The sequence below is a fragment of the Streptomyces sp. NPDC101160 genome (genome assembly GCF_044768205.1).
Classification (GTDB): Bacteria; Actinomycetota; Actinomycetes; order Streptomycetales; family Streptomycetaceae; genus Streptomyces.
Map to the genome: position 1 here is coordinate 257,671 of NZ_JBIWPJ010000003.1, position 226,188 is coordinate 483,858.

200 protein-coding genes, 3 pseudogenes and 1 riboswitch (2 of these 204 cut by a window edge) are annotated in these 226,188 nt (G+C 73.0%); of the genes and pseudogenes, 101 read left to right on the top strand and 102 right to left on the bottom strand.

Annotated features, from left to right (window positions below):
* From ACIRSU_RS10620 to ACIRSU_RS10640, 5 genes are all read left to right on the top strand, one after another.
* On the top strand, positions 1–192 hold the end of the coding sequence (locus ACIRSU_RS10620) for a xanthine dehydrogenase small subunit (RefSeq protein ID WP_403790649.1). The gene continues 1,284 nt to the left of window position 1, outside the view; the window shows 192 of its 1,476 coding nt (coding positions 1,285–1,476); its start codon lies off the left edge, out of view; it ends in the stop codon at positions 190–192.
* Complete coding sequence (xdhB, locus tag ACIRSU_RS10625; protein ID WP_403790650.1) at positions 189–2,573, top strand: xanthine dehydrogenase molybdopterin binding subunit; 2,385 nt, start codon at positions 189–191, stop codon at positions 2,571–2,573. Before ACIRSU_RS10620 ends, xdhB begins: the two co-directional genes overlap by 4 nt.
* 1 nt (position 2,574) lies before the next feature.
* Complete coding sequence (gene xdhC, locus ACIRSU_RS10630) at positions 2,575–3,387, top strand: xanthine dehydrogenase accessory protein XdhC (protein WP_403791473.1); 813 nt, start codon at positions 2,575–2,577, stop codon at positions 3,385–3,387.
* Positions 3,388–3,541: 154 nt separating this feature from the next.
* Positions 3,542–6,406, top strand: a complete 2,865-nt coding sequence (locus ACIRSU_RS10635) for an AfsR/SARP family transcriptional regulator (RefSeq protein WP_403790652.1) — start codon at positions 3,542–3,544, stop codon at positions 6,404–6,406.
* A gap of 278 nt (positions 6,407–6,684) precedes the next feature.
* Positions 6,685–11,082: a hypothetical protein gene (locus ACIRSU_RS10640; protein WP_403790654.1), complete on the top strand. Its 4,398-nt coding sequence runs from the start codon at positions 6,685–6,687 to the stop codon at positions 11,080–11,082.
* Between the two features lie 89 nt (positions 11,083–11,171).
* On the opposite strand, the gene ACIRSU_RS10645 is transcribed toward ACIRSU_RS10640, so the two are convergent.
* Positions 11,172–12,053, bottom strand: coding sequence for a LysR family transcriptional regulator (locus ACIRSU_RS10645; RefSeq protein ID WP_403790656.1), 882 nt, complete (start codon positions 12,051–12,053; stop codon positions 11,172–11,174).
* Positions 12,054–12,146: 93 nt separating this feature from the next.
* Here ACIRSU_RS10645 and ACIRSU_RS10650 point away from each other — a divergent pair, with 93 nt between their 5' ends.
* Entirely contained in the window at positions 12,147–13,694 is a 1,548-nt protein-coding gene (locus tag ACIRSU_RS10650) for an AMP-binding protein (protein ID WP_403790658.1), read from the top strand.
* Between the two features lie 50 nt (positions 13,695–13,744).
* Here ACIRSU_RS10650 and ACIRSU_RS10655 read toward each other — a convergent pair whose 3' ends face one another.
* Positions 13,745–15,292, bottom strand: a complete 1,548-nt coding sequence (locus ACIRSU_RS10655; RefSeq protein ID WP_403790659.1) for a long-chain fatty acid--CoA ligase — start codon at positions 15,290–15,292, stop codon at positions 13,745–13,747.
* A gap of 278 nt (positions 15,293–15,570) precedes the next feature.
* On the opposite strand from ACIRSU_RS10655, the gene ACIRSU_RS10660 reads away from it, so the two are divergent.
* From ACIRSU_RS10660 to ACIRSU_RS10680, 5 genes are all read left to right on the top strand, one after another.
* Complete coding sequence (locus tag ACIRSU_RS10660) at positions 15,571–15,774, top strand: DUF6229 family protein (protein WP_403790661.1); 204 nt, start codon at positions 15,571–15,573, stop codon at positions 15,772–15,774.
* A gap of 120 nt (positions 15,775–15,894) precedes the next feature.
* Complete coding sequence (locus tag ACIRSU_RS10665) at positions 15,895–18,741, top strand: type 2 lanthipeptide synthetase LanM family protein (protein WP_403790663.1); 2,847 nt, start codon at positions 15,895–15,897, stop codon at positions 18,739–18,741.
* A 93-nt stretch (positions 18,742–18,834) separates the two neighbouring features.
* Positions 18,835–19,500: an MSMEG_1061 family FMN-dependent PPOX-type flavoprotein gene (locus tag ACIRSU_RS10670; RefSeq protein ID WP_403790665.1), complete on the top strand. Its 666-nt coding sequence runs from the start codon at positions 18,835–18,837 to the stop codon at positions 19,498–19,500.
* A 90-nt stretch (positions 19,501–19,590) separates the two neighbouring features.
* Entirely contained in the window at positions 19,591–20,781 is a 1,191-nt protein-coding gene (locus ACIRSU_RS10675) for an NAD(P)/FAD-dependent oxidoreductase (RefSeq protein ID WP_403790667.1), read from the top strand.
* 10 nt (positions 20,782–20,791) lie between these two features.
* Positions 20,792–21,730: a sigma-70 family RNA polymerase sigma factor gene (locus ACIRSU_RS10680; protein WP_403790669.1), complete on the top strand. Its 939-nt coding sequence runs from the start codon at positions 20,792–20,794 to the stop codon at positions 21,728–21,730.
* A 25-nt stretch (positions 21,731–21,755) separates the two neighbouring features.
* Here ACIRSU_RS10680 and ACIRSU_RS10685 read toward each other — a convergent pair whose 3' ends face one another.
* Positions 21,756–23,243 (bottom strand): PHB depolymerase family esterase, encoded by a 1,488-nt coding sequence (locus ACIRSU_RS10685; protein ID WP_403790671.1) that lies wholly within the window; start codon positions 23,241–23,243, stop codon positions 21,756–21,758.
* Positions 23,244–23,592: 349 nt separating this feature from the next.
* Between ACIRSU_RS10685 and ACIRSU_RS10690 the strand changes: the two genes are divergently transcribed.
* Entirely contained in the window at positions 23,593–25,023 is a 1,431-nt protein-coding gene (locus ACIRSU_RS10690; protein WP_403790673.1) for a 3-hydroxybutyrate oligomer hydrolase family protein, read from the top strand.
* Between the two features lie 26 nt (positions 25,024–25,049).
* Here ACIRSU_RS10690 and ACIRSU_RS10695 read toward each other — a convergent pair whose 3' ends face one another.
* From ACIRSU_RS10695 to ACIRSU_RS10710, 4 genes are all read right to left on the bottom strand, one after another.
* Positions 25,050–26,507, bottom strand: coding sequence for a carboxylesterase/lipase family protein (locus tag ACIRSU_RS10695; protein ID WP_403790675.1), 1,458 nt, complete (start codon positions 26,505–26,507; stop codon positions 25,050–25,052).
* Positions 26,504–27,529, bottom strand: coding sequence for an alpha/beta fold hydrolase (locus tag ACIRSU_RS10700; RefSeq protein ID WP_403790677.1), 1,026 nt, complete (start codon positions 27,527–27,529; stop codon positions 26,504–26,506). The genes ACIRSU_RS10695 and ACIRSU_RS10700 overlap by 4 nt, the downstream gene beginning before the upstream one ends.
* Positions 27,530–27,542: 13 nt before the next feature.
* Positions 27,543–28,844, bottom strand: coding sequence for an esterase/lipase family protein (locus ACIRSU_RS10705; protein WP_403790679.1), 1,302 nt, complete (start codon positions 28,842–28,844; stop codon positions 27,543–27,545).
* A 193-nt stretch (positions 28,845–29,037) separates the two neighbouring features.
* Positions 29,038–31,152: an alpha-galactosidase gene (locus ACIRSU_RS10710; protein WP_403790681.1), complete on the bottom strand. Its 2,115-nt coding sequence runs from the start codon at positions 31,150–31,152 to the stop codon at positions 29,038–29,040.
* 125 nt (positions 31,153–31,277) lie between these two features.
* On the opposite strand from ACIRSU_RS10710, the gene ACIRSU_RS10715 reads away from it, so the two are divergent.
* From ACIRSU_RS10715 to ACIRSU_RS10745, 7 genes are all read left to right on the top strand, one after another.
* Positions 31,278–32,438, top strand: a complete 1,161-nt coding sequence (locus tag ACIRSU_RS10715) for an ROK family protein (RefSeq protein WP_403790682.1) — start codon at positions 31,278–31,280, stop codon at positions 32,436–32,438.
* A 164-nt stretch (positions 32,439–32,602) separates the two neighbouring features.
* Positions 32,603–33,874, top strand: a complete 1,272-nt coding sequence (locus ACIRSU_RS10720) for an ABC transporter substrate-binding protein (protein ID WP_403790684.1) — start codon at positions 32,603–32,605, stop codon at positions 33,872–33,874.
* Positions 33,874–34,863, top strand: a complete 990-nt coding sequence (locus ACIRSU_RS10725) for a carbohydrate ABC transporter permease (protein ID WP_403790686.1) — start codon at positions 33,874–33,876, stop codon at positions 34,861–34,863. The genes ACIRSU_RS10720 and ACIRSU_RS10725 overlap by 1 nt, the downstream gene beginning before the upstream one ends.
* 5 nt (positions 34,864–34,868) lie before the next feature.
* Positions 34,869–35,792, top strand: a complete 924-nt coding sequence (locus ACIRSU_RS10730; protein ID WP_403790687.1) for a carbohydrate ABC transporter permease — start codon at positions 34,869–34,871, stop codon at positions 35,790–35,792.
* Between the two features lie 164 nt (positions 35,793–35,956).
* A complete protein-coding gene (locus ACIRSU_RS10735; RefSeq protein ID WP_403790689.1) occupies positions 35,957–37,912 on the top strand; it encodes a glycoside hydrolase family 5 protein in 1,956 nt (651 codons plus the stop codon).
* A 60-nt stretch (positions 37,913–37,972) separates the two neighbouring features.
* Entirely contained in the window at positions 37,973–39,718 is a 1,746-nt protein-coding gene (locus ACIRSU_RS10740) for a beta-galactosidase (RefSeq protein ID WP_403790691.1), read from the top strand.
* A gap of 172 nt (positions 39,719–39,890) precedes the next feature.
* On the top strand, positions 39,891–41,753 hold the full coding sequence (locus ACIRSU_RS10745) for a protein kinase (RefSeq protein WP_403790692.1): 1,863 nt from the start codon (positions 39,891–39,893) through the stop codon (positions 41,751–41,753).
* 57 nt (positions 41,754–41,810) lie between these two features.
* Here the strand turns inward: ACIRSU_RS10745 and ACIRSU_RS10750 are convergent, their stop codons facing one another.
* Complete coding sequence (locus ACIRSU_RS10750; RefSeq protein ID WP_403790694.1) at positions 41,811–44,768, bottom strand: polysaccharide lyase family 8 super-sandwich domain-containing protein; 2,958 nt, start codon at positions 44,766–44,768, stop codon at positions 41,811–41,813.
* Between the two features lie 208 nt (positions 44,769–44,976).
* On the opposite strand from ACIRSU_RS10750, the gene ACIRSU_RS10755 reads away from it, so the two are divergent.
* Positions 44,977–46,122 carry a LacI family DNA-binding transcriptional regulator gene (locus tag ACIRSU_RS10755; protein WP_403790696.1) on the top strand — a complete coding sequence of 382 codons (1,146 nt, stop codon included), beginning with the start codon at positions 44,977–44,979 and terminating at the stop codon, positions 46,120–46,122.
* 47 nt (positions 46,123–46,169) lie between these two features.
* On the opposite strand, the gene ACIRSU_RS10760 is transcribed toward ACIRSU_RS10755, so the two are convergent.
* From ACIRSU_RS10760 to ACIRSU_RS10770, 3 genes are all read right to left on the bottom strand, one after another.
* Positions 46,170–47,033 carry a ketose-bisphosphate aldolase gene (locus ACIRSU_RS10760; protein ID WP_403791475.1) on the bottom strand — a complete coding sequence of 288 codons (864 nt, stop codon included), beginning with the start codon at positions 47,031–47,033 and terminating at the stop codon, positions 46,170–46,172.
* A gap of 238 nt (positions 47,034–47,271) precedes the next feature.
* The gene (locus tag ACIRSU_RS10765) at positions 47,272–48,144 is read right to left on the bottom strand and encodes an SIS domain-containing protein (protein ID WP_403790698.1); all 873 of its coding nucleotides are present in this window, start codon (positions 48,142–48,144) and stop codon (positions 47,272–47,274) included.
* Between the two features lie 261 nt (positions 48,145–48,405).
* Positions 48,406–48,978 carry an antibiotic biosynthesis monooxygenase gene (locus ACIRSU_RS10770; protein ID WP_403790699.1) on the bottom strand — a complete coding sequence of 191 codons (573 nt, stop codon included), beginning with the start codon at positions 48,976–48,978 and terminating at the stop codon, positions 48,406–48,408.
* Between the two features lie 54 nt (positions 48,979–49,032).
* On the opposite strand from ACIRSU_RS10770, the pseudogene ACIRSU_RS10775 reads away from it, so the two are divergent.
* Positions 49,033–49,182 (top strand): annotated as a pseudogene (locus tag ACIRSU_RS10775) (DoxX protein); the annotation flags it as partial.
* A gap of 4 nt (positions 49,183–49,186) precedes the next feature.
* Here the strand turns inward: ACIRSU_RS10775 and ACIRSU_RS10780 are convergent.
* Genes ACIRSU_RS10780 through ACIRSU_RS10800 form a run of 5 tightly spaced genes read right to left on the bottom strand, consistent with a single transcriptional unit; the run spans position 49,187 to position 55,089 of the window.
* Positions 49,187–50,200 carry a LacI family DNA-binding transcriptional regulator gene (locus tag ACIRSU_RS10780; RefSeq protein ID WP_403790701.1) on the bottom strand — a complete coding sequence of 338 codons (1,014 nt, stop codon included), beginning with the start codon at positions 50,198–50,200 and terminating at the stop codon, positions 49,187–49,189.
* The gene (locus tag ACIRSU_RS10785; protein ID WP_403790703.1) at positions 50,197–51,966 is read right to left on the bottom strand and encodes a glycoside hydrolase family 36 protein; all 1,770 of its coding nucleotides are present in this window, start codon (positions 51,964–51,966) and stop codon (positions 50,197–50,199) included. Before ACIRSU_RS10785 ends, ACIRSU_RS10780 begins: the two co-directional genes overlap by 4 nt.
* A 2-nt stretch (positions 51,967–51,968) precedes the next feature.
* Positions 51,969–52,808, bottom strand: coding sequence for a carbohydrate ABC transporter permease (locus ACIRSU_RS10790; protein ID WP_403790704.1), 840 nt, complete (start codon positions 52,806–52,808; stop codon positions 51,969–51,971).
* A gap of 8 nt (positions 52,809–52,816) precedes the next feature.
* Positions 52,817–53,713, bottom strand: coding sequence for a carbohydrate ABC transporter permease (locus ACIRSU_RS10795; protein WP_403790706.1), 897 nt, complete (start codon positions 53,711–53,713; stop codon positions 52,817–52,819).
* Positions 53,710–55,089, bottom strand: a complete 1,380-nt coding sequence (locus ACIRSU_RS10800) for an ABC transporter substrate-binding protein (protein WP_403790708.1) — start codon at positions 55,087–55,089, stop codon at positions 53,710–53,712. Before ACIRSU_RS10800 ends, ACIRSU_RS10795 begins: the two co-directional genes overlap by 4 nt.
* Before the next feature lie 157 nt (positions 55,090–55,246).
* Here ACIRSU_RS10800 and ACIRSU_RS10805 point away from each other — a divergent pair, with 157 nt between their 5' ends.
* From ACIRSU_RS10805 to ACIRSU_RS10825, 5 genes are all read left to right on the top strand, one after another.
* Positions 55,247–57,232: a hypothetical protein gene (locus ACIRSU_RS10805; protein WP_403790710.1), complete on the top strand. Its 1,986-nt coding sequence runs from the start codon at positions 55,247–55,249 to the stop codon at positions 57,230–57,232.
* Positions 57,229–58,563: an aminotransferase class V-fold PLP-dependent enzyme gene (locus ACIRSU_RS10810; RefSeq protein WP_403790712.1), complete on the top strand. Its 1,335-nt coding sequence runs from the start codon at positions 57,229–57,231 to the stop codon at positions 58,561–58,563. The genes ACIRSU_RS10805 and ACIRSU_RS10810 overlap by 4 nt, the downstream gene beginning before the upstream one ends.
* 148 nt (positions 58,564–58,711) lie before the next feature.
* Positions 58,712–60,328 carry a purple acid phosphatase family protein gene (locus ACIRSU_RS10815; RefSeq protein WP_403790714.1) on the top strand — a complete coding sequence of 539 codons (1,617 nt, stop codon included), beginning with the start codon at positions 58,712–58,714 and terminating at the stop codon, positions 60,326–60,328.
* Positions 60,329–60,547: 219 nt separating this feature from the next.
* Entirely contained in the window at positions 60,548–63,472 is a 2,925-nt protein-coding gene (locus ACIRSU_RS10820; RefSeq protein WP_403790715.1) for an AAA family ATPase, read from the top strand.
* Between the two features lie 111 nt (positions 63,473–63,583).
* Positions 63,584–64,018 carry an ATP-binding protein gene (locus tag ACIRSU_RS10825; RefSeq protein WP_403790717.1) on the top strand — a complete coding sequence of 145 codons (435 nt, stop codon included), beginning with the start codon at positions 63,584–63,586 and terminating at the stop codon, positions 64,016–64,018.
* A 36-nt stretch (positions 64,019–64,054) separates the two neighbouring features.
* Here ACIRSU_RS10825 and ACIRSU_RS10830 read toward each other — a convergent pair whose 3' ends face one another.
* Both ACIRSU_RS10830 and ACIRSU_RS10835 read right to left on the bottom strand, forming a co-directional pair.
* Positions 64,055–64,855, bottom strand: a complete 801-nt coding sequence (locus ACIRSU_RS10830; protein WP_403790718.1) for a VOC family protein — start codon at positions 64,853–64,855, stop codon at positions 64,055–64,057.
* Positions 64,856–64,952: 97 nt separating this feature from the next.
* Positions 64,953–65,234, bottom strand: a complete 282-nt coding sequence (locus ACIRSU_RS10835; RefSeq protein WP_403790720.1) for a hypothetical protein — start codon at positions 65,232–65,234, stop codon at positions 64,953–64,955.
* 221 nt (positions 65,235–65,455) lie between these two features.
* Between ACIRSU_RS10835 and ACIRSU_RS10840 the strand changes: the two genes are divergently transcribed.
* Complete coding sequence (locus ACIRSU_RS10840; RefSeq protein WP_403790722.1) at positions 65,456–66,736, top strand: cytochrome P450; 1,281 nt, start codon at positions 65,456–65,458, stop codon at positions 66,734–66,736.
* 58 nt (positions 66,737–66,794) lie between these two features.
* Here ACIRSU_RS10840 and ACIRSU_RS10845 read toward each other — a convergent pair whose 3' ends face one another.
* Positions 66,795–67,397, bottom strand: coding sequence for a type 1 glutamine amidotransferase domain-containing protein (locus tag ACIRSU_RS10845; RefSeq protein ID WP_403790724.1), 603 nt, complete (start codon positions 67,395–67,397; stop codon positions 66,795–66,797).
* 305 nt (positions 67,398–67,702) lie between these two features.
* On the opposite strand from ACIRSU_RS10845, the gene ACIRSU_RS10850 reads away from it, so the two are divergent.
* The 5 genes from ACIRSU_RS10850 to ACIRSU_RS10870 all read left to right on the top strand — a co-directional run bounded on the left by ACIRSU_RS10850 (position 67,703) and on the right by ACIRSU_RS10870 (position 74,619).
* Positions 67,703–68,128: a hypothetical protein gene (locus ACIRSU_RS10850; protein WP_403790726.1), complete on the top strand. Its 426-nt coding sequence runs from the start codon at positions 67,703–67,705 to the stop codon at positions 68,126–68,128.
* A complete protein-coding gene (locus ACIRSU_RS10855) occupies positions 68,125–69,924 on the top strand; it encodes a thiamine pyrophosphate-requiring protein (RefSeq protein WP_403790728.1) in 1,800 nt (599 codons plus the stop codon). The genes ACIRSU_RS10850 and ACIRSU_RS10855 overlap by 4 nt, the downstream gene beginning before the upstream one ends.
* 6 nt (positions 69,925–69,930) lie before the next feature.
* Positions 69,931–70,374 carry a hypothetical protein gene (locus ACIRSU_RS10860; protein WP_403790729.1) on the top strand — a complete coding sequence of 148 codons (444 nt, stop codon included), beginning with the start codon at positions 69,931–69,933 and terminating at the stop codon, positions 70,372–70,374.
* A complete protein-coding gene (locus ACIRSU_RS10865; RefSeq protein WP_403790731.1) occupies positions 70,371–72,863 on the top strand; it encodes a GMC oxidoreductase in 2,493 nt (830 codons plus the stop codon). Before ACIRSU_RS10860 ends, ACIRSU_RS10865 begins: the two co-directional genes overlap by 4 nt.
* A 94-nt stretch (positions 72,864–72,957) precedes the next feature.
* Entirely contained in the window at positions 72,958–74,619 is a 1,662-nt protein-coding gene (locus ACIRSU_RS10870) for a PP2C family protein-serine/threonine phosphatase (RefSeq protein ID WP_403790733.1), read from the top strand.
* Positions 74,620–74,643: 24 nt separating this feature from the next.
* Here ACIRSU_RS10870 and ACIRSU_RS10875 read toward each other — a convergent pair whose 3' ends face one another.
* Together ACIRSU_RS10875 and ACIRSU_RS10880 are read right to left on the bottom strand one after the other, a co-directional pair.
* Positions 74,644–74,769 carry a hypothetical protein gene (locus ACIRSU_RS10875; RefSeq protein ID WP_403790734.1) on the bottom strand — a complete coding sequence of 42 codons (126 nt, stop codon included), beginning with the start codon at positions 74,767–74,769 and terminating at the stop codon, positions 74,644–74,646.
* 24 nt (positions 74,770–74,793) lie between these two features.
* Complete coding sequence (locus ACIRSU_RS10880) at positions 74,794–75,501, bottom strand: B3/4 domain-containing protein (protein ID WP_403790736.1); 708 nt, start codon at positions 75,499–75,501, stop codon at positions 74,794–74,796.
* Positions 75,502–75,643: 142 nt separating this feature from the next.
* Between ACIRSU_RS10880 and ACIRSU_RS10885 the strand changes: the two genes are divergently transcribed.
* Complete coding sequence (locus ACIRSU_RS10885; RefSeq protein ID WP_403790738.1) at positions 75,644–76,228, top strand: helix-turn-helix domain-containing protein; 585 nt, start codon at positions 75,644–75,646, stop codon at positions 76,226–76,228.
* Positions 76,229–76,241: 13 nt separating this feature from the next.
* Here ACIRSU_RS10885 and ACIRSU_RS10890 read toward each other — a convergent pair whose 3' ends face one another.
* Together ACIRSU_RS10890 and ACIRSU_RS10895 are read right to left on the bottom strand one after the other, a co-directional pair.
* Positions 76,242–77,273, bottom strand: a complete 1,032-nt coding sequence (locus ACIRSU_RS10890; RefSeq protein WP_403790739.1) for a GlxA family transcriptional regulator — start codon at positions 77,271–77,273, stop codon at positions 76,242–76,244.
* Positions 77,261–77,908, bottom strand: coding sequence for an HD domain-containing protein (locus tag ACIRSU_RS10895; protein ID WP_403791477.1), 648 nt, complete (start codon positions 77,906–77,908; stop codon positions 77,261–77,263). Before ACIRSU_RS10895 ends, ACIRSU_RS10890 begins: the two co-directional genes overlap by 13 nt.
* Positions 77,909–78,194: 286 nt before the next feature.
* Between ACIRSU_RS10895 and ACIRSU_RS10900 the strand changes: the two genes are divergently transcribed.
* The 5 genes from ACIRSU_RS10900 (at position 78,195) to ACIRSU_RS10920 (ending at position 82,553) form a co-directional block, all read left to right on the top strand.
* Positions 78,195–78,734 (top strand): YbhB/YbcL family Raf kinase inhibitor-like protein, encoded by a 540-nt coding sequence (locus ACIRSU_RS10900; RefSeq protein WP_403790741.1) that lies wholly within the window; start codon positions 78,195–78,197, stop codon positions 78,732–78,734.
* Between the two features lie 129 nt (positions 78,735–78,863).
* Positions 78,864–79,760: an AraC family transcriptional regulator N-terminal domain-containing protein gene (locus ACIRSU_RS10905; RefSeq protein ID WP_403790743.1), complete on the top strand. Its 897-nt coding sequence runs from the start codon at positions 78,864–78,866 to the stop codon at positions 79,758–79,760.
* Between the two features lie 46 nt (positions 79,761–79,806).
* Entirely contained in the window at positions 79,807–81,063 is a 1,257-nt protein-coding gene (locus ACIRSU_RS10910) for an ATP-binding protein (protein ID WP_403790745.1), read from the top strand.
* Positions 81,020–82,096 (top strand): hypothetical protein, encoded by a 1,077-nt coding sequence (locus ACIRSU_RS10915; RefSeq protein WP_403790747.1) that lies wholly within the window; start codon positions 81,020–81,022, stop codon positions 82,094–82,096. The genes ACIRSU_RS10910 and ACIRSU_RS10915 overlap by 44 nt, the downstream gene beginning before the upstream one ends.
* Positions 82,017–82,553 (top strand): amidase family protein, encoded by a 537-nt coding sequence (locus tag ACIRSU_RS10920; RefSeq protein ID WP_403790749.1) that lies wholly within the window; start codon positions 82,017–82,019, stop codon positions 82,551–82,553. Before ACIRSU_RS10915 ends, ACIRSU_RS10920 begins: the two co-directional genes overlap by 80 nt.
* A gap of 32 nt (positions 82,554–82,585) precedes the next feature.
* Here the strand turns inward: ACIRSU_RS10920 and ACIRSU_RS10925 are convergent, their stop codons facing one another.
* The gene (locus ACIRSU_RS10925) at positions 82,586–83,728 is read right to left on the bottom strand and encodes a mechanosensitive ion channel family protein (protein WP_403790752.1); all 1,143 of its coding nucleotides are present in this window, start codon (positions 83,726–83,728) and stop codon (positions 82,586–82,588) included.
* A 147-nt stretch (positions 83,729–83,875) separates the two neighbouring features.
* Here ACIRSU_RS10925 and ACIRSU_RS10930 point away from each other — a divergent pair, with 147 nt between their 5' ends.
* A complete protein-coding gene (locus tag ACIRSU_RS10930; protein WP_403790754.1) occupies positions 83,876–86,293 on the top strand; it encodes a SpoIIE family protein phosphatase in 2,418 nt (805 codons plus the stop codon).
* A gap of 64 nt (positions 86,294–86,357) precedes the next feature.
* On the opposite strand, the gene ACIRSU_RS10935 is transcribed toward ACIRSU_RS10930, so the two are convergent.
* The 9 genes from ACIRSU_RS10935 to ACIRSU_RS10975 form a co-directional block, all read right to left on the bottom strand.
* The gene (locus ACIRSU_RS10935; protein WP_403790756.1) at positions 86,358–87,449 is read right to left on the bottom strand and encodes a PP2C family protein-serine/threonine phosphatase; all 1,092 of its coding nucleotides are present in this window, start codon (positions 87,447–87,449) and stop codon (positions 86,358–86,360) included.
* 62 nt (positions 87,450–87,511) lie between these two features.
* Positions 87,512–87,679, bottom strand: coding sequence for a hypothetical protein (locus ACIRSU_RS10940; protein ID WP_403790758.1), 168 nt, complete (start codon positions 87,677–87,679; stop codon positions 87,512–87,514).
* Positions 87,680–87,698: 19 nt separating this feature from the next.
* The gene (locus ACIRSU_RS10945; protein WP_403790760.1) at positions 87,699–88,055 is read right to left on the bottom strand and encodes a PRC-barrel domain-containing protein; all 357 of its coding nucleotides are present in this window, start codon (positions 88,053–88,055) and stop codon (positions 87,699–87,701) included.
* Positions 88,056–88,186: 131 nt separating this feature from the next.
* Complete coding sequence (locus ACIRSU_RS10950; protein ID WP_403790762.1) at positions 88,187–89,119, bottom strand: hypothetical protein; 933 nt, start codon at positions 89,117–89,119, stop codon at positions 88,187–88,189.
* 164 nt (positions 89,120–89,283) lie between these two features.
* Positions 89,284–90,102, bottom strand: coding sequence for an SDR family NAD(P)-dependent oxidoreductase (locus ACIRSU_RS10955; RefSeq protein WP_403790764.1), 819 nt, complete (start codon positions 90,100–90,102; stop codon positions 89,284–89,286).
* A 152-nt stretch (positions 90,103–90,254) separates the two neighbouring features.
* Complete coding sequence (locus ACIRSU_RS10960) at positions 90,255–91,133, bottom strand: class I SAM-dependent methyltransferase (protein WP_403790766.1); 879 nt, start codon at positions 91,131–91,133, stop codon at positions 90,255–90,257.
* Positions 91,100–91,744 (bottom strand): cysteine hydrolase family protein, encoded by a 645-nt coding sequence (locus ACIRSU_RS10965; protein WP_403790768.1) that lies wholly within the window; start codon positions 91,742–91,744, stop codon positions 91,100–91,102. The genes ACIRSU_RS10960 and ACIRSU_RS10965 overlap by 34 nt, the downstream gene beginning before the upstream one ends.
* A complete protein-coding gene (locus ACIRSU_RS10970) occupies positions 91,741–92,796 on the bottom strand; it encodes an isocitrate/isopropylmalate family dehydrogenase (protein WP_403790770.1) in 1,056 nt (351 codons plus the stop codon). The genes ACIRSU_RS10965 and ACIRSU_RS10970 overlap by 4 nt, the downstream gene beginning before the upstream one ends.
* 76 nt (positions 92,797–92,872) lie before the next feature.
* Positions 92,873–93,406, bottom strand: a complete 534-nt coding sequence (locus ACIRSU_RS10975) for an EF-hand domain-containing protein (protein ID WP_403790772.1) — start codon at positions 93,404–93,406, stop codon at positions 92,873–92,875.
* Positions 93,407–93,563: 157 nt separating this feature from the next.
* Here ACIRSU_RS10975 and ACIRSU_RS10980 point away from each other — a divergent pair, with 157 nt between their 5' ends.
* From ACIRSU_RS10980 to ACIRSU_RS10990, 3 genes are all read left to right on the top strand, one after another.
* Positions 93,564–95,015: a phosphotransferase gene (locus ACIRSU_RS10980; RefSeq protein ID WP_403790774.1), complete on the top strand. Its 1,452-nt coding sequence runs from the start codon at positions 93,564–93,566 to the stop codon at positions 95,013–95,015.
* Positions 95,016–95,311: 296 nt separating this feature from the next.
* On the top strand, positions 95,312–95,686 hold the full coding sequence (locus ACIRSU_RS10985) for an RNHCP domain-containing protein (RefSeq protein WP_403790776.1): 375 nt from the start codon (positions 95,312–95,314) through the stop codon (positions 95,684–95,686).
* 27 nt (positions 95,687–95,713) lie between these two features.
* Positions 95,714–96,133, top strand: coding sequence for an RNHCP domain-containing protein (locus tag ACIRSU_RS10990; protein ID WP_403790778.1), 420 nt, complete (start codon positions 95,714–95,716; stop codon positions 96,131–96,133).
* 193 nt (positions 96,134–96,326) lie between these two features.
* Here ACIRSU_RS10990 and ACIRSU_RS10995 read toward each other — a convergent pair whose 3' ends face one another.
* Positions 96,327–97,778, bottom strand: coding sequence for an MFS transporter (locus ACIRSU_RS10995; protein ID WP_403790780.1), 1,452 nt, complete (start codon positions 97,776–97,778; stop codon positions 96,327–96,329).
* A gap of 115 nt (positions 97,779–97,893) precedes the next feature.
* Here ACIRSU_RS10995 and ACIRSU_RS11000 point away from each other — a divergent pair, with 115 nt between their 5' ends.
* Positions 97,894–98,826, top strand: a complete 933-nt coding sequence (locus ACIRSU_RS11000; protein ID WP_403790782.1) for a LysR family transcriptional regulator — start codon at positions 97,894–97,896, stop codon at positions 98,824–98,826.
* Positions 98,827–98,903: 77 nt separating this feature from the next.
* Here ACIRSU_RS11000 and ACIRSU_RS11005 read toward each other — a convergent pair whose 3' ends face one another.
* The 9 genes from ACIRSU_RS11005 to ACIRSU_RS11045 all read right to left on the bottom strand — a co-directional run bounded on the left by ACIRSU_RS11005 (position 98,904) and on the right by ACIRSU_RS11045 (position 109,663).
* Positions 98,904–99,566: a methionine ABC transporter permease gene (locus ACIRSU_RS11005; protein ID WP_403790784.1), complete on the bottom strand. Its 663-nt coding sequence runs from the start codon at positions 99,564–99,566 to the stop codon at positions 98,904–98,906.
* Positions 99,563–100,588, bottom strand: coding sequence for a methionine ABC transporter ATP-binding protein (locus tag ACIRSU_RS11010; RefSeq protein ID WP_403790786.1), 1,026 nt, complete (start codon positions 100,586–100,588; stop codon positions 99,563–99,565). Before ACIRSU_RS11010 ends, ACIRSU_RS11005 begins: the two co-directional genes overlap by 4 nt.
* Positions 100,589–100,662: 74 nt before the next feature.
* Positions 100,663–101,625 carry a MetQ/NlpA family ABC transporter substrate-binding protein gene (locus ACIRSU_RS11015; protein WP_403790788.1) on the bottom strand — a complete coding sequence of 321 codons (963 nt, stop codon included), beginning with the start codon at positions 101,623–101,625 and terminating at the stop codon, positions 100,663–100,665.
* Positions 101,626–101,686: 61 nt separating this feature from the next.
* Positions 101,687–103,378, bottom strand: coding sequence for a dipeptide ABC transporter ATP-binding protein (locus ACIRSU_RS11020; protein ID WP_403790790.1), 1,692 nt, complete (start codon positions 103,376–103,378; stop codon positions 101,687–101,689).
* Positions 103,375–104,367: an ABC transporter permease gene (locus tag ACIRSU_RS11025; protein ID WP_403790792.1), complete on the bottom strand. Its 993-nt coding sequence runs from the start codon at positions 104,365–104,367 to the stop codon at positions 103,375–103,377. The genes ACIRSU_RS11020 and ACIRSU_RS11025 overlap by 4 nt, the downstream gene beginning before the upstream one ends.
* 20 nt (positions 104,368–104,387) lie before the next feature.
* A complete protein-coding gene (locus ACIRSU_RS11030; protein WP_403790794.1) occupies positions 104,388–106,178 on the bottom strand; it encodes an ABC transporter substrate-binding protein in 1,791 nt (596 codons plus the stop codon).
* Positions 106,179–106,236: 58 nt separating this feature from the next.
* Complete coding sequence (locus tag ACIRSU_RS11035; protein WP_403790796.1) at positions 106,237–107,163, bottom strand: ABC transporter permease; 927 nt, start codon at positions 107,161–107,163, stop codon at positions 106,237–106,239.
* Between the two features lie 495 nt (positions 107,164–107,658).
* Positions 107,659–108,693, bottom strand: a complete 1,035-nt coding sequence (locus tag ACIRSU_RS11040) for an MASE1 domain-containing protein (protein WP_403790798.1) — start codon at positions 108,691–108,693, stop codon at positions 107,659–107,661.
* 127 nt (positions 108,694–108,820) lie between these two features.
* Complete coding sequence (locus ACIRSU_RS11045; protein WP_403790800.1) at positions 108,821–109,663, bottom strand: PP2C family protein-serine/threonine phosphatase; 843 nt, start codon at positions 109,661–109,663, stop codon at positions 108,821–108,823.
* A gap of 748 nt (positions 109,664–110,411) precedes the next feature.
* Between ACIRSU_RS11045 and ACIRSU_RS11050 the strand changes: the two genes are divergently transcribed.
* Both ACIRSU_RS11050 and ACIRSU_RS11055 read left to right on the top strand, forming a co-directional pair.
* Positions 110,412–110,675, top strand: a complete 264-nt coding sequence (locus ACIRSU_RS11050) for a TetR family transcriptional regulator (RefSeq protein WP_403790802.1) — start codon at positions 110,412–110,414, stop codon at positions 110,673–110,675.
* Between the two features lie 37 nt (positions 110,676–110,712).
* Complete coding sequence (locus ACIRSU_RS11055) at positions 110,713–110,940, top strand: hypothetical protein (RefSeq protein ID WP_403790804.1); 228 nt, start codon at positions 110,713–110,715, stop codon at positions 110,938–110,940.
* Between the two features lie 240 nt (positions 110,941–111,180).
* Here ACIRSU_RS11055 and ACIRSU_RS11060 read toward each other — a convergent pair whose 3' ends face one another.
* Both ACIRSU_RS11060 and ACIRSU_RS11065 read right to left on the bottom strand, forming a co-directional pair.
* Entirely contained in the window at positions 111,181–111,456 is a 276-nt protein-coding gene (locus ACIRSU_RS11060; RefSeq protein WP_403790806.1) for a hypothetical protein, read from the bottom strand.
* A 45-nt stretch (positions 111,457–111,501) separates the two neighbouring features.
* On the bottom strand, positions 111,502–112,557 hold the full coding sequence (locus ACIRSU_RS11065; protein WP_403791479.1) for a site-specific integrase: 1,056 nt from the start codon (positions 112,555–112,557) through the stop codon (positions 111,502–111,504).
* Between the two features lie 62 nt (positions 112,558–112,619).
* Between ACIRSU_RS11065 and ACIRSU_RS11070 the strand changes: the two genes are divergently transcribed.
* Entirely contained in the window at positions 112,620–112,892 is a 273-nt protein-coding gene (locus tag ACIRSU_RS11070; RefSeq protein WP_403790808.1) for a hypothetical protein, read from the top strand.
* A 147-nt stretch (positions 112,893–113,039) separates the two neighbouring features.
* Here ACIRSU_RS11070 and ACIRSU_RS11075 read toward each other — a convergent pair whose 3' ends face one another.
* The gene (locus ACIRSU_RS11075; RefSeq protein WP_403790810.1) at positions 113,040–113,264 is read right to left on the bottom strand and encodes a DUF6233 domain-containing protein; all 225 of its coding nucleotides are present in this window, start codon (positions 113,262–113,264) and stop codon (positions 113,040–113,042) included.
* A 605-nt stretch (positions 113,265–113,869) separates the two neighbouring features.
* Between ACIRSU_RS11075 and ACIRSU_RS11080 the strand changes: the two genes are divergently transcribed.
* The gene (locus ACIRSU_RS11080; RefSeq protein ID WP_403790812.1) at positions 113,870–114,397 is read left to right on the top strand and encodes a hypothetical protein; all 528 of its coding nucleotides are present in this window, start codon (positions 113,870–113,872) and stop codon (positions 114,395–114,397) included.
* A gap of 489 nt (positions 114,398–114,886) precedes the next feature.
* Here the strand turns inward: ACIRSU_RS11080 and ACIRSU_RS11085 are convergent.
* The 6 genes and pseudogenes from ACIRSU_RS11085 to ACIRSU_RS11110 all read right to left on the bottom strand — a co-directional run.
* A pseudogene (locus ACIRSU_RS11085) lies at positions 114,887–115,605 on the bottom strand (Tn3 family transposase); the annotation flags it as partial.
* Positions 115,606–115,889: 284 nt separating this feature from the next.
* The gene (locus ACIRSU_RS11090; RefSeq protein ID WP_403790814.1) at positions 115,890–116,411 is read right to left on the bottom strand and encodes a hypothetical protein; all 522 of its coding nucleotides are present in this window, start codon (positions 116,409–116,411) and stop codon (positions 115,890–115,892) included.
* Entirely contained in the window at positions 116,408–117,844 is a 1,437-nt protein-coding gene (locus tag ACIRSU_RS11095) for a tyrosine-type recombinase/integrase (RefSeq protein WP_403790816.1), read from the bottom strand. The genes ACIRSU_RS11090 and ACIRSU_RS11095 overlap by 4 nt, the downstream gene beginning before the upstream one ends.
* Positions 117,801–118,907 (bottom strand): hypothetical protein, encoded by a 1,107-nt coding sequence (locus tag ACIRSU_RS11100; RefSeq protein WP_403790818.1) that lies wholly within the window; start codon positions 118,905–118,907, stop codon positions 117,801–117,803. Before ACIRSU_RS11100 ends, ACIRSU_RS11095 begins: the two co-directional genes overlap by 44 nt.
* Positions 118,904–119,173, bottom strand: coding sequence for a tyrosine-type recombinase/integrase (locus ACIRSU_RS11105; protein ID WP_403790820.1), 270 nt, complete (start codon positions 119,171–119,173; stop codon positions 118,904–118,906). Before ACIRSU_RS11105 ends, ACIRSU_RS11100 begins: the two co-directional genes overlap by 4 nt.
* Positions 119,146–119,982, bottom strand: coding sequence for a hypothetical protein (locus ACIRSU_RS11110; protein ID WP_403790822.1), 837 nt, complete (start codon positions 119,980–119,982; stop codon positions 119,146–119,148). Before ACIRSU_RS11110 ends, ACIRSU_RS11105 begins: the two co-directional genes overlap by 28 nt.
* Positions 119,983–120,434: 452 nt before the next feature.
* Between ACIRSU_RS11110 and ACIRSU_RS11115 the strand changes: the two genes are divergently transcribed.
* The 8 genes from ACIRSU_RS11115 (at position 120,435) to ACIRSU_RS11150 (ending at position 127,181) form a co-directional block, all read left to right on the top strand.
* Positions 120,435–120,674: a hypothetical protein gene (locus tag ACIRSU_RS11115; RefSeq protein ID WP_403790824.1), complete on the top strand. Its 240-nt coding sequence runs from the start codon at positions 120,435–120,437 to the stop codon at positions 120,672–120,674.
* Between the two features lie 674 nt (positions 120,675–121,348).
* Positions 121,349–122,488 carry a hypothetical protein gene (locus tag ACIRSU_RS11120; protein ID WP_403790826.1) on the top strand — a complete coding sequence of 380 codons (1,140 nt, stop codon included), beginning with the start codon at positions 121,349–121,351 and terminating at the stop codon, positions 122,486–122,488.
* A gap of 920 nt (positions 122,489–123,408) precedes the next feature.
* Positions 123,409–123,621 carry a hypothetical protein gene (locus tag ACIRSU_RS11125; RefSeq protein WP_384415017.1) on the top strand — a complete coding sequence of 71 codons (213 nt, stop codon included), beginning with the start codon at positions 123,409–123,411 and terminating at the stop codon, positions 123,619–123,621.
* Positions 123,621–123,875, top strand: a complete 255-nt coding sequence (locus ACIRSU_RS11130; RefSeq protein ID WP_403790828.1) for a hypothetical protein — start codon at positions 123,621–123,623, stop codon at positions 123,873–123,875. The genes ACIRSU_RS11125 and ACIRSU_RS11130 overlap by 1 nt, the downstream gene beginning before the upstream one ends.
* Positions 123,876–124,006: 131 nt before the next feature.
* Positions 124,007–124,144, top strand: a complete 138-nt coding sequence (locus ACIRSU_RS11135; RefSeq protein WP_403790830.1) for a hypothetical protein — start codon at positions 124,007–124,009, stop codon at positions 124,142–124,144.
* A 424-nt stretch (positions 124,145–124,568) separates the two neighbouring features.
* On the top strand, positions 124,569–125,285 hold the full coding sequence (locus ACIRSU_RS11140; RefSeq protein WP_403790832.1) for a hypothetical protein: 717 nt from the start codon (positions 124,569–124,571) through the stop codon (positions 125,283–125,285).
* Positions 125,286–125,793: 508 nt separating this feature from the next.
* The gene (locus ACIRSU_RS11145; RefSeq protein ID WP_403790834.1) at positions 125,794–126,582 is read left to right on the top strand and encodes a hypothetical protein; all 789 of its coding nucleotides are present in this window, start codon (positions 125,794–125,796) and stop codon (positions 126,580–126,582) included.
* 362 nt (positions 126,583–126,944) lie between these two features.
* Positions 126,945–127,181 carry a hypothetical protein gene (locus ACIRSU_RS11150; protein WP_403790835.1) on the top strand — a complete coding sequence of 79 codons (237 nt, stop codon included), beginning with the start codon at positions 126,945–126,947 and terminating at the stop codon, positions 127,179–127,181.
* Between the two features lie 172 nt (positions 127,182–127,353).
* Here the strand turns inward: ACIRSU_RS11150 and ACIRSU_RS11155 are convergent, their stop codons facing one another.
* Together ACIRSU_RS11155 and ACIRSU_RS11160 are read right to left on the bottom strand one after the other, a co-directional pair.
* A complete protein-coding gene (locus ACIRSU_RS11155) occupies positions 127,354–128,877 on the bottom strand; it encodes an aldehyde dehydrogenase family protein (RefSeq protein WP_403790837.1) in 1,524 nt (507 codons plus the stop codon).
* A gap of 409 nt (positions 128,878–129,286) precedes the next feature.
* On the bottom strand, positions 129,287–130,585 hold the full coding sequence (locus ACIRSU_RS11160) for a GAF domain-containing protein (protein ID WP_403791481.1): 1,299 nt from the start codon (positions 130,583–130,585) through the stop codon (positions 129,287–129,289).
* 149 nt (positions 130,586–130,734) lie between these two features.
* Positions 130,735–130,853, top strand: a riboswitch (ZMP/ZTP riboswitch).
* 27 nt (positions 130,854–130,880) lie between these two features.
* On the opposite strand from ACIRSU_RS11160, the gene ACIRSU_RS11165 reads away from it, so the two are divergent.
* Together ACIRSU_RS11165 and ACIRSU_RS11170 are read left to right on the top strand one after the other, a co-directional pair.
* The gene (locus tag ACIRSU_RS11165; RefSeq protein WP_403790839.1) at positions 130,881–131,735 is read left to right on the top strand and encodes a bifunctional 5,10-methylenetetrahydrofolate dehydrogenase/5,10-methenyltetrahydrofolate cyclohydrolase; all 855 of its coding nucleotides are present in this window, start codon (positions 130,881–130,883) and stop codon (positions 131,733–131,735) included.
* A gap of 123 nt (positions 131,736–131,858) precedes the next feature.
* Positions 131,859–132,623, top strand: coding sequence for a hypothetical protein (locus tag ACIRSU_RS11170; RefSeq protein WP_403790841.1), 765 nt, complete (start codon positions 131,859–131,861; stop codon positions 132,621–132,623).
* A gap of 362 nt (positions 132,624–132,985) precedes the next feature.
* Here ACIRSU_RS11170 and ACIRSU_RS11175 read toward each other — a convergent pair whose 3' ends face one another.
* Positions 132,986–134,530, bottom strand: coding sequence for an SWF or SNF family helicase (locus ACIRSU_RS11175; RefSeq protein WP_403790843.1), 1,545 nt, complete (start codon positions 134,528–134,530; stop codon positions 132,986–132,988).
* On the bottom strand, positions 134,527–137,460 hold the full coding sequence (locus ACIRSU_RS11180) for a DEAD/DEAH box helicase (RefSeq protein ID WP_403790845.1): 2,934 nt from the start codon (positions 137,458–137,460) through the stop codon (positions 134,527–134,529). Before ACIRSU_RS11180 ends, ACIRSU_RS11175 begins: the two co-directional genes overlap by 4 nt.
* Before the next feature lie 365 nt (positions 137,461–137,825).
* On the opposite strand from ACIRSU_RS11180, the gene ACIRSU_RS11185 reads away from it, so the two are divergent.
* Positions 137,826–138,917, top strand: a complete 1,092-nt coding sequence (locus ACIRSU_RS11185) for a fatty acid desaturase family protein (protein WP_403790847.1) — start codon at positions 137,826–137,828, stop codon at positions 138,915–138,917.
* 43 nt (positions 138,918–138,960) lie between these two features.
* Positions 138,961–139,530 (top strand): MOSC domain-containing protein, encoded by a 570-nt coding sequence (locus ACIRSU_RS11190; protein ID WP_403790848.1) that lies wholly within the window; start codon positions 138,961–138,963, stop codon positions 139,528–139,530.
* 141 nt (positions 139,531–139,671) lie between these two features.
* Here ACIRSU_RS11190 and ACIRSU_RS11195 read toward each other — a convergent pair whose 3' ends face one another.
* Both ACIRSU_RS11195 and ACIRSU_RS11200 read right to left on the bottom strand, forming a co-directional pair.
* The gene (locus ACIRSU_RS11195; RefSeq protein ID WP_403790850.1) at positions 139,672–140,586 is read right to left on the bottom strand and encodes a hypothetical protein; all 915 of its coding nucleotides are present in this window, start codon (positions 140,584–140,586) and stop codon (positions 139,672–139,674) included.
* A 188-nt stretch (positions 140,587–140,774) separates the two neighbouring features.
* Positions 140,775–141,377, bottom strand: coding sequence for a class I SAM-dependent methyltransferase (locus tag ACIRSU_RS11200; RefSeq protein ID WP_403790852.1), 603 nt, complete (start codon positions 141,375–141,377; stop codon positions 140,775–140,777).
* Between the two features lie 215 nt (positions 141,378–141,592).
* On the opposite strand from ACIRSU_RS11200, the pseudogene ACIRSU_RS11205 reads away from it, so the two are divergent.
* The 8 genes and pseudogenes from ACIRSU_RS11205 to ACIRSU_RS11240 form a co-directional block, all read left to right on the top strand.
* Positions 141,593–142,354, top strand: a pseudogene (locus ACIRSU_RS11205) (MHYT domain-containing protein); the annotation flags it as partial.
* A gap of 309 nt (positions 142,355–142,663) precedes the next feature.
* Complete coding sequence (locus ACIRSU_RS11210; protein ID WP_403790854.1) at positions 142,664–145,627, top strand: nitrate- and nitrite sensing domain-containing protein; 2,964 nt, start codon at positions 142,664–142,666, stop codon at positions 145,625–145,627.
* A complete protein-coding gene (locus tag ACIRSU_RS11215; RefSeq protein ID WP_403790856.1) occupies positions 145,624–146,058 on the top strand; it encodes a roadblock/LC7 domain-containing protein in 435 nt (144 codons plus the stop codon). The genes ACIRSU_RS11210 and ACIRSU_RS11215 overlap by 4 nt, the downstream gene beginning before the upstream one ends.
* A 12-nt stretch (positions 146,059–146,070) precedes the next feature.
* A complete protein-coding gene (locus ACIRSU_RS11220) occupies positions 146,071–146,535 on the top strand; it encodes a DUF742 domain-containing protein (RefSeq protein WP_403790857.1) in 465 nt (154 codons plus the stop codon).
* Positions 146,516–147,229 carry a GTP-binding protein gene (locus ACIRSU_RS11225; RefSeq protein WP_403790859.1) on the top strand — a complete coding sequence of 238 codons (714 nt, stop codon included), beginning with the start codon at positions 146,516–146,518 and terminating at the stop codon, positions 147,227–147,229. Before ACIRSU_RS11220 ends, ACIRSU_RS11225 begins: the two co-directional genes overlap by 20 nt.
* 108 nt (positions 147,230–147,337) lie before the next feature.
* Positions 147,338–147,745, top strand: a complete 408-nt coding sequence (locus ACIRSU_RS11230) for a roadblock/LC7 domain-containing protein (protein WP_403790861.1) — start codon at positions 147,338–147,340, stop codon at positions 147,743–147,745.
* A gap of 96 nt (positions 147,746–147,841) precedes the next feature.
* On the top strand, positions 147,842–149,260 hold the full coding sequence (locus tag ACIRSU_RS11235; RefSeq protein WP_403790862.1) for a DUF6397 family protein: 1,419 nt from the start codon (positions 147,842–147,844) through the stop codon (positions 149,258–149,260).
* A gap of 53 nt (positions 149,261–149,313) precedes the next feature.
* Positions 149,314–150,936, top strand: a complete 1,623-nt coding sequence (locus ACIRSU_RS11240; protein ID WP_403790864.1) for an ATP-dependent DNA ligase — start codon at positions 149,314–149,316, stop codon at positions 150,934–150,936.
* Positions 150,937–150,942: 6 nt separating this feature from the next.
* On the opposite strand, the gene ACIRSU_RS11245 is transcribed toward ACIRSU_RS11240, so the two are convergent.
* Positions 150,943–151,101, bottom strand: coding sequence for a hypothetical protein (locus ACIRSU_RS11245; RefSeq protein WP_403790866.1), 159 nt, complete (start codon positions 151,099–151,101; stop codon positions 150,943–150,945).
* Positions 151,098–151,334, bottom strand: coding sequence for a hypothetical protein (locus ACIRSU_RS11250; RefSeq protein ID WP_403790868.1), 237 nt, complete (start codon positions 151,332–151,334; stop codon positions 151,098–151,100). The genes ACIRSU_RS11245 and ACIRSU_RS11250 overlap by 4 nt, the downstream gene beginning before the upstream one ends.
* 70 nt (positions 151,335–151,404) lie before the next feature.
* Here ACIRSU_RS11250 and ACIRSU_RS11255 point away from each other — a divergent pair, with 70 nt between their 5' ends.
* Entirely contained in the window at positions 151,405–152,028 is a 624-nt protein-coding gene (locus ACIRSU_RS11255) for a TetR/AcrR family transcriptional regulator (protein WP_403790869.1), read from the top strand.
* An 18-nt stretch (positions 152,029–152,046) separates the two neighbouring features.
* Here the strand turns inward: ACIRSU_RS11255 and ACIRSU_RS11260 are convergent, their stop codons facing one another.
* A complete protein-coding gene (locus ACIRSU_RS11260; protein ID WP_403791482.1) occupies positions 152,047–152,526 on the bottom strand; it encodes a DUF6328 family protein in 480 nt (159 codons plus the stop codon).
* A gap of 212 nt (positions 152,527–152,738) precedes the next feature.
* Here ACIRSU_RS11260 and ACIRSU_RS11265 point away from each other — a divergent pair, with 212 nt between their 5' ends.
* From ACIRSU_RS11265 to ACIRSU_RS11280, 4 genes are all read left to right on the top strand, one after another.
* Complete coding sequence (locus ACIRSU_RS11265) at positions 152,739–153,116, top strand: hypothetical protein (protein ID WP_403790871.1); 378 nt, start codon at positions 152,739–152,741, stop codon at positions 153,114–153,116.
* Positions 153,117–153,427: 311 nt separating this feature from the next.
* Positions 153,428–154,207: a polysaccharide deacetylase family protein gene (locus ACIRSU_RS11270; protein ID WP_403790872.1), complete on the top strand. Its 780-nt coding sequence runs from the start codon at positions 153,428–153,430 to the stop codon at positions 154,205–154,207.
* A 443-nt stretch (positions 154,208–154,650) separates the two neighbouring features.
* Positions 154,651–155,412 (top strand): hypothetical protein, encoded by a 762-nt coding sequence (locus ACIRSU_RS11275; protein WP_403790874.1) that lies wholly within the window; start codon positions 154,651–154,653, stop codon positions 155,410–155,412.
* Positions 155,409–155,780, top strand: coding sequence for a peptidase inhibitor family I36 protein (locus tag ACIRSU_RS11280; protein ID WP_403790876.1), 372 nt, complete (start codon positions 155,409–155,411; stop codon positions 155,778–155,780). The genes ACIRSU_RS11275 and ACIRSU_RS11280 overlap by 4 nt, the downstream gene beginning before the upstream one ends.
* Before the next feature lie 199 nt (positions 155,781–155,979).
* On the opposite strand, the gene ACIRSU_RS11285 is transcribed toward ACIRSU_RS11280, so the two are convergent.
* The 4 genes from ACIRSU_RS11285 to ACIRSU_RS11300 form a co-directional block, all read right to left on the bottom strand.
* The gene (locus ACIRSU_RS11285; RefSeq protein WP_403790878.1) at positions 155,980–156,393 is read right to left on the bottom strand and encodes an SHOCT domain-containing protein; all 414 of its coding nucleotides are present in this window, start codon (positions 156,391–156,393) and stop codon (positions 155,980–155,982) included.
* 91 nt (positions 156,394–156,484) lie between these two features.
* On the bottom strand, positions 156,485–156,934 hold the full coding sequence (locus tag ACIRSU_RS11290; protein WP_403790879.1) for a peroxiredoxin: 450 nt from the start codon (positions 156,932–156,934) through the stop codon (positions 156,485–156,487).
* Between the two features lie 68 nt (positions 156,935–157,002).
* Positions 157,003–157,614: a PadR family transcriptional regulator gene (locus ACIRSU_RS11295; protein ID WP_403790881.1), complete on the bottom strand. Its 612-nt coding sequence runs from the start codon at positions 157,612–157,614 to the stop codon at positions 157,003–157,005.
* Positions 157,615–157,654: 40 nt separating this feature from the next.
* The gene (locus tag ACIRSU_RS11300) at positions 157,655–159,067 is read right to left on the bottom strand and encodes an FAD-dependent monooxygenase (protein WP_403790883.1); all 1,413 of its coding nucleotides are present in this window, start codon (positions 159,065–159,067) and stop codon (positions 157,655–157,657) included.
* 105 nt (positions 159,068–159,172) lie between these two features.
* Between ACIRSU_RS11300 and ACIRSU_RS11305 the strand changes: the two genes are divergently transcribed.
* The 4 genes from ACIRSU_RS11305 to ACIRSU_RS11320 all read left to right on the top strand — a co-directional run bounded on the left by ACIRSU_RS11305 (position 159,173) and on the right by ACIRSU_RS11320 (position 162,310).
* Positions 159,173–159,829, top strand: a complete 657-nt coding sequence (locus ACIRSU_RS11305; RefSeq protein ID WP_403790884.1) for a TetR/AcrR family transcriptional regulator — start codon at positions 159,173–159,175, stop codon at positions 159,827–159,829.
* A 66-nt stretch (positions 159,830–159,895) separates the two neighbouring features.
* Complete coding sequence (locus ACIRSU_RS11310) at positions 159,896–160,381, top strand: SRPBCC family protein (protein ID WP_403790886.1); 486 nt, start codon at positions 159,896–159,898, stop codon at positions 160,379–160,381.
* Between the two features lie 168 nt (positions 160,382–160,549).
* Complete coding sequence (locus tag ACIRSU_RS11315; RefSeq protein ID WP_403790888.1) at positions 160,550–161,875, top strand: Ig-like domain-containing protein; 1,326 nt, start codon at positions 160,550–160,552, stop codon at positions 161,873–161,875.
* 24 nt (positions 161,876–161,899) lie between these two features.
* The gene (locus ACIRSU_RS11320) at positions 161,900–162,310 is read left to right on the top strand and encodes a CU044_2847 family protein (protein WP_403790890.1); all 411 of its coding nucleotides are present in this window, start codon (positions 161,900–161,902) and stop codon (positions 162,308–162,310) included.
* Here the strand turns inward: ACIRSU_RS11320 and ACIRSU_RS11325 are convergent.
* The 5 genes from ACIRSU_RS11325 to ACIRSU_RS11345 all read right to left on the bottom strand — a co-directional run bounded on the left by ACIRSU_RS11325 (position 162,307) and on the right by ACIRSU_RS11345 (position 167,904).
* Positions 162,307–163,701: a threonine/serine exporter family protein gene (locus ACIRSU_RS11325; RefSeq protein ID WP_403790892.1), complete on the bottom strand. Its 1,395-nt coding sequence runs from the start codon at positions 163,699–163,701 to the stop codon at positions 162,307–162,309. The two genes, ACIRSU_RS11320 and ACIRSU_RS11325, sit on opposite strands and share 4 nt — an antisense overlap.
* A gap of 37 nt (positions 163,702–163,738) precedes the next feature.
* Positions 163,739–164,554 carry an ABC transporter permease gene (locus ACIRSU_RS11330; protein WP_403790893.1) on the bottom strand — a complete coding sequence of 272 codons (816 nt, stop codon included), beginning with the start codon at positions 164,552–164,554 and terminating at the stop codon, positions 163,739–163,741.
* A 61-nt stretch (positions 164,555–164,615) separates the two neighbouring features.
* Positions 164,616–165,539: an ABC transporter permease gene (locus ACIRSU_RS11335; protein WP_403790895.1), complete on the bottom strand. Its 924-nt coding sequence runs from the start codon at positions 165,537–165,539 to the stop codon at positions 164,616–164,618.
* A gap of 9 nt (positions 165,540–165,548) precedes the next feature.
* Entirely contained in the window at positions 165,549–166,748 is a 1,200-nt protein-coding gene (locus ACIRSU_RS11340; RefSeq protein WP_403790897.1) for an ABC transporter substrate-binding protein, read from the bottom strand.
* A 118-nt stretch (positions 166,749–166,866) separates the two neighbouring features.
* Positions 166,867–167,904 carry an ABC transporter ATP-binding protein gene (locus ACIRSU_RS11345; protein WP_403790898.1) on the bottom strand — a complete coding sequence of 346 codons (1,038 nt, stop codon included), beginning with the start codon at positions 167,902–167,904 and terminating at the stop codon, positions 166,867–166,869.
* A 177-nt stretch (positions 167,905–168,081) separates the two neighbouring features.
* Between ACIRSU_RS11345 and ACIRSU_RS11350 the strand changes: the two genes are divergently transcribed.
* Together ACIRSU_RS11350 and ACIRSU_RS11355 are read left to right on the top strand one after the other, a co-directional pair.
* Positions 168,082–168,810: a FadR/GntR family transcriptional regulator gene (locus ACIRSU_RS11350; protein ID WP_403790899.1), complete on the top strand. Its 729-nt coding sequence runs from the start codon at positions 168,082–168,084 to the stop codon at positions 168,808–168,810.
* A 298-nt stretch (positions 168,811–169,108) separates the two neighbouring features.
* Positions 169,109–169,843, top strand: coding sequence for a cache domain-containing protein (locus ACIRSU_RS11355; RefSeq protein WP_403791483.1), 735 nt, complete (start codon positions 169,109–169,111; stop codon positions 169,841–169,843).
* A 37-nt stretch (positions 169,844–169,880) separates the two neighbouring features.
* Here the strand turns inward: ACIRSU_RS11355 and ACIRSU_RS11360 are convergent, their stop codons facing one another.
* Both ACIRSU_RS11360 and ACIRSU_RS11365 read right to left on the bottom strand, forming a co-directional pair.
* Positions 169,881–170,213 (bottom strand): cupin, encoded by a 333-nt coding sequence (locus ACIRSU_RS11360; protein ID WP_403790900.1) that lies wholly within the window; start codon positions 170,211–170,213, stop codon positions 169,881–169,883.
* Entirely contained in the window at positions 170,162–171,481 is a 1,320-nt protein-coding gene (locus ACIRSU_RS11365; RefSeq protein ID WP_403790902.1) for an MFS transporter, read from the bottom strand. Before ACIRSU_RS11365 ends, ACIRSU_RS11360 begins: the two co-directional genes overlap by 52 nt.
* A gap of 90 nt (positions 171,482–171,571) precedes the next feature.
* Here ACIRSU_RS11365 and ACIRSU_RS11370 point away from each other — a divergent pair, with 90 nt between their 5' ends.
* On the top strand, positions 171,572–172,486 hold the full coding sequence (locus ACIRSU_RS11370) for a LysR family transcriptional regulator (RefSeq protein WP_403790904.1): 915 nt from the start codon (positions 171,572–171,574) through the stop codon (positions 172,484–172,486).
* A 4-nt stretch (positions 172,487–172,490) separates the two neighbouring features.
* Positions 172,491–173,369: a DMT family transporter gene (locus ACIRSU_RS11375; protein WP_403790906.1), complete on the top strand. Its 879-nt coding sequence runs from the start codon at positions 172,491–172,493 to the stop codon at positions 173,367–173,369.
* On the opposite strand, the gene ACIRSU_RS11380 is transcribed toward ACIRSU_RS11375, so the two are convergent.
* The 7 genes from ACIRSU_RS11380 to ACIRSU_RS11410 form a co-directional block, all read right to left on the bottom strand.
* Positions 173,366–174,535 (bottom strand): oxygenase MpaB family protein, encoded by a 1,170-nt coding sequence (locus ACIRSU_RS11380; RefSeq protein WP_403790907.1) that lies wholly within the window; start codon positions 174,533–174,535, stop codon positions 173,366–173,368. The genes ACIRSU_RS11375 and ACIRSU_RS11380 overlap by 4 nt on opposite strands.
* 101 nt (positions 174,536–174,636) lie before the next feature.
* Entirely contained in the window at positions 174,637–175,683 is a 1,047-nt protein-coding gene (locus tag ACIRSU_RS11385) for a polyprenyl synthetase family protein (RefSeq protein ID WP_403790909.1), read from the bottom strand.
* On the bottom strand, positions 175,676–176,008 hold the full coding sequence (locus ACIRSU_RS11390; RefSeq protein WP_403790911.1) for a polyprenyl synthetase: 333 nt from the start codon (positions 176,006–176,008) through the stop codon (positions 175,676–175,678). Before ACIRSU_RS11390 ends, ACIRSU_RS11385 begins: the two co-directional genes overlap by 8 nt.
* A 66-nt stretch (positions 176,009–176,074) precedes the next feature.
* Entirely contained in the window at positions 176,075–177,388 is a 1,314-nt protein-coding gene (locus tag ACIRSU_RS11395; protein ID WP_403790913.1) for a M20 family metallopeptidase, read from the bottom strand.
* A gap of 82 nt (positions 177,389–177,470) precedes the next feature.
* The gene (locus ACIRSU_RS11400) at positions 177,471–179,123 is read right to left on the bottom strand and encodes an acyl-CoA dehydrogenase family protein (protein WP_403790915.1); all 1,653 of its coding nucleotides are present in this window, start codon (positions 179,121–179,123) and stop codon (positions 177,471–177,473) included.
* Positions 179,107–179,736, bottom strand: a complete 630-nt coding sequence (locus tag ACIRSU_RS11405) for a TetR/AcrR family transcriptional regulator (RefSeq protein ID WP_403790917.1) — start codon at positions 179,734–179,736, stop codon at positions 179,107–179,109. The genes ACIRSU_RS11400 and ACIRSU_RS11405 overlap by 17 nt, the downstream gene beginning before the upstream one ends.
* A 198-nt stretch (positions 179,737–179,934) precedes the next feature.
* Positions 179,935–180,522 (bottom strand): TMEM165/GDT1 family protein, encoded by a 588-nt coding sequence (locus ACIRSU_RS11410; protein WP_403790919.1) that lies wholly within the window; start codon positions 180,520–180,522, stop codon positions 179,935–179,937.
* A gap of 321 nt (positions 180,523–180,843) precedes the next feature.
* On the opposite strand from ACIRSU_RS11410, the gene ACIRSU_RS11415 reads away from it, so the two are divergent.
* The 3 genes from ACIRSU_RS11415 to ACIRSU_RS11425 are packed head-to-tail and all read left to right on the top strand — an operon-like array spanning position 180,844 to position 183,993.
* Entirely contained in the window at positions 180,844–181,446 is a 603-nt protein-coding gene (locus ACIRSU_RS11415; protein ID WP_403790921.1) for a TetR/AcrR family transcriptional regulator, read from the top strand.
* Entirely contained in the window at positions 181,443–182,840 is a 1,398-nt protein-coding gene (locus tag ACIRSU_RS11420) for an MFS transporter (protein ID WP_403790923.1), read from the top strand. The genes ACIRSU_RS11415 and ACIRSU_RS11420 overlap by 4 nt, the downstream gene beginning before the upstream one ends.
* A gap of 7 nt (positions 182,841–182,847) precedes the next feature.
* A complete protein-coding gene (locus ACIRSU_RS11425; protein ID WP_403790925.1) occupies positions 182,848–183,993 on the top strand; it encodes a PP2C family protein-serine/threonine phosphatase in 1,146 nt (381 codons plus the stop codon).
* A gap of 74 nt (positions 183,994–184,067) precedes the next feature.
* Here ACIRSU_RS11425 and ACIRSU_RS11430 read toward each other — a convergent pair whose 3' ends face one another.
* The 6 genes from ACIRSU_RS11430 to ACIRSU_RS11455 all read right to left on the bottom strand — a co-directional run bounded on the left by ACIRSU_RS11430 (position 184,068) and on the right by ACIRSU_RS11455 (position 190,258).
* Complete coding sequence (locus ACIRSU_RS11430) at positions 184,068–185,432, bottom strand: NtaA/DmoA family FMN-dependent monooxygenase (RefSeq protein ID WP_403790927.1); 1,365 nt, start codon at positions 185,430–185,432, stop codon at positions 184,068–184,070.
* Positions 185,429–186,565 (bottom strand): LLM class flavin-dependent oxidoreductase, encoded by a 1,137-nt coding sequence (locus ACIRSU_RS11435; RefSeq protein ID WP_403790929.1) that lies wholly within the window; start codon positions 186,563–186,565, stop codon positions 185,429–185,431. Before ACIRSU_RS11435 ends, ACIRSU_RS11430 begins: the two co-directional genes overlap by 4 nt.
* Before the next feature lie 249 nt (positions 186,566–186,814).
* Complete coding sequence (locus tag ACIRSU_RS11440) at positions 186,815–186,955, bottom strand: putative leader peptide (RefSeq protein WP_403790930.1); 141 nt, start codon at positions 186,953–186,955, stop codon at positions 186,815–186,817.
* Positions 186,956–187,328: 373 nt separating this feature from the next.
* Positions 187,329–187,913, bottom strand: coding sequence for a nucleosidase (locus ACIRSU_RS11445; RefSeq protein WP_403790932.1), 585 nt, complete (start codon positions 187,911–187,913; stop codon positions 187,329–187,331).
* A gap of 24 nt (positions 187,914–187,937) precedes the next feature.
* Positions 187,938–189,368 (bottom strand): VWA domain-containing protein, encoded by a 1,431-nt coding sequence (locus ACIRSU_RS11450; protein ID WP_403790934.1) that lies wholly within the window; start codon positions 189,366–189,368, stop codon positions 187,938–187,940.
* Complete coding sequence (locus tag ACIRSU_RS11455; protein ID WP_403790935.1) at positions 189,365–190,258, bottom strand: AAA family ATPase; 894 nt, start codon at positions 190,256–190,258, stop codon at positions 189,365–189,367. The genes ACIRSU_RS11450 and ACIRSU_RS11455 overlap by 4 nt, the downstream gene beginning before the upstream one ends.
* Positions 190,259–190,402: 144 nt before the next feature.
* Here ACIRSU_RS11455 and ACIRSU_RS11460 point away from each other — a divergent pair, with 144 nt between their 5' ends.
* From ACIRSU_RS11460 to ACIRSU_RS11470, 3 genes are all read left to right on the top strand, one after another.
* Positions 190,403–191,731 carry a PP2C family protein-serine/threonine phosphatase gene (locus ACIRSU_RS11460; protein WP_403790937.1) on the top strand — a complete coding sequence of 443 codons (1,329 nt, stop codon included), beginning with the start codon at positions 190,403–190,405 and terminating at the stop codon, positions 191,729–191,731.
* An 84-nt stretch (positions 191,732–191,815) separates the two neighbouring features.
* Positions 191,816–192,193 (top strand): luciferase family protein, encoded by a 378-nt coding sequence (locus tag ACIRSU_RS11465; RefSeq protein ID WP_403790938.1) that lies wholly within the window; start codon positions 191,816–191,818, stop codon positions 192,191–192,193.
* 295 nt (positions 192,194–192,488) lie between these two features.
* Positions 192,489–193,364, top strand: coding sequence for a YhjD/YihY/BrkB family envelope integrity protein (locus ACIRSU_RS11470; RefSeq protein ID WP_403790940.1), 876 nt, complete (start codon positions 192,489–192,491; stop codon positions 193,362–193,364).
* 85 nt (positions 193,365–193,449) lie between these two features.
* Here the strand turns inward: ACIRSU_RS11470 and ACIRSU_RS11475 are convergent, their stop codons facing one another.
* Together ACIRSU_RS11475 and ACIRSU_RS11480 are read right to left on the bottom strand one after the other, a co-directional pair.
* The gene (locus ACIRSU_RS11475; RefSeq protein WP_403790942.1) at positions 193,450–194,280 is read right to left on the bottom strand and encodes an ABC transporter permease; all 831 of its coding nucleotides are present in this window, start codon (positions 194,278–194,280) and stop codon (positions 193,450–193,452) included.
* Positions 194,277–195,188, bottom strand: a complete 912-nt coding sequence (locus ACIRSU_RS11480) for an ABC transporter ATP-binding protein (protein WP_403790944.1) — start codon at positions 195,186–195,188, stop codon at positions 194,277–194,279. Before ACIRSU_RS11480 ends, ACIRSU_RS11475 begins: the two co-directional genes overlap by 4 nt.
* 207 nt (positions 195,189–195,395) lie before the next feature.
* On the opposite strand from ACIRSU_RS11480, the gene ACIRSU_RS11485 reads away from it, so the two are divergent.
* Positions 195,396–195,896, top strand: a complete 501-nt coding sequence (locus ACIRSU_RS11485; RefSeq protein ID WP_403790945.1) for an NUDIX domain-containing protein — start codon at positions 195,396–195,398, stop codon at positions 195,894–195,896.
* Positions 195,897–195,983: 87 nt separating this feature from the next.
* Here ACIRSU_RS11485 and ACIRSU_RS11490 read toward each other — a convergent pair whose 3' ends face one another.
* The gene (locus tag ACIRSU_RS11490) at positions 195,984–196,517 is read right to left on the bottom strand and encodes a hypothetical protein (RefSeq protein WP_403790947.1); all 534 of its coding nucleotides are present in this window, start codon (positions 196,515–196,517) and stop codon (positions 195,984–195,986) included.
* Between the two features lie 209 nt (positions 196,518–196,726).
* On the opposite strand from ACIRSU_RS11490, the gene ACIRSU_RS11495 reads away from it, so the two are divergent.
* Together ACIRSU_RS11495 and ACIRSU_RS11500 are read left to right on the top strand one after the other, a co-directional pair.
* Positions 196,727–196,948 (top strand): hypothetical protein, encoded by a 222-nt coding sequence (locus ACIRSU_RS11495; protein WP_403790949.1) that lies wholly within the window; start codon positions 196,727–196,729, stop codon positions 196,946–196,948.
* Positions 196,949–197,081: 133 nt separating this feature from the next.
* A complete protein-coding gene (locus ACIRSU_RS11500; RefSeq protein WP_403790950.1) occupies positions 197,082–197,573 on the top strand; it encodes a peptidylprolyl isomerase in 492 nt (163 codons plus the stop codon).
* Between the two features lie 92 nt (positions 197,574–197,665).
* On the opposite strand, the gene ACIRSU_RS11505 is transcribed toward ACIRSU_RS11500, so the two are convergent.
* From ACIRSU_RS11505 to ACIRSU_RS11520, 4 genes are all read right to left on the bottom strand, one after another.
* A complete protein-coding gene (locus tag ACIRSU_RS11505; protein WP_403790951.1) occupies positions 197,666–198,436 on the bottom strand; it encodes an alpha/beta fold hydrolase in 771 nt (256 codons plus the stop codon).
* A gap of 182 nt (positions 198,437–198,618) precedes the next feature.
* The gene (locus tag ACIRSU_RS11510) at positions 198,619–199,458 is read right to left on the bottom strand and encodes an SDR family oxidoreductase (RefSeq protein ID WP_403790953.1); all 840 of its coding nucleotides are present in this window, start codon (positions 199,456–199,458) and stop codon (positions 198,619–198,621) included.
* A gap of 137 nt (positions 199,459–199,595) precedes the next feature.
* On the bottom strand, positions 199,596–199,847 hold the full coding sequence (locus tag ACIRSU_RS11515; protein ID WP_403790955.1) for a type B 50S ribosomal protein L31: 252 nt from the start codon (positions 199,845–199,847) through the stop codon (positions 199,596–199,598).
* Between the two features lie 115 nt (positions 199,848–199,962).
* Complete coding sequence (locus tag ACIRSU_RS11520; protein ID WP_403790957.1) at positions 199,963–202,479, bottom strand: SpoIIE family protein phosphatase; 2,517 nt, start codon at positions 202,477–202,479, stop codon at positions 199,963–199,965.
* Positions 202,480–202,616: 137 nt separating this feature from the next.
* On the opposite strand from ACIRSU_RS11520, the gene ACIRSU_RS11525 reads away from it, so the two are divergent.
* Both ACIRSU_RS11525 and ACIRSU_RS11530 read left to right on the top strand, forming a co-directional pair.
* Positions 202,617–203,381, top strand: coding sequence for an alpha/beta fold hydrolase (locus tag ACIRSU_RS11525; protein WP_403790959.1), 765 nt, complete (start codon positions 202,617–202,619; stop codon positions 203,379–203,381).
* Between the two features lie 188 nt (positions 203,382–203,569).
* Entirely contained in the window at positions 203,570–205,168 is a 1,599-nt protein-coding gene (locus tag ACIRSU_RS11530; protein ID WP_403790961.1) for a GMC oxidoreductase, read from the top strand.
* An 84-nt stretch (positions 205,169–205,252) separates the two neighbouring features.
* On the opposite strand, the gene ACIRSU_RS11535 is transcribed toward ACIRSU_RS11530, so the two are convergent.
* The 4 genes from ACIRSU_RS11535 to ACIRSU_RS11550 form a co-directional block, all read right to left on the bottom strand.
* Positions 205,253–205,732: a carboxymuconolactone decarboxylase family protein gene (locus ACIRSU_RS11535; protein ID WP_403790963.1), complete on the bottom strand. Its 480-nt coding sequence runs from the start codon at positions 205,730–205,732 to the stop codon at positions 205,253–205,255.
* Positions 205,729–206,808, bottom strand: coding sequence for a dihydrodipicolinate reductase (locus tag ACIRSU_RS11540; RefSeq protein WP_403790964.1), 1,080 nt, complete (start codon positions 206,806–206,808; stop codon positions 205,729–205,731). The genes ACIRSU_RS11535 and ACIRSU_RS11540 overlap by 4 nt, the downstream gene beginning before the upstream one ends.
* An 88-nt stretch (positions 206,809–206,896) precedes the next feature.
* Positions 206,897–208,642 (bottom strand): hypothetical protein, encoded by a 1,746-nt coding sequence (locus tag ACIRSU_RS11545; protein WP_403790966.1) that lies wholly within the window; start codon positions 208,640–208,642, stop codon positions 206,897–206,899.
* A 96-nt stretch (positions 208,643–208,738) separates the two neighbouring features.
* The gene (locus ACIRSU_RS11550; RefSeq protein ID WP_403790968.1) at positions 208,739–209,278 is read right to left on the bottom strand and encodes a GNAT family N-acetyltransferase; all 540 of its coding nucleotides are present in this window, start codon (positions 209,276–209,278) and stop codon (positions 208,739–208,741) included.
* Positions 209,279–209,428: 150 nt separating this feature from the next.
* Here ACIRSU_RS11550 and ACIRSU_RS11555 point away from each other — a divergent pair, with 150 nt between their 5' ends.
* Positions 209,429–210,238 carry a L,D-transpeptidase family protein gene (locus tag ACIRSU_RS11555; protein ID WP_403790970.1) on the top strand — a complete coding sequence of 270 codons (810 nt, stop codon included), beginning with the start codon at positions 209,429–209,431 and terminating at the stop codon, positions 210,236–210,238.
* Positions 210,239–210,383: 145 nt separating this feature from the next.
* Positions 210,384–210,893 carry a hypothetical protein gene (locus ACIRSU_RS11560; protein WP_403790972.1) on the top strand — a complete coding sequence of 170 codons (510 nt, stop codon included), beginning with the start codon at positions 210,384–210,386 and terminating at the stop codon, positions 210,891–210,893.
* 107 nt (positions 210,894–211,000) lie between these two features.
* Here the strand turns inward: ACIRSU_RS11560 and ACIRSU_RS11565 are convergent, their stop codons facing one another.
* Complete coding sequence (locus tag ACIRSU_RS11565) at positions 211,001–212,368, bottom strand: NAD(P)/FAD-dependent oxidoreductase (protein ID WP_403790974.1); 1,368 nt, start codon at positions 212,366–212,368, stop codon at positions 211,001–211,003.
* A 213-nt stretch (positions 212,369–212,581) separates the two neighbouring features.
* Here ACIRSU_RS11565 and ACIRSU_RS11570 point away from each other — a divergent pair, with 213 nt between their 5' ends.
* The gene (locus ACIRSU_RS11570) at positions 212,582–213,151 is read left to right on the top strand and encodes an NADPH-dependent FMN reductase (protein ID WP_403790975.1); all 570 of its coding nucleotides are present in this window, start codon (positions 212,582–212,584) and stop codon (positions 213,149–213,151) included.
* Positions 213,152–213,184: 33 nt separating this feature from the next.
* On the opposite strand, the gene ACIRSU_RS11575 is transcribed toward ACIRSU_RS11570, so the two are convergent.
* Positions 213,185–215,239 (bottom strand): phosphocholine-specific phospholipase C, encoded by a 2,055-nt coding sequence (locus ACIRSU_RS11575; RefSeq protein WP_403790977.1) that lies wholly within the window; start codon positions 215,237–215,239, stop codon positions 213,185–213,187.
* A 234-nt stretch (positions 215,240–215,473) separates the two neighbouring features.
* Here ACIRSU_RS11575 and ACIRSU_RS11580 point away from each other — a divergent pair, with 234 nt between their 5' ends.
* Positions 215,474–217,522, top strand: a complete 2,049-nt coding sequence (locus ACIRSU_RS11580) for a prolyl oligopeptidase family protein (RefSeq protein ID WP_403790979.1) — start codon at positions 215,474–215,476, stop codon at positions 217,520–217,522.
* Between the two features lie 27 nt (positions 217,523–217,549).
* On the opposite strand, the gene ACIRSU_RS11585 is transcribed toward ACIRSU_RS11580, so the two are convergent.
* The 3 genes from ACIRSU_RS11585 to ACIRSU_RS11595 all read right to left on the bottom strand — a co-directional run bounded on the left by ACIRSU_RS11585 (position 217,550) and on the right by ACIRSU_RS11595 (position 219,947).
* Positions 217,550–218,863 carry an amidohydrolase gene (locus ACIRSU_RS11585; protein ID WP_403790981.1) on the bottom strand — a complete coding sequence of 438 codons (1,314 nt, stop codon included), beginning with the start codon at positions 218,861–218,863 and terminating at the stop codon, positions 217,550–217,552.
* 86 nt (positions 218,864–218,949) lie between these two features.
* Positions 218,950–219,618: a class I SAM-dependent methyltransferase gene (locus tag ACIRSU_RS11590; protein WP_403790983.1), complete on the bottom strand. Its 669-nt coding sequence runs from the start codon at positions 219,616–219,618 to the stop codon at positions 218,950–218,952.
* Positions 219,619–219,671: 53 nt separating this feature from the next.
* Positions 219,672–219,947 (bottom strand): hypothetical protein, encoded by a 276-nt coding sequence (locus ACIRSU_RS11595; protein ID WP_403790985.1) that lies wholly within the window; start codon positions 219,945–219,947, stop codon positions 219,672–219,674.
* Positions 219,948–220,163: 216 nt separating this feature from the next.
* On the opposite strand from ACIRSU_RS11595, the gene ACIRSU_RS11600 reads away from it, so the two are divergent.
* From ACIRSU_RS11600 to ACIRSU_RS11610, 3 genes are all read left to right on the top strand, one after another.
* On the top strand, positions 220,164–221,396 hold the full coding sequence (locus tag ACIRSU_RS11600) for a T4 RnlA family RNA ligase (RefSeq protein ID WP_403790987.1): 1,233 nt from the start codon (positions 220,164–220,166) through the stop codon (positions 221,394–221,396).
* Positions 221,393–222,313: an AAA family ATPase gene (locus tag ACIRSU_RS11605; RefSeq protein WP_403790989.1), complete on the top strand. Its 921-nt coding sequence runs from the start codon at positions 221,393–221,395 to the stop codon at positions 222,311–222,313. Before ACIRSU_RS11600 ends, ACIRSU_RS11605 begins: the two co-directional genes overlap by 4 nt.
* Before the next feature lie 168 nt (positions 222,314–222,481).
* Positions 222,482–223,798, top strand: coding sequence for a radical SAM protein (locus ACIRSU_RS11610; protein ID WP_403790991.1), 1,317 nt, complete (start codon positions 222,482–222,484; stop codon positions 223,796–223,798).
* A gap of 114 nt (positions 223,799–223,912) precedes the next feature.
* On the opposite strand, the gene ACIRSU_RS11615 is transcribed toward ACIRSU_RS11610, so the two are convergent.
* Positions 223,913–224,419, bottom strand: coding sequence for a carboxymuconolactone decarboxylase family protein (locus ACIRSU_RS11615; RefSeq protein WP_403790992.1), 507 nt, complete (start codon positions 224,417–224,419; stop codon positions 223,913–223,915).
* A gap of 85 nt (positions 224,420–224,504) precedes the next feature.
* On the opposite strand from ACIRSU_RS11615, the gene ACIRSU_RS11620 reads away from it, so the two are divergent.
* From ACIRSU_RS11620 to ACIRSU_RS11630, 3 genes are all read left to right on the top strand, one after another.
* Complete coding sequence (locus ACIRSU_RS11620) at positions 224,505–225,428, top strand: pirin family protein (RefSeq protein ID WP_403790994.1); 924 nt, start codon at positions 224,505–224,507, stop codon at positions 225,426–225,428.
* A 306-nt stretch (positions 225,429–225,734) separates the two neighbouring features.
* Entirely contained in the window at positions 225,735–226,097 is a 363-nt protein-coding gene (locus ACIRSU_RS11625) for an AsnC family transcriptional regulator (protein ID WP_403790996.1), read from the top strand.
* Between the two features lie 87 nt (positions 226,098–226,184).
* Positions 226,185–226,188, top strand: partial view of an STAS domain-containing protein gene (locus ACIRSU_RS11630; RefSeq protein WP_403790997.1) — the beginning only. Its footprint extends 821 nt past the window's final position; the window shows 4 of its 825 coding nt (coding positions 1–4); the start codon lies at positions 226,185–226,187; its stop codon lies beyond the right edge, outside the window.

The following is a 226,188-nucleotide window of genomic DNA, read 5'->3' on the forward strand; positions in this document are numbered from 1 at the left end:
GCGCTCGCCACCGAGGCCGCCCTGGAGGGCGAGCCCTGGTCGGCGGAGACCGTCGAGGCCGCGGCCCGTGCGCTGCGCTCCGAGGGCACGCCGATGGACGACCACCGCGCGAGCGCCCTCTACCGCTCCGCGATGCTCGGCCAGAGCCTGAAGAAGCTGTACGCCCAGACCACCGAGGCGGTGTCGTCATGAGTCATCTGTCCGAGCGTCCCGAGAAGCCCGTCGTCGGCGTATCGATGCCGCACGAGAGCGCCAGCCTGCACGTCACCGGCACCGCGCTCTACACCGACGACCTGGTCTACCGGACCAAGGACGTCCTGCACGCCTACCCGGTCCAGGTCATGAAGGCGCACGGCCGGATCACCGCGCTGCGCACCGAGCCCGCGCTCGCCGTGCCCGGTGTGGTCCGCGTGCTGACCGGCGCCGACGTGCCCGGCGTCAACGACGCCGGCATGAAGCACGACGAGCCGCTCTTCCCCGACGAGGTCATGTTCCACGGCCACGCGGTGGCCTGGGTGCTCGGCGAGACCCTGGAGGCGGCCCGGCTCGGTGCGGCGGCCGTCGAGGTGGAGCTCGAAGAGCTGCCCTCGCTGATCACGCTGCAGGACGCGATCGAGGCCGAGAGCTTCCACGGCGCCCGGCCCCTGATGGAGACCGGCGACATCGACGCCGGCTTCGCCGACTCCGCGCACGTGATCACCGGCGAGTTCCAGTTCTCCGGCCAGGAGCACTTCTACCTGGAGACCCACGCGGCGCTGGCCCAGGTCGACGAGAACGGCCAGATCTTCATCCAGAGCAGCACCCAGCACCCGTCGGAGACGCAGGAGATCGTCTCGCACGTGCTCGGCGTCCCCGCCCACGAGGTGACGGTGCAGTGCCTGCGCATGGGCGGCGGCTTCGGCGGCAAGGAGATGCAGCCGCACGGCTTCGCGGCCATCGCCGCGCTCGGCGCCAAGCTGACCGGCCGGCCCGTCCGCTTCCGGTTCAACCGGACCCAGGACCTGACCATGTCCGGCAAGCGGCACGGTTTCCACGCCACGTGGAAGATCGGCTTCGACGCCGAGGGCCGCATCCAGGCCCTCGACGCCACGCTGACCGCGGACGGCGGCTGGAGCCTGGACCTGTCCGAGCCGGTGCTCGCCCGCGCGCTGTGCCACATCGACAACACGTACTGGATCCCCAACGCGCGGGTCGCCGGTCGCATCGCGAAGACCAACACGGTCTCGAACACCGCCTTCCGCGGCTTCGGCGGTCCGCAGGGCATGCTGGTCATCGAGGACATCCTCGGCCGCTGCGCGCCGCAGCTCGGCCTGGACCCCATGGAGCTGCGCGAGCGCAACTTCTACCAGCCGGGCCAGGGCCAGACGACGCCGTACGGCCAGCCGGTCACGCAGGCCGAGCGGATCTCCACCGTCTGGCAGCAGGTCCAGAACGACGCCGGCATCGCCGACCGCAAGCGCGAGATCGCGGCCTTCAACGCCGCGCACCCGAACACCAAGCGGGCGCTCGCGATCACCGGCATCAAGTTCGGCATCTCGTTCAACCTCACCGCCTTCAACCAGGGCGGCGCGCTGGTCCTGATCTACAAGGACGGCTCCGTCCTGATCAACCACGGCGGCACCGAGATGGGCCAGGGCCTGCACACCAAGATGATGCAGGTGGCCGCGACGACGCTGGGCATCCCGCTGCACAAGGTGCGCCTCGCCCCGACGCGTACCGACAAGGTGCCCAACACCTCCGCCACCGCGGCCAGCTCCGGCGCGGACCTCAACGGCGGGGCGATCAAGAACGCCTGTGAGCAGCTGCGCGAGCGCCTGCTGCAGGTGGCCGCCAGCCAGCTGGGCGGGAACGCCTCGGACGTCCGCATCGTCGAGGGCGTCGCCCGCGTCCTCGGCAGCGACAAGGAGCTGGCCTGGGACGACCTCGTGCACACCGCGTACTTCCAGCGGGTGCAGCTGTCGGCGGCCGGCTACTACCGGACCGAGGGCCTGCACTGGGACGCGAAGAGCTTCCGCGGCTCCCCGTTCAAGTACTTCGCGCACGGCGCGGCCGCGACCGAGGTGGAGGTGGACGGCTTCACCGGCGCCTACCGCATCCGGCGGGTCGACATCGTGCACGACGTCGGCGACAGCCTGTCGCCGCTGATCGACATCGGTCAGGTCGAGGGCGGTTTCGTGCAGGGCGCGGGCTGGCTGACGCTCGAGGACCTGCGCTGGGACACCAGCGACGGCCCCAACCGCGGCCGGCTGCTGACCCAGGCGGCGAGCACGTACAAGCTGCCGAGCTTCTCCGAGATGCCGGAGGAGTTCAACGTCACGCTGCTGGAGAACGCCACCGAAGAGGGCGCCGTGTACGGCTCCAAGGCCGTCGGTGAGCCTCCGCTCATGCTCGCGTTCTCGGTGCGGGAGGCGCTGCGGCAGGCCGCCGCGGCGTTCGGGCCCGCCGGCGTCAGCGTCGACCTCGCCTGCCCGGCGACGCCGGAGGCGGTGTACTGGGCCATCGAGGCGGCCCGTGAGAGCGACGTGCGGGGCGGCGAGCCCCGTACGGAAGCAAACGCCCTGAGCCATGCCTGACATGACCTGGGTCGCCGCGGTCGCGCGGTTGCGAGCTCGCCGGGAACCCGGCGTGCTCGTGACCGTCGCGACCGTGCGCGGTCACGCACCACGCAAGGCCGGCGCCAAGCTCGTCGTGGGCCGCACCGAGGCCTGGGGCTCCGTCGGCGGCGGCAACATCGAGGCCGTCGCGATCGACCGCGCCCGCGAGCTGATCGAGAAGTCCGACGCGGAGCCGGAGCTCATGGAGTTCGCCCTGAACGACAAGGTCACCGGTCGGCACGGCGTGCAGTGCTGCGGCGGTGCCGTCTCCGTCTTCCTCGAACCGCTGCCGGTGGTCCCGGCGGTGGCGATCTTCGGCATCGGGCACGTCGGCCTCGAACTGGCCCGCCTCCTGGCACGCCACGACATCGACCTGCATCTGACGGACAGCCGGGCCGAGATGCTCGCCGAGGAGCGCCTCGCCGTACTCACGGCGGACGCGGTCGCGCAGGTCCACGTGCACCACACCCCCCTCCTCCCGGAGGAGGTGCTCGAAGAGCTGGCACCCGGCACCCACGTCCTGATCATGACCCACGACCACGCCGAGGACGCGGCGCTCTGCGACGCCGCCCTGCGGACCCCGGGTCTCGGCTCGATCGGCCTGATCGGCTCGGCCGCCAAGTGGTCGCGCTTCCGCCGGCGCCTGGCCGACGAGGGCGGCCACGACGCCGCCACCATCGACCGGATCAAGACCCCGATCGGCCTCTCCGGGATCACCGGCAAGGAACCCGCCACGATCGCGGTGAGCGTCGCGGCCGACCTGCTGCTGACCTTCGAGCGCGAGAACCGCTGAACTCCCCCTGGTCCGACAGCCGGTGAGCTCGTGGACCGGCGGGACAGGAGCGCGCGCTTCCGATTCGATCAAGGGGCGAACTGTGGCGTAAACCGGTGACCGGCCCGTGTGCGACGTACGCGGCCGTCGGTCACTGAGCTCAGGAGTCCCCCGGATGCGTTTCGGTCTGCTCGGCCCTCTCACGGCGCACGGTGCCGCCGGTCCTCTGGTCATCGGCAGTACGAAGGTACGGACGGTCCTGGGGATCCTGCTCCTGCGGCGCGGTCGGGTGGTCTCCGCCGACGAGCTCAAGACCGCGCTGTGGGGAACCAACCCGCCCGCGACGGCGGCGAGTTCGCTCCACAACCACGTCGCACGGCTGCGCAGGGCGCTGGGACCGGACGGGGCGGACCGCCTCCGGTCGGTCCCGCCCGGATACGTCCTGGACGTGGCGCACGGCGCGCTCGACAGCGACGCGCACGAGGACCTGCTGAGCACCGCCCGGGCCGCCCGGCTCCGCGAGGACTGGGAGGACGTACGCCGTGCGTGCGTGTCCGCGCTGGCACTGTGGCGGGGAAACCCGCTCGCGGACCTGCCCGGACTCGGCCACAGTCCGCTGTACGGGCCGGGTCTCCAGGCCCTGGACGAGGCCAGGCTCGTCGCCCTCGAATGGCGCTGCGAGGCCGATCTGCGGCTCGGCCGGTACGAGGCCCTGGCCGCCGAGCTGCCCACGATCACGGAGCAGTACCCGCTCCGGGAGGGCTTCCACCGCCACCTGATGATCGCGCTGCACCGCACCGACCGCCAGGCGGAGGCCCTGGCGGTCTTCCACCGGCTCCGCAGAACCCTGGCCGACGAACTCGGCGTGGATCCCGGCCACACCGTGCAGGAGGCGCTGGCCGAGATCCTGCGCGGCGCCGACGGCCACGCCCAGCCCGCGAGCAGGACCGCGCCCACCCCGCGCGACCCCGCACCGGGTCCGGGGCAGACCGCCGGCGCCCGCCCGGGTCCGGTGCCCGCCGAAGGCCGGATACCCGCCCAACTTCCCCCGACCTCCCGCTACTTCTCGGGCAGACGGGCGGAGCTCGCCCGGCTCGACGCGCTGCTCGACGACGCCCGCCGGCCCGGCGGCAGCGGACCGATCGTGCTCTCGGGCCCCGGGGGCGTGGGCAAGACGACCCTCGCGGTGCACTGGGCGCACCGCGTCCGCGCGGACTTCCCCGACGGGCAGCTCCATCTTGATCTGCGCGGCTTCGGGCCCGAGGGCTCCGCGGTCCCACCGCACAGCGCCCTGCGGAGGCTCCTCGAGGGGCTCGGCGTCCCCAGGGACCGGATGCCGGCATCCCCGGAGGCCCGCACCGCCCTCTTCCGCACGCTGACCGACGGACGCCGCCTGCTGATCCTGCTCGACAACGCCCGCGACGCCGCGCACGTACGGCCGCTGCTGCCGGGATCGGCGACCAGCCTGACCCTCGTGACGAGCAGGGACCAGCTCCTCGGCCTCGTCGCCGTCGAAGGCGCCCACCCCGTCACCCTGGATGTGCTGCCGCCCGACGAGGCGCGCGAGCTGCTCACCGCCCGCGTCGGCCACGCCCGCGCCTCGGCCGACCCGCGCGCGGTCGACGAGGCCGTCGCGCTGACCGCGCGGCTCCCCCTGGCCCTGGCCGTGGTGGGCGCGCGTGCGGCGGTCAGCCCCACTCTGTCCCTGAGCCGGCTCGTCGGACATCTGCGGCACGCCTGCGGTCTCGACGCCTTCGCCGGGAGCGACGCCGTCAGCGACGTCCGCGCGGTGCTCTCCTGGTCCTACGAGACGCTGAACCCCGCCACCGCCCGCCTCTTCCGGCTGCTCGCCGTCCATCCCGGGCCCAGCCTCACCGTTGCCCTGGCCGCCAGCCTGGCCGCCGTCCCGCGGCCCCGGGCGCACGCGCTGCTGACCGAACTGGCCCAGGCCAACCTCGTCACCGAGGACGCGGACGGCCGGTACGCCTTCCACGACCTCCTGCGCGCCTTCGCGACGGAGCTCGGCGAACGGACCGACTCCGCGGCGAGCCGGCTCTCCGCGCTCGGACGCGTGACCGAGCACTGTCTCCGCACCGCCCAGCGCGGCGCCCTCCTCATGGATCCCCGGCTCGTTCCGCTCGATCTGCCCCCGAGGGCCGGACGGGGCGTGCGCCCCGAGCACCTCGCGGACGCCACGCAGGCCAGGGCATGGTTCGCGGCCGAGCACGCGGCCCTGGTGCAGACCGTCTCCCGCGCCGGTGAGGCCGGTCTCGCCCGCGCGTGCTGGCAGCTGGCCCACGTACTGAAGACGCACTTGCTCTGGGGCGGGCACTGGGCGGACAGGGCGCTCGTCCAGACCGTCGCCCTGAAGGCGGCGGAGCGCCTGGGCGACCCGAAGGCCCGGGCGCAGGCGCACCGCGAACTGGGCGCGGCCCTGCGCCGCAGCGCCCCGGAGGCCGAGGCCCATCTGCGCCGGGCACTCGACCTGTTCACCGCCGAGGGGGACCTGCTCGGCCAGGCGGACGTCCATCTCGACCTCGCGGCGCGGTACGAACGGCGGCAGTGCCCCGAGGAGGCGCTGCGCCACAACGAGCGGGCCCTCGCGCTCTTCCAGATCCTGGGCCACCGGAGCGGTGAGGCCAGAGCCCTGAACAACGCCGGCCGGGTCCACGCCCTGCTCGGCAACCACGCCGAGGCCCTGGCCATGTGCGACGCCGCCCGCGCGGTCTTCGAGGAGCTCGGCGACCGGCGCAGCCTGGCCCTGACCTGGGACGGCATCGGCGCGGTGCACCAGGACTCGGGCGCCCCGGAGCGGGCGGCGCACTGCTTCCGGCTCGCGGCGGAGGGACTGCGCGAAGCCGGCTCCGCCTACGACGAGGCCGTCTCGCTCGACCACCTCGGCGACGCGGAGCAGGCGGCCGGGTGCTCCGGGGCTGCCCGGGAGGCCTGGCGACGGGCCTCGGAGCTGCTCGAATCGCTCCGGCACGACGACGCCGAGGCCGTGCGCCGCAAGCTGGAGCAGCCGGTGGCGACACCGTAAGTGCCTTTCGTTGGCGGGCTGTTGGTGATCCGTTGGGCCGCCTTGCGACGATCATGCGGACGGCCGCCGACAGCACCGCCGACGCCGTCGCCCTCTACGGAGCCGAGTGACGACGGAGCAGACCCTGCCCGTTCTCGCGGACCCGCGCGACGCGTCGGGTCCGTGAGGTGCGCCCGTCCGCCTCACCACGGACCACGGGTAGGCGGCGCATGCGGGACGGGCCGCGCGCCGGCGCTGTGATCGCGGCTCCCTTCGCCTCGTCACAGAAGGAACGACCAGTGCTATCCATACGAAGATCCCGGGTACCGCTCGCGGCTCTGGCGAGCGGAGTCCTCGTCGCCGGACTGGTGCAGACCCAGTCCTGGGCCACGACACCGGCTCCCGCCTCGCAAGCGGCGACGGCCTCCGTGTCCCCGGCCGCGGCCGGACCGGCCACGGTGGCTCCGGCCGCCCGCGACCAGGTCCTCGGCAAGGGGTGGCGGGAGTCCCGCGACCTCGCCTGGACCACGACCGGCGACGCCCGGGGATTCCATCTCCTGACCGCCCGTCAGCAGGACGGCTACACCTGGCGGACCACCGCCACCCTCTCGGAGCCGGGCTTCGACACGGACGCCTGGATCGGCAACGCCTGCGTCACCGGCTCCGGACGTCGCGCCGTCGTCGTCTACGCGCCCCGCACGTTCACGAACGACCAGCAGCTGATGTCCCGCGGCGGATTCACCGCCATCGTCGACCTGCCCTCGGGCAAGGTCACCAAGCTCGACATCCAGGCCTCCCTGTCGTACTACAACCCCGGCTGCGGTACGGACGAGCGGGCGGTCCTGACCCAGTCGGGAACCGACGACCGGCCCGGCACGCGCCTGGTCGGCGTCGACGCCGCGACCGGCGCCCTGGCCCCGGCCATCCTCTCGAAGCGGCAGCTCACCTCGGCGGTTCCGGCCCGGGCCGGACAGGTCGTGGCGGCGGACGGACCACACGTCGTCGCCCTCGACCGGCAGGGCCGCAGCCGCGTCCTCGCCGACACCGACGCCGTGCCCTACCGCCTCGCGGCCGACCGCGCCGGCGGCGTCGTCTTCCTCGACCGGGGCGTCGGCAAGGCCCGGGGAACGACGCACGTCAAGCGGGCGGACGACCCGCCGACGGCGCAGGCCTCCCGCACCGTACGGAGGCCCGCGGTGCTCGCCGAGGGCCGTCTGACGACCACCGGTCTCACCGCCAGCGCCGGAACCGTGTACGTCACCGGCGACACGAAGCAGACGGGGGCCGCGCTGCCCGACGTCGTCCGCCGCCTCCCGGGAGTCTCCAAGCAGACCGTCGTCACCACGCACGGCGACGCCTGGGTCACCTCGACGCGCTGGGCCGACGGCCTGGACTCGCGCGTCCGGCCGAAGAGCGCCGGAGAGCCGCGCAGCGTGGACATCGCCATGACCGTCCCCGCCACGGGACGTACGGTGACGTTCACCGTCGATCCCACCGCCCGGCAGAGCCCGTACGCCGCCGACGGACAGCAGCCGTCACCGCGCCTCACCGCACCGCGCGGGAAGGCCCGCAAGCAGCTCACCGGCACGGCGGCGCACCTGGCGGCGAGCGACCCGGCCAACCCGGTCGAGGACGAGCGCACCTGCTCTGTCCCGCGCAACGATCCGCGCAACCAGGCCATGCAGCCCAAGCCGCGGCAGGTGGAGTGGGCCGTCGACCAGGCGATCACGGGCAACCTCAACCTGAAGATCTCCCGGCCCGCCAACTGGAAGAACCTGGGCATGCCGGCGTACCAGCCGCAGAGCCTCTTCCTGAACCCGGCACTCGACGGCGGCGGCAGGGTCCCGGCCCAGGTCCTCCTGGGCCTCGCCTCCCAGGAGTCCAACATGTGGCAGGCCGCCCGTACGGCCGTGCCCGGCGTCACCGCCAACCCCCTGATCGGCAACTACTACGGCATCAACCTGTACGACGCCGACACGGGCAACGACTGGGACGTCGACTGGTCCAAGGCCGACTGCGGCTACGGCATCACCCAGGTCACCGACCACATGCGCATGGCCGGACGCGAGGACGGGCACGGCGGAGCGGCCTGGCCCTACGACACGCAGCGGGCCGTCGCCCTCGACTACGCCACCAACGTGGCCGCCGGCCTGCAGATCCTCGCCGGCAAGTGGAACGAGACGCGCGCCGCGGGCATGAAGCTGAACGACGGAGCCCCGTCCCGGATCGAGAACTGGTACTACGCCCTGTGGGCGTACAACTCCGGCTTCCACCCGCAGAGCGAGGCGGACGCCAACAGCGGTGCCTGGGGCCTCGGCTGGTTCAACAACCCCGCCAACCCCGAATGGGACGCCGGACGGCTGCCCTTCATGGAGAACGCCTCGGGAGGCGATGACGCCACCGCCGCGGCCCACCCCCAGCTGTGGCCCTATCCCGAGAAGGTGCTGGGCTTCGCCGCCCACCCGCCGGCCTACCTGGAGTCGCCCGGCAAGATGGTGGCCGGATTCCGGAACGCCTGGTGGAACGGCTCCACGGCCGGCGTGAACGTCGCGGGCAGCGCCCTCAACAACCGTGCGCGCGTCAAGCCGCCGGAGGACCTGTTCTGCGACTTCTCCGACAACTGCTTCCCGAACCTCATCTCCGACTCCGCGAGCAACACCACCAACACCACCGGCCCCTGCGGCCGCGTCGACTTCAAGTGCTGGTGGAACAAGTCCGCCGTGTGGAAGTCGGACTGCTCCTACAGCTGCGGCAACGAGTTCCTGCGGTTCAACAACACGTACCCGGAGGAGGCGGATGGCACGGCCTATCCGCCGCGCTGCGGGGACTCAGGCCTGCCGGCCAACGCACTCGTCGTCGACGACGTCGCCACCAACGTCCCGTCCATCCGGCCCGACTGCCCCAAGTACTGGGACAGCATGGGCACGTTCACCTTCACGTTCTCCAACAACGGTACGGAGACGGCCTACCCGGGCAAGGTGGACACCCACCAGCTCGGCGCCGGTTTCGGCGGCCACTTCTACTTCTCCCACACCCGGCGGGACGACCCCATGGGGCAGCGCCTCAAGGTCACGGGCACCTGGAAGCTGGACGCGGCCATCGAGAAGGAGGCCCGCGTCTGGGTGCACCTGCCCGACCACGGCGCGCAGACCAAGGAAGCCCGCTACGAGATCAAGACCGCGAGCGGGTGGGTCCCGCGCGTGATGTCCCAGCCCGGTGACGGCAACCGCTGGGTGAGCCTGGGAGCCTACAAGTTCAACGGCATCGCGCCCGAGGTGCGTCTCTCGACCATCACCGCCAACGGGACGGGCGACGAGGACGTCGCGTGGGACGCCGTGGCGTTCGAGCCCGGCGACTTCACGCACATGCCCGAGATCTCCATGCCCGACCCCGACCCGAACGTGCCGGAACCCGACTTCGAGAACCAGGTGCCGAGGGTCGACCCCAACGGGATGACCTCGTTCCTCGCGCCCGAGAAGAAGCAGTGCGGCCCCACGAGCAGCCGCGGTGTGCAGGAGTGCGTGACGATCCGGCCGATGACCGAGCAGGACCAGTCGCGCCTCGGTGCGCGGGGGAACCGCGCGGTCGCGACGGCTCCGTACCTGCAGCCCTGGTGCGACCCGGCGAAGGTGTCCGGCTACGCGCGCACACGTCTCGGCAGCTGCAACGTCGCGACGGTACTGGCGGAATTCTCGGTGAACGGCTCGCCGATCGGCGTCGCCGAGTTCGCCATGGTCCACGAGTACCAGACCAAGAGCAAGTCCAAGTACTTCACCGAGATGCTGTCCCTGCAGGCGATCAGCGTTCCGCCGAGCCTCGGCACCGTGACGCTCAAGGACTGGACGTCCGACTGCGCTCCGTACTGCGACACCTCGCCCGCGTCCTGGGACATGCCGACCGCCTGGCTGCCCGGCGACACCCACATGGCCCAGGGCGTGCGCTCCCACACCTGGACCAACACCAAGGTGGGCGACTGGAACAACATCGACGTGTACTCCTCGCTCGACTTCACGGCGGCGACCGTGCCGAACGGCCAGGTCGTGAAGAAGGCCATGTGGCACCACCTCGGTGAGATCCGCTGCGACTCGCTCTTCCCCAAGAACAGCGAGGGCTGCGTCTTCCCGAAGTACACGCCCACCCTGTCCATCCCCACCAAGAAGTACCCGGCCGCCGCGGCCTACTACTGGCTGATCCGCGAGAAGCTGGCCGGCCACCCGGGCAGCGCCAAGTACAACAAGCCGCTCCACAAGGAGGGCGTCGACACCGTCGCGGACCGGAACCGGGCCGTCGTCTGCGAGCTGGGCGGCGCGGGCATCGCCCTGAAGGGCAACACCCACCCGCTGGCCACGCCCGACACCAAGGGCGTCCAGTGCGACGAGTACCCCTTCGCGACGACCAAGGAGAGCGGCGGACAGTCGCTGGACAACGGAACGACGTACGGTTCCGAATGCGCCAACCTGTACGCCAAGAAGGAGGCGAACGGCAGCTGGCACCTCTACAACGACGAACGCTTCTCCATTCCGTCGTGGAACGAGGTGTGTGCCCGGGCCTCCATGGCCGGAGCGCAGAACGAGGGTGCCGGAGCCACCGTGTCCGGCTTCGTGACGTCGCTGCGGATGCACGACAACGACCCGTACTTCGTCGAGTTCCCCGAACTCGAGGGCTGTGACCCCAACCTGTACTGCACCATCTCGTAGTACGCGGGTGGGAAGCTCCTGGCGGGCGCCCGGGTGCCGAACCCGGTGCCCTGCCAGGAGCTTTCGTCTTCCCGCGGTCCCAGCCGTACCTAGCCCGCCTCTCGGAAGTACCCGACGGCGAAGTCGCCGAAGTCCCGGGCGGCGGACGGCAGATACGCCTCCCGGTGCCGTACGAGCCACAGCACGCGGTGGCTTTCCGGCGACGCCAGTCGCGCCCAGCCGAGCGTGGCACGCCCGCCGGCGTCCCGCGCCATGGCCGGGAGCAGGGCCACGCCGAGCCCCGCGCCGACCAGCTCCACGATGGCGCCGGGCTCGTTCCCCTCGCACACGATCAGGGGCCGCAGCCCCGCGCCGGCGAACAGCCGGTCGGTGAGCTCCCGCTGCCAGTGCCCCGGACCTGGGGCGATGAAGGGCTCCCCGGCCAGCACGGCCATGGAGACGCCCTCCCGTCCGGCCAGCGGGTGCCCGGCGGGCACCGCGAGCAGCACCTCCTCCCGGAGCAGCTCCACCGACTCGAGACCGGGCCCGGCGAGCGGCCGGGAGGCGAAGCAGTAGTCCGCCTCGCGCGACCGGAGCAGATGCGCCATCGCGTCGGCGGAGCACTGGCGCAGCCGGACGTCCACGCCGGGACGGGCGCCGCGGAAGCCCGCGAGCAGACCGGTCACGGTCATCAGCGTCTCGGCGGCCACCGTCACCGCGCCGCTCCCGCTGCCCGCCGCGTCTGCCAACTCCCGGCGGCCGTCGTCCAGTTCAGCCAGGGCTCGGTCGACGCGGCGCAGGAAGGAGGCGCCGTGCCGGTTGAGCCGGACGCGGCGGCCGCGGCGCTCGAAGAGCTCCACGCCCAGTTCCGACTCGAGGCGGGCGATGGTGCGGCTCACCGAGGGCTGGGCCACCCGCAGTTCCACGGCCGCGCGGCTGATGTGCTCGTGGCGGGCGACGACCTGGAAACAGCGCAGCGCCAACAGGTCCACCGCGGACCCCTTCCCCTCATAACCGAGGAAGCATCATTTCATGGCTGATTCGGTCTTGGACCGTATGAGCGGTGCGTCCCTAACCTCAGTCGCATGACCGAGACAACCCAGAACACGCGTCTGCCGTACGAGAGTTACGTCGAGTCCGTCCTTGCCGTGCTCGCTCGGGAGCCCGCGCGCCCGGCCCTGGTCGCGGCCGAGGGCCGTACCGTCCTCGCCGGCGAGCTGCACGACGGCATCCTGCGGGCGGCGGCGGAGCTGGCGGCGCGGAGGATCGGCCGCGGCAGCACCGTCACGTTCCTGACGGGCAACCAGCCCGAGGCGCTCCTCGCCCGGTACGCGGTGAACCTCCTCGGCGCCCGGGCCGTGTTCCTGAACGCGGGTACGGCACCGGACGTCCAGGCGCGCATCACGGCCGACGTCGGGACCGCGCTGCTGCTCGTCGCCCCCGCCGCGAGGGCCGCCGCCGAGGCGCTGCTCGCCCGGGTGCCGGTCCCCGCCGTCCTCTCCCTCGGACCGTCCACCGTCGGCGAGGACCTGCTCGCCCGCGCGGCGCGCCGGACGCCACGGCCGGTGAGGGGCGCCGTACGCGCCGAGGACGACTGGTGCGTACGGTTCACCGGCGGCACCACCGGGATCCCCAAGGGCATCCGGATGGCGCACGGCCCGTACGCGAGGGTGCTGGCCGGCTACGCCGCGCGGATCCCCGCCGGGTCACCGCCCCGCGCCCTCGCCTGCACCCCGCTCGCGCACATGGCCGGCATCCTCGCCGACATCACCCTCCTCGCCGGCGGCAGCGTGGTGCTCACGGCCGGGTTCGACGCGGGCGCCGTGCTCGCCGTGCTCGCCCGCGAGCGCGTCACCGACATCTGGCTGCTGCCGCCCCTGCTGTACGAACTCCTCGACCACCCGGACCTGCCGGCGACCGACGTCTCCGCGCTGCGCCGGGTGTTCTACGGCGGGACCGCCGCGTCGGCGCGGCGGCTGCGGGAGGCGGCCCGGGTGCTCGGGCCGGTGCTGCACGGCTGGTACGGGCAGACCGAGGCGGGCAACATCGCCGAGGTCCTGCCGCACGAGCACGGCAGGACGGGGCCCGGGGGCCGCCCGACGGCCGGGCGGCCGGTGCCCGGCGTCGACGTCGAGATACGCGGGGCGGACGGCGAGGCCCTGGCCGCCGGGGAGGTCGGGGAGATCCATGTGTGCACGCCCATGATGATGAGCGGGTACTGGCGCCGGCCCGAGCTGACCGCCGAGGTGCTGCGCGACGGCTGGATCCGCACCGGGGACCTGGGGTGCCTCGACGCCGACGGATTCCTGTACGTCGTCGACCGCGTCGGGGACACGGTCATCGTGCTCGGCGGGCACGTCCACCCGGCGGAGGTGGAGGAACTCCTCCTCGGCCATCCCGCCGTCGAGCGGTGCGCGGTGTTCGGCGTGCGCCGCGCGGACGGGACGGAGGAGCTCCACGCCGCGCTCGTCCCCACGCCGGGGCACCACGTGGAGCGCGACGTGATCCGGGCGTACGTCACGGAACACAAGGGGGCGATGTACGCGCCCCATGTCGTCCACACCGTGGACCGCATCCCGCTCACCGAGGCCGGCAAGCCGGACAAGAAGCTGCTGAGCGCGAGGCTCGCGTGAACGACCCGTCTCCCGCCGCACCTGTCCGGCCGTCCCGGATCCCGCGCTGATCAGGTGAGTTCGCGCTTGAGGATCTTGCCGGTGGCGGTCATCGGGAGAGCCGTGACGATCTCCACCACGCGCGGGTACTTGTGGCCGGCCATCTGCTCCCTGCCCCACGCGACCAGCTCGGCGGGGGTCGTCTCCGCGCCCGGCTTCAGGATGACGAACGCCTTGACCTCCTCGCCGTGGCTCTCGTGGGGGATGCCGACGACCGCCGCCAGGCTGATCGCGGGGTGCGTCATCAGCACCTCCTCGATCTCGCGCGGGTACACGTTGAAGCCGCCGCGGATGATCATGTCCTTGGAGCGGTCGACGACGTAGTAGAAGCCGTCCTCGTCCCTGCGGGCCAGGTCGCCGGTGCGGAACCAGCCGTCCTTGATCGCCTCGGCGGTGGCCTCGGGGCGGTTGCAGTAGCCCTTCATGACGTTGTGGCCCTTGACGGCGATCTCGCCGACCTCGCCCGTGCCGGTCACCTCGGACCAGTCGTCGCGGATCAGCTTCACCTGGACGCCCCAGACCGGGACGCCGATGGAGCCGGGCCGCGGCTCCCGGTGGGGGTCGCTGAAGGTGACCACCGGGCTCGTCTCGGAGAGGCCGTAACCCTCCAGGATCTGCACGCGCAGCCGGTCCTTGACCTGATGGATGATCTCGACGGGCAGGGCCGCGCCGCCGGAGACGCCGATCCGCAGGTTGGCGGCGATCCGGTCCACGTCGACGTCGTCGGTGAGCGCGGACAGCAGGGCCCACCACATGGTCGGGACGCCGGCGAAGAAGGTGATCGTCTCGGTGTCCATCAGCCGTACGACCTGCTCCGGGTCGAACCGCGGCACCAGGTGGAGCGTGGCGGCCATCGAGAACCCGGCGTGCATCTGCACGGTCGCGCCGAAGGTGTGGAACAGCGGGAGGCAGAGCACATGGCTGTCGGTGGCCGGCCTGCTCTCGAACATCCGGTTGCAGGCCGTCACGTTCATCATCGTGTTCGCGTGCGACAGCTCGGCGCCCTTGGCCTGCCCGGTGGTGCCCGAGGTGTAGAGGATGATCGCCGTGTCGTCGGCCCGGGTGACGACCGTGTCGAACACCGGGCTCCGGCCGGCGAGCGCGGCGCCCATCGTCTCGGCGCCCTCGACCGGGCTCGGCGCGGCCGGGTCCGCGGTCATCAGGAAGAAGTGCCGGACAGACCCGACCTCTTGGAACGCGGCGAATCCCGCCGTGCCCATCGGGAGCTCGGCGGTGCCCTCGAAGCAGAAGTACGCCGTCACGCCGGCGTCCTGGAGGTGGTAGGCGATCTCGCGGCTCTTGAGCAGCACGTTGAGCGGCACGACGACCGCGCCGGCCTTCAGGATGCCGTAGTAGACGATCGGGAAGTACGGCAGATTCGGACAGCTGAGCGCCACCTTGTCGCCGGGGCCGACGCCACGCTCGACGAGCAGGTTCGCGACCTGGTTCGCGGCGGCGTCGACCTGCGCGTAGGTGAGCCGGGTCGTGCCGAGAACGACCGCGTCGCGGTCGGGGTACGTACGGGCGGAGTCCTCGAGCAGGACCGACAGGTTCAGCATGGGCGGCTTCCCGGGGTGTGGAGTGCGGACTCGTGGGCTATGTGCACGGCGTCATCATCGTCGTCGTAGGCGATCACGGCCAGCGGGTGTGCGCGATGTGCCCTCACCGCCGAACGGGAACAGGGGTGCGCGGCATGACGGTCGCTCCCGCCACCGGGCCCCGGCATCGGCACCTGACCGCCGTTCGACGATTGGCCGGTTCTCGCCGGTCCCGGACGGGCTTCCTCCGGTGGATTCTGTAGCCCCGTGCACTCCCGGCGAATCGTAGGAGGTACCGCATGCCCGTCATCTCCACCACCCGCGCGGACGAGATCGTCACCGCCTGGCTCCAGGGCGCCGAGTCGGCGCTCGGCGCCGACAACCCGGCCGGCCCGCTCTACGTGGGTGGTGCGGCCGGCGAGGCCGCGCTGACCGACGGCACCGAGGCGCTGCTCACCGGCTGCAGCAGCTGTACGGGCTCGTTGCACAGCTACTGCTGCTGACGAGCCGCCGTACGGCACCGGACGCACCACCCGGGGAGCCCCGTGAGGGGCTCCCCGGCCCGGGCCGGGCCGGTCGGGCCCGGTGCGAAGACCGCCCCAGCCGTCAGGAGAGGACTCAGCATGGTGGAACCGGTGGCAGCGGCCGGAGCGGTCGGCGGACCGCCGCCCGAGGGATGGTTCGCCGGGCCGGTGGACGCCTTCGCGGCCCCGCTGTTCGCGGAGCTCGACGCACGGCCGGGGCCGGCCGGACTGGCCGCCGAGGAGCGGGAGGTCCTGCGCGAGGCGACGCGGGAGGCCCTCAGCCGTACCCTCCAGCTCCGGCTCAACCGGGTGCTCCTGCTCGAGCTGCGGGCCGCCGCGCTGGCCGGCGACCTGCCCGGCGCGGACCCGTCCGCACGCTGGGACGCCTTCCTCCGGCACGCCTCCGACCCCGGATTCGCCGAGACGCTGCACCGTCGCTACCCCGCCCTGCGTCGACGGGCCTTCGCCTCAGGACGTCTGCTGATCGAGGGCGCCATGGAGCTCGGCACGCGGTTCGCCGCGGACCGGCGGGCCGTCGCGGGCCTGCTCGGCGGCGATCCCGGACCGCTGCGCGCCCTGGAGCTCGCCCGCGGGGACACCCACCACGGGGGCCGGGCGGTCGCCCTGCTGGTCTTCGAGACCGTCTGCGTCATGTACAAGCCAAGGCCGGTCGAGGTGGACGCCGCGCTGCGCTCCTTCGTCGCCGCCGTCCCCGGCGCCGAGGACCTGGGCGTGCCCAGAGTGGTGATCCGGGACGGCTACGGCTGGGCCGAGCACCTCGGTCACCGCTACTGCTCGGACGAGGCCGAACTCGCCCGCTTCTACCGCGCCCTGGGCGGATGGCTGGCCGTGATGCGACTCCTCGGCGGGACCGACCTGCACGCCGAGAACCTGGTGGCCCACGGCCCGGTGCCCGCCGTGGTCGACGCCGAGGCCCTGTTCACGCCCGACGTCGACGTGGCGCCGAGCGGGCGCGGTGACGCCGTGGACCGGGCGGCCCGGACCATCCGCAACACCGTGCTGCGCACCGGCATCCTCCCGCTCCGCGCCGACGGCTACGCCCTCGCCGGCGTGGACCTCTCGGCCGTCGGCGGACTGCCGGGACAACAGCCGCAGATCCGCGTCCCGGTCATCGTGGACGGAGGACGGGACACCGCACGGATGGAGGTCGGCACGGTGGACCTGCCGCCGGCCCGCAACCACCCCAGCCCCGAGCCGGTGCTGATCCGCCACTGGGACCAGGTGCTCGCCGGCTTCGACGGCCTCACCGGGGCCCTGGCGAAGCTCGACGCGGGCGGCCGGCTCGACGAGCTGCTGCGGCTGTTCGACGGCTGCCGGGTCCGCAGGATCCGGCGCCCCACCCAGACGTACACGGACATCGGCCGGATGCTCTGGCACCCGGCCTCGCTGCACGACCCCGACGCCGCCCTGGCCCGGGCCCGCGACATCCTCCATCGCAACGCCCTCGCCGCCCCGGGCGCCCCCCTCGAACCGGCGGTGATCGACGAGGAGATCGCGGACCTCCTGGTCGGGGACATCCCCGCGTTCGGCGAACAGGTGGACGGACAGCGGCTCGACGCCTTCCTGACGGGGTGGCGGCAGGCGGACCTCACCCGCGAGCGCGACACCATCCGCAGCGCCCTGGTCGGCGCCTATCTGAACGAACGCCGCCTTCCCGACCGGGTACGGACACCCGCCCTCGCCCCGCACGCCGAGGATCTGGACCGGCGCCGCCGCACGCTCGCGGCCGAGGCCGTCCGGACGGTCCGCGCGGCGGCCGTGCGCGGCGCCGACGCCACCGCGACCTGGATCAGTCCCGTGCTCACGGACTACGGCTGGGCGATCCGCCCGCTGGGCGCGGACCTCTACACCGGGCAGGGCGGCGTCGCCGTCGCCCTCGCGGAGTACCTGCGCGAGCAGCGCGCCGGGCGGGCCGATCCCGTGGACGGTGTCGAGTCCTTGCTGACCGGCACCCTGGAAGTGCTGGCCGCCACCGAGGACACCGTGCCGACCCGCCAGCTCGGCGGGTTCACCGGCATCGCCTCGCAGGTGTGGACCTGGGGCGCGCTGCACCGCCTCCTCGGCACGCCCGGTCTCCTCGACCGCGCCCGCGCGAGGGCCGCACTGCTGACCCCCGAGCTCATCGCCGAGGACCGCGCGCTCGACGTGCTCGGCGGCGTGGCCGGCGCGGTCGTCCCGCTGCTCGACCTCGCCGGGCTCACCGGCGAGGACCGGTGGCTGGGCGCCGCCGCGGAGGCCGGCCGGCACCTGGAGCGGACCGCGGTCGTCGACGACCGCGGAGCACGCTGGTCCACCATGATGTTCCCCGAGGGCATCGGCGGATTCGCCCACGGCGCCAGCGGCGCCGGATGGGCGCTCACCCGGCTCGGCCTCTCCGCCGCCGGGAGCCCGGCCGACCGGCGCCGCTGGTTCGAACTCGGCGCCCTGGCCCACGACTTCGAGGAGTCGCTGTACGCGCCGGAGGTGCGGGCCTGGGCCGACGCGCGGATCGGGGGAGACGTCGACCATCCCACCGCGTGGTGTCACGGCAGCACGGGCATCGGCCTCGCCGCCGTCGACCTCCACCGCCGCACGGGCGATCCCCGGCACCTGGACACCGCGCTCCGCTCGGGACCGGCCGGCCTGCGCGAGGGGTTCGGCTGGAGCCACACCCTCTGCCACGGCGACCTCGGCCTCTGGGAACTCCTCCACCGCCTGCGCGGTCTGAAGGGATACGAGGGCCCCTCCGCCGCACAGGCCGACGCGGAGCTGATCTCCGGCATCGAGCAGCGCGGTCCGGTCGGCGGCCTCGCCAAGGAGGCGTTCGCACCGGGGCTGCTCCCCGGGCTGTCCGGGGTGGTGCACCAGCTGCTCCGGATGCACCCCGACGCCCGGCTGAGCTCGCCTCTCCTGCTTGCCCACCCTGAGGAACCGGACGCCCCCTGACGGTCGGTCCGCGCCCCGGAGGACAGAAGGTGAGTGCGCAGGACGGGGCGCGGGCGTTCCCTCAAGATCGACGATCGGATAGATTGCCGGTACGTGACGATCAAGCCGCGGCCGGCCGGCCGCATATTCGAGGCCCTGCACTCCACCGCAGTACGGGACACGGCCGGGCTGCGCGAGATCTACGAGCAGCCCAGCGACATGGCGACGCGCAAGGCGGTCGACCGTCTCCACGACGTCGCCCGCGCCTTCATCGCCCGCTCCTCGCTCCTGTTCGTGGCCAGCGCCGGTGCCGACGGAAGCTGCGACGTGACCCCGCGGGGCGGCCCGGCCGGCTTCGTCTCCGTCCTGGACGAGTTCACCCTGGCCATCCCCGACGCCACCGGCAACCGGCGCCTCGACACCCTGCACAACATCGTGGAGACGGGCCGGGCCGGCCTGATCTTCCTCGTCCCCGGCCAGGCGTCCACACTGCGCGTGAACGGCCGCGCCTGCGTCTCCACCGATCCCCGCCTCCTCGAGCAGCTCACCCCGGTCGGCAAGGCGCCGCGCAGCGCGATCGTGGTCGAGGCGGAGGACGTCTACCAGCACTGCCCGAAGGCGTTCCTGCGCGGCAACGCCTGGAAGCCCGGGGAATGGCTGCCCGCCGACGCCGTGCCGAGCTCCGCCGCCATCACCCTCGCCCACCTGGACATCCCCGGCCTGACGGTGGAGCAGGTCCGCGAGTACGAGCGCGAATCGCTGCTGCACCGGTACGAGTGACGCAGGGTGACACGCGTCACACCCGGCTCCTGTCAGCAATCGGCTCGCTGTCCCGTTCAAGGGGCACGCGAACGAGACAGGAGCAACGTCATGAAGCACCGCATCGTCGTACTGGGCGCCGGATACGCCGGGGCCTTCGCGGCCGGCAACCTGGCCCGCCGGCTCTCTCCCGACGACACCGAGATCACCGTCGTCAACGCCGCGCCCGACTTCGTCGAGCGGATGCGGCTCCACCAGCTCGCGATCGGCCAGGACCGCGCGTCCCGCACGCTCGCCGACGTGTTCGCGGGCACCGGGGTACGGCTGCGCCTGGCGCGCGTCACCGGCGTCGACCCGGAGCGCGGCACCGTCGCCGTGACCGGCGAGGAGGGCGCCGGCGAGATCGCGTACGACACGCTCCTCTACGCGCTCGGCAGCTCCGTGGACCACCGCGGCGTCCCCGGCGTGGCCGAGCACGCCTTCGACGTGACCGGCCTGTCCTCGGCGCTGCGGCTGCGCGAGCGGCTGGCCGGCCTCGGCGCCGGAGGCACCGTGCTGGTCGTCGGCGAGGGGCTGACCGGCATCGAGACCGCCACCGAGTTCGCCGAGTCCCGGCCCGACCTCTCGGTCACGCTCGCCGCCCGCGGCGAGCTCGGCGCCTGGCTCTCCCCGAAGGCCCGCCGTCACCTGCGCGGGACCTTCGACCGGCTCGGCATCACCGTCCACGAGCACACCGGCATCGAGGCCGTCGAGCCGGCACGGGCGATCGCCGCCGACGGCAGGGCGATCCCGGCCGACGTGACCGTGTGGTCGGCCGGGTTCGCCGTGCACCCCATCGCGGCCGCGAGCGGCCTGGAGGTCGCCGGGACCGGCCAGATCGTCGTCGACCGCACCATGCGCTCGGTCTCGCACCCGGACGTCTACGCCGCCGGTGACAGCGCCTACGCGATCGGCGACAACGGCAGGCCGCTGCCGATGTCCTGTGCCTCGGCCGGCTTCACCACCATGCAGGCGACCGCCGCGATCATCGCGCGCCTGACGGGCGGTGAGGTCCCGACCACCGATCTGAAGTACTACGGCAACCACATCAGCCTCGGGCGCCGGGACGCGATCTTCCAGATGGTGGACGAGGACGTCCGGGCCAAGTCCTGGTACGTGGGCGGCCGGACCGCCGCCGTGCTCAAGGCGGGCGTACTCAAGGGGTCCGGGCTGAGCATCGCCCACCCGACCTTCGGCCTGCCGAAGCGCAGGCGCCGCCTGTCCGCCGCGCAGGCCCGGAACAACGTGCGGGCCACCGCATAGGCTGCTCCGCATGGACATCGCAGCCATCGACCGGTTCGAGGCCAGCCGCGGCCGGCTGGCCTCGCTCGCGTACCGTCTGCTCGGCTCGGCGGCCGACGCCGAGGACGCCGTGCAGGACGCCTTCCTGCGCTGGCAGGCCGCGGACCGGGACCGCGTCGAGGTGCCGGAGGCGTGGCTGACCAAGGTCGTCACCAACCTCTGCCTCGACCGGCTCCGCTCGGCACAGGCGCGTCACGAGCGCGCCGCCGGGGACTGGCTGCCCGAGCCGCTCCTGGAGGGCGACCCGATGCTCGGCCCCGCCGACACCTTCGAGCAGCGCGAGTCGGTGTCCCTGGCCGTGCTGACCCTCATGGAGCGCCTCTCGCCCGTCGAGCGGGCCGCCTACGTCCTGCGCGAGGCGTTCGCCTACCCCCACGCCGAGATCGCCGGGATCCTCGACATCTCCGAGTCCGCGAGCCAGCAGCACGTCCACCGCGCCCGGCGCCGCATCGCCGCCGAACGCCGCCGCGGCGACGAGGTGGACCCCGCGTCCGCCCGCCGGATCGTCGAGGAGTTCCTCGCCGCCGCCGTGTCGGGGCGCACCGACCGGCTGGTGGCCCTGCTCACCGACGACGTGACGGCGGTCTCGGACGGCGCCGGACTGGCCAGGCGGCTGCTGCGGTACACGACGCGCGAGCGGGTCGCCTCCTTCGTACGGGCCGGCTTCAAGCCCACGCCGGCGAAGCGGCGGATGGCCGGCGGCACGCCCGCGCTGCACGTCGTCTTCGCCAACGGCTCCCCGGCGGTCGTCGCCGTCCTCGACGACCAGGTCGTGGGCGCCGTGGTGTTCGAGGTCAGCGACGGCAGGATCGCGTCCCTGCGCGGCATCGGCGCCGCGGACCGGATCGCGCGCCTGAACGCGGCCTGGCCGCTCCACGAACCGGACGCGCCCGCCATCGACGCCTGGTGACGCGGACCGCCTCGGGGCGGGCGGTCTAGCAGCCCGCGTCCGCGACGACGTAGTAGCCCGGCGCGGTCTGCTTGAGCGTGTGCGTGGTGAAGGTGTTCCACAGGCCCATGGGCTGCCGCGAGCCGGTGGCGTAGGTGGAGCCGCCGCTCTGGTAGGCGCGACCGGCCACCGTGTGGTCGTAGTTGCTCGCGGTGTGACAGGTGGGCGTGAAGCCCGTCGTGGTCGCGGTCACCGCCGCGGAGACCGCCCCCGCCGTCCCCGTCGCGTCCACGGCCGCCACCGTGTAGCCGTACGCCGTGCCGGTGGCCAGGCCGGTGTCGGTCGCGGCGGTCGACGTGGTGGTGGCCACCTTCGTACCGTCGCGGTGGACGGCGTACGAGCTCGCGCCGTCGACCGCGTTCCACGTCAGGGAGACCGTGGTGTCGGTGGTCCCGCTGACCGTCAGTCCCGTCGGGGCGGGCAGGGATCCGGTGCCGGGGCCCTGGCCCTCGCCGTCGAGCCCCCAGAAGCGTGCGGTGTGGTAGCTGGAGCAGATGGTGTCGAGGTAGTACGTGCCGGTGCTGCCGCACTGCTCCGGGCCGCTGCCCGGGTCGACCGCGAGCCCGTGCGCCATGCCGGAGACGGAGTACACCTCGACGGCCGGCCGGCCGGCGGCGTCGTCGTAGACGCTCAGCGTGGTGCCCCCGCCGAGGCTCTCGGTACGGGTGGGCGTCTGGCCGATGCCCCACACGTCGGTCCACTGGTCCCGCAGCTCGGTGGCGTTGGCGGGCTGGACCGTGGTGTCGGCGGTGCCCTGCCAGATCGCGACGCGGGGCCAGGAGGTGGTGCCGGCGGGTGCGGCGGAGCGCACCAGGGCGCCCCACTGGGCGGGGCTCCTGTCCGGCGGGCTGTACATGCAGGTGTACGCCGTGGACAGGCTGTTCGCGCAGAAGGCCGGGAGCCCGGAGTCGATCGCGCCGCCCGCGAAGACGTCGGGGTAGGCGGCGAGCAGGTTCGCGGTCATGCCCGCTCCGGCGGACAGCCCGGTGACGTACACCCGCCGGCTGTCGCTGCCGTACTGGGCGACGGCCTTGTCGACCATCTGCCTGATCGACAGCGCCTCGCCCTGGCCGCGTGCGCTGTCGCCCGGCTCGTACCAGTTGAAGCAGGAGTTGGCGTTGTTGGCGCTGCTCGTCTGCGGGAAGACCAGCGCGAAGCCGTACCGGTCGGCGAAGGCCGGCCAGCCGGAGTGCGCGTAGTAGTCGCTCGCGCTCTGGGTGCAGCCGTGCAGGGCGACCACGAGCGGGGCGCCGGCCGGCAGCGCGTCCGGCGCGTAGGTGTACATGGAGAGGTTGCCGGGATTGCTGCCGAACGCGGTGACCTGGGTCAGGCCCGCCGCGGACGCCTGCGGGCCGCCGGCGACGAGGCCGCCGGTCAGGGCCAGGGCTCCCGCGGCCGCGGTGACCCAGCGGCGGACGCCTCGGATGAGGCGACGGCTCTTCGTGAAGCGGAGCGGAGGGTGCGACTGCCCCATGGCGACTGCCTCCAGATGATGTCGTCAACTCGTCGTCCGCCGTGCCGGGACGAGCGCCGGCGACCGGTGTGGCGTGCATCATCGGGGCCTGTCCGCCGGCGTGGGCATGGGCGGGACAGCCAGGCTTGCCGGGTGCCCTGTGTGACGGGCGTCCATGGCCCGGGGCCCGATCGGCCCGGTATGGCCGGGGCCCGCCGGGCGGCACACCTCCCGGGCACGCCGGGGTGATGGTGTGACGGAACATGAGCGGTCAGCGGACGGTGGGGTGCGGACCTATGTATCGCGAGGCGGCGACGTCATAGCGTCCCGCGCATCCCCGTTGGCGATCCGCGATCCCGGAGGCATACGCATGCGTCTCTTCCGTTCCCCACCACGCCCGCGACGACGAGCCGGCACGGCGACCCTCGCCCTGGCCGCGCTCACGCTCGCCCCCGTGCCCGCCGCGGCGGACCAGGCGGACCCGGCCGGCTCGGCGCCGCCCGGTGGCCACTGCGCGCACCAGGACCGGCTGCGGGTCCCGGGAGCCGAGCACCAACAGGCCGACTGTCTCGACGAGTTGACCACGGCCGGCACCGTCGCCTCGGGGCACACCGACCCGGCCGACTGGGCCGGGCTGACGCCGAAGGACCTGGCCGTGCCCAGCGGGGTGCCCGGCATCCAGCTCGACGGCTACTTCCCGGACACCTCCACCACCAACAGCAACCACGGCTGGAACCACGACGCCCAGTTCGTCATCCGGCTGCCCGACCGCTGGAACGGCGGCCTGGTCGTCGCCGGCACCCCCGGCAACCGCGAGCAGTACGCCAACGACCGGGCCGTCGCCGACTGGGTGCTCTCCCGCGGCTACGCGTACGCCGCCACCGACAAGGGAAACACCGGCCTCGCCTTCTACCGCGACGGCACGGCGCCGGGCGACGCCGTCGCCGAATGGAACGAGCGGGTCACCCAGCTCACCCGCGCCGCCCGGGCCACGGTCGCCCAGCGCTACCACCGCCCGCCGGTGCGCACCCTGGTCACCGGCCTGTCCAACGCCGGCTACCTGGTGCGCTGGCAGCTGGAGAACCACCCCGAGCTCTACGACGGGGGAGTCGACTGGGAGGGCACGCTGTGGCGCGCCGACGGCCCCACCCTGCTGGACTTCCTGCCGAAGGCCCTCCGCGCCTATCCCGGGTACGCGGCGGGCGGCGCGGGCGCCGAGGAGGCGCGGCAGCAGATGTACGCGGCCGGCTTCCCGGCCGGGTCGGAGTTCCTCTGGCCGTACCACCACAAGGTCTACTGGGACCTGACTCAGCGCATCTACCGCGAGGAGTTCGACCCGGACTTCGACGGGCCGGCCGAGGCGGGCACGCCGTACTGCGCGACGGGCACGCCGGCCTGTGACACGGACTACGACTACCCGGCCCGGCCCGACCAGGTCCGGCAGGCCGTGGCGAGGATCGGGCTCACCGGGCGGATCGGCAAGCCGCTGCTCACCCTGCACGGCACCCTGGACGCCCTGCTGCCGATCAGCCGGGACTCCGACGTCTACGCCCGCATGGTGCGCGAGGCCGGCCGCGGCTCGCTGCACCGCTACTACCGGATCGAGGGCGGCACCCACACCGACTCCCTGACCGACGCCTTCCCGGGCCGGCTGCGTCCGCTCACGCCGTGCCACCGGGCGGCGTTCACGGCCCTCGAGCGCTGGCTTGCCACCGGGCAGCAGCCGCCCGCCTCCGGCACCGTCGCCCGGCCCGCCGAGACGGATCCGGTCGCCCTCGCGAACAGCTGCTCACTGCGCTAGCCGGCCGGACCCCGCCCCGCCGGTCCTCAGCGCACGCCCTCCCAGAGCAGCCGCTCCCGCGCCCGCGGGTCGCCGACCGGGCCGGCGTCGGGACCGGCGGCGAAGGTCATCGTCGTCCGGGTCGTCCGGTCGTACGCCCGCCAGCCGGGGCTGCCGGTCTTCGCGAAGGAGACCCACGCCCCGTGCATGGCGTCCGCCAGGGCCTGCGGCGGGTGGGCGCCGAGCAGCGGCCCGTACGACGGGTCCTGGAGGCGGTCGAAGACGAAGGGCAGTTCCAGGGCGTGACAGGCGCCGAGGGCTCCGTCGAACCGGGGTGAGCGCCAGGCGAACTCGTACAGGTAGGAGCCCGGGACGGACTCGGCGAGGCGGATGGCGGGGACGCGGTAGAACCAGTCGGTCGCCACCGCGTCGAGGAGTTCGCCCGGCGTGGCGCCCGGGCGGCCGGCCCGGTAGACGGGGAGGGCTTCGGCCGGGTCGAGGCCGTAGGCAGCGGTCACGGCGCGGAGTTTCGACTCGGGCAGGACGTCCAGGCGCCCGGTCGGCACCAGGAAGAGGCGGTACTCCTCCCGGTTGCTGCCGATCAGGAGGTCGACGCCGCACTCCGGCCCCGGAAGGGCGAGCCCCGGGCCGATCGGCTCGAAGGGCATCATGTTGAGCGCCGCCTCGCCCCAACGCGCCGGATCCGGGCGGGCGTTGACCTCCGCGCGCAGTTCCGCCTGGGCCGGCAGGAGCTCCGGCAGGGGAACGGCGGCGAAGGCTTCCGCGGTCGGCTCGATGCCCAGCTTCTCCGCCAGCCGGGCCGCTGTCAGCTCGGCGGACTTCGGGCGCAGGAAATGGTGGCAGGCCCCGCTCTGCAGGATCGCCCGCCGGAACAGGCCCCGGGCCGCATCGGTGGTCAGCAGCGCGCCGATGCTCATGGCGCCCGCCGACTCGCCGAAGACCGTCACCAGGTCCGGGTCGCCGCCGAAGCCGGCGATGTTTTCCCGGACCCAGCGGAGCGCGGCGATCTGGTCGAGCAGGCCCCGGTTGTCGGGACGGCCGGGCAGGCGCAGGAACCCGTCCGCGCCCAGGCGGTAGTTGAGCGTGACGCAGACGACGCCGTCCCGGGCGAAGGCGCCCCCGTCGTACGCGGACGCCGAGCCCGAGCCGTTGGTGAACGCCCCGCCGTGCAGCCACACCATCACGGGCAGGCGGGCGCCCGGCCCCGGCGCCGGGGTCCAGATGTTGAGGTTGAGACAGTCCTCCCCCGCGATGTCGTTCTCCGGGATGAGAACGTCGAACGGCGGGGCGTACGGAGCGTGCGGCGCCGTCGGGCCGTGCGCCGTGGCGTCGCGCGTCCCCGTCCAGGGCTCCGGCGGGGCGGGCTCCCGGAACCGCAGGGTGCCGAAGGGCGGGGCGGCGTACGGGATGCCGAGGAAGGACGTCACCCCGTCCCGGGACGTACGGCCGCGGACGGGGCCCTGCCGCGTGGCGCTCACCGTCATGCGGACAGCACCTCGAGGAGCGCCTTGCCGAACTCCTCTGGGCGTTCGAGGTGCACGGCGTGCCCGGCGCCGGCCGTCGCGACCTCCCGCACCGTGCCGCCCGCCGCGGCGTAACGGTCCAGGAGGTGACGGGTCTGCGCCACCATCGGCTGCGCCGGAGTGCCGTCCCAGCCTGGCACGGCGCCGATCGCGCCCAGGTGCGCCAGGTCGAACAACGAGGTGTCCGAGACGACGACGTCGTCCTCGCCGCGTATCCACAGCACCGGCGGCTTGGGCTCGACCAGGTGCAGGTCGTCGACGCGGAAGTGCGTCGGGGCCAGGCAGTTGAGCACCCCGCGGGTGCCGGGCGCGATGCCGGGCCAGGCGGCGGACGCCGTGCTGTCGCCCGGATAGTGGTCGTCGCCGACGCGCGTGGTGAGCATGGACTCGACGTACGCGTCCTCGTGCTCGGGACGCCACGGCGGCTTGCCGTAGACGGCCGCCAGGACGGAGCGCGGCGACAGCGGGGACTCCTCGCCGCGGTCGCCCTCGGCGAGCAGCCGCACGAAGTCCGGGTTGGCCGTGCCGCCGCCCGACCCGGCCCCGTCCGCGGAGTTGAGGATCCCGTCCACTCCGTGCGTGCCGCCGAAGCCGTACGGGGAGACCGGGTTGACCAGGGTCAGGGAGCGCACGGCGGCCGGGCGGTCGCGCAGGTACTGCATGACCACGCCGCCGCCCATGGACCAGCCGACCAGGTGCGCCCGGTCGATGCCGAGGGCCGCGAGCAGCGCGGCGAGGTCGTCGGCGTAGTCCCGCACGCCCCGGGTGGCGTCGACGGGCAGCGGGTCGGTGCCGCCGAAGCCGCGCAGGTCGACGGCGACGGGACGGTAGCGGTTCGGCAGCGCGGTCATCGTGGTGTGCCAGAACACCGAGGAGGAGACGTTGCCGTGGACGAAGACGACGGGCTCGCCCTCGTCCCTGGCCTCGGTGATCTGCTGGGTCAGCCGGGCGGTGGCGATGCGGCGGGTGCGGAGCGTGGTCATGTCCTCGGGTCCTTCAGGAGAGCCAGGTGGCGACCTGGGCGGCGGCCGTGCTGTTCCAGCCCAGTTCGAGGTGGTTGGCGGACGCCACGGTGGCCGTGCCGCCGACGGTGGGGATGCCGGTGGTGTCGAGCGCGCTGGTGATGAAGACGACACCGTCGCTGGGGCCGCGGTTCTCGTTGAAGATGCCGACGATGTCGGCGGAACCGCCGGCCAGCAGGTAGGTGGTGACGGCGGCGGGCACTCCGGCGCCGTGCAGGGTGCCGATGAGCGATCCGGCGTCGATGGCGGCCTGGATGCCGCCGCCGGCGGTGTAGTAGCCCTGGCCGCCGTAGTACGTCGTGTACCAGTCCTGGGCGGCGCCGTCGACTCCGTACACGCCGTCCCAGCGGGCCAGCATCTGGCGCTGCCCGGGGTAGTTGTCCTGACCGCCGGAGGGCGTCATCGAGAACTCCGGGTGCGCGGTGTAGAGGCCGTAACAGGTCATGTGGGAGTGCGGGGAGGGGGCGTTGACCTTGCCTCCGCACTCGGGCCAGATGGAGAAGTCGTGGGCCCAGCCGTGGGCGTACGGATAGTCGTAGCCGCCGTTCGGACCGCCGAGGGTGATCAGCCGCCGTACGTCTCCGGCGTACGCCCGTCCCCAGCTCGGCCTCACGGACGACACGTACGCGCGGGTGGACATCTCGCCCTTGCTCCAGCCGACCAGGTCGACCTTGGTCACGCCCAGCTTCGCCTTGATGACGGCGATCGCGTCACCGACGATCTGCGCCTGCATGAGGTTGTCGCCCTGCTTGTGGGCGAAGCCGACGGCGAAGACGCGGTGACCTCGCGCCGACAGGTACTGCATCAGGCCGGTGGACGGGCAGGTGGCGGCGCCGCAGCCGTAACCGCCCGACTCGCCGGGATTGGCCCAGGCGCGGTCCGCCGTGTCGTTGGCCCCGTGCACGAGGAGGACGGGCGTGGTGCGGCTGCCGGTGTTCCAACCGGGGGCCGAGTAGAGCAGGAAGCGGCCCGAGGAGGGCCGGGACACCCCGCCGAAGTACGTGACCCGCTTGCCGTCCTGGTCGCCGCGGCCGTCCGGCGGATAGCCCTCGGTACGGAATCCGCTCGTCGTGTCGAGGTAGCGCTCGACGGACTCCCAGCCGTTGGTGACGGTGCCGGCCCCGTAGCTCGCTTCGAGGGTGAGGTACGCGGGCGGCGCGGCGGCGGCGGCCGCCGCGGGCGGGCCGAGGAGGGACGCCGCGAGGGCACCCGCCACCGCCATGACCCGGGCGGCACGCAGCCGCCACCGGTGCCCCGGACTCCGTCTGTCGGTCATGTCCCGGCCTCTCCCGCTCGTGCGCCCGTGGCGCGTCTGCGTGGTCGCGTGGTCGCGTGGTGGTCCGTTCCGGCACCGCGTGTGCACACGCTAGGGGGACGGGCAGGCGCCGGGGCATGTGGGCGAACCACACAAAGAGGTAGGCACGCATGGTGGGTGGGACCGTCGTACGGCAGGCGCGTCAGCAGGTGCGTCAGTCGAGGCGGGCGAGCCGGACCAGCCGGCTCGCGTAGTCGCCGGCGGGCAGGCGCAGGTCGATGCCGTACTGCCGGAGAGCGGCGCCGCTGTGCTCCTGGCCCGTCTCCAGGTCGCGGTAGCGGGCCCCGTCGTCCAGGGCGGGCAGGCGCAGCGGGGCGGCCCCGTGGCCGAAGCGGGTGGTGGGACGCCAGGCGAGCAGGGCGTGCGCGGCGCCGTCGGGCGCGGCGTAGTGGACGGCGGTGACGCCGCCGGGCCCGGTCAGCCGGTACGCGCGGCCGTGCTGCACGAGGTGCCGGATCTCCTTGTAGCGGGCCACCAGGGCGGCCGCCTCGTCCAGTTCCTCCTCCGTCCAGCGGGTGAGGTCGCCGCCGAGGCCGAGCGCGCCGGCCATCGCGACGTGGAACCGGAAGCGCAGCGGAGTGGCCCTGCCGGTGGCGGCGTTGGGGCTGTCGGTGACCCAGGCGGCCATGGCCTGCGCCGGCAGGAGCCGGCTGAAGCCGTACTGGATGCCGAGCCGGTCGACCGGGTCGGTGTTGTCGGAGGTCCAGGCCTGGTCGGTGCGGGCGAGGACGGCGAGGTCGACCCGGCCGCCGCCGCCGGCGCAGGCCTCGATGCCCAGGCCGGGGTGGTCGGCGCGCAGCCGGTCCATGACGCGGTGCACGGCCCGGGTGTGGTCGATCCACAGCCGGTCGGGATCGGGGTGGCCGGGCCGGCCGGCCTCGGTGAACGGGCGGTTGGCGTCCCACTTGAGCCAGTCCACGCCGTTCTCCGTGACCAGCCGGTCCAGGGTCCGGTGCGCCCATGCCTCGACCTCCGGCCGGGCGAGGTCCAGGACCAGCTGGTCGCGCAGCTCGGTGGCCTCGCGGGTCGGTGCGTGGATCACCCAGTCGGGGTGCGCGCGGAAGAGGTCGCTGTCGCGGTTGACCATCTCCGGTTCGACCCACAGACCGAAGGCCATGCCGAGGCGGTGGACCTCGTCGGCGAGGGGCCGCAGACCGTTCGGGAAGGCGTCGCGCCGGGGCGTCCAGTCGCCCAGACCGGCGTGGTCGCCGGTGCGCGCGCCGAACCAGCCGTCGTCCAGGACGAAGAGCTCGGCGCCCAGCCGGGCGGCGAGTCCGGCGAGGCGGAACTGTCCGGCCTCGTCGACGTCGAAGCCGGTAGCCTCCCAGGAGTTGTAGACCACGGGCCGCAGCCGGCCCGGCTCCGGCAGTACGTGGGAGCGGACGTACTCGTGCCAGGCGCGGGCGGCCCCGCCGAAGCCCTCCGGGCTGTGGAGCCCGGCGAACACCGGGGTGTGCAGGGTCTCGCCCGGGTTCAGTGTCCAGCTGAGGCCCTCGTGGCCGAAGCCGCCGGTCCAGGTGGTGCGGCCGACCGGGGAGCGGTGCACGGTGACGCGCCAACTTCCGCTCCAGGCCAGGGCGGTGCTCCACACCCGGCCGTGCTCCTCGGTGGCGCTGCCGTCGTCGAGGGCGAGCCAGGGGCTCGCGTGGTGGCCGGTCAGACCGCGGCGGCTGGTGAGGACGGTCTCGGCGACGGGGAGGCGGTCGCGGTGCAGCTGGAACTCGCTGTTCCAGCCGCCGACGAGGTGGCTGAGCCGGTAGTCGGGGAGCGCGGGGAGCGTCCAGGACGCCGAGTCGAGGCGGTCCACGGTGACGGGCCCGGCGTCGCCGCCGGGCGCGGCGGTGTGGGTCAGCTCCGTCCACCGCTCGATCACGTCGCTGCCGGGGCGCAGCCGGTAGCAGAGCTCCGCGGCCAGCGGGTAGTGGCGGTCGGTGAGGCGCAGCCGCAGTTCGCCGCCCTCGACGCGGTGGCCGGTGAAGTGCCACTGGGCGCCGCGGGTGCCGTCGGCGAACCGCACCTGCAGGCCGGCCGGTCCGAAGCGCGCGCCGGTCTGCGGGGCGAGCTCGTCGGCGGCCGCCTCGTCCTCGAAGCTGCTGTCCGCGGGGGAGACGGGGGCGGGCAGGGCCGCCAGGACGGCGTCGTCGAGCGCGGGCCCCCAGTGCAGATGGCGGGGGCTCCCGTCGGCGCCGACACGGAGTGCGTAGACGCTGTTCGGGGTGCGCAGGACGCCGAGCCCGAGAGCGGGATCGAAGGAGACGGAAGAGGTCACGGCGGAGATCCCTGGAGACGCGGAGGGCGGAAGGGCGGTCGTCGGGAAGCGGCCCGAGAGTAGGGCCGCGAGGGATCCGAAATCAATACTGGACGAAGTTATTTAATTGCCGGTACGTTGCCGCCGTGTTTCCCAACCACTCGCAGCCACTCGTCACCGCACCGGCCGAAACGTCCGTGCTGGCCCTGCTGTTGGCCGAGGGCCCGCTCAGCCGGGTCGAACTGGCCCGCCGCACGGGCCTGTCGGCGACGGCGGTCACCAAGGCCGCGCGCCCGCTGATCGAGGACGGGTACCTGCACGAACTCCCCCCGGAGCGCACCGCCCCGGGGGCCGGACGGCCGGTCAACCCGCTGGCCGTCACGGTGGACCGGGAGTTCTTCGTCGGGGTGAAGATCAGCGCCGACGCCGTGTACGGCGCGGTCTGCGACCTGCGGGCCGGCATGCGGGCCACCGCCGACCGCCCGCTGGGCGCCGACCGCGGCCCGGCGGCGGTGTGCGCCCTGATCGGCGAACTCGTCGAGACCCTCCTCGACATGGACCCCGCCTTCCGGGAACGCACCCGCCACCTCGGGATCGCGGTCTCCGGCGACGTGGACCGCCCGGCCGGCCGGGTGCGCTACTCCGTGCTGCCCGGCTGGCGCGACGTCCCGCTCGCCGAGACGGTGGCGAAGGCGACCGGCCTGACCGTCACGGTCGAGAACGACGTCAAGGCGCTCACCGCCGCCGAGCACTGGTTCGGCGAGGGGATCGGCACCGAGTACTTCGCGCTGGTCACCATCGGCGCGGGCATCGGCTCCGGACTCGTCGTCAACGGGCAGCTGATCGCCGGTGCGTACGGCGTCGCCGGCGAGATGGGCCACATCAGCATCGACCCGGCCGGGCCGCGGTGCCACTGCGGTCAGACCGGCTGCGTGGAGGCCGTCGCCTCCAGCGACGCCATCCTCTCGGCGGTGCGGGAGGCCGCCGGCCGCCCGGACCTCGACTTCGACGGCGCCGTGCGGCTCGCCCGTGGCGGAGACCCCGCCGCACGCGAGGCGTTCGCCCGTGCCGGACGCTCGATCGGCACCGGCATCGCCGTCCTGGTCAACCTGCTCGGCCCCGAGCGCGTCGTCGTCACCGGCGAAGGGCTCGACACGTACGACCTCTTCGGGGCGCACATCAGGGAGGCCTACGCGGCCCACTGCTTCAAGGCCGCCGCGAAGTGCCCGCTGACCCTGCGTCCGCTGCCCTGGGAGGAGTGGGCCAGAGGAGCCGCCGCCCTGGGCGTCCAGGCGCTCTTCCCGTAGCCGAAGCCGCTACGACCGCACATCAGCGCACCCCGCGCAGCAGCACAGCCAGCACAGCAGCGCACCCCGCACAACAGCACGGCCAGCACCGTAGATCGCACCGCACCGCACCGCTCCGGCGGGACTCACCCCTACCCTCACACCCCACCCTCTGAGGATGCGACATGCGCGCATACGGACCGCAGCTCAGCCGACGCGGATTTCTCGGCGGCTCCCTCCTGTTCGTCGCCGGCGCGGCCGTGGGCTGCACCACCAGCCCGACCGGCGGCGGTTCGGCCGACGCGAAGGCCACGCTCAACGTGTGGTTCCACGCCTACGGCGAGGCCGGCACCCAGCAGGCCGTCACCCGCTACGCCACCGCCTTCACCAAGGCCAACCCCGACATCGCGGTCAAGGTCACCTGGGTCCCCGGCGACTACACGAGCAAGCTCAACGCCACCCTGCTCACCGACGGGGCGCCCGACGTCTTCGAGATCGGCGACTTCAGCGAGGCGCTCGCCCGGCGCGGGCAGATCGCCCCGCTCGACGAGGTGTACGGCAGCGCCAAGGCCGACTTCAACCAGGGCGACCTGGACCTGGTGACCGTCGACGGCAGGCTCTACGGCGTCAAGACGCTCGACGACGTCATGATGCTGTACTACCGCAAGAGCGTCCTCGCCAAGGCCGGGATCGCGCCGCCCGCCACCTTCGACGACCTCGTCTCCACCGCCAGGGCCCTGACCACCGGGGACACCAAGGGCCTCTTCCTCGGCAACGACGGCGTGGGCGACAGCCCGATCGTGGCGGTGTGGTCCAACGGCGGCGAACTGGTCACCGACGGCAAGGCCGTCTTCGACTCCCCGCAGGCCGTGGCGGCGGTGACCGGCCTCAAGCGGCTGCACGACGACAGGTCCCTGCTCCTCGGCTTCACCACCGACTGGTGGGACCCGGCCGCGTTCGTCCAGAACGTAGTCCCGATGCAGTGGGGCGGCCTGTGGTCGATGCCCGCCGTCAAGGCCGCGCTCGGCGACGACTTCGGCGTACTGCCCTGGCCGGCGTTCAGGCCCGGCGGCACCCCCGCGCTGCGGGTCGGCGGCTGGACCAGCTGCGTCAACGCCAAGGGCCGGAACGTGGCCGCGGCGAAGAGGTTCGTCCAGTGGCTCTGGGTGGAGCAGACCGAGCTGCAGAAGGACTGGGCGGAGAGTTACGGCTTCCACATACCCCCGCGCAAGTCCGTCGCCGCCACCGCCGACAAGCTCTCCGGGGGCGCGGCCAAGGAGACCGTGCGGATCGCCGCCAGGTACGGCCGGGGCAACCTCGGCACCTGGGACACCGCCGTGAGCACCCCGTTCATCGCCGCCGCGACGAAGATCGTCGGTGGTCAGGGCGACGCCGCCCGGCTGCTCGCGGACGCGGCCGCGCAGGCCCAGACCGCCCTGGACAAGCAGCGGTCCTGATGAACGCCACCTCGGACACCCTCTCGCGCCCCGAGCGTGCCGGGCGCCCCGCGGCCACGACGCGGGGCCCCGCCCCGTACCGCCGGCGCGGCGCCGACCTCCGCGCCTGGGGAGCGTTCCTCCTGCTCACCGGGCCGATGCTGGTCGGCCTCAGCGTCTTCAAGTACGTCGCCATCGGCTGGAGCCTCCTGCTCAGCCTGAGCGACGCCCACGGCACCATCGGCCTCGGCCACTGGGCCGGCCTCGACAACTACCGGGAGCTGCTCTCCGACGCGGCCTTCCGCCGCTCGCTCGTCGAGATCGTGCTCTTCACGCTCGCCATCGTCCCGGTCACCTTCGCCGCCTCGCTGGGCCTGGCCCTGCTGGTGCACCGCGTCCGGCGCGGCCGGGCCCTGGTGCGCACCGCCTTCCTGATCCCCGCCGCCGTCTCGTACGTCGCGGCCTCGCTGCTCTGGAAGATGTGCCTGTTCAACGGCCTTCCGGCGGGCGTGGCCAACATGATCGGCGGCTGGTTCGGGATGGACGCCGTCCCCTGGCTGCAGACCACCTCGCCGCCGCTGTACTGGGTGGTGCTCGTGACGCTCCGGCTGTGGCTCCAGGTCGGCTTCTACATGGTCCTCTTCCTCGCCGGGCTGCAGGCCGTCCCGAAGGAGATCCACGAGGCCGCCGCGCTCGACGGCGCCACCGGGTGGCGGCTGCTGTGGCGGATCACCCTGCCGATGCTGCGCAACACCTCCGTCGCCGTCCTGATGCTGCTGTTCATCGCCGCCTTCCAGGCATTCGACGAGTTCTACAACCTGTTCAACAGCGGCCTGAGCGGCTCGGGTTCGGCCCCCGTACAGACCCCGCTGGTCCACCTCTACAACACCGCGATGGGCACCCAGAACTACGGCCTCGGATCAGCCGGAGCCTTCGTCCTCACCGCGCTGATCGTGGGCGTGACCCTGCTCCAGGGCAGGATCACCGGCTTCGGCAGGGGCGAGGAGTGAGCGGCATGAGGACGACCCGGGCGAAGGAGAGCCGAGCGGAGACGACCCGGGGGAGGACGACCCGAGCGGAGACGACCCGGGTGAGGACGAGCCGGGGGAGGACGACCCGCACCCTGCGCCCGGGGGCGCGCGGCCTGTTGACCGGCCTGCTGACGGCGCTGTTCCTGGCGCCGTTCTACCTGATGCTGCGCAATGCCCTGATGGACGCGCAGAGCCTCACGGCACCGCACTGGACGTGGTGGCCGGCGACGCCGCACTGGGAGAACTTCTCCGCGCTCTTCGCCGACCCGGCCCTGCACATGGGCGCGGCACTCGGGAACTCCCTGCTCGTCGCCGCCGTCACCGCCCCGGTGTCGACGCTGCTCGCCTCGGCCGCCGGATACGGCCTGGCCCGGATCCCCGTGCCGGGACGCGGCGTCGTGCTCGGCCTGGTGGTCGCCACCCTGATGATCCCCGGCTCGGTGACCTTCGTGCCGACGTTCGTCGTGGTCGGCTCGATGGGCGGCGTCAACACGCTGTGGGGCGTCATCGCCCCCGGCCTCTTCAACCCGTTCGCGGTCCTGCTGTTCCGGAACTTCTACCTTCAGTTCCCCCGTGAGATCGAGGAGGCCGGACGCCTCGACGGCCTCGGCCGGCTCGGTCTGTACCGCCGGATCGCCCTGCCCTCCTCCGGCGCCATGCTCGCCTCGCTCGGCGCGCTCGCCTTCATCGACAGCTGGAACTCCTTCCTCTGGCCCCTGGTCATCGGCCAGGACCCGTCCGCCTGGACCGCCCAGATCGCGCTGTCCACCTTCCTCACCTCCCAGACCATCAACCTTCCCGGCCTGTTCGCCGGGGCCGTGGTGACCATCGCCCCTCTGGTGGTCATGTTCCTCGTCGCGCAGCGGTACATCGTCGAAGGCATCGCCACCAGCGGCCTCAAGGGCTGATCAGCCCGCGAGGCCCCCGCATCCCCCGCACCCCCCCGCCCCCTCCGTAACCTCCCACCCCTTGGAGGATCAGCATGAGCTCAGCCAGCTCAGCCAGCTCAGCCAGCTCAGCCAGCTCAGCCAGCTCAGCCAGCTCAGCCAGTTCAGGCAACTCAGCGAGTCGCATGCCCGGGTTCACGAAAGCCGTCGTCCGGGCGCTGTCCGCGGCGCTGGCCACGGCCGGCCTGCTCCTCGGCACGGTTCCCGGCTCGGTCGCCGTCGCCGCCGACTCGGCGGCCGCCGGGGCCGGCTCCCCGGGCACTCTGACCGGCCCGCAGCTCGCGGCGTCCTGGACCGGCCCGCTCTCCACCCGGGGCCGGTACATCGTCGACGCGAACGGCGACCGGTTCAAGCTGAAGGCGAGCAACTGGGCCGGCGCGCAGGGCACCTGGCAGGGCAGCGGCGACGTCGACGACGTCGCCAACCACCAGGCGAGGCAGAAGTCCGACAACATCCCGCTCGGCCTGGACCGGACGCCGGTCCCGCAGATCATGGCCGACTTCCACGCCGTCGGCATCAACAGCATCCGGCTGCCCTTCGCCAACGCGCTGGTCCACGACACCGCGCCCGTGCCCGACTCCGCCGTCACCGCCAACCCGCAGCTCAAGGGCAAGACCCCGCTCCAGGTCTTCGACGCCGTCATCGACGCTCTCACGGCCGACGGGTTCGCCGTCATCCTCAACAACCACACCACCAGTTACCGCTTCTGCTGCGGCCTGGACGGCAACGAGCGGTGGAACAGCGGCCAGTCCACCGCCCAGTGGATCGACGACTGGGTGTTCCTGGTCAACCGGTACAAGGCCAACAAGCGCGTCGTCGGCGCCGACCTGCGCAACGAGGTCCGCCGCGACACCTGGGACAACCCCAACTGGGGCTGGGGCGACGGCCACGACGAGTACGCCGCCTTCGAGGAGGCGGGCAACCGCATCCTCCAGGCCGACCCCGACATGCTCGTCGTCATGGAGGGCATCAACTGGTACGGCATTCCGGCCGCGCTCTTCGACCACGGCCGGCCGATGCTCACCCCGGTGCGCACCCTCTCGAACACCCTGATCAACTCCGGCAAGCTGGTCTACGCGGCACACTTCTACGCCTACACCGGCCCGGCCAACACCGGTGCCGCCGACGGCACCATGGGATCCACCAGCGACCCGCGCTACCAGGACTTCACCCCCGACCAGCTCGCCCAGGTCGTCGACGACGAGGCGCTGTTCGTCACCCGGTCCGGACAGCACTTCACCGCACCCGTGTGGATCAGCGAGTTCGGGGCCGGCGGACGCGGCTCCGACAACGCCAAGGAACGGGCGTGGTGGCGCGACTTCACCGACATCCTGGTGCGGAACGACACCGACTTCGCCCAGTGGCCGCTGGTCGGCTGGAGCGATGCCAACGGCACACCGAACGACAACTGGGCGCTGATCTCGTACGACGCCACCGGCCGCAAGGTGAGCGTCACGGACCCCGGTGACTGGCGCGTCACCGACTGGACCAAGCTGGTGAACGCCCCCTCGCGCACCGGGACCGTTGCCCCGGTCGACCACTGGAACATGCTCGACCTCGACTTCGGCGACCAGAACGTCTCCGCCACCATGCGGGCCAAGGCCGACTGGAGCACCGGCAACCGCAAGGGGAACTGCCCCGACGCCCAGCGCGTGGTCGCCCTGGCCCGCAGCTCCAACCGCGGCCTGTGCACCGACGCCCACCAGCCCGCCAAGGCCACCGGCGGCTGGGTGACCGTCACCGACGAGCGCTACGTCACCCACGGCGACTGGGCGAGCGGCTACAACAAGCTCCAGTGCCCCGACAACACCTTCGCGGTCGGCTACAGCGTCCACGGCAACGCCATGGCCGCCCTGCTCTGCGCGCCGGCCGACCACCCGCTGCCGCTCACCGGCCGCAACGTCTGGTTCGACCACGGCGACAACCGGCCCGCGACCGGAGGCTCCGCGCAGAGCGACTGGGCGCCCGGCTACTACAAGGGGCAGTGCGCCGACGACGAGTACCTCGCCGGCGTCGCCTACACCTGGCAGTGGAACCACGGCGGCGCCCCCGACGCCCTCCTCTGCCGCCCCCTCGCCTGACCGAACCCCGCACCGCCCCACCCTGATCGACCCCGCACCGACACCCAGGAGCACCCCGGCATGCCCCGACTGGAGATCACCGCCGACGGATTCCGGCTCGGCGACCGACCGCTGCGCATCATCTCCGGCGGGCTGCACTACTTCCGCGTCCACCCGGAGCAGTGGGCCGACCGGCTCCACAAGGCGCGCCTGCTGGGACTCAACACGGTCGAGACCTACGTCCCCTGGAACCTCCACGCCCCCCGGCCCGGTGTCTTCCACCGGGACGGAGGTCTCGACCTGCCCCGCTTCCTCGACCTGGCCGCGGCCGAGGGCCTGCACGTGCTGCTCCGCCCCGGCCCGTACATCTGCGCCGAATGGGAGGGCGGCGGCCTGCCCTCGTGGCTGCTCGCGGAGGACGGCATCACGCTGCGCAGCCGTGACCCGCGGTTCCTCGCGGCCGTGGACGGCTACCTCGCCGCCCTCATGGGCGTCGTCAAGCCGTACCTGTCCAGCAACGGCGGCCCCGTCCTCGCCGTGCAGCTGGAGAACGAGTACGGCGCCCACGGCGACGACACCGGCTACCTCGCCGAACTCGCCGGCCTGCTGCGCGCCCACGGCGTGGACGTCCCCCTCTTCACCTGCGACCAGCCCGCCGACCTGGAGCGCGGCGGACTCGACGGCGTACTGCGCACCGTCAACCTCGGCAGCCGGGTGGCGGCCGGGCTCGCGGAGCTGCGCCGGCACCAGCCGGCCGGACCGCTGATGTGCTCCGAGTTCTGGATCGGCTGGTTCGACCGCTGGGGGGCCACCCACACCACCCGCGACGCCGCCGACGCGGCAGCCGACCTGGACCGGCTGCTCGCCGCCGGGGCCTCGGTCAACATCTACATGTTCCACGGCGGCACCAACTTCGGCTTCACCAACGGCGCCAACGACAAGGGCACCTACCGTCCCACCGTCACCTCCTACGACTACGACGCGCTGCTCGACGAGGCCGGTGACCCCACCGCCAAGTACGAGGCGTTCCGCGAGGTCATCTCCCGGTACGCGCCCGTCCCCGCCGAACCGCTGCCGGCCCCCGCCGTGAAGCTCTCCCCGTCGACCGTGGAACTCGACAGCTCCGCCGGCCTGCTGGAGCATGCCCGGTCGCTCGGCAGCGCGGTCGAGGCGGCGACCCCGCTGAGCATGGAGCAGCTCGGGCAGGACTTCGGCTTCGTGCTGTACGCGTCGGTGCTGCCGGCCGAGGGCCCGGCCGTGCTGCGGATCGCCGAAGTCCGGGACCGCGCCCAGGTGTTCGTGGACGGCCAGCCCGTCGGCGTACTGGAGCGAGAACGCCACGAGCACGCCCTCGCCTTCACCGTGCCCCGGCCCGGGGCGCGCCTGGAGGTCCTGGTCGAGAACCAGGGCCGGGTCAACTACGGGCCCGGCCTCCACGACCGCAAGGGCCTCCTCGGCCCGGTCACCGTCAACGACGCCGCGCTCGCCCGCTGGACCAGCCGCGCGCTGCCCCTGGACACCCTCGACGCGATCCCCTTCGCCCCCGCCGCACCCCTGGCCGGCCCCGCCTTCCACCGCGGCTCCTTCGCACTCGACCGGCCCGCCGACGGCTACCTCGCCCTGCCCGGCTGGACCAAGGGCCTGGCCTGGATCAACGGGTTCCCGCTCGGCCGCTACTGGTCCCGGGGCCCGCAGACCACGCTCTACCTCCCCGCGCCGGCGCTGCGCCCCGGCCGGAACGAGATCACGGTGCTCGAACTCCACGCCACCGCCACACGCTCCGTGGAACTGCGGGACAGGCCGGACCTGGGCCCGACCCAGGAGTGACACCACCGTGACGAGGTCGTTCCGTACCGCGAACGCGTTCGAGCGCTTGACGGCCTGCCACGTCCTTCCGAGGGGGAGCGTGGAGCCGTGTGCGCTCGCACATGCGAGAACCCCTACTCTGGTTCCCGCCAGTTGGCGGATTTCGAACAGTGCGACGAACGGGATGTGACACGTGACGGGGGCGAACGGCGCGGAACTGGTCGGCGAGGTCCTGGGCGGACGGTACCGCGTGACCGCGACGATCGGGCGTGGTGGCATGGGCGTGGTCGCCCGGGCGGTCGACCAGTTGCTCAACCGCGAGGTCGCCGTCAAGATCCTGCGGGCCTACACCGACGCCTCCCCGGCCGAACTGGCCGATCTGCGGGTCCGGATGCAGCGGGAGGCACAGGCCGCCGCCCGCATCCGGCACAGCGGTGTGGTCACCGTCCACGACGTGGTCGAGGAGCGCGGACTGCCGGTCATCGTCATGGAGCTGGTCGACGGGCCCTCCCTCGACGACGTCCTGACGGAGCGCGGCTCGCTGGAGCCGCGCGAAGCGGCCGCGATCGGCGCCAAGCTGATGGACGCGCTCGACGCGGCACACCGGGCCGGAGTCCTCCACCGGGACGTCAAGCCCGGCAACGTACTCCTCGAGCGCGGCGGCCGGGTCGTGCTCACCGACTTCGGCATCGCCAGCATGGAGACCTCCGGCGACGAGGCCCTCGCCAAGCTGACCCAGAGCGGCCAGATCGTCGGCTCCCTCGACTACCTGCCGCCGGAGCGCGCACAGGGCCAGGTCCCCGGCGCCGCGTCGGACATCTGGGCGCTCGGCATGACGCTGTACGCGGCCGTGGAGGGCGCCGCGCCCTTCCGCCGTACGTCGGTCTGGTCCACGCTGGCGGCGATCGTCGGCGAACCGCTGCCGGAGCCCCGGCGCGCCGGCCCCCTCACCCCGGTGCTGCGGGCGCTGATGGCCAAGGACCCGCTGCAGCGGCCCGACGCCGCGCGGGCGCGCGAGATGCTGGAGGCGGTCGCCACGGGCACGGCGGCGGACCTCCCGACGCCGGCGCCGGCGCCCCAGCCGGGCACCATGGCGGCACCCGTGCCCCACTCCGCAACCGCGGCGGCACCCGTGCCCCACTCCGCAACCGCGGCGGCACCCGTGCGCCAGCCCGGTAGCACGCCCGGCATCGCAGCGGCACCCGTGCCCCCGCCCGTCACTCCGCCGGGCTTCGGTCCGGCCATGGCCGGACCGTTCTCCCAGCCCGTCCCGCAGCCCGCCGCGTCCTACCCGCCGGCCGGCCCGTACGCCGTCCCGCAGCCCGCGGTCGTCCCGCCGCCGGGCATGGCGCCCGCTGCCGCCGCCGGTCACCCCGGCCGGTCCGAGACCCGTGCCACGACGGCCCGCGCGCGCCGGCGCCGCACCCGTACCGTCGTCGCGGTGGCGGCCGCCACCGTCCTGCTGTGCGGCGGAGTCGCCTACGCGCTGATGGACATGCGGGGCACCGAGGGCGGCGACGGGCCGGACACGGCGCTGCCGGCGGCGAGCACTTCCGCCGACGGCGACATGCCCGGCGCGGGCGGTACGACCGACGGCCCGACCTCCCCGGGTGACCTGACGTCCGTCAACCCCGGCGAGACGCCGTCCGGTACCCCCTCCAAGAAGGACGAGGCCCCGGAGACGGATCCCACGTCGGCGCCGGGCGACGGAGCGGACAAGCCGGCCGGCAGCCCGTCGTCCGCTCCCAAGGCGACGCCCAGTGCCACGGTGAAGGAGCCCGTCCCGGTCTCGACGGCGTGCACCGGCTGGGCCCACTCGGACCGCAGCAGCGGCACCGGCCACGCGTCCCGGAACACCCACCTCTACACCGGGCCGTACGCGAAGTGCTCCTATGTGACCGCGATCGACACCGGCACGAAGGTCTCCTACGAGTGCTACGTCACCAACGCCGAGGCCAACAAGTGGATCTACGCCCGGATCGCGGGCACGGACACCGAGGGCTGGATCTTCGGCGACAAGTCGGCCCTGGACAGCGGCACCCTCGCCCGCTGCTGAGGCCGGTGCGTCGGTGAGCGTGTGCGATCAATCGATCGCAAGCGAGGAGCGGACGGCTCAGCCCGTGATGACCTCCAGGCAGGGCTGGCCGGCGCTGCCGAGCCGGGTGGTCAGGACGGCCGCGAGGCCGGACGTGCCGAGCGGTTCGAAGACGGCGAGCGAGGCGGTGCCGTTCCCGCCGGCGGAGGTCTGCGCGGCGGCGACGGCGTCGGTGACGTCGAGGCCGACCCAGTCGTAGCCGCTGGAGACCTGCCCGGTGCCGAGCGCGCCGGCCAGGGCCGGGGCGCTGTTCCACGTCACTCCGGTCTCGGTCCAGGCGCCGGAGGCGGTGGCGAAGGCCTGGAGGACCGTCTGGGCGCCGCCGGAGTCCTGGACGTTGCCGTGGAGCCACAGCACGGCCCGGGAGACCGTGCCGGCGAGCCCGGAGACGTCGAACGCGAGCAGGGACCTGCGGTTGTAGCCGCTGCCCGTGCTGCCGGCGTTCTTCACGACCATGGTGGTGGCGTTGCCGTAGTTGGTGCCGGCGTACGCGCCGTCGCGGACATACGTGGTGGCGGTGGCGCCCAGCGCGGCCGCCGTCCGCGGCGCGGCGGCCGCGCCGGAGGCGCTGAGGGTGACGGTCCGGCCGGCACCCTGGGTGCCCCCGGTCTCCGCGAGCAGGACGACCTGCCCGGAGGTGGTCAGCACGTTGACGCCGGAGGAGGCCGAGACGGCGGGGTAGGCGCTGCGGGCGATGGTGACCTGGACGGTGGCCGCGGACCGGGTGGGGTCGGAGACGACGACGGTCATGCTGCCGTTCTGCTCCTTCATGAGGACGGAACAGGGCCCGGAGACGGTGATCGGCCCGGCGGTGCCGGCGGCGAAGAAGTTGGCCATGGTCAGGCCGAGCGACGGGCAGCTCACGGCCTGCGCGGTGGCGCTGTTGGCGAGGACGGTGACGTTGGGGGCGTCGGCCCGGGCCGCCGCGGCGGAGGCCGTGGCGCCCGGCATGAGCTGGTAGCAGTAGCTCGCGCCGGTGGGGTCGGTGCCGTGGTCGAACCAGAGCGAGAGGTAGTTGCGGGTGAGCGGGGTGGTGGAGGACGAGGTGTTGACGGTGGACCAGGCGCCGGTCCGGGCGGCCCGCTTGGCCTTGACGGTCGCGCCGCCCGGGAAGACCCAGGCGCCCATGCCGCCCACGGCCATGTACCGGCTGCCGGTGAAGGTCTGGCTCCAGCCGAGGGTGCTGGGCTGGACGGCGCCGTCGACCGTGAAGACCTGGTTGTTGTTCACGCCGAGGTTGCGGTTGTCGACGGTGGTCTGCACGCCGACGCCGTCGGTGCCGGTGATGCCGGCGCCCAGGCAGTAGACCGAGTCGTCCAGGCAGAACCAGGACTTCCGGCCGGCCAGGGTGGACTGCAGTCCGCGCACGTCCTGGCCGACGGCGGCGTAGGTGCCGTCGGTGGTGCCGCCTGCCCAGGTGTTCGCCGGCCGGGTCCTGTTCCACTCCCCGCCGGCCGCGTCGGCGAGGGGGAGCGTGGAGACGGTGGTGCCGGGCAGCAGGTACGGGTCGACGGTGGCCCAGAAGGCGTCCGCGTACTGGCCGTTGCCGTAGGTGTCGCCCCACCAGGAGAGCATGCCGCTGTTGGAGTGCCACGCGCGCAGGTTCTCGCCGTTGCCTGTCTCGTAGAACGTGGTGCGGGCGGAGCACATGCTGATCTGAGCGGCCCAGCCGGCCCGGCGGTGGACGGAGCGGTCCATGGCGAACAGGCGGTGCCCGACGGGCTCCGCGGCGGCGGCGACCGTCGCGTCGTTCAGCAGAGCCTGTGCGGCGGCCAGTTCGGGTATCCCGACGCTCCTGTCGTTCAGCAGCGGCGCGTAGTAGTCACGCTGGAGCCAGCCCTTCACCATCGCCTTCCAGGACGCCGACTGCGCCGCGGTGGGCGTTCCCGAGGCGGCCAGCCGGAGGATGTCCGAGACGACCGCGTGGCCCCGGGTGTGGTCGTCCTGCTGGATGTGCAGCGAGTCGCTGTTCTGCACGCCGCGGCTGATCGCCCGGCCCGAGACGCCGTCCATGACCAGGCCGTTGTAGACGAACGGCGCCCAGCCGGTGGCCACTCCGGAACAGAAGTTCTGTACTTCCGGGTCGGTGACGGCCCACTGCGTCCCGGCGAGCAGCATGAACATCCTGCCGAGGCCGCCGAGCAGGACCGTGCCGTAGGTGCCGGCGTACGGGACGCAGGTGTGCTGGACGAAGCTGCCGTCGGCGTACAGGCCGTCACCGGTCAGGACGTACGGGAAGACGGGGGAGAGCGCCTGCCGTGCGGTGCCGACGAGGCTCGGGCTCTTGCCGATCACGCCGCGCAGGGCGAGCACCCGGCACAGGTCGACCCGGTTGGCGCCGGTGCTGTGCCCGCTGTAGGAGGCGAACTCGGACAGCGGCACGAAGTGGTCGATCGCGGCGCAGTTGTTCGCGATCTGCGTCGAGGTGAGCCGGGAGTACATCAGCGCGCAGACGTCGAGGAGCCGCTGGGGCGCCCCGATCTCCCAGTCCCACCAGTTGTCGTAGACCGCCGTCGACGGCGTGTACGCGTGCGCGGACAGCCAGTCGAGACCGGTGGAGACGGCCGTGGCGAGCGAGGCGCTGCCGGTGAGGCCGGTGCCCGGCTGGACGTAAGCCAGAGCCATGGTCCGCAGCCGGGCATAGCTGCCGGTGACGTTGGCGGAGACGGTGCCGACCGGCAGGTCCGGCCAGAGGGAGGAGGTGCCGGGGGCCATCGCGGACAGATGGGTGTTCGCCTCGGTGCCGAGGGAGGACAGCGCGGCGGCGAACGGGGCGGCGGCCGGGTCGAAGCCGGTGCCGGTGAGCAGCCGCACCCAGGTGTCGCGCATGGCGTCGTACGTGTCGGCGGCCCGGGCAGGCGTCGGGCCGAGCACCTGGGCGGCGCCGGTGAGAGCGGCCGCCGCCCCGGCGAGCCGGAGCAGCCGGCGGCGGCTCACCGCCGCGGTGAGAGGCACAGCGAACTGCTCGGCTTCCATGAGCGCCCTCCTTGACGAGTCCGTGATCGGAATGGCGAGGACGCTAGGTGCCGTGCCCAGGGAGGGGCAACGCGTCGGCGGCACATGACCGACCACATGTTTCGCGGGTGCGGCGCGGCCGGACCGGCGGTGCGTGGGCACGGGCGGTGGATTCATGCGGTCGAATGGGCGTTGACCTCGCATGACTCGTGTCAAATCCTTGCTAGGCGTGAGTGACCAGGGAGTGCACATGACCGGCTCGGTGTACCGCGGGACGGATGCGGGCGGACCCGGCGGCAGAGAGCTGAAGTTCAGGAGGCTCGCCGACCGGCTGCGCCGGGAGATCGCCGAGGGCGTCTGGCCGCCGGGGAGCCGGCTGCCGACGGAACCCGAACTCGCGCGGGCCAACGGCGCCTCCATCAGCACTGTCCGCCGGGCGGTCGCCGACCTGGTCGCCGAGCGGCTCGTGGTGCGCCGCCAGGGAGCGGGCACCTACGTCCTCGCCCCGGACAGCGGCGAGCGCCGCGCCGAACTGATCGGCGTCGTCGTGCCGGACACCGCCTTCTACTACCCGCGGGTGCTGGCCGGCATCGAGGAGGAGCTCACGGCGGCCGGCGCACGGTTCGCGATCGTCTGCTCCGACTACGACCAGGCACGCGAACGGCGCGCCCTCGGGGAGCTGCTCGACGCCGGCGTCGACGGCCTGCTCCTGGTGCCCACCCTGGACGGGCCCGAGCAGCCCGAGGCGCATCTGCGCCGGCTGGCCGGACTGCCGGTGCCGGCCGTGCTGGTGGAGCGCCGCGGCAGCACGCTCGGCGACACCACCGAGAACGTCTGCACCCACCACGAGGCCGGCGGCTACGACGCCGTCCACCACCTCGCCCGGCTCGGCCACCGGGCCATCGGTCTGGTACTGCGGGCGCCCAGCCCGACGGCCGAGCCGGTGAGCCGGGGCTTTCGCCAGGCCGTACGCGAACTCGGCTGCCGTACGGCCGAGTTCAGCGCCGCCCTGCAGGAGTGGAGCCCGGCCGCGGCCGACCGCTGCCTGGCGCGGCTGCGGGCGGCGGGCGCCACGGCGGCGGTCTGCTTCGGCGACCGGCAGGCGGCCCTGCTGGCGGCCGCCGCCCGCCGGGCGGGCCTCACGGTGCCCGGGGACCTGGCGCTGATCGCGTACGACGACGAGATCGCCGACCTGGCCGAGATCCCGCTCACCGCCGTGGCACCGCCCAAGCACCAGCTGGGCCGCACCGCGGCGGGACTGCTGCTGCAGCGGCTCCGGAACCCGGACCAGCCCCGGCGCCAGGTGCTCCTGCGTCCCGCCATCACGGTGCGCGACTCCTGCGGCGGCCGGCGGGAGGGGGGCCTGCCGGACTGATCCGGGGCGGACGAATCGACCCGGGCGGTCCGAAGCCTCCGCCGTACTCAGAGAGTCGCGGCGGCACCGCTCCAGCGAGGGGCCTTCAGTACGCCGAGGAGCCGGGTCACCTCGGCCGTCACGGCGGCCCGCCCGGCCCCGAGGTAGCGCCGGGTGTCGACGAGCAGCTCGTCGCCGCCGAGCGTCTCCCGGACGGCGCGGGTGAAGACCTTGTTGAGGTGGGTGGCGATGTTGACCTTGGTCATGCCGTGCTCGACCGCCGCGGTCAGGTGCGCGTCGGCGACGCCCGAGGAGCCGTGCAGCACCAGCGGCACCGGAACGGCCTCGTGCAGGGCCGCGATCAGGCCGAAGTCGAGCGCGGCGTCCCGGGTGAGCATCGCGTGGGACGTGCCCACCGCGACCGCCAGGGCGTCCACACCCGTCGCGGCCACGAAGGCCGCCGCCTCCGCCGGATCCGTACGCGCGCCGGGCGCGTGCACCCCGTCCTTGCCGCCCACCTCGCCGAGCTCGGCCTCGACCCACACGCCCTCCTCGTGGCAGCGGGCCACGACCTCCGCGGTGGTGCGGACGTTCTCCGCGTAGTCCAGCGCCGAGGCGTCGAACATGACGGAGGTGAAGCCCAGTTCCACGGCCTGCCGGACCAGGTCGACGGAGGTCGCGTGGTCCAGGTGGACGGAGACGGGCACCGTGGCGGCCTCGGCGACGGCCAGCGCGGCGGCGCCGACGGCGGCCAGACCGCCGTGGTACCGGGCGGCGTTCTCGCTGATCTGGAGGATGACGGGCGTGCCGGCCGCCTCGGCCCCGGTGGTGATCGCCTGCGCGTGTTCGAGCTGGATGACGTTGAACGCTCCGACTCCGCCCCGGGCCGCGGTGGCGGCGGCGGTGATCGTGCCCGTACCGGTCAGTGGCATGGCAAGGCTCCTTGGGGTGTGGTGAGCGGGGCAACGTCGCCGGCGCGGCAGGCGCCGGTGGACGGCCGGGGTGACGTCGCCGGCCGGCGGTGCGGCGACGACGGCGGCGGCGGACAGCGCCACGGTCCGGGTGAGCCGGTCCGGCCGGGGCCCGGCGGTGAAGCGCTCGATCACCGGCCGGGTGGCGTCCCGGCGTTCGCTCAAGGCTGCGTCAGGATGATTGTTCCCGTTCGTTCGCTCACGGCTGCGTCAGGACTATCGACCGCGTGAGATTGCGCGGCCGGTCGGGGTCGAGCCCGCGCGCCCCGGCCAGCTCGACGGCCAGCCGCTGGGCGCGGATCAGGTCGGCCAGCGGGTCGAGGGACGACACCGACGCGGTCGCGCCCGTCGCGACGACCTGGTCCGGCAGGCCGGCCGGCGGCTGTCCGAAGAACCACACCAGGCTCTCCGGACCGGTGACGCTGATCGGACCGTGCCGGTACTCCATCCCCGGGTACGACTCGGTCCACGCGCCCGCGGCCTCGCGCAGCTTGAGCGCCGCCTCGTTGGCCAGACCGATCGTCCAGCCGGCGCCGAGGAACGTGAACTGCCGGGCCTGGACGGCGCCCTGGGGGAGCGGTACGCCGACGGCCTGCCGCGCCTGCTCCGGGAGATCGGCCGGGGCCAGACCGAGGTGCGCCCGCAGCAGCACGAGCGCGGTGGTGGCGAACCGGGTCTGCACCACGGACTTCTCGTCGGCGAACTCCAGGTCGATCACCGTGTCGGCGGCCTCGCTGACCGGCGTCGCCAGGTCGCCGGTGAGGGCGACGGCCGGGACGCCGGCCGACCGGCCGAGCGCGTCGAGGACCTCCGTCGTGGTGCCGGAGCGGGTGATGGCCACGATCCGGTCGTAGCGCCGCGCCGAGGGGAACTCGGAGGCGGCGAAGGCGTCGGTCTCGCCCTGGCCGGCCGACTCGCGCAGAGCGGCGTACGCCTGCGCGATGTAGAGCGAGGTGCCGCAGCCGAGCACGGCCACGCGCTCGCCGGGCTCGGGCAGGCCGAGCGGGTTCAGCTCCATGGCGCGGCGCCAGCACTCGGGCTGACTGGCGATCTCCTCGGCGACGTGACTCATGACGTACCTCCTGGAGGGAGCATCTGATCTAAGGTGCTCTAGAGATATCCTCGGCAATCAGAAGTGCGCAAGAGTGGTCGAGGAATGGTCAGGGGGAGGTCCTCGGTCAACGGCAGCCTCTCGGACGAGTTCTGCACGCTGTCGTCGTCTCACTCGGGAATTCCTGTGCCGAACCCCTTCTTCGGGTGGCATCCGCGTGTGCGCGGCAACGGCCGCACCGCCACGTCCAACCAGGTGTGGACCCTGCCGGCCTGACCGGCACTACGAGGTGAGCCAGCCGCGCAGGAGTCTGCTCACGGCGGGCATCGCCACGTACGTCATCAGCACGTTGAAGACGCAGGCCACGACCGCGCTGCTGAGCAGGACGGGCAGCGCGGTGAGGTGGGGCACCAGGAAGAGGCTTCCGAGCACGGAGATCGGATAGATCGCCAGGGTCGCGCTGATCGCCATCTTCCATCGGGGCGGCGCGGGCCGCGTCGAGCCCGGCTTGGCGAACCAGGTCTCCATGCCGGTGAGTTGCCGCCGGGCGATCTCGGCGTGGTGGTGTCCGTCGCAGTCGGCGAACCAGGCCGCGCGCTCGGGCGACTCCTGCCAGGCCCGGCATGCCTCCGGGTCCCGGAAACGGTGGACGAGGAACCAGGGGGCGTCGCCGCCGGAGGAGCGGAAGAGTCCGTATCCGAGGTGGCCGGGGAACGTCGCCGCCGTGTCGAGGATGCCCTTCGCCCACCGCTCGAAGGCGGCCTCGTGGCCGGGTTCCACCCGCCGGGCTATCAGCAGGGTCACCTCGTCGGTGTCGGCGGGAACGGTGGTGTGCTCAAGGCTGACCGCAGTCACACGAACTCCTCATGATCTCACCGCGCCCGACCACACTGTACGCGCCGCACGCCGCTGTGCGGAGGCCTCGGGGCGAACACCGCGCGGCTCGGCTCGCACCGGGGCGGCGGGGGCCTCGGGGGCGGCACCGAGGAGTTCCGCGCCGACGGCTTCCGCGGCCGAGCCCTCACCGCCCTGGCGGCGGGCGGCGGACAGATCGCGGCTCCGGTCAGCTGCCGGCCACCTGGACGGCCGGCGCCGGTCCTGTGGAGGCGCGGATCACCAGCTCCGGGTCGAAGAGGAGCTCACCGGTCGGCACCTCGCGGTTGCTGACCAGGGCGAGGACGCTGCGGCCCACCTCCAGGGCGAGCCGGTCGGCCGGCTGACGGACGGTGGTGAGCGCCGGCTCGGTGAACTCGGTGACGGACGAACCGTCGTAACCGACGACCGAGACGTCCCCCGGCACGGAGAGCCCCTGCCGCCGGATGCCCCGGATGGCGCCGAGGGCCATGTAGTCGCTGGCGGCGACGACGGCGGTGGCGCCCTGCGCCACCAGGGTGGCGGCGGCGGCCTGCCCGCCCTCCACCGTGTAGGACTGGCGCACGACCCACCGTTCGGCGTCCTCGGCGCCACGCCGGGTCATCGCGTCGACGAATCCGCGCACCCGCCGGTCGGCGGGCCGGTTGCCCGCGGGGCCGGAGGCCATGCCGATGCGGCGGTGGCCGAGCCGGTGGAGGTGGTCGACGGCCAGCTCGGCGGCGAGGGCGTCATCGGTGGAGTAGACGGGGACGGGCACGCCGTCGGCGAACTCGCCGTTGATGCCGACATAGGGGACGCGGCGCTGGCGCAGCAGCTCGTAGCTCTCGGTGTCGGCGCCCTCCACCGTGTTGGACGCGGAGAGGAAGACCACGGCGGCGACGCCCTTGTCGACGAGCGCGGTGAGGAAGTCCAGTTCCTGCACGCCGCCCGGGAAGACGGGGCACAGGACGGTCTTGAGGCCGTGCGGGGCGAGCGCGGACTCGATCCGCTCGGCGACGTCGGCGAAGAACGGGTTCGACACGAACTCGGTGACGACCGCCACCAGCTGACCCTGGGTGGGCCGCTCGTAGCCGAGCTCGGCCATGGCCGACTCGACCGCCTCGCGCGTCTTGCGGGACACCCCCTGGCGCCGGTTGATCACCCGGCTGACGGTGGCCTCACTGACCTGTGCGCGGGCTGCGACGTCGGTGATGCCGACCTTCATCGCGGTCCTTCCGTGAGTGTGAGCGACACCAGGCCGCCGCGCGGGACGGCCAGGGGCCGCGGTCCGTCCGGCAGGAGCGTCAGCGGATCATCCATCATACGGCCGTCCGGGCCGTGAACCCGGGCCGCCACCGGTCCGCCGCCACCCGTGACCTCGACCATCACCCGGTCCCGGTCGGAACCGTTCACCAGATGGAAGACGCGGTGCGCGGCCGTGTCGAGGCTCGCGACCCGGTCGCCGTGCACACTGATCAGGCACTCGCCGCCCCGGGCCGAGCGCACCAGCGGGTACAGCTCGTCCGGGCGCCCCGGCTCGGTCTCGCCGTCGAGGATCAGCTCGCGGTGCCGGCGCCACCAGCCGAGCCAGAAGCGCACGGTCCGCCGGTGCTCCTCGGGCACCTCGTCGAGGCGGACGGAGATCTGCGGTACGGAGTGCAGCGCCCCGATCAACTGCCGGGCCACGGCCTCCGTCCCCGCGCCGCGCGACCACATGAGCATGTCGGAGTGGACGGCGCCGCCGCCCGCGAGGAGCGCGGTGTCGATCGTGTTCACCCGGTTCGCGGTGGCGTCCGCCGGGCAGTCGAAGGAACGCAGCATGTTCCCGTACGGGGCCATGCCGGGGCCCGTGTACGGCTGGCGCAGCTCCAGGAGGATCCCGGGCCGGACGGCCTCCAGCTCCCGCCGCAGCGCGTCGAGCAGCAGGGTCATCGCGTGGCCGACGTCGCCGCCGCCGTCGCCCGCGTAGACGGCGGCCTCGTCGAGGAAGTCGAGCTTGAGACCGTCGAGTCCGTGTCCGCGGACGAGCGAGACGCACAGGTCGACGACGTGCCGGCGCACCTCGGGGCGGCGCGGGTCGAGGACGTGGGCGCCGGGCACGGTGGCGGGACGGGGGGCCGCGGCGGCCCACCGGTCGTGGCAGTCGGCCTCCGCGCCGAGGAGCAGCGGTGCCACCCAGAGGAGGTGGCGCAGGCCGTGGGCGCGGACGGCGGCCACGTGCGCGGCGAGGTCGGGGAACTTGGCGGGATCGGGCCGCCAGTCGCCGACGCCCGCGTAGCCGCGCCCGTTTCCGTACGCCTGCCAGCCGTCGTCGAGGATCAGCGCCCCGCAGCCGAGCTCCGCGGCGAGCGCGGCCTGGGTCTCGACGGCGCCGGCTGTGACGTCCTGGTTGAAGGCGTACCAGGTGGAGTAGACGGGGACGCGGGCCGCGTCCGGGACGGGCAGGGGCGGGTGCGCGGCGGCGAGGTGGGCGCGGACCGGGCGCAGGGCGGCGGCCACGGAGGCCGCGCGGGGCGCGAGCAGCAGTCGGTGCGGACGGTCGGCGGCGGGCAGCCGGAGGTGGACGACATGGGTGTCGTTCTCCTCGGAGACGCCGAAGCGGACAGTGGCCTCGGTGACGGGGTCGGCGGCGGCCCAGGTGAGGAGGGTGGCGCCGGAATGCTCGTAGAGGGAGCCGGCGGCGGGGCCGTCGACGAGGCAGGTGGCGGCCCGCCCGGCCCAGTCGGGGACGAGGGTGCGGCGCCAGCCGCCCTGCGGGTGCCAGTAGCCGGCGGCGTCGCCGAGCGGCACGGAGAGGCGGACCTCGACGGGGCTGCCCAGGGCGTGGACGTCGAGCGCGTGGAGTCCGTCCGGCAGCCCGGTCAGGGACCAGGAGGGCGTGGCGCCGGGGGAGAGGAGGGCGATCGAGACCCCGTCGTGCAGGGGTTCGGCGGGCGCCGGGGTCTCGTGGGCGGTGGTCACGGGCTCGTCGGCCCGGGCCTGGAAGGTCATGGTCATTCCTTGACGGCGCCCGCGAGGAGGCCGGAGACGAAGTGGCGCTGGAGGAGCAGGAAGACGACCACCATGGGGACGGCGGCGATCGACGTGCCGGCGAGGATGGCGCCGTAGTCGGTCTCGTCGAGTCCCTGCAGGGAGGCGAGGGCGACGGGGAGCGTGAAGGTCACCTCGTCGCGCAGCACGATCAGCGGCCACACGAAGTCGTTCCACTGGTAGAGGAAGAGGAAGATCGCGAGGGCCGCGAGGGCGGGCCGCATCGGCGGCAGCGCGACCCTCAGGAAGAGCCGCAGCTCACCGCAGCCGTCCATGCGGCCGGAGTCGAGCAGTTCCTTCGGGAGCGCCGCCATGGACTGGCGCATGAGGAAGATGCCGAAGGGCAGCGCGAGGTTGGGGGCGATGACCGCCTGGTAGGTGCCGAGCCACTGGAGCTCGGCCATCATCCGGAAGAGCGGGACGAGGGTGATCTGGGCGGGCACGACGAGGCCCAGCATGAGCAGCCCGAAGAGGGCCTCGCGGCCGCGGAAGCGATAGGTGGCGAAGCCGTACCCGGCGAGCGTGCAGACCGTGCCCGCGAGGAGCGTGTACACACCGGCGATGCCGAGGGAGTTGAGGACGACCCGGCCGAAGTGCGCGGTGTCCTGGAGCGTGGCGAGGTTCTCCCCGAGATGGGTGCCGGGGAGCAGCGGTGGCGGGCTGGTGAAGAGTTCGCGCGAGCTGTGGGTGGCGCCGACGACGAGCCAGTAGAAGGGCACGGCGACGGCGGCGAGGGCGATCGCGAGGCCGGAGGTGAGCAGCAGCGAGCGGCCGGCCCGCCGGCCCGGGGATCGGTTCGGCACGGCGTGTCTCACGACTTGTCTCCCAGGAGGCGGAACTGGACCAGGCCGAGGAGGCCGATGAGCAGGGTCAGGGCGTAGGCGAGGGCGGAGGCATAGCCGAAGTCCACGTAGCTGAAGGCGTTGCGGTAGAGGTACACGCCGATGGTGAGGGTGGCGTTGTCGGGGCCGCCGCCGGTGAGGACCATCGGCTCGTCGAAGAGCTGCAGCGTGCCGATGGTCGACAGCACGGTGGTGAGCAGCAGCGCGGGGCGCAGCCCGGGCAGGGTGACGTGCCGGAACGCGGCGAGGGCGCCGGCCCCGTCGACGGCGGCGGCGTCGTACAGCTCCGCCGGCACGGTCTGGAGACGGGCGAGCAGGATGACGGCGTTGTAGCCGGTGTAATGCCAGGTGAGGGCGAGGCCGAGGGATATCCGGGCCCACAGGCCGTCGGTGAGCCAGGGCACGGGGTCGACGCCGGCAAGGCCGAGCAGCCAGTTGACGAGCCCGTAGTCCTTGTTCAGGAGGACGGAGAAGACGATGCCGTACGCGACGAGGCCGGTGACCATCGGCAGGAAGAAGCCGAGCCGGAAGACCGGACGGCCGCGCAGCAGCGTGGAGTCGAGGGCGACGGCGAGACCCGTGGCGAGGGCCAGCATCAGCGGGACCTGCACCGCGAGGACGACCGCCGTGTTGCGGAGCGCGGTCCACATCAGCGGGTCGTCGAGCAGCCGCCGGTAGTTGTCGAGGCCGACGAAGGTCTCCACGCCGGCGACGGTGCGGTGCAGGCTGATCACGAAGGACCAGCCGATCGGGTAGAGCTTGAAGACGGCGAAGAGCAGCAGGGCCGGCAGGACGAAGAGGTACGGGGCCGTCCGGCCGCGCCGCCGGGGGCGGGCGGCGGCCGGGAGCGGCTTGGCCAGGCTCATCGGGCGGACTTCCGGCCGGTCTGGCGGACGAGTTCGGCGGCCGCCTCGCGCAGCACGGTGGCCGGGTCGGCGCCCTTGAGGAGCACCTGGGACTGGGCGTCGGTGACGAGCTTGAGGGCGCGGGCGTAGTCGGAGGTGTAGTTCACGGCCGGAGAGGGCGCCTTGAGGGCGGCGAGGAAGATCTCGCCCTTCTTCTGGCCGCTGAAGAAGGCCGAGGGCTCGTGGAACACGGCGTCGTCATAGGCCTTCATGAGGGCGGGGGCGATGCCCTTGCCCCGGTAGATCCGCACCTGGGAGGCGGGACGGGTGAGGGCGAACTCGACGAAGGACCACGCGGCCGCCTGGTGCCTGCTGCTGCCGGAGACGGCGAGGTGGGTGGAGTTCACGGTGGCGGCGGTGGGGCCGCCGCGCCGTACGGCGGGCGGGAGCCGCACCTTCCACTTGCCGGCCTCGGCGGGAACCTGCTCCTCGATGACGCCTCCGAACCAGGTGGGCCAGGGCGCGACGGCGTTGGTGCCCTGTTTGAGCGAGCTCATCAGGGCGTTCCAGCCGCCGGAGAGGTCGCTGACCAGACCGGCGTCGTTCATGGTCTTGATCAGCGTCATGGCCCGCACCGCCTCGGGCGAGTCCAGGGTGACCCGGCCTTCGAGGTCGAAGTAGAAGACGCCCTGGAGCTGGAGCAGCATCTGGAAGAAGTTGGCGGCGTCGGGCTGGGAGGCCGGTTTGTCGATGCCGAGGAGGTGGGCGCCGGTCTTCGCCTTGAGGCGCTTGCCGGCCTCGATCGTCTCGTCCCAGGTCTGGAGGGCCACGGCGTCGACGCCCGCCTTCTCGAAGAGATCGGCGCGGTAGTAGAAGCCGGCCGAATTGGCCTCCCAGGGCAGGGCGTTGACGCGCCTGCCGTCGGGACAGACGGTCTGCCAGAGACCGGCGGCGAAGGCGTCCTTGTGCCGGGTGGCACCGAGCGGGCCGAGGTCGGCGAGGCCGCCGGGGAAGCGCTCGACGTAGCCGGGAAGGTAGTCGACGCCGATGTGGAGGACGTCGGCGAGCCCCTGGCCGCCGGCGGCCAGACCGGTGGTGATCTTGTCCCAGATGGCGGGGTTCCCGATGTCCTGCACGGTGACCTTGATGTCCGGGTACGCCTTGTTGAACTCCGGGAGCAGGGCCTTGAGTTCGGCGGCCGGCCCCTGCCAGGACCAGACGGTGATCTCGCCCCTCCCCGGGTCGCCGGCCGCGCCCGTACCGCCGCCGGCGCCGGTTCCCGAGCAGGCGGTGAGGGCGAGGCCGCCGAGGCCGGCGGCGAGGGCGCCACCACCCATGTGCAGGACGCCTCTGCGTCCGATCGATCTGTCCGCTTCGCTGCGGCCGCTGTTCGTCATGAGCCGGGACAGTACAAGCGTCCTGCACTCACTTGCAATGCACCGATGAAAACTTTCGGTTGGATCGACGATGAGTGATTGCGAGAACCGTTGCAAGCCTTCGTACGGATTGCTAGCGTGCCGCGCGCCGACTCCACCCACGCTCCGGGAGATCCCCATGACGCGTTCCCGCCCGGCCCTCAGAGCCGCGGTCGCCCTGCTCGCCGCGCTCACCCCGCTCGCGGTCGCCCAGGCTGCCCCCGCCGCCCCGGTCGCGCCTGCCGCCCGGTCCGCCTCCGCACTCCTCACCGTGAGCGATCCCGGCTTCGAAGCGGGCGGCAGCGGCTGGCAGTTCACCCCGGGAACCGGGACCGCGGTCAACTACCCGCACGCCGGCGCCCGGCTCGCGTACCTCGACGCGGGCAGCGGCATGAAGGTCTCCCAGACGGTGACCGCCACCGGCCACGGCGCGTACGCGATCTCCGCCTGGATCGCCACCGGCGGCCCCGGCGGCCGGTACGTCCTGCGGGTCAACGGCTCTCCCGCCGCCTCCCTCGACCTGCCCGCCACCGACCGGTACCGCCGTTACACCCTCGGCCCGGTCACCCTCGCCCCCGGCGACAGCCTGGAGATCGCCTTCGAGTCCGGCCTGGGCTGGGTCAACGCCGACGACGTCATGGTCTCCCCGGCCACCCCCGCCGCCCCCCGGATCACCTCCAGCGACCCCGAGGCCGCCGAGATGTTCGCCTGGGCGACCCGCAAGGCCGGCAGCTGGGTCCAGCTCCCGGGCACGCCGGGGCCGCTGAACGCGGACGAGCGCCAGACCGGCGGCACCGGCACCGGCGTCTACGGCCCCTCCTACTGGGCCGGCTACGCCCACCGCAGCGGCTACTACTCCCGCGACATGGCCCACCAGCTCGCCGGCGCCGGGGTGCTCGGACTGCACGCCGAGAACAAGGCGATGCTCCGCGCCTTCGCCGCGTCCGCCACCGCCGAGCACGCCTACTACCCCGTCTGGGCGCTCAACTTCGACAACCGCACCTACCTGTCCATCGACTACCGCCGCCCCGATCTCTTCGTCCGCGAGGTCCCCGCCGTCTTCGAACTCGTGCAGAAGGCCGAGGAGGCCTACCGCTGGACCGGCGACCGGAGCTACCTCGACGACCCGGTGCTGTGGGACTTCTACCGGCACGCCACCGAGGAGTTCGTCACCCTCCACGACGGCCGGAAGGACAACGGCGACCGGGTGAAGGTCGCCGAGGGCACCGGCAGGGGCATCTTCCAGGGCGTGGCCAGCTACAACGAGCAGAGCGACGAGCCGCTCGCCGAGTCCGGCGACGCCATCGGCTCCCAGTACCAGGCGTACCGGGCCATGGCCGCGCTGGCCCGCGCCAAGGGCGACGCCCGCACGGCCGCCGACTTCGCGCGCCGGGCCCGCGAGCTGCGCACGTACTTCAACGCGACCTGGAGCGGCGACGGTTCGGGCGCCGACATGGTCCGTGGCTACACCGTCGACGGGCGGCCGCTGACCGGCTGGGGCAAGGAGAACAGCTGGTTCATGCCGATGAAGCAGATCATCGAGCCCGGCGCCCGGCGCGAGGCCTACCTCGACTACGTCGACGCCCAGGCGGAGGGCGCGGGCCGCCCCGACAACATCGAGGCCCTCACCTACCTCCCCGACACCTTCTTCGCCGACAACCGCCCGGACACCGCCTGGAAGTGGATGCGGCGCGTCTACGCCCAGAAGGACGCCCAGCACGTCAACACGCGCCAGGGCACCAACGGCGACTACCCCGAGGTGTCCTTCACCCTGGTCGCCCAGACCGTCCAGGGCCTCTTGGGCGTCACGCCGGACGCCCCCGAGCGTCTCCTCACCACCCAGTCCCGTCTGCCGTCCGGCATGGCGTGGCTGGCCGTGGAGGACCTGCGGATCGGCGACTCGACCTTCGCGCTCAGGCACGAGGGCGCGCACCGCTCCACGCTCACCCACACCTCGGGCTCCGCCCCGTACACCTGGGAGGTGCGCTTCCCCGGCCGCCACGACACGATCACCGTCGACGGCGTCGCCCGCCCGGCCGAGACCCGGACGATCGACGGCGCCGTCTGCACGACCGTCCGCGTCCGGGTGGCCCCCGGCCACACGGCGACGGCCGAGGCCCGATGAGCACGCGCGGCGGTACGGGCGACGCCGCGCCGGGCGGTACGGGCGGCGCGAGGTCCGGCGGTACGAACGACGCCAAGCCCGGCCGTACGGGCGGCGCCACGGCCGCCGGTGCCAACGGCGCCGCCATCGGCGGCACGGGCGGGCCGGCACCCCTCCGTACCGGCGCCTCGGTAGCCGCTGGTACCGGCGACGCTGCGCCCGCCGGGGTCTTCCCCGGTGGTGCCGAACTCTTCCGGCTCGACGCGCGGGTGGCCCACCTCAACCACGGTTCCTTCGGCGCCGTCCCGCTCCCGGTCATGCGAGAGCACCGGCGCATCGCGGACGAGGCCGCCGCGGACCCCGACGCCTTCTTCCTCGGCGTCCCGGACCGGCTCGCCGCCGCGCGGGCCCGGATCGCCGCGCACCTCGGCACCGACCCGGAGGGCATGGCGCTCGTGACGAACGCGACCGAGGCCGCGCAGCTGGCCCTGGACGCGCTCGGACTCGGTCCCGACGACGAGGTGCTGGTCACCGACCACGGCTACGGCACCGTGGTCGAGGCCGCCGCGCGCCGGGCCCGGCTCGTCACCGTGCCGCTCGACCCGCTGCTGCCGGACGAGGACGCGGTGCGCGAGGCGGTGCTCGCCGCACTCACCCCCCGCACCCGGGTGGCGGTGCTCGACCAGATCACCTCTCCCACGGCGCGGATCGTCGCCGGGCCACGGCTCCTCGCCGAGCTCGCCGAGCGCGGCGTGACCACCGTCGTGGACGGCGCGCACGCGCCCGGCATGCTCGCCGCCCCGCTGGCCGGCCGGCCGGACGTGTGGTTCGGCAACCTGCACAAGTGGGGGTACGCGCCACCCGGCTCGGCCGTCCTCGCGGTCGCGCCCGCCCTGCGCGACCGGGTGCCCGCGCCCGTACCGTCCTGGGAGGACCACCGGGGCTTCCCGCGCGCCCTGGAGTACCGGGCCACCGCGGACTACACGGGCCTGCTCGCCGCACCCGAAGGCCTCGACCTGCTCGCCGCGCTCGGCGCGGGGCGGGTGCGGGCCCACAACAGCGCCCTCGCGGCCCACGGCGCCGCGCTGCTGGCCCGGCTGCCGGGGGTGACCCCGCTGCCGGCCGACGACCGGCTCGCCCTCCGTGCCCTGCGGCTGCCGTCCGGATTCGCCCGGACCAGACCGGAGGCGGAGGCCCTGCGCGAGGAGATCATGCGCCGGTTCGGCTGCCGGGTCCTGGTCTGGCCCTGGCCGGGAGGCGGCGGCATCCGGGTCTGCGGCCAGATCTACAACCGCCCCGCGGAGTACGAGCGACTCGCCCGGGGCCTGCGGTCCCTGCTGGACGGCGGCTGAGGAGTGACGGCGCCGAGGCCGGAGGATCGCCTGAATCCCGGGGCGACCGCCTGGAAATTTTCGTTCAAGAGTGGTCGTCGCAGTCCGTGGCGCAGTTGATCGCACCTAGGGTTCACACGATCAACTTCCTTCGAGACAAGGGCGTTTCATGTCGATTGCGCGCAGAACATTACTGACCGGCTCGACGGCCGGTGCGGCCGCCGCCGCCGTCGGCGGTGCGGGAAGTGCCGAGGCCGCCGAGCGGCCGGCGGCCGCGGCGTCGCCGCTGCTGCAGCGCACACCGAGCCGTATCGGGGTGCCGGGCGTGGCCGGGCTGCACCTGCAGTTCGGCGCCGATCCCGCCACCGAGATGACCGTCTCCTGGATCAGCCCGCAGTCCGTCCGGCGTCCGCGCGTGCACCTCGGGTCACCGGACGGGGGCACCGGGCGGGTCGTCGACGCCGAGACCCGTACCTACCGGGACGCGCTCTCCCAGCAGGAGGTGTACGTCCACCACGCCCGCGTCAGCGGACTGCGGCCGGACACCACCTACCTCTACTCGGCCGGGCACGACGGTGCCGCGCACGAGACCGGGTCGTTCACCACGGCGCCGCGCGGTCGCACCGCGTTCACCTTCACCAGCTTCGGCGACCAGGGCACGCCCAACCTGCGCCGAACCCTCACCTGGCCCACGCCGGACACCCCGCCGCCGCTCGGTCCCTTCAAGCTCCACACCAGCACCCAGGGCGGCACCGAGGCCTCCGCCGACATCGTGGCCGCGGTGGAGCGGGTCGCCCCGCTGTTCAACCTGGTCAACGGCGACCTGTGCTACGCGGGCGTGGCCGGAGCCATCGGCGAGGACCGGGTGGCGACCTGGGCCGACTGGTTCATCAGCAACAGCCGCTCGGCCCGGCTGCGCCCCTGGATGCCCTGCGCCGGCAACGGCGAGACCGAGAAGGGCAACGGCCCGCTGGGCGTCACGGGCTACCAGACCTACTTCTCGCTGCCGGACGCGACGACCGCCACCGACCCCGAGACCAGCGGCCTGTGGTACGCCTTCACCGTCGGCGCGGTCCGGTTCATCAGCCTGGCCAACGACGACGTGGCGATCGTGGACAGCGGCGACATCTATCTGCGCGGATACTCCGGCGGTGCGCAGCGCCGCTGGCTGGAACGGGAGCTGAAGGCGGCACGCGGCAGCAGCGACATCGACTGGATCGTCGTCTTCATGCACCACCCGATGATCTCCAGCCACCGCAGCGGCGGCGCCGACCTCGGCGTCCGCGAGGAATGGGGCCCGCTCTTCGACGCGTACGGGGTCGACCTGGTGCTCTGCGGCCACGAGCACTACTACGAGCGCTCGCTGCCGCTCCGCGGCACCCTGCCGAACGACGTCCGCACCCCGATCCCCGTCTCCACCAGGACCGATGTCGCCGACACCGGCAACGGCACCGTCCACATGATCATCGGTGGCGGCGGCAACTTCGCCACCACCCAGGACGACCTGTTCGAGGAGCCCAAGGGCCGCGTCGTGGTCGACGTGGGCAAGGTGCCCGAGGGCCGCCACCGCAAGGCGGTCTACGTCACCGAGGACGCCCCCTGGCGCGCGGTCCAGGACCGCGTCCACAGCCACGGCTTCGCCGCCTTCGACGTCGACCCCGGCACCCGCGGCAGCGGGCGCACCCGGATGCACGTCACGTACTACACCTTCGACGGCCCGTACGGAGACCTGACCCCGGTCGACACCTTCACCCTGGAACGCCCCCGCGCCGACGCCCGGCACTGACGCCGGGGCGTGCACGATCCGGGCCCTGACGCCGGCGCGCCGGGCCCGCCGTGCCGGGTCCGCCGTGCCGGACCCGGAGCTGCCGGCCGCCGGCCGCGCCGGGCCTTCGTCCGGTCGTCCGGCGGAGCACCTCTGCGTAGGCTGGAGGGGCCCGGGGTGTCCGGCGGCGAGGTGGGTGATCACGTGGCGGGGTCCCTCGGCCAGGGAGCGGCCACAGCGGTGGGCACGTTCCGGTACGTGGGGCGTCGGCGCGAGCTGGAGCTGCTGACGGCCGCGCTGCGCCACCCGCCCGCGGTCGTGCTGATCGAGGGCGAGGCCGGGATCGGCAAGTCGCGGCTGGTCGGCGAGGCCGCCGCGGCGCTGCGCGCCGAGGGCCGGCCGGTGCTCACCGGCTTCTGCCAGCCGCTGCGCGAGCCCTTCCCGTACGGGCCGGTGTCCGACGCCCTGACCAAGGCCGGGCCGTGGCTGCCGGAACGCGGGCTGCCCGACGCCGTCGGCGCCCTGGCCCGGCTCCTCCCGGCCCTGGCGGACCGGCTCCCGCCGCCGCCTCCCGGGACGGGCGGCGAGCAGGCCGAACGGCTCCGCCTGGTCCACGCCGTGCGCGCCCTCCTCGCCGCCCTCGGGCCGACCGTGCTGATCATCGAGGACATGCACTGGGTCGACGAGGCCACCAGGGACCTGCTCCTGCTGCTCGCCCGCGACCTGCCGGACGAGCTCGGCCTCGTGCTCACCTACCGCGCCGAGGACCTGCCGCCGGACACCTCGGTGCTCGGCGCCGCGTACCGCCACCCCGCGGGCGCGGGCGGCGCGCTGATCAGGCTCGACCCGCTCACCGTCGAGGAGGTCCGGGAGCTGGCCTCCGCCGCGCTCGGCCCGGTCGCCACGCCCGCGCTGGTGTCCGCGCTGTACGAACGCAGCGAGGGCCTGCCGCTGGTCGCCGAGGAGGATCTGCTCACGCTCGCCGAGCAGGGCGGCACGACCGACCAGCGGGAGGTGGTCCGGCGCCTCCAGGACACCGACGTGCCGAAGGGACTGCGGGAGGCGGTCACCGAGCGGCTGGCCGGTCTGTCGCCGGCGGGCGCGGCCGTCGTCGACGCCGCCGCCGTCCTCGCCGTCCCCTCGGACGAGGCGCTGCTCGCCGCCGTCGCCGGCCTCGACGCCGAAACCGGCACCGACGGGCTGGTCGAGGCGCTGCGCAGCTCGCTGCTCCACGAGACGGAGGACCACCGGTACGCGTTCCGGCACGTCCTCGCCCAGCAGGTCGCCTACCGGCACGTCCCGGCGCCGCGACGGGACCGGCTGCACCGGTCGGCCGTCGGCGCGCTCCAGGAGCTGACGCCCGCGCCGCTCGTGCAGATCGCCCACCACACCCTGGCGCTCGGCGACCGTGCCGCGTGGCTGCGCCGGGCCGAGGAGGCAGCCGAGCAGGCCGCCGCCGTCGGCGACCAGGGCACCGCCGCGGCCCTGCTCCACCAGATCCTCGACGAGCCCGAACTCGACACCGAGCGGCGCTCCCGGGCCGCCATCGCGCTCGCCCGGATCGCGTACAACGGCGTCGACTTCACCGCCGCCGCGCGGCTGCTGCGGCGTCTGGTGGAGGACCCGCACCTGCCGAGGGCGGTCCGCGGGGAGATCCGCTTGGGGCTCGGCCTGCTGCTCCTGAACGAGTCAGCGTCCCCGTCATGGGTGAGCGAGCTCGAACTCGCGATCGAGGAGCTGTCGGAGCGGCCCGTGACGGCCGGCCGGGGGATACTCGCCCTCGCGCTCAACGAGCGGGCCGGACCCGAGTGGTCGGCACGCTGGATTGAGCGTGCGCGGCAGGCACTTGACGCCGCCGGCGGGGACGAGGACGGCGGGGGCGACACCGGCGAGGGCGAGGACGGCAGGGGCGAGGACGGCGGGGGCAAGGACGGCGGGGATGACGCTCTCCGCGCCGCGTTCGAGGCGACGCGGCTCACCCTGCTCAGCTGGGAGGGGGACCGCTCGGTCTGGGACCTCGTCGAACGGCTGCCGCGGGACGCGGAGTCCCCGGCCGAGGTCTGGCAGACCGCCCGGGCACTCCACAACGTCGCCGAGGCGGCCATCGCGCTCGGGCACGACGGCCGCGCCGCCGCGCTGGTCGCGGAGAGCCGGGAGCAGGGCCGCCGGGCCGGCGCGGTGGTCGTGGAGTGCTACGGGCGGGTCCTCGGCCTGTGGCTGGACACCCTCGCCGGGCGCTGGGAGGGTCTCGAGGAGCGCTTCGACGCTCTGATCGCGACCTACCCGGACATCAGCGTGCCCCACGCGGAGCGCCTGCTCGCCCTCGGCACCATGGCGTTCGCCCGAGGGCAGTTCGGCCTGGCGCTGGAGCACTTCGAACGGGCGGTGAGACAGGGAGTACGGCAGATCGCCGTGGGCACCGAGCTGCGCGCCACCGCCGGTCTCATGTCCGTCCGGCTGGCCCAGGGCGCCGGGCAGGAGGCATGGACGGCGGCCGGACCCGCCCTCGCCGTGCTGCGTCGCGCGCAGGCCTGGACCAAGGCGACGGGCCTTGTCCCCGTGGCCGTCGAGGCAGCACTCGCCTGTGGCGACCGCGCCCCGGCACAGGAACTCGCCGACGAGGCGCACCGGGGCCTCCGCGGCCGGGACGCACCGGCGGCGCGGGCCGAGATCCACGTGGCCCGCGGGCTTCTCGGCCTCGACGACGACCCGGCCCGGGCGGCAGCGGAGTTCGGGGCCGCGCGGCGCGGGTGGCTGGCCATCGGGCGCCCGTACGAGGCGGCGCGCGCCGCCGAGCGCCAGGGCCACGCGCTCGCCCTGGCCCGCGAGCCCGAAGAGGCGGCGGTGCTCCTGGCGGCGGCCGCCGAGACGTACACCGGACTCGGCGCCCGGGCCGACATCTCCCGCTGCCGGCAGCTGACGCGGGACCTCGGCCTCACCCGGCCCGGCACCCCGGGCCGCCGCGGCTACGGGGACCGGCTGTCGCCCCGCGAGGAGCAGGTGGCCGAGCTCCTGGCGACCGGCGCGACCAACCAGGCCATCGCGGACGCCCTGTACCTGTCGCCGCGGACCGTCGAGAACCACGTGGCCAGCGTGCTGCGCAAGCTGCGCACCACGCGCACGGCCGTCGCCGAAGCGCTCGGCGCCCCCGGACCGGATGACTGAGGCGCGCGGTCGGCGATGTCTGCGTACCCCTAAAGCCGGGGACCCGGATTGTTTCCGCGGGGGCCGGTACCGATCGTGGAGGGTGAGAGGAACCCACCACCGGGAGACCTGATGCCGATCACCCTGCACCTTCCTCCGGAGCCGGCCCTCGCCGGACGGCGGACGGCCGGCTGCGTGACCGTCGCGACCGCCGCTTCGGTGCCGGCCCTGCGCTGGTTCGCCCGTGGTGTCGCGGCGCACTGGGGCCTGCCGAACGGAATCGACGGCGCCCTGGCACTCGTGGTGAGCGAGCTCGTGGGCAACGCCGTACGCCACAGCGGCGGTCCGGACGTCGCGCTGCTGCTCTCCGCCGACGTGTCGACCCTGGCCGTCGAGGTCAGGGACAACGGCCGCTGGCGGCCCCGCCTCGGCCGGCCCCGGCACGAGGACGAGCCCGCGACGGGCGGGCGCGGCCTGGACCTCGTCGACGCGTACGCGACGCGCTGCACCGTCCACGCGCTGCCCGGCGGCACCCACGTCGTCGCCGAGCTGTCGATCCGGGCTTGAGCAGCTATGCGCGGGAGCCGGCCGCGTTACCCCCGGTCAGTTCGGGGGCGGCGTCAGGACGACGAAGTCGGCGTCGTCGGGATCGACGCAGACGGCGAGGCGGCCCACGTCCTCGGTGTCGACCGGCCCCATCTGGACGCTGCCGCCGTGCCCGGTGACCTCGGCGATCGCGGCGTCGCAGTCGACGACGTCGAAGACCGGGTGCCAGTACGGGCGGCCGCCGGTGAGGACGAGATTCTCGCGGGGCAGTTCCAGGAGGCCGCCCTGCATGCGCTTCTGGGACTGGCCGGCGGGCGTGATCAGGGTGTACGTGCCCTCGCCGCCCGGCATGTCCATGTCGCTGTACTGCCAGCCGAAGACGCTGCCGTAGAACTCCCGGGCGGCCGCGGCGTCGCTCGTGTAGAGCTCCGTCCAGGACAGCGAGCCCGGCGCGCCCACCAGCTCGACGCCGGTGTCCTTGCCGGGCTGCCAGACGGCGAACTGCCCTCCCAGCGGGTCGCTGTACTGGGCCATCCGTCCCCACTCGCCGAGATCCCGCGGTGAGACCCGCACGGTCCCGCCGCCGCGTTCCACGGCCTCGGTCGTGGCGTCCGCGTCGGCGACGCAGTAGTAGATCATCCAGGCGGAGCGCGCGCCCTGCTCGGTGAGCTTGCCCAGACCGGCGACGATCTTGCCGTCCTTGCGGAACATCCCGCCTTCCATGTCCTCCCCGCCGTCGCTCATGGGCTCGTACTCCCAGCCGAGCACCGCGCCGTAGAAGGCCGCGGCGGCGGGGAGGTCGGGAGCACCGAGGTCGAGCCAGCAGGGGGAGCCGGGGACGAAGTCGGTGGTGATCATGGGCATTTCCCTTTCGGATTCAGAGATCCCGTCGGCACAACAGGACGGGGAACTTCGCGATGACGCCGGGGGAGCGGATCGGCCGTGTCCAGGACCGTCAGGCCGGGTTCGCCGCGAAGAGGCGTTGCGCCTGCGGCGTGGCTCCGGTCAGGTCGAGGGGGATGCCCAGGCTCGCGCACATGCGGCGGGCCCGGCCCACGGCGCTGAGCGTGGCGGGCGTCGGCTCCTCCAGGGGGATCCGGAGGACGAGGCTGCGGGGCTTGTGCGCGCGGACGAGGACCTCGATCGCCAAGGTCGCCGCGGCGCGGGTGGTGACGTCGAGATTCCGGTGCAGCGTCACGCGCAGGGCGTCGCCTTCGACCCTGTGGCTGATCAGCATGAATGGCCTCCGCTCGGCGGGGTCCTCGCACCGTGCCCCGGCCCTGGGCTCCAGAGTGGCAGGCAAGAGGTGGCAGCGCATTCCAGGCCGGGCGCGCCGTCCCCCGACGGCCTGACGCGTGCGCACGGCGTTCCGGGGTAGCAGCAGACCCGTCCGTCCGGAGCGCGGGGCGGGCACCCCGCCCTGCGACCGTCCCGGTACCGGCACCCGAGGAGGTCTTCATGCGCGGTGACAACACGCTCCCTCTGCTGGTGAAGGGCTACACATGGCTGCCCGAGGTCGGCCGGCGCCAGGATGCCGGCGGTCTCGTGAGGACACGACTGCTCGGACGCCCGGTGCGCGTGCTGCAGGGTCCCGGCCTCGTGGCGTTCTTCTACGACGAGCGGCACGCACGCCGGAGCGGGGCGCTGCCGGGCCCGGTGCTCGACACCCTGTGCGGCCGGGGCGCCGTGCACACCCTCGACGGCCCGGAGCACCGCACCCGCAAGGCGCTCTTCCTCTCGCAGCTCACCGAGACGGCAAGGGTGCGCGCGCTCACCGCGTGCGTGTGCGCGGAGTTCCGGGAGACGTTCGACGGCCTTCGCGGACGGGAGGTCACGCTCTTCGACGAGGGCGCGCTCGTCCTCGCCCGCGCGGTGAGCCGATGGGCCGGCCTGCCCGGGTACCGCGCCGCCGACGCGGAGCGGCTCGCCCGCGACTGCGTGGCGATGGTCGACGGCTTCGCCACGCCGGGGCCGCGCCACCTTCGCGCCCGGCGTGCCCGGGCCAGGCAGGAGGAGCTGCTGCGCAGGGCCGTCGTACGGGCTCGTGGAAGCCGCGAGCCGGGAAAGCGGACGAGCGGACACGGAGCGGCGGGGGAACAGCGGGAAGCGGGCAACGCCGCGCGCACCCCCTTCGAGGCGGTCCTGGCCCATCGGGAGGCCGACGGATCGCTGCTGGATCCCGCCACGGCGGCCGTGGAGCTGCTCAACATCCTGCGGCCGACCGTGGCGATCACCTGGTTCACGACCTTCGCCGCCCACGCGATGCGCGACGCCCCCGAGCTGCGGCGGCGCCTGGCGGCCGACGAGCCCGTCGGCCTCGCCACCTCCTTCGCCCACGAGGTACGCCGCTTCTACCCGTTCGTGCCGTTCCTCGCCGCGCTCGCTCCCGAGGGTGTCGAGCTCCAGGGGGAGCCCGTACCGCACGGCACGATGCTGCTGCTCGACGTCTACGGACAGAACCACGACTCCGCGCTGTGGGACGAGCCCTTCCGCTTCGTCCCCGACCGCTTCCTCGGCGCCGCGCCCCACCCCGACACACTGATTCCTCAAGGGGGCGGCCCGCGCGAGGGTCATCGCTGCCCGGGCGAGGACATCACGATCGCCGTGCTGTCCGCGCTGACCCGGGAACTCGCGCGGCTCGACTTCACGGTGCCGGACCAGGACGTGCGGATTCCGCTGCACCGGATCCCGACCCGGCCTCGCGACGGCTTCCGGATGCGCGTCCCCGGGGACGGGTGACCGCGCGCGGGGAGGGGTGACCGCCCGCGGGGAGGGGTGACCGCCCGTGCCCGTGCCCTCAGGCCGCGCGGCGCGTTCCCTGCTCCGTCCGCCCGCGCGTGCCGGGCGCGCGTTCCTGGAGCGTGCGGACGACGGCCGCGCAGAACGCGTCCAGGTCGCCGGGTCGGCGGGAGGTGATCAGCGGGAAGCCGCCGGTGGTGTCGACGACGACCTCCTCGTCCTGCCAGGTGCCGCCGCCGTTCTCGATGTCGGTGCGCAGTGAGGGGTACGACGTCAGCCGACGCCCCCGGGCGACCTCGCTCTCGACGAGGAGCCACGGGCCGTGACAGATCGCGGCCACCGTCTTGCCGGCCTTGGCGAAGGCACTGACCAGCTGCTGGGCGTCCTTCTCGATGCGCAGCCGGTCCGCGTTGAGCGTGCCGCCCGGTACGAAGACCGCGTCGTACTCCTGTGCCGTGACGTCCTCCATGGCGGTGTCCGCGACGACGACGCTGCCGGGCCGCCGGTCCCGGACCAGGGTCAGGACCGGCGCGGCCTGCTGGGCGGCGACCGTGACGGTCGCGCCGGCTTCGCGCAGGGCTGCCATGGGCCGTGTCAGTTCGTCCTGCTCCACTCCGTAATTGGTGGTGAGGACGAGAACGTTCGTTCCGTGGAGGGTCACGATGATCGGCTCCTTCCGGTACTTCGGGCTCCTGCGACTCCGCGGAGCTTCAACGGCCACCAAGGGAGCGCTGCGGGTTGCCCGGCACTCCTCTCGTCGAGTGCAAAGGCCCTCCATCAGCCGCTGCCCCTGCCGTGGGGGTTCATGCGGGCGGCGGGCGGGAATCGGCGCCCACGGCCACCGGTCCGGGCGCCGACCACGCCGGCCGTGCCGGCCCACGCGCACGTTTTCTCCCCGGTCACCCGGGCAGGCGCCCGGACGGAAGCCGATCGCACGGTGCGGCCCGGGCCGCCCTTGGAGGTGCCATGACCGAGCTCGGATACTTCCTCTCCTGCGAGGAGCGGGCCGGCGACGAGGCGCGCCCCGTGTACGCCTCGACCAAGGTCTGCTGGTCCCGCTCGCGTGCCGACGCCGTCCGCACGGCCCACCGGCTCCGGCCCACCGAGCACCTGCCCGGCGAACTGAACCAACTCCTGCCCGCACCAAGCCACTTCGAGCAGGCCTCGCGGCTCGTGACAGAGGACACGGCGTCCGACGCGGTGCCCTGCGGCCCCGACCCGGAGGAACACGTACGGCGACTGCGGGAGTACGCGGACGCCGGCGTCGACCGCGTCCACACCGGGCAGATCGGGCCCGAGCAGCGCGGCTTCTTCGACTTCTACCGCACCGAGGTCCTGCCCCTGCTCGACGGCGGCGGCCCCGACCGTACGAACGGAGGCGAGCGGTCATGACCAGCGCGACCGTCGGCGACCACCTGCTCGACCGGCTCCGCGCCTGGGGAGTCAGTCATGTCTTCGGCTACCCGGGAGACGGCATCAGCGGCCTGCTCGCCGCCTGGTCCCGGGCGGACGACGACCCACGGTTCATCCAGGCCCGGCACGAGGAGATGGCGGCCTTCGAAGCCGTCGGCCACGCCAAGTTCTCCGGCCACGTCGGCGTGTGCGTCGCGACCTCCGGGCCCGGCGCCGTCCACCTCCTCAACGGCCTCTACGACGCCAAACTCGACCACGTGCCCGTCGTCGCCGTCGTCGGCCAGACGGACCGCAGCGCGATGGGCGGTTCGTACCAGCAGGAGATCGACCTGCACAGCCTGTTCAAGGACGTGGCCGCCGCCTACCTGGAGACCGTCAACGTCCCCGAACAGCTCCCCAACGTGCTCGACCGGGCCGTGCGCACCGCCTACGCCAGGCGTGCCCCGACCGCCCTGATCATTCCGGCGGACGTCCAGGAACTGCCGTACTCCGCGCCGGAACACGCCCACAAGATGGTGCCGTCCAGCCTCGACGTGAGCGGCTGGGCCCCGGTCCCGGACGACGCCTCGCTCGCCCGCGCCGCCGAGATCCTCAACGCCGGAACCCGGGTGGCCATGCTGATCGGCCAGGGCGCGGCCGGCGCCGCCCGCGAGGTCGAACAGACCGCCGAGCTGCTCGGCGCGGGCGTCGCCAAGGCCCTTCTCGGGAAGGACGCGCTGAGCGACGAACTCCCCTACGTGACGGGCTCGATCGGCCTGCTCGGCACCCGCCCCTCGTACGAGCTGATGCGCGACTGCGACACCCTGCTCACCGTCGGCTCCAGCTTCCCGTACTCCGAGTTCCTGCCGCCGTACGGGCAGGCCCGCGCCGTCCAGATCGACATCGACGCCCATATGGTGGGGCTGCGCTACCCGTACGAGGTCAACCTGGTCGGCGACGCCGCCGCCACCCTCGGCCGGCTGCTGCCGATGCTCACCCGCAAGGAGGACCGCTCGTGGCAGGAGACCGTGACCTCCGGCGTGCGCCGCTGGCGGTCCGTGATGGAACGCCGGGCCGCGCTGTCCGCCGATCCCGTCAACCCCGAGCTGGTGGCCCGCGCACTCGACCCGCTGCTCCCCGACCAGGCCATGATCACCTGCGACTCCGGTTCGGTGGCCAACTGGTACGCCCGGCATCTCACCATGCGCCGCGGCATGCGCGCTTCCCTCTCGGGCACCCTCGCCACCATGGGCAGCGGCGTGCCGTACGCCATCGGCGCCAAGTTCGCCCACCCCGACCGGCCCGCGATCGCCCTCGTCGGCGACGGGGCGATGCAGATGAACGGCCTGGCCGAGCTGGTGACCGTCGCCAAGTACGCCACCGAGTGGACCGACCCGCGGCTCATCGTCGCCGTGTGGAACAACCAGGACCTCAATCAGGTCAGCTGGGAGCTGCGGGCCATGGCCCACACCGCCCCGTTCGCGGCCTCCCAGATCATCCCCGACGTGCCGTACGCCGACTTCGCCCGCTCCCTCGGCATGGACGGGCGGCGGGTCACCGACCCGGACGACGTCGAGGACGCCTGGCGCCAGGCCCTGGCCGCCGACGGACCCACCGTCCTGGACTTCCGCACCGACCCGGACGTGCCGCCGATCCCGCCGCACTCCACCTGGGACCAGATCGAGTCCACCCTCGCCTCGCTGGCCCACGGCGACGGCCACCGCGGCCACCTCGTCGTCCAGGGCCTCAAGGCCAAGGCACAGGAGCTGCTGCCGCGCCGGCCCGGTGGGCGGTGAACGGCCGTGCGGACGCTGCTCGTCTCGCTGCGTGAGGGGCGCCTCCAGCGCACCCTCTCGCTCGCCACCGGCCTCGGCGCCGCCGTCTCGGGCGCCGAGATCTACCTGGAACACGACCGGGCCTCCTTCGGGAACCGCGTGATGTGGTGGCCGGTATGGCTCGGTCCGCTCGGACTCGGCGCGGGCATCGCCGGCTGGGTCGACCCGAGGGCCGCGCGCACCGTGCTGCCGGTCGTCTCCGCCGCGCTCGTCGCCAACGGCCTGCAGGGCGCCTGGCTGCACGTGCGCGGCATCGCCGCCAAGCCCGGCGGCTGGCGCATGGTCCGCTACAACCTGGAGCTCGGCCCGCCGCTGTTCGCGCCGCTCATGGTGAGCGGCGTCGGCGGGCTCGGCCTGCTCGCCGCCGTGCTCCGGAGGGAACTCCCCGGAGCCCTCCGGAGCGAACGATGACGGACAGCCGCCCCGACCGACCCCGGATCCTGCGGCAGGCCGGTGCCTGGGACCCGGTGACCCGGGCCGTGGTGCTCGCCCGGCTGCACCCGCCGCCGTGCCGGTTCCACACCCCCGCCGAGCAGGCCGTCGCCGGGCCCCTGCTGGATCTGCTCGTCGGCCAGGCGCACACCCCCGGCCGCCTCCCGCTGCTCGAACTCGTCGACCAGCGGATCGCCGCGGGGGCCGCCGACGGCGGAGGCGGCGAGGGCTGGCACCACGCCGACCTGCCCGAGGACGGCCCGGCCTGGCGGCTCTCGCTCGCGGCACTCGACGCCGAGGCCCGGCTCCGCCACGACGGAACGGGATTCGCCGGCCTGAGCGTCGGCGACCGGCACCGGCTGCTGAGCGTGCTGGCCCGCCGCGCCCGTGAACCCGGACCCGCACCCCTCTGGCACGGCCTCCCCCTGGCCCACGTCTGGGAGCTGTGGCTGCGCCAGGCCTGCGCCGGCTACTACTCCCACCCGCTGGCCTGGGACGAGACCGGCTTCGGCGGACCGGCCTTCCCGCGCGGCTACGTACGCCTCGGCCGCGGCCTGCGCGAGGCCTGGGAGGACCCGCACCCGGTCCCGCCCTCCGACGCAGAGGGCCCGGCCCCGGACCCGACGGGGTCCGCCCCGCAACCCGGGCCCGCGGCGCTCAGGCGGGGCCACGCGGCCGCCGGTCCGCATCCTGCCCCCGACGAACGGGAGCCGGTCCCCGGCCCGGCGAAGACCGGCCCGGCCCCCGGGCCCACGGCGCTCCGCCCGGCCCAGGACCCCGCCCCGCCCGCCTCCACCCCTGCCCGCCGCACCAGCTGGCGCGCCGCCGCCGCGACGCTGCGCGAAACGCTGCGTCCCCAGGGCGCGCTGCGCGCCCGTAATGCCTCCGCGTGGCTGCCCGCCGCACGCGAACTCCTCCCGGACATGCGCCGGTTCGACGACGACGACGAGGTCGACCTCGTCGTCGTCGGGTGCGGCGCGGGCGGCGCCGTCCTCACCCAGCGCCTCGCCCACGCCGGCTGGCGGGTGGTCTGTCTGGAGGCCGGCCCGTTCTGGGACCCGCACCGGGACTGGGTGAGCGACGAGGAAGGCTCCGGCCGGCTGCACTGGACCGAACCGCGCGTGATCGACGGATCCGACCCGGTCCCGCTCGGCGCCAACAACTCCGGTCGCGGCGTGGGCGGTTCCATGGTCCACTTCGCCGGCTACGCGCCCCGGCTCCACCCCTCCGACCTCCGCACCCGCACCCTCGACGGCGTCGGCGCCGACTGGCCCCTCGACTACGCCGACCTCGCCCCGTACTACACCCGCCTCGAACAGGAACTCCCCGTCGCCGGACAGTACTGGCCCTGGGGCGAACCGCACCCCTACCCGCACGCGCCGCACCGGGTCGGCGGCAACGGCGAGGTCATGCTGGAGGGCTGCGCCGCCCTCGGCATCGAGGCCCGGGTCGGCCCCGTCGCCATCCCCAACGGCCGTTTCGGCGCCCGGCCGCACTGCGTGTACCGCGGCTTCTGCCTCCAGGGCTGCACCGTCGGCGCCAAGGCGAGCCCGCTCATCACTCACGTCCCCGACGCCCTCGCGCACGGCGCCGAGATCCGCGCCGACTGCATGGCCACCGAGATCGTCACCCACCAGGGCAGGGCCACCGGGGTACGTTACGTCCACGGCGGGCGCGAACGCCTCCAGCGCGCCCGCGCCGTGGCCCTCGCCTGCTACTCGATCGAGACCCCGCGCCTGCTTCTCAACTCCGGCCTGTGCAACGAGTACGACCAGGTCGGCCGCTATGTGATGGTGCAGGGCGCGCCGCAGGTCGCCGGCCGCTTCGACGACGAGATCCGGATGTACAAGGCGCCGCCGCCCGAGGTCACCACCGAGCAGTTCTACGAGACGGACCCGGCCCGCCCGTACCGGCGCGGCTTCTCCGTGCAGACCGTCTCCCCGCTGCCCGTCCTCTTCGCCCGGCACCTCGCCGAACACGGCCACTGGGGCGCCGACCTCCGCGACCGGATGCGGACGTACCCGTACTGGGCCACCCTCGGCGCCCTGTGCGAGTACCTGCCGCAGGCCGGCAACCGGGTCACCCTCGACACCCGGACCGACGCGCACGGCCTGCCCGTCGCCCGCTTCACCCACGGCAAGTGCCGCAACGACGAGCTCCTGACGGAGGCCGCCACCCGCACCATGGCCGACATCCTCACCGCCGCCGGGGCACGCGAACTGGTCCCCGTCGAGCGCTGCGCGCATCTGGTCGGCGGCTGCCGGATGGCCACCCGGCCCCAGGACGGCGTCGTCGACGCGGACCTGCGCACCTTCGCCGTCCCCAACCTCCTGGTGACCGACGGCAGCGTGCTGCCGACCCAGGGCGCCGCCAACCCCGCCCTCACGATCATGGCGCTCGCCGACCGGGCCGCGGCCCGGCTGATCGCCGGCGCCCGCGCCGGCCGACCGCTCACCGCCCGGGCGTGAGCACCGCCGTCCGCGCGGCGGGCCGGGCCGTCGCCCCCTGTCCGCGCGATCGCGGAAATCCGCCGCTGAGCAGCCCCTGTGGCATGCTCGTCCTATGACGGGTGACCGCAACGGTGCGGCGCGCTCCGAGCAGGCAGGCGGCAGCCTCGGTGATCAGGCCGGTGCTTCCGTCTTCTCGGCGAGCCGTCTCACGGCCCGCCACGACGGGCCGGGCCCGGCAGCCGACCCGGCCTCGGCCCTGCAGGTCTCCGCCGTGCAGGAGGTGCTCGACGGTCTTCCCGGCTCGGCGGTCTTCCTCGTGCCCGAGTTCGACGCGGACGGCGCCGTGGCGGACTTCCGGATCATGGCGGCGTCACCGGACGCGTTCGACGTCGGGCGGCGCAGGGGCAAGGAACTCATCGGGCTGAGCGTCCTGGAAACGTACCCGGCGGTGGCCGGCACGGAGCTGTGGCAGGGGTACCTGCGGGTGCTCGAGACCGGCGGCCGCTACGTGGGGGAGCCGTTCGAGTACGAGGAGGTCGTCTCCGGCAATCCACGGCTGTCCCGGTACGCGGTCCGGGTGGCGGCCTGCCGGCAGGGGCTGATCGTCTCCTGGGCGAGCCTCGACAGCGGCGAACGCGAGCGCCACCGGCTGGCCGTGATGCAGCGGCTCGGCCACATGGGCTGGGTGGACCGGGATCTGGTCAGGAACGTCATCACCTGGTCGGACGAGGTCTACGCCATCTTCGACAGGGAACCGTCCCTCGGGCCGATAAGGCTCGAAGAATTCTCCGGCCACACCGTCGCCGAGGATCTGCCCCTGCTGAGGCGGGCCGCGAAGCGTCTTCTGGGCGACGGCAAGCCCATCGACCTCGTCTTCCGCGTCGTCACCCCCGGTGGCGAGATCCGGCACGTGCGGTTCATCGCCGAAGCCGAGACCGACGTCGAGGGCACCCCTGTGCAGGTCCACGGCTTCTTCCAGGATCTGACCGCGGCGAAGCGGACCGAACAGGAGCTGCTGGACCAGCGGAGCGCCGCCCTCGTCCAGGACAGCCTGCTGGCCGTCGAACGCGACCTCGCCGCCCGGCTCCAGCACGCGCTGCTGCCGCTGCCCGAGCAGTCCCTGCATCTGGCCGGCCTCACCGTGAACGTGGCCTACCAGCCCCTGCAGGCCGGACTGAACGTCGGCGGCGACTGGTACAGCGCCATCGAGCTGCCCGACGGCTGCGCCCTGCTCGTCGTCGGTGACGTCGCCGGGCACGGGCTCGAAGCGGTCGCCACCATGGCCCAGCTCCGCTTCATGGCCAAAGGCATGGCCATCACCGGCACCGCTCTGCCCAGGGTCCTCACCCGGCTGAACACCCTCCTCCTGCACGGCTGGGAGCAGAACTACCGCACGGCCACCATGATCATGGCCCGCTACGACCCCGCCACCTCCGAGCTCACCTGGGTGCAGGCCGGCCATCCGCCCCCCTTGTACCTGCACGAGGGCCGCGCCCGCTATCTGCCCGCGCCCGAAGGCGTCCTGCTGGGCGCGGTGGCAGCCGCACGGTTCGAGGCGTCCACGCTGCGTCTGCAGCCCGGTGACCAGTTGCTGCTGTACACCGACGGTCTGGTCGAGAAGCCGGGCGAGGACATCGACGTCAGCCTGGACCGGCTGGCCCGCACCGCGGAGGGGTGCGCCGGCGGCGCGGGAGCACTCGACGACATCCTGGGCAGCCTCCTCGGGCCGGACACCCGCCATGACGACGTCTGCGTCCTGCAGATCAGCCTCTGAAAGCCGCGCGCCCGGTTCCTCCCGTCACCGCGAGCCTTCGCCGAGGAGGTCGAGCACCGCTCGCTGGAGGGAGCGCACCACCCGGTGGGCCGCGTCGTCGGCGAGGCTCCCCGTGACCTGCCTGCCCGACTTGCCGGTCGAACGGACCACGCGACGCGCTTCTGGCAGCCCGTTTCAGGCCGTGGCCTCGGGCTCCGCGGAGCTGAGGTAGTGGATGCCGGTCCGCTCGGTGTGCGGGGCGAGCAGGTCCCGCAGTTCGACGGCGGCGGTCTTGAGGAGGTGGCCGTCGCGGGCGGCGTGGAGGGTTTCGAGGAGGAAGGCGACGCGCGTGGAGCCGGCGGTGACGCAGGTCTGGTGGGCGTCGCGGTGGTTCCAGTGGCGGGTCAGCACGATACGGGCGTCGGCGTAGACGATCTCGCCGGGCCGGGGGTTCTCGACCGTGCCGGGCTCGCCGAGAGGGGTGAACAACTCGCTGCCGTCGGCGGGACGGATGTCGACGTCACCGGTGACGTGGTCCAGGTCGAAGGCGCCGGCGGGCAGGCCGTGGCGGACGGAGACGGCGTTGTAGGAGTCGACGGCCGGGTTGATGCGCGGCAGGGTGCCCTTCTTGGCGAAGCGGCGGCCGAGCGCGTCGACGCTCGGGCGGACGCGACGGGGGTTCGTGCCGAAGGAGCGGTAGGCGGTGTGCCACGCCTCGATGCGCGGGTCGGTCTCGTCGGCGGGCTGCCAGCTGCCGTCGGCGAGCCGCTGCTCCAGTTCGTCCATGGCGGCGGCGGTGGCGGGCCACGGTTCGTGACCGCGCAGACCGGCGGCGGTGACCAGGGCGACGAGGGTGTCGGGGAAGGCCTTCGTGACGGTGGGGGCGAGGCGGAAGACGGTCATGTGCGGTGTCTCCGTATTTCTGTACGGGTTCCCGTACCATTTCAGTGGAACGACCAGACCGTACAGTGAACCGACCGTCGTTTGTCAACCAAACGACCGGACGGTGCAATGGAATGATCCACTGGTGAGGATGGGTGACCGGATGGCCGAGACAGAGACAGCCCTGCGCACACTCGCGCGCAACGTGCGGGCGGCCCGCAACCGCGCCGGCCTGTCCCTGGACGAGCTCGGCCAGCGCGCCAAGGTCAGCAAGGGCGCCCTGGTCGGCCTGGAGAAGGCCCAGGGCAACCCCAACTTCGCCACCCTGGTCAGACTCGCCGACACCCTCGGCGTCTCCGTCTCGGCCCTCTTGGAGGGCCCCAGCGAGGCCCGGGTCCGCGTCGTGACGGCCGACGCCGTGATGCCGCTGTGGAAGGGGGAGCGGGGCAGCGAGGCACGGCTCATGCTGACGACCTCGGGCCCGGCCCCGGTCGAGGTGTGGCGCTGGCGGCTGGAGCCGGGCGAGGAGTACCCGAGCCACCCCCACCAGGCCGGCGTCGTGGAGACCGTCAGCGTCACCTCCGGCCGCGTGATCCTCGTCGTCGACGGCACCGAGCACCCCGTCGAAGCAGGACAGACCGCCACCTTCGACGGCGACGCCGCGCACACCTACCGCGGCGCCGGCACCGAGGCGTGTCATCTGATCATGACGGTCCACCTGCCGCCCGGCCCGGCGCCCACGGCCTGACCCGCCCGGCGAGTCAGCCGGCGCCCGGCAGTGGCAGGGCGGTCACCGCGGTCGCCGGTGCGGACGTGGTGCGGAAGCGGGCCCGGTACACCGTGGGGGAGACACCGAAGGTCTGCTGGAATACGCGACGCATGGTCTCCGACGAGCCGAACCCGGCCTCCTGCGCCACCTCCTCGACGGAGGCGGTGCCGGAGGACAGCAGGACCTGGGCCGCCTCCACCCGGACGGCGTCGGCGTACCTCCCCAGCGTCATGCCGGTCTCCTGGCGGAAGAGGCGTGCCAGGTGCCGGGTGCTGACGCCGAGCCCCGCGGCGAGCGCGTCGACGCCGCGCGGGACGGCCGGATCCGTGGTGATCTCGTCCATCGCACGGCGTACGAGCGGGTGTTGAGGCGGCCGCGGGGTCATGCGGATGCTGAACTGCGACTGCCCGCCCGGGCGGGCCATGAAGACGACGAGCTGGCGGGCCGCCTCCCTCGCCACATCCGCTCCGTAGTCCTCCTCGACCAGGGCGAGGGCCAGGTCGATCCCCGCCGTGACGCCGGCGGAGGTCACGACACGGCCGTCGCGCACGAACACCGGGTCCGGATCGACCCGTAGCTCCGGATGGGCGGCGGCGAGCTGGGGCGCCAGCTCCCAGTGCGTCGTGACCCGTCGTCCGTCGAGCACTCCCGTCCGGGCCAGGAGGAACGCGCCCGCGCAGACCGAGGTCACCCGCCGCGCCCGTGCGGCGAGGCCGCCGACGAGGGCGACCAGGGCGTCATCGGCGGCGGCCTCCCGCCAGTCCCTGCGGCCGGGCACCAGCAGCGTGTCGACGCGCCGGGGAAGCCGCTCGACGGGGGCGTCCGCCCCGATCCGCAGCCCGCAGGAGGTGAGCGCGTCGAGACCGGTGGGGGAGACGACCCGTACGTCGTACCGGGCGCCGTAGCGGTTGGCCGTGGTGAAGACCTCCAGCGGCCCGCTCACGTCCAGGAGCTGGACCTGGTCGAAGGCCACGATCACGACGACCCGGTCCGCGCTCCGTGCCGGAGGGGCTACTCGGCCCACGGCGAGTCCAGGATCGTCCGTACGAAGTCCCCGCGCTCGAACCCCGGCACATGGTGCTGGAGCACGTCCGCCTTGACGTTGCCGAAGGTGGTCTCCGGCTTCTGCCGGATGCCCTCGGCGAACGCGTCGAGGATGCGCTTCTTGAAGCCGGGGCGCGGGTGCAGGGCCACGATCTCCTCACGCTCGGCGGCGGAGACGTCCGCGTAACCGATGCCCAGGACGTCGTACTCGACGCCGGCGGTCACCAGGGCGACCTCGGGCTCCATGAACTCGGGGATCCCCGGCGTGGTGTGCAGGGCGATGGCCGTCCACACCCGGCGCACGCTGTCGTCCGGCATCCCGTGCGACCGCAGGAAACGTCGTGCCTCGTCGGCGCTGTCGACCTCGAAGCGGCGGCCGCTCGTGCGGAACCGCTCGCCCAGCCCCAGGTCGTGGAACATCGCGGCGATGTAGAGCAGTTCGGGATCGAAGCCGAGATCGCGGTTGCGGCCCTGAAGGGCCCCGAAGAAGTACACCCGCCGCGAGTGGTGGTAGATCAGTTCACCGGCGGTGTCACGGACCAACTCGGTCGCCTCACGGGCCGGCCTGGTGTCCGGCACGTACACCCCGGCCCTGAAGTTCGCGGCTGTCGTCATCGTCATGGCACCTCATCTGTCATCGCTGATAGGACGCTGCTGGAACCCGCCCGGTGGACGGGCAGCTCCCAGTCTTCTCGGCCACGTCGCGGCCGGCCATGTCCCTGGAGCCATATAACCCACAGATACGGACACCGGCTCTCGGAGACAGCCGGGGGCACGTTCACAAAGATCGCGACTCCTTGCACGATCCTCCCGCCGACCGGTCGCCGTCACGCGATGCGTGGTCGGATGGCGATCACGCCCTCCCGGGCGACTTCATCGAGAGCGTGAAAGGCCATCAGGAATGAGCGACCCGACGACCCGACGTCCGCTGCCGCACGATTTCCACCCGCCGGTGCCCGAACTGTCCGTCAGCAGCAGGGATCTGACGGACGGTGGGGTCCTCCCGGACGCGCACGTGTACGCGAAGGGGAACTCCTCCCCGCACCTGAGCTGGTCGCCGGGCCCGGCGGGCACCCGCAGCTACGCCGTCACCTGCTACGACCCGGACGCGCCGACCGGCAGCGGGTTCTGGCACTGGACGGTGTTCGACATTCCGGCGGATGTCACCGAGCTGCCGGCCGGCGCCGGAACCGGGAGCTTCGCGGGGCTGCCGACGGGCGCCCTGCAGGCCCGGAACGACTACGGCAGCAGGGACTTCGGCGGGGCCGCGCCGCCGCCGGGGGACGGGCCGCACCGCTATGTCTTCACGGTGTACGCCGTGGACCAGGAGAAGCTGGGACCGGACGCGGACGCGGCGCCGGCACTCGTCGGCTTCCATCTCCGGTTCCACGCCGTCGCCCGCGGCCGGCTGATCGCCGAGTACGAGGAGACCGGGGAGTAGGAGCCACGGCGCGAGTTTCTCGCCCCCGACGTGCATGATCCTCTCTCTGCGGGGAGGAGCATGTCGGTCCGTGAGGGGCGGTCCGTGAGCGCCGGTCCATGATGGTCAGTCCGTGATGAGATGGGGAGCATGTCCCTCGACGAGCTTCGCGATCTGCTGGAACGGCATGCGCGGCCCGACCCGACCACCCCCGTCGAAGGCGTCCGGATCTGCCGGGCCGAGCCGGGCGCCGAGCCGGAGTACGCGATGTCCGGCGTGATGCTGGCCGTCATCGCGCAGGGCGCCAAGCGGCTCGCGCTCGGCGAGCGGGTGTACGAGTACGGGGTCGGTCAATATCTGGTCACCTCGGCCGACCTTCCGGTGACCGGCCGTGTCGCACCGGGCGGCCCGCAACTCGGCTTCGGGATGACGCTGGAGCCCGCCGTCATCGCGGAGCTGATGCTCCGGGCCGGGCCGGGCGACCTGCCGCGACCGGCCGGCGCGCCTCGGCCGGGGATCATGGTCAGCGAGGCCCCGGCGGAGCTGATCGACGCGATCGTCCGCCTGCTCCGCCTGCTGGACCGGCCCCGCGACCGCCGGGTGCTGGTCCCCCTGGTCAAGCGCGAGATCCTGTGGCTGCTGATGACAGGAGAACAGGGCGAGGCAGTCCGCCAACTGGGCCTCGCGGACAGCAGCCTGAACCACATCACCCGGGCGGTCGACTGGATCCGGGACAACTACACCGAGGCCTTCCGGGTCGAGGACCTCGCCCGCTCTTCCGGGATGAGCGTCTCCGCCTTCCACCGGAACTTCCAGTCGGTGACGGCGATGAGCCCGATCCAGTACCAGAAACAGATCCGACTCCAGGCGGCGCGGCTCCTGCTGACCAGCCGCCCGCACGACGTGACCGGCGTCGGCCACCGGGTGGGATACGACAGCCCGTCGCAGTTCAGCCGCGAGTACAAGCGCCAGTTCGGCGTGCCACCGAGCGTCGACGCGGCACGCACGCGCGAGCGCGTCGACCACGTGCCCGCCGCCGTGCCCTGACCGTGCGCGCCGCGTGGCGCACCCCGCGCGGTGGGAGAATGCCGGTGTGGACTCGCCCGTTGAGTCGCTTCTGGTAGGCCGGGCCGCGCTGCTGACGTCGCTGTGCCGTCAGGTGGACGCGGCCGCCGCCGGCCGGGGCGGGCTTGTGCTGCTGGCGGGGGAGCCGGGCATCGGGAAGACGGCGCTCGCCGCCGAAGTCCTGAGCTACGCGCGCAGCCGCGGGGTGACCGCGGCCTGGGGCAACTGTGAGGACGGCGGCACCGCACCCGGTCTGTGGCCGTGGCAGCAGATCCTCCGCGCCGTCACCGGACGACCGGAGCCGCTCGGCGGCGGCGACGGCGCCCGGGCGCGGGTCGGCGGGGAGGACGCCCGGACGGCGCTGTTCGAGGGGATCGCGGAGCGGCTGCTGGAAGGCGGCGAGCCGCTGGTCGCCGTACTGGACGACCTGCAGTGGGCGGATACCGCCTCGGTGCTGCTGCTGGCCCGTCTCGGCCGCCGGGCCGGGCACGAACCCCTGCTCCTGCTCGGCACCTACCGCGACGTCGAGCTCGCGCCCGACCACCCGCTGCTCTCCCTGACGGACGCGGACGTGGTCGTGCTCGGCGGTCTGGCGCCGGCGGACGTGGCCGTGCTCCTGGACCGGTTCGGCGAGCAGGCCGGACCCGAGACAGCCGCCGCCGTGCAGCGCCGCACCGGCGGCAATCCCTTCTTCGTCCAGCAGCTCGCCCGGCTGCGGGCGGCGGGCGGGGACAGCGGGGCGGTGCCGGTCGCGGTCGGGCAGACGGTGGCCCGGCGCCTGGCCCGGTTGCCGGACGGCACGGCCCGTCTGCTGGGCACCGCCGCGGTGCTCGGCCGCGGGTTCGGGATCGTGCCGCTGGCCACCGTCGCGGCTGTGCCGTCCACCGAGGTACCGGTCCTGCTGGAGCCCGCGCTGGAGGCACGGAGCGTCGCCCGCGACGGTCCGGACGGATACCGGTTCGTGCACGACCTCTTCCGCGAGGAGCTGATGGCCGAGCTCGATCCTGGTACGGACGGAGGCCGCCCTGCGCGACGGCCCTCATGCCGCGGCGCACGCCGAGGTGCTCGCCGCACTGGCGCGGGAGCTGGCCGACGGCCCGGAGCAGGACCTGGTACGGGCCCGGGAGCACGCCCGGCAGGCGGCGGACACCGCACGGGCCGCCGGCGATCCCCATGCCCTCGCCACCGCGCTGTTCGCCCGGCACGACGTGGAGTGGGCGCCGGGCACGGCAGGGCGCCGGGTGGCGCTCGCCGACGAGATGGTGACGGCCGCGGTCGACGCTGACGACGCGGCCCTGGAGTTCGAGGGAGCCCTGTGCCGTTTCGCGGCCCTGCTGGAGCTCGCCGACCCCACCGCCGCGACCGCCCTGCGTCAGGCCGCCGACGCGGCCGAACGGTCCCGGCTGCCGCACGCCCGCTACCTGGTGCGCTCGCGCGAGGCCGCGTGGGCCCTGCTGCAGGGCCGGTTCCAGGAGGGCGCGCGGCTGTCCGACGAAGCCGCCGTTCTGGCCGAGGCGATCGGTGAGCCGGACGGCACGGGGGTCGCCGCGACCCAGCGCCTCGCCGTCGCACTCGCCCGGGAGGGACCGAGCGGCGTCGCGCCGGTGCTCGAGGAGTTCGGAGACGCCGGACTGCCGTACGAGTTCCTGCCGCACGGCCGCTGCTTCGCCCACCTCGCCGCCGGCCGGCCCGAGGAGGCGGCCGCCGTGCTGCGCGCCCTCCCCGCGGCCGAGGAGCTGTCGCGCTTCCGGTGGCGGGTCCTCGCCGGCCTGGCCCTCGACGTGGAGATCGCGGTCGGGGCCGGCGTCACCGAGGTCTGCGAGGACCGCTACCGGCGGCTCCTGCCGTACGAGCGGGAGACCGTCGTGATCGGCGGCGGTGTCGCCGTACTCGCGCCGGTGGCGCTCTATCTGGGCCTGGCCGGCACCGGCCCGGAGGCCGCGACGCACCTCGAGGACGCCCTGACGAGCGCCGACCGGCTCGGCGCCCGGCCGATCGCGGCCCGGGCCCGGCTCGAACTCGGCCGCGTCCTGCTGGCGCGCGAGCCCGCCGGACGACGGGGCCGGGCCCTGCTCTCCGAGGCGCTGACCGCGGCCGAGGACCAGGGCCTCGGCTGGCTGCGCGACCGGGCCCGGACCGCACTCGCGCACGCGGACACCGGGCAGGTGTTCCACCGGGAGGGACAGCTGTGGACGCTCGGCTACCGTCGAACAGGACCTGCCGGGCCTCACCGACGAGGTGAGCGAGGCCATCGGCACCGTCTTCGGCGCCGCGATGGCGTGGATCGTCGGATACTGGACGCGCGAACTGGGCCGTGAGCCCCGACCGGGAGAACTGGAGCCGTACACCCGTGCGTGCTGGGAACACGGCCGGCGCGTCACCGGCGGCGACTACCTGCTGTCCGACACCACCCTGCAGTCGTTCGCCCGGACCGTCGCGCGATTCCTCACCCGCTACGACGCCGTCCTCACCCCGACCCTCGCCCAACCACCCCTCCCCCTGGGCGAGATGACCTCCTCCGATGCGGACCCCTGGCGAACCGCCCGCAACAGCGCACCCTTCATCGCCTTCCCCGCGGTCGTCGCCAACATCACCGGCGCCCCGGCCATGTCCGTCCCGCTCCACTGGTCACCCGCGGGGCTGCCCGTCGGAGTCCACTTCCTCGGACGCCCCGGCGCCGAAGCCACCCTGTTCCGGCTGGCCGGCCAGCTCGAACGCGCCCGTCCGTGGTCCGGAAGAGCGCCCGCGCCGCCGAGCTCTGTGGGCCGAGCGTAGTAGCCGAAGAAGACCGACCCGGTCCGGCGGCCTCAGTGCGGAGGCGCGTCCGACGGCCGGCCGGTGCTCGGGTCGGGCCGGGGGCGGCGTCGCTGCCGCTGCACTCCGTCGTGGTCCCGCGGCCGGTCGCAGGCCTCGGCCGCGGGAGCGGTGACGACCTTGGGGAGTGCCCCCGGGTGCTCCCGCGCGAGCCAGCCGACGAGTTCCTCCCGTACGGCGCAGCGGGTCGTCCACAGGTCGTCGGCGTCCTTGGCGGTCACGATCGCACGCACGGTGATGCCGGTGGGCGAGGTTTCGGTGACGGCGAGGTCCCAGCCCCGTCCGTCCCAGGTGCCGCACGTGGTGAGGAACTCCCGGAGGTGTGACCGTACGAGCGCGACCGGCGTGGAGTGGTCGCAGTGGATGAACACGGACCCCGTCATCTCCGCGCCGCCGCGCGACCAGTTCTCGAACGGCCGCGAGGTGAAGTACGAGACGGGGAGCGTGACGCGACGCTCGTCCCAGGTCCGGACGGTGAGGAAGGTGAGCGTCACCTCCTCCACGACACCCCACTCGCCGTCCACGACGACGGTGTCACCGATGCGGACCATGTCGCCGAACGCGATCTGGAAGCCGGCGAAGAGGTTGCTCAGCGTCGACTGGGCCGCCACACCGGCCACGATGCCGATGATGCCGGCCGAAGCGAGCAGGGACGTGCCGAGCGTACGGAAGGACGGAAAGGTGACGAGGGCAGCGGCAGCGGCGAGCACCCCGACGGCGACGGACACCACCCGCATGATCAGCGTGACCTGGGTACGGACGCGGCGGAGCCGTGCGGCATCCCGGGAACGTCCGGCGTACCGCGCGTACGAGGACTCGACGACGGCCGCGACCGACCGTACCGTCAGCCAGGCTCCGCTGCCGATCAGGCACAACAGCAGGACGCGGCTCACCACCTCCGTGCGTTCTTCGAGCGGCCCCTGACCCGGCGCCGCCACCGAGTAGGTCCACCTGAGCAGGGCGGCCAGCACGACGACGTACAGCGGCGTGCGGCAGCGGCGCAGCAGCCCCCACAGCGGGGTCTCCGGATGCCGCGCGTCGGCGAACCGCGCCAGCAGGTCCGCCGCACGGCAGACGGCGAGGGCAGCCAGCGCCGAGCCGCCGACGCAGATCGCCAGCCGGACAAGGCTCTCCATGTGCTCCCCAGTCGATGAGTCGAACAGGCTCGTCCCCTACGCCTCACCGCCGGCGAGCACGCGAAACATCCGCTGCCAGGACGCGGTGGCCGCCCGGACCGGATCGAGCGCACTGCGGTCGCGACCGCGCGGAAGGATGATGGGAGCATGCAGGGGCTACCGTTCATTCCTCCCGCCGGGGCGGACGAGGGCGGGCACCTCAGCCCGCCCCCGGCCGCTTTCGCCCTGATCACCGCAGATGGAGTGCTCGTCGGGTGGAGTCCTCAGGCCGAGACCCTCCTGGGGTATCCGGCTTCGCAGGTGCTCGGCCGCCATGCGACGGACCTGATCGCCACCTCGCACGCCGGTCGCGACGGAGCGGAGGAGCCGCGGTCAGATCAGCGGCTGCGGCTCGGGGGGACCCGTAGTGCCGTCGTGGACGTGCGCCACCGCAGCGGAGACACCGTACGGGTGGCTGTGACCCTGCATCCCCTGACCCCCGCCCCCGACGGGGCCTCCTCCGACCGGGCCCCCTCCGCCGTCCTCATGGCGGCCGAGCTGGAGGCGTTGCGCTGGTGGGAGACCCGGCAGGCGATGCTGCAGGGGCTCGTCACCCAGTCACCGGTGACACTGACCATCTACGGTCCCGGCGCGCGCCTCCTGTGGGCCAACGCTTCCAGTGTCCGGGAGCTGGGCGGCGACCTCACCGCATTGCTCGGCCGCTCCATGACCGAACTCTTTCCCGGCGATGTCCTCAACACCCAGCATCTGGCGACGCCGCCGGAGGACTTCGTCCAACAGATCCTGGAGACCGGTGAGCCGGTCATCGACGTGCACTTCCGCGGGCGCTCCCCGGCCGACCCGCGGCGTGAGCGCGTCTGGTCCTCGTCCTACTTCCGCCTCCTCGACGGCCGGGGAGAGCCGGTGGGCGTGTGCGAACAGTCCATCGACGTCACCGATCACTACCGTGCGCAGCAGCGCCTCGCGCTCCTCGCGGAGGCGGGCGCGCGGATCGGGTCGACGCTCGACCCGTCCGGAACGGCAGCGGAGCTCGCCGCGATCGCCGTGCCGCAGTACGCCGACGCCGTGCTCGTCGACGTAGCGGCAGAAGTGCTCGACGGAGAGGAGCCGAAGCCCGTCACGGCATGGGACCTCGTACGCGTGGCGGATTCCGACGGGGAAGCTTCCCGGGTGAGTGAGCGGGTCGCGTACGAGCGGGTCGCGTACGCCGCCGGATCGTCGCAGGCCGAGAGCCTGGCCAGAGGCCGGCCGACCACGGACGCCGTGGTCGCGCCGACACGGCTGTACGTCCCGCTGATCGTGCGGGGGACGCCGCTGGGCCTCGTCACCTTCGTGCGGGGCGACGACTCGGAACCCTTCGACGACGGCGACCGGGCGGTGGCCGAGGAGCTGGCGTCCCGGACCGCCGTATGCATCGACAACGCCCGGCAGTACCGCCGGGAGCACACCGCCGCGTTCCTGCTCCAGCGCAGCCTGCTGCCACGATCGCTGCCCGAGCTGAGCGCGGTCGAGGCGGCGAGTCGCTACCTGCCGGCCGACAGCCACCTCGGCGCCGGCGGCGACTGGTACGACGTCATCCCGCTTTCCGGGGCACGGGTGGGACTCGTCGTGGGGGACGTCGTCGGCCACGGACTCGGGGCCGCCGCCACGATGGGACGCCTGCGCGCGATGGTGCGCACCCTGGCCGAGCTGGACCTCGCGCCCGACGAACTGCTCGCCCGGCTGAACGATCAGGTCGGCAAGGACGCGTCGGACCAGGACGGGAAGGGCGAGGCCGACGGCAGTGGCGCCCTCGGAGCGGCGTGCGTCTACGGGATCTACGATCCGGCTTCCCGGACGAGCACCTGGGCGGCGGCGGGACACCTGCCGCCGGCTGTGGTGCAGCCGCACGGCCCCGTCGACTTCCTTCGTCTGCCGCCGGGGCCTGCTCTGGGTGTGGGACGCCTGCCGTACGAGGCCGCGGAAGTGGAACTGGCCGAGGGAAGCCTGGTCGTCCTGTTCTCCGACGGTCTCGTGGAGGCCCGGGGGAACGGCCTCGACGCGGGGCTGGACCGGTTGGCGGCCGTACTCGGCGAGCACCGGGGATCGTCGCCCGACCGACTGTGCGCTCAGATCGTCGCGGAGCTGGCCTCGGACCAGGTGCAGGACGACGCGACGCTCCTCGTCGCGCGCACCTGTGCGCTGGGGGCACGCCAGGTGGCGAGCTGGGAGCTGCCCTCTGACCCCGCGCTCGTCGCACGCGCGCGTTCGATGGCCGCGGAACAGCTCGGGCGGTGGGGACTGGACGATCTGGTCTTCACCACGGAACTGGTGGTCAGCGAACTGGTCACCAACGCGATCCGCCACGCCTCCGGCCCGATCGGCCTGCGGTTGATCCGGGACCGTTCGCTCATCTGCGAGGTCTCCGACGGGCAGCACACGTCCCCGCATGCCCGTTACGCCGGCAGCGAGGAGGAGGGGGGACGTGGACTGTTCATGGTCGCCCAGCTCACCGAGCACTGGGGGACGCGCTACATGCCGACAGGGAAGACGATCTGGGCGGAACAGGCCTTGCCGGCGGCCTGACAGCCGCGCGCGGCCGAGCCCGGGCAGGGTGAGCACGTGCTCGCCGCCGCTCCGTACGCATGGCTCACGGCGTCTGCAGGCGTACGGCCAAGGCGGCGATGTCGTCGTCGAGGCTGCCCCTGCTGTGACGGAGGAGTTCGTGGTGCAGGGCCGTGAGCAGATCACGCGGAGGTGTGGGGGGCTGCCGGCGCATCCATTCCGTCAACGGGAAGAACTCACCGTCCCGGGCGCGGGTTTCGGCGATCCCGTCCGTGTAGAGGAGGAGTACCTCGCCGGGAGCGAAGTCGAAGGCGTCCGCGCGGTACGGGGCACCGATCAACTCCGCGAGGCTGAGCAGCGGCGACGGGGCGGACGGCTCGAGGACGCGCACGTTCATCAGGCTGTGGACCAACGGTGGGGGGTGTCCGCAGTTGACGATGGTGATGCGGCTGCCTCGGTGCGGGATCTCGACGAGCAGCGCGGTGGCGAAGCGTTCCATCGGCGCCTCGGGCGGATGGGCGGCGTTGTGCCGGGCGCAGCTGGCGTCGAGCCTGCGGGCGATGTCGGCCATGGAGGCCTCGCCGTGTGCCGCCTCCCGGAAGGCGTTGACGATCGCCGCGGCCGCCCCCACGGCCGGCAGGCCCTTGCCCCGGACGTCGCCGATGAGCAGCCGTACCCCGTACGGGGTGTCGGCCACCTCGTAGAAGTCCCCGCCGATGCGGGCTTCCGCGGCGGCGGCGAGGTACAGCGACTCGATCTCGACGTTCCGGAAGCGGTGCGGCAGGGGCCGCAGCACCACCTGCTGGGCCGCGTCGGCGACGAGCCGTACCTGAAAGAGGGTGCGCTCCCGCTGGAGCCGCACATGGCTTCCGTACGCGGCGGCCACGGTGACCGCGACGATCCCTCCGCACGTCCACCACGTCCCCAGATCGGGGAAGACAAGGCTGAGGCCGACCATCAGAAAGAGGCAGACGGTCCCGAGCAGGACGGTCGGGAGGACCGGCCACATGGCGGCGGCCAGAGCCGGCGCCGCGGGCAGCAGGCGGCTGAACGCCAGCTCCGGCGGGGTGGCGTAGGCCAGACCGGCGATCACGACGGTCAGAATCACCGGCGACAGCCGCACCAGCCTGCCGTGGCCGAGGCTCCGACGGAGCCGCGGCCGTCCGGACTCGATCATGAGTCCCAGCGTATCCGCGAGGGGCCCGCTCAGCGACGTGACGAGCGGGCCCGGGAGGGGCGCTATCGCACGGGGCGACGCCCGGTACGCCGGAACCGGACGGCCCCCAGGGCCAGCGCGGCGACGAACACCAGCACGCCGATCACCAGGAGGTAGAAAAGTCCGTCGGCGACCGCACCGACGATCCCAAGGACGATCGCGGCCACAATGAGCAGCAGTACCCAGACCATCACGGCTTCTTCCTGTGGATCAGCGCCGGGCCAGCCGCCGCTCGCCGCCGGCGCCGGGCTGGTACGCCAGTTTGTAGTGCGCGAAGACGTCCGGTTCCCGCTCGGCCGGCAGCACGCCGTCCGTGTCGATGGCCGGTGCGTCCTTCACCAAGGACCTGCCGAAGGGGACCTTCAGGTAGCCGGGCCCGACCGTGGCGTCGTCGAGGGGCACGAACACCAGCCGGTGCCGCGTGGGAAGCCCGACGGTCACTGTCGCGAACGACGGTTCGTCGGTCGCGGTGTCCACGTAGACCGACTCGAGCGTGCCGATCTTCTTCCCGTCCGCGTCGACGACGTCGTGCTCGCGCCACTCCCGGATGTCGGCGACCTGGATCATCTGTCAGCCTCCGTTCGCTGCCCGGACTCCATCATGTGACTGACGACGACATTTCGCCCGTGGATGGCTCCGGACGACACCGCCGACACCGCGACACCGGACCACGTGTCTTCCGCCCTGTGCGGCCGGGACTAGGGAACGCGTACGGACTCGGGAACGCGCACGGGCTCCGGCGCGTGGCTCTCGGGCTCCGGCGCGTGGCTCTCCGGGGCTCCGAACCAGGCCACCGCCACCGCGCCCGTGACCGCCAGGACGAAGCCGAGGACGGCCAGCCAGGTGAAGCCCGGGCGGGAGGCGTCTCCCAGCCACCACACACCGATCATCCCCGGCAGCACGGTCTCGCCGACCACGAGAGCTGCCGTCGCCCCGTTCACCGAGCCGACTTGCAGCGCGACCGTGTGCAGGTACATCCCGCCGACGCCGGCCACAACGATCGCGTACAGCGCCGGGTCCGTCAGGACGGTGCCCGGCTCGAAGGGGTCGATGCCGTTCAGGATCCGCACCCCGACACCGAGCGCGCCGAAGCCGAGACCCGACAGAAGGCCTGCGAGGATCGCCGCCCGGGCGCCGAGCACCCGTACCAGGACCGTGCCGCCGACCATCAGCAGCAGCGAGACGGCGAGCAGCCACCAGTGCGTGGAGATCGGGGTGCGCCCGCTGCCTTCCGGGCCCGCCGCGCTCGCCAGCAGCACCAGGGCCGAGCAGACCACACCGATCGAGGTCCACTCCGCGCGGGTCAGCCGAATGCCCAGCAACCTCACGCCGAGGACGGCCGTGATGACCAGATTGGCGCTGATCACCGTCTGCGAGAGGAAGAGCGGGAGCATACGGGCGGCGAGCGCGCCGAGGCCGAAGCCGACGAAGTCCAGAATCGTGCCTCCGACGAACTCCCAGGTCATCGCGGCTTTCGCGGTCGACGACAGACTCGGCCCGCCGTGCTGGGTGAGCTGCCCCGCCGCGGCCGCCTCGCGCCGGGCGGACCTGCGGGAGCCGAGCGCCTGCAGTACCGATCCCGTGCCGTAGCAGATCGAGGCGGCGACGGCGGTCAGCAGTCCTATGAGCACCAGCAGGCTCCCTTCACACGGGGCTCGGTCCGCCCGGTTCGTTCTCCGCTAGGCAGACGTCGTATCGGCCTCCCGCGTTGCCTCCGACCTCCGACCTGCGACCTCCGACATCCGCCATCCGGCCTCCGACATCCGATCTCGGGCGGCGCGATGCCGTATGACCGTCAGGCGCGCGGGACGCGCGGCTCCAGCCGGAACTCGAAGCCGAGGGTGCCCGGGTCCAGTGCGGTTGCGCCGCCGTCGACGGTGAGCACCGCACCGTTCACGAACGAGGCGGCGGGCGACAGCAGCCAGGCGACGGCCTCCGCGACCTCTTGCGGCTCACCGGGCCGCCCGGCCGGCAGGACGCGGGTCACCTCGTCGTACGCCGCCTCCAGACCGTTCCCGTCCAGGCCGGCCTCGTCGGCGAACCGGTTCATTCGGCGGTCCGCCATGTCGGTGCGCACCCAACTCGGGCACACGGTGTTGGCGCGCAGCCCCGCGCCCCCGTAGTCGACCGCGAGCGAGCTGCACAGCTGGAGCAGCGCAGCCTTGGAGGTGGCGTAGGCGGCGTTCCCGACACCGTTGCGCAGGGCGGACACCGAGGCCACCGCGACCACCGCGCCGCGGGCGTCGAGCAGGTGCGGGAGCGCGGCGCGCAGCAGCAGGAACGGACCGGTGAGGTTGGTCCGCATGACCTCGTCCCAGTCCTCCAGGGTCACCTCGCCCACCCCGCCGCCCCGCCCGATGCCGGCGTTGAGCACCAGACCGTCGAGCCGTCCGTACGTGCCGACCACCGTCTCGACGAGGGAGGCCACCGCGGCGGGGTCCCCGACGTCCGACGGTACGGGCAGGGCGCCGGTCTCCTCCGCGACCAGCCGCAGCGGCTCGGGCCGGCGCCCGGACACGGCCACCTTGTGTCCCGCCCGGGCCAAGGTCCGCGCGGTCGCGGCCCCGATCCCCGTTCCGCCCCCGGTCACCAGGTACACGCGCTCGTCCGCCATGTCTCAGGCCTCTCCCTCGTCTCGCCCGCCGTCCCCCGTCCCGGTGATCTTAGGGGGGAGCGGAAGGCGGCCCGGTAGACCCGCGGGGAGACGCCGGTGCGGCGCGCGAGGTGCCGGCGTAAGGGTGAAGCGGCACCGAACCCGGGTGCGCGTCACGGGCTGGGCTTGTGGGCGAGGATCCAACGGTTGGCGGCGAGGGCGTCGTCCGGTTCGGGGAGCGGGCCGCGGCCGTGGTGGCGGCTGAAGTCGAACGGGGTGTGCACCCGGGTGGACCAGCCGCGTCCGGCGAGGTCGGCGCGGGTGTCCGGCCGGGGTTCGCCGTCGAACAGGGCGAGCAGGTCGACGCCGATGCGGAGGCGGGCGGCCGTGTAGACCGGGTGGGAACGGACGGCGTCCGACTCAAGGCCCAGTTTGACCTCGTAGGCCAGCGTGCTGCCGCCGGCGCTGAGCCGGTCGACCGTGTCGACGAGGGACCGCTCGGCGGCGGACGGCAGGTAGAGCAGCAGACCCTCGGCCAGCCAGGCCGTCGGTGCCTCGGACCGGAAGCCCGCCGCGAGCAGCGCCTCCGCCCAGTCCTCCCGCAGGTCGACCGCCACGGGGGCCCGGCGGGCCGCCGGTGTGGCGTCCCGCCGGTCGAGCACGTCCTGCTTGAAGGCCAGGACACCGGGCCGGTCGAGCTCGAAGACGGTGCACCCGAGCGGCCAGTCCAGCCGGAACGCCCGGGTGTCCAGGCCGGCCCCGAGCAGGACGACCTGGCGGGCACCGGCCCGGGCGGAGGCGAGGAGGTGGTCGTCCAGGACCCTGGTGCGCAGGCCGAAGTAGCGGCCGAGACGACCCCAGAGCGGGTCGGCCTCGCCGCCTCGGACCTGCCGTGGGTGGACCGGCCAGTGCGCGGAGGCGCGGGCCGCGCGGACGAAGTGCTCGGCGTACCGGTCCGCGGCCAGCGCGTCGGGGCGGTGGGTCTCGATCGCCCGGGCCGCCGCGACCATCAGCGCGGTCAGACCGACGCCGGACTCGACTCCTGTGCCCATGCGTCATCCTCTCCCGGGTTGCGCGTCCACTCGGCGGTCCGGTCGTGGGTGGTGACGCGGGCGCCGTAGACCCGGCTCATGAACCGCAGGACCGACTCGTCGGGCAGGTGGAGTGCCGTGGTGCAGTCCCGCAGCACGGTGACGTGATAGCCCTTCTGGAAGGCGGTGCGGGCCGTGGAGTCCACGCAGACATCGGCGAACAGGCCCGTGAAGACGAGATGCCCGACCCCGCCGTCGACGAGGTGCCGCTCGAACCCGTCGGCGAGGAAGGCGTCGAAGCACGCGTGCTTGGTGAACACCGCCTCGCCCGGGGCCGGTTCCACCCGGTGGAACTCCGCACCCCAGCTGCCGTCCAGACACTTCGGGCGCTTGCCCTGAAGGGCGTCGCGGTGCTGCCAGCTCGCCCCTTGCAGGTGGACGTCGCCGAGGAAGCGGACGAACACGACCTCGAGTCCGTCGGCGCGGGCAGCCGCGACGGCCCGCTCGGTGTGGGCCGCCACCCGCTCCAGGCGGGCGGGGTCTCCAGGGAAGCGGGCGGTGGCGACCGGGCCGGCGCAGAAGTCGTTCTGCAGGTCGACGACGACCAAGGCCGTGCTGCTCGGGGCGCTCATGGGCGGGGTCGCTGTTCGAGCGCGTCGAGCAGGGCGGTGACCATCGCCCCGGTGGAGTCCCGACCACCGAGGTCCGGTGTGCGGACGCCCCGGTCGAGCACGGCGGCCAGCGCCGTCTCCACGGCGGCGACCGCGCCCCGGCAGCCGGCGTGCCGCTCCGCGATCAGCGCCGCCGCCCGCACGGTCGCGGTGGGGTTGACGGTGCCGGTCCCCTCCAGGTCGTCGGCTGATCCGTGCACCGTCTGGTACTCGACCAGGCCGTTCAGCTCCGGGTGCAGGTAGACGTTCTCCGTGCAGCGGTTCTCCTGCCGCTCGGAGCCGAACCGGTCGAGCAGCACCACGTGCATGATGTCGGCCCACTCGTTGCCGGCGACGATGACGGTGCGGTCCGCGAGGCCGTGCGTGATCATGTTGCGGTTCACGGTGTCGGGCTGGAACAGCCGGGCGTCGACACCGGTCCGGGTCCTGAAGTCGGCCACCCAGTCGTCGAGGGCGCCGTCCAGGAGATGGAACTTGTAGGCCATCAGCACCTGGTCCGGCCCTTCCCCGGGCCACTCCTCCCCGGCCCGATCGACCGCGAACCGGAGGATCTTCTCGGTGATCTCCCGGCTGAACTCCATGGTGCGGGTCACCGAACCGGACGCGTGCCGGTTCTCCCCGGTGTAGAAGCCCTGGGCCTGGTCCCGGACGAGCAGGACCGAGGCGTCCCCGGTTGCGAGCGTCTCGACCTTGACCGCCTGCAGGCGTTGGCGCACCAGGTAGAGGGACTGGGCGTTGATCGCCGTACGGAACACGGCGGCGGTGCCGAGCCGTGCCTGCTCGCGGCAGAACCGCTCGTAGTGGACGGCGTCGTCTTCGGTGAGCCGGGCGATCTTCCCGACGTCCCCCTCCTCGACCTTGAGCGAGACGTACGAGTGGTACGTGCGCGGGGACCGTACGAGCTCGACATCCGTCCCCCACAGGTGCCCGATCCTGCCCAGTACCTGCTCGAAGACGGCGGCGAGTTCCGCCCCCGTGCCTCGGCCGACGGCGAGTCCGATGACCGGCTTCACCCTGTTCTCCTCCTGCGGTGTCCATGGCGTCCCGGGACGGCCTGCTCCGCCCCGGGACCTTGTCGAGCGGGCTGTGTCAGGCGGTCGGGGCGCCGACCAGGTGGTCACCCGGGATTCCCGCCATGTCCGGCGCGTAGAAGTCCTTGATGCCGGCTTCCCAGGTGGCCACGGGGATGCGGTCCTCGGCGTCGGGGCCGAAGGCGTCGAAGAGGGCGTGGATGTTGGCGTCCTCGAAGCCGATGGCCGTCATCAGCGACACGAACAGCGGGCGCTCGATCAGGCCGTCCTTGTCGGGGTCGCCGAGTGCGGCGAGAGCCTTGGCGAAGTCGGCGACGGTGGGGCCGAAGCGGGCGGGGTCGAGTACGAACGGGCGGAACTCCTCGAGGGTGATCACACCGTCGCCGTTGGCGTCCAGCTCGTCGGCCAGCGTCGTCCAGTAGCGGTTGAACGCGGCCCGCATGGCGTCCTTGGCACCGTCGTCCGAAGCGTCGGCCGCCTTCAGCACGTGGCTCGTCATGAGGTCGAAGTCGTCGGAGTCGATGACTCCGTTGCCATTGGCGTCGAAGAGAGAGAAGACCAGCTCGACCCGCTGGGTGGCCTCGGTTCGCATGTCCGTCACCTGTCTTGTGAGGCCCGTTGGTCCCGGGCCTGGCTCAATGCGTGCCTCCACGTAACCGTGTCGCGGGAGAGGGGTGACGGTGGCGCGGTCCCTGCTACCGGAAAGAGTGAGTCCGTCAACCATCAGTCCGGGCGGGTTGGACGGGACCGTGCGACCGGTCGAGGCCGTCTTGCCCGGCGTCGGCCCGGGTTCCGGCTGCGCCGTCACGGCCGACCAGGCGCGCCGGATCGCCGCCGAGCACTTCGGGCTCACGGCGCACGCCGAATCGCTCGGCAGCCGGCAGGACGCCAACTTCCTCCTGACTTACGACGACGGATCGCCCGCGGCCGTACTCAAGATCGCGAACCAGGCCTTCACCACGACCGAGATCGACGCCCAGGACACCGCCGCCGACCTGATCGCCGACGCGCAGCCCGGGCTGCGGCCGGCGACCGTCCTGCGTGACGCCGACGGCAACCGCAGGGCGGCGGCCGTGGACACCGACAGCGGTCCCGTCACCGCCCGGCTGCTCCGGCACGTGCCCGGCGGGACGCTCTCGGGGCCGCGCCACCTCCCACCCCGGACGGTCGCCGCCATGGGCCGCATCGCCGGCCAGGTCAGCACCACCCTGAGCGGCTTCCGGCACCCGGGGCTGGACCGCGTACTGCAGTGGGACCCCCGCCACGCCGAGCGCGTCGTCGGACAGCTCCTGGAGCACGTCACCGAGGCGGACCGGCGTACCGCCGTATGGTCCGCGGCCACGGAGGCATGGGCCGCGCTGCTGGAGGTCGCCGACCGGCTTCCGCGCCAGGCCGTACACCTGGACCTCACCGACGACAACCTCGTCCGCTCGCCCGACAACCCGCTCCCGCTCCCCGACGGCATCATCGACTTCGGCGACCTCACGGACACCTGGGCGGTGTGCGAGCTCGCGATACCGCTGTCCTCGATGCTCCACCACGACGGTATGGAACCGCACCACGTCCTGCCCGCGGTCCGCGCCTTCCACGAGACTCGCCCGCTCTCGGCCCCCGGCCATCTGGCCGTCACCTGCGGCCCGTACGCCCTGCAGCTCTCCTTCCCCGACGCCGTCCGGCCGGCCCCCACCGCCGACGCGCCGGTACGTGCCGGTGACCCGCTGGCCGCCCTCCCGGCGGGCACCCGGTTCCACGTCTCGCTCCAGGAGCAGGCCGTATCGGCTGTCCCGCCGCTGGTCAGGCCCGAGTACGCCCCCGGCTGGCTCGCCCTCACGGCCGATCCCGCCCCGCTGCTCGGCCTGCCGACATCCGCCACCGCACCGCAGCCCGACCTCCTCGCCCGCCGTGAGGCGGCCTTCGCCCCGGTCCAGGAGCACTACTACGCCAACCCGCCCCGCATGGAACGCGGTTGGCGGCACCACATGATCTCCGCCGAGGGCCGGTCGTACCTCGACATGGTCAACAACGTCACCCCGCTCGGCCACGCCCATCCCAGATCAAGCCCCCGCTGTGCATCGACGCCCCCGCCGTCGACTTCTTCACCAGCACCCTCGACCGGGCCCTGTCCGAACTCGGGCACCGAGGAACCGAATGACCGGCCTCGCCCTCCGGGGCCGTCCCCGGTGGGCGGAATAATCCGTTGACGCCCCCGGAAGGCGCCCTGTTAGCCTGGCGGAGTCGTTCTGATTCGTTCTGGGCCTGTGCGCCCTGGAAAAGGGTGTTTGATGACCCGGCCTGCGCCGAGTGCGCCTCGCCACACCGCGTAACCGTCCGCCGCTTTCCGCCACCCGTTCCTCCGGGCGGCTGCCGGACGTTTCCTCCGGTGCTCCGACCTGCCTGTACGCCGTCCCACGACGTCATCGGGCTGCCCTCTGACGAGGCCACTCGGCCTGCTCTTGCTGCTTTTGACCACTTCCCATTCCCAGCAAGGAGCACCCGGGTGTCCAGCCACACCACCAACACCAGCAACAACACTCTCGGCCTCAGCACCTTCGCCTGCGCGTGGTGCGGTCTGACCGTGTCCGCGTACGCCGCCGACGGCGCGCCGCGCAACCACTGCCCGTCCTGCCTGCACTCCCGGCACGTCCTCGACCACGTCGAGGGCGGCCCGAGCGACTGTGAGGGCCGGATGTCACCGATCGCCATCGCCGTGCTCCGCACCGGTGACTGGATGGTGATCCACCGCTGCGTGCGCTGCGACGAGCTCACCTCCAACCCGGCCCGCGGCGACGACAACCAGCTCATCCTGATGCGCATGGCGGTCCGCCCGTTGGCCCAACCGCCTTTCCCGCTCGAAGCGTTCGGAACCCTCTGACCGCCCGAGAAGGAAAGGAGCACCACCGTGTCACGCAACAACCGCGGTAACCGTGGACGGCGTCGTCCGCAGCGGCACAAGGACGTCCTGCACACCCAGGGCGGCCACCGGGCAGGCGACTTCCGGTGCGTTTCCTGCCGGCTCGACGTCCCCCTGGACGCCCCCGGCACCGCGCACCGCAACCACTGCCCCAACTGCCTGGCCAGCCTGCATGTCGACCGGAAGATCCCCGGCGACCGCGACTCCGACTGCCGCGGCCGGATGGAGGCGCTGGGCATGTCCGTCCGCCCGGACGGCGAGTGGATGATCATCCACCAGTGCGCCACCTGCGGCGAGCTCTCCGCCAACCGCATCGCGGGCGACGACAACCCGCTCGCCCTGGTCCGCCTCGCCCTCAGGCCCCTCGCCGACCCCAAGGCCGCCGGCCGCGCCCTCCTCGCCCTGTGACCCGGGGCGGCGGCCACCGGCGGAGCACGCCTTCCCCGATGGCCGGCGCCGTCAACGCCTACCAGCCCGAACAGTCAAACCAAACGCGGCAGAGCCCCGATCTTCGGTTCGGGGCTCTGCCCTCGCCCTGCTCACTCATCAGGCGAGAGGGCGGCCAAGTCCGCGGCACGGGACGGTCCGCTGGGTTCGGCAGTCAGCGGGAGACAGCGGCGTCGGTGTGCTCAGCGACAGCGTCTGCCGGCACAGCCGCCACACCGCCCTGCCGGGAGCGCAGGCCGAAGGCGCTGATGCCGGCGGCGATGACGGCTGCCGCGAACGGGACGAGCAGACCGGCCCGGTAGCCGTCGAGGAGGGCTCCGGGAGTCTCCGCGCGAGTGGCGGCCACGCTCGCGGCGGTGACGGCGGAGAGGCCGAGCGCGGCACCGAACTGGAAGGCGGTGTAGAGCAGACCACCCGCGAGTCCCTGCTCTTCCTCCGCGATCCCCTCCGTGGCCACGATGGTGAGGGGTCCGTACGCCAGGGAGAAGGCGAGACCGAGCACGATCAGGCTCGGGAACATCGTCGCGTAGCTCCAGTCCGCTCCGACCGGGAGGAACAGCCCGTAGGAGAGCGCCGCGAGCACCAGACCGCCCAGGATCACCCTGGCGTTGCCGAAGCGGTCGACCAGCCGTGGTGTGAGGGTCGGCGAGAGAATCGCATCGATGCCGATGACCAGCATCGCGAAGCTGGTCTCCAGCGTCGACCAGCCACGCAGTTCCTGGAGATACAGCACCACCAGGAACTGGAAACCGAAGAATCCGGCAGCGAACAGCATCGCCGAAAGGTTGGCCCGCACCAGGGAGCCGTGACGCAGGATATTCAGGCGCACGAGAGGCTCGGCGGACCGCCGTTCGATGACGAGGAAGGCCACGAGGAACGCCAGCCCGGCCAGCAACGTACCAGCGCTGACGGCCGCCCCGGCATGGGCGGCACGCTCGACGCCCAGCACGATCAGCACGAGGGCAGCGGTGACGGTGAGCGCGCCGGCCACGTCCACGCGCTTGCCGAGTCTGTCGGGCCGCGCCGACCGGGGGACGAACACGAGGGCCGCGACGAGGATGAGGAGGGAGAGTACGACCGGGGCGAAGAACACCCATCGCCAGTCGACGGCGGTGAGCAGCCCGCCGGCGACCAGACCGATCGTGAAGCCCCCCGCGGCGGTGCCGGAGTAGACGAGCAGTGCCTTGTTCCGCTCCGGCCCCTCGGCAAAGCCCGTCGTGATGATGGACAGACCGGCCGGAGTCATGAAGGCTGCGGCGACGCCCGTGACGAACCGGGCGAGGATCAGCGTCCACCCCTCCGTGGCGAAGCCGCCGAGCCCGGAGAACAGCAGGAAGACAGTGAGCCAGAGGACGAATATCTGACGGCGTCCGAACAGATCGGCGGCCCGTCCGCCGAGGAGCATGAAGCCGCCGTAACCGAGTACGTAGGCGCTCATGACCCATTGCAGCTCACCGGTGGACAGTCCCAGATCGGCGCGGATCGACGGCAGGGCCACGTTGAGCATGGCCACATCGATGCCTTCGAGGAAGATCGCGCCGCACAGGACGAGCAGGATGCCCCACTTGCGCGCGCTCAGCCTGCCCGAAGTACTCAAGGCACTCATGACGATGTGCTCCATCCGGAGTGAGAGGTGTTGTCGGTGCCCCAAGCCTTCGCCACAGCCGACGCGGGAACAACAGCGGTCATCGCAACGTTCGGTCAGCCAGGCTTACCGATCCATGCCTGCACGTATCCCGGAGACGTCTGTGGACCAGAGCGAACTCGACTGCTTTCTCGTACTCGCCGAAGAGCTGCACTTCGGACGTACCGCCACCCGGCTGCATCTCTCCCGCGCCCGGGTGAGTCAGCTCATCCAGAAGCTGGAGCGCCGCGTCGGAGCGCCTCTGTTCACCCGTACGAGCCGGCGTGTGACCCTTACCGCTCTGGGGGCCCGCCTCCGCGACGACCTCGAACCGCACTACCGCGGAATCGAGGACGCCCTGGCGCGGGCCGTCACGTCGGCACGCAGTATCGCGGGAGTCCTCCACGTCGGATTCTCCACGCCCCTGGCCGGGGAGATGGTGATGAAGGCGACCGAGAAGCTGCGCACCCACCATCCGGAAATCACCGTCGAGGTATGCGAGGTACCGCTGTCCGACCCGTACGGAATGCTGCGCAAAGGCGAGTTCGACGTCCAGTTGACCGACTTTCCCGTGCGCGAGGACGACCTGACCCGCGGCCCCACGCTCCTCGTGGAGGACAGGGTCCTTGCCGTCGCGGCCGGGCATCCTCTGGCCGGACGGAACGGGGTGACACTCGAGGATCTGGCCGGTATGCCGCTGCTGACCATCGCGGGAGACATTCCGGAGTACTGGCGGGAACATCGGCTGCCGACGCGCACCCCCAGCGGCAGACCCATCGGACAGGGACCGTCCGTCACCAACTTCCAGGAGGCACTGACGCTCGTCGGCGGCGGCAAGGGAGCCCTGCTGACAGGGGCCCACATCGCTCTCTACTACGGCCGCCCTGGAATCTCCTACGTCCCCGTGGAGGGTGACACGCCTCTCGGATACGGGCTGATGTGGCGGTCCGGCGGCGGCACCCGGGCGATAGAGCTCTTCGGCCGTATGACCCGCGAGATCGCCCGGACCATGGCGGCTACCGCCATCTGACGGCTCGGCCGGCAGCCGCGGGGGTCCACGTCTCAGGCGCAAGGCCGGCGGATCGCGATGCCGTGGCCGTCCCGGTGTCACCGCCGCAGTGTTCTTCCCGCCAGCCAGTTGCCCAGGAACTGCGCCAGTTGCACGAGGAACACGATGGTGAGTACGGCGATCCAGGTCACCGTCCAGTTGAAGCGCTGGTAGCCGTAGGCGATGGCGAAGTTCCCGAGGCCTCCGCCGCCGACCGCGCCGGCGATCGCGGTCGCGTCGACCACGGAGACGAAGACGAAGGTGTAGCCGAGGATGAGGGGGCCCAGCGCCTCGGGGATGAGGAGGGTGGTGATGATGCGTGCCGGGCCGGCGCCCATGGACCGGGCCGCCTCGATCACTCCGGCGTCGATGGTGACCAGGTTCTGTTCGACGACGCGGGAGATGCCGAAGGTGGCGGCGACGATGAGCGGGAACGTCGCGGCGGCGGTGCCGATGGTGGTGCCCACCACCCTCAGGGTCAGCGGGCCCACGGCGGTGATGAAGATGATGAAGGGAATGGGCCTGACGAAGTTCACCAGAAGGTTCAGGGCCGTGTGGACAGGCGTGTTCTGCAGCAGTCCTCCGCGGCGCGTCGTGTACAGCAGGATGCCGAGGAGCAGGCCGAGGAAGCCGCCGAAGACCATCGTGACGGCGACCATCCACAGGGTCTGGCCTATGGACGTCGTGAAGACCGGCCAGAGCGTGGTCCAGTCCGTGTTCATGCGTGCACCTCCACCGTGGCCACCGTGCGCAGACCGGCCACTGCCGTCTCGATGTCCCGCTCCGCTCCGGACAGAGCGAGGGTGACGGTGCCGAACGAGCGGCCCTGCAGGGTGTCGATCCCGCCGTGCACGATCTCGAAACGGAGGTCGTGCCGCCGCACGGCGTCGGTCAGGACCTGGCCCATCACGGCGTCGCCGTCGACCGTGACGGAGACGAGGGAGCCTTCGTGCTGCTTCCGGAGCCGTGCCACGTCGTCCGCGTCGGGGCGGTTCCTCAGCACCGTCTCCACGAGACGGCGGCCGGTGTCGGTCCGGGGTGCGGAGAAGACGTCGTAGACCGTGCCGACCTCGACGAGCCTGCCCGCGTCCAGTACAGCCACCCGGTCGGCGATGCTCCGTACCACGTCCATCTCGTGGGTGACGACCACGACGGTCACTCCCAGTTCGGAGTTGACGCGCCGGAGCAGCCGCAGAACGTCCTGGGTGGTCTCGGGATCCAGCGCGCTGGTCGATTCGTCGGCCAGCAGGATCGCAGGGTTGGCGGCCAGCGCCCGTGCGATGCCGACCCGCTGTTTCTGCCCACCGCTGAGCTGGTCGGGATAGGCCCATGCCTTGTCGGTCAGGCCGACGAAGGCGAGGAGTTCGGCGACCCGGGCCCGCTGTCTCTCCTTGGGCCAGCCCGCCAGCTTCAGAGGGTAGGCCACATTTCCGAACACCGTCCGGGAGCGGAACAGGTTGAACTGCTGGAAGATCATGCCGATTCGTGAGCGGATGCGCCGGAGGTCCTTCTCGCTCTGCTCGGTGATCACCACGCCGTCGACGGTCACCGTGCCCGAGGTGGCGTGTTCGAGCGCGTTGATCAGCCGCACCAGCGTGCTCTTCCCCGCGCCGGAGTGTCCGATGATCGCGAAGATCTCCCCCGCTTCGATCTCCAGGTCGATCGAGTCGAGCGCGGAGACGGTCGTCGATCGTGAGGTGAAGGTCTTGCTGACGTCGCGAAGTTCTATGAGTGGTGGTGCCATGAGTCCCTGTTTCGAGTCGGACCTGAGTGCGACGGGGGCGTCCGCGTCGGACGCCCCCGTCTTTCGCGCTGCCGTCAGTGCGCCGCGCGCACCGTCTTCTCCAGAGAGGCGAGGATGCGTTCGAGGTCGGCCTGCGGACGGTCCACGGCCACCGCCGTTCCCTTGGAGGCGTCGATCGCCGCCTTCTTCACCGCCGCTTCGTGGTAGAGCTTGGCGATCTTCAGATAGGTGGGGTTGTTCTTGTCGGCCGCCCGGGCGACGAAGACGTTGATGTACGGCTCGGCCTCGGGCTTCGACGGATCGTCGCCGTACAGCGCCTTCGACGGATCGAGCTTGGCGTCCAGGGCGAAGTTGTTGTTGATCACGGCCGCGTCCACGGACGGCAGCGAGGCGACGGTCTGGGAGGCGTCCACGGGGGTGACCGCGACCTTCGAGGCCGCGGTGTCCACGTCCGCGGGCGTCGCGAGCACCGACCCGCCGCCCTTCAGCTTCAGCAGTCCGGCCTGCTGGAGCACGAGCAGCGCCCGGGCCTGGTTGGTCGGGTCGTGGGGGATCGCCACCCGGCCGTGCTCCGGGATGTCCTGCAGCGCCGTGTGCTTCTTCGAGTAGAGGCTCAGGGGTACGACGACGGTCGACCCGATCGGTGTCAGGGTGTCCTTGTCGGCGACGTTGTGGTTCGCGAGGAACAGCAGGTGCTGGAAGAGGTTCAGGTCGATCTGCTTCTGCGACAGCGCCGGATTCGCCTGCGTGTAGTCGGTGAAGTTGACCAGCTCGATGTCGATGCCCTCCTCGGCGGCGCGCCGGGTCAGGACGGGCCAGAAGTCCGAACTCTGGTCGGTCGTACCGATCTTCACGGTGACGCGCCCGGAGGCGTCGGCCCGCGAGGAGCCACCCGTGAAGTGGGAGACCAGCACGGCCACCGCCGCGATCACGGCCACGGCGGCGATGGAGAGCCCGGTGATCAACCCGTTCCTTCTCTCCGCCGGGTTGTCGGGAAGCTCGGGGACGGAGCCGGGCTCGGTCGGGGTGTTCGTCATGAGGGGTCCTTCTGATGGGGGAGAGGCGTTCGTCCTGTCCGTGACGGGGCCACGGTGGTGTTCAGACCTGCTGCGCGGGTCGGCCGGCAGCGGGCAGGAGGTGGTGCGGGAACGCGGCAAGCAGTTGTCTCGTGTAGGGGGCGGCCGGTGAGTCGAAGACGGTGTCCCTCGGACCCGCCTCCACCAGTTCGCCCTGGTTCAGGACCGCGATCCGGTCGCAGAAGTGCCGTACCACCGCCAGGTCGTGGGAGATGAAGAGCAGCGACAGGCCGAGCTCCTCACGCAGATCCATCAGGAGGTTGAGGACCTGCGCCTGGACCGACACGTCCAGTGCGGACACCGGCTCGTCGGCGATGACCAGACGCGGTCGGACGGCCAACGCCCGGGCGATGCCGATGCGTTGACGCTGGCCTCCGGAGAACTCGTGGGGGTGGCGGGAGAGGTGGGACGGGGACAGGCCCACCTGTTCCAGGAGTTCCGCCGCCCGCTTCCTGCGCTCCGCCCGGTCCAGGTCCGTGTGGAGGCGCAGGGGCGTGGTGACGATCTGCTCCACCGTGTGGCGCGGGTTCAGCGACGCGTACGGGTCCTGGAAGACCAGTTGGACGTCCCGGCTCAGCTCGCGGCGCAGACGCGTGTCCGTCGCCGCCCCGGAGACGTCCCGGCCGTCGAAGAGGACCTCCCCGCTCGTGGGGCGGCGCAGGCCGGTCAGGACCCGCGCGATGGTGGACTTGCCCGAGCCGGACTCGCCCACCAGGCCCAGGGTCTCCCCGCGTGCCACGTGGAGGCTCACGCCCTTCACCGCGGTGTGGGGGCGGGCGCGACGGCGGCCCGGGTAGTCCACGCGCAGTTCGCGCACCTCGGCCAGGACTCCGGGATCGGGGGCGGCGCGGAGGCGGGCCTTGGTACGTGGCTTCGGCTCCGGGTCGTCGACCGTGGGAAGGCGGGTGCCGGGGACGGTGTCCAGGGTGGGAGCCGCTCCGATGAGGGCCTTGGTGTAGGGGTGGGCGGGGGTGGCCAGGAGGCGTCCGGTGGGGCCTTCTTCGAGTGCCTCGCCGTCGCGCATCACCAGCATGCGGTCGCATGTCTTCGCCACCACGCCCACGTCGTGCGTGATGAGGAGCATGGCCGTCCCGGCCTCCGACTGGAGTTCGCGGATCAGGTCGAGGACCTGGTGCTGGACTCGGGCGTCCAGTGCCGTGGTCGGTTCGTCGGCGATCAGGACGCCCGGGTCGTTGATCAACGCCATGGCGATGACGACGCGTTGGCGCATGCCGCCCGAGAGGTGATGGGGGTGGTCCGAGGCGCGGGCCGCTGGGATGCCCACCCGCTCCAGCATGGCCGCCGCCCGTTCCCTCGCCTCCCCGCGGCCGGCCCGCGGGTGGTGGATGCGGTACGCCTCCGCCACCTGGGCGCCGATGGTGTGGTACGGCGACAGGGCGTCCAGGGCGTCCTGGAAGACCATCGCGACACGGGCGCCCCTGACCGTCTTCAGGACCGCTTCGGGCGCGCCCACGAGATCGAGGCCGTCGCCCCCGAGCCGTACGCTGCCCCGGACGCGGGTGCGCGCCGGGTCGTGGAGGGCCAGCGCGGCCAGGCCGATCGTCGACTTGCCCGACCCCGACTCCCCGACGAGGCCCAGGACTTCACCCGGTTCCACGTCGAAGGAGACGTCCCGGACCGCGGAGACCGGGCCGCGCGCCGTGCGGAAGGTGACCGCCAGGTCGCGGACGCTCAATGCGGGTCGATCGCTCATGCGAGCCTCACTCGGGGATCCAGCCAGGCCACCACCAGGTCGGCCACGGCCACGAACACGACGACGAAGAAGGCGGCGACGAGGACGGTACCGACGACGGTGGGCAGGTCGTTGCCGGTCACCGCGTCCACGGCCAGCTTGCCGACGCCGCCGAGACCGAACACGGTCTCCGTGATGAACGCGCCCCCGAGCAGCGCCCCGACCTCCAGGCCGAGCAGCTGCACCAGTGGGCCGGCCGCGCCGCGCGCGGTGTACTTCAGGTGGGTACGCAGGGTGCCCAGGCCCTTGGCGCGAGCCGTGCGGACGTACCCGTGGTGCATGGTCTCCAGCATCTGCGAGCGGGTGAGACGGGCGTAGACGGCGGCGTTGACGAAGCCGAGCACCAGCCACGGCAGGACCAGCCCCAGGGCCCACTGGCCGGGCTGGTCGGCGAACGGCACGTAACGCGGGGGCGCGAACAGGCCGGTGGAGTAGACGAGCAGGAACTGGAGCACGTAACCGAGGAAGTAGATCTGCACACTGGCGCCCAGCAGATTGAAGCCGGACAGCAGACGGTCGGTCGCCCTGCCCCGGCGCAGCGCCGCCGCCAGGCCCGAGCCGACGCCGAGGACCAGGATCACCGCGAGGGCGCCGACCGCGATCGAGACGGTCACCGGGAGACGGTCCTCGATGGCGGCGAGGACGGGCTGGTGGAGGGTGTAGGAGTAGCCGAGGCAGGGGGCGGGGCAGGGGATCGGGGTGCCGTCGACGTCCGCGATGGTGCGGCCGGTGACGATGCCGCCGGCGTAGTCGGTGAACTGGGAGACGAGCGGCTGGTCGAGTCCCATGCTCGTGCGAACGGCCGCGAGCTGGGCGGAGGTGCACTTGGGACCGCAGGCGATCAGAGCCGGGTCGGAGGGGGCGGCGTAGAAGAGCCCGAAGGCCGTGGCGGTGATCGCGAAGAGCACCGCCACGGCCTGCGCGACCCTCTTGATGAGGTAACGGGTCATGGTCGCAGGAGGCCAGGAGCTCAGGAGTTCTTGACGTACACGTCGGCCAGGGCCGTGACGCCGTAGATCGGGTGGATGGCGGCGCCGCCGATCTTCTCGCCACGGAACTGGGAGATGCTCTTGTAGAGGAAGGGCACCACGGGGACGTCCTTCATGACCGTCTCCTCCAGACCGATCAGCTCCTCGGCCTTCTTCTGGGCGTCACCGATCCTCGCGATGCGGGCCAGCTCCTCGTCCACCTGCGGGTTGCCGTAGCGGATGGTGTTGGACACCGCGTCCAGGTGGCTCTCGTAGCCGAGGGGAAGCAGGGTCGACGGGGTGGGCCAGTCCACGGAGTTGGTGGACAGGAACAGGTCGTACGGGCTGTCCTCGCCGCCGAAGATCTGGTCGTTGAACGCGCCGGGCTGAAGGCCCTTCAGCACGAGCTTGATCCCGGCCTTGGCGAAGGCGTCGGCGAGGACCTGGGCGACCTGGTCGTCCGCCGGGCTGTCGGTGGGGTACGCGTACGTCAGCTTGGTGACCCGCGTCTTCGCCCTGGCCAGGTGTTCCTTGGCCTTGGCGATGTCGCCGGCGGGGGCGACGGGGTAGAGGTCGTACTTCTTCCAGCCGACGACGGCCGGCGAGGAGAGGGTGGTCGCGAAGTCGCCGGCGTAACGGCCGCCGAGGACCTGGCGGGCCTGCTCGCGCGGGAAGAGGTAGTGGATGGCCTTGCGGACCTCGGGATCGGTGACCCGGTCGTTCCTGATGTACAGGTCCTGGGTGTAGGCGCCCTTGCTGCCGGAGACGACGAGCTTGCGCTTGGCGGGGTCGCGTTCGACCGTCGAGATCAGCTCCGGCGGCAGCTGGTCCTTGGTGGTGAGCGTGGTCGCACCGGTGCCCTGGCCGGTGAGCACCTCCTGCGCGGTGTTGAGGGCCTCCTTGCCGAAGGTGAACTCGAAGCGGTCCGGGTAGGCGTGCCGGATCGAGTCCGTCTCCGGCTTCCAGTACGGGTTGCGCTCCAGGGTGAGGCTCTGGTTCTGCTTGTGCTCGACGATCTTGTACGGCCCGGTGGCGAAGGGCTTCACGTCGTAGCCGGTGCCCGTGTCCTTGTCCTCGCGGACCGGCGAGGAGGAGGACTGGGCGGCCATGTACGGCACGTCGGACTGCGGCTGGGGGAAGTGGAAGACGATGGTCTTGTCATCGGGCGTCTCGATCGCCTTGAGGTCGCCGTCCTTCTTGGGGCCGCCGTACCTCTTCACCGCCTCGGTGAGGTCCTTGGTGCCGGTGAGCCAGGGCTGCCAGTAGGTGGGGCCGACCTCGAAGCCGGGCGCGAAGGTGCGCTCGATGCCGTACTTGACCTGCTGCGCGGTGACGGGCTTGCCGTCCTCCCAGGCGATGCCGTCCTTCAGGTGGTACGTCCAGGTGCGGCCGCCGTCGGAGGAGGTGCCGGTGTCGGTCGCGAGGTCGCCGACCAACCGGGGCCTGCCGTCGATGATCTGGTACTGCGTCAGCTGTCGGCCCCACAGCAGGGAGGTGCTGTACCGCTCGCCGGCGTAGATCTTCTGCGGGTCGAGGTGCGGGAAGTCCGCCTGGTTGGCGACGGTGACGGTTCCGCCCCTGCGGGCGCCGGGGATCTCGGGGGCGGGGCCCTGGCTGTCCTTAGCGGTGCCGAGGGTGGTGGTCAGGCGCTGGCCGCTCTTTGCGGCGGTGCTGTTCCTGCCCTGCCCGGCGCCTGTTCCCGCGCCCGCACCTGCGGAGCAGGAGCACAGCAGCAGGGCGGCGGTGGTGGCGAGAGCCGGGACGGCTGCGGCGCGCAGGGTGATTGCGGGCATGACGAACTCCGTTGTGTCGTGCGGGTGTTGCGGATGAGGGTGAGGGAAGGTGCGGGGCTCAGCGGACGGTGTGCGGATCGAGTGCGTCCCGCACGGCGTCGCCGAGGAGGTTGAAGGCGAGGACGAAGACGAGGAGCGAGGCGCCGGGGAAGACCATGTACGTGGGGTCGTCGTAGAAGACGTCGGCACCCCGGGAGATCATGCGACCCCAGTCGGGGATGGGCTCGTTGACGCCGACTCCCAGGAAGGACAGCGCGGCCTCGGTGGTGACCATCGCGGGCACGGTGAGGGTGATGTGCACCAGGACCGGCGCCCAGACGTTCGGCAGCAGTTCGCGGAAGACGATGTGCCGTCGGCTCGCGCCGAGGGCCCGGGCCGCCTCGACGAACTCCCGCTCGCGCAGGGACCGTACGACGGTGCGCAGCACCATCGCGAGCGGCACCCAGCCGAAGGCGGAGAAGACCAGGATGAGAACGGTGAACTGCATCCAGGAGGGCTCGTTCTCGTCGGGTGCGACGAAGCGGGTCTGGATGACCGGGCCCAGGGTGAGCAGGAACAGCAGGCTCGGAAAGGCGAGCAGGACGTTGCAGACGAAGGTGAACGCCCGGTCGGCGAGCCCGCTGAGATAACCCACGGCCACTCCGACGACCACGCCGATGACGGCGACGACGGCGGCCGAAGTGACGGCGATCAGCAGCGAGGTGCGGATGCCGTACAGGAGTTGGGCGAGGACGTCGCGGCCGAGGCCGGGCTCGATGCCGAACCAGTGCTCGGCCGAGAGGCCGCCGTTGGGCAGCAGGGGCAGGCCCTCCGGACTCAGCAGGCCGACATCGTTCTGGCCGTAGTGCTCGGTCGGGTTCTTGCCGTAGAGGGCGGTGAGCAGGGGAGCCGCGAGGGCGAGGAACACGAAGAACCCGACGACGCAGAACGAGACGATTCCGACCCGATCACGCCGGAACGCGTCCACCTTCGATACCGCTGCCACGCTGCCGCACTCCCGCTCGCTCGGGGCGCGCCGAATGTGGAGGAACGCCCTGGATCACCTCGGAGACGGTGTCGCCGCTCCGGACATCGAGCATTAGATCGAAAGATCGATTCGGTCGCAACGCATCGGATTCGAAGGTTGATTAACCATATTGCCTTGGATGTCTAGAGTGTTTCTCTGTTCATGTTGCCGCAATGGAAATGCTCACCAATCACCTTGAATCGCCCGAGCACGAGAGACAGGCATCACAGCCGGCGAGCCAGGGACAAGACGTACGGCGGTGACAGCGGAGGCAAACAGTCGCCCCGGGCGCAGCGGTCCCCATGCCCGCGCCCGCCGGTCTCCGGACCGGCCTGCTCCTCCCCGTCGGCCTCGGCCCCGTCATCGACGACGGTGACGACGAGGACGCCGAGAGCGCCTCTCGTCCCCCGTGCCAACGGCCCGACCGTGAGCGCCGCAGCCACCGTCGGGCGGATCCGTCGCGGACGCGGAAGGTCACGGACCCCGGTGTCCGCCGGGTGGGGCTGCCTGGCTCTCGGGGGGCTCGGGCGGGGGCCCGGCGGGGGGACCCGGCGACGGCTCGCCCGCCGCGAGGTGCTCCAGGACCTCCGCCAGTTCCTCGCAGGCGCGGCGCACCGAACGGCGGGTCGCACGCTGCTCGGTGATGACGGAGGCGAGGAGCAGGGCGGTCAGGGCGGCGGAACCGTTGAACATCTGGAGCTTGACCATGATCTCGACGTCCGACAGGTGGAGGAACGCGCCCCGGTCGGAGATCGCCTCGAAGGTGGCGAACACGGACGCGAAGAGCGCGCACAGCACGCTGCCGGCGAGCTGGAAGCGGAGTGCTGCCCAGACCAGCAGGGGGAAGACGAGGAAGAGCAGGCTCATCGGGCTGAGCACGGCCAGAGGGACGAGAACCAGGGTCGTCAGCCCCAGAAAGGCCGCCTCCTTCCAGCGCCGTACCCGGAACCGTCCGGCCGGCCCCGCGAGTACGAGCAGGAGCGGAGCGACGAGCAGAACCCCCATCGTGTCGCCCGCCCACCAGGCCAGCCACACGGCCCAGAACTCGCTCCTGTCCAGGGAGCCAGTCACCACCTGCAGTCCGACCCCCGCGGTCGCGCTGATCAGCATGGCGCCGAAGCCGCCGAGGAAGACCAGCGAGAGTCCGTCCCGCAGCCGCGCCATGTCAAGCCGGAAACCGACCCGTCTGAGCAGCAGGCAGGCGCAGAGCGGCGCGACGGTGTTGCTCACCACGGTGACCACTGTGGTGGGCCCTGGGGTGGTGAGGGAGGCGATGACGAGGAAGGAGCCGAGGGCGATCCCGGGCCAGACCCGCGCGCCGAACAGCAGCAGGGCGGCGACGGCGACGCCGGTGGGCGGCCAGATGGGGGTGGCCACCACGCCTTCGACGACGAGGCGGCCCAGCAGGCCGAGCCGTCCGGCCGCGTAGTAGCAGACCGCCACGGCCAGCGAAATCAGGGCCGCCTCGGTAAAGGGCCGGAACTGCCGAATAACCAACACGCCAGCCATCAGACACCGGCCGGGCCGCCACGACCGGGAAAGGACCCCTGCGTGTCGGGCGCCGCCGTACGGCACGAGTCCGGACCGGCTGGTGGAGTCCGGACCGGCCCGAGGCGGGGCGGGCCTCTCGCACCCCTCACCCCTCGGTCTTCGGCCGGGCCGGACCGCCGTCATGGCCGACGACCAGGACGGCTGCGTCGTCCTCGTGCCCCACCGTGGCCGCCAGCTTCATGACGGAGGTGGCGAGCGCGTCGACGTCCAGCCCGGCGACGGCGGTGATCCCGGCGAGCCGCATCACCCGGTCCAGACCCTCGTCGACGTGGAGCGAGGGCCCCTCCACCACCCCGTCGGTCAGGAGGACGAAGACACCGTCGGCCGTGAGCCGGTGGCGCGTGGCCGGGTAGTCGACGTCGCGGAGCACACCGAGCGGAGGCCCGCCCTCGCTGTCGTCGATGCCGGAGCGGCCGTCGGTGGTGGCCCAGATGTAGGGGATGTGACCGGCCCGGGCGCACTCCAGGGTGCCGGCAGCGGGGTCGAGCCGCAGGAAGGTGCAGGTGGCGAAGAGGTCGGCGCCCAGAGAGATCAGCAGGTCGTTGGTGCGACCGAGCAGCTCTCCCGGGTCTCCGGTGACGGAGGCCAGCGCGCGCAGTGCCACGCGGACCTGTCCCATGAAGGCGGCGGCCTCGATGTTGTGCCCCTGCACGTCACCGATGGACATGCCGATCCGCCCGCCGGGCAGGGAGAAGGCGTCGTACCAGTCACCGCCGACGTTGAGCCCGTGGTTGGCGGGCTCATAGCGGACGGCCAGCCGGGCGCCCGGAAAACTGGGCAGGTCCGAGGGCAGCATGCCGCGCTGCAGGGCCACGGCGAGCTCGACACGGGAACGCTGCGTCTCGGCCAACTCCCGAGCCGTGGCGGTCAGCGACGCGAGCCGGGCCAGAAGGTCCTCGCTGTTGTCGGCCGGCCGTCTGCGGAACATCGATCACTCCGACGTCACGACAATCCTCGCATCACTCTGTCCCGTCTCCAGCACACGGGACCACGGGGGACCACCTCGGTACGAACAGGTCCTTCCCCACTCTGCCCGGAGGGCACGACGCCCGCATCTCATCGACCCCGCTCCCCGGCATCGAGGGCCTGAGCATCGACCCTGCACCCCGGCATCGAGGGCCTGAGCGTGGCTGAGCACGAACCCCTCGATCCCGGACTCGGGCAGCCCGGCCGCTACCCGAATCCCGGATCGGGGCCCGCCCGCCGACGCCGGCGGCCTCATCGAGGCACCACGGACACTCGCCCGCCACGCCCACACCCGTTGCCGGCCGACAGAAAGGATCAAGGTGCCCGTCGCTCCGCCCCGCCCGCAGCAGGCCGCGCGGCGCGAGCTCACGAATCCATCCGCTCACGTCGCCCATTGGCCTGGCCACCTCCGCGGAACCGAAGCGCAGCGACCAGTCCCTGCCGCCGAGCGCACCCGCAGTCAACAAGTACAACGGACACCAGACATGAAGCGCTCCTGGTCTGATGGAGGCTCGACTCCCTGCGCAGGCCCAGGGATGTGGGTGCACCTCCGTGCCCAGCTGTGCACGGACATCGACCGTGTGCCTGTGGAGGACGCGTCAGTCCTGTGGCCCGAGGAGGGGATGCGGCGGCCACGGATCGGGGCGGGACTCACGTGTCAGAATGGATGTGCCCGTTCTTCGTCCGGTTTTCATCATCGAGGTTCTTCCGTGTCCCAGCCCGTTGGCCGTGTTCCGCAGCGACGCAATGCACGGTCCAATCGGGCGCGCATCCTGGCCACCGCGCGCCAGGAGCTCGGACGGAACCCCGACACCACTCTGGAGGAACTGGCGCGCGCCTCCGGTGTCGTCAGGCGCACTCTTTTCGGGCACTTCCCCGGACGGGCGGCGCTCCTGGAGGCGCTGGCCGAGGAGGCCGCCGAGACTCTCCAGGCCGCAGCGGCGGGCCGGGGTGAAGGCGACGGACCCGGCTGAGCAGGCACTCGCGCGCTTCTCGCTGTCGATGTGGCCGGTGGGCGACCGATACCGGATGCTCCTGGCGCTGGCCCAACGGGACTTGGGCATGGAACGGGTCGCCGAGATCCTCGAGCCCGCCCGCGTCAAGGTCACCGCCATTCTGGAACGGGGGCAGCGGGACGGCGTCTTCCACTCCCACCTGCCGCCCGCGGTCATGGGTGCCGCTCTGGAGGCGATGACGGTCGCCCTGCTGGAAGAGGTCAACACCGGCGCACGTCAGTAGGCGGTGACCAGCAGGGTCCGGTAGCGCTTCTCCCCGACGTGGGACCAGGTGGCCGCGCTGCGGGACTTCATCCATGGCCGGAACACGGATAGCTTTGGCGCATGACCGAATCGGCTTAGGCTTCGCTCTCCTCGTAGGTGAGGTTCCGCCGCCGCCCGGTAGAGGTCTCCTCGGCCCAGGTCAGATGCCCACTGGCCTTGGGCGTGACGGCTCTGCGCAGGGCTCCGGCGGTGTCGGGAATCAGCTGTCCGCCGCGGACATGTAGGTCAGCGGCTGAAGCGGACGCCGCAGCGTCCACCACACCGGCTGTGTGCGGCCCCGCGGCACCAGCCCGTGCAGCTCCTGCTGGTAGAGCCGCAGCCATACGAACGCGTCCGCCGAGGCCGGCACCTGTTGCCGGGCTCGGGAGCCCTTCCGGACAACGCTAATCAGCTGCTGTCCCGGGTCGACGTCGCACTGCCGGACGCCGATCAGCTCCGAGGCCCGGACACCGCTGGAGATCCAGAACGCGATCATGGCCCAGTCCCGATTCGACCGCAGCGCCGCGAACAGCGTGTTGAACTACTCGTCCGGGATCGAGCGCGGAATCCGGCGCGGAACCGTGGGCCGGTAGCGGCCCGTTCGCTCCGGTGCCCAGGCGTCCATCGGGTTGTGGTGTGCGTGCGCGCGGCCGGAGCGACGCGCCAGGTCGAGCGGGAACGGGTTGAGCAGCGGTCCGGATCCGGCATCACGGTGCAGGTCGTAGAACCTGCGCAGCACCGTTTCGCTGTGGGCGACGGTCGGCGGCGCATAGCCGGGCCCCGGGGTGGTTTCCCGGTCACCGGGTTCGGGGCGCCGACGGTGCGGGTCGGCCGCCGCTTGGCCGCGGTCGCGCGCGGCTTGACCGTCAGCTGGATCCAGCAGCTGAAATCGCGAGCGTCCACGCGCGTCGCTCGATCCCAGGGCACCTCGACCGCGTGCAGGAACGAGCGGACGGTCGCCGCCGCCTTCCCGGCTGCGAGCAGCTCCTGGAAGAACACCGCGACCGGCGCCACGGCCGCGCCGTCGGCGTCGACGAGCCGGTAGGGCTCGTACCGGTCGCCGGTCTCCACCAGCCGACCACACCGGGGAACGGCCAACCGCGACAGATCCCGCTCGGGCACACGATCGTTCATCACGACCGCAGACCGTACTGGGCCACAACCCCACCTGGGCCCTGAACTGCACAATCAACCTGGTTCGTTCAGTCAACGGGGCGTGTTCGTGGATGCAGGCGGTGCCGTAGGCGCGGGCGCAGGTGCCCACGGAAAGTTTGCGGCGTTCGAAGTGGCCGAGGAAGTCCTCCCACTCGGCGTCCGTGGGGGTGCGGTACTCCTCGGCGGGGCGCAGGGTGCGGCGGCGAGTGATGAAGGCGCGGTGGGCTTCGATGGTCTCGGTGGGGTAGATGGCGTTGTAGCCCATGGTGGTGTTGATGTTGGTGTGGCCGACGATGACCTGGGCGATGTGGGGTGGCAGGCCGGAGCGGATGGCGTCGGTGATGAACATCCGCCGGAAGTCGTGCGGGGCGAAGTCCAGCGGCTGACCACTGGCGTCGGTGAGGCCGATGAAGGCGAGGACGTCGCCGAGAGCGTTGCGGATGAACTCGCGTCGAGCACCTGGCCGAGCTCGGCGAGCTGCTCACCGATCGCTACACCGAAGCCTTGCACGAGGTGATTGCCGCGAAGGCGGAGCACCGGGAGCCCGCCCCGGTCGCGGGTGAGGAGGAGGCGCCGGCGCAGGTCGTGGATCTGATGGCCGCGCTGGAAGCGTCTGTGGCGAAGGCGAAGGAGTCTCGGGGCGAGCCCGGCGGGCCGGCGACCGTGCACGAGATGCCGAAGCCGAAGAAGACCGCGGCCAAGAAGACCCCCGCGAAGAAGGCGTCCTCGAAAGAGACGAAGAAGACTGCGGCTTCGCGGCGCCGGAAGTCCGCCTGAGGGCAGGTGTGCATGACGGATTCGCGGGCAGACGGGCGTGGAGCGCATGGGACACGCTCGTTGCCGGGCCCGCGAGTTCCCCCGTTCGTGGGGCCCGGCAGGGTCGAGACCGGCCCGCGCCTGTGGTGGGCGCGGGCCGGTCAGTCATCAGTCGAGGATGCCGAGGTCGGCGTCGGCGCGGCAGATCTGGCAGGCCTGGATCCGGCCCTCGGCGAGAGCACGGCGTGCCTGGTCCTGAGAGATCGGGCGGGTGTGGCCGCTGGTCATGCGGCAGTCGCCGCGGTGAACGCTATCGGGGACGGCCTGGCCGCCCTGACGCAGGTAGGAGACCACCCAGGCCGGTGGCTCCCGGCGTGCCCGGATGGGGCGCATCGCCGCCTCCCGCTTCATGACCTCGGCCCTCTTGATCCGGAGTCGCGCAGGATGACCAGCGCCAGCCGCTCCAGGATGTCCAGCTGGCCGAGGTCCTCGGGCAGGTCCAGCACGGCCGATCACGCCATGGCGAGCGGAGTGGTCGCAGCTGCCCCGGGCTTCTTCTGCAAGGCCGGCGCGTCGGCCTGGCACTTCTTGCACAGCGGGTTCTCTGGGGCTGCTCGTGTGGTGCGAGGCGTCGGAAGGAGCGTCGTCGCAGCTCAGCGTCGGTCACGTTCACCGTAGCGGCTGCAACAGGTGTGGCGCCATCGCTGAATCGAGCGAGGCTTGACGCCTCTCCGAATCCGGTGGGGAACCCCAGCGCGGTCCGGGGGTTGATACTGGTGGGGTCTCCTGTCCAACTGTCGCCAGTTCCTTGGGAGCCCACCCTGCTGGTGACCGTGTGTGGTCGCCAGCAGGCTGTCCGCTCCACTTTCCTCGGCTTCGGGCCGCATGGTTTTCGGTCATTGAAGGTTGGCCCTCTGGTCTGAGGCTGACAGTGCGGCGATGTTGTGGACTTGCACGTCGCACTCGGGTGCGCGACGGCGGAGACAGAGGGAGATCCGATGGGCACCGGGGATTTCGTGCGGGTGGTGGGGCGTCGTGCCGCGCTGCGGTATGTGCTGGCGGGGATAGCGGCCGCTACCGTGGCCGCCTGCTCGGGTAACGGGTCCCCCAGCGTCAGATTCCAGACCCTGGGGGCGTTCCTGAAGGGCAGCTGGGAGTTCGAGGCCGAGAACGGCGCGGGGGCACGGATCGTCGTGTCTGAAGACGGGCGGTGGCTGATGAGCGGCGGGGGCACGGACACTCCGTGGTCAGCGGAAGGTAACTGGTCCTTCGAGGGGGGCCGCCTCTCCGTGACGCTTGAGCGGCGCACCCCGTATGTGGTCCACGACGTTCCCGAGAAGGTGGAGAAGGCACTCGGGGGCAGGTACACCCTGTCGGGGGGACTGATCGATGGCCAGGACGCGGGCTACTCAAAGATGCAGATCAGCGGATCCAACGACAAAGTGGTGCTGACGTTCCCCGAATATGCGGACGACAGGCCCCGGGTGGTCACCTGCACTCGGGTGGAGGCCCACGAGGCGCCCTGAGCCTGGCCGACTCCCGGGCAGGCTCCGGCTGGCGGATTACTGGTGTTCGCATTCACCCGCCGCTGGTTCCCCGAGGAGTCCAGCCCGCTGGTGACCTTCCGTGATCTCCTGGGGCGTATCGGCTCCATGTGCCGCCAGTCTCGTTGCGGAGGCGGGTGCTGGTCTTGTGGTGGTAGCCGAGCGCGTCCGCGACCACGGGGGCGGGCATGTCGAAGAGCTGCTGGCGGATGGCGGCGCCGCGGGCAGCTGCGGCGATCCCCGGTACATCTCCCCCTACCGGCTTCGGGACGCGATCAGGGAGTTCTTCGGTACCGAACAACCGCGGTACTCCGAGGCCGCAGGCGGTCTGGTGCTCGGTGTCAAGCTCCTGACGTCCTGACACGCCCGGGCTTTCGACCTGCCGGCAGGTGGGCTTCGCCAGGTCGTCCGCCTGCCAGCAGTGCGCGGGGTGGCCGCACACCCCGGCCGGACGCCGCGCTCCGCCGGCGCTCACTCCCGTTCGAGCCGGTCCGGGTCGCGCAGGGGCCGCAGGCCGCCGGGCATCTCCGGCAGCAGGAAGCCGTACCGGCCGAACATGTTCACGTGGTGCCGCACGAAGGGCGAGAGGCGGGCGACGTCCTCGTCGCGGACGTCGAAGCCCTCGGAGCGCAGCCGCTCCACGGCGGCGTCCATGTAGCGGGTGTTGAACAGCACCAGGGCGTTGAGGACCAGGCCAGCGCGCCGATCTGGTCCTCCATGCCTTCCTGGTAGTGCTGGTAGAGCTGGCCGGCGCGGCCGTGGAAGATCTTCCGGGCGAGCGCGTGGCGGCCCTCCTGGAGGTTGGCCTGGGCCTTGATGCGGCGGCGGTAGGACGGTTCGTCGGTCAGGCGCAGGATGTGCAGGGTCTTGGCGATCCGGCCGTAGTGCGCGATGGCGTCGCCGAGCACGGTGGGGCGGCCGTCGCGGGAGAGCATGCGGATCACGTCGTAGGCCCGCACCGCGCTGGTGTGGATGGAACCGATGATCCGCAGCACGTCCTCCCAGTTCCGCTCGATCCGTTCCAGGTCGATCCGGCCGCGAGCGGCGTCCTGGAAGGCGCCGTAGTCGGCGGTGCGGTCGATGCGCCACAGCTTCTGGTCGGGCAGGTCCGCCAGCTGCGGCGCGTAGGCGAACCCGGCCAGGGTGAGCAGGCCGAACACGATGTCGGAGTACGAGGCGGTGTCGGTGACACCATCTCCACATGGTCTGGGTCTGGGCAGTTCGGCTCGCACACCGGCGTCCTGGTGACTCAGAATGAGCGCGGAGAGGCGCCCTCGTCTGAGGTGGACGGGGATGGGCACCTTGAACGGGCTGGGAACCTGATCATCGTGCCTCCCAGCCACCTCCCAGTCGAGCTGTTCAGTGGCGACGGTGATGGCAGGGTCTCGGAGATCCTGGAAGTCTGAGCTTTACCCCCGGGGCTGGCGTACCACTTTGCGCTGGCGGATTCCGGGGGTTAGCCAGGTGCTTTGCGTCACCCGCGCTGGTTCAGGGCTCGGGTCAGCTCCCGGTTCGCGGCCCGGGCTGCCTCGAGCTCGGACTGCCGCTCCTCCAGGTCGCGCTCCAGGTCGACCGTGCGCTGTTCGAGTCGGGCGATGGTGGCCTGCAGTTCGGCTACGTCGGTGTGGACGCCGAACCCGGACTCCCGCCAGGCCTGCTCGCCAAGCTGACGGGACAGGTGCTCTTCGAGTTGCTGAACCCGGGCGGCCAGGCGGGTCGCTCGGGCATTGGCATTGGCGAGGTCCGTCTGGAGCGATTGCGTAGTGACCGGCGCGGACCCAGGTAGCGGGTCGGTAGGGCGGGTGGAGGCCGTGTGGAGCTTGTCCAGCAGATCGCGGTGGCGGTAGAGGAAGGTGCGGTCCACACGGGCCGCGCGGGCGATGGCCGAGGCGGTCAGCTGGGTGCCGTCGCGCGCAGCCGCAGCGATGGCTTCCTGGACTCGTCGGCGGCGCCGGTCGGTGCCGGCGTGGCGGCCTTCGTTCATCGGGCTGGTCACGTGAGGGTCCTTGTCGGTCGGACGTCGGGCAGGGGCTGGCGGACGCGGGGCATGCCGAGCATGACGGTGCGGCTGCGGCGGACGACGCTGACGGCCTGTTCGATGTGGGCGCGGTCTTCGGGGGTGAGGTCGTCGAGGTCGGTCTGGACGCGTTCGATCAGGCGGCGGATGCGGCGGATCTCTTCTTCGGAGGGCATGACTTGGCTGCGGGCCCAGTCGTCGGCTGCGAAGGCGGACATGAGTCTTTCGCGGCTGCGGAGCAGGTCGGCGAGGCGGGCTTGGAGGTCGGGGAGGTAGGAGACGTCGGTGGAGAAGTGCTCGCAGCCCAGGCAGCGGAAGCGCAGCGGGCAGGCGTGGCTGCCGGCGGCGACGTTGGTCGGTTCGCGGCATACGCCGTAGGGGGTGGCGACCTCGCCGATCGCGCGGCGGACGTGTTCGGAGTCGAGCAGGCTCTTCGCCGTGCGCCAGACCCGGTTGCCGTGCCGGTCGAACTGCAGGGCGGTGACGCGGTCGACGGCTTCGCGGCGGCGTTCCTCGCCGACGCGGTAGTAGCCCATGGTGGGGTGGATCAGCCGGTGGTCCATCAGCTCCTGGAGTACGTCGACTGGGACGCCGGCGTCGGCGTGCCGCTGTGCGTAGCAGTGCCGGTAGGCGTAGGGGAAGATCCGGGTCTTGTCGAACGGCACCAGCCGTGTGATGCGGGTGTCTGCTTCGGCGACGACGACGGGCACGAGCAGGTCGGGCAGGGACCTGACCCAGGTCCGGTGCTGGCCGGAGATGTCGACGAGCGGCTTGGTGCCTTCCGGGTTGGTCTTGGGTCGCGGGAGGAGCCGGAGCCGAGCCGGGTCTGCCGTGGGGAAGCGTTCGCGGACGCGCTGCTGCTGGCGGCGGATGACCGCGGCGGTCTCGGCGCCGATCGGCAGGCGCCGTCTGAGCCGGTATCCCTTGTGGTTGTCGTAGATGAGGACGTCGGAGCCGTCCGGGTCCTGTTCCAGGCAGTCGAGGGCGAGGGTGTTGATTTCGTCGGGGCGTCGTCCGGTGTCGATGAGGAGCTCGGTGGCGACGCGGACCTCGGTGCCGCTCATGGCCTCCAGCTCGTCGAGGTGGGCGCACAGCTCGCGCATGACGTCGTCCGGCAGGTCGCGGCCGGCTTCGGTGTCCTCGGGCTCGTCGGGCATGTCCTCGGGCCCGATCGCGAACTCTGCCGGCATGCCTTCCAGTAGCTGCCCCTTCGCGGTGAGCCCGAGGGAGCGGAAGCGGAGCAGGACCCGGCGGACGAACCGGGTGAAGGTCAGGCGGCGCGCGGGGCTGATCTGCCCGGTCGAGGTGAAGTAGCCCATGCGGTTGGTGAAGGCGACGATGTCGCTGCGTCCCCATGCCGCAGGCACTTCACCGCGGTCCTCGCCCTGCAGGCGCAGGCTCTCCGAGAGCATGCCCCCCCGCGGCGATGACCGCGCGCGTGTACTGGACGGCGTTCTTGTTCCGGCGGCGGGGAAGGTCGTCGTAGACCCAGATCTTCATTGCCTCCCGCAGCGGTTCTTGCAGCACGGGCGCGAACGAGATGCGGCCGGTGTAGCCGAAGACCGCCATGTCCCACACGTCCTTGACGCGTTCGGCCTCCGGCGTCATGTTCAGCAGGCGAAGCGCGCGCTGCCAGGCCCGGATCATCGTGACCTGCTCGCGGCTGAGCCCGTGCGCGGCCGGATCCGTCATCTCCTCCAGCGCCTGCACCTGGAGGGCGCGCAGCCGGTCGTAGAGCGGGCGCAGGCACTCGGGCCGCGACTTCTTGCCCTCCTGCGTTCGGGCCCACAGCCCGTACAGGAGCTCGGCGACCAGCCGGTCCGGCAGACCGCGCAGGCTGGCCTCGCGGGTCGTGCTGATCGACTTGTCCGTCCGTCGCCACAGGGCCTCGTCGAAGCCGGGCTCGATGCGGGCTCGGTACAGGCGGTGCAGGTGCGCTTTGCAGTACGGGTCCTGTCTGCCAGCGCGGTCGAGGTAGCACGCGGCCACCTCACACGTCCCCAGCGAGGCGTACCCGCTCACCCTCGGATGGACCAGGAACTCCTCCAGCCTCAGGACGTTCAACCCGGCAGCGGAGTGCTGGGTGCGGTGCGCCATGCACAGTCGGCCGGCGACGCTGTCGCGGGGCCGTTCACAGCCTTCGACCGCGCACGGGGCTTCTCCGGTACCGCGGCTCGTTCTCTTCGGCAGCAGTCGGAATTCCTCCAGCGGGAGGCTGGATCCTCGCCACCGTTCCATGCAGCCCCCGCACATCGGCCTCGTCGACACGGTGATCGCCAGGGGGCAACCCGGCACAGGGCAGTTGGGTAGGCCGATCACGGGATGCTGGCGTGACCAGGTGATCACCCGCCGGTCCCAGTCCCACCCGAGCACGGCGAGAAAGTCCTCGTCGAGGGCGCGCAGGATCTCCCCCAGCCGCTCATCGCCAGCCGGTGCCCCACTCGGCGGCAGAGCCGCGGCGCTCGCCGTCTTCACCGGCTGGCCCCCGGCCCGCCCATGCCGCGCGGTGAGGGCCCCCGCTCGACCGCCGCCCGCACGCGCCGGGGATCCGGGAACACGTACGGCGCCTGGGAGCCGAGGCTCTTCTGGCCGAGCGCCGCCTGCACCTCATCTGGCGCACCGCCGGCGTCGGCGACGTTCGACGCGAACGCCCGGCGCGCCATGTGTGCGCCCACCCGCCGGTCCAGGCCGGCCCGGACGCAGAGCCGTTCCATCAGCTCGCCGATCGCCTCCGGCGACATCGGCTCACCCAGCGGAGCCCGAACAGGTTCACCAGCAGGAAGTCGCTCCCGCCCTCCCCGAGAAGCCGGTGCCGCTCCTCGTAGTACAGGTCGAACCCGCCGACCACGAGGAAGTCCAGCGGCGCCACCCACGAGTGCCGCGACTTCGACCAGGCACCGTTCACGTTCTCCCGCCGCCGCACGTGCACGTGCGAGCCCGGGTAGTCGCAGCCCAGCGCCCGGGAATCGGGCAGAAGATGAACGTCGCTGCGCCGCAGACCCGCTACCTGACCGCGGCGAAGTCCGACCCGGCCGACCAGCAGGACGATCAGCCGGTCCCGCGCGTTGCGGCAGGCGACGAACATCGCCACCAGCTCCGCGTCCTCCGCCCGGTCCACCTGCTTCTCCGGCTCGCGCAGCGAGTGCACCGGCCGCAACCGGTAGAACAGGCCGCCGTCCTCACCTTGCGCCTGCGCGGGCAGGTCTCGACTGTCTGCGAGCTCGTAGATCTGCCCGAGCAGCGACCTCGATGCCTCGCCCACCGACACCGCGTACGACAACAGACCCCGCACCGCGACGAGCACCCGGTTGATCCGCCGCTCACCCCGCACCGGGACGGCGCCCGGCCCAGGCTGCACCACCGGCACCCCACCGTCCCGGGGCGCCGGGGTGTATTTCAGCCAGACCATGAACAGGCCGAGGTCCCGGCCCGCCGTCATCCACTCGCGGCCCGTCAAGCCGCACCAGCGCAGGTAGAGCGCGACGCCGCCGGCGTATGCCTTCGTCGTCAGCTCCGCTCGGTCCCGCCCGAACCGAAGATTCCGGAGCACTGATCAGCTTCAGGGACGACCTCCAGGTCGTCGTCAAGGACCGTCCAGTACCTCTGCCCGGACGGCATCACCACGGGAAACGCCCGCACCATCAACTCCTGCCACGAGTCGTGCAACAACCCGCCGCAGAGCCACACCCCCCGAGAACGAGTCCCAGGAGCTCAACGAACCCACCTCACCACACGTCACACCACAACCGGTCCACCCCAAGAAAAAGCGGGCATCCGCCGGGGCCATAGCGGTGACGGACGGCCTGGCAGCGGGCGCACGGCCCGCGCTGGTCGGCGGGGCACAGCTCCGGCGGCAGGTTCTTGGAGGCGGGGGCGGGGCTGGCCATGGCGGGCGGCTTTCTCGGACACGGCGGGACGGCAGCGCCAGGGTAGAACTTCTGTTCCCATTCGGCGGCGCGGCACGCGTGGCGCACTAATTCGAACGCATGTTTCCATAGTCGCATGGAGTGCACCCCCTTCCCATCCGACCTCCTCGACGCCCAGACCAGCTGGATCACCGTCTACGAGGCGCTCGCCCGGCCCTGCCCCACCCGCGCGACCGCGCTCCGCCGCCACCTGATCCGCCTCTCGGCCCAGGTCTACTTCCACCCGTACTGGGCCCGCCCTGCCGCGGGCGGCCGCCCCGAGCTGCTGCTCGCCGCCCGCGCCCAGCACCACCGCCAGGAGGTGACGGCCGCATGACCCACCACGACCGCGACCGAGTGATCTGGCACATACGGTGCCGGCCGGACACCGCTCCCGACGATCACCGCCGCGTCCTGGGCCTGCTCGGCGAGTACACGGCCTGCGCTGTATCAGCGACTGCGGTGTTCCCCAATGGCGGAACGTCCTTTAGAAGGCACATCCGGGCTTCGTTTACGGCACTGCGGGTTTCGGCCCTGGACGGTCTCTCGGCGGCGGCGACAGTGCCGGGCCCCTCCGCAAGCGCAATGACCTGCTGCAGAGCGGATATCGTCGTGATCCCCGGGCGGAAGGGCCGCTCGCCGCCCGGGACGGGCCAGCCACCGTCATGTGAGGCCGACCAGGAGCGATCCTTCTCAGGGTCACCACGGTCACCTCGGCCCAGGGCCGCTCGAGCCAGCCTGCGGCGGGCTCAGGCTGCCGCAGGCCCTCCAGTTCGATGTGATCCGGGTTCAGCCCGGTCTCCTCGGCCAGTTCCTCGGCACTGATCTTCCGCTCCAGCCCGTCCCCGTCCATCTGGCGCACCAGCGGTAGCAGGCTGCTCGCCGAGACAGAAGGCTTGCTGAGAGGAAGGACGACCGGACGGAACCCGGCCGCTTCCCTTCGCCGAAAGCGATCGAGGAGACGTCGTGAACAGACGATTTTCCGCTGCCGTTTTCCTGCTCGGTCTGCTTGTGAGTGTTTCGACAGCAGTCCCGGCCAGCGCCGTCTCGGTCACGCCTCCGGTCGCCTCCGACTGCTCGCAGGACGTCACCGACGCGTTCAATTCGTGGCTGGCCACGGTCCCCGACGGCGCGACGATCCACCTCGCCCACAACGGCTGTTATCTGACCAACGGCTCGATCACCTTCACCGACCGTAAGAACATCACCATCGCGGGCAACGGCGCGACCATCAAAGCCACCGTCGATGTGACACCGCATACCAACCGTGCGCGGCTCTGGTTCAACCGAGGTGGCGGCTTTGTGGTCCGCAACGTGACCTTGCAGGGCACGAACTTCTCCCCGGACTGCGCGCAGCCCGGAGGTATCTCCTGCTACAACTCGGTCCTGGAGGCCGATACCGGCATCAAGGTCTGGGGCTCGGATGGCGTCCTGATCGACCGGGTGCACTTCGAGAACACCTGGGGTGACGCCCTGGAGGCGGACCCCGGCGGAACCTGGGACGCTCAGGGCAACGGCGCGGTGCCCGCCCGCAACGTTACCGTCCGCAACTCCACCGTGCACACGACCGGCCGGCACGCGTTCTCCTGCATCGACTGCCACAACTACATCATCGCGGACAACGTCATCTCCAACGTCGGCTACTGGATGGTCGACGTCGAGATCGAGGGTGCGGTGTGGAGCGGCGACGTCACGCTCGCGCGGAACACGTACAGCAACGTATACCTCGGACTGCTGGCGGCGGCGAGCAACCTCGGCGTCACGCCCGGCCCGTTCCTGATCCATGACAACGTGCAAACAGATGACCCCGTCACCTGCTATCCCCCGATCTACATCGCCCCGCCGACCAACACCTACGGCCCGGCGACGGTCACCGGGAACAACCTGAGGACGCTGAGCAACGGCATGGTCCTTGGCCACGTCTCCAGGGCCGACGTCGTCGGGAACACCACCACCTTCATCCCCGGCGGCGGATGCGGGTACTCCGCCGGGGTGGAACTGGACAACGTACCCAGCGGCGTGGTCACCCACAACACGTTCATCGGCGCGAGCCCCGTTGCACGCCTCAACTCGTCGACGGCCACAGTGTGCGGCAACCGGACGACCGCGTTGGGCAAGTACGACCAGCCTGTGCCCTGCGGGCGGGTGTGAGCGTGCCGATCAGTGCTGGCGGGGTGGGGCGATCAGGCTGCCGAAGGCCCGCCACCGACGAGGCGCAGCCCGCCGGTGTGGTCGGCGTCCTGCTGGGCTGAGCCGCGCCAGCTGGCGACAGCGACCGTCTGTAGGTGGGCCTTCGTCTCGGGGAACCCCGAGACGAAGGCCCACTGTCTTCTGCACCGTCTTTCTGAATCGCGTCCTGGCCGCGATGCGGCACGAGGTCAGGGAGCTGAAGGTCTTCGCGCGGCTGATCGGTGAGAAGGCCGCTGCGGCAGCTTCCATGTCGGAAGCGGAGGCGCCAGCGGTCCAGGTCGCCGTTCTCCAAGTACGAGACGAACTCGATCGCGTTCAGGTGCGGCTCTAGGGCGGAGAGGTCACGAAGGAGTCAGCCGCTTCCGAGTTCGCGTTGGCCGTTCGTCTTCTCGAAGAGCAGCATGCCAGCTGGTGTGCGGCAGACCCCGAGGATGAGCAGCGGTGGGACGTGGCGTGGGTGGAGAAGAACCTCGGCAACCGGCTCGCAGCACTGATGTGGCTGAGAGAGCTGGTGGTGCGGCTCTTCGAGGACGCCAATGCCTGCGCCTTCCAGTTGAGCTGATCGATTCGCGGAGGCCGGAAACGGGAAGCGCCCGTCCCTCTCAATGAGGGCGGGTGCTTCCCCTGTGTCGTTCCGGTGGGTCAGCCGGTGAGCTGGCAGACCCATTCGCGGCTGCAGCCCCCAGGGCATCCCTCACCGATACAAAGGGGCTGCCGTCCTGATGACGGGCGGCAGCGACGACCGGGGCGAAGTACCGGCCCTTTCCTGACAACCTCGTCCAGACTCAGACGCGGCGGCGGAGCAGTGACCTCGGCGACGGGCTGCCTGGCCTAGGCCGCCTGCGCTAGCCTCAGGGTGTACCCGACCGGCGGAGGCCCCGATGGCGCACCTGATCTTCGACGAGGACGAGCAGCAGCAGCTGCGCGCATCGGCCCGCGAGCATGCCGCGGCCGGCGAGGGACTGCTCGCGTACGCGCTGGAGCAACTCGCCGCCGAGGGCATCGACCTGTCGAAGGTCACCCCGTACGAGGACATCCAGGCGCGGCACGGGCTCGGCGGCCAGGACGCCGCTCGTACGCCCGGCGCTGCCTGATGGCGCCGAAGCACGGCCCGTGGCGGGCCCATGTCGTTCTGCACGACGTCGCGGAGCGTCAGATCGACGCGATGACGGACGCCGAGCGCGAGGTCCTCGACGCCGCGATCGTCCGCCTGTCCCTCGACCACCGGATCGGGGCTCGTGTTGAGGACAAGCTCGAGTGGGAATGTCGCGACGACCGGGTCCGGGTGGTGTACATCCCCACCGTCATCGGCACGATCATCCTGGTTGCGTACGTCGAGGTCGACTGAGAGGGGGCACCATGGCGTCGCGGTCTCGCAAGTACACCCGGCCTGAGGCGGATCCGGAGGGCCGCTTCCGCCCCCTCCCCGCTCCGGCGCAGGTGGAACGGGCAGAGGAGCTAGTGAGGGCCCTGTCCCCTGTGAGGCCGTCCGAGACCGTCAAGTCCGATGCATGGTGGGGCAGTTTCCGCGAAGACGAGAAGGTCTTCCTCCCCGGCGTCTGGATCGGTATCGGACTGGCCGTCTTCATCCTCGTGTCGATCTTGACCCATCTGTAGGAGTCGGTGCCGGTCAGTCAAGCCGTAGGCGAGCGACCTGCAACTGGAACACCGCCGTAAACGGCACTACCTACGGCTGCTGAAACCCGCCACGCCCGCAGCAGCAGACTTAGCTCCGGCCCCAGGCCTGCTGCGGGCGCCACCTCTCAGGAAGACGCCCTCGCGCACTCGTAGCCCGTGCGGTGCGGACGACGGCGCCATCCGCACCGTCGCCCGCCACGGCCACGACACCTCGACGCTCACCGTCCTCGCCATCGCGTACGCCGGCACCTGACACCGGATGCCCCTCGTCAAACGAGCCCGTGACCGTCGGCGTCGCACTGTGGGGCCCTTGGACGCGTTGGTGAGTCGACGCGCGGCGTGGCGGCTGGCTGCTTGATCACGAGTCCATGCAAGGTGGCGACATCCTCACGAGGGAGCGCGCATGGGACAGGAGTCGCCGCCGAGCATGGGCGAGCCGGAAGACAATGAGCCTTCTGGCGAGGGCCGTGGCAGCCGTCTGCGGGGATGGCAGACTCTGCTGGCCGCGATCGTCACCGCGGTGGCAGCGCTGATCGGAATCCTGATCATGAGGGGCTCCCAGACTGGCCCACAGCCGCCTCCCAAGACCACATCTTCTGAACCCGGGGCCACCATCCGGCAGGAGGCCTACATCACTAAGGCGTGGTCCGGCCCCCATCCCAGACTCCCCTCACCGGCCGTGATGTACCACCTCGAGGGAAGGTTCAAGAACCTTGAGCCTGGAACGGCCGTGGTCGGTCGCCTGGGCCCCGAAACGGCGCCCGACAACACACAACAGTGGGTCATGGCCAACGCCGTCCTGGACAGGGCGCGCAGTACGTGGAGGGTGGACCTACGACTACAGCGTCCAGGGAAGAAGATCTTCTATCAAGTTGGTACGGCCTCGGAGGATCTGTATGAGGGCTGCCCTGCCGAAACCGCGTGCCTCGTCGACGAGCCCGACATCAGGCCAACCGACAGCGGCGAGCCGGATGGGGGCGCTCACGCTACCCCCACCGAGCCGAGCTCTGGCACAGGCAAGCCTGACGCCTCGCTCGACGGGTTCACACCGACTACTCCCCTCACCGACGCAAAGACAGGTCAGAAGTATTCGTCTCCTCCGCCCGGCGTCGGCCCCTGAGGCATTGTCCCCGTCCCGGTGAAGTTCCTGGCGTTCTAGGCGGTTTCGCTTGGATCACCTGGCGGACCAGAGGAAGATCCCCACGACGTGCAACCCGGCCAAGTAGATGGCTGCGGTCTTCTCGTAGCGGGTGGCGATCCCTCGCCACAGCCTCAAGCGGTTGATGCAGCGTTCGACGGTGTTGCGCTGCTCGTGTGCCTAGCGATTGAAGGCGGGTGGTCTACCACCACGACTGCCGCGCTGCAGACGGTGTCCGCGTTGATCGGCTGGCACGGGAATGACCGCCCGGATGCCACAGGGTGGGGAGCACACCCGGCGCGATCAGAGTATGTACCGACGCCGCATCTTCCGTCTCCGCTTCACCCCAACTCTGCGGCCCCAGCAAACGCAGATGTGCCCCCTCGTGAGCCTTATCTCAACGGAATCAGCGGAGGAGTGTCGATCTCCCGCCGACTCACCATCGGTGAGCACGTCATTCCTCGTTCGTTGGTTCGTACAGGGAGGCTCAATGACCACTTCAGGGCCGCCACCAAGCAGCGGCCACCGCCCCGTTCCTTCGATTAGGTCGGTCGGCACGGCCGTCGCGGGCCGCACCTACTCGCAATCTGACCTTCTGGAGCACTTCGCCGTCTCCGATCCGAAGGTCGTTCGGCTGTTCCACGCGAGCGGCATCCGGCGCCGCTTCCTGACGCTCCCCGTGCGCGGCCCCGAGGGATGTCCGCCTGAGGAGAGTCCGGGGCACCTCCGGGCGAAGCATCAGCGGGTCGCGCTCGACATGGGCAGCCGGGCCCTTCGTACCTGCCTGGACCGGGCCGGACTCGGCTTTGGGCAGGTGGGCTACCTGTGCTGCGTGACGACGACGGGGCTGCTCACCCCAGGGCTGAGCGCGCTGCTGCTGCGGGAGATGGCGCTGCCGCCGACTGTTGAGCGTCTCGACATTGTGGGCATGGGCTGCCACGCAGCGATGAACGGCCTGGCCGCCGCCAGGTCGTGGTGCGTGGCCAACCCCGGGTCCGTCGCGGTCGTGGTGTGTGCCGAGGTCTGCTCGGCGGCCTATGTCTTCGACTCGACGATGCGCACCGCGGTGGTCAACTCGCTCTTCGGCGACGGTGCGGCCGCCGTGGCTCTCGCCTGCCGACCGGTCGGCGCCGCCCAGGAGCGGAAGGACGAGGGGAGGCCCGTGCCCCACTTGTTGTCGTCGGCCAGCCAGGTGATTACGTCGGCGGCGGATGCGATGCGCTACGACTGGGACGATCAGCAGGGGAGGTTGTCGTTCTTCCTGACGGGCGGAGCATGAAGGGGCCGCGCCGCTAACGTCGCGTCCTGGGCCGCACAGTGCTTGAGTGGCGGGTTAGCCCCGCTACTCCCTGCGTGCGGGACCTTGTTGAGCCTCCCGCCCGTAGACGCGAGGCCGGTACCCCTGAGGCGCGCCAACCCCGTCAAACCCGTCAAAGATCAATGGCGCAGGGTGTGGCGGTGACCCGCTGCACGCCATTTGAGCGGGCGGCCCGTGCGGGGACCTGGCGGAGGTAGGGGGGCTCTAAACGGGCTGCCACCCCTACGCCATGGCGTTGCCATCTGGCTGCCGTTCCGCGGGCAGCCACCGGATGAGGTGACAGCCCGGTCAAGGCCGCGAGCGGCGCCGGTACCTTCCCTGGCATGTCCACTGACACCCCGAGCGCGGCGGATCAGCTGCTGCTCGACCATGCGCACCGGCACGGGTTCGCCGTGACCGCAAAGATGTTGGAGGTCTGGAGGCGCCGCGGCCTGCTGCCGGGCAACATCCCCGGCGGAGGCCTGGGCCGCGGCAGGGGCAGCACCTCCAGCCCGGCGCCCGAGGCCTTCGACCCGCCCGTCACGCCGGCCGCGGCAAGCGCCCGACGGACCTGGCCCTGAGCCGCAATCTGGCCCGTGTATGGCCCGGAACTGCTGGTCAGGACTGGGATACCGGCGGGACGAACTGGAAGAAGGGGGGTATTTCGATACCTCCCCCATGGGAGGGGTCGTGCGCTCCAAGAAGGCACCTGACCCGGGGAAAACCCCAGGTCAGGTGCCTTCTTTCGTCCCGCTAGAAGAAGCCGAGCTTCTTCGGCGAGTAGTTCACCAGCAGATTCTTCGTCTGCTGGTAGTGCTCCAGCATCATCTTGTGGGTCTCACGTCCGACCCCCGACTGCTTGTAGCCGCCGAAGGCCGCGTGTGCCGGATACGCGTGGTAGCAGTTCGTCCAGACGCGGCCCGCCTGGATCGCGCGGCCCGCGCGGTAGGCGGTGGTGGTGTCGCGGGTCCAGACGCCGGCGCCGAGGCCGTAGAGGGTGTCGTTGGCGGTGCGGATGGCGTCGTCGAAGTCGGCGAAGGAGGTGACGGCGACGACCGGGCCGAAGATCTCCTCCTGGAAGATCCGCATGCGGTTGTCGCCCTCGAAGACGGTGGGCTGGACGTAGAAGCCACCGGCCAACTCACCGCCGTGCTCGACTCGCTGACCGCCCGTCAGGATCTTGGCGCCCTCCTGCTGGCCGATCTCCAGGTAGGAGAGGATCTTCTCGAGCTGGTCGGCGGAGGCCTGGGCGCCGATCATGGTGTCGGTGTCCAGCGGGTGGCCGGGGACGATGGCCTCCGTGCGGGTGATCGCCGCCTCGAGGAACTCGTGGTAGTGGCCGCGCTGGATCAGCGCGCGGGAGGGACAGGTGCAGACCTCGCCCTGGTTGAGGGCGAACATGGTGAAGCCTTCGAGGGCCTTGTCGAGGAAGTCGTCGTCGGCCGACGAGACGTCGTCGAAGAAGATGTTGGGCGACTTTCCGCCCAGCTCCAGCGTGACCGGCTTGAGGTTCTCGGCGGCGTACCCCATGATCAGCCGGCCCGTCGTCGTCTCACCGGTGAACGCGATCTTCGCGACCCGCGGGGAGGACGCCAGGGGCTTGCCAACCTCCTCGCCGAAGCCGTTGACGATGTTGACCACGCCGGGCGGCAGCAGGTCGGCGACCAGGCTCATCCAGTAGTGGACGGAGACGGGGGTCTGCTCGGCGGGCTTCAGGACGATCGCGTTGCCCGCGGCGAGGGCGGGCGCCAGCTTCCAGACCGCCATCAGGATCGGGAAGTTCCACGGGATGATCTGGGCGACCACACCCAGCGGCTCGTGGAAGTGGTAGGCGACGGTGTCGTCGTCGATCTGGCTGAGCGCGCCCTCCTGGGCGCGCAGCGCGCCCGCGAAGTAACGGAAGTGGTCGATGGCGAGCGGGATGTCCGCGGCCAGCGTCTCGCGGACCGGCTTGCCGTTCTCCCAGCTCTCCGCGACCGCGAGCGCCTCCAGGTTCTGCTCCATCCGGTCCGCGATCCGCAGCAGCACCTGCGCCCGCTCGGCCGGCGCCGTACGGCCCCAGGCCGGGGCGGCCGCGTGCGCCGCGTCGAGGGCGCGCTCCACGTCCTCGGCGGTGCCGCGCGCCACCTCCGTGAAGGGGCGGCCGTCGACCGGGCTCGGGTTCTCGAAGTACCTCCCGCGCGCCGGGGCGACGTACTCACCGCCGATCCAGTGGTCGTAGCGCCCCGCGTACGACATGAGCGAACCCTCGGTACCGGGTGCGGCGAAACGGGTCATGGGCATGGCCTCCCTCTGTGCGACCTGCGATGTGACCTGCGTGCGGCCTCTTGCGGTGGGCCGCGTGCGTTGCGGCCTCTTGCGATGCGGCCGCGTCCCGTGCGGCTGCTTGCGAGCGACCGCGTGCGAGCGGCCGCTTGCGGTTCGGATGCGTGCCTTGCGACTGCTTGCCGTGCGGCTACGTGCGGTGTGGCCGCGTGCGAGCGACCGCTTGCCGTGCGGCTGCTTGCGTTGCGGCCGTGTTCGGTGCGACCGCCCGCGCTGCGGCCGCAGCGACGCGACGCCCGCGGTGCGAGCGCGTGCGACACGACCACGTGCGGTGTGAGCGCGTGCGACACGTGCGGTGCGAGCGCGTGTGACGCGGCCATCTCCGACGCGGCCCCGCCGCCCGTTCCTGCCCGGCCGGCGGTCAGTGCCGAGTGTGCGCCGCCGGACGTTGCAACACCGTTGCGCCCGATGCCAGTTCGGCGTCCAGGGCGGCGAGCCGTGCCCGTACGGCAGGGGCCTGCGCCGCCGGTACGGCCGAGGCGAGCGCCCGCCACACCGTCACGTCGTCCTCGCCCCACGCGCTGTACGCCCAGTCCGCGAGGAGCCCCGGATCGCCCCGGTCCACCAGCGCCGCCCGCAGCCGCCCGGTCAGCCGATCCCGGAGCCGTACCACTCCCGGCGCGCACGACGACGGCAGCAGCGGCCCCGCGTACCCGCCGAGCGCCGTCGCCACGGCCCCCGACGCCAGCCGCCGGTCCACCACCGCGAAGTCCGCGTCCACCGCCTCCGTCAGCCGGTACGGACGGGAGGCCAGCAGCTCCGCGCCGAGCAGGCCGCGCAGCCGGGAAAGCTCCGCCCGCAGCGTCACCGGCGTGACCGACTCGTCCTCGTACAGCAGCGTGAGCAGCTCGTCCCCGGACACGCCCTCCGGGCGCTGCGCCAGGATCACCAGGATCTCGCTGTGCCGGCGGCTCAGCCGCAGCCGCCGCCCCGCCACGTGCAGCAGCGCCTCGTCCCGGCCGAGGGCCGTGAGCCGCGGCCGGCCGGCCGCCGGGGCGGGGGAGAGGAGCGCGAGCTGCGACTCGGCGGCCCGCGCCACCGCCTGCACGAACGCCAGACTGTGCGGATGCGCCAGCCGATCCCCGCCGGTGATGTCGACCGCCCCGAGCAGCCGCCCGGAGTGCGGATCGTGCACCGGCGCCGCCGCGCAGGTCCACGCCTGCACCGGCCGCCGGAAGTGCTCCGCCGCGCACACCTGCACCGGCCGGTCCAGCGCCATGGCCGTCCCCGGCGCGTTCGTCCCCGCCGCCGACTCCGACCAGCGCGCCCCGGCCACGAAGTTCATCCCGCGTGCGAGCCGCAGCGTCCCTGCATGCCCCTCCACCCACAGCATCCGGCCCGCCGCGTCGCACACCGCGAGCAGATGCTCGCCGTCCCGCGCGTACGCCCCCATCAGCTCCCGGACCACCGGCATCGCCGCCGCCAGCGGATGCTCCTCCCGGTGCCCGGCCAGCTCGTCCTCGTCCAGCTCCACGCGCGCCGCGCCGTCCGGGCTCACCCGTGCCCGCGCCGAACGCCGCCAGGAGTCCGCCACCAGCGGCCGGACGGGCGGGCAGCCCGGCGGGGCCGCGAGCCGGCCGCCGGCCGTGAACGCCTCGTGCGCCCGCCGCACCGCCGCACCGTCCGTGTCCGCCCACGTGTCACGCCACGTGTCGCTCACGCTCAACTCGGCCTCCCCGTCGAGGTCGTCGGGCACCCGTCGGCACCGTGGACGCCATCGTCATGCGCGCACGGCGGGCCGACAAGCGTCCGGACCGGCCCGCATATGCGCCCTGACCGGTACCCACCACCCGGGGGTCCCGTACAGTGGGACCGGGCCGTGACTGGCGCTTGAGGTGGATCACCACCGGGGAGCGGCCCGGCGGACGCGCGTACTCGCAGGACCGGTGCACGCGGCCGTGACGCAGCCGTGCGCCTGGGCGAACCACGTTCTCGACGACGCCCAGGAGTGGCCCATGTCCACCAGCACCGCACGCCTCATGGACGGCACCGCGCTCGCCCGCCGCACGGTCGAGGAGACCGCGGCCCGCGCCGCCGAGATCACCCGCCGCACCGGCACCACCCCCTGCCTCGCCACCGTCCTCGTCGGCGCCGACCCGGCCTCCGTCACGTACGTCAAGATGAAGCAGAACCGCTGCGCGAAGGCCGGAATCCGCTCCAAGCACGTCGAGCTGCCCGCCGAGACCACCACCGAGGAGCTCGTCGCGGCGATCACCGCGCTCTCCGAGGACCCCGAGGTCCACGGCATCCTGCTGCAGCACCCGGTCGGCCCGCACATCGACGAGCGCGCCGCCTTCGAGGCCATCGCCCCGGAGAAGGACGTCGACGGCGTCACCATGGCCTCCTTCGCCGCCATGGGCTTCGGTCTGCCCGGCTTCGTCTCCTGCACCCCCGGCGGCATCATGCGGCTGCTCGACGAGTACGAGGTCGAGCTCAGCGGCAAGCGGGCCGTCGTCGTCGGCCGCAGCGCCATCCTCGGCAAGCCGGCCGGCCTGCTGCTCCTCGGCCGCGACGCCACCGTCACCTACTGCCACTCCCGTACCACCGACCTCTCCGCCGCCGTCCGCGAGGCCGACATCCTGGTCGCCGCCGTCGGCAAGCCGCAGTTCATCAAGGGCGAGGACATCAAGCCCGGCGCCGTCGTCATCGACGCCGGCTACAACGCCGGCAACGTCGGCGACGTCGACTTCGACAGCGCCGCCGAGCGCGCCTCCCTCATCACCCCGGTCCCCGGTGGCGTCGGCCCGATGACCATCGCCGTGCTGCTCGCCCAGACCGTCGACGCGGCCGAGCGCCAGCTCGGGCTGTAGGTCTTCCATGGCGTGGGCCCCGGGTCTCGTGCGAGCAGCGGGATTGTCACGGTTCTGTACGAGCAGGGCCCAATGCGCCGGTATCGCTCGCCACATGGGCACGCGCGGGCGAGGCTGATTCCCATGCACCGCCCGCCGACGGAAACCCCGTCCCGCGACGCCCGGCCACCGCGACGGCCGGGCGTCGTCGTCCTGCCGGTCGCCGCGCTCGCCACCATAGTGGCGCTCTCGGTGGCCTTCACCGCACACGGTGGCGCGGCCGAAAGCGATCTGCACGGCGCGCCGCCCCCGGCACACGACACGAGCGGCACAGCCGACCCCGTCGACCCGTCCGCCGCGCCGCCCGGCCAGCACCCCTCGGCGCAGGCCGAGCGCCCCTCCCCGATGCCCGTCCGCACCGCGGACCGCACGGCGGAGGACCGCACCGAGGCCACGGCGACGGCTACGGCGACGGCCACGGCGACGGCCACCGCCGTGCCCCACCCGGCCGCGTCCGCCACGCCCCCGCGGCAGCGGCGCGCCACGGCGAACCCGCCCGCCCGCACGCCGTACGACACCCTGCGCGTCGGCGACTGCTTCGACATCGACCGCGACGCGCCCGGCACCGTCGTCCGCCGCGCCTGCGACACGCGCCACGACGCCGAGGTCGTCGCCCGTCCGCTCCTCACCGGCAGGTACGGCGACGACCGCGCGGTACGGGACGCGGCCGCCGCGCTCTGCCGGGCCCCTCTCCGCGTCAAGGCCGCCGAGCAGCCCCTCGGCACCCGCTGGACCACCTTCGTCCAGTACCCGTACCGCACCAGCTACCTCCTGGGCGAGGACAGGATCGCCTGCAGCCTGGCAGCACCGTCGGACACCGGCAGGAAGCTGACGGCTCCGCTGCAGTGAGGCGCGGCGGGAGGGCGCGGGGCAGGCAGGGCGGGGCGGTGGCGTCTCGGCGCGGGACACCTGGGCGGGGGACCGGCCCGGCGTTGCGCGGGCGGGGCGGGGGCGTCTCGGCGCGCGGCACCCCGGGCGGGGGGCCGGCCCGGCGTCCGGGTCCTTCGCCGTTCCGCACCGGCCCCCACCCGTGCGGCACGGAACCCGTTCTCGTCGCCCCGTCCCGACCCGCGCGGCGCACCTACGCCGTTCCGCACCGGCCCGCCCGGCCCGCCCGGCCCGCCCGGCCCGCCCGGCCCGCCCGGCCCGCCCGGCCCGCCCGGCCCGGTCCCGCCCTCGCCGCGCCTGCCGGTTTCGACGGGGCCCCGCAGCTACCCCTCCGCCACCCCCGACAGCGCCGCCGCCGGGTCGTGTTCCGGCGGGCCCGCCGGGGTCCAGAGACCGTCCTCCTCGCGGTACGGCCACCAGCGGCCGTCCTCGCCCAGGCGGAGCTGGACGTCCGTGCCCGTCAGGGTCCAGCGGGCCGGGCCGGACGGCTGGAGGGCGGGCCGGTCGGCGGGGTCCCAGGCGTCCAGGAGCCGGGCTTCGGCCCGGCGCAGCGCGTCGGGGTCCGGGGTCCACTCCTCCTCCAGGACCGCGAGGCCGGCCGGGCCGCCGAGGCGCCAGGCGCGGACCGCGAGGTCGAGGCCGGTCCGGGTGCGGCCCGTGCCGGCGGCGAGGCGGGCCGCGATCCACGACGCGGGGGAGCCGGCGGCCAGCCGTACCGCGTCCTGGGCCACCGTCAGGGACGGGTCGGCGAACGCCGTCACGGCGCCCGGCTCCGCCTGCGCCGGGCCGGGCGGCGACGGCACCGCCGTAGCGGCACCGGACAGCAGCCGGTGGGCCCGGGCAGCCGCGTCCGCCGCGAGGAACTCCAGGGCCGCCGGGTCGAGACCCGGCTCCGGGTCGGTCTCCGTGTCGAGGGACGGCGGCGCGCCCGGCGCGGCGGACGGGACCGGCGGCGCGGGCAGCGGCGGCAGGATGCCACCCGCCGCGAACGCCTCCGCCGCCGAGACACCCGAAACACCGTAGGTACCTGACGCACCCGAGACACCCGACACGCCGGCCCCGCCCGCGCCGCCCGCCGCACCGAAGCCGCCCGACACGCCGGACCGCCCGCCCCGCGACTTGTCGGATTCCACCGTGGCCCACGCCGCGCTGCGCTCCTGCAGCGCCTCGATCAGCGCGCGCTCGCCCCGTCCCCGCATCAGCATCAGCACGAACGGGTCCTCGTCGAGCAGCCGCGCCACCTGGTAGCAGAGCGCCGCCGTGTGCGGGCAGTGGTCCCAGGCCTCGCAGCCGCACTCGGGCTCCAGGTCGCCGATGCCCGGCAGCAGTTCCAGCCCGGCCGCCGCCGCGTCCTCCACCAGATGCGGCGGCATCTCGCGGTCCAGCAGGGCCGCGATGTGTCCCGCACTGGCCACCGCCAGGTCGACCAGCCGGTCCCACTCCGCCTCGGACAGCTCCTGGAGCAGTACGTCACTGCGGTACGACGTGCCGTCCGGGTCCCGCACCAAGGCCGTGATCCGCCCCGGCCGCACCGAGACCGCGCCCACCGCCCCCGCCCGGGCGTGTCGCCGCCCCGCCTTCAACTGCCGGCCGTCCAGCGCCGTGTCCTCAAGGGCCTGCAGCCATGCCCGGCCCCACCAGGTGCGGGCGAATGTCCCGCCCTGGACGGGTGGCAGCGCCGCGAAGGTCCGCGTCGCGTCACCGTGCTCCCGGTAGCGCCCGCGGCCCCTGCGTCCCCCGTCCTGGCCGTGGCCCCCGTGGGCTCGGTCCTCCCCGTCCTTGCCGTGGCCCCCGTAGCCGCCGTAGCCCTGGTCTTCCCCGTCGTACCCGTCGTACCCGTCGTCTCCGTGGGTCCCGTACTCGCTCATCGTCCGTCCTCCCCGCGCAGCCGCACCAGTTCCGAGAGTTCCGCGTCCGTCAGCTCCGTCAGGGCCGCCTCGCCCGAGGCGAGCACCGAGTCGGCCAGTGCCCGCTTGCGCTCCAGCATCTGCGCGATCCGGTCCTCGATCGTGCCCTCGGCGATCAGCCGGTGGACCTGCACGGGCTGGGTCTGTCCGATCCGGTACGCCCGGTCGGTGGCCTGCGCCTCCACGGCCGGGTTCCACCAGCGGTCGTAGTGCACGACATGGCCGGCCCTGGTGAGGTTGAGGCCGGTGCCCGCCGCCTTCAGGGAGAGCAGGAAGACCGGCACCTCGCCGTTCTGGAAGCGGGCGACCATCGCCTCCCGCTCGGCGACCGGCGTGCCGCCGTGCAGGAACTGTGTCGGTACGCCCCGCGCCGCCAGATGCGCCTCCAACAGCCGGGCCATCCGCACGTACTGCGTGAAGACCAGCACGCTCGCGTCCTCCGCGAGGATCGTGTCGAGGAGTTCGTCGAGCAGCTCCAGCTTGCCCGAGCGCCCCGCGATGCGGCCCCCGGTGCCGAGCGGCGGGTCCTGTCGCGGGTCCTCCTTCAGATACTGCGCCGGGTGGTTGCAGATCTGCTTGAGTCCGGTGAGCAGCTTGACCACCAGGCCGCGCCGCTCCATCCCGTCCGCCTCGGCGATGGCCGCCAGTGTCTCCCGCACCACCGCCTCGTACAGCCCCGCCTGCTCCTTCGTGAGCGGCACGGCCCGGTCGGTCTCGGTCTTCGGCGGCAGCTCGGGCGCGATGCCCGGGTCCGACTTGCGACGGCGCAGGAGGAACGGCCGTACGAGCGCGGCGAGGCGCGCCGCCGCTGCCGGGTCGGTGCCGCCCTCGACATCGGAGGCGTACCGCGTACGGAACGCGCCGAGCCCGCCGAGCAGGCCCGGCGTCGTCCAGTCGAGGATCGCCCACAGCTCGGAGAGGTTGTTCTCGACGGGCGTGCCCGACAGCGCCACGCGCGCCTTCGCTCCGATGGTGCGCAGCGCGCGGGCCGTCGCCGAGTAAGGGTTCTTGACGTGCTGCGCCTCGTCGGCGACGACCAGCCCCCACGCCCGGTCCGCGAGCCGGGCGGCGTCGAGCCGCATCGTGCCGTACGTCGTGAGCACGAACTCGCCGTCGGCGAGCCCGTCCAGCGAGCGCGACACGCCGTGGAAGCGGCGCACCGGCGTGCCCGGCGCGAACTTCTCGATCTCACGCTGCCAGTTGCCCATGAGCGAGGTCGGGCAGACCACGAGCGTCGGACCGGCCGCTGCGGGATCGCTCTGCCGGTGCAGATGGAGTGCGATCAGGGTGATGGTCTTGCCGAGGCCCATGTCGTCGGCGAGGCAGCCGCCGAGGCCGAGCGAGGTCATCCGGTGCAGCCAGGCGAGGCCGCGCAGCTGGTAGTCGCGCAGCGTCGCGGCGAGCGCGGCGGGCTGGGCGACCTCCTGCCCGCTGCCCTCCGGGTCGGCGAGCCGGGCCCGCAGCCGCTCCACCCAGCCGGTGGCCTGGACCTCGACCTGCCGTCCGTCGACCTCGGTGGTGCCGGTGAGCACGGCGCCGAGTGCGTCGACCGGCGTCAGCTTGCGGTCCTGCCGCGCGTGGGCGCGCCGCACCTCGTCCGGGTCGACGAGCACCCACTGGTCGCGCAGCCGGACCAGCGGCCGGCCGGCCTCGGCGAGCCGGTCGAGTTCCTCGCGGGTCAGCTCCTCGTCGCCGATCGCGAAACGCCAGTGGAAGGCGAGCAGGGCGTCGGCGGAGAGGTACGACGGCAACGCGTCACCCCGGCCGCGGGCACCGGCCCCGGCATCGTCCGGAGCGTCCGGTTCCCCATGCTCATCGTGCTCGTCCGGCGGCCCGATGACGGCCCGCGCCGTGAGCCGGTGCGCCAGGTCGCGCGGCCAGTGGACCCGTACGCCGGTGGCGGCGAGCGCGCGAGCGGCCGGCCCGAGCAGCTCGGCCACCTCCTCGTCGGCCAGCTCCATCGCGTCGGGCACCGCCGCCGACAAGAGCGGCGAGAGCGGCGCCCAGGCGCGCGCCGCCCGCCGCAGCGCGAGCAGCGCGTCCATCCGCGCCCGCGACCCGAAGGCCGCGCCCGCCGGAGCCGTCCCCGCCCACACGTCCGCCGCGTCGGCGACGAGCGTGGGATCGGCGACGGAGTGCATCTGCAGGACCGCACGGAACGAGGGCGCGTCGGCTGGGGACGTCTCTTCGTCCGTCTCCGCGCCCACCGACTCCGCGCCCACCAACTCCACGCGCAGCGACAGGCGTACGCCCACGTCGTGGCCGGCCGCCACGTCCGCCGCCCAGGCGCGCTGGTGCGGCAGCGCCTCGGGCGCATGGTGCTCGTCGGCCGCGAAGGCGGGACCGCCGGCGGCGAGATCGGCGGCAGGGGTGCGGGGCAGGACGTCGGCGACGGCGTCGGCGAACGCCCGGAGCAGCTCCTCGGGTTCGGGCAGCAGCAGCCCGCCGTCCTCGTCCGGTTCCGGAAGCGGTACGGCATGGGCCGACGGCGGCATCGACGCGGCCAGGTCGCGCAGGGCCGCCAGCTCCTCGGGGCCCAGCGGGCCGACACGCCAGGAGTCGTGGTCGTGCGCGGTGAGGCCGGGGAGGATCAGCCCGCGCGAGACGAGGTCCAGGGAGAAGAGCGCGGCCGCGCCCCAGAAGGCCGCCGACGCGGAGGCGTTCTCGTCGAAGCGTGCCCGGACGAGGACGGGCAGGGCCTCCCGTACGGAGAGCAGGTGTGCGCGGACGGTCCGCGGCCGCACGTCGGCGTCGACGACGGTCAGCGCGGTGCCGGACTCGAACGAGCCGGCGGACCAGAAGGCGATCTGTCCCGCGCGATGCGGATCGGCAGGCAGGAAGAGGACGGAGCAGCGGGCGAGTTCAGGGGCCGGGACTAAGGACGGCGGCAAGCCCGAGGGCGAGGACGGGAGTGAGGAGGAGAGTGAGGACGAGGACGAGGACGAGGACGAGGACGAGGACGAGGACGAGGACGAGAGCGACTGCGACGGAGACTGCGACAACGCATTCCTCAAATTTGACTACTGGGTCGAGCGGCCGAGGGTAGCTCAACTCCCCAGCCACAGGCGAACCTTGACGATGTGATCCCCGTCACTCCATGCCGCGGGGGTGGGGAAAGCCCCACCCCCGCACCCGGGCCGCCCCCCGACCCGGTCCGGGTGGTGACGCCATGGCCCGGAACGATCACCGATCCGTACGTTTTCGGTAGCCGGCGCGGCCCGCGCCCCAGCCCCTTCCCCGGACCCCGGAGACCGACATGCCCCAGGCCACCGCGACCCTCACCGCGCCGCCAGCACCCGCAGCGGCACCCCATCCCAAGGGCGCCGGCAGCGAGTTCGCCCCGCTCCTCCGGACCGTCAAGGCGCAAGGACTCCTCGACCACCGCCCCGGCTGGTACGCCCGGAGCATCGTGGCCAACCTCCTGGGCATCGCGGCCGTCGTCACCGGACTCGTCCTCGTCGGCCCGTCCTGGTGGGCCCTGCCCCTCGCCGTCCCGCTCGCCCTCTTCTCCGCCCGGGTCGCGTTCGTCGGCCACGACGCCGGCCACGCGCAGATCACCCGCAACCGCGGCATCAGCCGGCTGATCCAGCTCGTCCACGCCAACCTGCTGCTCGGCATGAGCCGCGAGTGGTGGAACGACAAGCACAACCGCCATCACGCCAACCCCAATCACCTCGACAAGGACCCGGACGTCGCCGCCGACGTCCTCGTCTTCGCCGCCCACCAGACCGCCGACCGCACCGGCCTGCGCCGCTGGCTCACCCGCCACCAGGCATGGCTCTTCTTCCCGCTCACCACCCTGGAGGGCATCGCCCTCAAGGTGTACGGAGTCCAGGCCCTGCTCTCCCGCACCGGCCCCTACCGCACCCCGCGCGAACGCCTCGTCGAGGGCGCCCTGCTCCTCACCCACCTCGCCGGCTACGCGGCCCTGCTGCTCACCCTGCTGACCCCGCTCCAGGCCCTCGTCTTCGCACTGCTCCACCAGATGCTGCTCGGCGTGCACCTCGGCATGGCCTTCGCCCCCAACCACAAGGGCATGGAAAGGCCCGACGCCCACCCGGACGGCGACTCCTGGGGCCATCTGCGCCGCCAGGTCCTGACCTCCCGCAACATCCGCGGCGGCGCCGTCACCGACTGGTTCCTCGGCGGCCTCAACTACCAGATCGAGCACCACCTCTTCCCCAGCCTGCCCCGGCCCCATCTGCGCCTCGCCCAGCCCGCCGTCCGCGCACACTGCGAGGCGCTCGGCCTCCCGTACACCGAGACCGGCTTCGTCGAGTCCTACCGCCAGGCCCTCGGCCACCTGCACGAGGTGGGCGCACCGCTGCGGGTCCAGGGCATCGCATAGGGTCGCGTCACTCCGGCGCAGCAGGGGAAGGGGAGCTCCACTCATGAGCGCAGCTACGACCGACGCCTTCGGTACCGGCACCGTCACGACGGTCAGCAGCAACGGCACCTACTCGTTCACCAAGCCCAACCGTGCGAGCATCACGCTCCTCGCCGGCCTCGGCGTCGAGGGCGACGTGCACGCCGGCGTGACCGTGAAGCACCGCTCCCGGGTCGCCAAGGACCCGACCGTGCCCAACCTGCGCCAGGTGCACCTCATCCACGCCGAGCTGTTCGAGGAGGTGGCGGGCGCCGGCTTCGAGGTCGTCCCCGGCGCCCTCGGCGAGAACGTCACCACCCGCGGCATCGACCTGTTGGGCCTGCCCACCGGCACCCGGCTGCACCTCGGCGCCGAGGCCGTCGTCGAGGTCACCGGACTGCGCAACCCGTGCGCCCAGATCGACGGCTACCGGCACGGACTGCTGAAGCAGGTCCTCGGCCGGGACGAGAACGGGCAGGTGGTCCGCAAGGCCGGGATCATGTCGATCGTGCTGACCGGCGGCGAGGTGCGGCCGGGTGACGCGATCGGGGTCGAGCTGCCGGAGGGGCCGCACCGCCCGCTGGAGATGGTCTGACCGGCTTTCCGTACAGGGCGCGGGAGTCGACCACGTCAGCGCTCGTCGACCGGGCGATCACCCGGTTCACGGGAGGTACGGCGTTGCCGCAGCGGCGCGATGGGCGCGCCACGCCGCCTCGGCCCGCCCACGGGGGCGCGCTCAGCTCGGCCGTACCGCCATCGCGTCAAGCGCCTTGAGGAGCGCGGGCAACCGCGGTCCGCGGGCCACCGGCAGCACCTCGTTCGGCGCCTCGTCGAGCAGGACGAAAGCCATGTCGTCGGTGCGGGCCACGAGCGACCAGCCGGGACCGTCGGCGCGCAGCATCCGTGCCTCACCGGCCGCGAAACTGGACCGGACCCGGCCGACGGGCGGTGCCTCCTCGACGTACGCGCTGAGCTCCCGAAGAGCACGGCGCACGGTGCCGTACGGGCCGGAGGCCTCGTCCTCGGCCCCGTCGCCCGACCCCACCTCGCCATCCTGGCCGTTGCCGTTGCCGTCGCCCATGCCGTTGTCGGCCTCGCCGGCCCCGCCCTCCGCGGGGCCACCCAACCGGGCCCGCCACTCCGCCCACTGCAAGGCCACCATGTCGGCGCCCATGCGGCGCTGGGCCGGACCCCAGGTGGTGCCGTCGGGCGGGGTGAGCGGAGCGGGGGCGCCCTCCTCGGGTGCGGGATCGTGGGGCGCCGGGAGGCCGGGCGCGGCGGTGGCGACGGCCAGCGGCCAGCCGGGCAGCGCGCACACCACGGACCGTTCGTCGGGGGAGAGGTCGTACGCCATGCCGCAGTCCCAGGAGGCGATGGCGACGGCGACCAGCGACACGTCGTCCACGACCACGGTCCACCGGGCACCCGTGCCGTCCTGGCCGAGCACGAGCCCGTAACCACCGGCCCACGCCTCCAGGTGCAGGGCCGCGCAGGCCGCCGGGTAGTCGTCGCCGAGCACGCTCGGGAACTGCGCCGGCGTGAGCAGCGCCGCCGTCAGCACGAACAGTGCGTCGTCGTCAGTGGCGGCGGCGTCGGCGTAGCCGGCCGTGCCGGTGGCGGCGCCGCTCGCGACGGATTCCGGTGCACCCACGTCAGCCTCCCCTTCGCGTCCCCGTCTGGTCGTCGGCGCACCCTAACCAGTGAGTAACCCGCCCGTCGAGAGCTGTTCCGTGATCTCCCCGGAACTTCCGGAACTTCTCGACCGACGGGTTCGTTGAGGGGCGACCCGAACGGCCGCGTACGCGGTAGGACTCGGTCAGCCGCGTTCGTGGACCGCGGTCATCCCGTACGGCGCACGGCCAGTGCCAGATAGCGGTGGTCCTCGTCCGTGTAGCTCCGCAGCTCCCAGCCCGAAGCGGCGAGCAGCGGGCCGAGGTTGGGCTCGGCACGAAGATCGTCGTCGGTGATCCGCCGGCCGTGCCGGGCGGCCAGCGCGGCCCGGCCGATGGGGTGGAAGAGCGCGAGCCGCCCGCCGGGCCGCACCACCCGGGCCAGCTCGCGCAGATCGCCGGCCGGGTCGGCGAGGTGCGATATCAGCCCCGCCCCGAACACCGCGTCGAGCGCCCCGTCCCGCAGCGGCAGCCGCGCGACGTCGGCGAGGAGCAGAGCTCCGGCCTCGGCTCGCCCCGCCTTCGCCGCCGCTATGAGCATTTCGGGCGTCAGGTCGGCGCCGATCACCGTGCCCGTCGGGCCGACCGCCTCGCGCAGCGGGGGCAGCGCGCGGCCGGTGCCGCAGCCCGCGTCCAGGACGGCGTCGCCAGGAAGCAGGCCGAGGTCGGCGACAGCAGCGGCATAGGCGGGGCCGTCGTCGGGGAACCGGGAGTCCCAGGTGGCTGCACGGGCGCCGAAGAACTCCCGTACCTGTGTGGGGTCATCGCTCATGTGTCCCATGATCCATCACCCCCGGCCTCCCCTGGTGTCACTCAAAGCGTGATTCCAGAGGCGCGCCGTGTCGTTCTATCGCTCGGAAGAGTGAACGATCTGTGCGCATGTTCGACCTCGCTCTGATCGTTCGGGAACATCTCTCTGTCATATTCCATCAGCTTTCGAAATGCGCCCCCGGTGCGCCCCCAGGGGCGCACTAGCGTCCCCGAGTCATGGGACACCTGGACCACGCCACCTACGGCTGGCTGACACCCGTGCTGTCGTACGCGATGGCCTGCATCGGCGCCGCCCTCGGCCTGCGGTGCACCGTACGCGCCCTCGAGGCGACCGGCCGCTCACGCCGCAACTGGCTGCTCACCGCCGCCTCCGCCATCGGCACCGGCATCTGGACGATGCACTTCGTCGCGATGCTCGGCTTCGGCGTCTCCGGCACCGACATCCGCTACGACGTACCCCTCACCCTCCTCAGCCTGGCCATCGCCATGCTGGTCGTCGGCATCGGGGTCTTCGCCGTCGGACACGGCCGCGACCGCGTCCGCTCGCTCCTGATCGGCGGCCTCACGACGGGCGTCGGCGTGGCGAGCATGCACTACACCGGCATGGCCGCGCTGCGACTGCACGGCCGGGTGACCTACGACCCGCTGCTGGTCGCCCTCTCCGTCGTCATCGCGGTCGTGGCCGCCACGGCCGCACTCTGGGCGGCGCTCAACATCCACCGGCCGGCTGCCGTGGCGATCGCCTCCCTCGTCATGGGCGCCGCGGTCAGCAGCATGCACTACACCGGGATGTTCGCCGTCGGGATCGAGGTCGACCCCTCCGCCGCGCCGCTCCCCGGAGCCAGCGCCATGCAGTTCATCTTCCCGCTCGCCGTCGGCCTCGGCTCCTACCTCTTCATCACCGCCGCCTTCGTCGCCCTCTCGCCGACCGCGAGCGAACGCGCCGCCTACGCCTCCGCCGAACGCCTCACCGAACCCGACGAACGCGCCGTCGACGTCGCACCCCCCGGCTTCCGCCCCGAGCCGGACCGCGTCCGCGAGCCCGGCCCCAGGCCCGCCTACGCCTACCCGTCCGGCCCTGTGCACGGCCCGACCGACCCCCACGACGCACGCGCCTGACACCACCCGCCTCGCCCTCCGCGTACCCCTCACCCTCTCAGCCCCTCCGCATCGCCTGGATTCCCCGACAGCCCGTCGGCCCCGCCCCGCCCGCTCCCGCCCACCACACACCAGCACCGGCGGACCCGCCGCTCCCACCGGGTCCGTGCACGAAGGAACGAGGAGGCCATGCGAACTCCCCGCAGGACCCCGGACGACGGGGCTCCCGCACAGCCGCCCACCGCGGCCCGCGGCCGCCGCGCGCACGCCGGACCACCCGCCGACGAACCGACGACACCGCGCGAAGGGACCGGACGGCGCGAAAAGACCGCATCGCGCGAACGGACCGCATCGCGAGAACGGACCGCGTCACGCGAAAGCACCGGACCGCGAGAACGGACCGGACAGCGACCAGGGACCGCGTCGCGCGAAGGGACCGGACCGCGCGACGGGATCTCCGGACGGCCCCTCGGACAGACCGCTGGGCTGACCTCTGAGCGCATCCGCGAGAGCCCTGAGCCGACCGTCGGGGGCGCCCCCGGGCCCCTCGTCACCGCGCCCGCAGCAGGCGCGCCGCCGCGGCCCGCGCCCGCCGGACCGTCCGCCCGCCGGCCCCACGGCCTGCGGCCGCGCACGGTCCGCGCGAAGATCGTCTCCCTCCTCATGGTCCCGGTCGTCTCGCTCCTCGCCCTCTGGGGCTTCGCAACCGTCACCACCGCCCAGGACGTCGCCCGCCTCCGGCTCCTCCAGTCCGTCGACGCCGACGTCCACCAGCCCGTCGCGAGGGCCCTCAACGCCCTCCAGGACGAACGCCGCGCCGCCGTACGCCAGGCGACCGCCCCCACCGCCGGTCGCGCCGCCGAGCTCAGGGACCGCGCCCGGGCCACCGACGCCGCAGTCGCCCGGCTCCGCCTCGACGACCGGCACACCGTCGCCGACAGCGGCGGCCTGCCCGTCGACGTCTCCAACCGCCTGACCGCCTTCGTCGACCGGGCCGAAGCCCTGGACCGACTGCGCACCGCGGCCGCCGACGGCCGCGCCGACGCGGCCCGCCTCTACGCCACGTACACCGACACCATCTCGGCCGGCTTCGCCGTCGGCGGCGCCCTCGCCTCCATCGAGGACCCGCGCAGCGGCTCCGAGGCACGCGTACTGCTCGAACTCGCCCGCTCCGGCGAGATGCTCGCCCGCGAGGACACGCTCCTCGGCGCCGCCCAGCTCACCGGCCGCTTCGACACACAGCCGCTGCGCGACTTCGGCGCCTCCGTGGCGGCCCGGCGCACCCTCACCGACTCCGCCACCGCCGACCTGCCCACCGCACAGCGCACCGCCTGGCGCGAACTCACCGCCACGCCCGGCTACCGCAGGCTCACCGCCGCCGAGGACCGGCTGCTCGCCGCCACCCCCGGCCGGCGTGCCGCCCAGGCCGTCGGCTCCGGCGACTGGGACACCGCCCGCGCCTCCGTACGCGACGGGACCGGCTCCGTCGAGCAGGCCGCCCGCGCCGCCGCGGCCGACCGTCACGACCCGCTCGGCGGCGGCCTGCCGCTCGCCGGCGCCGCCGCCGTCCTGCTCGGCCTCGCCGCGGTCGCCGCCTCGCTCGCCATCTCCGTACGCATCGGCCGCGGCCTGGTCGTCGAACTCGTCAGCCTCCGCAACACCGCCCTGGAGATCGCGCGCCGCAAACTCCCCGCCGCCATGCGCCGGCTGCGCGCCGGCGAGGAGCTCGACGTCCACGCCGAGGCACCGCCCGGCCCCGCCCCGCAGGACGAGATCGGCCAGGTCGGCGAGGCCCTCACCACCGTCCACCGTGCCGCCCTGTCCGCAGCCGTCGAACGAGCCGAACTCGCCAGCGGCATCTCCGGCGTCTTCGTCAACCTCGCCCGCCGCAGCCAGGTCCTGGTGCACCGACAGCTCAACCTGCTCGACAGCATGGAGCGCCGCGTCGACGACCCCGGCGAACTCAGCGACCTCTTCCGGCTCGACCACCTCACCACCCGCATGCGCCGCCACGCCGAGAGCCTCATCATCCTCTCCGGCGCCGCACCCGGCCGCGCCTGGCGCGTGCCCGTCCCGCTCACCAACGTCGTCCGGGCCGCCGTCTCCGAGATCGAGGACTACGCGCGCGTGGAGGTGCGCCCACTCCCCGAGACCGCCGTCACGGGCGGCGCCGTCGCCGACCTCACCCACCTCCTCGCCGAACTCATCGAGAACGCCGCCCAGTTCTCCCCGCCGCACACCAAGGTGCGGATCAGCGGCGAACCCGTCGGCAACGGCTACGCCCTGGAGATCGAGGACCGCGGCCTCGGCATGGGCAAGGAGAGCCTGGCCGAGGCCAACGCCCGGATCGACCGGTCCGAGGCCCTCGACCTCTTCGACAGCGACCGGCTCGGCCTGTTCGTCGTCAGCCGCCTCTCGTCGCGGCACGACATCAAGGTGCACCTGCGCACCTCGCCGTACGGAGGCACCACCGCCGTCGTCCTCCTCCCGACCGACCTGCTGCAGAGCGCCCTCCCGCCCGGCCGTAGCCCTGCCGGGGAGACGCTGCCGCAGTCCGCCGGGCCCGAGAACACGGGCGAGCGGGCGGCCGAGGACGAACCCGCCCTGCCCCGGTCCCGTGCCGTCCCCGACCCGCCTCGTATCCCCGCGCTCGCCGCCTCTTCGTCCCCCGTGATCGCGGCTTCTTCGCCCCCCGCAGCCACGGAGTCGGGTCCGCCGCCGGCCCCACCGGCCGGTGTCACCGCCCTGCGCGCCCGGACCGGGCCGCCGCCGGGCAAGAGCGGCCGGGACGAGGGCGACGCGAGTGAGGGCCAGGCGCAGAGCGGCAGCGGGAACAGTGCGGTCGGCGAGCTGCCCCGCCGGGTGCGCCAGGCCAGCCTCGTACCGCAGTTGCGCGAGGCACCCCCGGCGCCCGATCCGGCCGCCGTCTTCGGTGCCGTGGACGCCCCGGCGGAGCGGACTCCGGAGCAGGTCAGGGACCGGATGTCGGCCTACCGCGACGGCTGGCGGCGCGGCGGCGGAGCCGCCCCCGGCATCCCCGGCACCTCCGGCGTCCCGCGACGGACTCTCGGCAACGGCCACGCCCCCGCCCCGGCCCCCGGCGGCCACGGCCGCCTATCCAGCGATCCCGCCCGTGAAGGAGACGACGAATGATCGACCACGAGAGGATTTCCCACCATCGTTCCGGAGAACTCGACTGGCTCCTGGACGACCTCGTCATGCGCGTCCGCGAGGTCCGCCACACCGTCGTGCTCTCCAACGACGGACTCGCCGTCGGCGCCTCCAACGGCCTGAGCCGCGAGGACGCCGAGCACCTGGCCGCCATAGCCTCCGGCTTCAACAGCCTCGCCAAGGGCGCCGGACGCCAGTTCCACACCGGCGGAGTGCGCCAGACGATGGTCGAGATGGACGACGGCTTCCTCTTCGTCGCCGCCGCCGGCGACGGCTCCTGCCTCGCCGTACTCAGCGGCGCCCACGCCGACATCGGCCTCATCGCCTATGAGATGGCCCGCCTGGTGAAACGGGTCGGCGAGCACCTGCACACACCGCCGCGGCTGACCGCGACCCCGCCGGCTGCCGGCTGACCGGAGACCCCCATGAACGAGGACAGCACCGGCACTGGCGCCCGTGCGGGTACCGGCACCGGCACCCGCACGCGCGGCGAGGCCGGCCGGACCGTGCCGGGCAGTCAGTGGTACGACTCCGAGGCGGGGCCGCTCGTCCGGCCGTACGCGATGACCGGCGGCCGGACCAAGCCGGGACCGAGCAACGTACGGTTCGACCTCATCGCGCTCGTCGTCGTCGACGACCAGCCGCCGGACCGGGCCGCCGAGTCGCTGCTCGGCCCCGAACACCGCGCCCTGCTCCAGCTGTGCCGGGCCGAGACACAGTCCGTCGCCGAACTCGCCGCCGACGCCGACCTTCCCGTAGGGGTCGTCCGGGTTCTCCTGGGCGACCTTCTCGAAGCGGGCTTCGTGAAGGTCAGCAGGCCCGTACCGCCCGCACAGCTCCCTGACGAACGGATCCTGAGGGAAGTCATCGATGGCCTACGAGCGCTCTGAGTCCACCCAGAGCACCCAGAACATCCAGAACATCCAGAGCACCGAAAGCTCCAGGAGCGCGCCGAACGACCCGAGGCCGCAGAGTGCGCAGAGCACGCAGGGCGCCCCGGCGAGCGGTGCGGACACCACCGCGCTCGCCCTGAAGATCCTGGTCGCCGGCGGCTTCGGCGTCGGAAAGACCACCCTGGTCGGCGCGGTCAGTGAGATCCGCCCGCTGCGTACCGAGGAACAGCTCAGCCGGGCCGGCGAGTCCGTCGACGACACCGGCGGCGTCGACCAGAAGACCACCACGACCGTCGCCATGGACTTCGGCCGCATCACCATCCGCTCCGGACTCTCCCTCTACCTCTTCGGGACACCGGGCCAGGACCGCTTCTGGTTCCTGTGGGACGAGCTGTCCCAGGGCGCGCTCGGCGCCGTCGTGCTCGCCGACACCCGGCGCCTGGAGGACTGCTTCCCGGCCGTCGACTACTTCGAGCACCGCGGCATCCCGTTCGTCGTCGCCGTCAACTGCTTCGCGGGCGCCCGGACCTACGGTGCCCACGACGTCTCACGCGCCCTCGACCTGGACCGCGGCACCCCGGTCGTGCTGTGCGACGCGAGGGACCGCGACTCGGGGAAGGAGGTGCTCATCCGGCTCGTGGAGTACGCGGGGCGGATGCACACCGCGCGGCTCCTCGACTCCGTGGGCTGACGGCGGCACGCGGGTGATGAGGGGTGCTTGCCCTGTCCACGACAGTGCGTAAGGCTGGCCGGACACACGCACACGGGGCCGTACGGGGCCACAGGGGGAGGAATACACATGGCGCTGGACCGAGGACTCGACTGGCTGCTCGACGACCTGACCCGCCGGGTCGACGCGATACAGCACGCGCTGGTGCTGTCGAACGACGGACTGGTGACGGGCGCGAGCAGCGGACTCGCGCGGGAGGACGCCGAGCACCTGGCGGCCGTCTCCTCCGGCCTGCACAGCCTGGCCCGCGGCTCGGGCCGGCACTTCAAGGCGGGCCGGGCCCGGCAGACGATGGTCGAGTTCGACGAGGCGCTGCTCTTCGTGACGGCCGCCGGAGAAGGCAGCTGCCTGTGCGTGCTCAGCGCCGCCGAGGCTGATGTCGGCCAGGTCGCCTACGAGATGACGCTGCTGGTCAACCGGGTGGGCGAGCACCTGGGCGTGGCGGCGCGGCATCCGGGTGGTGTGACCGGCGACTGAGAGTTATCCACAGGGCGAGCGGGGTGTCGTCACTGTGCGTTACGGTCATCACCGAAAGTGTTCGAGCTGAACGCAGTACGGGGGAGGACCGACCGCATGACCACGCAAGAGACCACGCAGACGACACGGACGACGAAGGCGACGCAGGCGACGCAGACGGGCCGGACGACGGCGACGAGGCAGACGGCGCGGGTGGGGCAGGCGGCACAAGCCAAGGCCGACACGGAGCTCTCGGCGACGGTGGCTCCGGGGCGCGCCGCGCGGGAACTGGGACTGAGGCGCGACGAGTTCGAGTTCGCCGTCTACACGGGAGCCGTCCGTACGGTGCCGGGCCCCGCGCCCGGCCCGGCGGACGGCCCGGTCGACCTGGCGCGGCGCCGGGTGCCGCGCGCCGAGATCGAACGGCTCCGGGCCGCCGAGGACTGGCCCACAGGGCTGCGCGAACGCGTCAGGGCCGTGGGGACGAACGAGGGCGCCGCGCTGCTCGACATCCCTCCGAACCGCTTCTGCCGCCTGGCCCGTACGGGGCACTTCAGCCCCGTGCGGTTCTACGTCAACCGCTATCGGGCCGTCGTCTGGCTCTACCCGGCCGCCGAGCTGGGGGAGTTCGCGATCGAGCACCCGAGCCTGCTAGCCGGCCGGTTCCCGCTCGAAGTCCGTGAGCGGGAGGAGGAGTGCCCGGACTGGCGGCCCCGCAACTGGCGGGCGCGACGGCTCGGCATGCTGCTGAGGGCCCACGACGACCCCTGGGTACGCACGGCCGCCATCGCCTCGCTCCTCGACTCCGCCCATGTGGCCGAGGTCGTCGACGACCCCTTCGAACGGGCGTATCTGGACCGGCTGCGCCCCGCACCGCCCAGCTGGCGGACCGGCTCCCCGGCCGCCCGGGAGATGGCCGACCGGCTGATGCTCGCCGACGACCCGGACGAGATCCTCTGGCACCGCATGAGCCTCGCCCTCGCCCTGGACGAGGCCCGCGCCGACCGCGACGTGCCGCGTCCGGGCGCGACACGCCAGACTCCGGCACCTCTGGCCCTACGAATCCCCGGACACGAGCCCATGCCCGCGCCGGAGCCGTGGCCCGCGCCGGAGCCGTGGCCCGAGCCCGTGCCAGAGTCCCAGCTCGCGCCCCTGCCCGAGTCCGCGGCCGCGTCCGAGTCCGTGCCGGATCCCGAGTCGGCGTGGGAACCCGGGCCCGAGTCCGTGCCGGATCCCGAGTCGGCGTGGGATGCCGGGCCCGAGTCCGTGCCGGAACCCGGGTCTGTGTGGGAACCCGGGCCCGAGTTCGTGCCCTGGTCCGAGTCCGTGCCCCGGTCCGAGTCCGTGCCCCGGCCCGTGTCGGTCGTGCGGCCGGAGGCCGGTGTCTTCGGCGCTCCTGGGCGCCCGCCGGAGGCCCGTGTCTTTGGCTCTCCCGGGCGCTCGCCGGCGGCGACGCGTCCTCCCGGCAGGCGGACCCGGCGCAGCCTCCTCGACCGGCTGCGCGGCCGGAAGGCGGCGAGATCCCGCGGGGAGTGACGGGGCGGTGCGGCCGGGGTGCGCGGCCCGGCGGGCGCGGGCACGATGGGCGCATGCTCCTTGTCCGGGTCGCGGAGGTGTCGGGGCAGGTCGCCGCCACGTCGGCGCGGTCGCGGAAGACCGCGCTGCTCGCCGAACTGTTCGCGGAGGCCGAGCCCGAGGAGAGTCCGCTCGTCATCGCCTATCTTTCCGGGCAGCTTCCGCAGGGGCGCATCGGGGTCGGCTGGAGCGTGCTCAAGAACGTCCTGCCGCCGGCCGTGCCGCCCGCCGGGCAGCCACAGCTCACCCTGACCGGTACGGACGCGGCGATGACCGAGCTGGCCGGCGTCTCCGGCGCCGGCGCGCAGGCGCGGCGGCTCGGGCTCGTGCGCGAGCTGCTCGCCGCGGCGACGCTGACGGAACAGGAGTTCCTGATCCGGCTGCTGTCCGGCGAGGTCCGCCAGGGCGCCCTGGACGCCGTCGCTCTCGAAGGCGTCGCCAGTGCGGCGTCGGTCACGCCCGCGGAGTTGAGGCGCGCCGTGATGCTGGAGGGTTCGCTGCCTCGGGTCGCGCGGGCCGTGCTCGCCGAAGGGCCGGCCGCCCTCGACCGGTTCACCCTGCGGGTCGGCAGCCCCGTGCAGCCGATGCTCGCGCACACGGCGGGCGGCGTCACCGAGGCCGTGGCGGCCCTCGGCCCCTGTGTGGTGGAGGAGAAGCTCGACGGGATCCGCATCCAGGTGCACCGGCGTGGCGAGGAGGTCCGGGTCTACACCCGCTCCCTCGACGACATCACCGGCCGGCTCCCCGAGGTCGTCGCCGTCGCGCGGACCACCGAGGGTGAGCCGTTCGTCCTGGACGGCGAGGTCATCGCCCTCGACCCGGCGACGGGCCGCCCGATGCCCTTCCAGGACATCTCGTCCCGGGTCGGCTCGCGCGTCGACGTGGAAACGGCACGGGCCGCCCTGCCTCTGTCGCCCGTCTTCTTCGACGTGCTCGCGGCGGACGGCGAATCCCTGGTGGACCGGCCCGGCAGCGAACGCCACGCCGTGCTCGCGCGGCTGCTGCCCGAGCCGCTGCGGGTGCGCCGCACCGTCGTCGCCGACCCGGCGGACCCGGCGGCGGTCGACGCGGCCGAGGCGTTCTTCCGGGACACCCTGGCCCGCGGCCACGAGGGCGTCCTGGTGAAGGCCCTGGATGCGCCCTATGTCGCCGGACGGCGTGGCCGCACCTGGTTGAAGGTGAAGCCCGTGCACACCCTCGACCTGGTGATCCTCGCCGCCGAATGGGGCCACGGCCGACGTACCGGACTGCTCTCCAACCTGCACCTGGGCGCGCCGGCCGACGACGGCACGTTCGTGATGCTCGGCAAGACGTTCAAGGGCCTCACCGACGAGATGCTCCGCTGGCAGACCGGGCGTCTTCGCGAACTCGCCGTCTCCGACGACGGATTCACCGTCCGCGTCCGCCCCGAACTCGTCGTCGAGATCGCCTACGACGGCCTCCAGCGGTCCACCCGCTACCCGGCCGGCGTCACGCTCCGCTTCGCCCGCGTGCTCCGCCACCGCCCGGACAAGCGAGCGTCCGAGGCCGACACGGTCGAGCGTGTCCTGGCGAGTTCGACCGCCTCAAGAGACACTGCGTCGTCGCCGCGCGATGCGACGAGCTCGCGGTCCGCTCCGAGGCGACCGTCCTCGTAGCGACCGTCAGTTCGGGGGTTTGTTCGTGCGGCCGGCTCGGTGCCAGAGCGTTCGGAGGCCGAGTGCCAGCACGGTCAGGGCCGCCACCACGATGACGACCTTGATCACCAGGTCGAGCAGCAGGTGGTGCAGGAGTTCCGACGACTCCGTGGCGAGGGTGATCATCGGCAGCCGTCCGGTCGTCGCGGCGAGGAGGTCCCGCCGCGGGCGCCGTCGAGGCGACGGGTGGCGGCGCGGAGGGCGGCCTTCAGGGCGGGGTCGGCGTAGCGGCGGACGTCGTCGAGGCGGCCCCTGCGCTTGAAGTGCAGGGCCACGGCGAAGGCGAGCAGTGCCAGGACGACCAGGCCGGCCGCTATGAGGCCGAAGCGGATGAGCATGAGGTTGAGGACTGTCTCCATGAGACCCTCCAAAGGATTTATCACGCCTGTGATAAATCCAGTTGTATCACACGCGTGATAAAAAGGCTCCATGCCCAAGCAGGTGGATCCGGAAGCCCGCCGCCGCCACGTCGTCGACGCCCTGTTCCGCGTCGTCGTCCGTGACGGTCTCCAGCGCACCTCGCTGCGCGCCGTGGCCGACGAGGCGCAGCTCAACATCGGCTCGCTGCGCCACTACTTCGCGAGCCAGCAGGAGCTGATGCGTTTCGCGATGCAGTCGATGCTCGACCGCCTCGGCGCCCGGCTGCTCGCGCACGTCGAGCGGATCGGCGATCTGGGGCAGCACCCGCGAGCCGAGCAGCTGCCGCTCGCGGCCGGCCTCCTCGCCGAGCTGCTCCCGCTCGACGAACGCCGTCACGCCGAGGTCACCGTCTTCCTGGACTTCAACACCGCCGCCCGCACCGACCCCGCCTTCGGTGAGCTGTCCCGCCGGACCGCGGAGGGCGCACGACGCTTCGTACGCAGGGTGCTCGCCCGGCTGGACGCCGCGGGTGCCCTCCGTGCCGGCCTCGACCTCGACCTGGAGACCGAGCGGCTGACGGCCCTGCTGGACGGCCTCGGTCTCAGCGGCGTCCTGCACCCCGGGCTCCTCGACCCGCAGGCCTGCCTCGACGTGCTGCACGCGCACCTGGCCGAGCTGGGCGCGGCGGACTGACCCCTCGGCGGACCGGCCTCAGTCGTGCGGTTCGGTCGTGTGGCGGTGCCGGACCCACAGGGGCAGCACGAACCAGCACAGCAGGTACCCGGCCATCAGGCCGCCCACCAGCCAGGGGACGTAGGGGGCGCGGGTCGCCACGCGCAGGACGAGGAGCAGCGCGGCGCCCACGGTGGCGACCAGCAGCAGGAGGCCGGCGAAGGTCAGCCGGGAGGCCCAGATCACCGCTTCGGGCTTGATTCGGCGGCCCGCGACGATCCGGTGGAAGGAGACGGGCGCGATCAGCATCCCCGTCGCCGCGGCGGCCAGTGTGATGGTGACGATGTAGATCGAGCGGTCGCTGTCCGACAGCTCCGCGAAGCGCGGTGTGAAGACGACGGTCAGCAGGAAACCGAAGAGGATCTGTACGCCCGTCTGGGCGACCCGGATCTCCTGCATCAGATCGGTCCAGCGCCGGTCCGCCCGCTCGTTCGGCGTCTCGTGGCGCCCCAGGGCCAGCCCGTCGGCGTCCGGCTGCTCCGACCGGTCCGGCTGCTCCGACTGCTTCGGCTTCTCGGGCTCCGCGGGCCCGTCGGCCCCCTGCGCCTCTCCGCCCACGACCGACCTCCCGTCCGCCTCCCGTACCGCGCTCGTACGGTTCTCCCTCCACGGTGGCACGAACCTCGCGGGACGCCCCGCCGAGAGGGATGCTGGAAGCGGCAACCGAGGAGATGAGCGACGTGTACGACTTGCACATCGACACCGACGTCACCGTTCAGCTGAGCGAATGCTGCCGGGAGGACGCCCAGGCCGTCTTCGAAGTCCTCGACCACGCCTACCAGCTCGAGGACATGAGCGGGCCGGGCCCGCAGGCCGCCACCGCGCCCGCCACCACCGTCTGGATGGCCACCTTCGACACGGCCGGCGGCCGGCACGAAGAGACCTCGCCCCCACAGCTGACCGGGAAGGTCGGCGCGCTGCTCACCGGCGGCTACCGCGCGGTCGACGACGTCGAGAAGGTGCTCGCCCGCAGCTTCGACATCGAGTCCCTGCAGTCCGTCTCCGGTGACCAGGAGACCGAGGCCCGCCTCCTCCTCGCGTCACGCTGACGGGCCCCCCGTACCCCGGGCGGAGCGGACCGGCGCCGCCCGGAGTCACCATGCCCTTGTGTCTTCCCGCGCAGCCACGCTCCTGCGTCTTCCTGCGTCGTCACGTCCTCGTGTCTTCCCCGGGCCTGTCCGGGCGGATCGGAGCCGGACAGGCCCCGCGGTGTGCCGGCGACCTGCGCGCCCGCGACGCGACCCCCGTTGCCTTCCTCAGCTATACACCGTGTGTAGAGTGCTCGACGAGCCGCAGGGACCCGCCATGACCAGGCGTGGGCCCTGGCAGTCGAACCATTTTCGGGGAAAGCGGGTTGCACATGTTCCGAACCAAGCCGGGTCGTCGCCGTGGGCCGGCGCTCGCCCTTCTCGCCGCCACGTCGCTGATCCTCACCCTCGGCGGCTGCTCCGCCGACACGGTCACGCCCGGCGAGGCGCGCGACAACGCCAAGGCTGCTGACGCCGCCCGCGCCCCCGTCGACTGCACCAAGGTGAAGTGCATCGCCCTCACCTTCGACGCCGGACCCGGCGAGGACACCCCGCACCTGCTCGACATACTCAAGGAGAAAAAGGTCCCGGCCACCTTCTTCCTCCTCGGCAAGAAGCACGTCGACCGCTATCCCGAGGTCGTCAAGCGGATCGCGGACGAGGGTCACGAGGTGGCCAACCACACCTGGAGCCACCGCATCCTCACCGACCTCGACGCCGCCGAGGTCCGCGACGAGCTCTCCCGCACCCAGGACGCCATCGCGAAGATCACCGGCCGCAAGCCCACCCTGATGCGCCCACCGCAGGGCCGCACCGACGAGGCCGTCTCCGACGTGGCCCGCGAACTCGGCCTCGCCCAGGTGCTGTGGAGTATCACCGCCAAGGACTACTCCACCGAGGACTCCGCGCTCATCCGGCAGCGCGTGCTCGACCAGGCCCACGGCGACGGCATCATCCTGCTCCACGACATCTACGGCGGAACGGTCCCGGCCGTGCCCGGGATCATCGACGAGCTCAAGCGCCGGGGCTACACCTTCGTCACCGTTCCTCAGCTGCTCGCCCCGGGGAAGGCCGAGCCCGGCGTCGTCTACCGCCCGGAGAAGGACGACTGAAGGGTGACTGAAGAGCGACCGCAGTGACTCGAAGGCCATTGGAAGGGCGCCCGCGAGAGGATCGAAGGCGTCAAACAGGGTGAGGTGACTCACATCCGGCACAGGGGACACACCGGAACAAGCGGTGAAGGTTTATCGTTCATCTGTATGTGACGCCGAAGGGGCCCGGTCCCCAGGTCCCCCCCCCGTGAGGTGACCGCCCTTCCTCGCGTCACGGCAAACGGCCCCGGTTGGAATCCCCCGTCCAACCGGGGCTGTGTCGTATCCGCAACCGGGGCGCCCGGCCGCCTGTGAGCGGCGCGCGCTCCGGCGCGTTCGACCCCTTCGAGTGAGTCGCCGCCACTCATCGCATGGCCCGACCGGCACCGGGCATTGATCGCCACGAAACCGGCGGCACCCACCCCGCCGGCCACCATCGTCCGGGCCCGCCACCAGGGGGAACCATGCGCCACACGACCCGCCGCGCCCTCGTCACCGCGGCCGCCGCCCTCGTCCTCGCCGGCTGCGCCACCGTGCGCCCCGGTCCGTCCGGAGCGGCCGAGACCGGTTCGCGCACCACGCGGCAGGAGCAGGACCGGCTCCTCGAAGCCGCCGAACAACGGCTCGTCGCCGAGTGCCTCGACGGCCAGGGCCTTTCCCTGCCGCCGGTCAACCAGGCGCGTGCCCCCGCCTCGCAGGACCTCCGGCTCCAGACCGCCCTCTTCGGCAAGGACCCCAGGGAGCTCTCCCTCACCCTCGCCACCGGCCTCACCGTCACCGCCAACAGCGACGGCTGCGTCGCCACCGCCCGCGCCACGCTCTACGGCGACCAGAACCGCTGGTTCCGTGCCCAGGTCACCGTCGACAACCTGCGCGCCGAGGCGCAGGCCCGGATGAAGGACGACCCCGCTCACCGGGCCGCCCTCGACCGCTGGACCCGCTGTGCCGCGCCCGCCGGTGGGCCGCGCGCCGGCCGCCCCGATCCGGTCGTCGCCGTGCGCTGCACCCGCGAGAGCGGACTCGCCGACGTCCGTGCCCGGCTCGAACCGGCCGAGCTGGCCACCGTACGCACCCTCCACCGCGACCAGGTCGTCGCCTACGAACAGCTGCGCGCACGCGCGCTGCGGCGGGCAGCCGAACTGTCCGCCGTCACCAGGAAGACCACCACCAAGAACACCGCCCCCGACGAGACCCTCACCGAGAAGAAAGGCAACGACGCTTCATGAAGCGACTCCTCGGCTCCACCGCCGCCGCCCTGCTCGCCCTCGCCGGCGGACTGGTCCTGACCGGGCCCGCCACCGCCGCCGAGTGCCCGTCCGGAAACTTCTGCGTGTGGCAGGACGCCAACTTCGGCGGCCAGCGGGCCAACTGGAGCGGCGACGACGGCTGGTGGGAGAGCTGGATCGCCGACACCGACTCCTCCTGGGCCAACCACGGCATCTCCGGACCGGGTATCAAGGACTACGTCCAGGTCTACGAATCCGCCTGGCAGGGCGGCGCCATGACGATCTGCCTCGCGCCCGGCCAGGAGGTCGGCTACGACGGCGCCGCCAACGACCGCGGCGACTCCCACATCTGGGCCACCGGCTGCTGATCAGCCGTCGGCGCCGCACACGCACGATCGCCCGCCCGTCGCCCCTGACCGGGGATGACGGGCGAGGGTCCGCGCCGGCCAGTTCACCGAGGAGCGGCCGCCGAGCTCGGTGAGCGTGAGCCCGCGATCCGGTCGGCGAGCGCGAGAGCCGGGCGGGCTCCTCCGCGCCGCCCGCCGACCGCGCCGCCCACCGCGGGCTTCAGGACAGGACCTTGGCCTTCGCCCTCTCGAACTCCTCGTCCGTGATGGCGCCCCGGTCCCTCAGCTCCGTGAGCCGCGCGAGCTCGTCCACGCCGCTGCCCTGGCCCCCGCCGCCACCGCCCGGCGCGGTGCCCGCGGCCTTGCGGATGTAGTCCTGGAACGCGGCCTCGTTCTCTCTGGCCTGCTTCACGTCGCGCTGCCCCATGCCCTTGCCGCGGGCGATGACGTACACGAGCACGCCGAGGAAGGGGAGCACGATGCAGAAGATCAGCCAGCCCGCCTTCCCCCAGCCGCTCAGCCCGTCGTCACGGAAGATGTCCATGACGATCTTGAAGAGCAGGAACAGCCACATGATCCAGAGGAAGAACCAGAGCATGGTCCAGAAGACGTTGAGCAGCGGGTAGTCGTCCATGCGTGCACTCCGTTCCCGCGGAGGGCCCTGATGCGGCCTCGCGTACCAGCGAGTGTCGCCGAACCCCTCGGAGCCCGCATGTCGTGGCCGGCTAGCGGGCGCGCAGTGCCGCCAGCGCCCGGTCCGCGTGCGCGCTCATCCGCAACTCGCTGCGGACCACTTCGAGCACCCGCCGGTCCTCGTCGATGACGAAGGTGACCCGCTTCGTCGGGGCGAGCGAGAAACCGCGCGTCACGCCGAACCGGTCGCGGATCTCGCCCGCCGGGTCGGAGAGCAGCGGATAGCCGAGCGAGTGCCGGTCGGCGAACTCCTGCTGCCGGGCGACCTCGTCGCTGCTGATGCCGACGGGCTGGGCGCCGGCCGCGCGGAACTCGCCCGCGAGGTCGCGGAAGTGGCATGCCTCGGCCGTGCAGCCGGGGGTGAGTGCCGCGGGGTAGAAGAAGAGGACGACCGGCCCTTCGGTCAGGAGCCCGGACAGGGAACGGGGCTGCCCGGTCTCATCCGGAAGGGTGAAGTCCTCGACGATGTCACCGACCTTCATGCGACCGGACGTTACCCCACGGTAGTCCCACCCGTCACCCGTCCGGCGGGCGAACCGGAGGAATGGCCTCAGCCGTGAGCGACGTGCCGTCGCTCCTGCTGCTCCTCTCGTGCCCGCCGGGCTTGCCGCTCCTGTCGTTCCGCGAGTACCGCCAGGACCCGCTCGCCCCAGCGCACGTTCTCCTCCTCGAAGGCGATGCCGCGCATCAGCGTCAGATACGGCCCGACACGCTCGGTCCGCGCCAGATAGGCGGCCTCGTCGAGGCCGTCCAGCAGCCGCTCCCGCAGCCGTTCGTAACGCGCGAGCTTCGCCCGGGCCGTCTCCATGCGCTCCCGTACGTGCTCGCGCACCGCCGCCGTGTCACCCTCGTCGCACGCCTGGACCTGCACCATGAGCTCGTCGCGGACCGCGGTCGGCTTCGGAGTGTGGGCGGTGTAGGTGATCAGGTCCTGGTGGCCGGCGTCGGTGAGGGTGAACATGCGCTTGTTGGGGCGCCGTTCCTGCTGCACCACCCGGGCCGTGATGAGACCGGCCTCGGAGAGCCGGTCCAGCTCCCGGTAGAGCTGCTGCGGCGTGGCCGCCCAGAAGTTGGCCACGGACACGTCGAAGAGCTTGGCCAGGTCGTACCCGGACGCCTCTCCCTCCAGGAGAGCCGCCAGGACCGCGTGCTTGAGAGACATCCGGACAAACTAGCAGCCTGTTGAATACTTCGGTCCACACCTATTCACCCGCGAAAGACCTGGTGAGGGGCGTGAGCGGCGTGAGTGGCGGGGTCCAGGACGCGTGGCGCAGGATCATCCGCACCGCCGTGCCCGACGGGGCCAGCCGCATGAGGGTGTTGCGCAGCGGCACGGCGAGCGGGTGGGCGAGCTGCTGGCCCATCCGGCCGGCCTGCCGGGCGGCCGCCGCGACGGCGGTGGCGCGCGGTCGCCGTGCGGTGTCGTAGCGGGCGAGCGCGCTGTCCACGTCACCCGTCCGGCCGAGTTCGGCGGCCAGGACGACGGCGTCCTCCAGGGCCTGGCAGGCGCCCTGGCCGAGGTTGGGGGTCATGGCGTGGGCCGCGTCGCCGAGCAGGACGGTGCGGCCGGAGACGTACGACGGCAGGGGAGTGGCCAGTTCACCGATGTCGTGGTGGAGGACGTCCTCGGGCCGGGTGGCCGCGAGCAGCTCGGGGATCGGCTCGTGCCAGTCCGCGAAGCGCCGGCGCAGCACGGCGAGCGGGTCCGGATGGCGCACGCCGGCGGGCGCGTTGAGAACCGCGTGCCACTCGGCGCGCCCGTCGGTGAACGCGATGTGCCCGAACTCGGCCCCGCGCCCCCAGGTGATCTCGAAGTCGGTACGCAGGTCGAGCGGGCGCTCGGTGATGGCGCGCAGCACGGTCGAGCCGCTGTGCACCGGGCCCGGATGGCCCGGGAACAGGGCGGCGCGCGTCCGGCTGCCGATCCCGTCGGCGGCGACCACCAGATCCGCCTCCACGACCTCCACCGACCCGCTCGTAGCGCCGCTCGCCGACCCGCCCGCGCCGCCGCTCGACGACCCGCCGCCGTTCGTAGCGCCGCTCGCCGACCTACCCGCGCCGCCGGCCGACCCACCCTCACCGCCGCCGGCCGATCCGCCCTCGCCGCCGGCAGCCGATCCGCACGCGGTGCCCTTCACCGACTCCGCCGACCCGCCCGCGCCACCGTCCGTCGACTCGGCCACCGGCTCGAACTCCACCCGTGCCCGGCGCCCGTCCGCCTGTGCCAGCGCCACCGTGGCGGTCACCCCCGTGCGCAGCGTCCCAGGGGCGAGCGCGTCGCGCAGCAGTCGGTGCAGCTCGGCGCGCGGGATGCCCACGATGGGGGAGCCGAGGACCCGTTCGAGAGCCGCGCCGTCCATGCGGGCCAGCCAGGAGCCGCTCGGGGTGCGGGTGCCGCCGGTGTACTGGCCGCGCCCGGCGGCCCGTACGGCCGCGCCGACGCCCAGGGCGTCCAGGGCCCGGATCCCGTTGGCGGCGAGCGAGATGCCGGCCCCGGCGTCCGCGAGGACCGGCGCGCGGTCGACGACCGTCACCTCCCAGCCGATCCTCCGCAGTCCGACGGCGGCGGCGAGCCCGCCGATCCCGGCGCCCACGACGACGGCGGTCTGTCCCATGTCCGTGCTCCTCATCGCTTCTCGTTCGTCCGCTGACTGCACGCCACGCCTTCTACATCTGTAGAAGAATAGACCCGGCCTCTACAGGTGTAGAAAGAGGGGGTGATGATGCCGCCAGAGACCTCGCCCGCGCCCGGCTCCCGCCGCACCCTGCTGGCCGACGCCGCGCTCGGCGTCCTCGCCGACGCCGGCATGCGCGGTCTCACCCACCGGGCCGTCGACGCCGCCGCGGGGCTGCCCCCGGGGACGACGTCCGCGTACTTCCGCACCCGTTCGGCCCTGCTCACCGCACTCGTCCGCCGGCTCGTCGAGCTCGACCAGGCCGAGCTGCGCACCGCCGCCGAGCAGACCCCCGTGCTGCGGACGGAAGCCGAGCTGGTGCGGGGCCTGGCCGCGCTGGTCGCCGCCCGCACCGGCGGCGAGGGGCGGCGCCGCTCACTCGCCCGCTACGCCTGCGTCCTGGAGAGCGTGCGAGACCCCGAACTGCGCGACATCCTGGTGCCGAGGGAGAACCCGGGCCGCCAGGCCGTCCGGGACTTCCTGGCGGCCCGGGGCGTCGCGGATCCCGAGGCGCGCACCCTGACCCTGCTCGCCTGCGTGGACGGACTGGTCCTGGACCGGGTCGTCGCCGGAGAGGGCACCACGGACGGCCGGCCCGGCACGAGGAATGCGACGGACACGTGGGACCCGAGGGGTACGAGCGACACGAGGGACACCAGGGAGGAGATCGAGGGGCTCGTGGCCGCGGCCCTGCGACCGTGAGCCCAGCAGCGAGACCACCAAGGCCGAACCACTGAGGCCGAAACCACCGAGACCGAGACAGACACCATGGACAACAGCGCGTTCGTCTACACGACGTACATCCGCACCACCCCCGACGAGCTGTGGAAGGCCCTCACCGACCCGGCCTTCACCCGGCGCTACTGGGGCGTGGCCTTCGAGACGGACTGGATCCCCGGTTCGCCCATGGTCTGGGAGGAGGGCGGACGGACCACCTCCGACCCCGCGCAGGTCGTCCTCGCCGCCGATCCGGGCCGGCGCCTCTCGTACGCCTGGCACACCTTCACCCCCGAATGGGCCCAGGCGGTCGGAGTCGGCGAGGACATCTACGCCCGTCTCGTCGAAGAGGGGCGTTCCAAGGTGACGTACGAGATCGAGCCGGCCGGCGACATGGTCAAGCTCACCGTCGTCCACGACGACCTGAAGTCCGACGGCACCATCCGCGCGCTCGTCAGCGAGGGCTGGCCGGCGATCGTCTCCAGCCTCAAGACGCTCCTGGAGACCGGCGAGGAACTGCCCGACGTGCCCCGCTGAAGGCACCTCCCCGCGGGCCCCGTGACGCCGCCCGCGTTGGTGCTTTCGAGTCGTCTCACGGGGCTCTCGCACGCCACGCCCGGTCGGTTGATCATCTTTTCGTCCCCCGATCCGCTTTGATGCACCGGTCAGACCAGGTCCGGCCGGCGAGAAGAGGCGGTGTCCGACATGGCGTCACACACGCGTGGCAGGAACCTCACGGGCCTGGGTGCCCTGTCCCTCGCGGCCGGCGCCGTCCTCGCCCTCAACGCCGCCCAGCCCCCGGCCGCCCGCGCGCACTCCGCGCCCGCCGGCGCCGTGGTCGTCTCCCTCGGCAGCTGCCCGGCCGACGGCCGGATGTGCGGCGCACCCCGTCGCATCGCCGTCCTCGACGGCCGGGCGCTCACCCTGGACGCCCTCGGCAGCGCCGTCGGCCCCCTCGACCTCGCCCTGCGCACCACCGGCCGGCTCGCCGACGTCACCGTCACCGACCACCAGGGGCGCCGGATCGCCGGTACGGTCAGCGCCGACGGCACCCGCTGGACCAGCATCGCGCCGCTCGCCGCCGACACCCGCTACACCGCCCGCCTCACCGTGGAAGGCGACGACGGCCGGCCGCAGCGCCGGCGCGCCCGGCTCGACCTGCGGGTCCCGGCCGCACCCGAGGGCGAGCGGCTCACCGCCGAACTCGGCCCCGGCGGTGGCACGTACGGAGTCGGCCAGCCCGTCACCGCCGAACTGAGCCACCCCGTCCCGGCCACCGAGCCCGTGGCCCGCCGCACGGTCGAGCGCGCGCTGCACGTCAGCTCCGAGCCGTACGTCGAAGGCTCCTGGTACTGGGTCTCGCCCACCACCCTCCACTACCGCCCCCGCGCCTACTGGCCCGCCCATGCCACCGTCCGCGTCACCAGTGCCCTCGACGGCGTCCCCGTCATCGGGCGGCTCTACGGCGGTCCCTCCGCGCCGCTCACCCTCACCATCGGCGACCGGATCGAGGCCGTCACCGACGTCGCCGCGCACACCCTCACCGTGCTGCGCGACGGCCAGGAGATCCGCAGCATCCCCGTCACCACGGGCAAGGAGGGCTACCGCACCCGCGGCGGCGTGAAGGTCGTTCTCGGCAAGGAGGCCACGGTCCGGATGCGCGGCGACTCCATCGGCATCGAGCGCGGCAGCAGCGACTTCTACGACCTCAAGGTCCGCTGGGCCACCCGGGTGACATGGAGCGGTGAGTACCTGCACGCCGCCCCCTGGTCGCTCGACGCGCAGGGTGCCGAGAACGTCAGCCACGGCTGCACCGGCATGAGCACCGAGGACGCCGCCTGGCTCTTCGGCACGCTTCGCGAGGGCGACCCCGTCCGGGTCGTCCACGGCTTCGGCGAGGAGATGACGCCGTTCGACAACGGCTACGGCGACTGGAACCTGAGCTGGCCCGCCTGGCTCCGGGGCAGCGCCTTCGGCCCCGCCGCCGACGGCGCGGCCGGGCCCGACGGCGGCCTGCACCCCGCCCTCTGACGGCACGGACGAACAGGAGCGACGATGACGGAGATCATCGGGGTCGAACTCGCCGACGGCGGCATGCTGTACGTGGAGGCCGCGCCGATCGGGCGTGCGGAAGGCGGCCCGGGAGCAGGCGGTCCGGGAGAAAGCGGCCCGGGGGGAGGCGGTCCGGGAGAAGACGGCCCGGTAGGAGACGGTTCGGCGGCGGGCGGGACCGGTGACCTGGAGGGACGGTTCGAGGACCGCCTCCCCGACCTCTCCGGTGTCACCGCTGCCCTGTCCTCCTTCGCCCGGCAGATCGGCGACGCCCTGCACCGCGCCGCGCCGGACCGGGCCACCGTGGAGTTCGGCTGCCAACTCGGCCTGCAGAGCGGCAGGCTCACCGCCCTCGTCGTCCAGGGCAGCGCTTCCGCCAACCTCCGCGTCACCCTCGCATGGGACAAGGGCTAGCTCTCCCTTTCGCTGCCGCCCTTGAGCTCCGCGGGCGCCGGCTCCCCGAGCCTCAGCCGGGGCCTGCGCTGGAGCCCGGCGCCGACGAGGACGCCGAGCGCGATGGCGACGACCGTGATGACGGTGCCGACCAGGCCGGCCAGACCACCGGCGCTGCCGCCCCCGACGATGAACTCGGAGACGCTGGTGAGCCCCACCGCCCCCGGCACGAGCAGCCAGAAGCAGGGCAGGAATACCACCTGGTCCGGGGTGTGCGTGCGCCGCTCGATCCACCCGGCCATCGGCGGCAGCACGCCCGCCGCGAACGCGCCGAAGGTCGCCCCGGCGAGCTGGGCGGCCGAGGACTGCACCAGGCGCTCGGTGAGCAGGGCGGCGAGCAGCCAGCCGGCGACCCGCTGCGGCGCCGAGTAGTACAGCAGGAAGCCGAAGCCCAGGAGCAGCACCCCGGCCCACGGCGTCCATGCGCCGAGCGCCGCCGACGGCGGCTCGCCCACCGGCCGGGCGGGCAGGAGCTGGGTGCCCACCAGGATGCCGAGGGCCAGGAGCAGCAGGATGTTGAAGGCCCCCGCGAGCCGCGCGATCCCGGACAGGGCGGCCCCGGTGGCGAGTTCGATCGCGCCGAGCGTGAGCGCGGCGCCCGGCAGGAAGGCGATGAGCGGAGGCACGTAGAGCAGCGCCGGCGCCTCGTGCAGCACCGGCCCGGCCCAGCGCAGCGAGACAGCCGTGACCAGGGCCGCCGCGACGACCGGGAGTGCGGTACGGCCGGCCGGCAGCCGGTCCCCGAAGAGCCGCAGCACACCCACGCCCGCGCCGAGCACCGCGTAGCCGATGACCGCGGCGACGGTCGCGTGCCGCATCACGCCGAGGCCGACCGTGAGCAGGACGTAGCCGAAGAAGGTCGCGGCCGGGCTGAACCGTTCCGGCTGCTCCCGCCCGGCGCGCAGCGCCGCCCGTACCGCCTCGAAGGGCAGCGCCTCGGCCCGCATCCGCTCGACCAGCGACTGCAGCGCCTCCACCTGGTCCAGGCGCAGGTCCGGGCCCTCGACCGGGGTGAAGTCGAGCTCGCCGCCCCGCCCGTCGGGCCCGCCCCCGACCCGTACGAACAGGCCCGTGGGCACCACGAAGCTGCGCGCCCGCATCCCGTAGCGCGCGGCCACGTCGTGGATGACCCGCTCCACCTCGACGGTGCGCTCCCCGGCGCGCAGCAGCTCCGAACCCAGCTCGCACAGCAGCGCCGCCAGGTCCCGCAGCCGCTCCCGCCCCGTCTCCGCGGCCTCCGGCAGGGTCACCGTGCCGGTGCCGCGACGGCGCAGCGGTCGCAGCGCGGCCGCCACCGCCCGGCGGGCGAGGCCGCGGGCATCGAACGAGGACAGTTGCCGCATGTGCCGCATTCCGGCAACGTAACAGCGAGCCCCCGTCCGAGGACCGTCAGACCCGGCCGCCGCCCGCCGTGTCCGAGGACAGCCGCTGTGCCGCGTAGATCGGAAGCACGGACAGCAGTACGAGCAGCGCGGCCACCACGTTCACCACCGGCGCCTGCTGAGGCCGGGTCATGTTGTCGAAGATCCACAGCGGCAGGGTCTGCACCCCGGGACCGGCCGTGAAGGTCGTCACCACGACCTCGTCGAAGGACAGCGCGAAGGCGAGCAGCCCGCCCGCGAGCAGCGCCGAGCGCAGCAGCGGGAAGGTGACGTCCCAGAAGGTACGGAAGGTGTGCGCGCCCAGGTCCATGGCCGCCTCCTCGTACGAACCGGGCAGCCGGCGCAGCCGCGCGACCACGTTGTTGAAGACCACCACGATGCAGAAGGTGGCGTGCCCGACGATCACCGTGAAGAGCCCGAGGCCCACGCCCAGCGGCTTCAGGACCGTGCCGAAGGCCGAGTTGAGGGCGATGCCGGTGACGATGCCGGGCAGCGCGATCGGCAGCACGACGGCGAACGACACGGCCTCGCGCCCGAAGAAGCGGTGCCGCTGCACGGCGAAGGCGATCAGAGTGCCGAGCACGAGCGCCACCGCCGTCGCCGCGAGGCCCGTCCGCACCGAGGTCCACAGCGCCTCGCGCGCCCCCTCGTTGGCCCAGGCGGCCGACCACCACTTCAGCGTGAGCCAGGGCGGCGGCCAGCTCGCCGAGCGGTCCGGGTTCAGCGAGCCGAGGAGCACGAGCAGCAGCGGCAGATAGATGACGGCGAAGCCGAGCGCGGCCGCGGTGCGCAGCGCGATCCGCGCGGGACGGGAGAGGTTCATCGGGGGAGGTCCTTCCGCGGACGGGTCCGGCTGGTCCCGCTGGTCCGACTGGTCCGACGGGTCACAGGCTGCGCAGCGCGCCGGTGCGCCGCACCGCGAGCAGGTAGAGGACGATGACGGCCACCGGGACGGTGCCGAGCGCGGCGGCCATCGGCAGGTTGAGGGTGACGTTGGAGTAGACGAGGTTGCCGATGAGCTGGGTCTTGCCGCCGACGATCTGCACGGTGATGTAGTCGCCGAGGCTGAGCGAGAAGGTGAAGACGGACCCGGCCGCGATCGCCGGCCACACCATGGGCAGCACCACCGAGACGAAGGTCCGCCCGGCGCGCGCGCCGAGGTCGGCGGAGGCGTTCAGCAGGTTGTCCGGGAGCTGTTCGAGCGCGGTGTGCACCGGCAGGATCATGTACGGCAGCCAGAGGTAGGTGAGGACCAGGACGGTGGCGGTCAGCCCGTACCCCGGCCCGTGCAGCCCCAGCGGCTTCAGCACCCAGTCCAGCGGCCCGCCCTCGGACAGGATCAGCCGCCACGCGTACACCTTGACCAGGTAGCTCGCCCACAGCGGGGTGAGGATCGCGACGACCAGCAGCGGCCTGCGGCGCGGGCTCGCCACCCGGGCGGTGTAGAAGGCGAGCGGGAAGGCGATGATCGCGCACAGCACGGTCACGGTGAGGGCCACGCCCACCGTGCGCAGGGCGACCGTCCGGTAGACGGGCGACGTGACGAGCTCCTGGAAGTTCTGCGCCGACCAGACCCGGACCACCTCGGAGGTGAAGGAGTCGGTGGTCCAGAACGCGGACAGGAACAGCGCGGTGAGCGAGCCCAGATAGGCGAGCACCAGCCACAGCAGCGGCGCGGCGAGCAGCGCGGCGAGCCGGACCCGGGGCCTGCGGTGCAGGGCCCCGGCGAGCCGCCGGACGGGGCCGGCGGCTCGGTCGGGCTCGGTGGCCCGGGCGTCGGCCCGGGGCGAGGGGGTGAGCGTGGTCATGCGCCGTCGTCAGCCCTTGATCTCGTTCCAGGACTGCACCCACTTGGCGTAGGGCACGCAACGGACGTCGGTGCGGCCGTCCAGGCACTGCTCGATGGGTGTGGTCCAGAAGTGCACGTTCTTCCAGTACGCCTCGTCGCCCGCGTGGAAGACCGTGCAGTGGTTCTTGTCGGCGGTCTCGGCGCACGACCTGGCGTTGGCCGGCGCCTCGCCGAAGTACTCGGCGACCTGGGCGTTGGGCTGGGGCGAGACGATCCAGTCGAGCCACTTGTAGGCGCAGCTGGGGTGCTTGGCCTTGGCCGAGACCATCCAGGTGTCGGACCAGCCGGTGGCACCCTCCTTCGGCAGCACCGCCTCGACCTTGGCGCCCTCGGCCTTGGCCAGGTTGGCGATGACCTGCCAGCTGGTGCCGACGACCGAGTCGCCGCTCTTGAAGGCGGAGATCTCCTTCAGGTAGTCGCTCCAGTACTCGCCGACGTGCTTGTTCTGCTGCTTGAGCAGATCCACTGCGGCCGCGAACTGCTTCTGGTCGAGGGCGTACGGGTCCTTGATGCCGAGGTCCGGCTTGGTGGCCTTGAGGTAGAGGGCCGCGTCGGCGATGTAGATGGGGGAGTCGTACGCGGTGACCTTGCCGCTGTGCGCGGACGCCTGGTCGAAGACGGCCGACCAGGACGTCGGGGCGGGCTTCACCTTGGTGGTGTCGTACATGAGGAGGTTGGCGCCCCGGCCGTGCGGGATGCCGTAGGCGACGCCCTTGACCGAGTTCCAGCCCTGGTTCTTCAGGCCGGCGAACACGTCCTTGTAGTGGGGGACGAGCGAGGTGTTGACGGGCGCCGCGTCGCCGGACGCGATCAGCCGCAGCGAGGCGTCGCCGGAGGCGGAGACCGCGTCGTACTCGCCGGTCTTCATCAGTGCCACCATCTCGTCGGAGGTGGCGGCCGTCTTGGCGTTGACCTGGCAGCCGGTCTGCTTCTCGAACGGGGTCACCCAGTCGACCTTGGGGTCGTTGGACCCGTCCTCGACATAGCCGGCCCAGGCGATCAGGTTGACCTGGCCCTCGGGGGCGCCGAGGGAGGTGGGCGCCTTGAGGGCGGGCGGGTTGAGGCCGCCGGACTTCCCGGCACCGGCCTGGTCGGCGGAGCCGCAGGCGGTCACGAGCAGCAGTCCGGAGACGGCGGCGGCCGTCAGGAGCGAGCGGTGCAGGCGCACGTGTTTCTCCGTTGCGTGAGGGACGTGAGGGTGGTGCGGTGCGAGGGGCGGTGCGGTGCCGTGCCGTGGCTTCACCGGCCTTGCGTGGGCTGTGCGGCCTTACGGACCCGGCGTGTCGTCACGGGGCGGCGGGGACCGGCACCGCGTGGCGCGGGTGCCAGTGCAGGGCGACCCTGGCGCCGCGGAAGGCGGCGAGGTCGGCGGAGGAGGTCTCCAGGTTCTGCTGGACGGCGGTCAGCCGGCCACCCGCGTCCAGGTCGACGAGGAAGCGGGTGGCGTCGCCCAGGTAGACCACCTCGGCGACGGTGCCGGTGGCACGGGCGTGGCCGTCCTCGGCGGGCGCGGCCGGGTCCTTGACGACGCGGATCTTCTCCGGCCGGATGCTGTACGTGCCGGCGGCGCCGACCACGGTCCGCGCGGCCTCGCCGCTGACCAGGTTGGAGGTGCCGACGAAGTCGGCGACGAACGGGGTGGCCGGGCGCTCGTAGATCTCGGCGGGGGTGCCGACCTGTTCGATCCGGCCCTGGTGGAAGACGGCGATCCGGTCGCTCATCGTCAGGGCCTCCTCCTGGTCGTGCGTGACGAACACGAAGGTGATGCCGACCTCGCGCTGGATGGCCTTCAGCTCGACCTGCATCTGCTCGCGCAGCTTGAGGTCGAGCGCGCCGAGCGGTTCGTCGAGCAGCAGCACGCGGGGGCGGCCGACGAGGGCGCGGGCGAGTGCGACGCGCTGGCGCTGGCCGCCGGACAGCTCGGCGGGGCGGCGCCTGCCGAGCCCTTCGAGCCGCACCTGAGCGAGTGCGGCGCGGGCCCGGACCAGGCGCTCGGCCTTCGGGACGCCCCGCACCTTCAGGCCGTAGGCGACGTTCTGTTCGACCGTCATGTGCGGGAAGAGGGCGTAGTCCTGGAAGACGGTGTGCACGTCCCGCTCGAAGGGGGCGAGCGGGGTGACGTCCTGACCGGCCAGCTCGACGCGGCCGTCGCTCGGTGTCTCGAAGCCGGCGATCATCCGCAGCACGGTCGTCTTGCCGGAGCCGGAGGGGCCGAGCATCGAGAAGAACTCGCCGTCGGCTATCTCCAGGTCCACCCCGGCCACCGCCTCGGTCCGGCCGTAGCTCTTGCGGAGACCCGAGAGCCGGATCGCCATTCCCTCCATGGGCGGGAACCTTTCTGGTGCGGGGGCGCGTTCCTGACGAGCGGGGGTAAACATATGAAGTCATAGTTCAAATCTCAAGACCCCCTTAAGGTAAAGCCTGAGTCAACGCGCGAGGTGGTAAACGTGAAACCAGGCGGCAGACAGGGCGACAGCGCGCACGGGAGCGCGCGCCGAGCCGTGTTCACCCCCGTCGACACCCGGGCCCGGGTCGACACCGTGGTCCGCCGGATCGGCGACGCCATCGAGCTCGGACTCCTCGCCGACGGCGAGCAGCTGCCCGGCGAGGCCGAACTCGCCGGCCGGCTCGGCGTCTCCACCGTGACCCTGCGCGAGGCCCTCATGGCCCTGCGGCAGCAGGGCCTCGTCACCACCCGCCGCGGCCGGGGCGGCGGCAGCTTCGTCACGCTCCCCGAGGGCCCGCCCGAGGACCGGCTGCGCGCCCGCCTCGCCGACTGGTCCACCGAGGAGCTGCGCGACCTCGGCGACCACTGGGCCGCCGTCTCCGGCGCCGCCGCGCTGCTCGCCGCGCAGCGCACCCAGCCCGGCGACCTGCGCCCGCTCACCCGCACCGTCGACGAACTCGCCCACGCCGAGGAACCCGCCGCCCGCAGCCGGCTCTACGGCCGCTTCCACGTCGAACTCGCCGCCGCCGCCCAGTCCGCGCGCCTGACCCGCGAGGAGATCGCCCTCCAGACCGAGTTGGGCGCCCTGCTCGTCCTCGTCCTCGACGACACCGCGTATCTCGAATCCGTGGCGGATCGTCACCGCTCCGTGATCTCCGCCGTGCAGGATGAGGCCGACGAGCGGGCCAGAACGCTGGCCGAACAGTGCGTGCGCGACTCCGTGGCCCGCCTGATCGCCCTGCGCCTCGAACCCCCCACCCGCGCCCCCGGGCCGCGTCCGTAGGAGGACCCCGATGTCCACACCCCCCGCGCTCGCCCACGTCACGGGAGCCGCGACCGAGGCGACGGGAGCGGGGGACAGAGGAAGAGGACGTACGGGAACAGGAGACACGGGAACGGGGGACGCGCGGGCGACGCGCCCGTCGGCGGCCGGCGCCACCGGCGGCGTGTCAGGCGCGGGCGCCCTCCGCAATGCGCCCGGCGCCGCCCAGGGCTCGTACGACACCCTCGCCGGCGCCGCCCCGGGCTCGTACCGCACCCTCGCCGCCGCCCAGGGCTCGTACCGCGCCCTCGCCGACGCCGTGTCGACCCGTGTGCGCGAGACCCTCGACGGGGTCTTCGCCGCCGTCGCCGCCACCCGCGAGGACACCGCCGCGCTGCTCGCCGCCCCGGCCGCCGACGGCAGGGCACCGGCGTCGGCCGGGCTCGCCGCCCTCCGGCCCGGCCTCCACGACCGGCTCGCCCGCCACGAACTCGTCTCCGGCATCGGCTTCGTCGCCGCGCCCGGCCTCCTCGCCGACGTACCGGCCTGGCTGGAGTGGTGGCAGCGCGGCCCCGACGGCGCGGTGCGGCCGCTCCTCCTCGACCTGGATCCCGAGCACTCGGCGTACTCCGACTACACGCACTGGGACTGGTACGCCCTGCCCCGCGAGACCGGGCGGCGGGCCGTCGCCGGGCCGTACGTCGACTACCTCTGCTCCGACGAGTACGGCCTGACGCTCTCCGAGCCGGTCCTGGCCGACGGACGGTTCGTCGGCGTCGCCGCCGCCGACGTCTACCTGCGGCACTTCGAGGCGGCCGTGCTGCCCGTCCTCCAGGAACTCCCCGTCCCGGCACGCCTGGTCAACGCCCGCGGCCGCGTCGCCGCCTCCACCGACCCGGCGCATCTCGCCGGCTCCCTCACCAAGGGCCCCGACTTCGCCGCCGTACTCACCGGAGCCCCGGACGCCGGGCCGGAATCCGTCCACCGCCACGGCGAGCTGCGTCTGACGCCCTGCGCGGGCACACCGCTGGTGCTCGTGACGCCGGATCGGTGAGTCGCGGACCCTTCGGCCGCACGGAGTGGCGTACGCGTCAGTCGTTGACGGCGGTCAGCAGCACCACCGCGTCGTCGAGCGCCGTGAGGCCGTGCCGCTCCTGCGGGATCATCTGGAGCTGACCGGCCGACAGGTCCTCGGAGCGGCCCGCCGCCGTCAGCCGCACCCGGCCGCGCAGGACCTGGAGACTGCCAGCGGGCGGCGCGTTGTGCTCGTCCAGGGCCGTGCCCGACGTCATGGCGATCACGCTCTGCCGCAGCACCCCGTCGTGCACCACCAGATGGGCGCTGCGGCCGTGCGCGTCCTCACGCGCCTTCGTCAGGTGCTCCTCGGCGAGGGCCGAGAGGTCGAGGGGTGCGGGCTCCTGCATCGTGTCTCCCTGCGGCGTGCGCGGACCGGTACACCCAGCCTTGCGCCTGCCGCGCGTCCCGCAAGTCGGGGCCGCCGCGCCCCCGCGGTGAGCCCGAGCACGACGAACCCCGCCGCCGCGAGGAGCGCCGCCGTCCAGCCGTACCCCTCGTACAGCCAGACAGCCGCCAGTGAGCCGAGCGCGCCGCCCGCGAAGGTCGCCAGCATGAAGACCGTGTTCACCCGGGCCGCCACCGCCCGCCCGAGGCCCAGGACCCGCGCCTGGTTCGCGACCTGACAGGCGCTCGTGCCCAGGACCACCAGACCCGCGGCCGCCACCAGCGCCACCGGCGAGCCCGGCGCCAGACCCGCAGGCGCCACCGCGAGCCCCACGCACCCGAGCGCCACCAGCCCGACCCGGCCCGACCCGTACCGGTCGGTGAGCGGCCCCGCGTACGCCGACGCCAGCGCCGCCGGCACGGTGAGCAGCCCGAACAGACCCGCCGCCCCGGGACCGTACCCCAGCGGAGGGGCGGCCAGATGGAAGACGAGCGCCGCCCAGAAGACGCTGTACGCGCCGAACACGCAGGCGCCGCGCAGCGCCGACACCCGCAGGGCGCGATGCGCGACGAGCAGCCCCGGCAGCCCCGCGAGCATCCGGCCGTACGGGACCGGGCGCGCGTCCGGGCCGCCGAGCCGCTCGGGCAGGGCGCGCGGCAGCGCCCACAGCAGACCCGCCGTCGCCACGGCGGCCAGCGCATAGGCCGTCCGCCAGCTGCCGCTCGCGTCGGAGACCGCGCCCGAGACCGTACGGGACAGGGTGGAGCCCAGGGTGAGGCCCAGGCCGATGACGCCGACGACCCGGCCGCGTCCCTCGGGGCCCGCGAGGGTCGCGGCGACCGGGGTCAGGATCTGCGGCAGCACCGTGGTGGTGGACAGGGCGAGGGTGGCGACGGCGAGGACGAGGACGTTCGGGGCCGCGGCCGCGACCAGCAGGGCCGCGCTGGTCAGCGCCAGCAGGGCCCGCGCGAGGCGGCGCAGCCGGGCGGTGTCGGCGAGCGGCACGAGCAGCAGGATGCCCAGGGCGTAGCCGAGCTGGGCGGCCGTCGCCACCAGACCGGCGGTCCGGTCGGAGACGGCGAGGTCGCGGGCGATCGCCGCGAGCAGCGGCTGCGGGAAGTAGATGTTGGCCACCGTCACGGCACCGGCGAGGGTGAGGACGAGGACGGGGGGACGGGACGCGGCGAGGGGACGGGACGCCGCGGGGGGACGGGCGGGGAGAGCGGGCATGGGCATCAGCCTCCCGCCGGCCGGACAGGCCCATCAAGGTGAAAGAATGCAACCGGCGTTGAGCAGAACTAAACGGTAAGGGGTGGCCCGGTGCTCGAACGGCACGAACTCGAAGCGTTCCTCACCCTCGGCGACGAACTCCACTTCGGCCGCACCGCCGAACGCCTCGGCGTCTCCACCGGCCGCATCAGCCAGACCGTCAAGAAGCTCGAACGGCGCGTCGGCACCCCGCTCTTCGCCCGCACCAGCCGCAGCGTCGCGCTCACCCCGGTCGGCCGCCGCCTGCACGACGAACTCCGCCCCGCCCACGCCCTCATCCTCGCCGCCCTCGAACGCGCCACCGCCGCCGGCCGCGGCATGCTCGGCACCCTGCGGATCGGCTTCGGCTCCCCGTGGGGCGGCGAGCTGCTCACCGCCGCCGCCGACACCTTCCTGGCCCGCCACCCCGGCTGCGAACTCACCCTCCGCGAGGTCCCCGTCGACGCCGGCACCCGCCCCGTCGAGGACGGCGAACTCGACGTCCAGTACGCCACCCTGCCCATCGCCGTGCCCGGTCTCACCACCGGACCCGTCCTGGTCCGCGAGGACCGCGTGCTCCTCGTGCCGGCCGCCCACCCGCTCGCCGCCCGCGCCTCCGTCGGCCTGGAGGACCTCGCCGGACAGACCCTCGTCACCACCGGCCGCGGGCAGCCCCGCGCCTGGCGCGAGACCCACTACCCGACCCGTACCCCCTCCGGCGCGCCCGTCGCCCACGGCCCGGCCGCCGCCACCTGGGAGGAGCTGCTGTCGCTCGTCGGCGCGGGCCACGGCGTCGCCCCGGGCGCGGCGAGCGGCGCCCGCTACCACCCGCGCCCCGGCATCGCCTACGTGCCGTTCCACGACGCCCCGCCCCTGACCTACGGCCTGGTCTGGGCGACCGCCACCGAGACCGCCCTGATCAGGGCCTTCGCGGAGACGGCAGCGCGTGTCCCGCCCGCCGGGGCCGGGGCGCCGGGGCTACCGTGAGCCGGTGCAGCGCAGCGAGGACCGACTGACGCTCGCCGCGTTCGCCGCCGCCGCGTTCCTCGCGGGCGGCAACGCCGTCGGCGTCCGCTTCAGCAACCGTGAGCTCGACCCCCTGTGGGGCGCCGCCCTGCGCTTCGGCGCGGCCTCCGTGATCCTGCTCGGCATCATGGCCGCGCGCCGCATGCCGTTCCCGCGTGGCAGGGCCCTGGCCGGGGCGGCGCTCTTCGGAATCCTCGACTTCGGCGTCACGTTCGCCCTCGCGTACTACGCCCTCGTCCACATCCACGCCGGCCTCGGCCAGACGATCCTCGCCCTCACCCCGCTCGCCACGCTGCTGCTCGCCGTCGCCCAGGGCCTCGAACGCTTCCGGGTCACCGCGGCCGTCGGCACGCTGCTCGCGGCCGCCGGGGTCGCGGTCATCTCGCGCGCCCCGCTCAGCGGCGCGGTGCCCGTGCTGTCGTTCCTGGCGCTCCTCGGCAGCATGGTCTGCTTCGCCGAGGCCACGGTCCTCGTCCGGCGGCTGCCGCGGATCCACCCCGTCGTCATGAACGCCGTCGGCATGACCGCTGCCTCCGTCCTCCTCTTCGCGGGTTCGGCCGCCGCTGGCGACACCTGGCGACTGCCCGAGCGCCCCGCCACCTGGTGGGCCCTCGCCTATCTCGTGGTCGGCGGCTCCGTCCTCACCTTCGGGCTCTACCTCTTCGTCGTGCAACGCTGGGACGCGTCCCGCGCCGCGTACGTCTTCGTCGTCATCCCCGTCGTGACGATCGTCCTCTCCGCCTGGCTCGACAACGAACCCCTCACCGCCTCCCTGCTGCTCGGCACCCCGCTGATCCTGGCCGGGGTGTACGTGGGCGCGCTGTGGCGGCGCAGCAGCCCCTAAGGGATGTCCAGGACGGCCGGCGGCGGGCTCCAGCGGCGCTTCGGGTTCACCGACGTCGACACCCCGTAGTCCTTCTTCAGGTGCTCCGGGATCGCGTAGTGCATCACCCGGCCGCGGGTGAGCGACGACAGTTCGAAGACCGTCGTCAGATGGCCGAGCCGGTCCAGGAGCCAGGAGCCGAGCGGGGAGTGGTCCTCCACGGTCTCCAGGACGCCGAGCAGGTGCGGCACCGCCTTGACGACCGTGTCCCACGGGGTACGGGGCACCTCCAGCCAGTCGGCGCAGGTGTCGCCGACCAGATGGCGGATCAGCGCGGACACGATCGGGTCGAAGAAGGTGCCGGGCACGACCTCCTCGTACAGCTCGATGAGCTGCCGGGTGAGCAGAGCGCCGTCGTCCGAGGGACCCATGTGCCGGAGCATGTACAGGTCGAGGAAGGCGCGGGCCTCGTCGAGGGTCTCGGGTACGGCCCGCTGGTCGACGCCGAGCATGGCGCCGACCACCCGCCAGGCGTAGTAGTAGGCCTCCGCGCCCTCCGTGGACATGTGGATGCCGAGCCGGTGCAGGCTGTCGAGAACCAGCATGGAGAAGAACATCTGCCCGCCGATCATGTCCTCCTGACAGATCGGCACGCCGAGCGCCGCCGTGTCCCAGCGCTCCTCGCGCCGCAGGTGGTGACGGATGGAGGCGTGCAGCAGCCGGACCTTCTGCGCGGCCGGCACGAAGCGGCTGCCCGCCTCGAAGGCGTCCGGCCGCATCAGGTAGAGCGTGAACTGGCCGGTCTCCGCCATGCGCTTGGACGGGTACTTCAGGCCGTGCGTGGTGGCGAGCAGCTTCGCCACGTGCGGGACGAGATAGCAGGCGGGCATGGAGGCGAAGGACAGCGCCGTGGTGATGTGCACGTCGTTGTCGGTGAAGAAGAGCCGCGCCTTCTCCATCTCGGCCCAGTCCACCCACGCCGGAGCCGCTCTCGTGACGTGCAGGTATTCGCGGGCCACGTCGGGCAGCCCGTCGGGCAGCGGGCTGCCGGCGGTCGACACGTACCGCATCAGGGTGTTGAAGGTGCCGACCTCGCCGCGTTCGAAGAGCGTGGCGACGGTGGCGTCGGCGAGTTCGTCGCCGGCCTGGCGCAGGGCGTCGAGGGACGCCTGGGTGGGTGGGGTCATGCGGGGCTCCTCGGGGGCTCCGTGGCGGGGTGTCGGGATGGGGTGTCTGGACAAGGGCGCCACACCGGCCTGTCCGGGCCGGACGCGTCAGGACCGAGGTCTCAGCACTGCCGGGTCGACGCCGAGTGCGCGAGCGAGGCGAGGGCCTGGAGCGCGACGGGCGGGGCGTCGAGCTCGTCGAGCGCGCGCAGGGCCTCCTCGACCCGGGCCGCGATCATGTGCTCGACGCGCTCGGGGGCCTTCAGACCGCGCATCAGCGCGCGTACGTCCTCCGGATCGGTGTCGTCCCGGTCGAGCAGGACGCCGAGCCGGGCGCGCTGGGCGGTGTCGGCGAGCCGCCAGGTCTCCGCGAGCAGGGCGGTGGGCCGGCGGCCGCGCAGGTCGTCGGCGGCGGCCTTGCCGGTACGGACCGGGTCGCCGAACAGCCCGAGCAGGTCGTCCCGCAGCTGGAACGCCTCGCCCAGCGGCAGCCCGTACGCCGAGTAGCCCTCGCCGAGCCGCGGCGCCGCGCCCGCCAGGGCGCCGCCGATCAGCAGCGGCTGCTCGACGGTGTACTTGGCGGTCTTGTAGCGGATCACCTTCAGCGACGCCGCCGTGTCCGGCGCCGTGCCCGTGTGCAGGATCTCCAGGCACTCACCGGCGATCAGCTCGCGGGCCAGCGCCGCCCACAGCGGCCGCGCCCGGCTCAGGAACGCGGCGGGCAGCCCGCTCGTCACGAACAACTGCCCGGCCAGCGACATCAGCAGGTCCCCCACCAGCATCGCGAGCGACCGGGCGGCCGCGGCGGGCCGCGGATGGTGCGGTACGGCGGCCCGCAGCGCCCGGTGCGCGGTGGGCCGGCCGTGCCGCAGCGGACTGCCGTCGATCAGGTCGTCGTGCACGACGGCGGCCGCGTGCACCAGCTCCATCGAGGCCGCCGCCCGCACCAGCGCGTCGCTGTCCGGCTGCCCGCCGCCCCGCCAGCCCCAGTAACAGAACGCCGCCCGCAGCCGCTTGCCGGACGCGACCGCCGCCTCCAGCTCCTCGGCCACCGGCCCGAGCGACGGGTCGACGTCCGTCAGACGGTCGGCCTCCTCGGCGACGAACCGGCGCAGCACCTCGTCCACCCGGGCCCTGAAGGCGGCCGGGTCCCAGGCCGCCTCAGCCATCGTCGCGGGACTGCCGGGACTGCCCCGACTGCCGGGACTGCCCGGACTGCTGGGACTGCCGGGCCAGGACGTGCTGGGCCAGCACTTCCAGATGGGCCGGCGGCACGGTCGCGTACCGGTCGAGGGCGAGCCGCCCGCGCGCCGTCAGCTCCCGCTCGGCGTCCTCCACCAGCTGTACGGTGTCCGAGCGCCGTAACAGCCCCCGCACCGTCCCCAGGGCCGAACCCAGCGTGCTCGCCGCCAGGTCCGCGAGCCCGGCCACCAGGAGCACCGCGCGGTCGTCCCCGCCCCTGTCCCGACTGTCCCGATCCGTTTTCACGCTCATGTGATCCAACCTGGCCGCGTGCGCGGCCAGGTGCGCGCGAAACTCACGAACGAGTGAACAGGTGGTCTACCGGGTCCGCGCCGTCGCCGTCGTGAGAGCGCCCGTGAGGTGGTCGTACGCCACGTGCGCGTGCAGCCGCACCCCGGTGACGAGCGTGTCGTCGTCCGCGTAGAAGTGCGGGTTGTGGTTGGTGACCAGACCGCGCCCGCCGGGGACCGGCACCGGCCTGCCGTCGGCGTCCAGTTCGGCGTCCTGGACGCCGAGCATCACGTACAGACCGCCGAAGCGGTTCACGAACTCGGACACGTCGTCGTAGCCGAGCGTCGCGCCGGTCTCGACGACCCGGTCCTCGCCCACCACCCGGCGGAGGGTGGGCAGTCCCGCCGCCACCCACTCCGGCGTGTTGTGCACCGGAGGCACCGCCTGGAGGTAGTCCACCTCGGCGGTGGCGTGGTACGCGGCCGCGCTGTGCTCGGCGAGCGTCGTGAGCCTGCGCTGCACCTCCGCCATGTCGGACTCCACCGCGCACCGGACCGTGCCCCACAGGGTGACGGTCTGTCCGATGATGTTGAAGCGGCCGACGTCCTCGATGTGACCGATGCTCACGGTGACCGGATCGAAGGCGGAGACCTGGCGGTACAGCTGCCCGATGCCCGTGAGGACCGCGCCGACCGCCGGCATCGGGTCGATGCCCTGCCAGGGCGTCGAGCCGTGTACCTGCTTGCCGGTCACGACGATCCGGACGAGCGTGGAGGCCGCGTACTGGTTGCCGGTCCGGTAGCCCACGTACCCCTTCGGATACGGCGTCACATGCATCCCGTACACCATCGTCGGCACCGGATCGGCGAACGCGCCCGCGTCCACCATCGCCCGCGCCCCGCCGTTCTCCGTGACCGGCGGGCCCTCCTCGGCCGGCTGGAAGACCAACAGGGCGGTGCCGGGCAGCCGGTCGCGCGCCCCCGCGAGCACGCTCGCCGCGCCCATCAGCATCGCCGTGTGGCAGTCGTGCCCGCAGGCGTGCGAGACCGGGAACGGGCCGCCCGGGTAGTCGGCGTCGACCGTCCGCGACGCGAACTCCGTCCCGCACAGGTCCGGCACGGGCAGCGCGTCGGTGTCCGCGCGCAGCGCGATCGTGCGTGGACCCGGCCGGCCGCCCCGCAGCACCCCGACCACGCTGTGCCCGGCGATCCCGGTGCGGACCTCGTCCAGACCGAGCGAGCGGAGGTGGTCCGCGACGAACGCGGCCGTCTTCTCCTCCCGGTTGGACAGCTCGGGATGACGGTGCAGGTGCCGCCGCCAGGCGATCACCTGCCCCGCCGTCCGCTCCGCGGCCCGGTCCAGTTCCGCGCGGACCTCGTCGTGCGCCGGCTCCGTGCTCACCAGGTCCTCCGTCTCGCCCGAGGGATGGACATCCCTGGGGGCCGGACCCCAGCCTCGCACGGCGCGCCCGGCGGTGCCGCGGTCAGGCGCCCGGGAAGCCCGGCGCGCCGCGCTCGATGATCGCGGCCGTGTCCACGCCCGACGGCAGTGTGCCGAAGGCGATGCCCCGGTCGCCGTCCAGGCGCGAGGCGCAGAAGGCGTCGGCGACCGCGGGGTGGCCGTGCCGGACGAGGAGGGAGCCCTGGAGGACGAGGGCGAGGCGCTCGACCAGACGGCGCGCGCCGTACTGCAGGGCCGCCGGATCGGCGAGGCCGGCGAGGTCCTTGCGGAGGCGGGCGACCGCCGTGTCGAGGCGGCGGTCGGCGCCGGCGGCGCGGTCGACCTCGGCGAAGAAGGCCTCCACGGCGGCGGGCTGCTTCACCATGGCGCGCAGCACGTCCAGCGCGGCCACGTTGCCCGAGCCCTCCCAGATGGAGGGCAGCGGCGCCTCGCGGTAGAGCCGGGGCAGGTCCGAGTCCTCGACGTAGCCGTTGCCGCCGAGGCACTCCAGGGCCTCGGCCGCGTGAGCGGGCGCCCGCTTGCACACCCAGTACTTGGTGACGGCGAGGCCCAGGCGGCGCAGCTGGTCCTCCTCGGCGTCGCCGGCGGTGGCCCGGTCCACGGCGCCCGCGAGGCGCAGCGCGGCGATCGTCGCCGCCTCCGCCTCGACCGCGAGGTCCGCGAGCACGTTCGTCATCAGCGGCTGCTCGACGAGCCGGGCGCCGAACGCGCTGCGGTGCGTGGCGTGGTGCACGGCCTGGACCAGGCCGAGGCGCATCCCGGACGCGGAGCTGATCGCGCAGTCGAGCCGGGTCATGTTCACCATCCGGATGATGGTGGCGACCCCGCGGCCCTCCTCGCCGACGAGCCGGCCCAGCGCGCCCTCGTACTCGATCTCGCTGGAGGCGTTGGAGCGGTTGCCCAGCTTGTCCTTGAGGCGCTGGAAGCGGACGGCGTTGCGCGAGCCGTCCGGCAGCACCCGCGGCACCAGGAAGCAGGACAGGCCACCCGGGGCCTGGGCGAGGGTCAGGAAGACGTCCGACATCGGCGCGGACGTGAACCACTTGTGCCCGGTCAGCGCGTACATGCCCGGCTCACCCGTCGGTACCGCGCGCGTCGTGTTGGCGCGCACGTCCGAGCCGCCCTGCTTCTCGGTCATCGACATGCCGGCGATGATCCCGCGCTTGCCGGTGGGCTCCCTGAGCCCGAAGTCGTAGTACCGGGAGGTCAGCAGCGGCTCGTACACCGAGGCCAGCTCCGGCTCCGCGCGCAGCGCGGGCACCGCCGCGTACGTCATGGAGACCGGGCACAGGTGCCCGGCATCGGCCTGTCCCCACACGAACACCTTCGCCGCGCGCGCCACATGGGCGCCCGGCCGGGAGTCGGCCCAGGGCGCGCCGTGCAGTCCGTGCTCGACGGCGACCGTCATCAGCTCGTGCCAGTACGGGTGGAACTCGACCTCGTCGACCCGGTGCCCGTAACGGTCGTGGGTGTGCAGGACGGGGGAGTGGCGCTCGGCGAGCCGGCCCCATTCCTGGGCCTGCGCCCCGCCGGCCCGCACCCCGAGCTCGCGCACCTCGTCCTCCGCCCAGCCGGCGCCCTCGCGGCGCAGCGACTCCAGGAGGGCCGGGTCGGCCGAGACGTCGTAACCGGTGAGCGGCGGAACTTGGTTGGTGACCTCATGCGTGGTCGGCATCGGTGACTCCCAGGGCTCGCAGGGTGAAGGTGACCAGGGCGGGAACGGTGCCGGGGCTCGGGGCCCCTGCCGTCAGGGTGCCGGAGAGCGGGCCGGTCAGCGCCTCCGCGCCCGCGCCGACGAGCGCGGCGGCGGTGAGCAGCGCGTCCTGGGGCGGCAGTTCCCCGTCCCGTACGCCCGCGGCGATCCGTTCGGCGAAGACGTCGCGGAACGCGCGCCGGAAGACCAGCCGCTCGGCGTCGACGGCCGGGTCGACCGGCTCGGCGAGCAGCGCGTAGGCGAGCCGGGGCGCCTTCAGGGCGCGGCTCGCGAAGGTCTCGATGACCGCGACGATCCGGTCGGCGGCCGTCCGGTGCGCCGGCAGTGCGGCCGCCTCGGAGACGGCGGCGACCTCGCGGCCGACGACCGTCCGGAACAGTTCGACGGACAGCTCGGCCTTGCTCGGGAAGTGGCGGTACACGCTTCCGGTGGCGATGCCCGCCCGCGCGGCGACGGCGGCCATCGTGCAGCCGGCGTAGCCGTGCTCGGCGAGCAGTCCGAGGCCGGCCTCGACGATGGCGGTGCGCCGGTCGTCGAGCCGGGCCTGGACGGCGGGCGTGCGTCGGTAGGGCATGGAAGGAGTGAAGCAGTGATTCACTGCTTCAGCAAGGGCAGCAAGGGCAGCAAGGGCGAGCAAGGGCAGCACGGGCGAGCAAGGGCAGCAAGGGCAGCGCGGCGAGCAAGGGCAGAAAGGCACCGCGCGGGCTCCGGGAACGCGAAGACGCCCGCGTGCGGGGGCACGCGGGCGTCGGTGCGATGCGAGGGGCGGAGGTCAGCCGGTGAAGATCTCCACGAGCGACCAGAGGGCGAGTCCGGCCATGCACACACCGCCGACGCGCTGCACCGTCTTCAGCGGGACGCGCTTGGCGATGAAGCGGCCGGCGACGAGCGCGAGCGCCGAGACGGTCATCAGGGCGGCGGCGGAGCCGATCGCGGTCGACCAGGTGCCGTTGGTGGCGGCGAGGTTGGCCGTGGTGATCTGGGTGAGGTCGCCCCACTCGCTGATGAAGACGGCCATGAAGGCGGTCGAGTAGACGGGCCAGAAGCCGGTCACCGTCCTGCCGCCCGCGTCCTCCTCGTTCTCGTCGTCGCCCCCGCCGCGCAGCAGCATGAACGCGCCGAACGCGAACATCGCGGCCGAGACGAGCTTGACGCTCCAGCCGGGGAGGAGACCGAGCAGGCTGCCGGCGCCGACGGCGATGGCCACGTGCACGATGAACGCGGTCGAGGTGCCGAACCACACGTACAGCGGACGCATGCGCGTGCCCATGGCGAGGGACGCGAACATCGTCTTGTCGGGAAGCTCGGCGAGGAAGATCAGCCCGAAGGCGGTGATGATCGCCAAGGGGTCGAGGTGCATACCGGGGCTCTCTGCTCGGACCGGGCCCGGGGCCCGGCGCGGCGCCTCGAAGGGCGACGGGAGGACCACTCGGCCCGGCATGACGGACCACGCCCACACGGTCGCGGACGTGGCGTACTGCCTGGCCGAAGGTCTCGCCCGCCCGCGCTCTCGCACGGACCCGGTCACCGGGAACCCGGGGGTTCCAGTGTGTCGACGACCGGTTCGCAGGGCTACTCCCCTTCGCTGCCGACCAGTGTACCGGAGGGCTCCGGCCGGTTCCGTAGACAGCGTCTACGAAAGTGGTAGACAGTGTCTACCAAGATCGTATAGACAGTCACCATGACCGAAGAAACCACCCGGGAGACCGAGGGCGAGGCCGGCGGGCTGCGCGACCGACTGGTCCGCACCGGCGTCGAGCTCGTCGACGCCGAGGGCGTCCAGGCCCTCTCCCTCCGCGAGATCGCACGCCGCGCCGGCGTCTCCCACGGCGCCCCCCGCCGCCACTTCCCGACCCACCTCGACCTGCTCTCCGCCATCGCCCGCGAGGGCTTCCGCGAACTCGGCGCCCGGGTGACCGAGGTGGCGGAGACGGAGCCCCGGGCCCGGGTCGAGGCCCTCGCCCGCGTCTACCTCGACTTCGCGCGGACGCGCGGCGGGATGTACGAGCTGATGTTCCGGCACGACCTCCTGGAGAGCGGCCGGCTCGGGCTGCGCGACACGAGCCTGCCGCTCTTCGCGCACCTCGCAGAGCTGGTCGCCCGGGCATGCCCGGGCGCCGCCGCCGACCCGGCCATCGCCGCCGGCGCGCTCTGGGCCAACCTCCACGGCATCGCCCAGCTGTGGCGCTGGGGCAGCCTCCGCCTGGCGACCGGCGGCGACGACGTCGAACCGCTGCTCGCCGCCGCACTCGACGCCCACCTCGGACCGGAGGCACACCGATGAATCGCAGGAGCCTCCATCGCCGGGCCGCCCTCGTCTGCAGCGTCGTCGGCGCCGCCGTCGTCGCCCTCGACGGCACCGTCCTCACCATCGCCCAGCCCGTCCTCCAGCACGACCTCGGCGCGGACACCGCACAGGTGCAGTGGACCAGCACCGGCTACCTCGTCGCCGTCGCCGCCCTGCTCGTCTTCGCCGGGCGCCTCGGCGACCGGTACGGCCACCGCCGCCTCTTCGCGCTCGGCAGCCTCGGCTTCGCCCTCACCTCCGCCGCCATCGCCCTCGCGCCCGGCATCGGCGCCGTCATCGCGCTGCGCGTGCTCCAGGGCGTCTTCGGCGCCCTGCTCCAGCCCGCCACCCTCGGCATGCTCCGGGCCGCCTTCCCGCCCGACCGCCTCGGCATGCCGATAGCCGTGCGCACCAGCGCCATCGGCCTCGCCGCGGCCGCCGGCCCGCTGATCGGCGGTGTGCTCGTCGACGCGTACGGCTGGCGCTCGGTCTTCCTGCTCGGCGTGCCGCCCACGCTGGCGGTCGCCCTGATCGGCCTGGCCGTGCCCGAGCCGCGCCCCGGCACCGGCCCCGGTCGTGCGGGCACCCTCGACCTGCCCGGGGCCTGCCTGCTCGGGCTCGCCCTCGCCTGCCTCGTCCAGGGACTCGCGCACGGCTTCGGCCCGGCGGACCTCGCCGGCACCGTGCTCGCGCTCGCCGTCGCCGCGGCCGCCGCGCTCGGCTTCGTACGGCACGAGGCGCGCGCCGCGCACCCGCTGGTACCCCCGGGCATGCTGCGGCCCGGGCCCGTCGCCGCGGGGCTCGGGGCGCTGCTCGCCGCGTCGGCGGCATTCTCCGGGACGCTGTTCACGGCGACGTACCTCTTCCAGGACACGCTGGAGCTCGGACCGTTGCCGACCGCCGTGCGGATGATGCCGCTGGCGCTGCTCATCGTGGCGGGAGCGCCGGTCAGCGCGGTGCTGAAGGGGCGGTACGGGGCGCGGCGCGTCGCGAGCGGAGGGGCCGCGCTGCTCGCGGCCGGCGTCGGCCTGCTCGGACAGGCCGCCGACACGGGCTCCGCCCTCGCGACCGGCGGCTGCGCCGCGCTGATCGGGGCGGGCTTCGGCGCGGTGATGGTGACGGCGACGTCCGTCGTCGTGCACCGGGCCGAGGAGGGGAGCGCCGGGGTCGCGGGCGGCCTGCAGCAGACCGCGATGAACACCGGGCCCGTCCTCGGCGTCGCCCTCGCGAGCCTGCTGCTCGGCTCCGGCGCCGGGGTCGCACTCCCCTCCCTCGCCGTCGTCGCCGGGCTCGCCGTCCCCGCCTGCCTGGGGCTGCCGGGCCGCACCGGAGAGGCCGGACACGCCAGCAAGGCCGTAACGTCCGGTTCTGCACCGCCTCCGAACGTATGATCAGGAAATGCCCACAGGTGGTCACCGTGTGCCCTCCCCGGCAGGGACACGCACCCAGTTCAACCTCGGTCTCGCGCTGCCCTTCCTGGCCCTCGCCCTCGTCGCGGTGGCCGACCTCATCACCTCGCAGGGGCAGCACTTCGACCGGCTCCTCGTGATCGGCCCGGCCCTCGCCGCCATCACCTGGAGCGTGCGCGGCACCCTCGCCATCGGCCTCCTCTCGATGGTCCTGCGCCTCGTCCTGGCCGTGGCGCAGGACGACCCCGTCACCGAGACCGTCAGCGCCGAACTCGTCCTGGCCGCCGTCACCGTCGCCGCCGTCTGGGTCAGCCAGGCCCGCACCAACTACGAGCGCGACCTGCGCGACGTGATGGCCGTCGCCGAGGTGGTCCAGCGGGTGGTGCTGCGCCCGCTCGCGCCCCGGCTCGGCGGCGTGGAGCTGCACCTGCTCTACGTCGCCGCCGCGGCCAAGGCCAGGATCGGCGGCGACTTCTACGAGGCCGTACGGGTCCCGGGCGGCGTCCGCGTCATGCTCGGCGACGTCCAGGGCAAGGGCCTCGGCGCCGTCGAGACGGCCTCCGTGCTGCTCGGCGCCTACCGCGCCGCCGTCACCGACGCGCCCGATCTCGCCGCCCTCGCCGACCGCCTGGAGGAGGGCCTCGCCCGCTACGGCGCCTGGGACCCCGACTCCGACGCTGCCGAACGCTTCGCCACCGTCCTCCTCCTCGAACTCCCCGACGACCGCCACGTCGCCCGGCTCCTCAGCTGCGGCCATCCCGCCCCGCTGCGCCAGCACGACGGCCAGGTCCGGACCGTCCCGCTCACCGACCCCTCGCTGCCGCTCAACCTCGCCGGACTGTGCGCCTCCCGGCACCACGTCGAGGAGGTCCCGTTCCTGCCCGGCGACCGGCTGCTGCTCTTCACCGACGGAGTGAGCGAGACCCGCGACCGGGCCGGTGACTTCTACCCGCTGGAGGAACGGCTGCGCCGCTGGACCGACGAGCCGGGCGACCGGGTGCTCCCGCTGCTCCACCAGGACCTCACCGTGTACGGCGCCGACGGGCTCGACGACGACGTGGCCGCGCTCCTCGTCGTACGCCCTCCGGAACCGGCCGCCGCGCCGGGGCCGGCCGCGCCCGCCGCCCTGCCGTAACGGGCCCGACCCGTTCCACACGTGGGCTACCGGGCGACGGTGTCGCCCGGTCCCTCAGCCGGTGTCCGAACGGTTCAGGACACCGGGCGCAGCCCCAGGTGCTCGCGCAGCGTCGTCCCCGTGTACGCGGTCCGGTACGCCCCGCGCTCCTGGAGCTCCGGCACGAGCAGCTCGACGATGTCGTCGAGGCCGTCCGGGATCAGATACGGCGTGATGTTGAAGCCGTCGACGGCGCCGTGCCGGGCGAAGTGGGTGAACTTGTCGGCGAGTCCGGACGGGGTGCCGACGTGCCCGCGCTGCGGGCCCAGCTCGATCACCGTCTCCCGCAAAGACCAGCCGTTGGCCTCCGCCCTGGCCCGCCACTCGGCGACCACGGCCCGCGGATCGGCGACCCGCGCCGAGCCGAAGGCGCCGGTGTTCTCCACCACCACCGGATCCTCGGCGGGCAGCGGCCCGTCGGCGTCCCGCTCCGACAGGTCCAGGTTCCACAGCCGGCCCGCGATGGCGAGCGCGGTGGCGGGCGTGACCTGTTCGAGGCGGATCCAGCGGGCCTTCTCCTCGGCCTCCTTCTCCGTCGCACCGATGATGATCTCCGTCCCCGGCAGGATGCGGAGCGCGTCCTCCGGCCGGCCGGCCACGCGCAGTCGCCGCCGGATGTCCTCGGCGAACGCGAACGCGTCGTCGAAGTCCTGGCCGTGCGCGGAGAAGATGACGTCCGCGTTGCGCGCCGCGAAGTCCCGGCCCGCCGGCGAGTCGCCCGCCTGGAAGATCACCGGGTGCCCCTGCCGGCTGCGCGGCTGCGTCGGCGTCAGTTCCACGTCGAACTGCGGCCCCGCAGCCCGCACCTGACCGATCGTGCCCGGTACGGACCAGCTGCGGGCGTCGGCCGAGTCGGCCGTCGCGCCCTCCGCCCAGCCGTCCCAGATCGCCCGGGCCACACGGAGGAACTCCTCGGCGCGGGTGTAGCGGTCGGCGTGGTCGAGGAAGCCGCCGCGGCGGAAGTTGGCCCCGGTCCAGGCGTTGTCCGTGGTGACGACGTTCCAGCCGGCCCGGCCGCCCGAGAGCAGATCGAGGCTCGCGAAGCGGCGGGCCAGATCGCCCGGCTCGTTGAAGGTCGTGTTGGACGTGGAGACCAGGCCGATCCGGTGGGTGACGGCGGCGAGCGCGGACAGCTGCACGAGCGCGTCCGGCCGCCCGGCCACGTCCAGCTCGTGCACCCGGCCGTCCGTCTCGCGCAGCCGCAGCCCGTCGCCGAGGAAGAACGCGTCGAACAGCCCCCGTTCGGCGGTCTGCGCGATCTTGCGGAAGGAGGCCGGATCGATCTGCGAGCCGCTCTCCGGGTGCGACCAGACGGTCCAGTGGTTGACGCCCTGGAAGAACACCCCGAAGTGCAGCTGGGCGTCGGGGCGGGGCACGTCGTGCGGGTCGGTGCGCGTCATCGGTTCCCCTCCCGGGAGCTCGTGGCGGTGCCGGCGGTGGTGGCGAAGCGGCTGTCGGGGCGGGGGAGTCCGAGGGCGGTGCGGAGCGTGGCACCGGGCAGCGGGCGCGCCGCGACCCGCCGTACGAACAGCTCGGGCAGCACCAGGCGCGAGAGGACCTCCAGGTCCTCGTCCAGGACCAGCGGATGCAGCCGCACCCCGTCGACCAGACCGCTCAGCTCCTCCAGGAGCGCGACCAGTTCCCCCGCCGGGCCGGTGAAGCGCAGCCTGCCCGGTGGCCTGCCGGGCGCGGCGTCCCAGGAGGCGTACCGCTCCAGATCCGCGATCCGGTCCGCCGCCGACTCGGCGGGCGTGTCCAGGGCCACCTCGATCTCGGCGAACGCGAGCGGCGCGCCCGACGCGGCCGCCGCCTCGCCGAGCAGGGCGGGCGAGGCGCCCTCCACCAGGGCGATGTCGACGAGCTCCGGGGGTACGAGCCCGGCGGGCGCGAGCACCACGGGCCTGCCCTGCGGCGGGCGGGGCACGATCGACGGGCCCTTCACGCTGTACGTCTCGCCCTCGAAGTCCACGTAGTGCAGCCGCTCGCCGTCCAGATAGCGGCTCGTCGCCACGGACCGGATGACGGCGTCGTCCTCCCACGAGTCCCACAGGTCTCGCACCACGCGTACGCCGTCGACGGCCTCCCGGCGCAGCGCCGCCTCGCCCTCGACCCGGGGGCGCCCCCAGGCCCGGGCGGCCTCGGCTGTCCCCTCGACGCCCACGACCCAGCCGGCCCGGCCGACCGAGACATGGTCGAGCGAGGCGAGCCGCGTGGAGACGTGGAACGGTTCGGCGTAGGTGGTGGCCACGACGGGCGCGACGCCGATCACGCTGGTGGACGCGGCGATGTACGCGGCCCGCTCGACGGCCCCGAGCCGCCCCGCCGGCCCGCCGGAGGCGGCGGAGCCGGGCGGCAGGATGTCGTCGTCGAGCGTGACCAGGGTGAACCCGGAGTTCTCCGCGACGGCCGCGGTCCTGGCGACCCGACGCGGCGTCAGCAGATCCCCGGGCGCGTGCGCGGCCCGGCGCCAGGCGGCCGGATGGGCACCGTCGCCGTCGATCTCGACGGCCAGGTGCAGGGGCGGGTGAGGCATGGGAGTCCTTCCGAAGGGCTGGGGCGACAGGGCGGGCCGCCGCCGGGCCGGTCCGGAGGCACGTCTCCGTACCGCCGCATCCGCATGCGCGCGTGGCGACATGCGGGCATGTCGCATGCGGGAATGGCGCATGCAGGCATGGCGAGGTGGCGATACGGAGGGAATGTCAGCGGGAGCGCGGCACACGACGGCCCGCGACCGCGGCGCGGCGGCCCAAGGAGGACGGCTCGCGCGGCGGTCGGGCGGTGATCAGCGGTGTGCGGAAGGACAGATGGCGGACGCGGTGCGGCAGAAGTCCACGTGCCGCCGCCAGCTCAGCAGGGCCCCGGCCCGCACGGCACGACGGCCACGGCGCTGCGCGGCGCTCGGTGCGTGCACGGGGGCCTCCACGGGTCCGGAAGGGAACGCCCCAGCTTAGGCAGGGGCGGTTCCGCAATGTCAAGGGCGGTCCGATGAACGACACGCCGAAGTGCACGTGTTCCGGGGCGGGTTGGGGAGAGCGCGCAGCCCCAGACGCCGTCAGGGGTGGGTGCGGTGCCGGGCTCCGCGCGCGTCAGGGGTGGGTGCGTTGCCGGGCTCCGCGCGCGTCGGTGTTGCGTTGTGGCGGGGCCCTGCCGTGGGCGGGCCGGTGCCGGGCTTGGCCCTCGCCGTGGGCGGCTCGGTGCCGGGTTCAGCTCTGTCAGTGGCGGGTTGTGGCGGGGCCTCGCCGTGGGCGGGTTCGATCCCGGGCTCAGCCCCCTCCGTAGGCGGGCCGGTACCCGGCTCAGCTGCGGTACGGCGTGTTCGCCTGCGCCCATTCCGCGAGTGCCCGCGCGCACTCCGCGACCGACTCGCGCCAGCTGCGGCCCGCGCCCTCGCCGGCGTCGTCGCTGACGTGCTTGACCATGCGCAGCGGCACCCCGGCGAGCGCGGCGGCCGAGGCGAGTGCGTAGCCCTCCATGTCGACGAGGGCGGCGCGGGCGGCCAGGCGCTCGCGGGACGCCTCGTCGGCGATGAACGCGTCGCCGGTGGCGAGGACGGCCTCGCCGCCGCCGGCCAGGGTGAGCGGGGCACCGTACGTCTCGCCGGTGAGGGCGGCGAGGAGCTGCCCGTCGAAGTCGTGCTGGACCACGGTGCCGATCAGGTGCGTGCCGGTCCAGCCGGGGCGCAGCGCGCCCGCCGTGCCGAGATTGACGACCTCGGAGGGCCGCGGCCCGCGGGCGAGCGCGGTCGCGAGCGCGGTCGCCGCGTTGACCTTGCCCATGCCGGTGAGCAGCACGGGCAGGTCGGTGTCGAGGTGCTGGGCCTCCTCCTTGACCGCGAGGACGAGGAGCGGGCGGCCGGTCGTGATCTCACCGATGAGTTCCATGCGAGCCACGGTACCCGCTGCCGCTCACACCGGGAGCAGCCGTCCGACCAGGTCGGCGAGCTGGCGGGCGTTGCGGCAGGGGCGCATGTCGACCAGTTCCGCGTAGGCGTGGGCGACGGAGTCGCCGGTGGACCAGAGCGCTGGCTGTTCCGGGTTCAGCCAGTACACCCGGCGGGCCCGGTCCGCGATCCGTTTCAGGGCCGGCAGGTTCGGGTCGCTGCGGTTGGTACGGGCGTCGCCGAGGACGAAGACGACGGTACGGGGGCCCAGCGCGTCCGCGTACCGCTCGGCGAACTCGCCGAGCGCCGTCCCGTAGTCGCTCTGCCCGTGCCAGCCGGTCAGCTCCGCCTCCGCGAGGATCCGCTCGCCGAGTCCGGCCGGGTCCGCGCGGCCGCGGGCCACCAGGTCCGTGACCTCGTCGACCCGGTTGACGAAGGCGAACACGCGCACCCGGCTGAACTGGTCGTGCAGCGCCTGCACGAGCAGCATCGTGAAGTGCGCGAAGCCCGCCACCGAGCCCGACACGTCGCACAGCAGCACCAGCTCTGGCCGCCCCGGGCGCCGCCGCCGCAGCACCGGGCGCATCGGCACGCCGCCGGTCGACAGGGAACGCCGCAGGGTGCGCCGCAGATCGATCTCGCCGCGCGCGGCCCGGCGGCGGCGCGCGGCGAGCCGGGTCGCGAGGCGCCGCGCCAGCGGCCGTACCGTACGCCGCAGCTCGTCCAGCTGGGCCCGGCCGGCGAGCAGGAAGTCGATCCGGTCGGGGGTCGCCTCCACGGCCCGCCGCGCCACCCGGTCGCGGCCCTGCCGCTGGGCGACCCGGCGGCGCGCCTCGGTCCGCACCCGTTCCCGGAAGTCCTCGATGCGCCGCCGGATCTCGTCGTCCGCGAGCCGGTCGGCGAACTCCGGCTCGCCCGCCGCCTGACCCGTCTCCTGCCGCAGCGCCGTCCGGACCCGGGCCAGCAGGGTCTCGGGGCGCAGCCGGGACAGCGTCTGGTACGAGGACCAGCCGTCCGAACCGGGCGACGCGCCGTAGCCGCCGAGCATCCCGACAGCCTCGCCGGCCAGCCGGGTGAGCCCGGAGTCGTCGCCCGCGGCGAGCGCGGCGGCGAGCCGGTCCCGCAACTCCCCGAGCTCCGCCGCCGGGTCGCCGGCCCCCGGGTCGGGCTCCTGCTCGCGTCCCTCGACGAGCGGGAAGTACAGGTCGAAGACCCGGTCGAACACCTTCCGCTGGCCCTCGCCGTGCAGCAGCGTCGCCGCGAGCGCCTCCCGCATCCGCTCCCGGTCCTCGAAGCCCACCGCGGTCAGCGCGAGCCCGGCGTCGACGGTCTCGCCGGTGCCGATGCCGAAGCCGTGCGCCCGCAGGGCCTGGACGAGGCCGGTGACCCGGTCCGTGATCCTTTCGGGACGCGGGTGCGGATGAGGCTGCGGCTGCTGGTCCCGGCCGGCGGTCACACCGCGTCCAGGTCGAGCTTCGCGGCCGCCTTCTGGATGTCCTCCTGGTGCTTCAGGATCACGCCCAGGCTCTGCCGCACGACCTCCTCGGAGAGCGTGTCGGCGCCGAGCGCGAGGAGGGTGCGGGCCCAGTCGACGGTCTCCGCGACCGAGGGCGCCTTGCGCAGGTCCATGGCCCGCAGCGCGCCCACCACCCGGACCACCGAGGCCGCCAGCGCCTCGTCGATCCCGGGCACCTTGGCGCGCACGATCCGGCGTTCCAGCTCCTCCTCCGGGAAACCGATGTGCAGGAAGAGACAGCGGCGGCGCAGGGCCTCGGAGAGCTCCCGGCTGGCGTTGGAGGTGAGCACGGTGAAGGGGCGGCGGGTCGCGCTGATCGTGCCGAGCTCGGGCACGGTCACCTGGAAGTCGCTCAGGACCTCCAGGAGCAGCCCCTCGACCTCCACGTCGGCCTTGTCCAGCTCGTCGACGAGCAGCACGGTCGGCTCGTCGGAGCGGATGGCGGTGAGCAGCGGCCTCGCGAGCAGGAACTCCTCGCCGAAGATGTCGGTGCGGGTCTCGTCCCAGCTCTCGCCGCGGCCCGCGGTGATCCGCAGCAGCTGCTTGGCGTGGTTCCACTCGTACAGCGCCCGGGACTCGTCGACGCCCTCGTAGCACTGCAGCCGTACGAGGCCGGCCCCGGCGACCTGCGCGACGGCCTTCGCCAGCTCGGTCTTGCCGACCCCGGCGGGTCCCTCGACGAGCAGCGGCTTGCCCAGCCGGTCGGCGAGGAAGACGGCGGTGGCGACGGCGGGCGAGGCCAGATAGCCGGTGTCGGCGAGGCGTGCGGCGACGTCGTCGACGGAGCTGAAGTACCCGGTCTCATGGCTGTTCCCCCGGAGTGCGAGCAATGGTTACCGGCCAGTAGTCGCAGCGTAGCGTCCAGCGCGTCATCATGCGACAGCCTTGCCCCCGCTGCTGGTCGGGGGGCGCCGCGCGCGGCCCGGGCAGGCCGCTGATGGAATGGGGAGAGGCGGAACGGCGGTGGAGGCGCGGTGTCGGAACGAGCAGGGGAACGGTGCCTGCCGGCGGGGGAGCCGGTCGGGGAGTACGAGGCCGTCCTCGCCCGGCTCGACGCCCTGGAGCACGCCGCCACCGAGATAGGGACCCGGCTCGACGAGCGGATCATCTGCGCCGAACTGGCCGGATTCCTGGTCCGCCGGGTCGCCGGAGCCGCAGCCGTCGACCTCCACCCCCAGGACGGCGCCCCGGCCGCGCCCGGACCCGCAGCAGTGGCCGGAAACCCCGCCCTGCTGGAGGAGGCAGGGGGCGCGGGCGCTGAGGGCGCGGACGCTGGGGGCGACGCGGGCACAGAGGGCAAAGCCACCGAGGTCGCGCACGCTGAGGGCGTGGGCGCGGAGGGCAAGGTCACCGAGGGCGCCGGCACCGAGGGCGCCGGCGCGGAAGGCCCGGGCGGCGTCGGACGTGGCGCCCCGCCCCGTACCGCCGTCCTCGCCGTGCCGCTGCTCGGCACGACGGGGGAGGAGCTCGGGCGGGTGCGGGTGGCGCGGGCCGGTGGGCGCTTCTCCGGGCACGACAAGGCCGTGGTCGCCCACGCCGCCCGGCTCGCCGCCGTCCACCTCGGGCACGCCCGCCTGCTCGCCGCGACCGAGGCCACCGCCCTGCACCTGCAGCGCGCCCTGGTCGCCGAACCGGGCCGCCCGCACCCCAACCTGGAGATCGCCGGCCGCTACCTGCCGGCCGGGCCGCGCACCCTCGTCGGCGGCGACTGGTTCGAGACCGTACGGCTCCACTTCGGCCGCAGCCTCCTGGTGGTCGGCGATGTCATGGGCCACGGCCTGGACGCCGCCGTCGACATGAACGCCTACCGCGGCGCCCTGCGCGAGGTCGCCGCCACCGACCTGCCCCCGCACCGGGTGCTGCGCCAGCTGGACGCCGTCGTCGCCGAGGACGAGGCCCGGCGCCCCGCCACCTGCCTGCTGATCCAGGTCGACCCGGCGCGCGCCACCGCCACCTTCGCCAGCGCCGGCCACCTCCCGCCAGTCGTCTTCGCCGCCGACGGCTCCGCCGAGCTCGTCGACCTCCCCGTCGGCCCGCCGCTGGGCACCGGCCTCGGCGGCTACGAACCGGCCGTCCGCACCCTCACCCCCACCGACACTCTGCTGCTCTTCACGGACGGCCTGGTCGAGCGGCGCGGCGAGGACATCGACGCCTCCCTCGCCCGGCTCGCCGCGCTCCGCCTGCCAGCCGGTTCCGGCCCGGAAGCGGTCGTCGACGAGGTGCTGCGCCGGCTCGCCGCGCACACCGCCGAGGACGACGTCGCCGTGCTCGCCGCCCGGGTCCGCGAACGGCCCATGAGCTGAGGCGAGTCGACTGTTTTCGGCCTCGGCGGAATTCTTTCGGCCGGACGCTTGTGCCGGTCCCCGCGGCGGGGCACTCTCCTCGGTATGAACACAGCCAGGCACGCCAGTGAACGCCTGATGAGCTGGCCCTCGCTGATCGCCCAACGCACGCCGTGCGGCGCCGAGCTCGGACTGCGCACCGCGACACAGGAGATCGTGCACTTCCACGGCGAGCACGAGGCCGAAGTCCACCTCACCCGTGCCATGATCGCCCGGCTCCGGCCGGCCCTCCTCGGCTCCAGCGCGCTCCGACTGCGCGCCGGCTCCGGCTGGGTGACGGTCCGTCTGGACACGGGATCGGACATCGACCTCCTGGCGACCCTCGTGAGCGCCGCCCTCCAAGCCACCGGGGCCCCGTACCCCGGCGACGACACCGCCCCCGACCACTGCACCCGCACCGGGCGCCCGTACGCCCGCTTCTGACTCTTCACCGGACCCCGGCCCCCGGCCCCCGGCCCCCGGACCTCGGACCTCGGACCTCGGACCTCGGACCTCGGACCTCGGGCCTCGGGCCTCGGGCCTCGGACCTCGGACCTCGGGCCCCGGAGCTACGGCACTGGCCTCGAAGCCGCAGCTCCACAACCCCGTCCTCGAAGCCGCAGCTCCCCAAAGCCGGCCTCGCATCCGGAGCTCCGGAACCGGCCCGTTCCCACCCGGCCCCACCCGTTCGGCGGCACGCCGGACGGGTTCGGCCCGTGAGCGGGGTACCCCACGAGGCATGCCCCCCACTTCCGGTGCGCCGCACGACGATGCCCCCCGAGAGCACGGCCATTGGTTCCCCCGGCACTACGCCCGCATCCTCGCCTCACCCGTCGGGCTGGTGTGGAACCGCGGGCGCGAGATGGAACTGATGCACCGCGCCATGGGGTTCGCCGCGCTGAGCCTGCTCACCCTCATCCCCCTCCTCATCGTCGTGGCCGCGGCCGACCTCGCCAGCGGCCACGGCTTCGCCCGCTGGCTCATCGAGGGCCTCGGCGTCTCCGAGGTCTCCCGGGAAGAGGTCGAACAGCTCTTCGGGCAGCCGGGGGCGACCCTGGAGCGCACCACCGCCTTCGGTCTCGCCGCGCTCGCCGCCTTCGGCGTGACCTTCGGCTCGGCTGTCCAGACCGGCTACGAGCGCGTCTGGGACCTGCCCACCGCGCGCTGGCACACCATGTGGCGCCACATCGTCTGGCTCGGCGTCCTCATCGTCGCGCTCCTGCTCTTCGTCGCCGCACCCACCCCGGAGCAGACGTCCACCGGCGTCAGCGCCCTCGTCGCCGTCAGCGACCTCACGGGCACCTTCCTCTTCTTCTGGTGGTCGCAGCGCTTCCTGCTGTGCGGCCGGATCCGCTGGCGGGCCCTGCTCCCCGGCGCCGTCCTCACCTCGCTCGGCCTGCTCGGCCTGCGGGTCTTCTCGCAGTACGTCTTCTCCCCGCTCATCGCCTCCAACGCGGTGACGTACGGCCAGTTCGGCACCGTCCTCGTCCTCCAGTCCTGGCTCGTCGGCGTCGGCTTCGTCGTCTACGGCAGCGCCCTCGTCGGCCGTCTGGTCCACGAACTCCTCCTGCTGCGCCGCCTCAACCGCGAGCCGCCCGGCTCGGAGCAGCCCTGAGCTGCTCCGAGCCCCACTGGTCCAAGCGGCCCCACTGATCCGGGCTGCCTCACTGGTCCAAGCGGCCCCACTGATCCGGGCGGCCTCACTGGTCCCTGCGCTGCACCGCGAGGACCGTCACCGCGGCCGCCGCGACCGCCCACACCGCGTACACCAGCCACGCCCCGCCGACCGTCCACGGGAACGGCTCCGGCCAGTCCACCGTCTTCACCAGCCGCTGCCAGGCCTTCTGCGGCTGTACGTGGGCGAGGACCGCCGACCAGTGGCGCTTCTCGCTCGTCACCGCCGGCACCAGCAGAAGCAGCACCACGTTCGCCACGATCGTCGCCGCGCCGCTCCGCAGCAGCGTGCCGAGCGCCATCCCGGCCAGCGCGCTCACCGGCGCGAGCAGCGCCGAGGCGACCACGACCCGCAGCGCCCCCGGGTGTCCGATCGACAGGCCGATGCCGTGCACGGAAAGGATCGCCTGCGTCGCGAAGAACGAGCCCCCGGCGGCCACCGCGCCGAAGCCCGTCGTCACCCCGGCCACCACGAGCACCTTGGCGGCCATCAGCGAGCGCCGGGCCGGGACGGCGGCGAACGTCGTGCGGATCAGCCCGCTACCGTACTCGCCGGTGACCGTCACCGCCCCCATCGCCGCCGCGGCGAGGAGCATCACCATGGCCGCGTTCCCGGTGAACGCGTCCCACAGCGCCATGCCGTCGCGCACATAGCCGGCCCGGGCGGCCGGGTCGTAGGTCGGCCAGTAGCGGTAGCGGTCCCATGCCTGGCCCACGTTGAACGCGACCACCGTGAGCACGCCGAGCAGCAGCGACCAGCCGGTCGAGCGCAGTGACCAGACCTTGCACCACTCCGCGGCCAGCAGGTCGCGGAAGCGGGCGCGGGGCTCCGTCAGAACAAGGGCGAGGCCGGTCATCGGGCGTCTCCCGCCGGGTACTCGACGCTGTCGGCGGTCAGTTCCATGAACGCCTCCTCCAGGGATGCCTTCCGCGTGGTCAGCTGGTGCAGCGGCACCCGCCGGCCGTGCGCGAGGTCGCCGATCCGGGCCGCGTCCAGGCCCGTCACCGTCAGCAGCCCGTCGGCCTCCTCCCGTACCGCCGCGCCCTCCGCGCGCAGCAGCCTGGCCAGCTCGGCGGCGGCCGGGGTGCCGACCGTGACGCCCGGCCGGGTGCCGCGCGCCGAGAAGTCCGCCAGGCTCTCCGCCGCGATCAGCCTGCCCCGGCCGACCACCACCAGGTCGTCCGCCGTGTGCTCCATCTCGCTCATCAGATGGCTGGAGACGAAGACCGTGCGGCTCTCGGCCGCCAGCCGCCGGAACAGGCCGCGCACCCACTGCACCCCTTCCGGGTCGAGTCCGTTGAGCGGCTCGTCGAAGAGCAGCACCGGCGGATCACCGAGCAGCGCGGCGGCGATCCCGAGCCGCTGTCGCATCCCCAGCGAGAAGCCGCCGATGCGGCGCCGGGCCGCGCCCGCCAGACCGACCTCCTCCAGGAGCGCGTCGACCCGGGCGACCGGGATCCGGTTGGACCGGGCGAGCATCCGCAGATGGGCCCGGGCCGTCCGCCCGCCGTGCGCGTCCCCCGCGTCGAGGAGCGCGCCGACGTGTCGCAAGCCGCGCGGCCGGTCGCGGAACGGGCGGCCCGAGACCGTCACCGTCCCGCTCGTCGGGGTGTGCAGCCCGAGGACCATCCGCAGCGTGGTGCTCTTGCCGGCCCCGTTCGGTCCGAGGAAGCCCGTCACCCGGCCCGGTCGGACGGTGAAACTGAGCGCGTCCACGGCGGTCTTGGTGCCGTAGCGCTTGGTGAGTTGCCTGACGTCGATCATGGCACCACGGTGCCGTCCCGGCCCCGCCGCGCACATCGCCCGGGGGACGACAGACCGGGCCGACCGCTGTCATCTCGGGGGGTACCCCGCAGGGGTGATGCCCCGGTGATCACACGATCCGGTGATGACCGGGCTCAGGGCCCGGCCGGGGCGCTCCGACCGCTTGGATGGGCGTTGATCCATTCGCCTGCCGAGAGAGAGCCGCCCATGGCGAACACCTGGCTGCCGCCCGCCGAGTTCATCGCGACGCTGCCGAGAGCGACCGCGTACGCCTGCCTGTACTTCACCGACACCCACGGCCGCCCCCTGCAGCTGCGCGCGGCCTTCGAGCCAGGGGTGTGGCAGTGGCCCGGCGGGAACATGGACCCGGGGGAGACGCCCTGGGAGACGGCCGTCCGGGAGTGCCGGGAGGAGACCGGCCTGGTGCACGAGGGTGAACCGCGGCTGCTCGCGGCCCACTTCATCACCGACCGCGGCGAGCAGTGGCCAGCCAATCACATCGGGTTCATCTTCGACGGCGGCGAACTGTCCGACGAGCAGATCGCCGCCGTGGTCCTCGACCCGACCGAGCACACCGAGTACCGGCTGCGGACCCTCGCCGAGTGGGAGGCGGAGATGAACCCGCGCTCCTTCCGCCGTCTCGTCGAGGTCGACCGGGCCCGCCGGACCGGAGCCACCCTGTACCTGGAGTCCGGCCACGACTGCTGAGCCGGGCCCGTCCGGGGCGCGGTGAGGGGCGGCGACCGTCGCCGGACGGTCGCCGCCCCGGTGGCGGCCCGGCGGGCTTCCGCGAGCTCACCGCTGGCAGTGGGGCATCGGGTGGACCGGGTGGGCGATGTCGAGCACGAAGCGCTCGGGGGAGTGCAGCACGAAGGACTTGTAGACGGGCTTGGTGTGGAAGGCCGCTCCGACGGTGACGACGCCCTCGAAGTCGCCGGTGAGGGCGACGCCCTTGAGCGCGGGCAGATGGATCCTGACCAGCCGGGGTCCCTGGTAGACGGACTGACCGGCGGCGTTGTGGGCGGTGGCGGGCGAGAGCTTGATCTCCAGGAAGAACTTCCCGCGGAGCGGGACCCTGTTGCCCGAGCCGTCGTAGCGCAGCACCTTCACGGGCTTGACGGTCACCGGGGGCATCGTGCCCCGGACGTCGACGACGAGCCGGTCGAAGGTGCGGTGACCGCTCCAGCGCACGTTGACGACCTGCGCCGTGGCCGGCGGGGTCGTCGTGCGGGGCGGTGCGGCGGTGGCGCCGGCGGGGACGGTGGCCCCGATCCCGGCGGCGAGGAGGATGCCGGCGGCCGTGGCCGCGAGGCTCTGACGGTGGAGCATGACGTCCCCCGGCTTTCTTCTGCGACGGGGACAGTGGTGTCACTGGGAGAGACATCCGCCCTCAACTATACGGTTCCTCCCGTTCTGGGATTTTTTCCTCCGTTCAGCAGTGTTCGGGGTGTATGACGCAGGCGTGCGGGTGGGGGCGCGCATGGGAAAGAGCGCGGGCGCCCCCGTAACCTCGGCCCTCCTCGGCAGTTGACCAGGCCATGAAGAAGCGCAGCATGCTCGCCATCGCCTCCCTCGCCGCCGGCGTCGTCACCGCCCTCGTCACCCCGCCCCCGCACGCCTCCGCCGCGGAGAGCAGCAGCCCGGTCGACGGGATCACCGGCCTGCTCCAGGAGGACCAGGGCGCCGGCGCCCTCCTGCACGGCACCGTCGAGAAGGCCGGTGACACCGTCCAGACCCTGCACACCGGCGGTCTGATCTGACCGCTCACCCCGCATGCTTCCGTGCCCCGCACCGTCCTCCCGACAGGGCCGTGCGGGGCACGTTCACGCTGCCACCACCCGAGAGGCGGTGGCCCGTGCGCGCGCATTACCTGGGAAATGACAGGATGTCCCCATGAGCGACAACGTTTACTTCGACATCACCATCAACGGCGAGGCCGCCGGCCGCATCGTCTTCAAGCTGTACGACGACGTCGTGCCGAAGACCGCCCGCAACTTCCGTGAGCTGTGCACCGGCCAGAACGGCTTCGGCTACGCCGGCTCCCCGTTCCACCGCGTCATCCCCCAGTTCATGCTCCAGGGCGGTGACTTCACCAACGAGAACGGCACCGGCGGCAAGAGCATCTACGGCGAGAAGTTCGCCGACGAGAACTTCGAGCGGAAGCACGACCGCGCGGGCCTGCTCTCGATGGCGAACGCGGGCAGGAACACCAACGGCTCGCAGTTCTTCATCACGACCGTCGTGACCCCCTGGCTCGACGGCAAGCACGTCGTCTTCGGCGAGGTCGTCGAGGGCATGGACCTCGTCAAGAAGATCGAGGGCCTCGGCTCCGCCTCCGGCCGCACCAGCGCCGACATCCGCGTCGCCGCCTCCGGCACCGTCTGAGACCGACGTCCGACCGCCCGGCCCCCGCGCCGGGCGTCGACCACCGCCCCCCGTGCCGCATCCGGCCGGGGGCGGTCGCCCAGCCGAGGGCGTCAGGCGAGGGCCTCCGCCAGCGCCCGGGCGAAGCCGTCCGGGTTGTCGATCATCAGGTTGTGACCGGCCGCCGGGACCACGAGCACGGGTATGCCCGCGGCCGCCACCTTCTCGGCATCGGCGTCCGGCAGACTCGCCTCGCCCACCAGGAACGCCCGCGGCCGCTGCAGCGCCGCAAACAGGTCACCCGCCGCCGGCGCCGAACCCTCCACCAGCGCCACGGCGCTGCGGTGCACGGCCAGCGGGTCCGCGAGCCGCAGCCGCGCCGCGTAGTCCGCCCGCTGCTGTGCGGCGAGCATCGCCGCGAAGCCCTCGCGCACGAAGGACTCCTCGTCCTGCGCCGCGACGGGGGAGGAGAACATCCCTCCGCCCGGATACAGGTTGGGCTCGGCCACCACCAGCCGGTCCACCAGATCCGGCCGCGCGGCGGCGAGATGGACCGCGACGGCCCCGCCCATCGAATGCCCCACCAGCTCCACCCCGGTCAGGCCCTCGTGGTCGAGGATCCGGGCCACGACCGCCGCCTGGGACTCCATCCGGTAGTCGAAGCCGCCCGGCCGGTCGCTCAGCCCGAAGCCCAGCAGATCGACCAGGAGCGAGCGCCGCCGGGCCAGCGCCGGATGCACCGCGATGTGCGCGAAGTCCGACGTGCCCGTGCAGCCCAGACCGTGCACGAACACGCGCGCCGGCCCGTCGTCGTCCTCCTGGGCGCCCGGCAGATCGAGCCATCGCACGCAGGCCCCCAGCTCCGCCAGATACAGCTCCCGCATGATCCCGCCTCCCGTCGTCACCCCGTAGGGCCGGCTCCCCACCGGCACCGACCACCCTACGAGCCACCACTGACAACGCCCCGGAACAGGCCGATCAGGCCGATCAGGACGGACATGCCGGACAGGCCCGAGAGGGCGGACAGGACGGGGAAGCCCGAGAGGACGGAGAGGACCGGCAGGCCTCAGGCGAAGGCGGCCGCGTTGCGCTCCGCCCACGCCGCGAACGGCCGCCCGGCGCGCCCGAGTACCCGCGCCACGTCCGGACTCACCCGCTGCTCCTCCGCGCTCGGCTCGCCCATCACCGACAGCATCCCGTCCACGGCCGGCTCCGGCAGGAACCGCACCAGATGGGCGCGCGCCTCCGTCCGGGTCTGCGCCACGAACCGCACCGGCGCGTCCACCGCCCGCGCGAGCGCCGCCGCCTGCTCGCGCGGGCTCACCGCCGCCGGACCGGTCAGCACATACGTGCGCCCCTGGTGCCCGTCCTCGCGGAGCGCGGCGGCGGCCACGTCCGCGATGTCCGCCGGATCGACGACCGGCAGCGCCACATCGGCGAAGGGCGCGGCGACCGTGCGGGCGGCGCGCACCGACTCGGACCAGAGGAAGGCGTTGGAGGCGAAGCCGGACGGCCGCAGGATCGTCCACTCCAGGCCCGATTCCCGTACCGCCGCCTCGAACGCCCGCAGCGGGGCGTGCGACGGCGAGTCCGGGCGGGTGGCGAGGAGTTGCGAGGACTGCAGGACGATCCGGCGCACTCCGGCCGCCACGGCGGCGGCGACGATCGCGCGCGGGTCCAGCTCCGCGCCGACCCCGGCGACCAGCAGGTACACGGCGTCGGCACCGGCGAAGGCGGCGGCCGCCTCCGCCGGCCGGGCCAGGTCGGCGGCCCGGTGCCCTACGCCCTCGGGCAGTGGCGCCGTGCCCGCCCGGCGGCTCACCGCCGTCACGTCCTCGCCGGCCTCTGCGAGAGCCGCCACGAGCAGGCGTCCGACGTTCCCGGTCGCTCCGGTGACCACGATCATGACGCGTTCCTTCCAGGAAGAGATTCAGGGAGGGACCCGGCGGGGTGGAAGCTCCCGCCGGGTCACCTCACTCATCCTGGAAGGTGAAGTGGCCATCTCCTGGCCACTTTTCCGTGCCTGTTCGGAAGCCGTGGGGCTCAGCCGTCGCCCTCGCCGTAGCGGCGCTCGAACTTCGCGATCCGTCCCTCGGTGTCCACCGTCCGCGCCTTGCCCGTGTAGAAGGGGTGGCTCTCGGACGAGATCTCGACGTCCACCACCGGGTACTCGTGGCCGTCGTCCCAGGTGATGGTCTGGTCGCTCGTGGCCGTGGACCGGGTCAGAAAGGCGAACCCGGCCGACCGGTCGCGGAACACCACTTCCCGGTACTCCGGCTGCTTGTCCTGCTGCACATCTCCTCCTCGAACGGCCTTCCGGCGATCCCCCGACGGTGCCCAGCCTTCCCGCGCACCGCCCGCACGACCACGCCGCACACCCGACCGGGTGACGGCGACGGCCCGCCCGGCGTCACGGGCGGTGTCCGTGCGGCCCCCAGCGCGCCGCGAGCAGCAGCGCGATGTCGTCCGGGCGGTCCGGGGCCTGGCGGGCCTCGCGCATCAGCCGGTCGGCGGTCTCCGTGAGCGCCGCCGTGCCGGTCGCGGCGAAGCTGCGCCGCAGCCGCTCGATGCCCTCGTCGATGTCTGTGCCCGGCCGCTCCACCAGACCGTCCGTGAACAGCGCGAGGACCTCGCCCGGTGCGAGCTGGAGCCGGGTCACCGGATACGTGGCGGTGTCGTCGACCCCGAGGACCACGCCGCCCGCCAGCTCCACGACCTCCGCCGTGCCGTCCGCCCGGCGCAGCAGCGGCTGCGGATGCCCGGCCCTGGCCGCCTGCGCCAGACCCGTCTCCGGGTCGAGGACGACGTAGCAGCAGCTCGCGAACTGGCCCGGGTCCAGGTCGATCAGCAGCCGGTTGGTACCCCGCACCACGTCCTCCGGCGGGTGCCCGCCCAGCGCGAACGCCCGCACGGCGCTGCGCAACTGGCCCATCGTCGCCGCCGCGGCCACCCCGTGGCCCTGCACGTCGCCGATGACCAGAGCCAGGGTTCCGGGGAACGTCTCGATCACGTCGTACCAGTCGCCGCCCACGTCCATGCCCTGGGTGCCCGGCAGATAGCGGGCCACGGTGTCCACGCCGTCGTACACCGGCAGCCGGTGCGGGAGCAGCGCGTCCTGCAGCCCGCGGGCGAGCGCGGACTCGGAGTCGTACCGCTGCGCCCGCTCCAGGGCCTGGGCGATCAGGCCCGCGAGCGCGGTGAGCACCGTCCGCTCCTCGGCGGTGAAGCCGCGCGGTTCGTCGAAACCGAGGATGCAGGTGCCCACCGGCCGGCCCGAGGCGATCAGCGGCAGGAACGCCCGGGCGCCCGAGTGCGCGTCGAGCGGCATCCCCGGATAGGCCGCGCCGAGCTGCTCCATCGACTCGAAGAACAGCGGCCGTCCGGTCGTCAGCGTCTCCACGCCGGGCACGTGCGCGTCCAGGCCGACGCCGTCGAAGGGCTCCAGGAAGCCCTTCGGGAAACCGGTCTCCCACGCCATGTAGAGGTGCCGCTCGCTCAGGAGGTAGATCGCCAGCTGCCGGCCGCCGAAGGCCGGCAGGAGCTCCTCGGTGACCACCGCGGACACCTGGCGGGCCGTCACCGCCTCGGAGAGCGCGATCGCCAGCGCCACCGGACGGTAGATCGCCGCGGCCCGGCTCTCCGGCGAGGAGAGCCCGTCGCCCTCACCGAACGGCTTGGCCCGGATCGGCCCGGCCGGGTCGATCTCCGGATCCATGACCAGCGTCACCCCGTCGTGCCCCGGATAGAGCGAGAGCGACAGCCACTCGCCGCGCCCCGGGTGGGCCAGGAAGTGGATCGGCTGGTCCGAGAGCAGCGCCCCGCGCAGCTGCTCCTCGTGGTACGGGTGCGCGAACCACGGCAGGGCCTCCCACAACGGAAGCCCGGCCAGCGCCCCGCGCGGCCGCCCGAGCAGCGCCTCGGTGCGCTCGTTGACGTAGGTGATCCGGCCGAGCCGGTCGATGGCGAGGATCGCCCGTGGCAGCCGGTCGGTGGCGTCCGAGCCGACGAGCCCGCTGCCGAGGTCGACGAGCGAACCGGTGATCACGTTCTCGTCCCGGCCGCGGCGCAGCGGGCGGGCCGTGACCTCCAGGAGGTGCAGCCCGCCGTCCGGCCCCTTCAGCCGGATCCGGCGCGCCGCCGGGCCGCCCGAGTCGGCCGCCTGCCGGGCCAGCGCCCACAGGGCGTACGCGTCCTCCGGCACGAGCCGGGCGGTCAGCGCCTCCACGGTCCACGGGGCCGGGGCGGGCTCGCCGAGGATCTCCCGCAGCCCGGCGTCCGCGGTGACCGTGCCGGTGGCCAGGTTCCAGTCGAAGTAGCCGATCCGCACCGGCGGGCCGATGCGGGCCGGCAGCTGTACGGAGACCGGCTCGCCCGGCCACTCCACCCGCGTGCCGTGCCCGGCCAGTCCACCGAGGGTGGCCCCGAGTCGCCGGCCCTCCTGCAGCGTCCGGGCCCGGTCCCGCGCGTCGACCGGCACCCCGGGCGTCGGGGCGCGCAGCACCACCAGGACGCCGAACCGCTCGCGGCCGCCGACGACCGGCGTGTAGAGGGAGGCGAAGGGGAACGGCAGGCTCGCCACGAGCTGCGGGAACAGTCGCATCGACTCCTCGACGTCCCCCAGGTGCACCGGCTGCCCGGAGCGGTGGGCCTCCGCCACCGGGAACGGGCGGTTGATGTGCATCCGCCACCACGGGCGGAACAGCCGTCCCGGCAGCCCCGCGAGCACCGCGAGGCGCAGCAGCCCCGGCGTTCCGGACCGCAGATAGACCCCGCCCGCGTAGCCGCCGGCCGCCTCGACCGCCCGCAGCACCGACTCCGCGAGCACCACCGTCAGGGCGTCCGCCGCGGGCCCGTCGGCACCACCGCCCCGGGGCGGCGGCCCGGGCCCGGCCGACGGGGCGGGGCCTGCCGCGCCGTACGACGTCACACAGCCAGGATGCGCCTGCCCGGAAGCCTCACGCATCCGGAAACTGCTGCTCCCGAACCACCCTCAGGGGGCATTGACCCCGGACGCCGCCGCTCGCGAGACTCGGGCCCCAACGGATCTCACGACCAGGGGGCACGATGACCGGCCGGGTTCTTCCCTACGACGTGGAGGGCAGCGGTCCGCGCCGCGCCCTGGTGCTGCACAACTGGTTCGGCGACCGCACGAGCTTCGCGCCGCTGCGCGAACACCTCGACGGGTCCGCCGGCACCTACGCCTTCCTGGACTGCCGCGGTTACGGGGAGGCGATCGACGCCGACGGTGCGTACACCATGGAGGAGGTGGCCGCCGACGCCCTGGCCGTCGCCGACGACCTCGGCTGGGACACCTTCTCCGTCGTCGGCCACTCCATGGGCGGCAAGGCCGCCCAGCTGATGCTGCTCGACGCGCCCGAGCGGGTGCGCTCGGTCATCGGCATCTCCCCGGTCTCCGCGGCCGGCTTCCCGCTCGACGCGGACACCTGGGAGCTGTTCGCCGGCGCCGCCGAGAACCACGGCAACCGCCGCGCCATCATCGACAACACCACCGGCGGCCGCTACGACGACGCCTGGCTCTCCGCCCTGGTGGACCGCTCGGTGACCCGCTCCTCCGCCGTCGCCTTCCGCGCCTACCTCGACTCCTGGTCGCGCAGCGACTTCCACGAGCGCGTCCGCGACAACCCGGCCCCCGTCCTCCTCGTCGTCGGCGCCCACGACCCGGCCCTCGGCGCGGACGCCATGGAGTCCACCTGGCTGCGCTGGTACCCCAACGCCCGCCTCACGGTCCTCCCGGACGCGGGCCACTACGCCCCGGAGGAGACCCCGAAGGCACTGGCGGACGCGATCGAGGCCTTCCTGGCGGCCTGACGGGCGCGCACTGCGCGCATGTTCAGGAGGATGGAATCCGGCCTAAGTTACCCGTCGGTTTCTCGTGACTTCCCAAGAACCCGCCAGTAGAACATGTTCCCATTCACTCCAAGAGTGAGGAACATCACGTGAGTGACAGATCCTTTCCGGCCTCGGCATCCAGAGGTCTGACACGTCGTCGGTTCGTCATGGGAACCGGTTCTCTTCTGGGCGGTCTCGCGCTCGCCGGCCACGCCGGTACGGCGAGTGCGGACACCACCGCCACCACCCCCGCCGGGCTCTGCGCGCCCATTCCGGACGGGGCGCGGGTGCCCGCGCTCGTCGTCGGGACCGGGTACGGCGGGTCCGTCGCGGCGCTGCGGCTCGCGCAGGCCGGGGTGGACGTGCACATGGTCGAGATGGGGATGGCCTGGGACACGGCCGGGTCCGACGGGAAGATCTTCGCCAACACGACCAGGCCCGACTACCGCTCGTTCTGGCTGCGCACCCGCACCAAGCAGCCGATCAGCCAGTTCCTCGGCTATCCGCTCGACAAGGACGTGCCCCTCTACACCGGCATCCTCGACGCCGAGGACTTCGCCGGCATCACCGTCTACCAGGGGCGGGGCGTCGGCGGCGGATCGCTCGTCAACGGCGGCATGGCCGTCACCCCGCGTCAGGCGGTGTTCCCGAGCCTGCTGCCGACCGTGGACCCCGGTGAGATGTACGGGGTCTACTACCCGCGCGCCAACGAGGGCCTCGGTGTCACCTCCGTCGACCGGACCTGGTGGGAGAACGCCGACTGCTACCAGTACGCGCGGGTCGGCCGCAAGCACGCCGAGCGCTCCGGCTTCCCCTTCGTCTTCGTGCCCAACGTCTACGACTGGGACTACATGAAGCAGGAGGCCGTCGGGGCCGTGCCGAAGTCCGCCCTCGACGCCGAGGTCATCTACGGCAACAACCACGGCAAGAAGAGCCTGCAGAAGACCTATCTCGCGCGCTGCGCCGAGACCGGCCGGGTCGCCGTCTCGCCGCTGCACAAGGTCACCGGCGTCACCCCGGCGGCCGGCGGCGGCTACACCGTCACCATCGAGCGCCTCGACACCGCCGGGACCGTCGCCGAGACGAAGAGCGTCACCGCCGACCGGGTGTTCTTCGCCGCCGGCAGCGTCGGCACCAGCAAGCTGCTCACCCGGCTCAGGGCCACCGGCGCGCTGCCCGCGCTCAACGACCGGGTCGGCAAGAACTGGGGCGACAACGGCAACGTCATGTGCGGCCGGGCCAACCACATGTGGGACCCCACCGGCACGCTCCAGTCCTCGATGCCCACCGCCGGCATCGACAACTGGGACCGCGGCGGCGCCTTCGCCGAGGTCGCCCCGCTGCCCACCGGCATCGAGACCTACGCGTCCTTCTACCTCTCCATCACCCGCACCCCGCACCGCGCCGCGTTCAGCTGGAACCCCACCACCGGACGTGTCGACCTCGGCTGGGACCGGGCCTGGAAGCAGACCTCCATCGACGCGGCGAAGACCATCTTCGACACCATCAACGCCAAGGAGGGGACGATCTACCGGACCGACCTCTTCGGCGCCTACAAGATCTGGGGCGACCATCTCACGTACCACCCGCTCGGCGGCGCCGTCCTCGGCGAGGCCACCGACAACTACGGCCGGCTGCACGGATACGACGGGCTGTACGTCATCGACGGCGCCCTCATCCCGGGCAGCACCAGCGTCAACCCGTTCGTCACCATCACGGCGCTCGCCGAACGCAACATCGAGAAGATCATCGCCACCGACCTCTGAGGGCGGACGGGCGACGGCGAGGGGGCCGGCCGGGAGATCCCGGCCGGCCCCCTGTCCGTACGGCGCCGTGCGGCTTCGTACGGCTCAGTGCGTCGGCAGCACGCACACCGTGTCGAGCCCGAGCACCCGGTTGAGCCGGCCGAACGCCAGCCACGAGCCCAGACTCATCGTCAGCTCCACGATCTCCACCTGGCTGTACGCGGCCGTCATCCGCGCCCAGAACTCCTCGTCCAGGTTGTGGTGGTCAAGCGCGTACCGCTCCGCGTACTCCGCCGCGAGCCGGGTCCGCTCGTCGAAGGCCTCCGTCGTACGCCACTGGAGGACCGCGTCCGCGAACGCCTCCTCGACCTTCTCGCCGTCCCGGTCCGTGCGCCAGTCCAGGCAGAACCGGCACCCGTTGATCTGCGCGATCCGCAGCCGCGCCGCCTCGAACTCGCGCAGCCCGAGGGTCGTATGGGCGTACACGGACAGCGAGAAGTTCGCCGCCGCCATCCCGATCCCGGGCACCATGTCGCCCCACACGTACCCGATCGGCTCCTGCCCCTCGGGAATGTCGATGATCACCGCGGTCTCCTTCCCAGCTTCCCCACCGCCGGGCGCAACGGCACGTCCAGCGCGTCGTACAGCCCCGGCTCCGCCTCCACCAGCCAGTCGACGGCCCCCACGAGACGGCCGACGGCGGTCGCGTTCCCGCCCGCGGACCGGTTCTCGCCCTCGTCCGACGCCTCGACCGTCACCTCGATCCGCGGCCGGCCCTCCACGACCACCCGGTGCGCCCCGGAACCGTCCGGCGGCACCGGCCAGTCGGGGGCGCAGCCGGGATGGATCCGGGTCACGTGCTCGATCACCAGGCGCGGCTCGCCGTCGACGATCCCCTGCACCTCGAAACGCACCGCGCCCTGGGTGCCCGCCGCGAACTCGCCCATCGTCCGGGTCCGCACGGTCGCCGCCAGCGGCCGCCGCTCGAGCGTCTCGCGGATCTCGTCGAGCTCGACGCCGAGCGCCCGGGCCATCAGCCGCAGCTGGCCGCCCCACACCATGGTCGGCACGGACGGCATCAGCATCGGCGGCTCGTACTCCATGGGCTGCCCCATGCCGACCAGGTGGCGGACCGACTCCTCCTGCTCGTACGTCGAGTAGTCGAAGATCTCCTGGCAGCGGATGGCCTCCACGGTGGAGCCCAGCCCGCTCACCAGGAGCGGCAGCACGTCGTTGCCCCACCCCGGGTCCACGCCCGAGGCGAACAGCGAGCCGCCGCCTTCCTCGACCGCCGCCAGGACCGGCTCGCGGAACTCGGGCGGCGCGCTCCGGTGGTCGTACAGCGGATACAGCGCAGGCGTCACCACGACGGCCCCGGCCCGTACCGCCCGTACGACGTCGGCCAGCGCCTCGTCCGGGCGCAGGTCCCCGGACGCGGCGTACACCACGGCCCGCGGGCCCCGGGCCAGGACGGCGGCCACGTCGTCCTCGGCGGCGACGCCGAGCCGGCGCCCGAGTCCGGCGAGCTCGCCCGCGTCCCGGCCGACCTTGGCGGGGTTCGCGACGAGGACGGCGGAGAGTTCGAGCGCCGGATGGGCGTCGACGGCCCGGATGGCCGCGCGCCCGACGTTTCCGGTTCCCCACACCACGGTCGGAATCATGCGCGGAGGGTAGCGCCGGGGCGGTGAGGTTCCCAGAGGTGCGACGCGACGAATCTGACGGTGCGTCAGTCTGGGGGAGTCGGCAGTCCTACGGTGGGCCGGCGTACCCCCGCGGGTCCTCCCGCTCGATCCGGCGCAGCCCCGCCGCCGCCCGCTCGGCCGGGGGCGTCCCGTCCTCGGGCAGCCGCCAGACGAACTGCGGCCCCGGCTCGTCCGATCCGGTCGCACACGCGCCCCTGAACCACACGGCCGTCGTGTCCGGGTCCCGGTAGTCGGCACCCGCCCAGTCGAACCGCGCCTCCCAGCGGGCGAGCAGCTCCGGACGATCCCGCAGCGCCGCGGCGAGCAGCCGTCCGGTCGTGCGGGCCGGCCACGACCAGCGGTCGTCGCCGGCCGCGCGGGCGAGCTCGGCGTCGTAGCCGGCGGCGTCGAAGCGGTACACGGGAAGCTCGGGCGCCGGCGCGCCGGACGGGAGCCGGCCGGGGTGGCGCCAGTCGCGCCACACCACCTGGTCACCCTCCCGGACGACCGTCACCCACAGCGCGCCGCAACAGCCCTCGGTGCACCACGCCTCCGCGAGCTGCACCTCGCGCGGCTCCTCGCCGGCGCGCAACGCGCCCCGGTCGAGGAAGTACTCGGGCGGATTGCCCGAGCCGCGCCCGAAGACCTCCGGCACCAGCGGGCGTCCGTCGATCAGGAACCGGGTCTCGACCCGCTCCGTGGCGTCGGCGGGGTCGCGCGAGAGGATCTCGATCCGGAGCCGGGTGGCGGGCGGCTCGGGTGCCCGGAAGACCTGCTCGGCGGTGTGGCGCAGCCAGGCCGCGCGACGCCGCACGGCCGGCGGGGCGTCCGCGGCGGCTTCCGACAGGGTGTGGGCCCAGGCGGGCGAGGCGAGCAGCGCCCCGAGCGCGTCCAGGAGCTGTTCGCGCTGCCCGTCCCGCCAGGGCAGCAGATGTGTCGGCCCGCTGTGCAGGTCCACGGCGAGCGAGAGCAGCACGGCGGCGTGGCCGACGCTCGGCGGGAGCGCCGGGGCGCGCCGGACCAGGGCGTCGCAGGCCGCCACCGCCTCGCCGTAATGGAGGACCTCGGCCTCGTAGTCCTGCTGGCTCGCCATCCGGACGAGCAGCCGCGCGGCCTGGGCGAGGAGGCGCGGATCCACCGGGCCCCGGTCGAGCAGGGCGGCGAGGCCGGTGGCCTCGGCGATCCGCCGGGCCGTTGCGGGCCCCACGGTCCGGGCGTCCAGAGGCTGCCGGATCAGCAGCTCCCGGACGTCCGGCACCGGGTCGGACAGCAGCGCGTCCACCAGCGGGCGCAGCTCGGGCCCGCGGACCCGGATGTCCAGCCAGCGCAACGCCGCGGTCCGCGGATCCAGCCGCTCCAGGGCCGTCACCGCCAGGCGGGAAAGCCTGCGCAGCCGGGACAGCACCACCAGACACGGCACGTCCTCGGGCCCGCCGAGCCGCCGCAGGAGTGCCACGCCCAGGCTCACCGATCGGCGCGCCGTGCCCGTACGGACCAGACGGCGGCCGATCGCACGGGCCGCGGCCTCGTCGTCGAGCGGCACGGACAGGACGGCGGCGACCAGCGGGCCGGTGCGGACGGGGAGTTCGGCGAGCCGGCGGTGGAGCTCGTCGAGCGCCGCCGGGGTGTCCGGCCCGGCGAGGAGCGGACCGAGGGATGCCCGAACGGCAGCGGCGGCCTTCCGGCCGCGTAGCCCCGGGCCTTCCGGCTCGGGTGGCTCGTCGGGGAGGGCGTCCTCCTCCGGGGCGCGGAGGGCGCGTTCGTACAAGGAGAGCCGAGAGGTGAGCGCCGTGCGCTCTTCCTGGGCGCTCACCGGGCGGAGAGGTGCTCGATTCTGTCGATCATGTGCCGATGGTGCCGCACTCCGGGTGACCGGTCCAGCAAATTACGGCTACGGCCACGGCCATGGCTACGGCCGCTCCGCTGCGGTCCCGTCCGTGGTCTTGGCCGCGGTCACGTCTGCGGTTTCTGTCATGGTCTCATCTGCGGATTCGTCGAGACGCAGCGTCACGAACGGCACCGTGTCGCCCGGCAGCAGATACCGCTCCGTCTCCACGAAGCCGTGCGCCAGCGCGAACCGCAGGCCCTCCGTGTTGCTCGCGAGCACCACCGTCTCCACGCCCGCCTCGCTCAGCGTCCGGGCCTGCGTCAGGCCCTGCTCGTACAGCGCCGTCCCGTAACCCCGTCCCCGGTACCCGGGCAGGATCCGGGAGATGACCGTGGCCGCGGGCGTCTCCTCGTCCGGCGGGCGGACGGTGGAGCAGCCGACCGGTACGCCGTCCGCGTAGGCGACCGCCAGGCGGTTGCGGCCCGCGCGCTCGCGCACCTCGGCCGCGGAGAGCGGCGCCGTGGGGATGATGGCGTTGTGGATCAGCCGCCAGTCCGCGAGCAGCGCGGGCGCGGCCGCGGTGTCGGCCGGGTCGACGGGGACGATGCGCAGGTGGGTCATGGTGGGGAGGTAACCCGTGCATGTGTCACCCCGTCAACTGCATTGTTCAGGTCGCCCGGACGAGTGAGGGCGTACGTGTGGGGCGACACGCCCGTGTGCGGACCGGGTACGCATGGCCGCACTGCCGCCCGCCACGGAGGTCGCCGATCCATGCCCGTCCGCAAGGGCACCGCCACGGTGCTGACCTGCGCCCTGACCGGGGTCCTGGCGCTCACCGGCTGCGCCGCCGCACAGCGGCCACCGGCCGCCCCGCCCGCCATGGGCCCGGCGAAGCCGACGGCACAGGCCGGCCCCGATACCACCCACCGTGCCCCTGCCTCTGCCCCTGCCTCTGCCCCTCCCCATGGCTCTGCCCGCGCCCGTGGCCCGGCCCGCGTCCCGGGCGTCGGCCCGGTCACCCAGGCCCGGATCCCCGACGACGCCGGCCAGGTCCTCGTGGTGAGCGGGGACAGTGCCGACGGCAACGTGGCCACCGCGGTCCTCTACGAACGGGGGCCGGCCGGCCGATGGCGCAGGGCCGCCGGGCCCTGGACCGGCCACAACGCCCTGAACGGCTGGACCGACGACCACGTGGTGGGCGACCTGCGCTCGCCGACCGGTGTCTTCCGGCTCGGTGACGCGGGCGGCCGGCTTCCCGACCCCGGCTCCCGCCTCCCGTACGACCAGGACGAGGAGTTCGACGTGTCGGGCACCGGCTTCCTAGGGGAGGACCTGGAAGGCTCCTTCGACTACGTCGTCGCCATCGACTACAACCGTGTCCCCGGCACGACGCCACTGAACAAGGAGCGTCCGCTCGGCCCGGAGAAGGGCGGCGGCGTCTGGATCCACGTCGACCACGGCGGCCCCACCCAGGCGTGCGTGTCGCTGCCCCGGGAGAACATGGAGGAGCTGCTGCGCGCGCTCGACCCGACGCGCGAGCCGGTCGTTGTCATGGGCCCGGCGCCGGTCATCGGCCGCTGAGAACAACGGCGTTGTTCCGCCCAGTGGAACGCGCGTGGAACGGCGGCGGGCCGGCGCGGCACAGTGTGGGTGTGCCGAGGGGAACGGCACGAACGGCCCCGCCGGACACGGCGGGACGTACGCACAGGACATACAACGACATGACGTGACGCCAGCCAGCGGCGTCACGAAGGGGGACATCCACATGCGCACCAACCGCATCGCCCGCACCGCCGCCGTCGCGCTCTTCGGCCTGGGCAGCCTGGGCGTCTTCGCCGGCACCGCCCAGGCGGAGCCGATCGACTACGTGAAGATCGAGCTGCTCCAGCTGACCTGCCACCAGCAGAGCGAGGGCGACCACGACGAGGCCTACCTCAACATCACCGACGCCAACGGCAACCAGATCAAGGTGTGGCCCGGCAACGGCATCTCGTACCAGACCATGGGCCCCGGCTACGTCCGCGGCATGACCGACGGCAACGGCAACACGGCCCTCATCCTCGGCCGCGAGCAGGCCCGCACCCTCACCCTCTGGGACAAGGACACCTTCGGCGGCGACGACAAGCTGGGCGCGACCCTCGTCACCGGCAACGAGGTCGGCGCCGAGACCCAGTACCGCTCCCTGGAGGGCTCGGGCGGCGTGTACACGATCGCCTACCGCGTGATCGACATCTGATCAGCCGATCGGGCTCATCCGCACCATCCGGCTCATGATGAGGCTGGTCCGGCTGGTCCGGCCGTCCGGGGGGGACGGCCGGACCAGCCCCGGGGCACGGCCGCCCGTCAGGACTTCCCGGCGCGCAGCGACGCCGTGTGGGCGCGGACCTGGTCCGGGGTCAGATAGACGTCCGTGTACTCGAAGTCCTTCAGGGTGCCGGACTTCGAGGCCAGGAAGCCGGTGCGGACGAAGTCGTCGCCGGCCACCGCGTTGAGCAGCCAGTTCGTCATCACCCGGGCCTTGGCCACGTTGGTGCGCAGCGCCGCCCAGTGGTAGCCGCGGGCCACCGCCTGCGCCGGCATGCCGTGGAGCTCGATGCCCAGCGGCTTGGAGACGCCGTCGAGTCCGCCGAGGTCCACCACCAGACCCAGGTCCTTGTGGTGGTACGGACGGGTCGGCTCGCCCCGCAGGACCGCGACCAGGTTGTCCGCGAGCGCCTTGCCCTGGCGCATGGCGTGCTGGGCGGTCGGCGGGCAGATCGCGCTCTCCTCGCCCTTGGCCAGGTCCGGCACGGCGGCCGCGTCGCCCATCGCGTACACGCCGTCGAGCCCCGGCACCTTCATGTCCGCGTCGACCACGAGCCGCCCGCGCATCGTCTCCGCGCCGAGCGTCCCGATCAGTGGGCTCGCGGCGACGCCCGCCGTCCAGATGAGCGTCCGGCAGGGCAGCACCCGGCCGTCGGTGAGCGTCACGTTCTCGTCGTCCACGGACGCCACCGACACGCCGAGCGAGACCTCGATTCCGCGCCGCCGCAGGATGTCGAGGGCGGCCCCGCCCAGCTTGGGCCCGAGCTCGGGCATCAGGGTGGGCGCGATGTCGACCAGGTGCCACTTGATGAGCGCCGGGTCCAGCCGCGGATAACGCCTGACCGCGTTGCGGGTGAGCAGCTGCAGACAGGCCGCCGTCTCGGTCCCCGCGTAACCGCCGCCCACCACCACGAACTGCAGCCGCGCCGCCCGCTCGGCCTCGTCCTCGCTGGCGTCGGCGAGGTCGAGCTGGGCGATCACGTGGTCGCGGATGTACGCGGCCTCGGCGAGGGTCTTCACGCCGCGCGCGTGCTCGGCGAGCCCCGGGATGTCGAAGGTGCGGGTGACGCTGCCGGGGGACAGGACCAGATGGTCGTACGGCTCGGTCGTCAGTTCGCCGGTGATGGTGCGCACCACGCACACCTTGGCGTCGGTGTCGATGCCGACCGCGCCGCCGGGGATGATCCGGGTCCGGTGCCGCTCACTGCGCCGCAGCGACAGCGCCACCGACTGCGGGGTGAGCACGCCGGAGGCGACCTGCGGTAGCAGCGGGAGATAGAGCTGGTACGAGAAGGGGGACAGCAGGGAGATCGCCGCCTCCCGTCCGGTCAGCCGTCGTTCGAGGCGCCGTACGCACCCGACCCCGGCGAAACCGGCGCCCACCACGAGGATTCTGGGTCGAGCCACGGGTAAGACCGCCTTTCCACGCCTTGTCCACCCTCACTGAACGAACCCATCATCCGAAAGCTGAGCATATCCGGCAAAAGGGCAAAGGGGTGAGGGAAGGCTCGGGGGAGGGGCCGTGGGAGGCGTCGCGGGAGGGGAACCGCCCCGGTGGCCGGGGCCTCCCGGCCGGGTTACGTTCGCCGGGAACCCCCTTCGACGAAGGACGGCAACCGCATGACCACGTACAAGGTCGGCTATTTCGTCGGCAGTCTGTCGGCCAAGTCCATCAACCGGATCCTCTCCAGGGCGCTGATCCGGGTCGCGCCGCCGGGCCTGGAGTTCCGCGAGATCCCCATCAAGGACCTGCCGCTCTACAACCACGACTTCGACGCCGACTACCCGCCCGAGGGCAAGGCGCTCAAGGACGCGATCGCCGCCGCCGACGCGATCCTCTTCGTCACGCCCGAGTACAACCGCTCCATCCCGGGCGGTCTGAAGAACGCCATCGACTGGGCGAGCCGGCCCTGGGGCACCAACTCCTTCACCCACAAGCCCTCGGCGGTGATCGGGACCTCGCCCGGCAAGATCGGCACGGCGGTGGCCCAGCAGAGCCTCCGCTCCGTGCTGAGCTTCTGCAACTCCCCGCAGATGAACGCGCCGGAGGCGTACATCCAGTTCACGCCGGGCCTCTTCGGTGAGGACGGCGAGGTCACGGACCCCACCACCCAGCAGTTCCTCTCCGACTTCATGAACGACTTCAAGAGCTTCGTCGAGCGAGTCCTGACGGTCCTGCCCCCGCGCTGACGGCGGCAGGACACGCAGTTCCTCGCGGGGCGCTCAGCCGGAGACGCTGGGGGCGCCCGTCTCGATGTGGCCGGTGTAGCGGCGCGACCAGGTGCCGTCGATGTCGGCCAGGACGGTGAAGTCGTACCAGCCGTCGGTGTAGGCGACCGCGTTGAAGTAGTCCTCGCGGGACGACTTCGCCGGCACGGTGTACGTCCAGGGGCCGTCCGACCGGTAGGCGTCGGAGCGGATGGTGAAGGTGACCGCGGTGGACGCGTTGTTGGTCATCCTGAAGTAGATTGCGGTCTTCCCGGTGCCCGGCTCCGTCGCGTACCGTGCCGCGACCTCGATGTCCTTGCCGGCCTTGGAGGCGTCGCCGATGAAGCGGCGCAGGAACCGGTTGGGGCCCATCATCGAGATGTCGTACTTGCCGGAGCCGGAGCCGAGCCCGATGTTGAAGTAGTCGGTGGCGGTGGTGCCCGGGTCGACCGTGTACTGCCAGGCGGCCGTGTCCCGGTACTGGTGCGGGTGGATCGAGAAGTGCGCGGTGCGGCGCGCCTCGGTGCCCTGGTTGGTCATGGAGAACCAGGCGAGGATCTTGCCGGCGGCGCCGAACTCGAAGCGGTCCAGATTGCCGTTGACCTGGTACGGCACGGCGCGGGCCGGCCGCGTGCCCGGCTCCTGCGACGGCAGGGCGTTGTCCTGCGGGGCCGGGTTGGGCAGCGGGCCGCAGGTGGCCTGGCCGATGACCTTCGCGGTGGACGGCAGGCCCGCCGGGACGCCGTAGACCGGACGGGTGAAGTCGAAGACCCCGGTCAGGTCGCCGCTGACCCGGCGGCGCCAGTCGCTGATGTTGGGACAGGTGGCGGGAGTGCCGAGGGCGGCCGTCCAGACCTCCATGAAGCGCAGCACGGAGGTGTGGTCGAAGACCTCGGAGCTGACCCAGCCGCCCCGGGTCCACGGGGACATGACAATCATCGGGACCCGGAAGCCGAGGCCGATCGGCACGCCGTCGATGTACTCGCCCGGCGTCCCGGGCGGGGCGACCGGCGGCGGCACGTGGTCGAAGAAGCCGTCGTTCTCGTCGTAGTTGAGGAAGAGCACGGTCGAGTCGAAGACCTCGGGGTTCGCGGCGAGCGCCTGGTATACCAGGTTCACGAAGTGCGCGCCGTCGCCCGGCGGGGCGTACGGGTGCTCGGAGAACGCCTCGCTCGCCACCACCCACGACACCTGCGGCAGGGTGCCGGCGACGACGTCGGCGCGGATCGCGGCCGCGATGTCGTCCGGGGTCGAGCCGGTCACCTTCGGCACCGAGCCCATGCCCCGGTCGTACAGCGGGTCGCCCGGCTTGGCGTCGGTGAACTTCTTGAAATAGGCGAGGCCGTTGTCGCCGAAGTTGTCCTGGGCGTTCTGGTAGACCTTCCAGCTCACCCCGGCCCGCTGCAGCGCCTCCGCGTACGTCTCCCAGGTCAGCCCGGACTCGTCGCCGCCGTCCTTGCTGCCGGAGTCGACCTTGCCGCTCCACAGGAAGGTGCGGTTGGGGCCGGTCGCGCTCAGCGTCGAGCAGAAGTAGGCGTCGCAGACGGTGTAGTTGTCCGCGAGGGCGTAGTGGAACGGTATGTCGCCGCGGTCCAGATAGCCGAGGGTCCGGACGTTGCCCACGCCCGCGACCCAGTTGTCCATCCGCCCCTTGTCCCAGGCGGCGTGCTGCGACGTCCAGCTGTGCGGCAGGTCGCCGTTGCACTGCGCGAGCGTCTCGCCGTCCACCCCTCCGGCCGGCGGAGTGGAGCTCAGCTTCCACGGGTACTGCCGGCCGCCCCAGTTGGGCTGGCTGAACGTGCCCCAGCCGCCCGGGATGTTGCCCGCGGCCCGGTCGCCGAAGCCCCGCACACCGCGCAGCCGGCCGAAGTAGTGGTCGAAGCTCCGGTTCTCCTGCATCAGGATCACCACGTGCTTCACGTCCGTGATCGCCCCGGTGGCGGCCGCCGCGGCCGCCGACGTCGCCTCGCCCGCCTCCCCGGCCGCCTGCGCCGTCCCGCCGGACAGCGCCGCACCCGCGACGAGCCCCGCGCCGATCCCTACGAAGCCTCTGCGGCTGATGGGAATCATGCCCCGCCTCTCCAGTCCCGCTGTGCCCTCGTGGCACGCCGAGGACAGGATGGGGGAACGAGGCGCAAAGGTATACGGCCGTGCAGTAATCGATTGGTGAACATGCGGAGGACGGTGAGGTGTTGGGTTCGGGGCGGGGAACGGATTGGTTCATCGGCGAACCAATGATGCTCGGCGAGGGCGGGCGGGAGCGTTGTCAGTGGCATGGTCCACCATGGTCGACATGGGGGACACATGGGGAAACGAGCACGAGGAGGACCTGGCGTGAGCGATCCGCAGGTGGGCGACCCGTATCTGTGGCTGGAGGAGGTCGAGGGCGAGCGCGCCCTCGACTGGGTGCGGGAGCGCAACGCCGAGACGGAGGCGGAGCTCGCGGGCGGGGAGGAGTTCGCGGCGCTCGTCGCCGAGCTGCGGGAGGTGCTCGACGCGCCGGACCGGATTCCGTACACCCGGCGCCGGGGCGAGCACCTCTACAACTTCTGGCAGGGCTCCGGGCACACCCGGGGCGTGTGGCGCCGCACCACGCTGGAGGAGTACCGCACCGACGAGCCCGCCTGGGACGTGCTGCTCGACCTCGACGCGCTGGCCGGGGCGGAGGGCGAGGACTGGACCTGGGCGGGGGCGCAGGTGCTGCGGCCCGCGTTCCGGCGGGCGCTGATCAGCCTCGCGCGGGGCGGCGGCGACGCCGTGGTGGTGCGCGAGTACGACCTCGTGGAGCGGGCCTTCGTCGCGGACGGCTTCCGGCTGCCCGAGGCCAAGACCGACATCGGCTGGATCGACGAGGACCACGTCTTCGTCGGCACCGACCAGGGCCCCGGCTCGCTGACCGCCTCCGGCTACCCCCGCACCGTCCGCCGCTGGCGCCGCGGCACCCCGCTCGACCAGGCCGCGCTCGTCCACGAGGGCGCCGAGTCCGACCTCGTGGTCTCCGCCTGGCACGACCCGACCGAGGGCTTCGAGCGCGACTTCGTCTCCCGCTACCGGGACTTCTGGCACCACGAGACCCACCTCCTCACCGCGGACGGCGAGCTGCGCCGCATCGACGTCCCCGACGACGCCGACAGCTCCGTCCACCGCGACTGGCTCCTCGTCACCCCCAAGGCGCCCTGGCTCGGGCAGCCCGCGGGCTCGCTGCTCGCCTTCCGCTTCGACGACTTCCTCGCCGGACGGCGCGAGCCCGAGGTCCTGTTCACGCCCGACGGGCGCACCGCCCTCGCCGGGCACTCCTGGACCCGCAACCACCTCGTCCTCGAGATCCTCCAGGACGTCGCCAGCCGGATGCACGTCCTCACCCCGCCGACCGGTCCCGGCGACTGGAAGCGCCAGGAGCTGGCCGACATCCCGCCGCTGGCCTCCGCCGCCCTCACCGACACCGACCCCGACACCGGCGACGAGTACTTCCTCTCCATCACCGGCCACCTCATCCCGCCCTCCCTGCACCGCGGCGAGATCGGCGCACCCGGCGAACGCATCAAACAGGCCCCCGCCCGCTTCGACGCGACCGGCCTCGAAGCCCGGCAGTACTTCGCGACCTCCGCCGACGGCACCCGCGTCCCGTACACCGTCGTCGGCCGCCACGGCGCGCTCCCCGGCCCCACCCTCCTCACCGGCTACGGCGGCTTCGAGGTCTCCCTCACCCCCTCGTACGACACCGTGCGCGGCCGCGCCTGGCTCGCCCGCGGCGGTACGTACGTGGTGGCCGGCATCCGCGGCGGCGGCGAGTACGGCCCCCAGTGGCACCGCAGCGCCCTCAAGGCCGACCGGCCGCGCGCCTACGAGGACTTCGAGGCCGTCGCCCGCGACCTGGTCGCGCGCGGCATCACCACCCCCGGCCGGCTCGGCATCAGCGGCGGCAGCAACGGCGGCCTGCTGATGGGCGCGATGCTGGTCCGCAGCCCCGAACTGTTCGGCGCGATCGTCGGCCACGTCCCGCTGCTCGACATGCTGCGCTTCCATACGCTGCTCGCCGGCGCCAGCTGGATCGCGGAGTACGGCGACCCCGACGACCCGGCCGACCGGCCGCACCTGGCGGCGCTCTCCCCGTACCACCACCTCGAAGCCGGCCGGCCCTACCCGCCCGTGCTGCTGACCACCTCGACCCGCGACGACCGCGTCCACCCCGGCCACGCCCGCAAGGCCGCCGCCCGGCTGCGGGAGCTGGGCCACCGGGTGCTGCTGCACGAGACGCTGTCGGGCGGTCACGCCGGGGCCAGCGACCACGAACAGACCGCCTACAACAGCGCCTTGGAGCACACCTTCCTGTGGCGGACCCTCACCGCCTGACGGTACGGGGCGGGGCGGCGCGCCGGCTCAGACCAGGGCGCCGTCCCGGGCGACCACCTGGCCCGCCCGCACCACCAGGTCGCGGCGCGGCACGTCGACCACGGCCTGCGGCACGCACTCGCCCTCGATGAGCATGAAGTCGGCGGGAGCGCCGGGCCGCAGGTCCACCCGGGGCAGTCCAAGCAGCTCGGCGCCGCCGTGCGCGGCGAGCTCGAAGCAGGCCGTCAGCTCCTCGTCGAGGCGCGCGTCGAGGGCCCAGCCGGCCAGCCAGGCCCGGTGCAGCATGTCGGCGTTGCCGAACGGGCTCCAGTTGTCCCGCACCCCGTCCGAGCCGAGCCCGACCCGCACCCCGCGCTCGGCGAGCCGGCGGAACGGCAGGAGCGTCACCTCAGACAGCGCGACCGTGGTCAGCGCGACCCCGGCGTCCGCGAGCAGGTCCGCCGTCTCGTCCAGCTCCTTGCCCGACAGCTGCGCGACGGCGAAGGCGTGGGCGACGCTCACCCGGCCCTGCAGGCCCAGCGCCCTGGTGCGCGCGGCGATGTCCCGCAGCGGTACGAGCCCGGTCTCACCCCGGTCGTGCAGATGGATATCGAGCCCCAGGCCGTGCCGCTCGGCCAGCCCGAACACCGTGTCCAGCTGGTCGCCGTCCACGGCCCCCGCCCCGCCCGTCGCGTCGAACCCGGCCGGGTCGATCCCGCCCACGTGCGAGATCAGCCCGCTCGCCGCGGCCTCCTCCAGGAGCTCCACCACGCCGGGAATCCGCACGACGCCGTGCTGCGGGAACGCGACCAGCTCGACGTCCACGATCCCGCGCAGCCGCTCCCGCGCCTCGGCGATCCCCTCGAGTCCGGCAAGTCCGAGCGCCGGAGCCACGTCCGCGTGCGCCCGCATCGCGCGCGTGCCCTGCGCGGCCGCGTGCGCCATCAGCCGATAGGCGCGCTCGCCCACCGGAGTGGGCAGTGCGCGAGCCAGCTCCACGTCGCCCGCCACGTAGTCGGCGATGCCCTGCGCCGCCTTCCGGCTCCGCCAGGACTCGCCCCACGCCGTCTTGTCCGGGTGGATGTGCGCGTCCACCAGCGTCGGCAGCGCCATCCGCCCGCCGCCGTCGACGACCTCGGCCGGCACGCCGTCCGGCACGGAGTCCACCAGCACCCCGTCGACGGCGACGAGATCGACAGCCGCCCCGCCGAGCGGACGGACGTCGCGGAACACGGTGACGGAAGGGCCGGGGGAGGGCTGGGCTGCCACGGGGTCTCCTGGGGCGTGGGACGGGAAGGAGCGGCCGCCGGCTTGCCCGTACGGCGTGGTATACAAAACGGCGACGCCTGCTTGGTATACCACGCGGGTGTGCGGTGGTCCCGGGCAAGCCCCGGAGATCCCGCCCCGGTCATCTTCCGTCTCTGACCCGCCCGTCCGGCGGCGCCCGCTCAGTCCTCCCGACGGGCCAGCAGATACGCGCGCCGCGTCGCGGCCTCGTGGGGATAGGGCGCCCGCTCCAGCTCGGCCTCGATCCGGAAGCCGGCCTCCCGCAGCGCGCCGGTGACGGCGGTCGGCTCCAGGTAGTGGAAGTCGACGTCCACCGGGTGTCCCCACCACTCGGTGAGGTTCCTCACCTCGGTGCCGATGTGGAAGGCGACCAGGAGCGGGGCGCCGGGGCGCAGCACCCGGCGGATCTCGGCGAGCGCGGGGGAGAGTTCGTCAGGAGCGAGGTGGATGAGCGAGTAGAGCGCGACGGCCGCGCCGAACTCGCCGTCCCGGGCCGGCAGTCGCAGCAGGTCCCCCTCGCGGAACTCGGCCTCCGGGTGCCGGTCGCTGCCGATCGCGACCATGGCGGGGGACAGGTCGACGCCGACCACGCGCCGCTGCCGCCCGGCCAGCCAGCCGGCGATGTGCCCGGGCCCGCAGCCCAGATCGGCGATCACCGCCCCGGCGCCCGCCTCCTCGACGAGCGCGCCGAGCAGTGCCCGGTCGAGCGGCTTGCCGGCGAGCTCGTCGCCGATGCGGGCGCGGTACTCCGCCGCGACGGCGTCGTAGCTGCGCCGTACCCGCTCGTGCGCGCCGGCCGCCCGCCCCGCCCCGCTGTCCGCACCCGTCATGCTCACAACCCCCCGGTCGTCACGTCGTCTTCGCGCCGGAGCGCCGGCCGCGGTTACTGCAGCGGGTGCATCGGCTGCATCGGTGCCAACGGCTGCACGGGCTGCATGGGCTGCATCGAGGGGGCCATCGGCGCCAGCTGCGCGCCGGCCGGCACCATCTGCGCGCCGGTCGGAGCCCCGGTCGGAGCGAGCCCGGCGGGCGGCATCTGGATCACACGGCTGAGGTCACGCAGCACCTCCTCGGCGGTCCGACGGACCTCGCCGGGAACGTCCCCCTGCTCGCGTATGAGCTCGGCGTAGATGGGGGCGGTGGTGTCCGCGTAGTTCATGGGCTCGCTTCCTCGGCTTCCGCAAAGTCTTCTCGGGCGGCGAGTCTACGGGGCCGGACGCCCGCCCACGGGCACCGGCCCGCATCCCGCACCCGCTCACGGACGCCCGCTCGCGCCGCCGCGCGGCCCGCCCTCCGCGGGCCCGCCCGCTAAATCGCTGGTCAGGTCCCTGGCCCGGCAGAAGAATGGGCCTTCACGAAAACGGGAGGGGAACCCATGAGCCAGGCGTACCAGACGCACCTGACTCTCGACGCGCTGCTGCCGCACGACCAGCTGGCCGCCGCCGTCGCCGCCGGGCATGTGACGCGCAAGGCACATCCCGAGCTGCCGCTGTCGATCTACACCTACACCCGGGTCTGCCAGTACGAGGGCGTCTGGAACCAGGTCACCACACGCTGCCGCGGCCTCGTCGCCGACGACCGCACCGGCCGCGTCGTCGCCCTGCCGCTGCCCAAGTTCTTCAACGTCTCCGAGCACCGGACCGGCCGCTCCTACGCGCCCGCGCTGCCCGACGAGCCGTTCGAGGTGTACGAGAAGGTCGACGGCAGCCTCGGCGTGGTCTTCCACTACGAGGGGCGCTGGCACGTCGCCTCCAAGGGCTCCTTCAGCAGCACCCAGGCCACCTGGGCGCAGCGCCGCCTCGACGCAGCCGACACCTCGCGGCTCGCGCCGGGTGTGACGTATCTCGCGGAGATCGTCTACCCGCAGAACCGGATCGTCGTCGACTACGGCGACCGCCGCGACCTCGTGCTGCTCGCCGCCTTCGGCCCCGACGGGACGGAGGTCCCGCTCGCCGAGGCCGCCGCCGACTGGCAGGGCATCGGCTCGGTCGTCACCGTGCACCCGGCCATGCCGCTCGACGAACTCCTCAAGCTCACCGACTCCAGCACCCTGCCCGACGGCAGCCCGGCCACCGGCACCGACGCCGAGGGCTTCGTCCTCCGCTTCGCCTCCGGCGTCCGCGCCAAGGCGAAGATCGCCGAGTACGTGCGGCTCCACAAGGTCGTCACCGGCGTCACCGAGCGCGACATCTGGCGCGGCCACGGCATCCAGCGCTTCGCCGGCACCTCCGCCAAGGTCCTGGCGCAGGGCCTCGGCCTGTCCATGGCCGAGCTCGGCGGCATCCGCTCCGCCGGCGGGCGCCCGCTCGACGCGCTCCTGGAGCAGGTGCCCGACGAGTTCGACGCGTGGGTACGATCCGTGATCGCCCGCCTGGAGGAGGAGTTCGCCGCGCGCGAGCGCGCCATCGACGAGGCGTACGCGACGGTGGCTCACCTCGCGGGCGACCGGGGCGCGTTCGCCCGCGCCGTCCGGGCGCTGCCCGACAAGGACGTGCGCTCCGCCCTCTTCATGCGCCTCGACGGGCGCCCCACCGACCTGCTGGTCTGGCGCTCGCTGCGCCCCGAGACCGCCGACCCCTTCATCACCGACGAGGAGAACCGAACGTGACCGTGCCCGTGGTCCACGTCATGACCGGACTGCCGGCCTCCGGCAAGACCACCGCCGCCCGCGCGCTGCAGGAACAGGCCGAGGGCCGGATGCGCCGCGTCAACCTCGACGACCTGCGCACCATGCTCGACCTGCCCGGCGGCGGGCGCCGTTCGCACGTCCACGAGCAGACCGTGCTCGGCATCCAGGACACGGCGGTCCGTGCGGCCGTCGACGACGGCTTCGACGTCGTCGTCGACAACACCCATCTCACCCCGCACATCCCGAAGCGACTCAAGGCCGCCGTCGCCGGCCGCGAGGCCGTCTTCGTGGTGCACGACTTCACCCACGTGCCCGTGGAGGAGTGCGTCCGCCGCGACGCCGAGCGCGCCCGCCCGGTCGGCGAGGAGATCATCCGCATCCTCGCCGACAAGCACGCCAAGGCCACGCGCGGCGGCTGGCGCCTCACCGACGACTGGCTCAACGACCGCCCGGCCGCCACCCCGTACGTCCCCGACCCCGCCCTGCCGTCCGCCGTCCTCTGCGACATCGACGGCACCCTCGCGCTGCGCGGCGACCGCGGCCCGTACGACTTCACCCGCTGCGACCTCGACCTGCTCAACGTCCCGGTGCGCGACGCCCTGCGCGCCTTCCAGGGCTCCCACCGCGACCGCATCGTGCTGCTCTCCGGCCGCAGCGAGGACCACCGGGAGCTGACGGAGGCGTGGCTCGCGCGCCACGAGGTCCCGTACGACGAGCTGTGGATGCGCGCGTCCGGCGACGGCCGCTCCGACGACCTGGTCAAGGCCGAGTTGTTCGACACCCACGTCCGCCACCGCTACGCGGTCCGGGTCTCGCTCGACGACCGGGACCGGGTGGTCGCGGTCTGGCGCCGGATGGGCCTGCCGACCTGGCAGGTCAACTACGGCAACTTCTGAGCGTACGGACGGGCGGGGGGCGCGGGCGTGCCCGCGGCCTCCGTCCCGGGACGTACGCCGCTCTGCGACCGGGGCCGGATGCCGGGCGCGCCGGCGCCGTCCTAGGGTAGGTCGGTGGTCCCACCACGCACGGCTCGCGACCGCACGACCGAGGAGATGTATCCAGGCATGATCCGCCGCACCGACGAGGTCGAAGACCTCATGCACCGCTTCCCGCACGTCCCGAAGGAGGCGGTGATCAAGGAGGACCTGCTGCGAGGGGGCATCGCGTTCGACGACTCGGCGCTCACCGACTCGGGCGACGAGGCGTCCGGTGAGGTCAAGCCGAAGTCGTACTTCATCTTCTCCTTCGACCACCGCACCCTGCCCGAGCTGGGAGAGGCCGCGCTGCGCCGCCCGCCGGAGGAGATCGTGCTCACCGGCGGCCCGTACGAGCTGCGCCGCACGGTGGTCTCCGTCCGGGTGAACCCCGCGTCGCCGTACCGGGTCGCCGCGGGCGAGGACGGGATGCTCGGGCTCTACCTCGACGGCCGCCGGATCGCGGACGTCGGTCTGCCGCCGATGCCCGAGTACTACCGGCACACGCTCGCCAACGGGAAGTCCGTGATGGAGGTGGCCCCCACCATCCAGTGGGGTTACCTCGTCTATCTGACGGTCTTCCGGGTGTGCCAGTACTTCGGCGCCAAGGAGGAGTGCCAGTACTGCGACATCAACCACAACTGGCGCCAGCACAAGGCCGCCGGACGCCCCTACACCGGTGTGAAGCCGGTCGAGGAGGTCCTGGAGGCGCTGGAGATCATCGACCGGTACGACACGGCCGGCGCCTCGACCGCGTACACCCTCACCGGAGGCGCCGTCACCTCGCACATCGGCGGCAAGGACGAGGCCGACTTCTACGGCCAGTACGCCGAGGCCATCGAGGCGCGCTTCCCCGGCCGCTGGATCGGCAAGGTCGTCGCCCAGGCGCTGCCCAAGGCCGACGTGCAGCGGTTCAAGGACTACGGCATCCAGATCTACCACCCCAACTACGAGGTGTGGGACAAGCGCCTGTTCGAGCTGTACTGCCCGGGCAAGGAGCGCTACGTGGGCCGCGACGAGTGGCACCGCCGCATCCTCGACTCCGCGGACGTCTTCGGCCCGCGCAACGTGATTCCCAACTTCGTGGCGGGCGTGGAGATGGCCGAGCCCTTCGGCTTCACGACGGTCGACGAGGCCATCGCGTCGACGACGGAGGGCCTGGAGTACTTCATGTCCCGCGGCATCACGCCCCGCTTCACCACCTGGTGCCCCGAGCCCACCACCCCGCTCGGCAAGGCCAACCCGGCGGGCGCGCCGCTGGAGTACCACATCCGGCTTCTGGACGCGTACCGCGCGACCATGGAGTCCCACGGCCTCAGCTCGCCGCCCGGCTACGGCCCGGCGGGCCCCGGCCGCGCGGTCTTCTCGGTGTCCTCCTTCATGGACAGCCTCCCGGCGGTCGACTGACCGTCAGGAGCCTGCTCCGGGGCCGGAACTCGGACCGCGGCCGCCCTCGCTGTCGTCGCGGAAGGAGCATCCGGGGATGCGTACGCTGCTGCGCCCCAGGAGGTTTCCCGAGGCTCAGCGCAGGGCCGTCGCGGCCTCGCGGACCGGGTGCTTGCTGAGGATCGAGACCCGGTTGAACGCGTTGATGGTGATGGCGACCCAGAGCACCGCGGAGATCTCGTCCTCGTCCAGGACCTCGCGGGCGTCGGCGTAGGCCCGTTCCTGGGCGAGGGCGTCCGCCGGATGGGTCGTGGCCTCCGCCAGGGCGAGGGCCGCGCGCTCGCGCGGGGTGAACAGCTCGGTGTCCCGCCAGGCGGCGAGCACGCCGAGGCGCCGGGTGGTCTCGCCGGCCCGCAGCGCGGCCCTGGTGTGCACGTCGAGGCAGGAGGCACAGCCGTTGAGCTGCGACACGCGCAGGTTGACCAGCTCCACCAGGATCCGGTCGAGTCCCGCCTCGGCGGCGGTCGTGCGGACGGTTTCGGCCGTCTTCACCAGTGCCTGGTACGCGGCGGGGCTCTGCTTGTCGAGGTAGATCCGCCCGGCCCGCACGGCCGCCGGGGCCAGTGTGCTGTCGTCGCTCACCTGGTGCTCCTTCGCTCGTCTTCGTGGCTATCATCGTCCATGATTGTTTAAAATGAAACTAGCTGAGAGTGAGAGGGGTCGGGAAATGGGCGACACGGAGGTCGAGATCCTCACCGCCCGGGACGTCCCGCTGGGCGGACCGCGAGCGATGACCGTACGGCGCACACTGCCGCAGCGGTCCCGGACGCTCATCGGAGCCTGGTGCTTCGCCGACCACTACGGCCCCGACCGGGTCGCCGACTCCGGTGGCATGGACGTGGCCCCGCATCCGCACACCGGCCTGCAGACGGTCAGCTGGCTCTTCAGCGGCGAGATCGAGCACCGCGACAGCCTCGGCACCCACGCCTTCGTGCGGCCCGGCGAACTCAACCTCATGACCGGCGGCCACGGCATCGCCCACACCGAGGTCTCCACCCCCGACACCACCGTCCTGCACGGCGTCCAGCTGTGGGTGGCCCTCCCCGACGAACACCGCCACGCCCCGCGCGACTTCCAGCACCACGCCCCGAAGCCGCTCCGCGTCGACGGCGCCGACATCAGGGTCTTCCTCGGCACGCTCGCCGGCGACGCCTCGCCGGTGCGCACCTTCACCCCGCTGCTCGGCGCCGAACTCCTCATCGACCCCGGCGCGTCCGTCACGCTCGACGTCGACCCGGCCTTCGAGCACGGCCTGCTCGTCGACCAGGGCGACGTACGCCTCGACGGCACCCTGCTGCGCCCGGCCGAACTGGGCTACGCCGGCACCGGACGCACCACGCTGACCCTCGCCAACGACTCCGCGGAGCGCGCGCGGGCGGTGCTCCTCGGCGGCACGCCGTTCGAGGAGGAGATCATCATGTGGTGGAACTTCATCGGTCGCAGCCACGAGGACATCGTCGAGGCCCGCGAGGAGTGGGAGAAGGCCTCCGCCCGCTTCGGCGAGGTCGAGGGCTACCCCGGCGACCGTCTCCCGGCCCCCGCCCTCCCCAACGCCCGGATCGCCCCGCGCAAGAACCCTGCGCGGCGCTGACCCTCGGCTTCCTCCGCCGGGCCGATGCCGGGCCGATGCGGGGGCGAGGGGTGCCCGGCTTCGCCTGTGCCTGTCGCCGTGACTGTGGGAGGGGGCGTATGGCGGCCTCTCCCGGCCGCGCCGGCGGCGGGTGCGCTTGGGTGTGCTCGTGTGTGAGCCGGTCTGGTGAGCTGAATGCGAACTCGACGACCCGGGCGCGGCCACCGGCTGATCGCGGTCGGCGTGGCCGAACGCCGGCATCCGCCGTTACCGGAATTCCGGTTCCGCTCTGGTGAAACCGGAATCGCAAATCATATAATTTCGGACATGGAACCGGTGAAGCCCCGGACCAGCTGGACGTTCGTCACGAACCACGCCCGGATCCTCGCCATGATCTTTGCGGATCCGGAGATCCGGCTGCGTGACATGGCCCAGGGCTGCCGGCTCACCGAGCGCGCCGCGCAGGCCATCGTCACGGACCTGGAAGGCGCCGGGTACCTCACTCGGGTACGCAACGGGCGCCGCAACCACTACGAGGTCACGCCCGGGACCCTCTTCCGCCATCCCGCGGAGGGGAACCACCGAATCGACGACCTCCTGCGACTACTGGCCGACCTGGACTCCCGGCCCGACGTGGACGGAAGCCCTCGCCCGAACGGTGATCACCGTGAGCGCGACCCACGAGGCTGATCCACGAGCCGCGACCGGGCTCGCGCCGTGTCCCCGCTCTGTCGGGCCCTTTGCCCCACGGATCGGGGCGGTGAAGGGAGGAAGGCCATGA

What these genes read in the sequence shown, in the direction of transcription:
- ACIRSU_RS10680 (WP_403790669.1), top strand. Translation starts at nt 20,792, where the DNA reads ATGGACATCGCAGCCATCGACCGGTTCGAGGCCAGCCGCGGCCGGCTG.
- ACIRSU_RS10935 (WP_403790756.1), bottom strand. Translation starts at nt 87,449, where the DNA reads ATGATCGAGTCCGGACGGCCGCGGCTCCGTCGGAGCCTCGGCCACGGC.
- ACIRSU_RS10730 (WP_403790687.1), top strand. Translation starts at nt 34,869, where the DNA reads ATGAGGACGACCCGGGCGAAGGAGAGCCGAGCGGAGACGACCCGGGGG.
- ACIRSU_RS11175 (WP_403790843.1), bottom strand. Translation starts at nt 134,530, where the DNA reads ATGAGCGAGTACGGGACCCACGGAGACGACGGGTACGACGGGTACGAC.
- ACIRSU_RS10930 (WP_403790754.1), top strand. Translation starts at nt 83,876, where the DNA reads ATGCAGGGGCTACCGTTCATTCCTCCCGCCGGGGCGGACGAGGGCGGG.
- ACIRSU_RS10705 (WP_403790679.1), bottom strand. Translation starts at nt 28,844, where the DNA reads ATGACCGACAGACGGAGTCCGGGGCACCGGTGGCGGCTGCGTGCCGCC.
- ACIRSU_RS10995 (WP_403790780.1), bottom strand. Translation starts at nt 97,778, where the DNA reads ATGAGTGCCTTGAGTACTTCGGGCAGGCTGAGCGCGCGCAAGTGGGGC.
- ACIRSU_RS10660 (WP_403790661.1), top strand. Translation starts at nt 15,571, where the DNA reads ATGCCCGTCATCTCCACCACCCGCGCGGACGAGATCGTCACCGCCTGG.
- ACIRSU_RS11225 (WP_403790859.1), top strand. Translation starts at nt 146,516, where the DNA reads ATGGCCTACGAGCGCTCTGAGTCCACCCAGAGCACCCAGAACATCCAG.
- ACIRSU_RS10815 (WP_403790714.1), top strand. Translation starts at nt 58,712, where the DNA reads ATGTCGATTGCGCGCAGAACATTACTGACCGGCTCGACGGCCGGTGCG.
- ACIRSU_RS11235 (WP_403790862.1), top strand. Translation starts at nt 147,842, where the DNA reads ATGACCACGCAAGAGACCACGCAGACGACACGGACGACGAAGGCGACG.
- ACIRSU_RS11470 (WP_403790940.1), top strand. Translation starts at nt 192,489, where the DNA reads ATGCCCCCCACTTCCGGTGCGCCGCACGACGATGCCCCCCGAGAGCAC.
- ACIRSU_RS11490 (WP_403790947.1), bottom strand. Translation starts at nt 196,517, where the DNA reads ATGCTCCACCGTCAGAGCCTCGCGGCCACGGCCGCCGGCATCCTCCTC.
- ACIRSU_RS11140 (WP_403790832.1), top strand. Translation starts at nt 124,569, where the DNA reads ATGGGACAGGAGTCGCCGCCGAGCATGGGCGAGCCGGAAGACAATGAG.
- ACIRSU_RS11270 (WP_403790872.1), top strand. Translation starts at nt 153,428, where the DNA reads ATGTTCCGAACCAAGCCGGGTCGTCGCCGTGGGCCGGCGCTCGCCCTT.
- ACIRSU_RS10960 (WP_403790766.1), bottom strand. Translation starts at nt 91,133, where the DNA reads ATGGGCACAGGAGTCGAGTCCGGCGTCGGTCTGACCGCGCTGATGGTC.
- ACIRSU_RS11000 (WP_403790782.1), top strand. Translation starts at nt 97,894, where the DNA reads ATGCCTGCACGTATCCCGGAGACGTCTGTGGACCAGAGCGAACTCGAC.
- ACIRSU_RS10740 (WP_403790691.1), top strand. Translation starts at nt 37,973, where the DNA reads ATGCCCCGACTGGAGATCACCGCCGACGGATTCCGGCTCGGCGACCGA.
- ACIRSU_RS11415 (WP_403790921.1), top strand. Translation starts at nt 180,844, where the DNA reads ATGACCGAAGAAACCACCCGGGAGACCGAGGGCGAGGCCGGCGGGCTG.
- ACIRSU_RS11540 (WP_403790964.1), bottom strand. Translation starts at nt 206,808, where the DNA reads ATGATTCCGACCGTGGTGTGGGGAACCGGAAACGTCGGGCGCGCGGCC.
- ACIRSU_RS11625 (WP_403790996.1), top strand. Translation starts at nt 225,735, where the DNA reads ATGGAACCGGTGAAGCCCCGGACCAGCTGGACGTTCGTCACGAACCAC.
- ACIRSU_RS11265 (WP_403790871.1), top strand. Translation starts at nt 152,739, where the DNA reads ATGAGCGACGTGTACGACTTGCACATCGACACCGACGTCACCGTTCAG.
- ACIRSU_RS10650 (WP_403790658.1), top strand. Translation starts at nt 12,147, where the DNA reads ATGACCGAGACAACCCAGAACACGCGTCTGCCGTACGAGAGTTACGTC.
- ACIRSU_RS10800 (WP_403790708.1), bottom strand. Translation starts at nt 55,089, where the DNA reads ATGACGAACAGCGGCCGCAGCGAAGCGGACAGATCGATCGGACGCAGA.
- ACIRSU_RS10760 (WP_403791475.1), bottom strand. Translation starts at nt 47,033, where the DNA reads ATGCCACTGACCGGTACGGGCACGATCACCGCCGCCGCCACCGCGGCC.
- ACIRSU_RS11385 (WP_403790909.1), bottom strand. Translation starts at nt 175,683, where the DNA reads ATGGCTGAGGCGGCCTGGGACCCGGCCGCCTTCAGGGCCCGGGTGGAC.
- ACIRSU_RS10635 (WP_403790652.1), top strand. Translation starts at nt 3,542, where the DNA reads ATGCGTTTCGGTCTGCTCGGCCCTCTCACGGCGCACGGTGCCGCCGGT.
- ACIRSU_RS11335 (WP_403790895.1), bottom strand. Translation starts at nt 165,539, where the DNA reads ATGACCACGCTCACCCCCTCGCCCCGGGCCGACGCCCGGGCCACCGAG.
- ACIRSU_RS11020 (WP_403790790.1), bottom strand. Translation starts at nt 103,378, where the DNA reads ATGAGCGATCGACCCGCATTGAGCGTCCGCGACCTGGCGGTCACCTTC.
- ACIRSU_RS10870 (WP_403790733.1), top strand. Translation starts at nt 72,958, where the DNA reads ATGACGGGTGACCGCAACGGTGCGGCGCGCTCCGAGCAGGCAGGCGGC.
- ACIRSU_RS11075 (WP_403790810.1), bottom strand. Translation starts at nt 113,264, where the DNA reads ATGCGCCCCATCCGGGCACGCCGGGAGCCACCGGCCTGGGTGGTCTCC.
- ACIRSU_RS11080 (WP_403790812.1), top strand. Translation starts at nt 113,870, where the DNA reads ATGGGCACCGGGGATTTCGTGCGGGTGGTGGGGCGTCGTGCCGCGCTG.
- ACIRSU_RS11010 (WP_403790786.1), bottom strand. Translation starts at nt 100,588, where the DNA reads ATGGCACCACCACTCATAGAACTTCGCGACGTCAGCAAGACCTTCACC.
- ACIRSU_RS11190 (WP_403790848.1), top strand. Translation starts at nt 138,961, where the DNA reads ATGAGCGCAGCTACGACCGACGCCTTCGGTACCGGCACCGTCACGACG.
- ACIRSU_RS11445 (WP_403790932.1), bottom strand. Translation starts at nt 187,913, where the DNA reads ATGGAACTCATCGGTGAGATCACGACCGGCCGCCCGCTCCTCGTCCTC.
- xdhC (WP_403791473.1), top strand. Translation starts at nt 2,575, where the DNA reads ATGACCTGGGTCGCCGCGGTCGCGCGGTTGCGAGCTCGCCGGGAACCC.
- ACIRSU_RS11165 (WP_403790839.1), top strand. Translation starts at nt 130,881, where the DNA reads ATGTCCACCAGCACCGCACGCCTCATGGACGGCACCGCGCTCGCCCGC.
- ACIRSU_RS10780 (WP_403790701.1), bottom strand. Translation starts at nt 50,200, where the DNA reads ATGAAGGTCGGCATCACCGACGTCGCAGCCCGCGCACAGGTCAGTGAG.
- ACIRSU_RS10810 (WP_403790712.1), top strand. Translation starts at nt 57,229, where the DNA reads ATGAGCACGCGCGGCGGTACGGGCGACGCCGCGCCGGGCGGTACGGGC.
- ACIRSU_RS11255 (WP_403790869.1), top strand. Translation starts at nt 151,405, where the DNA reads ATGCCCAAGCAGGTGGATCCGGAAGCCCGCCGCCGCCACGTCGTCGAC.
- ACIRSU_RS10840 (WP_403790722.1), top strand. Translation starts at nt 65,456, where the DNA reads ATGCGCGGTGACAACACGCTCCCTCTGCTGGTGAAGGGCTACACATGG.
- ACIRSU_RS11575 (WP_403790977.1), bottom strand. Translation starts at nt 215,239, where the DNA reads ATGATTCCCATCAGCCGCAGAGGCTTCGTAGGGATCGGCGCGGGGCTC.
- ACIRSU_RS11285 (WP_403790878.1), bottom strand. Translation starts at nt 156,393, where the DNA reads ATGGACGACTACCCGCTGCTCAACGTCTTCTGGACCATGCTCTGGTTC.
- ACIRSU_RS11295 (WP_403790881.1), bottom strand. Translation starts at nt 157,614, where the DNA reads ATGTCTCTCAAGCACGCGGTCCTGGCGGCTCTCCTGGAGGGAGAGGCG.
- ACIRSU_RS10945 (WP_403790760.1), bottom strand. Translation starts at nt 88,055, where the DNA reads ATGATCCAGGTCGCCGACATCCGGGAGTGGCGCGAGCACGACGTCGTC.
- ACIRSU_RS11220 (WP_403790857.1), top strand. Translation starts at nt 146,071, where the DNA reads ATGAACGAGGACAGCACCGGCACTGGCGCCCGTGCGGGTACCGGCACC.
- ACIRSU_RS10725 (WP_403790686.1), top strand. Translation starts at nt 33,874, where the DNA reads ATGAACGCCACCTCGGACACCCTCTCGCGCCCCGAGCGTGCCGGGCGC.
- ACIRSU_RS11125 (WP_384415017.1), top strand. Translation starts at nt 123,409, where the DNA reads ATGGCGCACCTGATCTTCGACGAGGACGAGCAGCAGCAGCTGCGCGCA.
- ACIRSU_RS11595 (WP_403790985.1), bottom strand. Translation starts at nt 219,947, where the DNA reads ATGAACTACGCGGACACCACCGCCCCCATCTACGCCGAGCTCATACGC.
- ACIRSU_RS11505 (WP_403790951.1), bottom strand. Translation starts at nt 198,436, where the DNA reads ATGCGGGAGCTGTATCTGGCGGAGCTGGGGGCCTGCGTGCGATGGCTC.
- ACIRSU_RS11330 (WP_403790893.1), bottom strand. Translation starts at nt 164,554, where the DNA reads ATGAACCTCTCCCGTCCCGCGCGGATCGCGCTGCGCACCGCGGCCGCG.
- ACIRSU_RS11115 (WP_403790824.1), top strand. Translation starts at nt 120,435, where the DNA reads ATGGAGTGCACCCCCTTCCCATCCGACCTCCTCGACGCCCAGACCAGC.
- ACIRSU_RS11380 (WP_403790907.1), bottom strand. Translation starts at nt 174,535, where the DNA reads ATGACCCCACCCACCCAGGCGTCCCTCGACGCCCTGCGCCAGGCCGGC.
- ACIRSU_RS11495 (WP_403790949.1), top strand. Translation starts at nt 196,727, where the DNA reads ATGAAGAAGCGCAGCATGCTCGCCATCGCCTCCCTCGCCGCCGGCGTC.
- ACIRSU_RS10700 (WP_403790677.1), bottom strand. Translation starts at nt 27,529, where the DNA reads ATGACCACGCTCCGCACCCGCCGCATCGCCACCGCCCGGCTGACCCAG.
- ACIRSU_RS11145 (WP_403790834.1), top strand. Translation starts at nt 125,794, where the DNA reads ATGACCACTTCAGGGCCGCCACCAAGCAGCGGCCACCGCCCCGTTCCT.
- ACIRSU_RS10805 (WP_403790710.1), top strand. Translation starts at nt 55,247, where the DNA reads ATGACGCGTTCCCGCCCGGCCCTCAGAGCCGCGGTCGCCCTGCTCGCC.
- ACIRSU_RS11030 (WP_403790794.1), bottom strand. Translation starts at nt 106,178, where the DNA reads ATGCCCGCAATCACCCTGCGCGCCGCAGCCGTCCCGGCTCTCGCCACC.
- ACIRSU_RS10695 (WP_403790675.1), bottom strand. Translation starts at nt 26,507, where the DNA reads ATGACGGTGAGCGCCACGCGGCAGGGCCCCGTCCGCGGCCGTACGTCC.
- ACIRSU_RS10855 (WP_403790728.1), top strand. Translation starts at nt 68,125, where the DNA reads ATGACCAGCGCGACCGTCGGCGACCACCTGCTCGACCGGCTCCGCGCC.
- ACIRSU_RS11555 (WP_403790970.1), top strand. Translation starts at nt 209,429, where the DNA reads ATGCCCGTCCGCAAGGGCACCGCCACGGTGCTGACCTGCGCCCTGACC.
- ACIRSU_RS11400 (WP_403790915.1), bottom strand. Translation starts at nt 179,123, where the DNA reads ATGCCGACCACGCATGAGGTCACCAACCAAGTTCCGCCGCTCACCGGT.
- ACIRSU_RS11155 (WP_403790837.1), bottom strand. Translation starts at nt 128,877, where the DNA reads ATGACCCGTTTCGCCGCACCCGGTACCGAGGGTTCGCTCATGTCGTAC.
- ACIRSU_RS10750 (WP_403790694.1), bottom strand. Translation starts at nt 44,768, where the DNA reads ATGGAAGCCGAGCAGTTCGCTGTGCCTCTCACCGCGGCGGTGAGCCGC.
- ACIRSU_RS10965 (WP_403790768.1), bottom strand. Translation starts at nt 91,744, where the DNA reads ATGAGCGCCCCGAGCAGCACGGCCTTGGTCGTCGTCGACCTGCAGAAC.
- ACIRSU_RS10675 (WP_403790667.1), top strand. Translation starts at nt 19,591, where the DNA reads ATGAAGCACCGCATCGTCGTACTGGGCGCCGGATACGCCGGGGCCTTC.
- ACIRSU_RS11015 (WP_403790788.1), bottom strand. Translation starts at nt 101,625, where the DNA reads ATGACGAACACCCCGACCGAGCCCGGCTCCGTCCCCGAGCTTCCCGAC.
- ACIRSU_RS11305 (WP_403790884.1), top strand. Translation starts at nt 159,173, where the DNA reads ATGATGCCGCCAGAGACCTCGCCCGCGCCCGGCTCCCGCCGCACCCTG.
- ACIRSU_RS11475 (WP_403790942.1), bottom strand. Translation starts at nt 194,280, where the DNA reads ATGACCGGCCTCGCCCTTGTTCTGACGGAGCCCCGCGCCCGCTTCCGC.
- ACIRSU_RS11530 (WP_403790961.1), top strand. Translation starts at nt 203,570, where the DNA reads ATGGGAACCGGTTCTCTTCTGGGCGGTCTCGCGCTCGCCGGCCACGCC.
- ACIRSU_RS11430 (WP_403790927.1), bottom strand. Translation starts at nt 185,432, where the DNA reads ATGACGCGCACCGACCCGCACGACGTGCCCCGCCCCGACGCCCAGCTG.
- ACIRSU_RS11310 (WP_403790886.1), top strand. Translation starts at nt 159,896, where the DNA reads ATGGACAACAGCGCGTTCGTCTACACGACGTACATCCGCACCACCCCC.
- ACIRSU_RS11320 (WP_403790890.1), top strand. Translation starts at nt 161,900, where the DNA reads ATGACGGAGATCATCGGGGTCGAACTCGCCGACGGCGGCATGCTGTAC.
- ACIRSU_RS11425 (WP_403790925.1), top strand. Translation starts at nt 182,848, where the DNA reads ATGCCCACAGGTGGTCACCGTGTGCCCTCCCCGGCAGGGACACGCACC.
- ACIRSU_RS10830 (WP_403790718.1), bottom strand. Translation starts at nt 64,855, where the DNA reads ATGATCACCACCGACTTCGTCCCCGGCTCCCCCTGCTGGCTCGACCTC.
- ACIRSU_RS11105 (WP_403790820.1), bottom strand. Translation starts at nt 119,173, where the DNA reads ATGTCGCCGGAGGCGATCGGCGAGCTGATGGAACGGCTCTGCGTCCGG.
- ACIRSU_RS10765 (WP_403790698.1), bottom strand. Translation starts at nt 48,144, where the DNA reads ATGAGTCACGTCGCCGAGGAGATCGCCAGTCAGCCCGAGTGCTGGCGC.
- ACIRSU_RS10895 (WP_403791477.1), bottom strand. Translation starts at nt 77,908, where the DNA reads ATGACGACAGCCGCGAACTTCAGGGCCGGGGTGTACGTGCCGGACACC.
- ACIRSU_RS11210 (WP_403790854.1), top strand. Translation starts at nt 142,664, where the DNA reads ATGCGAACTCCCCGCAGGACCCCGGACGACGGGGCTCCCGCACAGCCG.
- ACIRSU_RS10655 (WP_403790659.1), bottom strand. Translation starts at nt 15,292, where the DNA reads ATGCTGAACCTGTCGGTCCTGCTCGAGGACTCCGCCCGTACGTACCCC.
- ACIRSU_RS10925 (WP_403790752.1), bottom strand. Translation starts at nt 83,728, where the DNA reads ATGGAGAGCCTTGTCCGGCTGGCGATCTGCGTCGGCGGCTCGGCGCTG.
- ACIRSU_RS10825 (WP_403790717.1), top strand. Translation starts at nt 63,584, where the DNA reads ATGCCGATCACCCTGCACCTTCCTCCGGAGCCGGCCCTCGCCGGACGG.
- ACIRSU_RS10900 (WP_403790741.1), top strand. Translation starts at nt 78,195, where the DNA reads ATGAGCGACCCGACGACCCGACGTCCGCTGCCGCACGATTTCCACCCG.
- ACIRSU_RS10865 (WP_403790731.1), top strand. Translation starts at nt 70,371, where the DNA reads ATGACGGACAGCCGCCCCGACCGACCCCGGATCCTGCGGCAGGCCGGT.
- ACIRSU_RS10975 (WP_403790772.1), bottom strand. Translation starts at nt 93,406, where the DNA reads ATGCGAACCGAGGCCACCCAGCGGGTCGAGCTGGTCTTCTCTCTCTTC.
- ACIRSU_RS10795 (WP_403790706.1), bottom strand. Translation starts at nt 53,713, where the DNA reads ATGAGCCTGGCCAAGCCGCTCCCGGCCGCCGCCCGCCCCCGGCGGCGC.
- ACIRSU_RS11360 (WP_403790900.1), bottom strand. Translation starts at nt 170,213, where the DNA reads ATGCAGGAGCCCGCACCCCTCGACCTCTCGGCCCTCGCCGAGGAGCAC.
- ACIRSU_RS11345 (WP_403790898.1), bottom strand. Translation starts at nt 167,904, where the DNA reads ATGGAGGGAATGGCGATCCGGCTCTCGGGTCTCCGCAAGAGCTACGGC.
- ACIRSU_RS11620 (WP_403790994.1), top strand. Translation starts at nt 224,505, where the DNA reads ATGGGCGACACGGAGGTCGAGATCCTCACCGCCCGGGACGTCCCGCTG.
- ACIRSU_RS11130 (WP_403790828.1), top strand. Translation starts at nt 123,621, where the DNA reads ATGGCGCCGAAGCACGGCCCGTGGCGGGCCCATGTCGTTCTGCACGAC.
- ACIRSU_RS11185 (WP_403790847.1), top strand. Translation starts at nt 137,826, where the DNA reads ATGCCCCAGGCCACCGCGACCCTCACCGCGCCGCCAGCACCCGCAGCG.
- ACIRSU_RS10835 (WP_403790720.1), bottom strand. Translation starts at nt 65,234, where the DNA reads ATGCTGATCAGCCACAGGGTCGAAGGCGACGCCCTGCGCGTGACGCTG.
- ACIRSU_RS11510 (WP_403790953.1), bottom strand. Translation starts at nt 199,458, where the DNA reads ATGATCGTGGTCACCGGAGCGACCGGGAACGTCGGACGCCTGCTCGTG.
- ACIRSU_RS11245 (WP_403790866.1), bottom strand. Translation starts at nt 151,101, where the DNA reads ATGATCACCCTCGCCACGGAGTCGTCGGAACTCCTGCACCACCTGCTG.
- ACIRSU_RS10785 (WP_403790703.1), bottom strand. Translation starts at nt 51,966, where the DNA reads ATGACCTTCCAGGCCCGGGCCGACGAGCCCGTGACCACCGCCCACGAG.
- ACIRSU_RS11465 (WP_403790938.1), top strand. Translation starts at nt 191,816, where the DNA reads ATGAACACAGCCAGGCACGCCAGTGAACGCCTGATGAGCTGGCCCTCG.
- ACIRSU_RS10880 (WP_403790736.1), bottom strand. Translation starts at nt 75,501, where the DNA reads ATGACCGTCTTCCGCCTCGCCCCCACCGTCACGAAGGCCTTCCCCGAC.
- ACIRSU_RS10905 (WP_403790743.1), top strand. Translation starts at nt 78,864, where the DNA reads ATGTCCCTCGACGAGCTTCGCGATCTGCTGGAACGGCATGCGCGGCCC.
- ACIRSU_RS11405 (WP_403790917.1), bottom strand. Translation starts at nt 179,736, where the DNA reads ATGCCCTACCGACGCACGCCCGCCGTCCAGGCCCGGCTCGACGACCGG.
- ACIRSU_RS11485 (WP_403790945.1), top strand. Translation starts at nt 195,396, where the DNA reads ATGGCGAACACCTGGCTGCCGCCCGCCGAGTTCATCGCGACGCTGCCG.
- ACIRSU_RS11390 (WP_403790911.1), bottom strand. Translation starts at nt 176,008, where the DNA reads ATGAGCGTGAAAACGGATCGGGACAGTCGGGACAGGGGCGGGGACGAC.
- ACIRSU_RS11280 (WP_403790876.1), top strand. Translation starts at nt 155,409, where the DNA reads ATGAAGCGACTCCTCGGCTCCACCGCCGCCGCCCTGCTCGCCCTCGCC.
- ACIRSU_RS11410 (WP_403790919.1), bottom strand. Translation starts at nt 180,522, where the DNA reads ATGCACCTCGACCCCTTGGCGATCATCACCGCCTTCGGGCTGATCTTC.
- ACIRSU_RS11610 (WP_403790991.1), top strand. Translation starts at nt 222,482, where the DNA reads ATGATCCGCCGCACCGACGAGGTCGAAGACCTCATGCACCGCTTCCCG.
- ACIRSU_RS11365 (WP_403790902.1), bottom strand. Translation starts at nt 171,481, where the DNA reads ATGCCCGCTCTCCCCGCCCGTCCCCCCGCGGCGTCCCGTCCCCTCGCC.
- ACIRSU_RS11590 (WP_403790983.1), bottom strand. Translation starts at nt 219,618, where the DNA reads ATGACGGGTGCGGACAGCGGGGCGGGGCGGGCGGCCGGCGCGCACGAG.
- ACIRSU_RS11550 (WP_403790968.1), bottom strand. Translation starts at nt 209,278, where the DNA reads ATGACCCACCTGCGCATCGTCCCCGTCGACCCGGCCGACACCGCGGCC.
- ACIRSU_RS11095 (WP_403790816.1), bottom strand. Translation starts at nt 117,844, where the DNA reads ATGCTCTCGGAGAGCCTGCGCCTGCAGGGCGAGGACCGCGGTGAAGTG.
- ACIRSU_RS11600 (WP_403790987.1), top strand. Translation starts at nt 220,164, where the DNA reads ATGAGCCAGGCGTACCAGACGCACCTGACTCTCGACGCGCTGCTGCCG.
- ACIRSU_RS11435 (WP_403790929.1), bottom strand. Translation starts at nt 186,565, where the DNA reads ATGCCTCACCCGCCCCTGCACCTGGCCGTCGAGATCGACGGCGACGGT.
- ACIRSU_RS10685 (WP_403790671.1), bottom strand. Translation starts at nt 23,243, where the DNA reads ATGGGGCAGTCGCACCCTCCGCTCCGCTTCACGAAGAGCCGTCGCCTC.
- ACIRSU_RS10850 (WP_403790726.1), top strand. Translation starts at nt 67,703, where the DNA reads ATGACCGAGCTCGGATACTTCCTCTCCTGCGAGGAGCGGGCCGGCGAC.
- ACIRSU_RS11250 (WP_403790868.1), bottom strand. Translation starts at nt 151,334, where the DNA reads ATGGAGACAGTCCTCAACCTCATGCTCATCCGCTTCGGCCTCATAGCG.
- ACIRSU_RS10665 (WP_403790663.1), top strand. Translation starts at nt 15,895, where the DNA reads ATGGTGGAACCGGTGGCAGCGGCCGGAGCGGTCGGCGGACCGCCGCCC.
- ACIRSU_RS11500 (WP_403790950.1), top strand. Translation starts at nt 197,082, where the DNA reads ATGAGCGACAACGTTTACTTCGACATCACCATCAACGGCGAGGCCGCC.
- ACIRSU_RS11045 (WP_403790800.1), bottom strand. Translation starts at nt 109,663, where the DNA reads ATGTTCCGCAGACGGCCGGCCGACAACAGCGAGGACCTTCTGGCCCGG.
- ACIRSU_RS11420 (WP_403790923.1), top strand. Translation starts at nt 181,443, where the DNA reads ATGAATCGCAGGAGCCTCCATCGCCGGGCCGCCCTCGTCTGCAGCGTC.
- ACIRSU_RS10885 (WP_403790738.1), top strand. Translation starts at nt 75,644, where the DNA reads ATGGCCGAGACAGAGACAGCCCTGCGCACACTCGCGCGCAACGTGCGG.
- ACIRSU_RS10735 (WP_403790689.1), top strand. Translation starts at nt 35,957, where the DNA reads ATGCCCGGGTTCACGAAAGCCGTCGTCCGGGCGCTGTCCGCGGCGCTG.
- ACIRSU_RS11025 (WP_403790792.1), bottom strand. Translation starts at nt 104,367, where the DNA reads ATGACCCGTTACCTCATCAAGAGGGTCGCGCAGGCCGTGGCGGTGCTC.
- ACIRSU_RS11200 (WP_403790852.1), bottom strand. Translation starts at nt 141,377, where the DNA reads ATGAGCGATGACCCCACACAGGTACGGGAGTTCTTCGGCGCCCGTGCA.
- ACIRSU_RS11275 (WP_403790874.1), top strand. Translation starts at nt 154,651, where the DNA reads ATGCGCCACACGACCCGCCGCGCCCTCGTCACCGCGGCCGCCGCCCTC.
- ACIRSU_RS11060 (WP_403790806.1), bottom strand. Translation starts at nt 111,456, where the DNA reads ATGATCGCGTTCTGGATCTCCAGCGGTGTCCGGGCCTCGGAGCTGATC.
- ACIRSU_RS11300 (WP_403790883.1), bottom strand. Translation starts at nt 159,067, where the DNA reads ATGGGACAGACCGCCGTCGTCGTGGGCGCCGGGATCGGCGGGCTCGCC.
- ACIRSU_RS11525 (WP_403790959.1), top strand. Translation starts at nt 202,617, where the DNA reads ATGACCGGCCGGGTTCTTCCCTACGACGTGGAGGGCAGCGGTCCGCGC.
- ACIRSU_RS11005 (WP_403790784.1), bottom strand. Translation starts at nt 99,566, where the DNA reads ATGAACACGGACTGGACCACGCTCTGGCCGGTCTTCACGACGTCCATA.
- xdhB (WP_403790650.1), top strand. Translation starts at nt 189, where the DNA reads ATGAGTCATCTGTCCGAGCGTCCCGAGAAGCCCGTCGTCGGCGTATCG.
- ACIRSU_RS11325 (WP_403790892.1), bottom strand. Translation starts at nt 163,701, where the DNA reads ATGCGGCACATGCGGCAACTGTCCTCGTTCGATGCCCGCGGCCTCGCC.
- ACIRSU_RS11215 (WP_403790856.1), top strand. Translation starts at nt 145,624, where the DNA reads ATGATCGACCACGAGAGGATTTCCCACCATCGTTCCGGAGAACTCGAC.
- ACIRSU_RS11570 (WP_403790975.1), top strand. Translation starts at nt 212,582, where the DNA reads ATGACCACGTACAAGGTCGGCTATTTCGTCGGCAGTCTGTCGGCCAAG.
- ACIRSU_RS11290 (WP_403790879.1), bottom strand. Translation starts at nt 156,934, where the DNA reads ATGAAGGTCGGTGACATCGTCGAGGACTTCACCCTTCCGGATGAGACC.
- ACIRSU_RS10940 (WP_403790758.1), bottom strand. Translation starts at nt 87,679, where the DNA reads ATGGTCTGGGTACTGCTGCTCATTGTGGCCGCGATCGTCCTTGGGATC.
- ACIRSU_RS10720 (WP_403790684.1), top strand. Translation starts at nt 32,603, where the DNA reads ATGCGCGCATACGGACCGCAGCTCAGCCGACGCGGATTTCTCGGCGGC.
- ACIRSU_RS11240 (WP_403790864.1), top strand. Translation starts at nt 149,314, where the DNA reads ATGCTCCTTGTCCGGGTCGCGGAGGTGTCGGGGCAGGTCGCCGCCACG.
- ACIRSU_RS11150 (WP_403790835.1), top strand. Translation starts at nt 126,945, where the DNA reads ATGTCCACTGACACCCCGAGCGCGGCGGATCAGCTGCTGCTCGACCAT.
- ACIRSU_RS11480 (WP_403790944.1), bottom strand. Translation starts at nt 195,188, where the DNA reads ATGATCGACGTCAGGCAACTCACCAAGCGCTACGGCACCAAGACCGCC.
- ACIRSU_RS11040 (WP_403790798.1), bottom strand. Translation starts at nt 108,693, where the DNA reads ATGGCTGGCGTGTTGGTTATTCGGCAGTTCCGGCCCTTTACCGAGGCG.
- ACIRSU_RS11170 (WP_403790841.1), top strand. Translation starts at nt 131,859, where the DNA reads ATGCACCGCCCGCCGACGGAAACCCCGTCCCGCGACGCCCGGCCACCG.
- ACIRSU_RS11315 (WP_403790888.1), top strand. Translation starts at nt 160,550, where the DNA reads ATGGCGTCACACACGCGTGGCAGGAACCTCACGGGCCTGGGTGCCCTG.
- ACIRSU_RS10690 (WP_403790673.1), top strand. Translation starts at nt 23,593, where the DNA reads ATGCGTCTCTTCCGTTCCCCACCACGCCCGCGACGACGAGCCGGCACG.
- ACIRSU_RS10955 (WP_403790764.1), bottom strand. Translation starts at nt 90,102, where the DNA reads ATGGCGGACGAGCGCGTGTACCTGGTGACCGGGGGCGGAACGGGGATC.
- ACIRSU_RS11580 (WP_403790979.1), top strand. Translation starts at nt 215,474, where the DNA reads ATGGGGAAACGAGCACGAGGAGGACCTGGCGTGAGCGATCCGCAGGTG.
- ACIRSU_RS11230 (WP_403790861.1), top strand. Translation starts at nt 147,338, where the DNA reads ATGGCGCTGGACCGAGGACTCGACTGGCTGCTCGACGACCTGACCCGC.